The sequence below is a fragment of the Mesorhizobium sp. CA4 genome (genome assembly GCF_020165075.1).
Classification (GTDB): domain Bacteria; phylum Pseudomonadota; class Alphaproteobacteria; order Rhizobiales; family Rhizobiaceae; genus Mesorhizobium.
In genome coordinates this window covers 1-190202 of record NZ_JAIUHK010000009.1, presented here as the reverse complement: position 1 = coordinate 190202, position 190202 = coordinate 1, and the positions used below count along the sequence as shown (strand labels likewise).

The window sequence follows — 190202 nt, the reverse complement described above, 5'->3', positions numbered from 1 at the left end:
CCGCCAGCATCTCGCCGACTTCGTTGCGGCCTACAACTTCGGCCGCAGGCTCAAGACCCTCAAAGGCCTCACGCCCTTCGAATCCATCTGCAAGGCATGGGCCTCCCAGCCCGAACACTTCCGGCTCAATCCGCTCCAGCAAATGCCGGGACTAAACATCTAAGGCGTATCGATATTCAGGTGATGCCGGGCTACGAACGGCAGCTTCCGGTGCTCAGGTACTCAAAAGGGGCTCGGCGTCCACGACTGAAGAATTATTCCGCGATTACGCGGGCGGCGTTCTCGTCGTGGCCGCGCAGTTCCTTTTCCGGCATCACGGCCAGCGTGATCAGCGCCAGGACGAGCGTGATGCCGGCGGTGAGGAAGATCATCACGAACGGCATCGCCGACGTCAGTTGGATGTGGGTCTGCGAGCCCTCGGCGGCCAGGGGCAGGCCGTAGCCAAGCGCAACGGCGCCGAGCATAGCGACACCCAGCGCCCCGCCTAGCGTGCGCAGGAAGGTCAGGACGCCAGTGGCGACGCCGAGATGCGCGCGGTCGACCGCGTTCTGGACCGAAACGGTGCTGACGGGAAAGGTCGTGCCGCTGCCCAGGCCGATCAGCGTGGTCAGGATTTCGACTTCGAGCAGCGAGGCGTGTCCCGCAATGGCACTGAGCAAGCCTATGCACAGGATTGCCAGGCAGATCCCGATCATGGCAATGCGCTTGTAGTGGACGAAGTGTGGGATCATGCGGCCACTGAAGGTGGCGCCGGCAACGGTGCCGAGCAGCAGGCCAAGCATCGCCGTGCCGGATTCGCTCACGGAAAGCCCGACGACCGATTGCAGATAGACCGGCAGGTAGACCGACGCGCCGATGTTGGCGGCCTGCAGCAGGAACATCGACAGCGTGCCGGCGAGCACGATCGGGTTGCCCAGCACTTCGAGCGAGACCAGGGGCTCGGCCGTCCTCAGCAGCCTCAGCGCAAAGAAGAACCAGAACACGGCAGAGCAAACCACCAGCCCCAGGATCTCGCCGGAGAACCAGGGATATCTGCTGCCGCCCCAGCTGAGCGCCAGGAGCAGCAGCGTGGTCGCGATGACCAGGAGCACCGCCCCCAACCCGTCGATGCGGTGATGCTTGGCCGCGATCGGCAGTTTCTTCAGCGGGTTGTTGACGATGGCCATGGCCAGGAAGCCGATCGGCAGGTTGATCCAGAAGATCAACGACCAGTGCAGGTGTTCGGCAAAGACGCCGCCGAGCAGCGGACCGGCGACGCTTGCCACCGCCCAGGTGCCGGAGATCCAGGCCGCGTAGCGGGCGCGCTCGCGCGGCGGCACGAGATCTCCGATGACCGTCTGGGCCAGCGCGAAGAGACCGCCGCCGCCGGCGCCCTGGATGGCGCGGCCTATGACCAGCACCAGCATGTTGGGCGCGAGCGCGCTGACCAGCGAGCCGAGCAGAAAAATGAGGATGCCGGCGTGGATTACCGGCCGGCGTCCGTAGACGTCGGAGATCTTGCCGTAGAGCGGCGCCACGGCTGTTGCGGTCAAAAGGTAGCCGGTGACGATCCATGGCAGGTACTCGGCATGGCCGAGCGCGCCCGCGATTGTCGGCAGGGCGGGGGCTACGATGGTCTGGTCAAGGGCCGCCAGCAGCATCGACAACAGCACACCGCCGATGATGGTATTCTTCTCGCTCTCGCTCATCGGCGGCGCGGCTTTCGGCGCCATCGTCTCGACGGTCTGGTCCATACGTCGTTCTTTCAAAGGCTGATGCTTGGCGCGCCAAACGCTCTGGGCGGTCGCCCGTCATTTCTCATCGTGGATAGCGGCTCGAGCGTTTGGAACCAGCTATATGTCGTTCGATATAGACCGATTTCGACCCGTCCTTCGAAAGTTTTCCCGGTCTGGCACCATGCTTGGGCGAAATTGGCCTCGGATAGGCTTGCCTCGGTCAAGGCGGCGGTAGTTGCCCGGCTTCGACGCGCTGCATCCGGTAGCGCATCAGTCGGAGGATACGGCTTTCGAAATTGACGCTCTCGACGCGGTCGAAGCGGACCTGGTCCTGATCGTGCCTGGCGAGCTCGGCTGCCTGGACCGCGGCGGCGTTGAGCTTCGCCTGCTCGCAGGTCTTTTGCGGCGGGAGTGCCTTCAGCGCATCCTCGAGCAGGCGCGCATGGTTTTTGGCGATCTCGACATGGCGCTCCTCATGCCGCTTGATGTCGGCCGAGAGCGTGTCCCAGACCAGCCTGACGCCGGGATCGGATTTGCGCGGGCGCCGCCATTCGGGGAGGATCACCTTGACCTTCAAGGTGACGGCCGCGTCGGCGATGCGGCAGGACCCGGCGCTCTGCGCGTAGCTGATGCGGGTCGTGAAGGCCATCTGCGTGGCGCCCGGGTGCCGCGACCCGGTGCTCTTCACTTCGGGCCCGTTTTTCGAGAGCTGGTTCTGGATATCGTCGAGCGTGCGGCCGCCGACGCTGAAATAGCTGTAGGTCTTCACCAGATTGGCCGCGCCCGCCGGCAGGGCGGTGATCGAGAGCATCAGGGCGCAGAGCAGGGAGCGGTTCATCATATTGCCTCTTCACGCACCTTGCTTTAGGGCCGTCGCCAGCGCAACGGAATTGATTTCGCGCGGATCACGCATGGTTGATGGACAATGACGACAAGGCGATGGCAGTTGGCGCATGGACGCTATCTCGACCTCGGCCCGAAGGCGGTCGTCGTCGGCATCCTCAACGTGACGCCCGACAGCTTTTCGGACGGCGGCCTGTTCATCGCGCCCGAGAAGGCGCTGGAGCAGGCGCGCCGCATGGTGAAGGAGGGCGCGGCGATCATCGACGTCGGCGGGGAATCGACCCGGCCGGGTTTTGCCCCGATTACCGCCGAAGAGGAGCAGGCGCGCGTGCTGCCGGTCATCGCGGCGCTCGCCGCTTCCGGCGACGCGCTGATTTCGGTCGACACCTATCGCGAGGATACGGCGCGGCGGGCGGTCGCCGCCGGCGCCCATATCGTCAACGACGTCTGGGGGCTGCAGCGTGAGCCGGGCATCGCGCGCGTCGCGGCCGAGACCGGCGCCGGGCTCGTCATCATGCATACCGGACGCGAACGGCAGAAGCTGCCCGACGTGATCGAGGACCAGCTCCTGTTCCTGCGCAAATCGCTGGAGATCGCGCGCGCCGGCAAAGTCGCCGACAGCCAGATCGTGCTCGATGCCGGCTTCGGCTTCGCCAAGGAGACGGCGGAGGAAAACCTCGAGCTGATGGCGCGGTTTTCGGAGCTTCAGGCACTCGGCTATCCGCTGATGGCGGGGACGTCGCGCAAGCGCTTCATCGGTACCGCGACCGGGCGCGAGCCGGGCGAGCGGGCAGCCGGCACCGCGGCCACCAGCGTCATCCTGCGCTTGAAGGGAGCCGACCTGTTTCGGGTCCACGATGTCGCAATCAACGTGGATGCGCTGGCGGTGACCGATGCTATGCTTCAACGCGAAAACGAGCTTCCTCCCGGACACTGATCATGTACGTCATCCGCATGAAGAACTGTGCCTTCTTCGCCCGCCACGGCGTGCTGGACGAGGAGGAGACGCTTGGCCAGCGTTTCTATGTCGATGCCGAGCTGACGGTCGAGCCCAGCCGGCCGCTGACCGAGGATTCCATCGAGGACACCGTCAATTACGGCGTCGCCTTCTCGGTCATCGAGAAGATCGTGACCGGACATCGCCGCTTCCTGATCGAGGCGCTGGCGCTGGAGGTGGCGAAGGCGCTGACGACCCGGTTCTCTCAGATCAGGAAAGCCGCGATCACCGTGCGCAAACCGAACGCCCCGGTGCCGGGCGTGCTCGATTATGTCGAGGTGGCCGTTGTCTGGCCAGAATAGCGCCGTCTACCTCAGTCTCGGCGGCAATCTCGGCGATCCGGCGAAGTCCATGGGCGCGGCCTTGCGCATGCTGGACGGCGACGATCAAACGCGTATTACCGCCGTCTCCTCGCTTTACCGCACGCCGCCCTGGGGCAAGCTTGACCAGCCCGATTTCCTCAATGCCGCCGCTGCGATCGAGACGGCGCTTTCGCCACGCGCGCTGCTCGAGCTTTGCCTCGACGTCGAGAGGCGGTTGAAGCGCGTGCGCGAGGAGCGCTGGGGGCCGCGCCTTATCGACATCGACATCCTGGTGTTCGGCGACCGGGTGATCCATGAGACCGGGCTCGAAGTGCCGCATCCGCGCATGCTGGAGCGCGCCTTCGTGCTGGCGCCTCTGGCCGAAATCGCGCCAGGGCTTTCGGTCGGCGGCAGGAGCGTGTCGGAACGGCTCAAAGCCGTCGACACGTCCGGTATCGAGCGGCTGCCCTCCGGCCGCGAATGGTGGCTCGGCTGATTTTGCATTGTCGCAATTCCGGACGGAAAACCGCTCACACTTTTCCTGGAATTGCTCCAAAGCCGGCCGGTCAGCCGGAAAAACCGCCGCCGTCCAAAAATGCCTGCTCCTCGGCCGTCGTCGCGCGGCCGAGCATGCGGTTGCGGTGCGGAAAACGTCCGAAGCGCCGGATGATCTCCAGATGCTCCTCGGCGTATTTCAGATAGTCGGGCGCCCTGGCGAGCGTTAGCTCGACCGACCGTTGCTGGTCCGCCAGCACTTCGGAATGCTCGAAGGGCAGGTAGAGGAAGACGCGAAGCAGTTCTTCCAATTCGAGGTCTTGACCGGCGGCGATTGCCCTGTCGGCGAAGTATCTGGCAAGCGGATCGGTCGCGTACATGTGGCCGGTGCCGCGGAAACAGTTGCGCGGGAACTGGTCGAGCAGGATCATCAGCGCCAGCGATCCTTCGGCATGCGCGCTCCAGTCGTCGCATTCGCGCCGCGCGGCGGCATAGTGCAGTTCCAGAAAGCGGTCGCGGAAACCGGCGTCGAAGCCGTCGCTCTTCTCGAACCAGGCATTCTCGCCGGCATCGCGCCAGAATGTGGTGACCGAAAGCGCTCGCGGATCGAGCTCTGCCATGCCTTATCCCTCAGTTCTTCGTCTCTGCCTGGTTCAGCACGACGGCGGTTTCCTGGTTCAGCGCCCGGCCGGCGCGGCGCGGTTGCGTCAGAGGCGTCGGAATCGGCGTGCCGATATTGCCCTTCAGGAAGCGCTGGCCGGCGCGCACGCCCCCGGCAAGTTGCGTCTCGAAGCGCGCTTCGTCGCGGCGACGTACATCCTCCATGACTTCGGCGACCTCCTCGGGATCGACGCCCAGCGCCTCCAGCGCGGAGCCGCCGAAGACCAGCGCCGATTCGAAGGTCTCGCGCAGCTGATAGTCGACGCCGGCGCGCACGAGCTGCAGCGCGGTGCCGCGGTCAAAGGCGCGCGCCAGGATGGTGACCAGCGGGAATTCGGCCTTGATCAGTTGGGCAATGCGCACGGCGGCGTCCGGCTTGTCGACGCAGATCAGCACCGCGCGGGCGCGCCCGGCACCGGCCGCATGCAGGATGTCCAGCCTCGTGCCGTCGCCGTAATAGACCTTGAAACCGAAATCGGCCGCCGCCTGGATCATCTCCACCTCGTTGTCGATGATCGACACGTCCATCCCGCGCAGCAGGAGCGGCTGGCTGGCGATCTGGCCGAAGCGGCCGAAGCCAATGATCAGCACGCTGCCGGTGAGGCCGTCGGCGATGTCGACGCCGTCGAGGGACTGCTCGTCACGCGGGGTGAGGTAACGGAGCGCCAAGATCGCGAGCGGCGTCAGCACCATTGAGATGATGACGATGGCAGTCAGCGTGGCGCTGGCCTGGCCGTCGATGATGCCGACCGCGGCAGCGGACGAATAGAGCACGAAGGCGAACTCGCCGCCCTGCGCCATGAAGACGGCCCGTTCGAGCGCCTCGCGATGGCCGCTTTTCAGAATGCGCGCGACGACGTAGATGCCGAATGCCTTCATGACCATGTAGGCGACGACATAGATGGCGATGAGCCGCCAGTTCTGGGCGACGACGCCAAGGTCGAGCGACATTCCGACGGCGAGGAAGAACAGGCCGAGCAGAATACCGCGGAACGGCTCGATATCGGCTTCGAGCTGGTGGCGGAAGGTCGATTCCGACAACAGCACGCCGGCGAGGAAGGCGCCCATGGCCATCGACAGGCCGGAAAGCTGCATGGCCAGGGCCGATCCCAGCACCACCAGCAGCGCCGCGGCGGTCATGACTTCGCGGGCGCGGGCGTCGGCCAGGATGCGGAAGAGCGGATTGAGCAGGTAACGACCGGCCACGACCAGCCCGACGATCGCCGCAATGCCGATGCCGACTTCGGTCAGCCGCTCAGAAAAACTGGTCTCGGCGCCGCCGGGCGCAAGGAACGCCACCAGCGCGAGCAGCGGCACGATCATCAGGTCTTCGAGCAGCAGGATGGAGACGATGCGCTGGCCTTTCGGCGTGGCGATCTCGCCGCGCTCCTCCAACAATTGCATGACGATGGCCGTCGAGGTCAGGACGAAGCCGGCGCCGGCGACAAAGGACTGCGCGATCGGAAATCCGCCGGCCAATCCGACGAGAGTAAGCAGGACTGCGCAGGCGCCGACCTGCAGCGCGCCAAGTCCAAAGATCTCGCGGCGCAACCCCCAGAGCCGGGACGGCTGCATTTCCAGGCCGATGATGAACAGGAACATGACGACGCCGAGCTCGGCGACGTGGAGGATCGATTCCGATTCGGAAAAGATGCGCAGGCCGAACGGGCCGATGACCACGCCGGCGGCGAGATAGCCGAGGATCGAGCCGAGCCCCATGCGCTTGAAGATCGGCACGGCGACCACGCCGGCAGCAAGCAGCGCCACCACTTGCACCAGATCGCTGTTCGATGCCTCAGCTGCCATGCCTGTCGTCCCGTTGCTCAAGCACTCCTTGCATGCACAGGGAGGGAGAGGCAAGGGCGGGCGGACTGACTTCAAGGGTAGGGTGCCGTTGAAGCGGCCTCCGCTTGCCTGCCGGACCTTCGGCATATACAGTAGCCGAATGTCTGACTATTCGTCCCGCCCGCCTCTGCATATCCCGATGGATGCGCTCAGCGAAGTCCTTCAGGACTTTCGCTTGAGTGGGGTCAACTATGGCCGCTGCGAGCTCCGGCATCCATGGAGCATCGCCTTTCCGCAACAGAAGCTGCTTCGCTTTCACTTTGTCGGCCAGGGTCCATGCTGGATTTATACCGAGGCGGAAGGCTGGCAGGAGTTGCGCGATGGCGATCTGGTGCTGTTGCCGCAAGGCATCGCCCATCGGCTGGCTAGTGCGCCGGACGTTGTCGACGACTCGCTCGAGAGTTGCCAGGTTACCAAGTTGGGGAGCAATGTCTGTGAGGTGGTGCGGGAAGGGACGGGCGCGACAAACACCCTTTTCTGCGGCTCCATGGCCCTGGGCGTCTGTGCGCTCAATCCACTGATCACGTTGATGCCATCTATTATCAAGGGGTGCGATGTGGCCGGCAACGATCCGGTCGTCCGTCCTTTGCTGGCGGCTATGACGGCGGAGGCCGCGCAACCGCAGATGGGCAGCGCCACGATTCTGTCCCGTATGGCCGACTTGCTGACCGCCCGGCTTATCCGCTGCTGGGTCAATTGCACTGGAGCTTCGACCACCGGCTGGCTTGCAGCCATCCGCGACCCCCATATCGGCCGCGCGCTGGCAGCCATGCATCGAGACCCGGGCCATAACTGGACCCTGGAAAGCCTTGCCGGCCTGGCAGGCCAATCGCGCTCGATTTTCGCCGAGCGCTTCAGCGCTGTGTTAGGAGAGGGCGCTGCCCACTATCTCGCCCGTCTGCGGATGCAGCTTGCCCACGAGTTGCTCGGGCAAAACGGCCTGTCGGTTGCCGAGGTTGCTACCCGTTTGGGCTATGATAGCGAAGCATCTTTCGCGCGCGCGTTCAAACGCATCACCAATGTCTCGCCAGGCGTTGTGCGCCGCACAATTCCCCGACGAACGGACATGAATTTCGGATTTTAAGGTACATCTCATCCGAGAGGACTCGTATATGGAAGACCTCCAGACCTTGGAGATCTTTCAGTGACAGACACAACATTACAGCTTGAAGACGCGGCGATAGACCTCGATAACGCCGCGCCAGCCCCGTGGAACGCAGCGACCTGGTTTGCGGTCATTTCATTGGCGGCCACCAGCTTTGCCCTGGTATCAGCCGAATTCCTGCCGGCAGGCCTGCTGACGCCGATGGCGCGGGACCTCGGCATCAGCGAAGGAACCGCCGGACAGGTCGTCACCGCCACGGCTTCGGTCGGCGCGGTGACGGCCATGTTGAGCAATGTTCTCATCGGACGATTGAACCGCAAGACCGTGCTGGTTGGCCTCAGCGCCTTGGCGGTCGGTTCCAACCTCCTTGCCGCGCTAGCGCCCAATTTCTGGCTGTTGCTGCTGGGCAGGGCCGGGCTCGGAATCGCTCTCAGCGCATTCTGGGCACTCTCGGTTGCCGTCGTGGCCAGGCTGGTCGGCGCCAATGCGACAGGTCGGGGCATGGGCATCGTCACCCTCGGCGTCTCGCTCGCCACCATCGCCGCCCCGTCAATGGGGGCGTTGATCAGCGACTGGCTGGGATGGCGCAGCGCCATGGCCTTGACGGCGGGGTTGACAGTGATTGCCATGCTGCTGCAATTGCTGAGCCTGCCGACCTTGCCTGCGACGGCCAGCAATAGTCTGGCTGATGTACTTCGGCTGACACAGCGGCGCGGCATCCAACTCGGTATGCTTGCCATTCTTTTGCTGATGACGGGGCATTTTGCCGGCTCTGTTTATGTGCGCCCCTTCCTCGAACACGTGACGCTCCTCGCCACCGGGCCAATTGCCCTGGCCCTGCTCGGATTTGGCATCGCGGCTGTGATCGGCAACGTCGCCGGCGGCCGCATGGCCGATGCCAATATCCGCATGGCGCTCGCGGGCAACGCCGCATTGATGGCGTTTGCGGCGCTGGCATTGGTGCTTTGGGGCGTGCACATCGCCGTCGCCTTCGGATTCGTCACGCTTTGGGGCTTGGCCTTCGGCATGGCGCCGGTGGTGCTGCCGACCAATTTGTCCCGCGCGGCACCTGATGCGCTGGAAGCTGCGGGTAGCCTGATGGTCGTCTCCTTCCAGGTTGCCATCACCATCGGCGCGGTTGTCGGCGGCTATGTCGTGGATACCCATGGCGCCACGGGACCTTTGACCCTTACCGCCGTCCTTGCCGCATTGACGGTCGTGCTGGCGCTGCTACAGCCTCGCGGGTGAACTTTGCTCCAACTGACATGGAGCGTCTCATCGTTTCACGAAAACGGTGAGACGCACTATCTCTTTGTTTTCGGGGCTGAAAACCGTTTCGCACATTTCCTGGGATTGCTCTAAAGCCGTCGCGTCTGAATGGCCTCGTACGACGCGCTTTAGCTTGTTGCTTTATGCCTGTCGTCGACCCAAAACCGCTGCGCGCTTTGGGCGACATGCATCGGGCGGCCTCAACACGGACGCCGCGACGTTGCAACCTGATTACACAAGTTTATGCGGCCCGGTCGTTGCGTCACGCCACAATCAGCGGTTATGGCACGTTCGGCTTCGGCTAGTGGAGGCAGCGGCGATGGGCGGCTGCCTTTTTTTGAGGAGATGATTGACATGAAGAAGTTTTTGCTCGTTGCCGTGGGTGTTGCGGCGTTGGCCGGTTCGGCTTGCTCCAAGGGGCCGGAATGCACGCAGGAAATCGCCGCCAAGAAGGCGCAGGACATGGCTGCCGCGCTCCAGGAAGCCATCACCAAGGATCCGAGCAAGGCGGCCGATCTGACCGCCAAGGTGCAGGCCGTGACGACGAAGTATCAGGGCGCCACGACGCTCGACGAAGCCTGCAAGGCCTATGACGAGCTGACCGCCACCATCAAGGGTTGAGCAACGCTTCAGGACGTGGAAGGGCGGTGGCCATCGGCTGCCGCCTTTTTTGTTGCGCGCCGTTTTGGACGGCGGACCTTCCCGATGTGCTACGCGATACCCATTGCGCGCTTATGGTCGGTGATCTCGGCGAGCAGCCAGTCCTGAAACAGGCCGGTTCCGGGCTTGTTCCCGATGCTGCGGCGCTGATGCAGATAGATGCCGGCGGGGTAGGTGTGGCGGGCGCTGAAAGGAGCGACAAGCTTGCCTTGCTGCAGAAGGTCCTGCGCCATCATGGTATCGGCCAGAGCGATCCCCGCGCCGTTTATCACCTCGCGCATGATCAAGGTGCAGTCGTCGAGCGTCGTGCTGGATTTCGGCGTGGTGTCCAGAACGCCCTCCTGCTCCAGCCAGCGCCGCCAGCGCATGCTCTCGCATTCGTGGATCAGATGATGATTGACGAGATCGGCGGGCGTTCTGAGCGGCACCGGTCCTTCGAGCAGCGAGGGCGCGCAGACCGGGGTCAGGACCAGCGGGATCAGCAGCGTCAGGGCCGGGCCGGCCTTGTAGACGAACTCGTCGACAATGGCCAAATCGAAGTTGGCGCGCTTGCCCGAGGTAGAGATCTCCAGGTCCACGGCTGGATGCTGCTTGCGGAAATTCGGCAGCCGGTCGGCCAGCCAAAGGTTCAGGACCGCCGGTACGCAGAGAACCCTGACACGCTGCGTCCTGCCGTGACCATGGACGAAGCTGACATCGTCGGTGGCACGCCAGATGGCCTCGAATGCCTCTGAGAGAGAGCGCGCATAATATGAGCCCCTGATGGTAGGCGTAATCTGGCGAAAGCCGCGCTCGAACAGGTCCTGGCCAAGGTTCTTCTCAAGCGCGCGGATGTGGCGGCTGACGGCCGAAGGCGTCAAATGCAGCTCTTCCGCTGCATCCTTGATGCTGCCGAGACGCGCGGCGGCCTCGAAAGCGCGCATGCCATTGAGTGAGGGCAGAGCCATTGGCCGATCATGAAATATCAGTTGAGTTTTTGTCAATCGACTTGGGCAAAATTGGCGTTTGATCGCCTGGCCGGTTCAGGGATACCCAAAAGGCAAGAGCGACCAAGTCGCCATCCGAAAACGATTGTTTGGGCACTCCGATGCCGTTCCACCAGCGGCGGAAACCGGTATGACCGGCTTCCACCGTTGACCGGCGAAGCTTTGCGTAACGACGCCAGCTGAGCCTCGGCGGGGCGCCCAGAATGGGAGAACGAGCTTTTATGCCTCGGTCGCCGACGCCGGTCTTCGAAGCGGCGGACGAGATTTCCGCGGAAACCTCGGTCGTTGTGATCCTGCAAACCGCTCAAACAGGTTTTGGGCCACGGGCAGCGGCGCTCGATGCTGAAATGAACGGGATCTTGTCCCGCGCGTGTTCCGAGCCGGCCGCGCTTGAGGAGTCCGGCGCCTGCGTCGATGTCATCGCGCCGAAGGCGATACCGGTCCGGCGCGTGGTGGTGCTGGCCTTGGGCAGGGCCGAGGCCGTAACCCCGCTTTCCCTGGCGCGCGCCGGCGGGTTGCTTGCAGCGCATCTGGAAGGCAAGGGCGAATGCACGGCCACCCTTGTGTTGGACCCGCTCGCCGGTGTCGGCCTGCCCGCAGCGGAAGTGCTGGCGCGGGTCGCGCTAGGCCTGCGGCTGCGGCGGTATCGTTTCGACCTGCGCAACCGGCGTCAGGGAGCAGGCGCCGACCGCACCTTGCGGGTGCAATTGATCGGCGCGGCCGGTCCGGAGCTGAAGCCGGCGCTGGCGCGGGTCAATGCCATTGCCGACGGCGTCGAATATGCGCGCACGCTGGTCAACCTGCCGCCGAACCATCTCCACCCGGACAATTTCCATGACCACCTGGAGCCGCTGCGCGAGGCCGGCATCGATGTCGAGATCCTCGATGCGGCACGGCTGAAGGAGCTCGGCATGAACGCGATCCTGGCCGTCGGCTCCGGCTCGGCGCGACCGCCGCGCGTCGCCGTCCTTCGCTATCGCGGCAAGGGCGCTCCCGCGCAGCCATTGGCTTTCGTCGGCAAGGGCGTCTGCTTCGATTCCGGTGGCCTGTGCATCAAGCGCGGCGAGCAGATGTTCGACATGAAGGCCGACATGGGCGGCGCGGCCGCCGTGGTCGGGCTGTTGATTGCGCTCGCCCGGCAAGGCAGCCCGGTGCATGCCGTCGGCGTGCTCGGCATTGCCGAGAACATGCCGTCCGGCACCGCGCTCAAGTCACGCGATATCGTCACGACGGCGTCGGGCCAGACCGTGGAAGTGTTCGACACGGATGCGGAAGGCCGGCTGATCCTGGCCGACTGCCTCTATTATGCCGCCTCGCGCTTCAACCCCTCGGTGATCGTCGACCTGGCGACCCTGACCTATTCGGTAATGCGCGGCCTCGGCTCGGTCTTCGCCGGACTTTTCAGCACCGACGACACCATCGCCTCGCGCATGATCGCGGCTGGGGAAAAGGTCGGCGAGCGGTTCTGGCAGCTGCCGCTCGACCGGGCCTATGACGAGGGCCTGCAATCGCCCTTCGCCGATATCCGCCATCACGCCAAGGACATGGAAGACGGCGATGCGCCCTATGCCGCCGCCTTCCTGCGCAATTTCACCGAGGATCGTCCCTGGGTGCATCTCGACATTGCCGGCAAGGAACTGGCCGACAAGGACCGGCCGCTGGGCCGGGAAGGCGCCACGGCTTTCGGCGTGCAGACGCTGGAAGAGTGGGTACAGTCCGGCCAGGCGGCGAACTAGGCGACAGCGAGATGTCTTCAACCACTGAGGGAGCCGGGATGTCGTCCGAGATCGTCAGCAAGGAAGGGCGGGCCGGCTTCGGCGCCTATGAAACCTGGTATCGGATCAGCGGCGAGCTCGATGCCGGCAAGGCTCCGGTCGTCATCCTGCATGGCGGGCCGGGCGCCGCGCATAATTACGTCGATGCCTACAAGCTTCTTGCCCGGGGCGGCCGTGCGGTCATCCACTACGACCAGCTGGGCTGCGGCAATTCCACCTTGCTGCCGGAAAAGGGCGCCGATTTCTGGACGCCCCAACTCTTCATCGATGAGTTGGACAACCTTGTCGACCATCTCGGCATCCGCGGCGGCTTCCATGTGCTGGGTCAAAGCTGGGGCGGCATGCTGGGTGCCGAATACGGCGTGACCCGGCCGAAGGGCCTGAAGTCGCTGACCATCGCCAATTCGCCGGCTTCCATGAAGCTCTGGGTCGAGGAAGCTAACCGGCTGCGCGCCGATCTGCCCCGGGACGTGCAGGACACGCTGACCCGTCACGAACAGGCCGGCACGACGAACGATGCTGCCTACCAGGAAGCGACGATGCGGTTCTACGAACGGCATGTCTGCCGGGTCGTGCCGTTCCCGCCCGAGGTGACGGAGACCTTCGCCCAGATCGTGCGCAATCCTACCGTCTACAATGTGATGAACGGGCCGAACGAATTCCACGTCATAGGCACGCTGAAGAGCTGGAGCGTTATCGACCGCCTGCCGGCCATCGAGGTTCCGACGCTCCTCATCTCCGGCCGTTACGACGAAGCCACGCCCGCGACCGTGCAGCCCTTCAAGGACGGCATCAAGGGATCGCGCTGGGAGATATTCGAGCATTCCAGCCACATGCCGCATGTGGAGGAGCAGGATCTCTGCATGCGGGTGGTGGGAAACTTCCTGGACGACAACGAAAACTGAAAAGGGGAATGACGACATGAAGAAACTGCTTTTGGCGGCGTCGGCCGCCGCATTGCTGGCCGGCTCGTGGCTCGCTCCGGCGCATGCCGAATATCTCAAGGAACACCGCGGCGGCACCATTCGCCTTCTCGCCCGATCGGCGGCCGGAACCCTCGATCCGCATATCAACTACACGGACCAGGGCTGGCAGATGTACCAGCCGATCTATGACGGCTTGGTCGCCTTCCGCAAAGCCGAGGGCGTCGACGGCTTTTCCATCGTACCCGACCTGGCCGAGGCGCTGCCCACGGTCAGCAATGACGGCAAGACCTTCACCTTCAAGCTGCGCAAGGGCATCAAGTTCTCCAACGGCCAGGACCTCGGCGTGAAGGACGTCGTCGCCTCCTTCCAGCGGATATTCAAGATTTCCGGGCCGACGTCGGGCACGTTCTATGCCGGCATTGTCGGCGCCGACAAATGCCTGGCCGACGCCAAGAGCTGCACGCTGGAAGGCGGCGTCGTCGCCGACGAGGCGGCCGGCACGATCACCCTCAATCTCACCAAGCCGGACGCCGAGATCCTCTACAAGCTCGCCTTGCCGCATGCCGTGATCCTGCCCGCGGACACGCCAGCCGAGGATATGGGCTCCAAGCCGATCCCCAGCACCGGCCCCTACATGATCTCGGCCTTCGATCCCAACAAGGGCATGACGGTTTCCCGCAACCCCAATTTCAAGCAGTGGAGCGAGGAAGCCCAGCCGGACGGCTATCCGGATGTCGTGCAGTATGATTTCGGCCTCTCGGAAGAGGCGGCTGTAACGGCGATCCAGAACGGCGAGGCGGACTGGATGTTCGACGCGCTGCCCAGCGACCGCCTCGGCGAACTTGGCAGCAAGTCCATGGACCAGCTGCATATCTCGCCGCTTTCAGCCTGGTGGTACGCGCCGCTGAACACCCGCATGGCGCCGTTCGACAATGAAAAGGCCCGCCAGGCCGTCGCCTATGCGGTCGACCGCAACACGCTGGTCAAGCTGTTCGGCGGCAAGGTGCTGGCCTCGCCGGTCTGCCAGGTCCTGCCGCCGGATTTCCCCGGACATGAGGACTATTGCCCCTTCACCAAGAACCCCGGCGCCAAATGGTCGGCTCCGGATGTCGAGAAGGCCAAGCAGCTCGTCGAGGAATCGGGCACCAAGGGCCAGAAGGTGACCATCATCGTCGAGGACACCGCCATCTCGCGGTCGATCGGCGTCTATCTGCAGAGCGTGCTGACCAATATCGGCTATGTCGCCGACGTCAAGCCGATCTCGTCCAACCTGCAGTTCACCTATATCCAGAATACCAACAACAAAGTGCAGATGTCGGTGACCCAATGGTACAAGGATTACCCGGCAGCGTCGGACTTCCTGAACATCCTGTTCAGCTGCGCTTCCTATCGCGAAGGCTCGGATGCCTCGATCAACATTTCCGGCTTCTGCGACAAGGATATTGACGCCCAGATGCAAAAGGCGCTGGACCTCGGCGTGACCGACCAGAAGGCGGCCGACAAATTGTGGGCGGCAATCGACAAGCAGGTCACCGACAAGGCGCCGGCGGTCGGCCTCTTCACGCCGAAGCGGCTTGATTTCGTCAGCAAGCGCATCGGCAATTTCAAGTTCAACCCGCAGTTCAACTGGATTATCACCCAATCCTGGGTGCAGTAAGGGGCCTGGGTGCAATAACGAACCGCGGAAGGCACATATCGTGTCCAGCCAAGTCGCCGCCATGCCGCGCAAGACGCGAGGGCCCTGGGCCGTCGCGTTTGCGAAGCTGGCAACGGACAGGGCCGCCATGGCGTCCCTGGCCGTGTTCCTCATCATCGTCCTCGCCTGTTTCAGCGCGCCGCTTTACGCAAAATGGGCGGGCACGGATCCGTTCGCCTCGACGCTAGACGCCGTCATCCAGATCGACGGCGCCGACGTTCCGGTGATGGAACAGTCGACCGAGGGACTGGGGCTTGGCTACACGCCGATCGGCCCGACCTGGCGGCTCGGCAATTATTTCCTCGGCGCCGACAGCCAGGGGCGGGACGTCATGGCAAGGTTGCTCTATGGCGGCTTGAACTCGCTTTTGATCTCGGGGGCGGCCACCATCTTCACGCTGATCGTCGGCACGATGGCGGGCCTGATCGCGGGGTATTTCGGCGGCATCACCGATACGGTGCTGTCGCGCTTGCTCGACGTGCTCTGGGCGTTTCCGATCTATCTGCTGGCGATCTCGCTTTCCATCGTCACCATCGCGCAAGGCATCGCGATCGGACCGATCGAGATCCAGTCGGGCAGCCTATGGTTGCCGATCATCATCATAGGAATTGTCTATATACCCTATGTCGCGCGCCCGATCCGCGGGCAGGTCCTGGCGCTGCGCCACAGCGAATTCGTGTTCGCCGCGATCAATCTGGGCGTGCCGGGCTGGCGCATTCTGTGGCGCGACATCCTGCCCAATATCACCACCACCCTCATCGTGTTCGTGCCGCTGATGATGGCGCTGAACATGCTGACGGAATCGGCGCTTTCGTTCCTGTCGATCGGCGTGCAGCCGCCGGCCGCGAGCTGGGGCACCATCATCCAGGATGGGCAGGCGCTGCTCTACACAAGGCCGCTGGTTGCGCTGGTGCCAGGGCTGGCGATCGCCATTTCCGTCATGGCGCTCAACGTCTTCGGCGACGGCCTGCGCGATGCGCTCGATCCGCGTTCCAAGGTCCGGCTGGGGCGCGACTGATGTTTTATGCCATCCTGCGCCGTTTCGGTCAGATGCTTTTCGTGATGTTCGGCATCTCGGTCATCGTCTTCCTGATCTTCTTCGCCACGCCCGGCGCCGATCCCGCCGCGCGCATCGCCGGCCGCAACGCTTCTCCGGGAGTGCTGGCGGCGGTGCGCCACAGCTTCGGCTTCGACCAGCCGCTCTACGTGCAATACACGCGCATGATGGAGAAGATCTTCGTCACCGGCGATCTGACCTCCTTCGTCAACCGCGGCTGGAAGGTTGTGCCGGCCGTCATGGATTCGATCCCGGTCACGCTATCGCTGGTGTTCGGCGCCGCGATCCTGTGGGTGGTCGTCTCCATCATCATCGGCATCGTCGCCGCGGCCACCCGCGACAGCTGGCTGGACAAGCTCCTGATGGCTTTGGGCCTGCTCGGCATTTCCATGCCGGTCTACTGGCTGGGCGAGGTGATGAACCTGATGACCCAGAGCCGTTATCACGACAGTTGGGCGTTCTCCTGGGTGCCGCCGCTCGGCTACAAGAACTTTTCCGACGATCCCAAGGGCTGGTTCCTGACGCTGGTCATCCCATGGATCACGCTGGCCATCCTCTATATCGGCATTTACGGGCGCGTGCTCCGCGCGGCCATCATCGAGTCCATGCAGGAAGATTATATCCGCACCGCCCGCGCTAAGGGCCTGTCGGAGACCCGCATCCTGTTTCGCCATGCGCTGCGCACCTCGCTCATCGCCTTCGTCACCCTGTTCGGCCTCGACTTTGGCGCGCTGGTGGGCGGCTCGGCCTTGCTGACCGAGGTCGTGTTCGGCCTGCACGGCATCGGCAAGCTCACCTATGACGCGCTGCAGAATCTCGATCTGCCGATGATCATGGCGACGGTCATGTACGCGTCCATGTTCGTGGTCATCGCCAACGCGGTCGTCGATTTCGTCTACATCCTTCTCGATCCGCGCCTGAGGGCATCATGATATTGTCGGTGCGCGATCTCAAAGTGTCCTTCCGCACGCATGACGGGCCGGTACGCGCCATCGACGGTGTTTCCTTCGACCTCGAGGAAAGCGAGATCCTCGGCGTCGTCGGCGAATCCGGCTCCGGCAAGACGGTGTCGCTGCTTGCCGTAATGGGGCTTATCACCGACCCGAATGCCACCATCGAAGGCTCGATCCGCTATAAGGGCCGCGAGCTGGTGGGCTTGCCGCCGCGCGAACTTCGGCGCCTGCGCGGCAACGAGATCGCGATGATCTTCCAGGACCCGATGACGGCGCTGACGCCGGTCTACACGATCGGCTGGCAGATCGCGGAGCAGATCCGGGCGCATCGTGGGTTAAGCAAGTCCAAGGCGATGGAGCGTGTCGAGCAGCTGCTGGCGGAGGTTAATTTCCCCAATCCGCACGAGGCGATGTCGCGCTATCCGCATCAGCTTTCCGGCGGCATGCGGCAGCGCGCGGTGATCGCGATGGCCTTGTCCTGCGATCCGGCGCTGCTGGTGGCCGACGAGCCGACCACCGCGCTCGACGTCACCGTGCAGGCCGGCATCCTCGATCTAGTGCGCAAATTGCGGGCGAAGCACAAGTCGGCGGTGGTCTTCATCACGCATGACATGGGTGTCGTCTCCGAGCTCGCCGACCGGGTCATGGTCATGTATGCCGGCCGCGTGGTGGAGCGCGGCACCCGCACGGAGCTGTTCTCCGATCCGCGACACCCTTATACGCGCGCGCTGCTCGGCTCGATCCCGCCGCTGACCGGCCAGAAACCACGCCGCCTGCCGGCTATCCCAGGGTCGCCGCCTTCCTTGCTGCGGCTGCCGCAAGGCTGCGCCTTCGGCCCGCGCTGCCCGGTCCGCTACGAGCCCTGCGAGGCTGGCAAGCCGGGTCTCGGCGCGAGCGCGCATGCCGCCGCGTGCTTTCGGGTGGCGCAGGCATGAGCGAACCGATGACAGACACAGATCGCCCGATCCTCGAGACGCGTTCACTGGCAAAACGCTTTTCGATCGGCACCCGGTTTTCCGCCGAGGGCAGGCGGACCGTCCATGCCGTGGACAACGTATCGCTGACCGTGCGGCGCGGCGAGACAATGGGCCTTGTCGGCGAATCCGGATGCGGCAAGTCCACGCTGGCGCGCTGCCTGGTTCGGCTCTACGACATCACCGACGGCAAGCTTCTGTTCGAAGGCGACGACATCACCTCGAAATCGCTGTCCGAGCTCAGGCCGCTGCGGCGGCGCTTGCAAATGGTCTTCCAGGATCCCTCGGCCTCGCTCAATCCGCGCCGGCGCGTCGGCGACCTCGTCGCCGAGCCGTTGCGTATCCATGGCAAGGTTTCGGCGCGTGAGATCACCGCGCGCGTGGCGGAGCTGTTCGAGCTGGTCGGGCTGTTGCCGGACCATATGATGCGCTATCCGCACGAATTCTCCGGCGGGCAGCGCCAGCGCGTCGGTATCGCGAGGGCCATCGCGTTGAATCCCGACCTTGTCGTGCTGGACGAGCCGGTCTCCGCGCTCGACGTGTCGGTGCAGGCCCAGATCGTCAACCTGCTCGCCGATCTGCAGGAGAAGCTGAAGCTCACCTATATCTTCATCGCCCACGATCTCTCTGTGGTGCGCCAGGTTTCGACGCGCATCACGGTCATGTATCTCGGCTCGATCGTCGAGGAAGGCCCGGCGGAAGAGGTCTTTGCGACACCTGCCCATCCCTACAGCCAGGCGCTGATCTCGGCGGTTCCCGTCGTCGAGACGACGCCTGCGGGCGCGCGCAAGCGCATCATCCTCACCGGCGACGTACCGAGCCCGCTCAAACCACCATCCGGATGCCGCTTCCATCCGCGATGCCCGATCGCGGTGGATCGTTGCCGCTCTGAGCGGCCGGAACTGATGGAATATCGCCCTGGCCGCAAAGTGGCCTGCCACTTTCCGACTTTGACTTGATCAGTCTATTTTTGCGAGTGTGGGTGCGGGCTGCCGGAACCGAGCCGGATCAGTTCTTGGCGATGGCGCCGACTTCGACCGAATCGACCCGCTTCAGGCTCATGCCGATCACCGGCACAAGCTGGTTGTTGACGCGCACGGCCACCGTCACGGTCATCGAATTGCCGTCCGGCACGCGCGCCTGCATGACGCCGTTCAACTGCTTGCGGTTGATGGTGAAAACGACCTTCTGGGCGTCGACGACATTGCCGCCGACAATGTCCATGCCGCTTTCGGTCGAGCCGCCCATGAAGGTGCCCCGGTAACCGTCGCGGCCCTTGCGTTCGACACTGGCGGACATCTTTTGCGTGAACACGCCGACCCTGCAGCCGCCGTCAAGCGTCATGCCGAGCTTGCTGGCGGGCGTCGAGCCATTGAAATCGCAGGTGAATTTGGTGCCTTTGTACTTGCCGGCGATGATCTCGCCAGGGCCGACCCATCTGCCTTCGACTGAGCGGAAAAACTGCTTGTCCGGCTCTGCGCCAAGGGCCTTTTCGACGAGTCCGAGCGGCGCGGCAATCGCAATGGCGGCAGGCAGAACGCAGGACAGGATTACGCTTCTCATCGACGACACCCGGCACGAAAGAGTCTATTCTTGGGACCGAACTGACCATGCAGAAGATTGGTTAATGCTTCGTCACCCGCAATGGGTCACGCGTTTACCTTATCGGTCGTCCTGGCCGTTCTTTCGTGCCGCGAAAGACGTCAGCGCCGAGAGGAAATCGCCGAGGCCCGGGCGCTTCACTGAGATGAACGGTAAGGGGCGGGCGGTTTCCATCGCGGCGATGCCGATGCGCGCCGTCATCATGCCGTTGACCACGCCTTCGCCGAGTTTTGCCGAGAGTTTTGCGGCAAGCCCGTGGCCGACGATCTGCTGCACGAAACTGTCGCCCACCGCGATCGATCCGGTCACCGCCAGATGCGCGAGCACGCCGCGCGCCAGCCGGAAGAAGCCGAGCGTGCCTGGGCGGCCGCCATAGAGCTCGGAGAGGCGCCGGATCAGCCGCCCGGCCTCGAACACGACATAAGCGATGTCGACCAGCGCGCGCGGGCTGACCGCCGTGATGAGCGACACGCGCTTCGCCGCTTCCAGAATCATGACTTTGGCACGGGTATCGAGGGGCGACAGGATTTCGGTCTCGGCCAGCCGAACCAGATTGGCCCCGTCGATGATTTCGCCGCGCAATTCGGCGAGCGAACGACGCCCTGCGGCGGTCTCGGGTTTCGCCGCGACGAAGGCCGAGAGCTCGTCGACCAAGGCGCGCGCCGCCTTGGGATCGTCGCGCGCCACCGCATCCAGGGCCCGTTTCTGCATCTTTTCGACTTCGGCAAGGCGGGCGATGGCGAGGAATTCGCGGATCAGGATGACGAGCAGGGAAAGCAGCGCGATCGCCGCCATGCCGGCCGCCAGCCAGCCGAGCCATTCGGCGCGCGCAAACAGGTCGCGAATCAACTGATCGGCCCACAGGCCGACCGCCAGCGAGACGAGCACGCTCAGAGCGCTGAAGAACAGCCGGGAAAACAGCGAACGCTTTCTCGGCGCCGTCGCCGGCGGCGGAACCGCGGCCTCGATATCCGGCTCCTCGAAGACGTCGACTTCCGAGGGGATCACGACCGCTACATCGGCCCTCGCGGCACGTGGCCTGCGCGCCGGCTGTTCCTCGGCAGCGCGGTTTCGCTGTGGTTGCGGCGGCGCCTCGGTCTCAGGCTCGATGCGGAAGGCCGCCGGTTTTCGGGGCGCGGTCATGCCAGATGATCTCCGATCAGGAACTGCAGCGCGCGGTCGAGCCGGATATGCGGCAAGGACAGCGTGACGCCTTCGGCGGTGCGTTCGAGCTTCGGCGGGCGGAAACGCACGAAACGGATCGCCGGTTCGCTGCTGTCGGGCGGTGATCGAGAAATGTCGAACACGGCGCCCACCTTTTCCGGCAAATCGCCCGGGAATATGGCGGTTTCGGTCTTGCCGTCGAATGTCTCGCCGTTGATCTTCTCGCCCTTGAGCGGGATGCCGATGATGACGGGCAGCGTCTCTCGCCCCTGTTTCACCGTGCCCTCGCGGGTCGAGCGAACCGCTGCCATGGCGACGACATCGACGGCGGCGCCGCTGAAATTCGCTCGCGCCACGGCCCGGTCGGTCAGCCGGCGCACGATCGCCTGCAGCCGGTCGTGGCTTTCGTGGTGCAGATGGTCCGCCTTGGTCGCCGCGACCAGGATGCGGTCGATGCGGCGCGAGAAGAAATCGGTGAGGAAATTGCCGCGTCCGGGCCGGAAGCAGGACAGGATCTCGGTCACCGCGCGCTCCAGATCAGCCATGGCCGCCGGGCCGGCATTGAGCGCCTGCATGGCGTCGATCAGCACGATCTGCCGGTCGAGGCGGGTGATGTGCTCGCGAAAGAACGGTTTGACAACATGCGTCTTATAGGCCTCATAGCGGCGCTCCATCATCGCCTGCAGCGATCCGGAGCGCGGCCGGCCTTGCGTCAGCGTCATAAGCGGCGCGAAGGTGAGCGCCGGAGAACCTTCGAGGTCGCCTGGCATCAGGAAACGGCCGGGCGGCAGCGTCGACAGCGCGCGGTCGTCGAGCTTGCAGGCCTTGAGATAGGCGGCAAAGCTTTCTGCCAATCGTCGCGCCGTCATCTCGTCTGCGTCGGCATCGGGGCTGACGGTGGAAGCCAGCTCGCGCCAGGCCTGCGACAGGTCGGAGCGGACGGGCAGGGCGGCCAGTTCGACCGCCTCGCGCGAAAAGTCGGCGAAGGACTTACCGAGCAGTGGCAGGTCGAGCAGCCACTCGCCGGGATAATCGACGATATCGACGGAAAGTTTTCCGGCTGAAAACAACCGGTTCCAGCCGGAAGCCGACTCATATTCGATGGTGAGCCGGAGCTCGGAGATGGCGCGGGTCGAGTCCGGCCAGACGCGGTCGTTCACCAGAGCCGCGACATGGTCCTCATACTGGAAACGCGGAACGGCGTCGTCCGGCTGCTCCTCGAGGAAGGCGCGGGCGATACGGCCGGATTTCTGGGCCTCGAAGAGGGGCAGGCGTCCGCCATGGATGAGGTTGTGGACGAGAGCGGAGATGAACACCGTCTTGCCGGCGCGGGAGAGCCCGGTGACGCCAAGACGCAATGACGGAGAGAAGAGCCCGGCGGCGCGGCCAGATAGCGTGTCGAGCGCAATCCTTGCCTCGTCGGTGAAATTGGTCAGCGATGATGCCAAATCAGCCTCTGGTTGCGCGTCCGCGCCCGATATAGGCCCTGGATCGTGGGTTTGAAATGGTCTCAGAGGTCGGCGGGCGTGAGAAAGGCTTCGAGATAGCCGTTGCCCTGCGCCGCTTCGGCAAGCTTGCCGGGAAAGCGCACCACGGCAAGGCCGGAGGTCGGAAAACCGTGATTCATCATGCCGCGCGCCGCCTCATCGCCGTCGCCCGACACCGCCACGGCCAGATCTTCGGTCATCGGGTTGTGGCCGATCACCAGAAGCGAGTTGGCGCCGCCATTCTTGCGGATGATGTCGAGATAGCCGGCCGCATCCTCGCTGTAGAGGGTGTCGAAGAACAGGATCCGGCCGGTGTCGGTGCGCCCCGCCAGGCCTTCCAGCGTCTGCCTCGCCCGCTTGGCGTTTGAGCAAAGGGTGACGTCCGGCACGTAGTTGCGGGCCCGCATGGCTTCTCCAATCGCTTCGGCATTGGCCATGCCCGATTCGTCGAGCGGGCGGTCGAAATCGCGCACGCCGGGCAGCGCCCAGCCGGCTTTGGCATGCCGCAAGAGATAAAGCCTGCTCAAACCAGACCTCCATGACGCTGCCTTCCTGGCAACGCGCGATTAGTCACCAGAACGACGTCATGCACAATGGTCGGCCGACAACTGCAACGAATCATGTGCGAATTCGTTTTGTGCCGTTGAAACAACGTCGTCGCCGGAGTCCCCGATGCGAGACTAACAATTGCGTGAAACTCTCGCCGATAGCGCTTGTGCAGGCTCTTGTCCCCGAATATATAGGCGCCAAATTTTGGGGTTGTTGGGTGAGTCGAATGAACGACATCGTTACCGCCGATTACGTACCCTCCGAAGACGAGCCGTTCATGAACGAACGGCAAAAATCGTACTTCCGCCAAAAGCTTATCACTTGGAAGAACGACATTCTGCGCGAAGCGCGCGAAACCTTAGAAATCCTGCAGCAGGAAAACGCCAACCACCCCGACCTGGCCGATCGCGCCTCCTCCGAAACCGACCGCGCCATCGAATTGCGCGCCCGCGACCGCCAGCGCAAGCTCATCTCGAAAATCGACTCCGCGCTCCAGCGCCTTGACGAAGGCACCTACGGCTATTGCGAAGAAACCGGGGAGCCAATCGCGTTGAAGCGGCTCGACGCACGTCCGATCGCGACGTTGTCGATCGAGGCGCAGGAGCGTCACGAACGCCGCGAGAAGGTCTATCGCGACGACTGACGCGAACCGAATAGGCAGGAAAACGTAGAAAATGGCCGGATTTCCGGCCATTTTCGTTTCCGGTGCTCAGGGCGCGGAAAGGCTCGCTTCTGCCGGGAAGGTCAGCGCTTGTGGCTGCCCAGTTCGCCAAGCAGCTTGGTCATCTCGTCATCGAGCGAAGGTTTGGGCGCAGGTTTGCTGGGTGGCGGCTGGGCGTGCGTTTCGTCGAGAGAGGTCTCGAGTTCGTGCATCAGCGTGTCGTCGATGGAATCGTTTGAGGGCGGCGGCGTGTATCTGGTGCCGCCGTTGGCCGTCCCGTAGCCCGGCATCGGCATGACCTTCGCCGTCGGCTGGCTCGGCGCCGCCGGCTTGGGCGCGGGACCAGGTGCCGGGGCGTGCGGGCGTGTGGCGGCGGCTGGCTGGGCGGCAGGCGGCGGTTGCCTGACGGGCGCGGGTGGGGGCGGAGGTGCCGGCTGCGGCGCGCGCGGGCGCGCGGCGGCGGTTGCCTGCTGCTGGCCGCTGTCGCCGGTCAGCGCCGGCCGGCGAGGTGCTGCCAGCCGGATATCGCGCTCGACCACGACATCGGTCGGCCCGCCGATCAAGATCAGATGCTCGATGTCGTCACGGCGCACCAGCACCAGCCTGCGATGGCTGTCGACGGCGGTCGCGTCCATGACGGCAAGGCGCGTCTTGCGGTTCCTGCCGCCGGCCACGAAGGTGCCGAAGGTCAGGTTGCGAACCACCTTGATGACGAGCAGGACGACGACAAGCAAAACGAGCGCTGCGAACGTCCACAGGATTGCAGCGACATAACCCGGACCCGCCACGCTATCCAGCCACTGCAGCATCGGTGCACCCAATCGCCTTTTCGAGTAAGGCGACACTAGACCGCCGCGGCGGCCCGCCGCAAGTTCACATCATCCATCGTGAACAGTTTGAAACATGAATCGTTGATTTTATCGGACATTTGCGGCCAAGGCCTTTTCCGTTACAGGAGAATGTGATTCAACCGACCGTCCGCGCCCATCGGACACCGGAATCACGAGCAGGGGGAACATGGCCAAGGAAGCGCGCGGCGATTTCTATCCGGTACCGATCGTCGACCAGAACACGCGTCCGGGCGCCGTCACCAGGCTCATCGTCTTCATCATCGTGCTGACCGGTGCCGCGATCGTCTTCGGACTTTTCCGCGAGCGCCTCGGCGACCCTTTCCTGCTCGGCATGCTCGGCGTGCTCGCCATGATCGGCGTCGGCTTCCTGTTCGCGACCGCGATCGGTTTCGTGCAGATCGCGCCGCGGTCGACCGGCGATGAATTGTCGAAAGCCTTCGTCGACTCGATGTCGCAGGGCCTGCTGGTCACCGACACCAAGGGCCGCGTCGTCTACGCCAACCGCGCCTATGCCGATATGACGGGTGCTGCCTCGGCCGCCGATCTCAAGACCGTCGAGGGGCTGTTGTCGGATGTTCCCGAAGCTTCGATGACGATCTACCGGCTGGCTTCCGGCCTGCGCGACGGCCAGGCGGGCGACGGCGAGTTCCGGCTGGCGCAGTCGATCAAGCCCGGCGCCGAGCCCGGTGCGCGCTGGTACCGCGCCCGCGCCCGCGCCTTCAGCATGCCCGGGCAAAGGCTGCCGATGCTGGCCTGGCAGCTCGCCGACATTTCGCAGGAACGGGCGGAGCAGGAACGTTTCTTCCTCGACCTGCAGAAAGCCATCGATCATCTCGACCATGCGCCGGCCGGGTTCTTCTCAGCCGACCAGGAAGGCCGCGTCACTTATATCAACGCCACGCTTGCCGAGTGGCTGGGCATCGACCTTGCCTCCTTCACGCCGGGCGCCATCACGCTGCCGGAAATCATCGCCGGCGACGGCATGGCGCTGGTCCGTTCCGTCAAGGCCGACCCGGGTACCACCCGCAACGCCGTCATCGACCTCGACCTCACCACCATGAGCGGCCAGGCGCTGCCGGTGCGCTTCATGCACCGGGTTTCGGCCAGCCGCGAAGGCGTCAACGGCCCGACCCGCACGATCGTCCTCAATCGCACCCAGGGCGAGGATGCGTCCGCGGAGCTGCGGGCCTCCGAGGTTCGCTTCACCCGCTTCTTCAACTCGACGCCGATGGCCATTGCCGGCGTCGATGCGAACGGACGCATCCTGCGCACCAACGCACCGTTCCTGCAGCTGTTTTCGTCCGTGGTCGACCGCGACGCCGTCGACCGGCGGGTGCGATTCGAGACCATCGTCCACGAGCGCGACCGGCCGGCTTTCGCCGCCGCTTTCGAGAAGGCCAGGCAGCGGCAGGCCAATATCGAGCCGATCGACTCCGTGCTGCCCGGCAATGAAGAGCGGCACATCCGCTTCTACGTCAACGCCGTGGCCGATAGCGCGGGCACCGAAGGCGCCGAGGAGGCGGCGATCGTCTATGCGGTCGAGACCACCGAGCAGAAGGCGCTCGAGGGCCAGATGGCGCAGAGCCAGAAGATGCAGGCGGTCGGCCAGCTCGCCGGCGGTATCGCGCACGATTTCAACAACGTGCTGACCGCCATCATCATGGCGTCCGACCTTCTCTTGACCAATCACCGGCCATCGGACCCGTCCTTCCCCGACATCATGAACATCAAGCAGAACGCCAACCGGGCGGCCTCGCTTGTGCGGCAATTGCTGGCCTTCTCGCGCAAGCAGACGCTGCGGCCGGAAGTGCTCAACCTGACCGATGTTCTGGCCGATCTCAGGATGCTGCTCGCCCGGCTGGTCGGCAACGACATCAAGCTCAAGATCGACCATGGCCGCGACCTGTGGCCGGTCAAGGTCGATATCGGCCAGTTCGAGCAGGTGGTGGTGAACCTCGCCGTCAATGCGCGCGACGCCATGCCGAGCGGCGGCGATCTCACCGTGCGCACCCGCAACGTCACCGCCGACGAGTGCAAATCCTTCGCCTATCGCGAGCTGACGCCGGCCGACTATGTGCTCGTTGACGTGGAGGACACCGGCAGCGGCATCGCGCCCGACGTGCTGAAGAAGATCTTCGAGCCGTTCTTCACGACCAAGGAAGTGGGCAAGGGCACCGGCCTCGGCCTGTCCATGGTTTATGGCATCATCAAGCAGACCGGCGGTTTCATCTTCTGCGATTCCGAAGTCGGCAAGGGCACGGTGTTCCGCATCTTCTTGCCGCGCCACATCGCCGAGGTGAAGAAGCAGGCCGAGCCGGGGGAGGCGCCGGCGATCGCAGCGGCGGCCCCTGCGAAGCCGGCCGACACCGCGAAAGACCTGTCCGGCTCGGCCACCGTGCTTCTGGTCGAGGACGAAGATGCCGTGCGCATGGGCGGCGTCAGGGCGCTGACCTCGCGCGGCTATACCGTCCATGAGGCGTCCTCCGGCGTCGAGGCGCTGGAAATATTCGAGGCGCTCGGCGGCAAGGTCGATATTATCGTGTCCGACGTGGTGATGCCGGAGATGGACGGGCCGACATTGCTCGGCGAGTTGCGCAGGCGTCAGCCGGACATCAAGTTCGTGTTCGTCTCGGGCTATGCCGAGGACGCCTTCGCCAAGAACCTGCCGGCCGACGCGCACTTCGGCTTCCTGCCGAAGCCGTTCTCGCTCAAGCAACTGGCGACGATCGTCAAGGACGTTCTGGAATCCTAGGGCGTCCAGCGCTTCCCTGGAATTGCTCTAAATAAGCCAGCGCTTGCGCATTGCGGCAGTCCTGCCATGATGGTCGCCGGATGGGTCTATCAGGGGTGGTAGCGCGTGACGCCGCATATCGAGGCGGGCCGGGGGGACTATGCCGAAACGGTGCTGTTGCCGGGCGACCCCGAGCGCGCGCAATGGATGGCTGAGATGTTTCTCGAGGCGCCGCGCTGCGTGAACCGCCGAAGGGGTGCGCTGGGCTTCACCGGCCGGTTCCGCGGCAAGCCGGTCAGCATCCAGGCGACCGGGATAGGGGCGCCGTCTTTCCTGATTTATGCCTTTGAGCTGATGGAGTATTACGGCGTCAAAACGCTGATACGCACTGGCACATGCGGCGGCTTGTCGGAAGAAGTGCCCCTGCGCGGCGTCGTCGTCTCGAGCGAGGTGCGGGCCGAGAGTGCAATCAGCGGGCAGGTGTTCGGGCTGTACCAGCCGGCGGGACCGGACCTGGCGCTGCATGCGCGGGCGCTGCGATGCGCCGCCGATCTCGGCATCGCCTGCAGCGCCGGACTGACGATCTGCAGCGACGTGTTCCACCATCCCGATGACCGCGCGCGGTTCGACGAGCCAAGGGCGCTCGGGGCGTTGGCCGTCGATATGGAAACCAGCGCGCTCTATCGGATTGCGGCGCAGTTCGGCGCGCGGGCGCTGTCGCTGCTCACCGTGGTCGATCATGTCGCCACCGGCGAGCTGACCGATTATTCGGAACGTCAGGCTCTCTTCACCGACATGACCCGGCTGGCGCTGGAAGTCGCAGCCGAGAGCAGTTAGGCGGCTTCCTGCTTCAATGCGGCCTGGTCTTCGGCGCTGGGCCGATGGCCGCGCAAATAGAGCGCGCAGGTCGTGCGCAGCATGGAAGCGAAACAAGGCCTTTGGCCTCGAGGTCGCCCAGCGGCTCGATTTCGAGACCTTCACGCTGATCTATCTCAGCAATGAGAGTTCGCCTTTCGAGGTGGAGCTGACCGTGAACAAGGGACGCGCCGAGCCCTACGCGCTTGGCGACGGCTACGGCCATCTCGCCTTCTCGGTCGCCGATCTCGACAGCGAACACGACCGCATCGGCGCGCTCGGTCTCAACCCGAAGAAGATTGTCGAGTTCAATCACGACGGGGCGCTGATCGCCCGCTTCTTCTTCATCGAGGATCCCGACGGCTACAAGATCGAGGTCCTGCAGCGGGGAGGGCGCTTCCAATAGGGGATATGCCGCGGAGAGGCGCGGCGCCAGCAACGGCACTTTCAGGGGTGCGAACAGCAAGCAGGGAGGAAATCATGGTTACAGTCTACGAGAAGAAGCCGGGTTATGAGAGGAAAGTCGTACTATCTAGGCGCGAGCTTCTGAAGCGTGGCGGCGCGGGCGCGCTGCTCATCATCTCCGGCAGCGCCGTCATCAGCCCCGAACACGCCTGGGGTCTCGAAACCTCGGCGCTGAAGCCCGAAACGATGGCAACCCTGATCCAGGTGGCGCGCGACATCTACCCGCACGACCAGGTGCCGGACAAATATTACGCCATTGCCGTCAAGGGCCATGACGAGACGGCCGCCAAGGACCCTGCCCACAAGGAGCTGATCGAGAAAGGCATCGCCGAGCTCGACAAGAAGGCTGGCAAGGGCGGCTATCGCGGGCTTGGCTGGGAAGAGCAGCGGGTGGCGCTGCTCACCAGTATCGAGAAGACTCCGTTCTTCCAGGCGGTGCGCGGCGGGCTTGTGGTCAGCCTCTACAACCAGAAGGAGGTGTGGCCGCTCTTCGGCTACGAGGGCGAGTCCTACTCCAAGGGCGGCTACATCGCGCGCGGCTTCAACGACATCGAGTGGCTCTGAGCCGCTCTGCCACGAACCGCTTTTCGACAGATTTCATGGGAGGAAACCATGGCAGCACAATTTGATCTCAACAATGACGGCGTGGTCGTCATCATCGGCTCCGGCGCAGGTGGCGGCACGCTCGGCAACGAACTCGCCCAGAAAGGCATCGACGTCGTCATCCTCGAGGCGGGCGCACGCCACGAATATGAGGACTTCATCAACGACGAGTGGGAGTCGTTCGCCCAGCTCGCCTGGAAGGACAAGCGCACCACTTCGGGCGACTGGCGCGTGGCCAAGGATTTTCCGAACCTGCCGGCCTGGATCGTCAAGTCGGTCGGCGGCTCGACCACGCACTGGGCCGGCGCCTCGCTGCGCTTCCAGGAGCACGAGTTCAAGGCGGCCACGACCTACGGCAAGGTCAAGGGCGCCAACCTCCTCGACTGGCCGGTGACGCTAGCCGAGATGGAGCCCTATTATGCCAAGGCCGAAGCCAAGATGGGTGTCACCGGCACCAACAACTGGCCGCGGCTGCCGGGCAACAACAATTTCAAGGTGCTCAAGGCCGGCGCCGACAAGCTCGGCTACAAGGAATGCCACACAGGCAACATGGCCATCAATTCGGTGGAGCGCGACGACCGCAATTCCTGCCAGCAGACCGGCTTCTGCTTCCAGGGCTGCAAATGGGGCGCCAAATGGTCGACGCTCTACACCGAGATCCCGAAGGGCGAGGCGACCGGGCATCTGGAGGTGCGGCCGAACTCGATGGCGATCAAGATCAATCATGACGCTTCAGGCAAGGTGACCGGCGTCGTCTATGCCGACAAGGACGGCAAGCTGCAGGAGCAGAAAGCCCGCATCGTCGCCGTCGCCGGCAATTCGATCGAGAGCCCGCGCCTGCTGCTCAACTCGGAATCATCGAAATTCCCGCACGGGCTCGCCAACTCGTCGGGACAGGTAGGCAAGAACTACATGCGCCACACCACCGGCTCGGTCTACGCCATCTTCGACAAGCCGGTGCATATGTATCGCGGCACCACCATGGCCGGCATCATCCGCGACGAGGCGCGCCACGACCCGTCGCGCGGCTTCGTCGGCGGCTATGAGATGGAGACGCTGTCGCTCGGCCTGCCATTCATGGCGGCCTTCCTCAATCCCGGCGGCTGGGGCCGCTCCTTCACCACGGCGCTCGACCATTACGACCATATGGCGGGTCTGTGGATCGTCGGCGAGGACATGCCGCGCGAAGAGAACCGTATCACGCTGCACAAGGACGAGAAGGACGAGCACGGCATGCCGATCGCCGACGTCCATTTCGACGATCATCCGAACGACGAGGCCATGCGCAACCATGCCTACGGCCAGGGTCAGGCGCTCTATGCCGCGGTCGGCGCGACCAGGACCTTCCCGACGCGGCCTTATCCTTCGACCCACAATCTCGGTACCAACCGGATGAGCGAAAAGCCGGAGGACGGCGTCGTCAACAAGCACGGCCAGTCGCACGATATTAAGAACCTGTTCGTCTCAGACGGCAGCCAGTTCACCACGGGTGCCGCGGAGAACCCGACGCTGACCATCGTGACGCTGGCGATCCGCCAAGCCGACTACATCGCCGCCCAGATGTCGGCGAAAACGATCTGACCTCCCGACTGCCTGCTGGCGCGGGACCCAAACGGGTTCCGCGCCTTTTTTATGCGGGACTATCTTCTGGTGCAGGTCGAGGCTGTGAAGGCTCCGTCCTGCTGCTTCATGATGATGTCGAAGGAGGGAGCGCTTGGGTCATCCAGCGTCGCCTGGGTCATCGAGATCGAATTTCCGCCGGCGGTGTAGCCGCCGAGCGGACCGAGCCAGGTGATCTCGCCATTGGGGTTCATCTGGTAATTGTAAGGCGGCGGTGCGGCGCCGAAGGTCACCGGGCCGCTGTAGAGGCTGCCCTTGATGGTGATGTCGCCGAGGTTGAGGAACAGGCCGAGCAGGTAGACCTCGCAGTGATAGACGCCGTCCGGGAGCTTGCCGTCGGCAAAATCGGCGCGGGCGCCACCGGAGGCGGACACAAGAAGCAGGAAAGTCAGGATTGTTCGCAGGGCCATGACGTCGCTCGTTTGGACGGCGACCTTGCCTCATTTCGCCATGAGCCCGCAACAGGGTCGATGAAGCTACCCTTGCCTATGTGGTGAAATCATAGGCATTTTTACCATTTGTGCAAAATATAGGCGGTGGTGCGTAAACTTTTCTCAATCCTGCCGCGTCGCAGTAGAGGCGACAGTTGCGCGGCTATCAGATAACCAGCTGTAATCACTACGTTATCGCGAGAATCAGTTCAGCGTATTCCTATCTGGCACGTCGCTTGCACCGCTAATATTGCGATGCAAAACAACCAGCTTGGGAGTGTGTCATATGAGGGGTAACTTCGCGAAAATAACAAAAATCCTGTCCGCCGGCGTCGTCGCGGCCGGTCTGCTGGCTTCAGCATCCGCCAAGGCGGCTGAAGACACGATCAAGGTCGGTATCCTCCATTCGCTGTCGGGGACCATGGCGATTTCGGAGACGACGCTGAAAGACGTCATGCTGATGTTGATCGACGAGCAAAACGCCAAAGGCGGCCTGCTCGGCAAGAAGCTGGAAGCCGTGGTGGTCGACCCGGCGTCCAACTGGCCGCTCTTCGCCGAAAAGGCGCGCGAGCTGATTTCCAAGGACAAGGTGGCGGCCGTGTTCGGCTGCTGGACCTCAGTGTCGCGCAAATCGGTGCTGCCGGTGTTCTCGGAACTCGACAACATTCTGTTCTATCCCGTCCAGTATGAGGGCGAGGAGAGCGAGCGCAACGTCTTCTACACCGGTGCGGCGCCGAACCAGCAGGCTATTCCGGCCGTCGACTATCTGATGAGCGCCGATGGCGGCTCGGTGAAGCGCTGGGTCCTTGAAGGCACCGACTACGTCTATCCGCGCACCACCAACAAGATCCTCGAAGCCTATCTCAAGTCGAAGGGCGTGCCGGCCGAGGACATCATGGTCAATTACACGCCGTTCGGCTTCTCGGACTGGCAGACCGAGGTTTCGGCGATCAAGAAATTCGGCTCGGCCGGCAAGAAGACGGCCGTGGTCTCGACCGTCAACGGCGATGCCAACGTCCCGTTCTACAAGGAGCTCGGCAACCAGGGCGTCAAGGCCGAGGACATCCCGGTCATGGCCTTCTCGGTCGGCGAGGAAGAGTTGGCCGGCCTCGATACCGGACCTCTGGTCGGCCACCTCGCCGCCTGGAACTACTTTGAAAGCGTCGACACGCCGGAGAACAAGAAGTTCATCGACAACTGGCACAAGTTCATCAAGAACGACAAGCGCACCACCAACGACCCGATGGAGGCCCATTATATCGGCTTCAATATGTGGGTGAAGGCGGTCGAGAAAGCCGGCACCACCGATCCGGACAAGGTCATCGACGCCATGGTCGGCGTTTCGGTGCCGAACCTGACCGGTGGCTATTCGACGATGATGCCGAACCACCACATCACCAAGCCGGTGCTGATCGGCGAGATCCAGGCCGACGGCCAGTTCGAGACCGTCTCGCAAACGCCCGGCCTCGTCATGGGCGACGAATGGTCCGACTACCTGCCGGATTCCAAGGACCTGATCTCGGATTGGCGCGCGCCTCTGTCCTGCGGCAACTTCAACGTCGCTACCGGAAAGTGCGGCGGCAAGGGCACCAACTGATCCCGGTCCGGACCTTTGGTCCCAGACCTCAGGTCTGGCGGATCGCGGAGTGGCCCCACGATCCGAGACCGCAGCCCGGGTGGGCCCTTTCGGTCCGCCCGGGCAAGATCCCCGAAACCAAGAAAGCTGCTTGAAGACGATAATGCTGCTGCTGCGCGCAATTGGTCTGATGTTGCTGCTGACGATGGCTGGACTGACGCCGTCGAAGGCGGCTGAGGCCGACCTTCGCGCGACGATCGCCAAATTCGCGGCTGCAACCGGCTTCTCGGCCACCGAGGCCGTCGTGCGCGAGCTGGCCGCGAGCGGCGATCCGGCCGTCGAACGGCCTCTCTCGGCGCTGGCCGACGGCAATCTCTACATTCGCAAGAGCGACTCCCAGGTCTTTGTCGGCAAGGAAGCGGGAGACGGCATCGAGTTGCTCGATCCATTGAGCGGCGAAGAGACTGCCGACGCCGCCAAGGCCGATCTCACCAAGATCAAGGTCAACAATGGGCTCCGCCGCACGATCCGCGATGCCCTGGGCACGCTGACCTTGCGCGCCAAGGACGCCAGCGTGCGCCTCGCCGCCGCGGCAACCATGTTCAAGACGCCCGATGCGGCGAACATCGAGCCGCTCGATGCCGCGATCGCCGCCGAGACCGATCCCGGCGTCAAAACCCTGTTCGAGCAGGCGCGCGCGGCGTCAGTCGTGGTTTCCGACAAGCCCGAAGCCGACAAGCTCGCGGCCGTCTCGATCATCGCCGCGCGTGGCGACCGCGACGCGCTTTCGTTGCTGACTTCGGTCGATGCCAATGGCCAGGGCGCGGTCAAGGACGCGGCGGCGGCCGCGATCGGCAACATCAACTCCAAGCTGGCCTTGTGGGATGCCGGCCAGAATATCTGGTACGGCGTTTCGCTGGGATCGGTGCTGCTGCTTGCGGCGATCGGGCTTGCCATCACCTTCGGCGTCATGGGCGTCATCAACATGGCGCATGGCGAGATGGTGATGCTCGGCGCCTACACCACCTTCGTCGTCCAGCAGGTGATCCGCACCTCGTTTCCGGGCCTGTTCGACTGGTCGCTGGCGATCGCGCTGCCGCTCGCCTTCCTTGTCGCAGCACTTGTCGGCCTTGCGATCGAGCGCGGCATCATCCGCTTCCTCTATGGCCGCCCACTGGAGACGCTTCTGGCTACCTGGGGCGTCTCGCTGGTCCTGCAGCAGGCGGTGCGCACCATCTTCGGGCCGACCAACCAGGAGGTCGGCAATCCATCCTGGATGTCGGGCTCGTTCGACGTCGGCCAGCTGGCCATCACCTGGAACCGGCTGTGGATCCTGGTGTTCGCGCTACTTGTTTTTGCGGTGCTGCTCTACGTCATGAAGCGCACGGCCTGGGGTCTGCAGATGCGCGCCGTCACCGCCAACCGCCGCATGGCTGCCTCGATGGGGATCAGGACGCCATGGGTCGACGCGCTGACCTTCGCGCTGGGCTCCGGCATTGCCGGCATCGCCGGCGTGGCGCTCAGCCAGATCGACAATGTCTCGCCCAATCTCGGCCGCGGCTACATCATCGACAGTTTCATGGTCGTGGTGTTCGGCGGCGTCGGCAATCTGTGGGGCACACTGGTCGGCGCCTTCTCGCTCGGCATCGTCAACAAGTTCCTCGAGCCCTATGCCGGCGCGGTGCTCGGCAAGATCGTCGTGCTGGTGCTGATCATCCTCTTCATCCAGAAACGCCCGCGCGGCCTGTTCGCGCTGAAGGGCAGGGCGGTGGAAGCATGATCACGCAACGCTTCTTCGGCGCCGATCGCCGGATCGCCGTCATGATCCTCGCGCTGCTCGCGGCGGCCATCACCGTGCCGCTGCTCAACCTGGCGGTCTCGCCGCAAAGCGCCTTCTACATTCCGGCCTATATCGTAGCGCTGGTCGGCAAATATCTCTGCTACGCGCTGCTGGCGCTCGCGCTCGACCTCGTCTGGGGCTATTGCGGCATCCTCTCGCTCGGCCACGGCGCCTTCTTCGCGCTCGGCGGCTATGCGATGGGCATGTATCTGATGCGCCAGATCGGCTCGCGCGGCGTCTACGGCAATCCGATCCTGCCGGACTTCATGGTGTTCCTGAACTATAAGGAGCTGCCCTGGTTCTGGCACGGCTTCGACCATTTCTGGTTCGCGGCGTTGATGGTGCTGGCCGTGCCCGGCCTGCTCGCCTTTGTCTTCGGCTGGTTCGCCTTCCGAAGCCGCGTCACCGGCGTCTATCTGTCGATCATCACCCAGGCGATGACCTATGCGCTGCTGCTCGCCTTCTTCCGCAACGACATGGGATTCGGAGGCAATAACGGCCTGACCGATTTCAAGGATATTCTGGGCTTCAACGTGCAGGCGGATACGACGCGCTCGGCGCTGTTTGCGGCCAGCGCCGTTATGCTGGCGCTCGCTGTCTTCGTCACCGCGGCGATCGTGCGCTCCAAATACGGCAAGCTCCTGATGGCGGTGCGCGACGCTGAAAGCCGTACCCGCTTCCTCGGCTGGCGGGCCGAGAACGTCAAGCTGTTCGCCTTCACGGTCTCGGCTATCATGGCCGGCATCGCCGGAGCGCTTTACGTGCCGCAGGTCGGCATCATCAATCCCGGCGAATTCGACCCGGCCAACTCGATCGAGGTGGTGATCTGGACCGCCGTCGGCGGGCGCGGCACCATTGTCGGCCCGATCCTCGGTGCGCTGCTCGTCAACGCCGGCAAGTCCTGGTTCACCGGCGTGCTGCCGGAATTCTGGCTGTTCGCGCTGGGCGGCCTGTTCGTCGCCGTCACCCTGCTGTTGCCCAAGGGCATCGTCGGCGTGTGGGACGGTTGGCGCGGCAAGGCGAAGGCGCTGCGCTCAGCTTCGCTTGCGGCGGAAGCCGGTGCCGATATCGAGGAGCCGCCGGAGCCGAAGATCGTGCGGTCGGCGGCGAGAACGCCGGGCGCCTGGTCGGCTTCCGGCGCCGAACCGCAGCCGGCGGAATGAGCGATCATGAGCAAGTCGAACACCATCCTTTATCTCGACGGCGTCTCGGTCTCCTTCGATGGCTTTCGCGCCATCAACAACCTGTCGCTGGTGCTCGACAAGGGCGAGATGCGCGCCATTATCGGGCCGAATGGCGCCGGCAAGACGACGATGATGGATATCGTCACCGGCAAGACGCGACCGGACGAGGGCGAAGTGTTCTTCGACGGTGAGGTCGATCTCACCCGGCATGACGAGGCCGAAATCGCCATGATGGGCATCGGCCGCAAATTCCAGAAGCCGACCGTCTTCGAGAGCCACAGCGTCGAGGACAATCTCATGCTGGCGCTGAAAGGGCCGCGCTCGATCTTCCCGGCTCTTTTCCATCGCCGCTCGGCGGCCGAGATGCGGCGCATCGACGACATCCTCGGCATCATCCGTCTCGGCGACAAGCGCGGCGAGCTCGCCGCCAATCTCAGCCACGGCCAGAAACAATGGCTGGAGATCGGCATGCTCTTGGCGCAGGACCCAAAGCTTTTGCTCGTCGACGAGCCGGTCGCCGGCATGACCGATGCGGAAACCGAGGAGACCGCGCGTCTGCTCAAGGATATCGCCCGCGACCATTCGGTGGTGGTCGTCGAGCACGACATGCATTTCGTGCGCGAGCTCGGCGTCAAGGTCACCTGCCTGCACGAGGGCTCGGTGCTGTCGGAAGGCACGCTCGATTTCGTCTCGGCGGACGAGCGTGTCGTCGAAGTCTATCTGGGGCGGTGAGCATGGTCTGGCGGGTTCCATTTTGCCGTTTCGATTTCGCTTTCCTGAAGCGCTGGAGAAGGGGCTGACCATGCTCGAAGTTTCCAATGCCACGCTGCATTACGGCGCCGCCCAGGCGCTGCGCGGCGTTTCGCTGAAGGCGGGTGCCGGCAAGATCACTTGCGTGCTCGGCCGAAACGGCGTCGGCAAAACCAGTTTGATGAGATCGATTGTCGGCCATCACCGGCTGACGAGCGGAAGCGTTGCCTTCGAGGGGAAGGCGCTCGACCGGAGCGCGGCGTATGACCGCGCCCGGTCGGGCATCGCATTCGTGCCGCAGGGCAGGGAAGTCTTTCCGCTGCTCACGGTGCGCGAAAACCTGGAGTCCGGCTTCGCGCCGTTGAGGCGCGCCGACCGTAACATTCCGGCCCATGTCTTCGAGCTGTTTCCGGTCTTGAAGCAGATGCTCGGCCGCCGCGGTGGCGATCTTTCCGGCGGCCAGCAGCAGCAACTTGCCATCGGGCGAGCGCTGGTGATGCGACCCAAGCTCCTGGTGCTTGACGAGCCGACCGAAGGCATCCAGCCGTCGATCATCAAGGATATCGGCCGCGCCATCCGGTATCTCCGCGACCAGGCGGGGATCGCCGTGCTTCTGGTCGAGCAGTATCTCGACTTCTGCCGGGAACTTGCCGACGAGGTCAACATCATGGATCGCGGCCAGATCGTGCATACCGGCCCCGCCGAAGATCTGGACCGCGCGGATGTGCGAAAGTTTCTGACAGTCTAGAATCGTTTTCTCGACTTCGCTCGACATCGCAGGCGGCAGCAAGCCCAGTATTTCTCTCCGCTGGCCCAGCCCAGCTCTGGTGCGTTGGATATCGCATGCTAGTCTTTTCTTGGCCTTGGTGAGTCGGTCGCTTTCCGTATCAGTTGCGAATGAGGGGGAAGGCGCGCGGACACCGCGCGCAAGTTTCACGCAAGCAAGCCTGCCTAGTTTTCTCCCCAGTGATTGTCGGTCAACGCGTCCAAAAAGGTTCGTGCCAGGGGACGGCGATGGAACGTTTTGTCGAAGACTATCAGAAGCGGCGGCTCACGGATCGCGTCGATATCATGACTGCGATCAACATCCTGATGTCGCAAGGCTATGACGAGGATGATCTGCTGGGTGAGATGACCAAGGTCTTCTACGTCGATCTCGACGCATTCAACGAAGTGATCGCCCACCACTGAGGGCGATGCCCCAAGCCTCAACCGGCACGGCGGAAGTCGAGCACGCGGTTGCGGCCGCCGCGCTTGGCGGCATAGAGCGCCTTGTCGGCGGCGCTGAGCACCTTGTCGAAGCTCACGCCATCGCTGTTGCCGAAGGCGAAGCCGGCGCTCACCGTGCAGCGCAACGGCCCGGTCTCCGTCTCAATAATGCGCGCGGCGAACGCGGCCCGGACACGTTCGGCCGTCGCCTCGACTGTCTCTGGCAAGGTGCGCCTCAACACCATCGCGAATTCCTCGCCGCCCATGCGGGCGACGGAGTCGTTCGGGCGCAGGTCGGCGGAGAGCACCTGGGCAAAAACCTTCAGCACCTCGTCGCCGGCGGCATGGCCGAACTGGTCGTTGATCGCCTTGAAGCCGTCGAGGTCGAACACCACGACCGCCGTGAAAGCGCTGACCGGCGTCTTGCCGTGCAGGTCGAACAAAGCGCGACGGTTGAGCAGCCCGGTCAGCACGTCGGTCTCGGCCTCATGCTTGTGGTGGCGCGCGAGCCGCCCCTGGTTGAGCGCCAGCGACAGCGCGCCGATGCCGGTCATCGAAGCGATGACGATGACCAAGCTCAGATCCTCCGCCCAGTTGCTCGGCGCGTGGCCGAGGACGAGTTTGCCGTCCCAAGCCAGCACGGCCGCGCAAAGCACGAAGGAAACAGCGGTCAACGAATAGAGCAGCGCCACGCCCACGAGTTGCGCCGGAGCCTCCTCGCGACCCTTCCAATATTCATGCGCCGTGCCGAATAGGAGTAGCGCGGCAAGGAAATTCTCAAGCATGAAGCCCAGACCGTCATAGCCGAGCGCCATTGGCGGTAACGCCAGCGCAAAGGAGAAGGCAGTGCCAAGCGTGATGCGCGGCAGCGGCGAGCGTCCAGTCCGGAACTGGTGGGCGGCGCCCAACATCACCGAGAAGCCGAACAGCAGCAGCGCCAGCGCCAGGATGCCGAGGGTTGTTCCGGGCGCATCGATATAGGCGTCATAAACAAAAACCTCCGCCACCACCACCAGCACGCTGGTCGCCCATGTCAGCAGGAACCTGTCGGAACGGGCGGTCAGCCAGGTTCCGAACAGGGTGAGGCTGAGGCAGGCTGCGGAGAAGCCGACGGCCAGCAGCAATGAATTGTAGTCGAGAAGCATGCACTCGCCCTTGCCGCCGCCGGGTCTCTGCAACCTGTCGTGCGTACATTAGTGCGGCAAGGAAGTATCGATTACGTTACGATACCGGTGAAGATGCCATTGTTTCCGCGGCGTCAGAGGACCGCCACCAACAGGCGTCAGAGGACCGCCACCAACAATAGCAGGATGATGCCGACCCCCATCATCACCAGACCCGGCCAATTCTGCGACAGGCCGAGGAAACCGAGGCCGCGCCGGCGTGGCTCAAGCGTCGGGCCAGGCGTTGTAAGGTTTGGCATCGGGCGATCCGAGGCAGCAGGTGCCGGATCGCTAAGTTTCCCGCGCCTGAGGACCGCACCCGCCATGTACACAATGCCGGCGACAATGAGCAATGCCCCGATGAGGATGACAGCCATATCACCTCGCTTTCTTCGGGCTCTCCCGATGCCGGAGCCCGGGCCATTGTTCCGCGACGCTCAACCGCTATGGAAACCTGCTCCCGGCGAGAAAGGCAAAACGGTCAAGACGCCCCGTAAGTTCCGACGGAACTGCCGGACGCAAGGCGCAGCCGACACCAGGCAGGCAGGATCCGATGCTCGAACAAAAGGATATGACCGGAGTGAAGGCTGGCTTCAATCGGTCACCCGCTTCATCAGGGCCATGGCGCCGAAGGGGGCGCGCACCTTGCCCTCGGTTATGAAGTAGACGAACACGTCGCGCGGCTTGACCGGCGCATCCGTCTTGGGATCGGCGCGTGGCAGGTCGGCGGGCTGCTTGCCCTCCGCCCAGGTCTTCACCCGTCCCGCCCATTCATCGAGGCCTTTCGGCGTGTAGCAATCGGGGTTGTCGTCGCTGCCGGTCTGAAGCCGCGCATAGACGAAGTCGCCGGTGATATCGGCGATCGCCGGATATTTTGCGTGGTCGGCGTAGACGATCGCGGCCTTGTATTTTCGGGCGAGCGCCGGGAATTCCGGCACGATGAAGCTGTCATGCCGCACCTCGAGTGCATGGCGCAGAGGCACGCCGTCCTGCTTCTCGGGCAGAAGTTTCAGGAAAGCTTCGAAATCGTCGGCGTCGAACTTCTTGGTCGGCGCGAACTGCCACAGGATCGGGCCGAGCTTCTCGCCGAGCGCGGCAACGCCGGAGCCCAGGAAGCGCATCATCGATTCGCCCGCTTCGCCGAGCACCCGGCGGTTGGTGACGAAGCGGTTGCCTTTGAGCGAGAAGACGAAGCCTTCCGGCGCCTCGTTGGCCCATTTGGCGAAGGTCGGTTCCTTGAAGCTGGAATAATAGGTGCCGTTGACCTCGATGGTCGGGACCTGCCGGCTGGCGTAGTGGAGTTGCTTGGCCTTGGCAAGCTTATCCGGGTAGAAGGAGGTGTCCCAGGGCTCGAAAGTCCAGCCGCCCATGCCGGAGCGGATTTTTCCTTGGCTCATTGTCGTCCTCCTCCGTTCAAATGTGATCAGGCGGCTCGATCGACCGGCTTCACCATGTCGACCAGGGTCCATCCTGGCCGGTGTGGGTTGGCGCGGCGACCCGTTTCGCGATAGCCGTAGGCGGAATAGAGCGCGATGTTCCGCTCCATGCGCGAATTGGTGTAAAGCCGCACCTCCGGCACGCCCCACGACCGCGCCTGCTCGTCGGCGAAGTCGAGCAGTTTGATGCCGAGCTTTTTACCCTGGAAGGCCGGCGCGACGGCGACGCTAAAGATCATGGCGTGGTCGGGATGCTGTTCGAGGGCGATCAGCCCGGCCAGTCCTCCATCCTCTTCGAGCAGCCAGATTTCGCCGCGCTCGATGCGCGGCGCGTAATCTTCCGTCACCGGAATCGGCGGGGTGCCGAACAGAGCGGTGTAGGGCGCATAGGCGGCCGTGGTCAGCGCGGCAACGGCCGGAAGATCACCGGAAAGCGCTCTTCTAATTGTCATCCAAGCGTCCTCCCGACGCAATGCGCGCTCACTCCGCCGCTTCGCGTTTGCCTCCGGGGCGCCGCTCCAGCAGCTCCTTCAGGAACTGGCCGGTGTAGCTGCGCTTCTCGCGCACGATCGCTTCCGGCGTGCCCGACGCCACCAACTCGCCGCCGCCGTCGCCGCCTTCGGGGCCGAGGTCCAACACCCAGTCGGCGGTCTTGATCACTTCGAGATTGTGCTCGATGACCACCACCGTGTTGCCCTGGTCGACCAACTCGTGCAGCACTTCGAGCAGCTTGGCGACGTCGTGGAAGTGCAGGCCGGTGGTCGGCTCGTCGAGGATGTAGAGCGTCTTGCCGGTCGCCTTGCGCGACAGTTCCTTGGCGAGTTTTATCCGCTGCGCCTCGCCGCCGGAGAGTGTCGTCGCCTGCTGGCCGATATGGATGTAGCCGAGGCCGACCTGCTTCAGCGTCTCCAGCTTGTCGCGCACGCCCGGCACCGCCGAGAAGAACTCGACGCCTTCCTCGACCGTCATGTCGAGCACGTCGGCGATCGACTTGCCCTTGAACTGCACGTCGAGCGTCTCGCGGTTGTAGCGCTTGCCGTGACAGACGTCGCAGGTGACGTAGACATCGGGCAGGAAGTGCATCTCGATTTTTATCACGCCGTCGCCCTGGCAGGCCTCGCAGCGGCCGCCCTTGACGTTGAAGGAGAAGCGGCCGGGCTGGTAGCCGCGTGCCTTGGCCTCCGGGAGCCCCGCAAACCAGTCCCGGATCGGCGTGAAGGCACCCGTATAGGTCGCCGGGTTGGAGCGCGGCGTGCGGCCGATCGGCGACTGGTCGATGTCGATGACCTTGTCGAGGAATTCCAGCCCCTCGATGCGGTCATGCTCGGCCGGATGCTCGCGCGAGCCCATGATGCGGCGCGAGGCGGCCTTGAACAGCGTCTCGATCAGGAAAGTCGACTTGCCGCCGCCGGACACGCCGGTGACCGCGGTGAAGGTGCCAAGCGGGATTTCGGCCGTCACGTTCTTCAAATTGTTGCCGCGCGCGCCGACCACCTTGATGCGCCGGTTCTTCTTCGCCTCGCGGCGCACCGCCGGCGTCGCCACTTCGAGTTCGCCCGACAAATATTTGCCGGTGATCGAGGCGGGTGTGGCCATGATCTGCTGCGGCGTGCCCTGCGCGATAATCTGGCCGCCATGGATGCCGGCGGCGGGGCCGATGTCGACGACATAGTCGGCATGCAGGATGGCGTCCTCGTCATGCTCGACCACGATCACCGTGTTGCCGATGTCGCGCAGGTGCTTCAACGTATCGAGCAGGCGCGCATTGTCGCGCTGGTGCAGGCCGATCGACGGCTCGTCGAGCACATAGAGCACGCCGGTGAGGCCCGAGCCGATCTGTGAGGCGAGGCGGATGCGCTGGCTCTCGCCGCCCGACAGCGTGCCGGAGTTGCGCGACAGCGTCAGATAGTCGAGGCCGACATCGTTGAGGAAACGCAGCCGCTCGCGGATCTCCTTGAGCACCCGGACCGCGATCTCGTTCTGCTTCTCGTTCAACTGCGCCGGCAGGTCGGTGAACCACTGGTCGGCCTTGCGGATCGACATCTCAGTGACTTCGCCGATATGCTTGCCAGCGATCTTCACCGCCAGCGCTTCCGGCTTCAGCCTGTAGCCGTTGCAGGCGGGGCAGGGAGTGGCCGACATGAAGCGCTCGATCTCCTCGCGCATCCAGGCCGATTCCGTTTCCTTCCAGCGCCGGTCTAGGTTGGGGATGACGCCCTCGAAAGTCTTGGTCGTCTTATAAGAGCGCAGGCCGTCATCATACTGGAAGGTGATCTCGCGCTCGCCGGTACCATGCAGCACGGCTTTCTGTGCCTCGGCGCTCAGATCCTTGAACTTGTCGCCGAGCTTGAAGCCATAGGCCTTGCCCAGCGCTTCCAGCGTCTGCGCGTAATAGGGCGAGGTCGACTTCGCCCACGGGCTGATGGCGCCGTCGCGCAGCGAGACGTTCTCGTCCGGCACGACGAGGTTGGGATCGATGGCGCGCTGGCTGCCGAGACCATCGCAGGTCGGGCAGGCGCCGAACGGATTGTTGAAGGAGAACAGCCTGGGCTCGATCTCGGGAATGGTGAAGCCGGAAACCGGGCAGGCGAATTTCTCCGAGAACAGGATGCGCTCATGCGTCTCGTTCTTCGACTTGTTGACCGAGTCCTCGCCGGTCAGGCTGGCATCGAGCGGCTTGTCGGCAAACTCCGCCACAGCCAGTCCTTCGGCAAGCTTCAGCGCAGTCTCTATCGAATCCGCGAGCCTTGTCGCCAGATCGCCGCGCACGACGATGCGGTCGACGACCACGTCGATGTCGTGCTTGTACTTCTTGTCCAGCGCCGGGACATCGGCGATCTCGTAGAAGACGCCGTCGACCTTGACGCGCTGGAATCCCTTCTTCTGCAGCTCCAGGAGCTCCTTGCGGTACTCGCCCTTGCGGCCGCGCACGATCGGCGCCAGCAGGAACAGACGGGTGCCTTCCTCCAGCGCCAGCACGCGATCGACCATCTGGCTGACCGTTTGGCTCTCGATCGGCAGGCCGGTGGCCGGCGAATAGGGGATGCCGACGCGCGCAAAGAGCAGGCGCATATAGTCGTAGATCTCGGTGACGGTGCCGACCGTCGAGCGCGGGTTGCGCGAGGTGGTCTTCTGCTCGATCGAGATGGCGGGCGACAGGCCGTCGATCTGGTCGACGTCCGGTTTCTGCATCATCTCCAGGAACTGGCGGGCATAGGCCGACAGGCTTTCGACATAGCGGCGCTGGCCCTCGGCATAGATGGTGTCGAAGGCAAGCGACGATTTGCCGGAGCCCGATAGTCCAGTCATGACGATCAGGCTGTCGCGCGGCAGATCGAGATCGACGTTCTTGAGATTGTGTTCGCGCGCCCCGCGAATGGAAAGGTATTTTTGGTCGGCCATCGCCGGTCGCCGCCTCAGATCTGGAATTTGCTGGATTGGGCGGGTTCGTCCCGGCCATCCCCTATGTAGGTATTTTCGCCGCCACGTCGAGAGACGCCACAATCTCGACGGAAGAAGCCGATCATGGGTTTAACCGCCTTTCGCGCGGGCCGGCAAGCGGAAAGAACAAAGGCCGAACACGCTCCTGACAAAGCGCTGTGGAAACAGTCGCACAAAGCGCTGTGGAAACAAGCGCGCTGAGTGCCGTGGAACGGTCGCCCGAAATTTTGTGGAGACACGTGCCGCCGATGCCGCCTCGTTCCGCGGAGCCACCCGACTTACCCGTACGTAACCTCCAGGCGATCACATTTTTCGGTAACCGGCTATTCAACTGTTGACGCCGGTGACTCACGGGAGCAGTCTCAAATCGTCAACGAAGCCGGCCGTCTTTCGATGGCCTCGCCGCGCAACTGGCGGCCTGCGAGACGCCGCAGGCGATAGCGATTAGCGCTTCGAACGACATTGTCGCAACGGACATAAGGAGCGGAGCATGACGCCACCGGACAGTCCCTTGAGGCTCCACACCGAGATGGAGCCGCGGCGGGCATAAGTGCCAGGGCAGACTTGAAACGCCGGCCCGACAAACCGTGCCCTGCCGATTCCCTACAATCAGAGACGATAGTCGGATCGTCGGCGGAACGCCGCGTTGCATCCGAAACAGAACGCCGGCAGTCCATTCCCGGCTAAAGTTGGATTTCAGATCCATGAAGCCCCATCCGTCTGCACAGCAGGGATGGGGCTAACATTTTGTGGTGTTCGCGTGTGACCCGCTCGGGATCAGTGGTTCGGGATCCGAGCGCCGCCCGTCGCCATGTCGATCGTTATGCTGCCGCCGATCCTGACATCGGTGTTGCCGATCTTGAAGGAACCGTCGCTGCCGGCCGGCAGCGCGTCATCGGGTTCCGGCTGCGGCGCCGGCTTGGCGATGCGGTAGTCGCCGCTGACGCCAGGCAGTTTCTGCGCCGAACCGTCGTCGGCAAGCGCAGCGCCGGCCGTCAACATGCCGGCAAGCGCGGCGAGGGCGGCGCATAGATGTCTGGGCTGAACGGACCTGATCATGCGCGGACTATAGGGAGGCGGCTAGAGCAATGCCAGACGCGCGGCGATCAATTTGCCGCGCGCCTGCCCGCAACGTCAGGCCGCTTTCTTGCGCGTGTCGTAGACGTGGTCGACGAGGCCCCATTCCTTGGCTTCCGCGGCGCTCATGAAATAGTCGCGGTCGAGCGTGCGCTCGACTTCATCATAGGTCCGGCCGCAGTGCTTGGCGTAGAGCTCTGTCATATGCTGCTTGGTGCGCACGATGTCCTCGGCGTGGCGCTGAATGTCCGAGGCCTGGCCCTGGAAGCCGCCGAGCGGCTGGTGCAGCACGATCCTGGTGTTGGGCAACGCGATGCGACGCCCCGGTTCGCCGGCCATCAACAGGAAGGAGCCCATCGAGGCGGCAAAGCCCATGCAGACCGTCGAAACCGGGCAGGAGATGTATTGCATCGTGTCGTAGATGGCGAAGCCGCTGGTCACCATGCCGCCCGGCGAGTTGATGTAAAGCGAGATCTCCTTGTCGGGATGGTCCGATTCCAGCGACAGGAGCTGTGCGCAGACCAGCGCCGAGACGTTGTCGTTGATCTCGCCATTGACGAAGACGATGCGCTCGCGCAGCAGCCGCGAAAAGATGTCGAAGGAGCGTTCGCCGCGGCTCGACTGCTCGATGACCATAGGCACCAGATTGGCAATGCTCATGACTGTTTTCCTCGGTCCTCTCTTGATCAGGCCGCGCGCAGCATCATGCAGGGCGCGTTGGCGGCGGTCGGATTCCTGCGCGCGTCGAGCGAAAGCCCGCAACCGGCGCCGGAAACAGCGACGAGAGGCTGCGTGGCCGGCACGAAACCGTCATGCACGATGCGTAGATGCGTGCCGCCCGAGGCGGTGCCGGCGAGCGTGAAAGTGACGATGCTGTCAAAGGCGGGAAGCTGGTCCGCATCTTTCGCGCCGGGCCCCTCGCGCCAGGAATAGCGCAGCAGCCTGCCCGGCTCGGCCTCGAGCACCTCGCATTCGATCGGCGCATGCGGTCCGGCAAAGGCGAAGCGCGCGCCGGTTTGCGCCTCGATGTCGTTCGGCATCATCCAGGCGGCGAGCAACTCCGGCTCGGTCAGCGCCCGCCAGACTTTTTCCGGCGGATCTGGAAGGTCGCATTCGAAGCTGAGCGGCGCTTCGTTGACCGTCGGGTTTTCGATAGCCGTCATTGGTCCATTCCTTTCAGAACCGTCTTCAACTTCTCGATGCGTTCCGGCCAGAAGGCGCGGTAGCGTTCGATCCAGCCGAGCAGCGGGTCGAGCCCTTGCGGATCGGCACGGTAATAGGCATTGCGGCCGGCGCGCCGCTCGACCACCAAGCCGGCGCCGCGCAGCACGGCGAGGTGCTGCGAGACCGCCGGCTGCGACACGCTCATACCGGCGCGCAGCTCGGTCACGCTCATCTCGCTGGCGGTCAGCCGCTCGTAGACGGCGCGACGGGTAGGGTCGGCAAGCGCACGAAAAATCTCTGCTTCGATCATGGATAAAGCATAAGTCGATACTTATTGGTTTGGCAAGCCTCTATTTGATCGCCATATAGAGGTGCATGTTCAAACCCCGCCTTTGCTGACATTTCTTGACAGAAAGGGTGATTAAGAATAGAACGAAAAGAGAACGAAAAACCTTGTGGGAAAAGCCGGCCTTTGCGGGCGGCGGCGGCCCGAAGGCTGTAAGGTGAGCGAATTGAATTCGTTTCGGATGAGCGCGGAGAAGTAAGATGGCGGGTAGCGTCAACAAGGTCATTCTGGTGGGCAATCTCGGGGCGGACCCTGAAATCCGCCGCCTGAATTCCGGCGATCCGGTCGTCAACATCCGCATTGCCACGTCGGAAAGCTGGCGCGACAAGAACACCGGCGAGCGCAAGGACAAGACCGAGTGGCACAATGTCGTCATCTTCAACGATCAGCTCGCCAAGGTGGCCGAGCAGTATCTGAAGAAGGGCATGAAGGTCTATGTCGAGGGCCAGCTGCAGACCCGCAAATGGCAGGACCAGACCGGCAACGACCGCTACACGACCGAAATCGTCCTGCAGAAATTCCGTGGCGAATTGCAGATGCTCGACGCGCGTGGCGAGGGCGGCGGCGGCCAGGTCGGCAATTATTCCGGCGGCGGCAGCCGCGGTTCGGATTTCGGCCAGTCCGGTCCGAATGAAGGTCTCAGCCGCGGTGGTGGTGGCGGCCCCAGGGGCGGCGGCGGTGGCGGCTCGTCGCGCGAGCTGGACGACGAGATCCCGTTCTAACCGCTTCGAAACGGGCATTTGAGGGAAGGCGCGATGTCGCTCGGACCGCTCCTGTCGGCGCCGCCTCCCATTCCATGGCATGCCTTTGCGGCCTTCGCCGCCCTCGCTATCGGCGGCGCCCAACTGGCGTTGCCGAAGGGTACTGCGCGTCACCGCGCGCTGGGTTATGCCTGGGTGGCGCTGATGCTGGTCGCGATATCGAGCTTCTGGATCCAGCAGATCCGGCTCATCGGTCTGTTCAGCCCGATCCATCTTTTGTCGATCCTGGTGCTGGTCACGGTACCGCTGGCGGCATGGTATGCGCACGCGCATAAGGTCGCCGCGCGTCGCGGCGCCATGATCAAGCTCTATCTGTTCGCGCTGGTCGGCGCCGGCATCTTCACGCTGTTGCCTGGCCGGATCATGCATGCGGTCGTGTTCGGTCAGTAGGCGACGGAAACCTCGTAAGGAAGATCAAGGTGAAAGCACGCATCAAATGGGTCGAGGAACGCACCTTTGTCGGCGAGTCCGGCAGCGGCCATAAGGTCGTGCTGGGCACGGCGCACGGGCCGGACGGCAAGACGCCTGGACCGAGCCCGATGGAGCTGGTGCTGATCGGTACCGGCGGCTGCTCGGCCTATGACGTCGTCCACATCCTCGAGAAAGGCCGGGAGGCGGTCGAGGATTGCGTGGTCGAGCTCGACGCCGACCGGGCCGAGACCGACCCGAAAGTGTTCACCCGCATCCACATGCATTTCATCGTCAAGGGCCGCGCGCTGTCGCACGACAAGGTAAGAAGGGCGATCGATCTGTCGATCGAGAAATATTGCTCGGCGTCAGCCATGATGGCCAAGACAGCGACGATTACCCACGATTTCGAGGTGGTCGAGACGGCGGTCAAGTAGGGCAGTAGGGCAGTAGGGCAGTAGGGCAGTAGGGCAGTAGGGCAGTAGGGCAGTAGGTGGGCTGCCTCGCAGCCGGTCAGGCCGCCATCAGCGCCCGAACGCCGTCGGCCACGAACTGGACTGCCAACGCCGCCAGGATGACGCCCAGCAGCCTGGTCAGGATCGAGCGGCCGGTCTGGCCGAGGATGCGGTCGATGCGTTCCGACAGCACGAACACCAGATAAGTGATGACCAGGCAGATGAAGATGATGCCGACCAGCGCTGCCTGGGCGGCAAAGCCCTCGAAATGTCCTGATAAAAGCACCGTCGCCGAAATCGCGCCGGGGCCGGCGATCAGCGGGATCGCCAGCGGGAAGGCGGCGATGTTGTGGATCATGTCCTTGGTGATGGCGACGTCGCCGATCTTCTCTTTGCGGTCTTGTCGGCGCTCGAACACCATTTCGAAGGCGATGAAGAACAAGAGGAAGCCACCGGCCACCCGGAAGGCCGGCAGCGTGATGCCGAACACCGACAGGATCGCGGCGCCGGCAAGTGCAAACAGCGCCATGACCAGGAAGCCGATCACCGAGGCGCGCACCGAAACCTGCTGACGCTCCTCGCGGTTCATGCCGCGCGTCACGGCGAGAAAGAGCGGCGCCAATCCCGGCGGGTCGATGGTCACCAGAATGGTGACGAAGGCGTTGAACAGGCTGTCGAAACTCGGCATCGCTGGTCCCCTCCCGCCGGGCGAGGCCCAGGCCCCGCAATTGGTAGAACAAAGCCCGAGCGGTGGAAACAGGCGGGAGGTAATTCAGTCGGCTATTCGGCATGGCTGCAATAGGCTTCCAGCCGGTAACCGTCCGGATCGACAACGAAGGCGGCATAGTAATTGTCGCCATATGCCGCGCGCAGTCCGGGCTGGCCGTTGTCCGTGCCGCCCTCACGCAATGCCGCCGCATGGAAGGCGTCGACGCTGGCGCGGGTCGGCGCCGAAAAGCAGAAATGCAGGCCGGAGTCTGCGTCGGCCGGTACCGGCCGCCCGGCATCGTTCACCCAAAGCTGGACTGCGTCACCACCGTAACCGAGTGAACCGGGCGACTGGCTGAGACAGGAATAGCCGAGCGGTTTCAGCGCAGCGTCGTAGAAGCGTTTCGAAGTGCCGGCGTCACGGACGCCGATCGAGACATGGTCAAGCATTGTTTCCTCCATGATTGCAAATGGTTGGTTGCTCAGGCTGGAGTCGTGCGGCGAGCCAAAAACTCGACCTCCATGCGCCAGGTTGCACCGCCATCATGCGAGCGCTCGCCCAGCCAACGGAACGAGTTTTCGGTGATCTGCGAGAAGCTCCAGCGTACAGACGCGCCCGTGCCGTCGGCGCCGACCTGGACGATGGTGTCATCCTCGGCGCGGCCGAGCTGCCGGCTGTAATACTGGTTGCGCGGGTCGCTCCAGAAGATGTGCCAGGCGTCGGCGCCGGGATCGTAAACGCGCAATGTCGTGCCGTAGAAGGTCCATGGCCCGAGCGCCGGGGAGGGACCTGCGTCGCGGGCGGGCAGGATCCAGACGTCCTGCACGGCCCTGCCTTCCAGAACCCAGCCGAAATGCACCTCGCCGCGACCTGTAAGCCTGGTCCCATCCTCGAGAATGCGCGTGGCGTCGAACGTCCAGGCGCCGATGAAGCGGCCATAGAGTTTCAGCTTTTCGGCAAGGTCCGGTTTTGGACCGTCGCTGTGCAGGGCCTCGGCAAAGGGGTCGGTCATTGTTGCTGCCTCGTTTGTCAGGAGAGGGCTAGCAATAGGGGCATGACAGGGTTCGTCGCTTGGGAAAAATTGCTATCTTTCGGGCATGACGACAGCGCAGAAAACTCTGGCTTCCGGGCATGGTTGGCAGGTGTCCGACGTGGTGTGCACGGCCGTCGCCGGCGACAAGCCATTCGAGGAAGAGCATCGCAGCTTTTGCGTTGCCGCAGTGACCAGGGGCACGTTCCGCTATCGCACGCGCCAAGGCACGACGATGCTGGCGCCAGGCGCCATCCTGCTCGGCAATCCCGGCGCCTGCTATGAATGCGGGCATGAGCATGCCGCCGGCGACCGCTGCCTCTCGTTTCATTTTACCCCAGCCTATATGGAGCGGGTCGTGGCCGATGTGCCGGGCGCGAAACGGCTCGGCTTTGCCGATCCGCGCCTGCCGCCCTTGCCGGCGCTGACGCCTCTGCTCGCCGAGGCGGAGGCGGCGCGAGAGACAGGCGACAGCGACGCGTTCGAGGAACTCGGCCTGCGCATCGCCGGCGCGGTCGCCGCGGCTGCGGCCGGATCTGCCGCCGCGACCCGAACGCCCAGCCGCCGCGACCAGAAACGGGTTGCCGAAGCGGTGCGGCTGATCGAACTCAATGCCGAGCGGCCGCTTTCGCTGACCGAGCTTGCCGACGGCACGGCGACCAGTCCGTATCATTTCCTGCGCATTTTCCGGCAGGTGGCCGGCTTGACGCCCTACCAGTTTCTGCTCAGGACCAGACTGCACCGCGCCGCAGTGCGGTTGCGCTGCTCGGACGCGACGATCTCGACGATCGCTTTCGACGAGGGCTTCAACGACCTGTCGACCTTCAACCGTCGGTTCCGGCGCGAGATGGGGGAGGCCCCCGGCGCGTATCGCGCCAGACGGACCAGAGGGCGCTGAGGCCAGCCGAAGCGAAACCGAGCTTGGCCATATCGTCGCAGCGATATCCATTTGAAATTGCCGCCGAAATCGTCTTTGGAAAAGTGCCTCCGCCATTGGAGTTTCAGTCCCGCATCCTATATAAGTGGTGAGTGATTCCCGACTGGACTGTGACCTGATTTGACCGACCAGAAGACACCGCGCGGGCCGGATGGCGGCCCCACCGGCATCGAGCCGATTTCGATCATCGAGGAGATGCAGCGCTCCTATCTCGATTACGCCATGAGCGTGATCGTCAGCCGCGCGCTGCCCGACGTGCGCGACGGCCTGAAGCCGGTGCACCGGCGCATCCTCTATGCCATGCAGGAAGGCGGTTACCACTGGAACCGCAAGCATGTGAAATCGTCGCGCATCGTCGGCGACGTGATGGGTAAATACCATCCGCACGGTGACGCCTCGATCTATGATGCCCTGGTTCGCATGGCGCAAGACTGGTCGCTGCGCGTGCCGCTGATCGACGGGCAGGGCAATTTCGGCTCGATCGACGCCGACCCGCCTGCGGCCATGCGCTACACCGAGTCGCGGCTCACCAAGGTCGCGCACGAGCTTCTGGGGGATATCGACAAGGAAACGGTCGATTTTCAGGACAATTACGACGGCGCCGAACAAGAGCCCAAGGTACTGCCTGCGCGTTTCCCGAACCTTCTAGTCAACGGGTCGGGCGGCATCGCCGTCGGCATGGCCACCAACATCCCGCCGCACAACCTGGCCGAAGTGTGCAACGGAGCGATGGCGATCATCGACAATCCAGCCATCGACCTGCCGGCGCTGATGGAGATCGTGCCCGGCCCGGATTTCCCGACCGGCGGCATCGTCCTTGGCCGGTCCGGCATATATAGCGCTTATTCTACCGGCCGCGGCTCGATCGTCATGCGCGGCCGCGTCGAGATCGAAAAGCGCGGAAACGACCGTGAATCCATCGTCGTCACCGAAATTCCCTATCAGGTGAACAAGGCGGCGATGATCGAGAAGATGGCCGAACTGGTGCGCGAAAAGCGCATCGACGGCATTTCCGACATCCGCGACGAGAGCGACCGTCAGGGCTATCGCGTCGTCATCGAATTGAAGCGCGAGGCCGTCGCCGACGTCATCCTCAACCAGCTTTACCGCTTCACGCCGCTGCAGACCTCGTTCGGCGCCAACATGGTGGCGCTCAACGGCGGCAAGCCGGAAGTGATGACGCTGATCGACATGCTGAAAGCCTTCGTCAGTTTCCGCGAGGAGGTGATCAGCCGCCGCACGAAATACCTGCTGCGCAAGGCGCGCGAGCGGGCCCATGTCCTCGTCGGTCTTGCGATTGCCGTCGCCAACATCGATGAGGTGATCAAGCTGATCCGCACCGCGCCCGATCCGCAGACGGCGCGCGAGCAGTTGATGGAGCGGCGCTGGCCCTCGCACGACGTCGCGCCGCTGATCAAGCTGATCGACGACCCACGCCACCGCATCAACGAGGACGGCACCTATAATCTCTCCGAGGAACAGGCGCGTGCCATCCTCGACCTGCGCCTGCAGCGCCTGACCGCTCTCGGCCGCGACGAGATCGCCGACGAGTTGAACAAGATCGGCGCCGAGATCGTTGATTTCCTTGATATTTTGTCGTCGCGCGCGCGCATCCAGCAGATCGTCAAGGACGAGCTGATCGCGGTCCGCGACGAATTCGGCACGCCGCGCCGCACCGAGCTCTCCGACGGCGGTGCGGACATGGAAGACGAGGACCTGATCCAGCGCGAGGACATGGTCGTCACCGTCAGCCATTCCGGCTACATCAAGCGCGTGCCGCTCTCGCTCTACCGGGCGCAGCGCCGCGGCGGCAAGGGCCGCTCCGGCATGTCGACCAAGGAAGAGGATTTCGTTACCCGGCTGTTCGTCGCCAACACGCACACGCCGGTGCTGTTCTTCTCCTCGCGCGGCATCGTCTACAAGGAGAAGGTCTGGCGGCTGCCTATCGGCAACCCGCAATCGCGCGGCAAGGCGTTGATCAACATGCTGCCGCTCGAGCAGGGCGAGCGCATCACCACCATCATGCCGCTGCCCGAGGATGAGACCAGCTGGGGCGAGCTCGACGTGATGTTCGCGACGACGCGCGGCACCGTTCGCCGCAACAAGCTGTCCGACTTCGTCCAGGTCAACCGCAACGGCAAGATCGCCATGAAGCTGGAGGAAGAGGGCGACGAGATCCTCGGCGTCGAGACCTGCACCGACAATGACGACGTGCTCCTGACGGCGAATTCCGGCCAGTGCATCCGTTTTCGGGTCTCCGACGTGCGCGTCTTCCAGAGCCGCAATTCCGTCGGCGTGCGCGGCATAACCATGGCCGAGACCGACCGCATCATCTCGATGTCGATCATCGAGAATGTCGATGCATCACCCGCCGAACGCGCAGCCTACCTGAAGCGTGCCGCGGCAGAGCGCAGGCTTGCCGCCGGCGGAGCCGGCGAGGAAGAGGAGATTGCGCTCACCAACGAGGAGGTCGGCGAGGAGGCCGAGCTTTCCGAGGAGCGCTACGAGTTCCTCAAGGCGCATGAAAAGCTTGTGCTGACGGTGACCGAATATGGCTATGGCAAGCGCTCGTCGTCCTACGATTTCCGCCTGACGGGGCGCGGCGGCAAGGGCATCCGTGCCACCGACGTGTCGAAAACGGCCGAAATCGGCCGCCTGGTCGCAACTTTCCCGGTTGGCAATGACGATCAGATCATGCTGGTTTCGGACGGCGGTACGGTCATCCGGGTGCCGGTCAACGGCATACGCTTCGCCAGCCGGGCCACCAAGGGCGTGACGATCTTCAACACGGCCGAAGGCGAGAAGGTTGTGTCGGTGGAGCGGATTTCGGAGCCGCAGTCGGATGAGGAGGTCGAAGACGTGGCTTCGAGCGAGACTGGCACCGACGAGGTCGGCGAAGGCGAGTAGGTTCCGTCCAGGCTTCACCGGCCCTCAGGGCCGGTGCGAAGATAGCGGTGATTAGTGGCGGCGGTAGACGTTGCGATGAGCGAACCCATCGAGCCGCTTGGTATTGGCCTTGACGCGCACTCGCGCTGCTTCCTGATGCAACCCGAACGCAGTCGCGATCAGCATCACGATGGTCATTGCAGTGGCAAGCATGTAGATCAGCATTTGCGTGTTCTCCTGAGCTTACAACGATGACATGGGGATTTGGTTTCATCCCTTGAAGCGGCAACCTAGTGAACGCTGAGTGAAACGTTCGTGATTGCCGCGATCATCTGTCGTTCATCGGCGCGAGAAGGTTCACGGTCGCGCAATCGACAGGATTTGCCTTTGTTGGAGAGGCTCGCTAAAGCGTTTCACGGTTTCAAGGAAACGGCGAACCGCTCCATGTTTTTGTTTTGCGCAATTCCGGACGGAAAACCGCTCACACTTTTCCCGGAATTGCTCTAGAAGCCTGCCATGACCGAACGCACCGCCCTCTATGCCGGCTCCTTCGACCCGCTGACCAACGGCCATCTTGACGTGCTGAAAGCCTCGCTGGCGGTGGCCGACACCGTCTACGCCGCGATCGGCATCCATCCAGGCAAGAAGCCCTTGTTTTCCTTCGAGGAACGCGTGGAACTGATCGAGGCGGCAACCAAGAACGAGTTCGGCCGCGACGGCGGTCGCATCAAGGTCGTTTCCTTCGATGGGCTGGTCATAGATGCGGCCCGCAAGCACGGCGCCTCGATCATGATCCGGGGTCTGCGCGACGGCACCGACCTCGACTATGAAATGCAGATGGCCGGCATGAACGAGACGATGGCGCCGGAACTGCAGACGGTTTTTCTGCCGGCGAGCCCCTCGGTGCGCACCATTACCGCCACACTCGTGCGCCAGATTGCCTCGATGGGCGGCGACATCCGCCCATTCGTGCCAGCGGCCGTCGCCGGCGCGCTCAACGCCAAGTTCACCAAATAGGCTTTCCCGGAGATCCCTATGCAGCTGAAGAAGCTCGCTTCGTTCCTTGTCGTGCTTGCCGGCCTTTTCGCGGCATCCATGCCGGCCGTCGCCGCCGATAAGGAAAACACCATGATCATCACGCTGAAAGATGGCGACGTGACCATCGCTTTGCGCCCCGATCTGGCGCCCAAGCATGTCGCACAGATCAAGAAGCTGGTGCGTGACGGCGCCTATGACAATGTCGCCTTCCACCGCGTCATCGACGGCTTCATGGCGCAGACCGGCGACGTCAAGTTCGGCAACATGAAGAAGGGTTTCAACCCGCAAGCCGTCGGCACCGGCGGTTCGGATCTTCCCGACCTGCCGGCCGAGTTCTCGCAGAGCGAGCAGTTCACGCGCGGCGTGGTCGGCATGGCCCGCTCGCAGGACCCGAATTCGGCGAACTCGCAATTCTTCATCATGTTCGCGCCGGCGCCGAACCTCGACGGCCAGTACACTATCGTCGGCAAGGTGGTCGGCGGCATGGACCTCGTCGACAAGATCAAGAAGGGCGACCAGGCCGACAACGGCACGGTCCCCGACCCCGACCGCATGATCAAGGTCCGCATCGCCGCCGATAGCAAGTAACTCCCTCAATTTTCAAAAGGATTTTCCGACATGGCTGAGATCAAGGACCGCGAGAACGCGCTGATCATGGAAACGACCAAGGGCCCGGTCGTCATCGAGATGTACCCTGAATTGGCGCCCGGGCACGTCGCCCGCATCAAGGAGTTGGCGCGCGAAGGCGCCTATGACGGCGTGGTGTTCCATCGCGTCATCGACGGCTTCATGGCGCAGACTGGCGACGTCAAGTTCGGCAATTCCTCGAAGCCCACCTATGCGCCGACGCGCGCTGGCATGGGCGGCTCCGACAAGCCGGACCTCAAGGCCGAGTTCTCCAACGCCAATCACGGCCGCGGCGCCTGCTCGATGGCTAGAGCCCAGAACCCGAACTCGGCGAATTCGCAGTTCTTCATCTGCTTAGACGACGCCGCCTTCCTCAACCGCCAGTACACGGTGTGGGGCCAGGTCATCGAAGGCATGGAGAATGTCGACAAGATCAAGCGCGGCGAGCCGGTGCAGGATCCCGACAAGATCGTGTCGCTGAAGGTCGCGGCCGACGTCAAGTAAGGGCGGAACGATGATGGGCGCTGTCTGGTCCCTGCTTGGCATCCTGTCCGGCGCCTTCATCGCCATCCAGGCGCCGATCAATTCGCAATTGGCGAAGGGCCTCGGCCTTCCGGTCGCGGCCGCCGCATTCTCCTTCCTTTCCGGCGCCATCGTGCTCGGCATCATCGCCGTCGCGGTGGTGAAGCTGCAGGGCATCTCGCTCGACTGGAAAGCGCCGGCGCCCTGGCTGTTCGTTGCCGGCGGCATGCTCGGCGGCTTCTATGTGACGCTGTCGACGATCCTGACGCCGCGTATCGGCGCGGCAGCGCTCATGGCCTTCCTGGTCGCCGGCCAGCTGATCGCCGGCATGCTGATCGACCGCGCCGGCTTCCTTGGCGTGGCGGTGCGCGAAATCTCGTTTGGCCGCGTCGCCGGCGCCGTGCTCTTGCTTGCCGGGGCGCTGCTCATCCGGCTCTACTGATGCGCGTCGACCTGTTCGACTTCGACCTGCCGGAGGAGCGCATCGCGCTTCGCCCGGCGGAGCCGCGTGACAGCGCCCGGCTGCTTGTCGTCAAACCGGGCGAACCATTGCAGGACCGTGTCGTCTCCGATCTGCCGTCGCTGCTTCGCGAAGGCGACGTGCTGGTGTTCAACGACACCAAGGTTATTCCGGCGCAGCTCAAGGGCATGCGCAAGCGCGGCGAGGCGGTGGCGCAGGTCGAGGCGACGCTGCATATGCGGGTGGCGCCGGACCGCTGGCAGGCCTTCATGCGGCCGGGAAAACGCATCGCCGCCGGCGACCGCATCCATTTCGGCCATGATCAGAATTCCTGCTTCCTCGGCCAGCTCGACGCCACGGTGCTCGAAAAGGGCGAGGGGGGCGAGGCGCTGCTCGGCTTCGATCTTTCCGGGCCGTTCCTCGACGAGGCGCTGCACGCTGTCGGCCATATTCCGCTGCCGCCCTATATCGCCTCGAAGCGCGATGACGACGAGCGCGACCGCGCCGATTACCAGACCATCTATGCCAGGGAAGAGGGCGCGGTCGCTGCCCCAACCGCCGGCCTGCATTTCACGCCGGAGCTGTTCGCCGCGCTCGACGTTAGGGGCGTCGAGCGCCGCTTCGTCACGCTGCATGTCGGCGCCGGCACCTTCCTGCCGGTGAAAGCGGACGACACGGCCGATCACAAGATGCATGCCGAGACCGGTTCGGTGAGCCCGGAAACGGCGGGGGCGCTCAACACGGCCAAGGCGCGGGGAGGGCGGATCGTGTGCGTCGGCACGACGTCGCTGCGGCTCTTGGAGAGCGCGGCGCGCGCGGACGGCAGGATCGAGCCTTGGTCCGGACCCACCGACATCTTCATCACGCCCGGCTATCGCTTCCGCACGGCCGATATGCTGATGACCAATTTCCATCTGCCGCGCTCGACGCTGTTCATGCTGGTCTCGGCCTTCAGCGGGCTCGAGACGATGCGTGCCGCCTATGCGCATGCCGTCGAGAACCGCTACAGGTTCTATTCCTATGGCGACGCCAGCCTGCTTTACCGAGCGGAGACGAGCGATGGATGATGATCTCGAGAAAATGGACCGCGATACGCTGATCGCGGAGGTAAAGAAGCTGCGTGCCGGCATCCGCGCGCATCGCGACACGACCGGGCATGATCTGTGCTGGCATCATCCCGATCTCTGGGACCTTTTGCCGGAAAAGACCGAGCCGTCGATCGCCGTGCCGCCATGGCCGAAATTCATGCGCGGCTGCATCCGCTACCGGCAGTCGCTCGACGAGCAGGCGCCCGGGGCGCCGGTGCACGACAAGGAATTCAATGGCTAAGACTTTTTCCTTCAAGGTGCTTGCTAACGATGGTAAGGCCAGGCGCGGCCTCGTCTCGATGCCACGCGGCGAGATCCGCACGCCTGCCTTCATGCCGGTCGGTACCGGCGGCACGGTCAAGACCATGTATATGGATCAGGTGCGCGGCCTCGGCGCCGACATCATCCTTGGCAACACCTACCATCTGATGCTGCGGCCGGGCGCCGAGCGCGTGGCCAGACTCGGCGGCCTGCATGAGTTCGCGCGCTGGCCATATCCGATCCTGACCGACAGCGGCGGCTTCCAGGTCATGTCGCTGTCGAAGCTCAGGAAACTGACCGAACAGGGCGTCACCTTCCGCTCGCATATCGACGGCGCAGCTTACGAAATGTCACCGGAACGGTCGATCGAGATCCAGGGACTGCTCGATTCCGATATCCAGATGCAACTCGACGAGTGCACGGCACTTCCGGCAAAGCCCAAGGAGATCGAGCGCGCCATGGAATTGTCGCTGCGCTGGGCCGAGCGCTGCAAGACGGCGTTCGGCGACCAGCCGGGCAAGGCGATGTTCGGCATCGTCCAGGGCGGCGACAGCGCGCCGCTGCGCGTGCGTTCAGCGCAGGCGCTGAAGGCGATGGATCTGAAGGGCTATGCCGTCGGCGGACTGGCGGTCGGCGAGCCGCAGCCGGTGATGCTGGAGATGCTCGATATCACCTGCCCGGAACTGCCTTCCGACAGACCGCGCTACCTGATGGGCGTCGGCACGCCGGACGATATATTGAAATCGGTGGCGCGCGGCATCGACATGTTCGACTGCGTGATGCCGACGCGCGCCGGCCGCCACGGCCTTGCCTACACGCGCCGCGGCAAAGTCAATCTCAGGAATGCCCGCCATGCCGACGATCCGCGGCCGCTCGACGAGGAAAGCGATTGCCCGGCCGCGCGCGATTATTCGCGCGCCTACCTGCATCACCTGGTGCGCTCGCAGGAAGCGCTCGGCGCCATGCTGCTGACCTGGAACAATCTGTCCTACTATCAGAAGCTGATGCAGGACATCCGGGCAGCCATCGAGGCGCAAGCCTTCGAAGCGCGCGCCGCCGAGATCACCGAAGGCTGGGTGCGGGGCGATATTCCGGCGCTTTGACGCCGCATTTGTTTTGACGCAATTCCGGACGCAAAATCGCTTCGCGCTTTTCTGATATTGCTCAGGTGCTGACCGAGGTTGAGCCGCGCAGGCTGCAGCCGGTGATTTTGAAACTGCCGTCCGCCTGCCGCTGCAGCGTATAGACTGCCTCATAGTCCTTGCCGTCAGGCCCGACGATCAGCACCTGCTGGACGATCGAACCGGGCCCGCTCTGCTCGGCCTTGCCGAAGTAATAGGATTGGGGCTTGCGCACCGGCGCGTAGCCGTTCGTCACCATGTTCATGAAGGTGTCGACGCTCGGAAAGATCTGCTTCACGTTCGGCGCGGCGAAGCTGTAGGCGGTGGCGCCGTCATCGGCGATGAAGGCTTTCAACTGGCTGTCGATGACCGTCTGCGCGGCCTTGATCTCGGCGTCGCCGGCGAAAGCAAGCGAGGCTATCAACATCGGAACAAGAGCTAATGCGAACAATGCGCGGCGCATGGCCTGCCTCCCAAGAATTCGCTTGGCGAACGATTCTAACATACGCGCCGCGGCATGGCGCGGTTTCACCGAGCTGCGAAGATTTCCCCATTTCAGCGTCGGGAGGCGGGATCAGGTACTCTTCGAGGTGCGCGGCGCGTGAAGCTTGAAAGCCGAGCAGCAGTCTGCCACAAGGGCCGCTTATTCATGAAGCAGGCTGGCAGGACCGGGCAATGAAGGCATTTTTCGTGCAGATCAAGTGCGACCTGGGCAAGTCCTATGAGGTCGCCAGCGCGCTCGCCGATGCCGAGATCGCCTCCGAGATCTACTCGACCGCGGGCAATTACGACCTGCTCGCCAAATTCTATATCGACGACGAGGAAGACGTCGGCCATTTCGTCAACGAGCGGGTGCAGATTCTGCCTGGAATCAAGGACACCTTCACCATTGTGACCTTCCGGGCGTTCTGACCGGGCCTGTCTGTGCCCCGCCGGCAAGCAGGAGCTGACCCGGCCTTGCTATCCATGCCTTGATTTTAGGCAATTTGCCTCGAGTAGCCGTCACGGCTTCCTAAATCACCGATTGCGCTTGATTTTCTCCGGCGGGGCCAGTGAAATGACCTCAGAGGGGAGTACGCGATTGGCAGCGTTCGACGAAATGCTTCCGGAAGTCTCCGGATTGAGAAGACCATATGAGGCTTACGATCGCTGGCTGAAGGAGCAGGACCCGGCCAGGCTTACCCAGAAGATGCAGGATGCCGAGCGCGTCTTCCGCAAGACTGGCATCACCTTTGCCGTCTATGGCGAGCAGGAAGCGTCCGAGCGGCTGATCCCTTTCGACATTGTCCCGCGCATCCTCTCTGGCCAGGAATGGCGCCGGCTGACGCAAGGCATCGAGCAGCGCGTGCAGGCGCTGAACGCCTTTCTCGATGACATCTACCACCGCCAGGAGATCCTGCGCGCCGGGCGCGTACCCAAGGATCTGATCGCCAGGAACGAGGCCTTCCTGCCCGAGATGATCGGGGTCAGGCCGCCGGCCGGCGTCTACACCCACATTATCGGCGTCGATATCGTCCGCATCTCGGAGAACGAGTTCTACGTGCTGGAGGACAATGCCCGCACGCCGTCGGGGGTCTCCTACATGCTGGAGAACCGCGAAACGATGATGCAGCTCTTTCCGGAGCTGTTCCAGAAAATTAAGGTTCGGCCGGTCGAGAATTATCCGCAACTCCTACGCCAGTCGCTGGCCGCGGTCAGGCCGCAAAGCGCAAAGGGCACGCCGACCATCGCGGTGCTGACGCCGGGTTCCTACAATTCGGCCTATTTCGAACATGCCTTCCTGGCCGACCAGATGGGCGTGCAACTCGTGGAAGGGCAGGATCTGCGCGTCGTCGATGGCCACGTCGCAATGCGAACCACGGAAGGCTACAAGCAGATCGACGTGCTCTACCGGCGCGTCGACGACAACTTCCTCGATCCGCTGACCTTCCGGCCGGATTCCGCGCTTGGCGTGCCGGGCATCATGGATGTGTACCGCGCCGGCAACATCACGATCGCCAATGCGCCTGGCACCGGTATCGCCGACGACAAGGCGATCTATTCCTACATGCCGGAGATCGTCGAGTTCTACACCGGGCGAAAGGCGATCCTCGGCAACATCCCGACCTGGCGCTGCTCGGAGCCGGACAGCCTGAAATATGTGCTCGAGCACATCGGCGAGCTGGTGATCAAGGAAGTGCACGGCTCGGGCGGCTACGGGATGCTGGTCGGCCCGGCGGCGACCAAGAAGGAATGTGAGGCGTTCGCCAAGAAGCTGCAGGCGAAGCCCTCGAACTATATCGCCCAGCCGACGCTGGCGCTGTCGACCTGCCCGATCCTAACCGAAAAGGGCCTGTCGCCGCGCCATGTCGACCTTCGGCCATACGTGCTGGTTTCGGATCGTATCCAGATTGTGCCGGGCGGTTTGACCAGGGTCGCGCTGAAGCAAGGCTCCCTTGTCGTTAACTCATCGCAGGGCGGCGGCACCAAGGACACCTGGGTGTTGGATGACTGAGGCGAGCAGGGGGACGCAACAATCATGGAACGCATTCTTCCCTATTCGCTATTCGCTACTCCCTATTCGCTAGCCCTAGGGGCCTGACATGCTTCTTGGCCGCACTGCCAACGGTCTCTACTGGATGAACCGCTATATCGAGCGGGCCGAAAACATGGCGCGCCTGGTCGATGCCGGCTTGCGCATGGCGCTGACGCGCACCCAGGATGCATCCGAAGAGTGGAACTCGGTGCTGCTCAGCGCCGGTTCGGATATCGCCTTCAGCCAGAAATACCAGGACTACACCGCCGCAAACGTCTCGGATTTCCTGCTGCGCGACACCTCGAACCCGTCGAGCACGATGTCGTCGATCGAGACGGCGCGCAACAATGCCCGCATGGTGCGCACGGCGCTGACGCGCGAGACCTGGGAAAGCATCAACGAAGCCTGGATGTCGCTGAAGCGCATGCTGGCGAGGCCCGTCGATGAACGCGACCTGCCGACGGTGCTCGATGCCATCAAGCGCGAGACGGCGCTGATCCGCGGTTCGTTCTACGGCACGATGCTGCGCAACGAGATTTTCGATTTCTCGCAGCTCGGCACCTATGTCGAACGCGCCGACAACACGGCGCGCATCCTCGACGTGAAATATTATGTGCTCCTACCTTCGCTGTCCTGGGTCGGCTCGACGCTGGACAACTACCAGTGGGAGTCGATCCTGCGCTCGGTGTCGGCGCACCGCTCCTACCGCTGGGTTTATGAAGCCGACTACAAGCCGACCAATATCGCCGATTATCTGATCCTCAATGTGCGCATGCCGCGCTCGCTGACCTTCTGCTACCGCTTCCTCGGCGAGCATTTGAAATTCCTCGCCGACGATTACGGCGAGCGCCATGCCTGCCATGCTACGGCCGAGAAGATTCAGGCGATGCTCAGGAAGGGCTCGATCAAGGACATATTCGATCACGGCCTCCACGAGTTCCTGCACGAGTTCATTCGCGACAACACCAGGCTGGGCGACGAGATCGCCCAGGACTACCGTTTCTATTGAGCACAGCCGAGGGCGAACGCTATGCGGCTCAAGATCACCCATCGCACCGAGTACCGCTACGATCAGCCGGTGCAGTATCTGCTGCAGCGGCTGCGCCTTTGGCCTTCCAGCGGGCGCACGCAGACCGTCGGCTCCTGGGCGATCAAGGTGGAAGGCGCGCGCGAGGAGGTGCGCTTCACCGATCATTTCGGCAATGACACGCGGCTGGCGAGCGCCGAGAGCGGCCAGAACTCGATCATCGTCGAGGCCGCCGGAGACGTGACCACGCATGATACGGCGGGCGTGACCGGCCCGCATCAGGGCTTTGCGCCGCTCTGGCTGTTCGCACAGCAGACGCAACTCACCACTGCGGGGGAGGGCATACGCGAATTGGCCGGCGCGGCCGGGCAGGGCACCGAGATCGAACGATTGCACCGGCTGATGGGCGTGATCCGCGAACGCGTCTCCTACAGGCCGGGCACGACCAGCGTCGTGACGCCGGCGGAAGAAGCCCTGGCGCTGAAGTCCGGCGTCTGCCAGGACCACAGCCACATCTTCATCGCGGCAGCCGGCGCCCTCGGTTTTCCCGCCCGCTACGTTAGCGGCTATCTGATGATGGATGCGGCCGTCGAACAGGCCGCGAGCCATGCCTGGGCCGAGGTCTATGTCGTCGGGCTCGGATGGGTTGCCTTCGACCCGGCCAACGGTATCTCTCCCGACGAACGTTATGTGCGGGTGGCGACGGGGCGCGACTATCGCGACGCCTCGCCGGTGTCGGGGATACTCTTGGGACAGGCGCAAGAGAAGCTTGCCGTCAGCGTCACGGTAGAGCAGTAATCTGCTCCGTAATCGCTGGAGCGGTTCAGCGTTTGATAGAATCGCCGAACCGCTCTATCTCTTTGTTTTCACGCAATTCAGGGCGGAAAACCGCTGCCCGCTTTCCTGGAATTGCTTTAGCAGAAGAGCGACCATGACCTATTGCGTCGGCCTCAAGATCGATCGCGGGCTCGTGTTCATGTCCGACACGCGCACCAATGCCGGCATGGATTCGATCTCGACCTTCAAGAAGATGCATGTGTGGGAGCAGCCCGGCGAGCGCGTCATCGTGCTGATGTCGGCGGGCAATCTTGCCACGACGCAAGCCGTGGTCAGCCTTCTCGACGAACGCAACAAGGCCGCCGGCGACCGTCATCCGAAGCTGCTCGAAACCCCGTCCATGTACCAGACAGTGCGGCTGGTCGGCGATACGGTGAAGGAAGTGATAGAACATGCCTCGCCGAACGGCGACAAGGCGGATTCCTACTTCAATGCCTCCTTCATCCTCGGCGGCCAGATCAAGGGCAGCCCGCCGCGGCTGTTCATGATCTATCCGGAAGGCAATTTCATCGAGTCGACCGACGACACGCCTTTCTTCCAGATCGGCGAGACGAAATACGGCAAGCCGATCATCATCCGCGCCTATGACCGGACAATGAGCCTGGCCGAAACGGTGAAGCTGCTTCTGGTGTCGTTCGATTCGACGCTGAAATCCAACCTCTCGGTCGGGCTGCCGCTCGATCTGCTGTTCCTCGAACAGGATGCGCTCAGGGTGGAGCTGAACCGACGGATCGGCCATGATGATCCTTACTACCGCACCATTTCGGACGGCTGGTCCAAGGCGCTGAAAATCGCTTTTTCAAATCTGCCGGATTTTCCGGGGTAGGCCTTCCGAGGGCGGTTCGGCCGGCCGGCCATCTTCGCCGGCCGTTGGGAGGGAAAATATGGACAATGAGGAATTCCGCGACTGGTCGAGGCGGGCGGCCGATTGGGGCGTCGATTACCGCGCCAACCTGCGCGACCGCCCGGTGCGGCCGGCAGTCGCGCCGGGCGAGATTTTCAGGAGCATCGAGACCTCGCCACCCGAATTGCCCGAGCCGATGGAAAAGATCTTCGCCGATTTCGAAGCGAAGATCGTGCCGGGCATGACGCATTGGCAGCATCCGCGCTTCTTCTCCTATTTTCCCGCCAATGCAGCGCCGGTTTCGGTGGTGGCCGAATATCTGGTCTCGGCGATGGCCGCGCAATGCATGCTGTGGCAGACCTCGCCGGCGGCGACCGAACTCGAGACGCGCATCGTCGACTGGATGCGCCAGGCGCTTGGCCTGCCCGAGGGTTTTTCGGGCGTCATCCAGGATTCGGCCTCGTCGGCGACGCTTGCGGCGGTGCTCACCATGCGCGAGCGGGCGCTCGACTGGCAGGGCAACAAAAAGGGGCTGGCCGGGCAGGCGAAGCTGCGCGTCTATTCCTCAGACCAGGTCCATACCTCGATCGACCGCGCCATCTGGGTCTCCGGCATCGGCGAGGACAATCTTGTCCGCGTCCCGGTCTCCGGACGTTTTCGTGCGATGGATACGGACGCACTCGAGGCCGCGATCGTCGCCGATCGACAAGCCGGTCTGCTGCCGGCGGGCATCATAGCCTGCGTCGGCGGCACCAGCACCGGCGGGACCGACGACATCGCGGCGGTGGCCGCGGTCGCTCAGCGGCACGGGCTTTATCTGCATGTCGACGCCGCCTGGGCCGGGTCGGCGATGATCTGCCCGGAATACCGGCATTTCTGGGCCGGCGTCGAAGGCGCCGATTCAATGGTCTTCAATCCGCACAAGTGGCTCGGCGCGCAATTCGATTGCTCGATCCAGTTCGTCCGCCAACCGGAAGATCTCGTGCGCACGCTGGCCATCAAGCCGGAATTTCTGAAGACGCTGGGTCATGACGGCATCATCAACTATTCGGAATGGTCGGTGCCGCTCGGCCGCCGCTTCCGCGCCCTGAAACTTTGGTTCCTGCTGCGTGCCCATGGCCTCGAGGGCCTGCGTACCATGATCCGCAACCACGTCGCCTGGAGCGAAAGACTGGCCGCGCGCCTTGCCGGGGAAGAGGATTTCGAGCTCGTTTCTGAACCCATGCTGTCGCTGTTCTCGTTCCGCCACCAAGCGCCTTCAGGTGCCGACCCGGACGAGCACAATCTGCGCTTGGTCGACGCGATCAACACAGATGGCCGCATTTACCTGACGCAAACGCGGGTCGATGGACGCGTGGCGATCCGCTTTCAAGCGGGGCAGTTCGACTCGACGGCGGCCGATGTCGACGCGGCTTTCGACGTCATAACCGAGATTGCGCGGCGCTCATCCTGAGGCAGCACACGTGTTCCGCACTGGTTTGCCTTTTGCAATCAGATGATTTTCGTTAGCCGGCTTATGCCTTTTCTTCGCTTTCGTTCTCCGATATAGACGGAAAAAACGAAAATGGAGGACGCGCGATGTTTCTTTCGCCACGCCATGCCGAGATCATCCAGAAGGCGAAAGACCATGGCCGGGTGCTGGTCGATGACCTTGCGACGCATTTCAACGTGACGCCACAGACCATCCGCAAGGACCTCAACGATCTGTGCGATCAGCGCCTGCTCACCCGCATCCATGGCGGCGCGCTGTTCCCGTCCGGCATCGAGAACATGGAATACGAGGCGCGCCGCAAGATCGCCGCCGACGAGAAGGAGGCGATCGGCAGCGCGGCGGCGCGGCTGATCCCGGACAATGCCTCGCTGTTCATCAATATCGGCACCACCACTGAGGCCGTCAGCAAGGCGTTGCTCGACCATAACGGGCTTATGGTCATCACAAATAATATCAATGTTGCCAACAGGATGCGCATCTACCCGACGATCGAGGTGGTGATCGCCGGCGGCGTGGTGCGCGGTTCCGACGGCGGCGTCGTCGGCGAAGCGGCCGTCGATTTCATCCGTCAGTTCAAGGTTGACTACGCCGTCATAGGCGCCTCGGCGATCGACCATGATGGCGCGCTGCTCGATTTCGATTTTCGCGAGGTGAAGGTGGCGCAGGCCATCATCGCCAATGCCCGCCACGTCATCCTGGTCTCCGACCGGACCAAATTCGAGCGCACGGCGCCGGTTCGAATCGGCCATCTTTCGCAGGTGAACACCTTCATCACAGACCGCTGCGACATTCCCTCGATCCGCCGGATTTGCGAGGAGACCGAGGTCCGGCTGATCGAGACAGCGCTTGAGTAGGCACGCATCGCCGTTGCCTCACGCGGTCGTGATATTTCGTTTGACATTCGATTTGAGTTCGAAATAATCCCGCTACGGTTTCGCAAAACACAAAATGGTGCAATGCGAAATCGTTGGAGGATTCTTTGGACGCATTCCCGATCCATGACATTTTCGTCATCGGCGGCGGTATCAATGGCTGCGGCATCGCCCGCGACGCCGTTGGCCGCGGATTTTCAGTTTACCTCGCCGAAATGAACGATCTGGCGAGCGGGACTTCCTCCGGCTCGACCAAGCTCATTCATGGCGGCCTTCGCTATCTTGAATTCTACGAGTTCCGGCTGGTGCGCGAAGCGCTGATGGAGCGCGAGGTTCTGTGGAAGAACGCGCCGCACATCATCTGGCCGATGCGCTTCGTGCTGCCCTACGCCAAGGGCCTCAGGCCCGCTTGGCTGATCCGGCTCGGGCTGTTTCTTTACGATCATATCGGCGGGCGCAAGCTGCTGCCGGCAACGAAAACGCTGGACATGGCGAGCGATCCGGCCGGCAAGCCGCTCAAGCCATTGTTCCGCAAGGCGTTCGAATATTCGGACGGTTGGGTCAACGACGCGCGCCTGGTGGCGCTGAATGCGCGTGACGCGGCCGACCGGGGCGCCATTATTCGTACCCGCACCAAGGTTGTCAGCGCGCGGCGCGACGGTGCGACCTGGATCGTCAAGGTGCAGAACGTTCTTACCGGCGAAACCGAGGAGGTGCGCGCGCGGCTTCTGGTCAACGCTGCCGGTCCCTGGGTCGATCACGTGCTCTCGGCCGCCGTCGGCCAGAACGAGGTCCACAATGTCCGCCTTGTCCAAGGCAGCCATATCGTGGTTGGCAAGAAGTTCGACGATCCGCGCGCCTATTTCTTCCAGAACAAGGATGGCCGCATCATCTTTGCCATTCCCTATGAGGAAGAATTCACGCTGATCGGCACCACCGACCGCGACTATCCGGGCGATCCGCATGACGTGAAGATCTCCGACGCCGAGATCGACTATCTGTGCGCCGCGGCGAGCGAGTATTTCGCGCAACCGGTGAAGCGCGCCGACATCGTCTGGACCTATTCGGCGGTGCGCCCGCTCTATGACGACGGCGCCTCCAAGGCGCAGGAAGCGACGCGCGACTATGTGCTGAAGGCCGATGGCGGGGAGGGCGCAGCTCCCTTGCTCAACGCTTTCGGCGGCAAGATCACGACCTTCCGCCGGCTGGCGGAATCGATGCTGGAGAAGATCGAAGGGTTTCTCGGCAAGCGTGGCAGGCCGTGGACGCATGACGCGCCGCTGCCCGGCGGCGATTTTCCCGCGACCGGTTTCGACGCCCAGGTCGCCAGGCTGAAGAGTACCTATCCGTTCCTCGACCAGCGGCTGGCGCGCCGGTTCACCCGGCTTTACGGCACGCGCGCGGAAAAGCTGCTCGGGCTTGCCAAGTCGAATGCCGATCTCGGTCGCAATTTCGGCGCCGACCTTTTCGAGGCAGAAGTTCGCTATCTGGCCGAAAACGAATGGGCGGTCACCGCCGAGGACGTGCTGTGGCGCCGCACCAAGCGCGGCCTGCATTTCAGCCGCGAGCAGGTGGCGGCATTGGAAGAATTCATGCGCGGACTGAGCAGCCGCCATGTCGCGGCGGCGGAATGAGGATCGTCCGTTGATGCGCAAGGCCTGGGAGGAGGCGTGATGCTGGAACTGAGGAACGTGACGAAGACGGTCGGCGCGCAGGAGCATATCCGCGACGTGTCGCTGACGCTTCAGCATGGCTCGCTGAACGTGCTCCTCGGGCCGACGCTTTCCGGCAAGACCAGCCTGATGCGGCTGATGGCGGGGCTCGACGCGCCGACTTCGGGCTCGGTCTGGTTCGACGGCAAGGACGTCACCGGCCAGAAGGTGCAGAAGCGTAACGTCGCCATGGTCTACCAGCAGTTCATCAATTATCCGGCGATGACCGTCTACGAGAACATCGCCTCGCCGCTTCGGGTCGCCGGCGTCGAGCAGGCCAGGATCGACAAGGAAGTGCGCAACGCGGCGGCGCTGTTGAAGCTGACGCCCTATCTCGAGCGCACGCCGCTCAGCCTGTCCGGGGGACAGCAGCAGCGCACCGCGCTTGCCCGCGCCATCGTCAAGAATGCCAGCTTGGTGCTGCTCGACGAGCCTTTGGCCAATCTCGACTACAAGCTGCGCGAAGAGTTGCGCGCGGAATTGCCGAAGATCTTCGCCGCCACCGGAACCATCTTTGTCTACGCCACAACCGAGCCGCACGAAGCGCTGCTTCTCGGCGGCAATACGGCCACGCTCTCGGAAGGCCGCGTCACGCAATTCGGCCCGACCGTCGAAGTGTTCCGCAAGCCGGTCGACCTGGTGACGGCAAGGACCTTCGCCGATCCGCCGCTCAACACCATCGTGCTCTCCAAGAAGGGATCGGACTTCCTGCTCGAAGGCGGCGTCAAGCTGCCGGTGCCGCCGGAGCTCAACGGTATCCCGGACGCAAGCTACACGATCGGCTTCCAGCCGCATCATTTGTCGCTGGAGCGGCCGAACGCCAGCGCCGTGCCGGTGCGGGCCAAGGTCACCATCACCGAGATCACCGGCTCGGAAAGCTTCGTTCATCTGGATTTCGCCGATGCGCGCTGGGTGATGCTTGCGCATGGCATTCTCGATTTCGAAACGGACGACGAGGTCGAAGTGTTCATCGACCCGCGCCACATCATGGTGTTCGACCAGAACGGCCGTGCCGTGACGGCGTCGAAGCTGGCGGCCTGAGGAGAAAACGATGGCGCGCATCGAGGTCAACCACATCCGCCACTCCTACCTGCCCAACCCGCAGAAGGATTCCGATTTCGCGCTGAAGGAAGTGCATCACACCTTCGAGGATGGCGGCGCCTACGCGCTGCTCGGGCCGTCGGGCTGCGGCAAGACCACCTTGCTCAACATCATTTCGGGACTGCTGCACCCCTCGCATGGCCGGTTGCTGTTCAACGGTCGGGACGTGACCAATCTGTCGACGCAGGAGCGCAATATCGCGCAGGTGTTCCAGTTCCCGGTCATCTACGACACCATGACCGTGTACGACAATCTGGCCTTCCCGCTGCGCAACCGCCGCGTGCCCGAAGCCGATGTCGATCGCAAGGTGCGCGAGACGCTCGACATGATCGATCTCGCTTCGATGGCGAACAGGAAGGCGCGCCGGCTCACCGCAGACCAGAAGCAGAAGATCTCGCTTGGACGCGGCCTGGTGCGCTCCGACGTCAACGCCATCCTGTTCGACGAACCGCTCACCGTGATCGACCCACATATGAAATGGGTGCTGCGCTCGCAGTTGAAGCAGCTGCACCGTCGCTTCGGCTACACCATGGTCTATGTTACGCATGACCAGACCGAAGCGCTGACTTTCGCCGACCGGGTGGTGGTCATGTATGACGGCGAGATCGTCCAGATCGGCACGCCGGCCGAACTCTTCGAGCGCCCGCGCCACACTTTCGTCGGCTATTTTATCGGCTCGCCGGGCATGAACGTGCTGCCGATTGCGCTGGAAGGCAGGACGGCGAAGCTCGGCGCGCAGCGCATCGAGCTTCCGGGCGTGCCGAAGGCTGAGGCCGGAGCTGTCGAGCTCGGCATCCGCCCCGAATATGTGCGGCTCGGCCGCGAGGGCATGGCGGTGCAGGTCAGCAAGGTCGAGGATGTCGGCCGCCACAAGGTGGTTCGCGCCAATCTCGAGGGCAGGGAGATTGCCGCCGTAATCGGCGAGGACGACGAGGTGCCGGCCGAACCAAAAGTCCGCTTCGATCCGGCCGGCATTAACATCTATGCCGATTCCTGGCGCGTCGAGATGGGGGCATAGATGGACAAGACCTGGAACAACAAGGCCTGGTTCCTTGTCCTGCCGATGCTGGTGCTGGTGGCGTTCTCGGCCGTCATCCCGCTGATGACGGTCGTCAACTATTCGGTGCAGGACACGTTCGGCAACAACGTCTTCTTCTGGGCCGGCACCGAATGGTTCGAGGAATTGCTGCACTCCGACCGCTTCTGGGAAGCGATGGTGCGCAACCTGATCTTCTCCTTCATCATCCTGGCGATTGAGGTGCCGCTCGGCATCTTCATCGCGCTCAACATGCCGAAGAAGGGCTGGGGCGTGCCGGTCTGCCTTGTGCTGATGGCGCTGCCGCTGCTAATTCCGTGGAATGTCGTCGGCACGATCTGGCAGGTATTCGGCCGCAACGACATCGGCCTGCTCGGCTATTATGTCAACGCGCTGGGCTTCAACTACAACTACGTCCAGGATCCGTTCGACGCCTGGGTCACGGTCATCGTCATGGACGTCTGGCACTGGACGAGCCTGGTCGTGCTGCTGTGCTATGCCGGCCTGGTCTCGATCCCGGACGCCTTCTACCAAGCGGCCAAGATCGACGGCGCCTCGCGCTGGGCGGTGTTCCGCTACATCCAATTGCCGAAGATGCAGCGCGTGCTTTTGATTGCCGTGCTGCTGCGGTTCATGGACAGTTTCATGATTTACACGGAGCCTTTCGTCGTCACCGGCGGCGGCCCCGGCAATTCGACGACCTTCCTGTCGATCGACCTCGTCAAGACCGCGCTCGGCCAGTTCGATCTCGGTCCGGCGGCGGCCATGTCGCTGGTCTACTTCCTCATCATCCTGTTGTTGTCGTGGGTGTTCTACACCGTGATGACCAATTACGACGCGGAGCGCTGAGATGGCGAGCGCCAACGAGACGACGCGCGTGAGCGAAGCGGCGGTGACCGAGGTGGGCAGCACGCTGTCGCAGGACGAGGTGGCGAAGCTCATGCGCCGCCGCGGCGAGGAATCGCGCTGGTGGTGGATCGTGCCGACGATCTACATCATCGTGCTGCTGTTGCCGATCTACTGGCTCATCAACATGAGCTTCAAGACCAACCAGGAGATCATCTCCTCGCTGACGCTCTTTCCGCACGAGCCGACGCTGCGCAATTACAAGATCATCTTCACCGATGCGTCCTGGTATTCGGGCTACATCAATTCGATCACCTATGTGGTGATGAACATGGTGATCTCGGTGGCGGTCGCGCTGCCGGCGGCCTACGCCTTCTCGCGCTACCGCTTCCTCGGCGACAAGCACCTGTTCTTCTGGCTGCTCACCAACCGCATGGCGCCGCCGGCGGTGTTCGCGCTGCCGTTCTTCCAGCTCTATTCGGCCTTCGGCATGATCGACACCCATATCGCGGTAGCGCTGGCGCATTGCCTGTTCAATGTGCCTTTGGCGGTGTGGATCCTCGAAGGTTTTATGTCCGGCGTGCCGAAGGAGATCGACGAGACCGCCTATATCGACGGCTATTCCTTCCCGCGCTTTTTCGTGAAGATCTTCATGCCGCTGATCGCGAGCGGCATCGGCGTCGCCTGCTTCTTCTGCTTCATGTTCTCGTGGGTCGAACTGCTGATCGCCCGCACTCTGACCACGACCGACGCCAAGCCGATCGCCGCCACCATGACCCGAACGGTCTCTGCCGCCGGCATGGACTGGGGCCTGCTCGCCGCCGCCGGCGTGCTGACGCTGATCCCCGGCGCATTGGTCATCTGGTTCGTGCGGAATTATATCGCCAAGGGCTTCGCCCTGGGGAGGGTCTAAGCCATGAACCTCGACTTCTCGTGGATGGCGTGGACGTGGCCGACGGCCGCCTTCTTCATCGTCATTGCCCTGATGCTCTGCGGCATGGGCGTTTGGGAATATGTTTCGCCCGGCGGCAATCCTCGCATCGGAGTGCTGCGCTTCGAGACGACGCGCGGCGACCGCCTCTTCGTTTCGCTGCTCGGCAGCGCCTTTATCCATCTCGCTTGGCTGGGCCTGGTAGGACCCGACCTGTGGTGGGCTCTCGCTCTCTCCGTGGTCTACGCTATTGGCGTATTCCGATACGTATAGAGGGGGAATAGCCGGAGCGGCCGCGTGCTGGCGGCCCGCTTCGGATCGAACTTGAAACCTAAGTGGAGGAGACACATGCGACGGCAATTACTAACATCGACGACGGCCCTTGTTCTATTGCTCGGAGCGGGCCATGCCTATGCCGGAATGGACGAGGCAAAAGCCTTTCTCGACAAGGAGATAGGCGACCTGTCGACGCTCTCGCGCGCCGATCAGGAAAAGGAAATGCAGTGGTTCGTCGACGCCGCCAAGCCGTTTGCCGGCATGGAGATCAAGGTGGTGTCGGAAACCATTGCCACCCATTCCTATGAATCTCAGGTGCTGGCGCCGGCCTTCTCGGCCATCACCGGCATCAAGGTCACGCATGACGTCATCCAGGAAGGAGACGTCGTCGAAAAGATTCAGACCCAGATGCAGACGGGCCAGAACCTCTATGACGCCTGGGTCAACGACTCCGACCTGATCGGCACGCATTGGCGCTACCAGCAAGTGCGCAACCTCACAGACTGGATGGCGGGCGAGGGCAAGGACGTCACCAATCCGATGCTCGATGTCGACGACTTCATCGGCAAATCGTTCACCACCGCGCCGGACGGCAAGCTCTACCAACTGCCCGACCAGCAGTTCGCAAACCTCTATTGGTTCCGCTACGACTGGTTCAACGACGAAAAGAACAAGGCGGACTTCAAGGCCAAATACGGCTACGACCTCGGTGTGCCGGTCAACTGGTCGGCCTATGAGGACATTGCCCAATTCTTCACCGGCCGCGAGATCGACGGCAAGAAGGTCTATGGCCACATGGACTACGGCAAGAAGGATCCGTCGCTCGGCTGGCGGTTCACCGATGCCTGGCTGTCGATGGCCGGCAATGGCGACAAGGGCATTCCGAACGGCAAGCCGGTCGACGAATGGGGCATCAAGGTCGACGAGAAGTCGCGTCCCGTCGGCTCCTGCGTCGCCCGGGGCGGCGACACCAACGGTCCAGCCTCGGTCTACGCCATCCAGAAATATCTCGACTGGCTGAAGGCCTATGCGCCGCCGGAAGCGCAGGGCATGACCTTCTCAGAATCAGGGCCGGTGCCCTCGCAGGGCACGATTGCGCAGCAAATCTTCTGGTACACGGCCTTCACCGCCGACATGGCCAAGCCCGGCCTGCCGGTCGTGAACGATGACGGCACGCCGAAATGGCGTGTCGCGCCGTCGCCGCACGGCGTTTACTGGAAGGACGGCATGAAGCTCGGCTATCAGGACGCAGGTTCCTGGACGCTGATGAAGTCGACGCCGACCGACCGCGCCAAGGCTGCGTGGCTCTATGCGCAGTTTGTGGTCTCGAAGACCGTCGACGTGAAGAAGAGCCAGGTAGGTCTGACCTTCATCCGAGACTCCACCATCCATGACAAGAGCTTCACCGAACGGGCGCCGAAGCTCGGCGGCCTGATCGAGTTCTACCGCTCGCCGGCGCGTGTGCAGTGGACCCCGACCGGCACCAACGTTCCGGACTATCCGAAGCTGGCGCAGCTCTGGTGGCAGAACATCGGCGACGCCTCTTCGGGCGCCAAGAGCCCGCAAGAAGCGATGGATTCGCTCTGCGCCGACCAGGAGAAGGTTCTCTCCCGCCTCGAGAAGTCGGGCGTGCAGGGCGACATCGGCCCGAAGATGGCCGAAGAGCACGATCTCGAATACTGGAACAAGGACGCCGTCTCGAAGGGCAACCTTGCGCCGCAGCTCAAGATCGAGAACGAGAAGGAAAAGCCGGTCACCGTCAATTATGACGAGCTGGTCAAGAGCTGGCAGAAGTAAGCACATAACGTGGGCATACGTGCCCATTCAGAAATGCGGGGGAGGCGGCTTGGCCGTCTCCCCTGTTGCATGAGAAGTGGAGGGATGGAATGAGCGGTTTTGTGCTGGCGATCGACCAGGGAACGACGTCGACCCGGGCGATCCTGTTTGACGACAGCATGAAGGTCGCCGGCACGGGCCAGCAAGAATTCACGCAGCATTATCCGGCTTCCGGCTGGGTCGAACACGACCCGGAAGACATCTGGACGAGCGTTCTCGCCACGGTGAAAGCGGCGCTGAAGGCCGCCGGCCGCGCGGCATCGGATGTCGCCGCGATCGGCATCACCAACCAGCGCGAGACGGTCGTGATCTGGGACAAGGCGACCGGCAAGCCGATCCATAACGCGATCGTCTGGCAGGACAGACGCACCGCGCCGCTCTGCCAGAAGCTGAAGAAGCAGGGGCTGGAGAAAAAATTCACGAAGAAGACCGGCCTGCTGCTTGACCCCTATTTCTCCGGCACCAAGATCGCCTGGATGCTGGACAAGGTGAAGGGTGCCAGGAAGCGAGCCGAGAAGGGCGAGTTGCTCGCCGGCACCATCGATAGTTTTCTCATCTGGCGGTTGACCGCTGGCCAAGTGCACGCCACCGACGCGACCAACGCTTCGCGCACGCTGGTCTACAACATCGAGAAGAATGTCTGGGACGACGAGCTGCTTTCGATCCTGAATATCCCGGCCGCGATCCTGCCCGAGGTGAAGGATTGCGCCGACGATTTCGGCGTCACCGAGAAGAGCCTGTTCGGGGCCGAGATGCGGATCCTCGGCGTCGCCGGCGACCAGCATGCGGCGACCATCGGCCAGGCCTGTTTCGAACCCGGCATGATGAAATCCACCTACGGCACCGGCTGTTTCGCGCTGCTCAACACCGGCGCTGACCTGGTCCGCTCGAGGAACCGGCTTCTGACCACGATCGCCTACCGATTGAACGGCAAGACCACTTACGCGCTGGAAGGTTCGATCTTCGTCGCGGGCGCCGCCGTACAGTGGCTGCGCGACGGCATCAAGGTGATCGGCAAGGCGGAGCAAAGCGGTGCGCTCGCGGCGAGCGCCGATCCGGCGCAGCAGGTTTACCTGGTGCCGGCCTTTGTCGGCCTCGGCGCGCCGCATTGGGATGCGGATGCGCGCGGCGCGATCTTCGGATTGACGCGCAACTCAGGCCCGGCCGAGTTTGCGCGCGCGGCACTTGAATCGGTCGCCTTCCAGACGCGCGACCTGCTCGACGCGATGCGCAAGGACTGGAAAGGCGCCTCGGCCAAGACGGTGCTTCGCGTCGACGGCGGCATGGTGGCATCCGATTGGACGATGCAGCGGCTCGCCGACATTCTCGACGCGCCGGTCGACCGTCCGACGATCCTGGAGACGACGGCGCTTGGCGCGGCCTGGCTTGCCGGGTCGAAGGCGGGTGTCTGGCCGAAAGCGAAAGAATTCGCCAAGAGCTGGGCGCTGGAGCGGCGCTTCAAGCCGGAGATGGACGCCAGAATGCGCTCGGCGAAACTGGCCGGATGGCGCGATGCGGTGCGCAGGACGCTAAGTGTGAGATAGCGATTTACGGGATTGGGCGAGGGGAATGCAGCCGGATTGGTATCCTGCTTGGCGTGATGAGGCCTTCGAACAGCTCACGGCCAAGAATGCGCGCCTGGCGAAGGATTTCCGCCTCGGCAGCTGGTCGCGCTACGACTACGACTTGACGGCAGGAAAGCTGGTGTTTTCCGACCAGAGTGGCGTCAAGGTCGTTTCGGAAATCCAGACTGCGGACTCCACCAGCGGCAAGGCCGGCAATTGGCTCTGGGCGTGGGCCAATTCGAACTTGCCTGGCGACCTTCTCAGCGACGCCAAACTGGTGCGGTCATTCGGCGAAGAAAAGGGCGTGGACGACCTGGCCCAAGCCTATGTGGACGATACGGGCGGTGACCTGGAAGCACTCGGCTGGGAACTGACGGCGGCGATGGTGCGGGTTTGCAATGCGCTTGGAGCTTACCGCTCCCCGCGCGGTGAAGGCGGCGCTCTATATTTGGTTTTCAAGACTATACGATGGGCGAACTGACCAAGTCCGTCGTTGCAAAGCAAGCAAATCAGAAAGAGAGAGCCCGCGCCTTACGGGGCGGGCTCGGTCGATCAAGGCCCTGGGTACTGACTGGAAGCCGTCAATAGGGCGACACGCACTGCCGACGCGGACCGCTGTTAGGCTGGAAGGTGTTGTCCGAGGCGCGATAAGAGCGGTAGCGGTCATAGCACCATTGGACATGGGAATTGCCGCGATAGACGCGGTTGTTCTCACTGTTGACGATGGCGGCGGTGATCAGCGCGCCGGTGGCGAAAGCTGCCAGCGGGAACCAGTAGTCGCCATGCCGGCGATAGCCGCGGCGATACTCACGATAGCCGCGATGGCCGTTCCAGTAGACGGCGTCACCACGACGCGAGAAATCCCGGTTGAAGGCACGGTGCCTTCTCCAATCCCGATACTGTACGGTCTGGACATCTGACGACAGGCCTTGGGGTTGCGGTACATAGGCCGGCTGGGCGTTGACGGGCACCATCTCCGCCACGACGAACGAGGCCGAGAGAGCGGTTGCCAACAGGCCCGATGCGATCTTGTTCATTGATCTTCTCCTCGATGGTTGACGGGTCGTCCCTGTTTTGCGGAACGGCCCCCGGTTGCAATGGTTCCTCATTCCACCATCAGCCCATTGTTTCAGGCCATTATTATTGTATGGATTTTTTTGAGGGCTTTCTGAAGTAGCCCGGAGTCGGGCCATTGGCGCAGGCATCGAAAGCCGTTCGCAAATACTCTCGGCGCCCCTTCGAAACCGTTCAAAAAATCCGCCTTGGAAGCCCGTCTTTTTCCGGTTGACCGGCCGCGGCACTCTCCCTATGTTCCGCGCAATTTCGAGGGCGGCGTTTCGAGCCCGCGGGAGCGCGTAGCTCAGCCGGTAGAGCAACTGACTTTTAATCAGTAGGTCATGGGTTCGAATCCCATCGCGCTCACCAAATTTCAACACCCAAATAGATGCCAGAGAAAACCTGCCGACGCTTTCCATACAGGCGATCGAAGCAAGGACATGTCGTCTGCGTCCCCGGCAATCGGAACAAAAACTTGCGCGCGGCTGTTTCCTTGTTGAAGGGACCGCAATCTGGGATGCGGATACAGTGGACGTACGGAACTTGGAACTGGCCAGGGCCAGGCAGAGCGTAAAACGCGCAGAGACTTCTCTCAATCACGCAAAGGAAATGCTGGAAGAGGACTGCGGCGTAGGGATCAACCTTGCGCTGTGCGATCGTATAAGGTTGGAACAGAAGCGTGTGGCAGAAGCCAGAAAGCGGCTGATGAAGATCGCTCGAGCTGCCTTACCCTAACGGCGTGACTTTCCCCAAGACCAATGAGAGTCGGCCCCCCGCAAACTTGTTCCATGGGCAGGGTCATGGTTAAACTCGGCCCCCCCGAGGGAGGCTCCAGAATGGCACTTGACCTTTCGGTAGAGACCACCGCCCGTAAAGCGGCAACTCCGCCCGGCAAATATCTCTTCGGCCCGGTCGCCGATTTCCTCATGCTCGGCGGCAGCGCGTTTCTGATCCTGCCCGTGCTATTCTTTGTGCCGCGCGATTATGAAGGTCCGTTAGCCGCGACGATGGTCGTCGTGGCCTATCTGGTGAACTATCCGCATTTCGCGCATTCCTACCAGATTTTCTATCGCAATTTCAGCCGGAAGGCGCGTGGCGACGGCTACGACAGAAGCCTGCAGCTCCGCTACATTTTCGCCGGCGTCGTCGTTCCGGTGATCATGGTCCTGTTCTTCGCCTATGGCGCGGCGACGTCGAACACGCGGTTGCTGGGCTTCGCGGCTAACGCGATGTTCTTCTTCGTCGGCTGGCATTACGTCAAGCAAGGCTACGGCATGTTGATGGTCGACGCCGTCTTGAAACGCAAATTCTTCGACGACCGCGACAAGAAGGTGCTGCTCGTCAACAGTTACGCGGTGTGGATCCTGGCCTGGCTGCAGACCAACACGGCGGTGACCGCGGGACAGTATTACGGGCTTCAGTATTACACCTTCGCCGCGCCTTCATGGATCACCGATATTGCCTTGGCGGCGGCCGTCGCATCGACAGCGGCTACGCTCCTGATGCTGGCCAACCGTTGGCGAAAGAACGGCGGCCTGCCGTATAACGGCATCGTTGCCTATGTCGCGTCCCTCTATCTCTGGATCCTGATTGCCAGGATAAACCCGCTCTGGCTGCTGGTGGTGCCGGCGCTGCACTCACTGCAATATCTGGCCGTGGTATGGCGCTATCAAACCAATGTCGAGCGTGACGTCTTGGATGCCGCGCGGGATCCGGAGCCGAAGATACTATCCGTGCTCGGGCCCCGCTACAGGCTGCGGGTGCTGGGATTCATCATCGGGGGTGGCGCACTCGGCTATCTCGGCTTCTGGCTGATTCCGTTCCTGCTGACCGCACTGGTCCCCTATGACAAGCAGGTGCTCGGTTCGTCGCTGTTCTTCTTCATCGTGCTGATCTTCATCAATGTGCACCACTATTTCCTCGACAATGTGATGTGGCGCCGCGGCAATCCCGAAGTGTCCAAATATTTGTTCCGGTGAGGAAATCGGCGTTGCGGCGCACGCGCCAAGTCAAGCGATGAGCGACACGTTTCCGCCGGCGTGACGCTCGAGCCGTCCGGCGAGGTCAAGTTCCAGAAGCACCATCGCGATCTGCGCGGCGCTCAGTCCGGTGTGGCGGATGATATCATCCACCGCGGTCGGCGTTGGCCCGAGCGCTTCAAGCACATCGGCGCGTTCGCTTTCGCGGGGCGGCGGCATGGCCGACATGTCGGGCGCCTCGGCAATCGGCGTGGTCCGCTGACGACGGGTGCCGGCAAGCGGCATCAGCGCGCCAAGCACGTCGGCGGCTTCGGTGACGAGCGTGACCCCGTCCTTGAGCAGCGCATTGCAGCCGGCGGCGCGCGGATCGAGTGGCGAACCCGGCACGGCGAAGACCAACCGGCCCATTTCGTTGGCAAGGCGGGCGCTGATCAGCGAACCGGAGCGCTGCGCCGCCTCCACCACCACCAGCCCAAGCGCCATGCCGGCGACCAGGCGGTTGCGGCGCGGGAAATCCTGCGCGCGCGGCTGCCAGCCGAACGGCATTTCCGACAGGACGGCGCCGCCGCGGTCGGCGATCTCGTCGCACAGGCCGGCATTCTCGGGCGGGTAGGGGACATCGAGCCCGCCGGCCAGAACACCGACAGTGCCGGTCGAAACGCTGCCCTTATGCGCGGCGGTATCGATGCCGCGCGCCAGGCCGGAAACGATGGCGTAGCCTTCGCGGCCGAGATCGGCTGCTAGCATGCGCGCCATCTTGATGCCAGCCAGCGAGGCATTACGGGCGCCGACAATCGCCACCGCCGGCAGGCGGAAAACCGCGCCTTCGCCTTTCACCGCCAGAAGCGGCGGCGGGTTGTCGAGGGTCTTCAGCAAGGGCGGATAGTCGGCCTCGCCGATGCCGACGAAGCGGGCGCGAGCGCGCCGGGCGGCTTCCAGTTCGGCTTCGGCCTCGGCGACGGAGGGGATGCGGACGATGCGATTGGCACCGCCGGAGATCATCAGCTCTGGCAGCATTTCAAGCGCGGCTTGGGCAGAGCCGAAGCGGTTGATCAGCTCGCGAAACGAGGCCGGACCGACATTGGGCGTACGGATCAGGCGAAGCCAAGCAAGCCGCTGCCGATCGCTGAGACGCGGGCCGGCAGCCGGGGCGCTCATCCGTTCGCCCCGATCTTGCTTTCGGTGCCGGCGAGCAGCCGCGAGATGTTTGCTCGATGCTTGACGATGACGATAAGGCTCATCGCCGCGAACACGCCGGCGATCTGCGGCGTGCTTGTGACATAGAGCGCGATCGGCACGACCACCGCGGCTGCCAATGCCGCCAACGAGGAATAGCGGAACAGGAAGGCCATTGCGAGCCAGACGACGGCGAAGACAAGCATGCCTTGCCAGGCAAGGCCAAGCAGCACGCCGAGATAGGTGGCGACACCCTTGCCGCCCTTGAAGCCGAGCCAGACCGGGAAGAGATGGCCGAGGAAGGCGCCGAAGCCGGCCAACAGTCCGAAGTCCGGCGAAAAATACCCGGCGATGAGCGCCGCGGCCGTGCCCTTCAGCGCGTCGAACAGCAGCGTTGCGGCAGCCAGGCCCTTGTTGCCTGTCCTTAAAACATTGGTCGCGCCGATATTGCCGGAGCCGATCTTTCGGACATCTCCGAGGCCGGCCGCGCGGGTGATCAAGAGCCCGAACGGGATCGAGCCGAGCAGATAGCCGAAGACGAGCGCGATCGCGTAACCCATTGTCTCCCCCATATTCCTTTGTCTCCGGGTTCGCATCCTAAGGTTGATTGAATGTGGTCTATGCAACCATAGTTTGCAAGGGCCTGGCCCGCTCGAGGATCAGTTGGTCATAATGGTAGAGTCGGAAGGGTTCGCCAAGCAACTCTGTGCGGCAGCCTCGGCAGAGTTCAGGCGACGGGTGGTCTATGCAGTAAACACCGTGCGGCCCGCCACCACCGTTTGCACGACCTTGCCCTGCAGGCGCGCGCCTTCGAAGCAGGTGTTCTTCGAACGCGAGCGAAGGCCGCTTTCGCTGACGATCCACGGTTCGTCGAGATCGACGACCGCGAGATCGGCCGGCGCCCCGGGCTGCAGCGTGCCGCCCGGCAGGCCGAACAATCTTGCCGGCGCGGTGGACAGCGTCTCAATCAGCCTCAACAGCGGCACGTCGCCATTGTGGTAGAGCCGAAGTGCCGCGCCAAGCAGCGTCTCCAGCCCGATAGCGCCGGCGGCGGCATCGGCGAAGGGCAGGCGCTTGGTGTCGACGTCCTGCGGGTCGTGCGAGGAGACGATGATGTCGATCGTGCCGTCCTTGATCGCCTCGATCATCGCCATCCGGTCGTCCTCGGCGCGCAAGGGCGGGGTCAGCCGGAAGAAGGTGCGGTATTCGCCGACATCGATCTCGTTGAGCGACAGATTGTGGATGGCGACGCCGGCCGTGACATTGGCGCCGTCGGTCTTGGCCCGGTTCACCGCGCCGGCCGCCATCGCGGACGAGATTTTTGCCGCATGGTAGGCTCCGCCGGTCAGCCGGGCCAATGCCAGGTCGCGTTCGAGCGGGATGAGTTCCGCCTCGCGCGGAATGCCCGACAGGCCGAGCCAGCTCGCATAGAGCCCTTCGTTCATCACGCCGGACGAGGCGAGGTCGGCATCCTGCGTTTCATGCGCGATCACGCCGCCGAAATCGCGGGCATAGGTCAGCGCGCGGCGCATCACCAGCGCATTGGCGATCGTGTGGCGGCCGTCGGTGTAGGCGACGGCGCCGGCCTCGCGCAGCAGGCCGAATTCGGTCATCTCGCGGCCTTCGAGGCCCTTGGTGATCGCGGCCGCCGGGAAGATGTTGACACTTGCGGTGTCGCGCGCCGTGCGCAGCACGAACTCAACCAGCGCCACATTGTCGATCACCGGATCGGTGTCCGGCATCATGACGATGGAGGTGACGCCACCGGCGGCGGCCGCCACGCTTGCCGAGGCGATGGTCTCGCGATGCTCGCCGCCGGGCTCGCCGATGAAGACGCGCGCGTCGACAAGGCCTGGAATGACCGTTTTGCCGGCGCAGTCGACGACGGTGGCGCCTTCCGGCACGCCCTGGTTCAATGCCGCTTTCCCTGCCGCGACGATCTTGCGGCCGTCGACGATGACGCTGCCGATCTCGTCGATGCCGCGCGAGGGGTCGACGATGTGCGCCTTGCTGAAGACGGTCACGCTCATGCGCCGCGCCCCTCATGGTTGCGGCGCGGGTCAAGCAGCGCTTCCATAACCGCCATGCGCACGGCGACGCCCATCTCCACCTGATCCTGGATGACGCTTTGCGGTCCGTCGGCGATTTCGGAGGCGATCTCGACGCCGCGGTTCATCGGTCCGGGATGCATGACCAGCGCATCGTCCTTGGCGGCTTTCAGCTTTTCGGCATCAAGACCGAAATAGCGGAAATATTCGCGAATCGACGGCACGAAAGCGCCTTCCATACGCTCGCGCTGCAGGCGCAGCATCATGACCACGTCGGCGTCCTTCAGGCCTTCGGCCATCGAGCGCGCGACGATCACCCCCATCCTGTCGATGCCGGAGGGCAGCAGCGTCGAGGGCGCGACGACGCGCACCTGCGCGCCAAGCGCGTTCAGAAGCACGATGTTGGAGCGGGCGACGCGCGAATGCAGGATGTCGCCGCAGATCGCCACGATCAGCTTCGACAGCGGCCCCTTGGCGCGACGGATGGTCAGCGCATCGAGCAGCGCCTGCGTCGGATGCTCATGCGCGCCGTCGCCGGCATTGACCACCGAGCAGCCGACCTTCTGGGCGAGCAAGGCAGCCGCGCCCGCCGATTGGTGGCGGATGATCAGGATGTCGGGCCGCATGGCGTTGAGGGTCATCGCCGTGTCGATCAGCGTCTCGCCCTTCTTCACCGAGGAGCTTGCCACCGACATGTTCATGACGTCGGCGCCGAGACGTTTGCCGGCGAGCTCGAAGGACGACTGCGTGCGGGTCGATGCCTCGTAGAACAGGTTGATCTGGGTGCGGCCGCGCAGCGTCGAGGTCTTCTTTTCCGATTGTCGTGAGATCGACACGGCCCGGTCGGCGCGATCGAGCAACAGCTCGATATCGGCCGGGGAAAGATCGCGGATGCCCAGAAGGTGGCGGTGGGGGAAGAGCGGCAGGGACGAAGCGTCGGTCATCTCAAGGCGCTGCTATAGGGTGCGGTCCGGCCCGCCGCAAGCGCCAGCTTTGGATTGCAGGCGTTCTCCCCGGTATTTTCGTCGCGCGCCTTCCGTGGCTTGGGCTATAAGGCCCAGTGGGTTCGGATTCGCGACCGCGGCCTTGGAAATGGTCAGAACCTCTCGGCCAACTGAAGGATTGGGCAACTGAAGGATTGGGCGTGACCGACGAGGTGATCAACCAGCCGCCGCCTTTGACCGGTGGCAATGCGTGGCGGGGCGATCCGTTACTCATCCAGCTTGCCGAGCGTTTTTCCGATCCCGTGCGTAAGGATCTCGACGGGCTTGGCCGGTTCGTGATGACGCAGGAGGCGCAGGAGCTTGCCCGCCTCGCCAACACTGACGCGCCCAAATTGCGGACCCATGACCGACAGGGCCGTCGCCTCGACCTGGTCGAATACCATCCGGCCTATCACGCCTTGATGCGCCGCTCGATCGCCGGCGGCCTGCATTCTTCGGTGTGGGAAAACGGCGATGCCGAGATCGGCCGCCGCCATCAGGTGAGGGCCGCACGCTTCTACCTGACGGCGGAACTCGAGACCGGGCATCTATGCCCCATCACCATGACCAGCGCCTCGCTGGCGGCTCTGATGGCAAGCCCGAAGCTCTTCCGCGAATGGGCGCCGCGCGTCACGACGCGCAAATACGACCAGACGCAGAAGCCTCCAGTGCAAAAGACCGGGCTGACGCTCGGCATGGGCATGACCGAGAAGCAGGGCGGCACCGATGTGCGCGCCAACACCACCAGGGCGGAGCGCACGGGAAGCGGCTTCTACCGGTTGACCGGCCACAAATGGTTCATGTCGGCGCCAATGTCTGATGCCTTCCTGGTGCTGGCCCAGGCATCCGAAGGGCTGTCCTGCTTCCTCGTTCCGCGCATCCTGGGTGACGGCTCCGGCAACGGATTCCGCTTCCAGCGGCTGAAGGACAAGCTCGGCAACCGCTCGAATGCCTCGTCGGAGGTGGAGTTCGTCAACGCGATCGGCGAGATGGTCGGCGACCCGGGCGCCGGCGTGAAGACGATCATGGACATGGTGACGCTGACCCGGCTCGACTGCGCAGTCGCTTCATCGGCGCTGATGCGGGCGGGCCTTGCCGAGGCCATCCATCACACGCGCCATCGCCAGGTGTTCGGCTCAAACCTGATCGACCAGCCGCTGATGCAGCGGGTTCTGGCCGATATGGCGCTCGATGTCGCCGCGGCCACCGCGCTGTCGTTCCGGCTGGCGCGTTCGTTCGACGAGGCGGCAAGCGACCGTGGCGAGGCGGCCTTTGCCCGCGCCATGACGCCTGTGGTCAAATACTGGGTCTGCAAGATCGCGCCGGCGCTGCTCTACGAGGCGATGGAATCCCTTGGCGGCAACGGCTATGTCGAGGAAGCGCCGCTTGCCCGTTATTATCGCGAGGCGCCGGTCAACGCGATCTGGGAGGGCTCGGGCAATGTCATGGCGCTCGACGTGCTGCGCGTGCTCGGCCGTGCGCCGGGCCTGTTCGAGGAGGTGCTGACCGGCATCGACCGCGATCTCGGCACCGGCGGGCGCGGCACCATCGGCGTGCTGAAGGCTGCCATGCAGGTCGCTGCGACCGACCAGGGCTCGGCGCGCCTGCTCACCGAACAGTTGGCGCTTTCGGCCGCGGCGGCGGAGCTGCGCCGGCTGGGAGCAGGGCGGATTGCCGACGCCTTTGTCGAAACTCGGCTCGGCGGCCAGTGGCGCACCACCTACGGCATGCTCGATTCGCGCCACGACGCGCGCATGATCATCGACACGCTCTATCCGCCGGTGACCTGATCCTGCTCCATATCAAGGAGACAGGGCAGGATGCCGTCCGAAACCGCTTCACATTTTTCGGCATCATGCTCCGAGGCGGATTGCCGATCTGTGGATAGCCGTTAACGTTAACAAATGGTTTCCGTTGCGGCGAGCCGATGCAAAGCCCAATCTCCGCATGCTGGAGTAGGGGACGGTTAACCATGACCTCCCCGAGCTCCGCCAGCGGGAAACGTATGCGGCACGTGTTGAGCTCAGTTCTGGCCTTGCATTGGGCGGTGGTTTTCGCCCTGCTTGCCTATATCTGCATGGACGGCAGCCGCGGCATCGCGGCGGCGTTTGGCGTGCTTGGCCTCTCAGTCCAGGCCCACCGGCTCCCCGAGCTTGAAAATGCTGCCGTGCTGGCGCCGCTTTCGATCGCGCTCCTGACCGTCGCAGTGTTGTTCTGCTGGGCCTTCGTCGAAACGCTGCTGAACGCGGCGGCAAGGCCGGACGCGGGCGAGAGCGTGGCGCGGATAGCCTTCATCTCGGCATCGTTTCTGCTTTCGCTGATTCTCATCGGCGGCGTGGCGCAAGGCGTAAATGGCCTGTTCATGATCGTCGCCATCCAGATGACGGCGCTGCTTGCTTCCTACATCGCCGTGCTGGCCGAACGCCGCTCTACCTTCGCCGCAATGAATTTGCCCGAGGGCGATGTTCGCGCCGCCTCGCGCATGGCGATGGGCGCCGCGCACAGTTCGCTCCTGTCCCGCATATCCGGCCGCACGGAAAACAACCCTGGAGGCAGGCGCTGATGCGCACGATATTCACGCTCTGGGCTGCTCCGATGGCCATCTTCTGGGGATGGTTCTTCCTGTCGGCCAACGACATGAATTTCGGCTACGCGATGCTGAGCCGACAGGTGCACGATTTCGCTTTCCAGCTCTACGGCCAGATGCTCGGCGTCGATCCGGCTATCATCCCAGGCATGGTGGCGCGAACCTGCGTTTTCGACTTTTTCCTACTCATGGGGCTTTGGGCCTTCCGCCGCCGGCGCAACATCGCCGAATGGATAAGGCAGCGCCGGCGGGGCGCTATCAGCCCCGATCGGCTCGGCCCAGCGACCGAAGCCGGTCCAACGCTCCCTGCAGAATAAAGGCGGCCGCCGCCGAATCGATCTTGCCGGCGCGCTTCTTGCGCGAGAAATCCATCTCGATCAGTGTCCGCTCGGCCGCGACCGTCGACAGCCGCTCGTCCCACAGCACGAAGGGCAGGTCGGAAAGCGGCGCCATGTTGCGGACGAAGGCGCGGGATTTTTGCGCACGAGGCCCTTCCGAGCCGTCCATGTTGACCGGGAGGCCGAGCACGACGGCGCCGACATTGTCCTTGTCGAGCTGAGCGAGCAGTTCGGCGGCATCCAGCGAAAATTTCTTGCGCAGGATCACCGGGCGCGGATGCGCGAAGGACAGCCCGCGATCGGAGACCGCCACGCCGATCGTCTTGTCACCGAGATCGAGCCCGGCGAGCGTGTTGCCGTCGGCAAGCCGACCCGGCAGATTCTCGATTGAAATAATGCCCAACGGCTTTTCCTGACGTTAGAGCATCGCACCGTTTCACGGAAACGGTGAACCGCTCTATCTCTTTGTTCTTACGCAGTTCCGGACGGAAAACCGATCGCACTTTTCCTGGAACTGCTCAAGGGCGCCACACGTCCTTTTGACGGTGGGGAGCGCCGCACTACTTTCAATTTGCCGCCAGCGTTCTATCTTCCGGCAACGGAAAAATCGAGGAAGCACTATGAAACTGACCTGGTACGGACATTCGGCATTCCGCGTCGAGACCAAGGACGCCACCATTCTCATCGATCCCTATCTGGTCGGCAACCCGTCATGGACGGGCGGCTGGGAAGGACCGGCCGAAGGCGTGACCCACGTGCTTCTGACCCACGGCCATAGCGACCATGTCAGCGGCGCTGTCGAAGTGCTGAAGAAAAGCGGCGCCATGCTGGTCGCCAATTTCGAGATCTGCATGTATCTCGTCGGCCAGGGCGTCAGCGGCGACAAGATCAATCCGGGCAATATTGGCGGCACCGTCGATTGCGGCCCTTTCACCACGACCTTCGTCCAGGCGCTGCATTCGTCCTCCTTCGGCGGCGAAGGCGGCACGAACACCTATCTCGGCAATCCGGGCGGGCTCGTCCTGCACTTCCCCCAAGACAAGACGCTCTACCACATGGGTGACACCGACATCTTTTCCGACATGGGCCTGATCAACGAATTGCACGAACCGAAGATCGGCATCGTGCCGATCGGCGATCGCTTCACCATGGGCGGCGCCGTGGCGGCCCTTGCCTGCCGCCGCTTCTTCGGCTTCGATACGGTCGTTCCCTGCCATTTCGGCACCTTCTCGATGATCGACCAGACCGCCGACAAGTTCGTCGCCGGCATGGAAGGCTCAGGCGTAAACGTGGCGCTGCCGGAAATCGGCAAGGCGATCACGATCTGAGCCGCGCTCTCCGAAAGCGCGTTGCGAGACATGCTTGAGGCGACGCTGGGCTGTCCGCGGCCCACATGATCCATGTTGCGTGCTGAGCGCCGCGCCGCTATAGCCCGCACTGGTTTTCCCGAGGCGATAGAACATGTCCGTTGATCTTCAGACCGTGAAGCGCGTCGCGCACCTTGCCCGTATCGCGGTGAGCGAGGAGGACGCCGAGCGCATGACCGGCGAATTGAACGCCATCCTCGGCTTCGTCGAGCAATTGAACGAGGTCGATGTCTCGGGCGTCGAGCCGATGACCTCGGTCACGCCTATGGAAATGAAGAAGCGCCAGGATGTCGTCACCGACGGCAACAAGCCTGCCGACATCGTCGCCAACGCGCCGGCAACGGAAGAGAATTTCTTCCTCGTTCCGAAGGTGGTGGAGTAGGCCGTGGCTGTCGAGATCGCCGTCGAGACGCCTTTGCAGGACGACGTGCGCGCGCTGGTCGCCGAACTCAATGCCGCGCTGCTCGAACTGACGCCGCCCGAGCACTGCTATCACCTGACCGTCGAGCAGATGGCGGGCAAGGATACGACGGTGTTCATCGCCCGCGACAACGGCCTTGCCGTCAGTTGCGCCGCGCTCAAGCGCCACGACAATGCCACCGGCGAGGTCAAGCGCATGTACACGCGGCCTTCGCATCGCGGCCGCAAGATCGGCGCCGAGATCGTCGGGCGGATTGAAGCGCTCGCCCGGCAGGAAGGGCTGACCCGCCTGGTTCTCGAAACCGGCGATCGCCACCCCGCCGCTTGGACCGTCTATGAGCGTGCCGGATTCTCGCGTTGCGGACCGGTGCTGGATTATCCCGACTCCGAGTGGTCGGTGTTTTACGAAAAGAGCCTTGCCTGATGAGCGATCTCACCCATCTCACCATTTCCGAGGCCTGCGCCAAGCTGCGCGGCAAGGAGATCACCGCGGCCGAGATCACCGAGGCTTATCTCGCGGCGATCGATCGCGCCAATCCGGTGCTCAATGCCTATGTGACCATCACCGCCGACAAGGCGCGCGACATGGCCAAGGCTTCCGATGCCAGGCTCGCCAAGGGCGAGGGCGGCGCGCTTGAAGGCATTCCGCTCGGCATCAAGGACCTGTTCGCCACCGAAGGCATCCACACCCAGGCCTGCAGCCACGTGCTCGACGGCTTCAAGCCGCGCTACGAATCGACCGTAACCAGCAATCTTTGGGCCGACGGCGCGGTGATGCTCGGCAAGCTCAACATGGACGAGTTCGCCATGGGTTCGTCGAACGAGACCTCCTATTACGGCCCGGTGATCAATCCATGGCGGCGCTCGCGTGTCGATACGGTCGTCATGCCGACGACGCATCAGGGCGATGGCGGCTTTGTTTCCGCCGGCGGCACGAAGACCGCGCGGACCTTGGACAACGCCCAATTGGTGCCGGGCGGCTCGTCCGGCGGGTCGGCATCGTCGGTAGCCGCGTTCCTCTGCGCCGGTGCAACAGCGACCGACACCGGCGGTTCGATCCGCCAGCCCGCCGCCCTGACCGGCACGGTCGGCATCAAGCCGACTTATGGGCGCTGCTCGCGCTGGGGCATCGTTGCCTTCGCTTCCTCGCTCGACCAGGCCGGACCGATCGCGCGCGACGTGCGCGACGCCGCGATCCTGCTGAAGTCGATGGCCTCCGTCGATCCGAAGGACACGACCTCGGTCGACCGCCCGGTGCCGGACTATGAAGCGGCGATCGGCAAGCCGATCAAGGGCATGAAGGTCGGCATTCCGAAGGAGTATCGCGTCGACGGCATGCCGGAAGACATCGAGGCGCTCTGGCAGCAGGGCATCGCCTGGCTGAAGGATGCAGGCGCCGAGATCGTCGACATCTCGCTGCCGCATACCAAATATGCCTTGCCGGCTTACTATATCGTGGCGCCCGCCGAGGCTTCGTCGAACCTCGCCCGCTATGACGGCGTGCGCTATGGCCTGCGCGTGCCCGGCAAGGACATCGTCGACATGTATGAGAAGACCCGCGCCGCCGGTTTCGGCCGCGAGGTCAAGCGGCGCATCATGATCGGCACCTATGTGCTGTCGGCCGGCTATTACGACGCCTACTATCTGCAGGCGCAGAAGGTGCGCACCCTGATCAAGCGCGACTTCGAGAACGTCTTTGCCGCCGGCATCGACATCATCCTGACGCCCGCGACGCCATCGGCCGCTTTCGGCATCGCCGACGAGGACATGGCCTCCGATCCGGTCAAGATGTATCTCAACGACATCTTCACCGTGACGGTGAACATGGCCGGCCTTCCCGGCATTTCCGTGCCTGCCGGCCTCGACGGCAAGGGCCTGCCGCTCGGCCTACAGCTGATCGGCCGCCCGTTCGACGAGGAAACGCTGTTCCAGACGGCCAACGTCATCGAGCAGGCGGCGGGCAGGTTCCAGCCGGAAAAATGGTGGTAGGCTCAATCCCGTCAGGGTCAGCGGCGACCCAGCGGGGTGAGTGATGTTCTTCCTCCTGTCGAAGCTCTTTTGGTTTGTCGCCAGGCCGCTCAACCTGGCGATCTTCCTGCTGCTGGCAGGCCTGGTTGCCGGCATGTTGAGACGTCGGCGCTTGGCAACCGCCGGCAGCGTCCTTGCCTTTCTCATCCTTGTGCTTTCGACATGGTCGTCGATTGGCGTCCTGATGCTCAACCCGCTGGAAGAGCGCTTTCCGAAACCGCCGCTGCCGGCAAAGGTGGACGGTATCGTCGTGCTGGGCGGCGCCATGGACGGGGCGGTCAATATCGTGCGCGGCGGCTATGAATTGAATGCCAGCGGCGACCGTATCGTCGAGGCGGCGGTGCTGGCCCGGCGGTTCCCGATGGCAAAGGTCGTCGTTACGGGCGGTCCGCTCGAAATGATCGGCGAAGGCGAGGGCGATGCGGACGCCGCGCCGCGCCTGCTTACAGCCCTTGGGGTAAGCGCCGATCGCCTGGTCCTCGAAAACAAATCGCGCACCACGTACGAGAATGCCATATTCACCAAGAGGATGGTGATGCCGAAACCGGGCGAGACCTGGCTGCTCGTCACGTCGGCTTTTCATATGCCGCGCGCCAAGGCGCTGTTCGACAGGGCCGGCTTTCCTACGGTCCCCTGGCCCGTTGACTATTGGACCACGGGAAGGGAACGCCTGTACCGCACAAGCCCCGGTGACAATCTGGAAATCACCACCAAGGCGCTGCGTGAATGGACCGGGCTCATCGCTTATTGGATCGCCGGCCGCATCGATCAGCCTTTTCCCGGACCGGGCGGCTGACCGAGCACCGCCTGCCGCGCCGCCGAGAAGAACTGGCGGCGCACCAGCACCGCCAGAAGCACCAGCGTCGACATGACGAAGACGATTGGGTCGACGAACCAGCCGAGATAGCCGATCGAGAAGAAGACGGCGCGCAAGCCGGAGTTGAAGTGCTTGCCTGCGAGCACGTTCATGCGCGTCGCCCGCCACACCGCCGTTTCGCTGACCGGATTGCGCGATGCTGGGCCATGCGGGGTGGGCACTGCGCCGATCAGGATCGAGCAGTAATTGAACAGCCGGTAGGCCCAGCCGAATTTGAAGAAGGCGAAGGCGAGAATCAGCACCAGGCCGAACACCTTGGTCTGGAAGGCTTCGCGCGACGAAGCCGCGCCGAAGGGCAGGTCGGCCAGAACCTGAAGCACGCGATCGGAGGCGCCGAGCAAAGCAAAGCAGCCGCCGAGCGCGATCAGGGAAGACGAGGCAAAAAAGGCGGTGCCTTGCTGCAGGCCGCCCATGATGGCGGTGTCGACGATGCGGATCTCGCGCTCGGCCATGTTGCGCATCCAAGCCTCACGCTGCGCGTTCATGGCGGTCGTCAGCGAGACGCGGCTGATCAGCCGGCCGTCGGAAGCGAGCGTGTGCAGCACCCAGACGACCAGGAAGAAGGTCAACGCCGCCAGATCTGCCATTGAAAGGTGGAGTGAGTCGCCCATGACTTCTTGTAACACGGGCCGAGCCGTCGCTTCGACGGGCGCGAGAGCTCTCGGGAGGACGATGTCGCTGGCGGAGCAAACAAGGTCGGCAGCCGCCGCGCCGCGCCATGCAAAACAGCGGAAACATCGCGGGAATTCCTGTATGTAAGTCTTGATTGGCCTCCAGGAGACAACGGCCCCGTGTTCCTTTCTGTTTTCGACCTGTTCAAGATCGGCATCGGCCCGTCGAGTTCGCACACGATGGGGCCGATGACGGCCGCGCGCCGTTTCCTCGATGAGATCCTGGCCGGCGACTGGCCGCGTCCGGCGGGCGTGAAAGTCGATCGTATCGGCGCCAGCCTGCATGGTTCGCTCGCCTATACCGGCATCGGCCACGGCTCCGATCGCGCCGTCATCCTCGGCCTGGCCGGCCAGACGCCGCAGACGGTCGATCCGGACGAGGCCGAGGGCATCGTCGCTCGCATCGGCGCGGAGAAGCTGATTTCCCCGCCCGGGCACCCGACATACCGTTTCGATCCCGCCAAGGACCTCGTGCTCGACCGCAAGACGCCGCTGACCGGCCATGCCAACGGGATGGCCTTCTATGCCTATGACGCATCCGACCGGCTACTGCTCAAGCGCATCTATTATTCGATTGGCGGCGGTTTCGTCGTTTCCGAGGAAGAGCTGCAGCGCATGAAGGCCAAGGGCTCGGTGACGACCGAGGGCAAGACGGTGCCGTACCCGTTCAAGAATGCCGCCGAGATGCTGGCGATGGCGGCAAAGAGCGGGCTTTCGATTGCCGAGATGAAGCGCGCCAACGAGGAAAGGCACATGTCGCGCGAGGAGCTCGACGAAGGCCTCGACGCGATCTGGGGCGCGATGAAGGGCTGCATCGATCGCGGCCTGTCGCAGGACGGCATCATGCCCGGCGGGCTGAAGGTGCGCCGCCGTGCGCGGCAACTGCATGACAAATTGCAGGAACAGTGGCAGCAGAACCGGCCCAATCCGTTGCTCGCCAATGACTGGCTGTCGATCTACGCCATGGCGGTCAATGAGGAGAATGCCGCCGGCGGTCGCGTGGTGACGGCGCCGACCAATGGCGCGGCCGGCACGTTGCCGGCAGTACTGCGCTATTGGCTGCATTTCCATCCCGAAGCGGACCAGCCGAGCATCCGCGACTTCCTGCTGACGGCCGCTGCCGTCGGCGGCATTATCAAGTCCAACGCCTCGATCTCGGGCGCCGAAGTCGGTTGCCAGGGCGAGGTCGGTTCCGCTTCGGCGATGGCTGCCGCCGGCCTTTGCGCGGTGATGGGCGGCACGCCCGAGCAGGTCGAGAACGCCGCCGAGATCGCGCTCGAACATCATCTCGGCATGACCTGCGATCCGGTCGGCGGCCTGGTGCAGGTGCCATGCATCGAGCGCAATGCGCTGGGCGCGGTGAAGGCCGTGACGGCCGCTTCCTTGGCCATCAAGGGCGACGGCACGCATTTCGTGCCGCTTGACGCCGCGATCGAGACCATGCGCCAGACCGGCCTGGACATGAACGAGAAATACAAGGAAACCAGCCTCGGCGGCCTGGCGGTCAATGTGGTGGAGTGCTGAGGTGTTACCGAGACCCCAGACTGGCCCTGTGGAGAAGTCGCTCAAGGCGTTGACGCGTCAACCCTTGCGGCTAGATCTTGGGGCATGTCACTCAACCTTATCAAACTGTGCGTCGGCTGCGACAGCGTCGAGGACCTCGAAGAGTGGATTGCCTTCCGTCTCGATGAGCGGCGCCGCGCGGGCGAGCCGGCCGAGCACTGGCACACCACCCGCATGGTGCCGACGCGCGGCGATGAGATCACCGATGGCGGTTCGCTCTATTGGGTGATCAAGGGCAGCGTGCAGTGCCGGCAACTGATCACCGAGATCAGGCCCTTCACCGATGATGAAGGGATCGGTCGCTGTCATCTGGTGCTCGATCCTGAGGTGGTGCGCACCGACTGGCAGCCGCGCCGCGCCTTCCAGGGGTGGCGTTACCTCAAGCCCGCCGATGCGCCGGCCGATCTCGGCAAGGGCAGGGCGGCACTCGCCGAGATGCCGCCGAAGCTCAGGCTGGAACTCGCCGAACTGGGTCTGCTCTAAGCACGGTTTTGCGGATCGTCCCCGGCGCTGGCCTTCCGGCTTGTCCGATGTGGGACTTGCAAGCGCAGGACCTTCGTCCCATCCTATTTGTTATGCTCGGTCATCCGTACGGCGGTGCTAGTCGATGGGCGTGATCCTCGCCTTGGCAGCGGTGCTCGTGGTGCTCTTCGGCGCCGCGTTGCTCTTTGTGCGCGCGGATGCGGCAAGGATGGCCGGCAGTCTGAGATCGCTTGGCCCCGCCTTCCTGGGGCTGGTCGGCGCGCCCATGCTGATCTTCGGCCGCAGCCTTATCGGCGGACTGCTTTTGCTCGCGGCGCTGGCCTGGGTCGGCTGGATACGCACGAGGCGGCCTGCGGCAAGGGCAGCGGCGTCCAAACACTCGACCGTGCGCACCGCCGCGCTCGAAATGGACCTCGATCATGACAGCGGCAGGCTCGAGGGGCTTGTCCTGGCCGGGCGTTATGAAGGCAAGATGCTTGGGGCCATGGGGCTGACGGACCTGCGCCAGCTTTATAGCGAGCTCAGCCCCGATCTGGAGAGCCGTCAGCTCCTAGAGACGTATCTTGACGGCCGTTTTCCCGTCTGGCGCAAGGACGCGCAGCCGCACGGTGGCGAAGGGCTGGCTATTGCGCCAGGTGCGGGCGCCATGACTAAGGAGGAGGCCTACAAGATCCTTGGTCTTGAAGCGGGGGCTGCCGCGGCGGATATCCGCAAGGCGCACCGCCGCCTGATGCAGCGCTTGAACACCGATGTCGGCGGCACGTCTGTCCTGGCGGCGCGAATCAATGAAGCCAAGGACGTCTTGCTCTCCAATCACGATTAGTCTCCTTCGACGCAGGTACCTTCCGGGAGATTCAACGGCCGCCTACTGCTCGACGGCGTAGCATGAGATTTTCTTGCGCTTCAGCGCATCGCAGGCCTTCCACGCGGCGTCCTTCGAGCCGAAGCCGCCGAAGCGGGCGCGGTAGTAGGTGGTGCCGTCCTTGTCGAAGGCGACGGTGAAGCCCGAAGCGTCAGCCAGGATCTTCGGCGCCTGCTTGGCGGTCTGGTCGAGCAGCGCCTGGGCTCCCGATTTCGTCGGCGATGACGCAACCTGAACCACCCAGCCGGATGGCACTGACGACGTCTTGACCGGATCTATCGCGGGCGCGGCAGGTGCCGGCTCGGCATAGGCGGTGACGACCTGGGACGAGGTGTCCTGTGACTTGGGAGACGGCACCATGGCGGCCACGGCAACCGTCTTCACCTTCTTGACCTTGATGACGGGCTTGGTCTCTTCGGCGACCTGTTGCGTGTCGTCCTGGACGTTATCGGCTGAGGCAACGACGGTGTCGTCCGCTGCCGGTTTGGCATCGGGCGTCGGCGCGTCATGCTTGGGCAACAAAACCTTGGCCAATGTCTTGACCGGATTGTCATTGCCCTTGGCGATGAGATCGCCGCCGCCGCGCGTCGAGGCGCGCGGCAGATAGGTGTTGATCAGCGCGGCCATCTGGTTGTCGCGGCTGCGGCCGGAAGCGCCGCCCATCACCACCGCGACGAGGCGGCGGTCGCCATCGGCAACGGAGGAGACGAGATTGTAGCCCGAGGCGCGGGTATAGCCGGTCTTGATACCGTCGACGCCCTTGATGCGGCCAAGCAGGCGATTGTGGCCGTTGATGCGCTGGCGGCCATACAGGAACGAGCGCTGCGAGAAATAGCCGTAATATTGCGGGTAGTGCTCGCGCAGAGCGATGCCAAGCATCGCCATGTCGTGCGCCGTGGTGAACTGGCCGGGGTCGGGCAGGCCGTTGGCGTTGCGGAAGACGGTGCCGTTCATGCCGAGCTGGCGCGCCTTGGCTGTCATCATGCGGGCGAAATTCTCTTCGCTGCCGCCAAGCATCTCGCCAAGCGCGGTCGCCGAGTCGTTGGCAGATTTGGTCACGATCGACAGAATCGCGGTCTCGACCGGAACCGAGCCGCCGGCGCGCACGCCGAGCTTGGTCGGCGCCTCGGCGGAGGCATGCGCGGAAAACGGAACCGGGGTGTTCTTGCTGATCCTGCCCTTCGCCAGCGCTTCGAAGGTGAGGTAGAGCGTCATCATCTTGGTCAGCGAGGCGGGATAGCGCCGGCCATTGGCGTCAGCGGAGTAGAGTACCTTGCCGGTCTTGGCGTCCACGACGATGGCCGAGGATCTCGCTGCCATTGCCGACGCCACATCGGCGACTACAACCGTCATCGCGAGCGCAGCGATCATGATTGCCTTGAGGGAGAAAGATTTGGAGACCAGCCCCGACAACGCCTGACGCACCGTTACTTACCCTGAATTTTCGTTGCCCCGGAGGCGGCAAAGGGAGTGCCTGCCTCGCTTCGGGCCACGCTATCGCGCCCAGCGTTACCAATCCGTTTATGGTAACCGCCGCGTTCACCATTTTTCGGCAAATCGAGCTTCTCTTTAATCGAATTTTACCAGCCGCCAGCGCTGAACCCCCTGCATACTAAGGGGATTCTTGACTTTTGTGCATCGCACAATATATTGAGGTGCATTGCACAAGGGCGCCCGGGGCCAAAAGGGCGTTTCAACCAAGGGAAGCATGAAATGACCCAGACCTATGAGGACTTCACGAAATACGGCAAGGAGTTTGCCGACACCGGGCTGAAGAGCTTTGCCTCGCTCACCAAGGGCGCGCAGGCGATCGCCACCGAAGCCGGCGAATACACCAAAAAGAGCTTCGAGGCCGGCAGCGCCGCTTTCGAGAAGCTGTTCTCGGCCAAGTCGATCGAAAAGGCCGTCGAGATCCAGACCGATTACGCCAAGCAGAGCTATGAGAGCTTCGTGGCCGAGGCCAGCAAGATCGGCAATCTCTATGCCGAGCTCGCCAAGGAAGCCTACAAGCCGTTCGAATCGGTGGTCGCCAAGGCGAAGTAATTTCGCCCGATCATGGCCGATACGGCCAACCGGCCTGCGAAAAGGACCCGGTCGCGGAAACGCGGCCGGGTTTTTTCATGCGCAATCGCAACCTGATGCGCCTTGCTGCATTCACGATTGAGAAATTCGCTGAGGTTTGCCCACCTAGCCATATTGTCAGCTAAACAGAAGGGCTTAAAATCGTTCATCGAGAACCTACATGTTGAACTCGCATGGGGAATCGAAAAGGCTGGACTACGTGACGATCGGTTTGACTGCCACGGCAGACGTGGTGCGAATGCAAAGTGACGGTGACCGCAACGATCCCGGTCGCGGCACCGCTGTTATCACGCGCACCAAAACCAAGACCAAGAAGCCCAGTCTCTACCGGGTCCTCATCCTGAACGACGACTACACCCCGATGGAGTTCGTCGTTCACGTCCTGGAACGGTTTTTCCAAAAGGACCGCGAAGCCGCCACACGCATCATGCTTCATGTTCACAATCATGGAGTGGGCGAGTGCGGCATCTACACATTCGAGGTGGCCGAGACCAAAGTGTCCCAGGTCATGGATTTCGCCCGACAGAATCAGCATCCGCTGCAATGCGTGATGGAGAAGAAGTGAGGTAACATGCCGGCTTTCTCCCAAGGCCTGGAAAAGGCGCTACATCAGGCGCTGACATTCGCCAACGAGCGGCATCATGAGTATGCGACGCTCGAACATTTGCTGCTCGCGTTGATCGACGACACCGAGGCGGCCGCCGTCATGCGCGCTTGCAATGTCGATCTCGACGAGCTCAAGCACACCGTTCTCACCTATATCGACACCGAGCTCGACAATCTCGTCACCGGTTATGACGAAGATTCGAAGCCGACCGCAGGCTTCCAGCGCGTCATCCAGCGCGCCGTGATCCATGTGCAGTCGTCCGGCCGCGAGGAAGTGTCCGGCGCCAATGTGCTCGTCGCCATCTTCGCCGAGCGCGAGAGCCACGCCGCCTATTTCCTGCAGGAACAGCAGATGACCCGCTACGACGCGGTCAACTACATCTCGCATGGCATCGCCAAGCGCCCGGGCGCTTCGGAATCGCGCACGCCGCGCGGCGCCGAGGACGAGCAGGGCGGCCAGAACGGCGCCGAGCCGCAGGAAGAGGGCGGCAAGAAGAAGCAGCAGGACGCGCTGACGGCCTACTGCGTCAACCTCAATAACAAGGCGCGGGCCGGCAAGATCGACCCGCTGATCGGCCGCGACAGCGAGATCAACCGCACCATCCAGGTGCTGTGCCGCCGTTCCAAGAACAACCCGCTCTATGTCGGCGATCCCGGCGTCGGCAAGACGGCGATCGCCGAGGGACTGGCCAAGCGCATCGTCGAGGGCGACGTGCCGGAAGTGCTGCAGGACGCCACCATCTTCGCGCTCGACATGGGCACGCTGTTGGCCGGCACCCGCTATCGCGGCGACTTCGAGGAGCGGCTGAAGCAGGTCGTGAAGGAGCTCGAGGACTATCCGGGCGCGGTGCTGTTCATCGACGAGATCCATACCGTGATCGGAGCGGGCGCCACTTCGGGCGGCGCCATGGATGCATCGAACCTTCTGAAGCCGGCGCTTTCGTCCGGCGCCATCCGCTGCATCGGCTCGACCACCTATAAGGAGTTCCGCCAGTTCTTCGAGAAGGACCGTGCGCTGGTGCGGCGCTTCCAGAAGATCGACGTGAACGAGCCGACCATCGAGGACGCCATCGAGATCATGAAGGGCCTGAAGCCCTATTTCGAGGAGTTCCACAAGGTCCGCTACACGAGCGAAGCGATCAAGGCCTCGGTCGAGTTGTCGGCGCGCTACATCAACGACCGCAAGCTGCCTGACAAGGCGATCGACGTGATCGACGAGACCGGCGCCTCGCAGATGCTGGTGCCCGAGGCCAAGCGCAAGAAGACGATCGGCATCAAGGAGATCGAGGCGACGATCGCCACCATGGCGCGCATCCCGCCGAAGACGGTTTCGGCAGATGATGAGAAGGTGCTGCAGGGGCTCGATATCGAGCTGAAGCGCGTGGTCTACGGCCAGGATACGGCCATCACCGCGCTGACCTCGGCGATCAAGCTGGCGCGTGCCGGCCTGCGCGAACCGGAGAAGCCGATCGGCTCCTACCTGTTCTCAGGCCCGACCGGCGTCGGCAAAACCGAAGTTGCGAAACAGCTTGCCGCCTCGCTCGGCGTCGAGCTGATCCGCTTCGACATGTCGGAATACATGGAACGCCACACCGTCTCGCGGCTGATCGGCGCGCCTCCCGGCTATGTCGGCTTCGACCAGGGCGGCCTGCTCACCGACGGCGTCGACCAGCATCCGCATTGCGTGCTGTTGCTCGATGAGGTCGAGAAGGCGCATCCGGACCTGTTCAACATCCTGTTGCAGGTGATGGACCACGGCAAGCTGACCGACCACAACGGCAAGCAGATCGACTTCCGCAACGTGATCCTGATCATGACCACCAATGCGGGCGCCTCGGACGCGCAGCGCGCGGCGATCGGCTTCGGCTCGACCAAGCGCGAAGGCGACGACGTCGAAGCGATCAACCGGCTGTTCACACCGGAGTTCCGCAACCGTCTGGACGCAATCATCCCGTTCGGCTCGCTGCCGGTGCCTGTCATCCATCAGGTGGTGCAGAAGTTCGTCATGCAGCTCGAAGCCCAGCTCTCCGAGCGCGGAGTCACCTTCGACCTGTCGCCGGACGCGATCGCCTGGCTGGCCGACAAGGGCTATGACGAGCGCATGGGCGCGCGTCCGCTCGGCCGCGTCATCCAGGAGCACATCAAGAAGCCCCTGGCCGACGAAGTGCTTTTCGGCAAGCTCAAGAAGGGCGGCACGGTGCGCGTGACCGTCGAGAAGAAGGAAACCGGCGAGTCCGGCCTGAAGCTCGAATCGCTCGCCGACGAGTCGCCCGTGCAGCCGAAGAAGGAAGAGCCGGAAGACGCGCCGAAGCCGAAAAAGGCGGTGGCCAAGAAGCCTGCGCCCAAGAAGGCAGTGGCGCAGAAGCCGGAGCCGAAGGGCAAGGACGGCAACAAGCGCAGCCTTGTGCCGCAACTGCCGCGCAAGGGCTGACAAGCGCTCGCTTGAAATACAAAAGGCCCCGGCAACGGGGCCTTTTTTCGTTGAAGGGAGCACCGCTTGGAAGCCGGACAAATCATCATCCTCAACGGTGCGCCGCGCTCGGGAAAGCCGAGCATCGCCGCGGCGATCCGGGAAAAGCTTGAGGTCGGACCCGAGCCGTCGTCGTTCCGGACACTTGCGCAACCGCTGCCGGCCGGGCGCCAGCCGTTCAGCTTGCCAGCGCCGCCCGGATCTTGTCGGCGTTCTCGGCCAGCACTTCAGGCTTCTCCATCTGGCCGGAATGCGGCTTCAATGGCACACCTTCGAAGCGCGGCACGACGTGGACATGGAGATGGTAGACGGTCTGCCCGGAGGCAGATTCGTTGAACTGCATGAGGGTGACGCCGTCGGCGTCGAAGGCCTTTTTCACCGCCACGGCCACCTTCTGGACGACCATGAACAGAGGTGCGAACGTTGCCGGATCGGCGTCGAGGATGTTGCGCGACGGCGCTTTGGGCACCACCAGAGTGTGGCCTGTGCCTTGCGGCATCACATCCATGAAGGCGACGACAGCATCGTCCTCGTAGACGCGGTGCGAGGGGATCTCGCCGCGCAGGATTTTCGCGAAGATGTTGCCGGGATCATAAGCTTCGGCCATGGGGTGACACTCCCAATTGCATTCGCTGTCCGGTGTAGCGAAGCCGCCACCGGGCGGCAAGGCGCTCAGGCGAGATCGCTAAAGCGCGTCGTGCGGAATGGATTCAGGCGACGCGCTTTAAGTCTCTGTTTTCATGCATGTCGTTCTCGCAAAACCTGCGTAGTTTTGGAAGGCATGCATCAAGCCGGCGTCATTCGCTTTGCCAGGACTATCGGCTGTTCTTGACGGCACGCCCTGCTATTGCATGAGCGCCGACATTTGTCGCCTGATGCGGCAAACGTGTCGGCGCTGTTTTTCATCACAGCGGCATGGCGCGCGGGCGAGGCCCGACTATTCCTCGAGGTCCTTGCGGAAGGGTGTGTGCTCTTCGAGATATTCGCCCATGCGTTCGACCTCGCGCCGCTCGCGCCTGAGATAGTCGGCGACGGCATTGCGCAAACCGGGATGCGAGATGTAGTGCGCCGAATGCATGGTCACCGGCCGGTAGCCGCGCGCCAGCTTGTGCTCGCCCTGCGCGCCCGCCTCCACCACCTTGAGCTTGCGTTCGATGGCGAAATCGATCGCCTGATGGTAGCAGACCTCGAAATGCAGGAAAGGGTGATCCTCGATGCAGCCCCAGTTGCGACCGTAGAGCGCGTCGGAGCCGATGAAGTTGATGGCGCCGGCAATGTAGCGGCCGTTCCGCTTCGCCATCACCAGAAGAATGTCGTCGGCCATACGCTCGCCGATCAGCGAGAAGAACTGCCGGTTGAGATAGGGCCGGCCCCATTTGCGGCCGCCGGTATCCATGTAGAAAGCGTAGAAATCGTCCCAGACGCGCTCGGTGATGTCCTTGCCGGTCAGCCAGTCGATCGAGATGCCGTCGACCAGCGCCTCGCGGCGCTCCTTCTTCATCGCCTTGCGCTTGCGCGAGGCGAGCGTGGCGAGGAAGTCGTCATAGGTCGAAAAGCCATCGTTGAGGAAATGGAACTGCTGGTCGGTGCGATGCAGGAAGCCCGCCGCTTCCAGCGTCGCGACATCCGGCTCGGTGGCGAAGGTGACATGCGCGGAAGAGACGCCGAGCTTGTCGGTCACGAGCTTCAGGCCCTCCGCCAATCCGGCCTTCACGGCGCCTTCATTCTCGCCTTTGCTGACCAGCAGGCGAGGGCCGGTGACCGGCGTGAAGGGCACCGAGCATTGCAGTTTGGGATAGTAGCGCCCGCCGGCGCGCTCGAAGGCGTCCGACCAGCCATGGTCGAAGACATATTCGCCCTGGCTGTGCGATTTGAGGTAACAAGGGACGGCGCCGAGAAGCCTGCCCTGCGCGGTTTCCAACCGCAGGTGATGGCCCTGCCAGCCGGTGCGCCGGACAGCGCAGCCGGAATCTTCCAGAGCGCTTAGAAAAGCGAATGAAACCAGCGGATTGTAGCCGTTTCCTTGGCCACCACGCGTGGTACCGGCAAAGCCGTTCCATTCCTCGCAGGTGAAGGCGCCGATACCCGCCGCGACGCGGATCGCATAGTCCGCGTTCGCTGCCCGTCCATCGTCGTCGTCACCTTGATCCATTGGGCTTATTTAAGCGTCACCCAGGCGTCTACAAGTCACGTTTCAGGCATTCCTCAGGCGACCTTGACCAGATCAGGCTCAAATCCCTCGAAGGTCATCTGGTCGGCATATTTGAAGGTGAGGTCGACCGCCGGCTGGTCGTGCACCGTCCAGGTGATGACGGGCATTTTCAGCTTTTCGCGCACGAAGCTGACGAAGGGGTTCGGCAGGTCGCCGGCGGCGTAGGAGGTGAAGGCGAGGTCGTGCGCGAGCATGGCGAAATGCGCTTCGATCAGCTGGTTGTCCCTGCCATAGGCGGTCAGCCCGCCGGGGATGCCTGGCGCATCCTTGGCGAAGTCGCGGATCAGCCAGTGATCGAACGACATGATCGCCACCTTGCCCTTGTAGCGCTTGAGCAGCCGGCCGACGCTTGCCACCAGCCCCGCGTCGTGACCGGGAACGCCTTTCAGCTCGACCACCAACGGCACGCGGCCGTCGATCAGGTCGAGCGCTTCCTCGAGCGTCGGGACGTGGTCTTTGGTGCCGCCGATCCTGAGTGTCGCCAGCTCGGCTGCGGTACATTGCCAGACAAACCCGTCCTGGCCGGTGAGGCGCTTCAGGTCGCCGTCATGGATGATGACCGGGACGCCGTCGGACGAGATATGAACGTCGCATTCGATGGCGTAGCCGCGCTCGGCCGCCGCGGCGAAGGCCGACAGCGTGTTCTCCCAGCGGGTCTTGTTCATGTCGTGGAAGCCGCGATGCGCGACAGGTCGCGCGATCAGCCAGGACAGATCGGTCATGTTAAGCCTCACTCGACTTCGAAGATCGCTTCGATCTCGACCGCGGCGTTGAGCGGCAGCGAGGCGGTGCCGACGGCGGAGCGGGCGTGCTTGCCGCGCTCGCCGAGTACCGCGACCAGGAAGTCGGAGGCGCCGTTGGCAACCAGATGCTGCTCGACGAAGTCAGGCGCGGAGGCGACGAAGACGGTGATCTTGACTAGGCGGCGGATCTTTTCGAGATCGCCGAGCGCGGCCTTGGCCTGCGCCAGGATGTTGATGGCGCAGATTTTCGCGCCTTCCTTGCCAGCCACGGTGTCGATGTCGCGGCCAAGCAGCCCGCTTGCCTGCAGCTTGCCGTCCTTCAGCGGCAGCTGGCCGGCGGTAAAGAGCATGTCGCCGGTGCGGCAATAGGGCACGTAGTTGGCGGCGGGCGCGGCGGCGGCCGGAAGGGTGACGCCAAGATCGCTTAGCCGCTTTTCGATTGTTTCGCTCATTGGTTTTCCCTATTGCTGGAAGACGCCGCGTTGGCCGGGCCGAAATTGCTATTTTTGCCTCGCTTCCGCCACGACTTTTTTTAAGCTGGACCATCTTTCCCTGCGGCCTGCCCCCAGCCGCGACGACCGGAGCAACGCATGCGCGCAACGCGCCTTTTTCTCGCCGCCGCCTGCCTTTCGGCCGCGTTTCCGATGGCGCCGGCCTTTGCTGTGCCAGCGCTGCAGGCGCATCGCGCCGTCTACGATCTGACGCTCAACAAGGCCTCCGACCGTTCAGGCATTACCGGCATCACGGGCCGCATGGTCTACGAGTTCAACGGCTCCGCCTGTGAAGGCTATACGGTCAAGTTCCGCTTCGTTACCCAGATCGTGACCAATGACAACACCAGGCTGACCGACCAGCAGACGACCACGTTCGAGGACGCCGAAGGCAAGACCTTTTCCTTCGTGACCAAATCCTTTGTCGACCAGAACCTCGACAAGGAAGTCAAAGGCACGGCCACCAGGGAAGCGAAGGGCCTCAAGGTCGATATCGACAAGCCGGAGAAGAACAGTCTCGAGCTCGCGGCGACGCAGTTTCCGACCCAGCATCTGGTCGAGCTGATCGGCAAGGCCGAGAAGGGCGAGAATTTCTACCAGACGAACCTGTTCGACGGCTCCGAGGACGCCAACAAGGTGATGACCACCACGGTCATCGTCGGCAAGAAGACCGAAGCCGAAAAGACGGACCCGGAAGCGCCGGCGCTGGCCAAGCTCGCCTCCGACAAATACTGGCCGGTCGACATCGCCTATTTCGACGATACCGACAAAAGCGGCGAAGAGGTGCCGGAATACCGGATCAGCTTCAAGCTGCATGAGAACGGCATTACGCGCGACCTCGTCATGGACTATGGCGAGTTCTCGATGACCGGCAAGCTTGTGAACCTGTCGCTGTTCGACCAGACCAAGCCTTGCCCTGCTTCGAAATAGCATTTGCTGACGGCAGCCGGCCCGGCTTGCAGGCTTGGCCTGCGAATGCCATGTGTGAGGCTCACCGCATGCGGTGGGCCTGATGGCGGTCTATGTCGATGCGGCGATCTGGAAATGGGCCGGCCACCGCTGGTGTCATCTGCTCGCCGACAATACCGACGAACTCCATCGCTTTGCCGCCGAGCTAGGCCTTAAGCGCTCGTCCTATCAGGGGCCGCCCAAGACATCGGCGCCGCATTACGATATCACTGGGTTCGAGCGTGATCGCGCGGTCAGGCTTGGGGCGATCGAATGCAGCCGTGAGGACATCGTGGCGATCTTCCGCCGCGTGCGGGTTCCGAATGGGAAGGTAAGACGATGACGGTGACGGCGTTCCTGGCTTATTGCGTCGCGATCTCATTGGCCGCCGCCACGCCTGGACCGGCGATGTTCGCGGTCATCACCAACGGTCTGTCGCGTGGGTTCTTGCGCGCTTTCATAGCCGGCATGGGGGTCGCCGCGGGCGACGCCGTCCTGGTCACCCTGGCGTTGCTCGGATTGGTGGCCTTGGCCCAGACCTTCGAGTGGGTTTTTCTTTTGCTGAAATATGCCGGCGCCGCTTATCTGGTCTTTCTCGGCATCAGGATGTGGCGGACCGCCGCTCAGAAACCGGACGACTCTCGTCAGATACAGGCGCGGCTGTCGCGGTCCTTCTTTCTCGGCGCATCCATTGCGCTCGGCAATCCGAAGGCGATTCTGTTCCACGCCTCCATCATGCCGCTGATCCTCAACCTTGACACCATGACGTTCGCCGATGGCCTACTCGTGGTCCTTGTCGTGGTCAGCGTCAATATCATCACCATGGGCCTCTATGCCGCGATGGCGGGTCGGGCAGCCGGGTGGTTCAAAACCCCGAAGCGCATGCGCCTCATGAACAGGCTCGCTGGCGGCGCGATGATCGGCACCGGTGCGCTGATTGCCGCACGTTGATGCGCGAAGTGACACCCGGCTTGCGTTTATAGGACTTCCCCTCTATATGCGCGCTCATTCCACACACGGACTTTGGTGTCTGCCCGGGAGAAATCCGGCTGAAACCTCCGGTGGCATCAGGACATCCTGTCCGAAATGCCTGTGTCCGTGGAGGCCAACCGGAAAGGAACTAAAGAATGGCTCTGCCAGATTTCAGCATGCGCCAGCTTTTGGAAGCTGGTGTTCACTTCGGCCACCAGACCCACCGCTGGAACCCGAAGATGGCGCCTTACATCTATGGCGCCCGCAACAACATCCACATCATCGACCTGTCGCAGACGGTGCCGCTGCTGCACCAGGCGCTGAAGCAGGTGTCCGACACCGTCGCCAAGGGTGGCCGCGTGCTGTTCGTCGGCACCAAGCGCCAGGCGTCCGACATCGTCGCCGACGCGGCGCAGCGTTCGGCCCAGTACTATGTCAACTCGCGCTGGCTGGGCGGCATGCTCACCAATTGGAAGACGATCTCGAACTCGATCCAGCGCCTGCGCAAGCTCGACGAGACGCTCGCCGGCGAGGCGCAGGGCCTCACCAAGAAGGAGCGCCTGAACCTCGACCGCGAGCGCGAGAAGCTCAACAAGGCTCTCGGCGGCATCAAGGACATGGGCTCGACGCCGGACCTGATGTTCGTCATCGACACCAACAAGGAAGCGATCGCCATCCTCGAGGCCAAGCGCCTCGGCATCCCGGTCGTGGCCATCATCGATTCGAACTGCGACCCGGACAAGATCGACTTCCCGATTCCCGGCAATGACGACGCGGCCCGCGCCATCCAGCTCTATTGCGACCTGATCGCCAAGGCCGCCATCGACGGCATCGCGCGCCAGCAGGGCGCGCTCGGCGTCGACGTCGGCGCTTCGGCCGAGGTTCCGGTCGAGCCGGCGCTCGACACTCCGGCCGCCGAAACTCCGGAAGCTTGATAAGGAATGCCGGGCCCCGGCCTTCATCTTTCCAATAAGTTGGCGCGCTAAAGCGCTTTTGCCGAGCGCATCACCCGAGTCCGGTTGGTGCGTCGGCGCATTTGAAACAAAGAGGCGACAATGACGATTTCGGCTGCACAGGTCAAAGAACTCCGCGACTTGACCGGCGCGGGCATGATGGACTGCAAGGCGGCGTTGAACGAGACCAACGGCGACATGGAAGCGGCCGTCGACTGGCTGCGCAAGAAGGGCATTTCCAAGGCCGACAAGAAGGCTGGCCGCACTGCCGCCGAGGGCCTGATCGGCGTCGATGCCGGCGTGCGTGAAGCCGCCATTGTCGAGGTCAATTCCGAGACCGACTTCGTCGCCCGCAATGCGGCTTTCCAGGAAATCGTCGCCAACGTCGCCAAGGTCGCGCTCGCCTACGGCACGACCGAAGCCGTTGCCGCCGCCAAATATCCGGGCTCCGACAAGTCGGTCACCGAGACCATCAAAGACGCGGTCGGCACCATCGGCGAGAACATGGGCTTCCGCCGTTCGGCCAAGCTCACCGTGCCGCACGGCGTGGTGGCGACCTATGTCCACAACGCGGTTGCCGACGGCCTCGGCAAGCTCGGCGTGCTGGTGGCGATCGAGACCACCGGCAACGAGCATGCGGCCAACGCCTTTGCCCGCCAGGTCGCGATGCATGTCGCCGCCAGCAACCCGGTCGCACTGAGCGCCGAGGAAGTCGACCCGGCGCTTGTCGAGCGCGAGAAGGCGATCTTCTCCGACCAGGCGCGTCAGTCGGGCAAGCCGGAAGCCATCATCGAGAAGATGGTCGAGGGCCGCCTGCGCAAGTTCTATGAAGAGGTGGTGCTTTTGAAGCAGGCCTTCGTGCTCAATCCCGACGTCACCGTCGAGAAGGCGCTGAAGGATGCGGAGAAGGAGATCGGCGCTCCGGCGAAGATCACCGCTTATCTGCGTTACGCGCTGGGCGAGGGCATCGAGAAGGAAACGACCGATTTCGCGGCGGAAGTCGCGGCTGCGGTCAAGAAATAGCTCTGATCCAAGGGAATCGCGCAGCGTTTCCCTTAAGGTGAAGAGCTCACGAGCTCAGGCAACTCGGCCGGGTGTCCGCATGGATGCCCGGCCGATTTCTTGTGCGGTATCGATAAAGGCCCTGAGCTTCGGCGCCATCGACGCGCGGCGCGGGAAATAGAGGAAGAGCCCGGGCTCCTCGATCGCCGTCTGCGGCAGGATCTGGGCGAGGCGGCCGGCGGCAAGGTCGGCGCGCACCAGCGGCTCGAAGGCGTAGGCGAGCCCGACGCCGGCCAGCGCCAGATCGATGGCGCCAAGCGAATCCGTGACAGTGGCCGTGCCGCGCGTTTCGACGACGACATCCTTGCCATTGTCGTTCAGGTCCCAGCGGTAAAGCGCGCCGGACCGAACCAGCCGGTAGCCGACACAGTTGTGATTGGCGAGATCGGCCACGTCGCGCGGACGGCCGTGCTTTCCGACATAGGCGGGAGAGGCGACGATCACGGCTTTGAACGGCGGCGTCATCCTGACGGTGACCATGTCCTGCGCGATCATTTCACCCAGCCGGATGCCGGCGTCAAAACCTTCGCCGACGATATCGATAAGTCCCTGATCGGCAACGATTTCGACCGTCACATCGGGATAGCGTTCGGCCATCGCCGCGACCACCGGCGTCACCGCCAAGGGGATCGCTATGTTGGAGGCGTTGATCCTCAGCAGGCCGGCCGGCCTTCCTTTCACGCCGCGAATGCGATCCATCCGCTCGGCGATGTCCTGCAGGGCAGGAGCCGCGGTCTCCACCAGCGCTTTGCCGGCTTCCGTCAGCGAGACGCTGCGCGTCGTACGCGCAAAGAGCGGTTGGCCGATGCGCTCTTCCACCAGCCGGACCGCGTGGCTGACCGCAGATGGGCTCATGCCGAGCTCAGCCGCGGCAAGCGCGAAGCCGCCGCGGCGCGCCACGGCGACGATGACCGGCAGGTGTGTGAGCAGATCGCGATCCATTCATGAATGATATCGCACAGTCTTTGCGAACAATGCAATCTTATCCATACTCCTGGGCCAGCTCATACTGGTGTCAACACATCGGCGGCGGGCTGATGCCCTGGGAGAGGCGAAATGAACGTGTTGAGACATGTAACTTTTGCGGCAGGCATGGCACTGGCGCCGGTCGATGCCGGCGGCGCCGAACCGGCCGGCTGGCAGGCGCTTGCCGACGAGCGCACCGTTATCCGCATTGCCGATGCGATCGACCGCGCGGTGGATGCGCAGGATTGGAAGCTGGCGCGCAGCTATTTCGCCGAGCGTGTCACCGCCGATTTCAGCAGCCTGTCCGGGCAGCCCGCGGCCAATATCGCGTCCGACGACCTGATCGGCGCCTGGGCGGGCAACCTCAAAGGCAGCAAGACCAGCCTGCATCTTCGCACCAACCACCAGGTCGTGCTCGAAGCCGATGCCGCGACTGTCCGGTCCAACGGTTATGCCTGGAACCGGATGGAAGGCAATGGCAACCCGCTCTGGGAAGTCTGGGGCACCTATGAGCACCACCTGACACGCTCGGCTGCCGGCTGGAAGGTCGACGGCTTCACCTTCCGCATGACGCATGAGCGCGGCAATCCCTGGGTCAAGGCGACCCCCGGCCAGTGACCGGCAGCAAATCAGTTCAGAATCGGAGATCACCATGACCATGAGCTATTACACGCTTGGCAACAGCGGCCTGCGCGTCAGCCGGCTGGCGCTCGGCACCATGACCTTCGGCACCGAATGGGGCTGGGGCGCGGACAGGGACACAGCCCGCGCGATGTTCGACGCCTATGTCGAAGCGGGAGGCAACTTCTTCGATACGGCGGACCTTTATACCGCCGGCACTGCCGAGACCTGGCTCGGTGAGTTCGTCGCCGAGCGCGGCCTGCGGGACAAGGCGGTCATCGCCACCAAATTCACCATGAATTCCGAAGCCGGCAATCCGAATGCCGGCGGCAACGGCCGCAAGAACATCATGCGGGCCGTGGACGCCTCGCTGAAACGGCTCGGCACCGACTATATCGATCTTTACCTTCTGCATGTCTGGGACAGGATCACTCCGGCCGAGGAGGTGCTGCGCACGCTGGACGACCTCGTTCGCGCCGGAAAGGTGCGCCATATCGGCCTCTCCGACGTGCCGGCCTGGTATGCCGGCCGCGCCCAGGCGATCGCCGAATTGCGTGGCTATGAGCCGGTCTCGGCGCTGCAGCTCGAATATTCGCTCGCCGAGCGCGCCATCGAACATGAATATGTGCCTTTCGCCATCCGTCATGGCGCGGGCATCATGGTGTGGAGCCCTTTGGCCAGCGGCCTGCTCAGCGGCAAATACAGGCCGACCCAAGCCGGAAACGCCGGCAGGCTCGACGGTTTCCGCAACACCACGCATCCCAGCTTCCAGAAGTTCAGCGACCGCAATTGGGCGATCGTCGCGGAGCTCGAGAAGGTGGCGGCCGAACTCGGCCGCAGCATGGCCCAGGTCGCGCTCAACTGGGTGGCGACGCAGCCCGGCATCGCCTCCGTCATCCTCGGAGCGACGAAGCTCAACCAGCTCGAGGATAATCTTGGCGCGCTCGATTTTTCGATTCCCGCAGAGCTTCGCGCTCGGCTGGAAAAGGTCAGCGCCACGCCTGCGCCGTTCCCGCATTCCTATTTCGGCCCCGAGATCCAGGTCCGGGTGACCGGCGGCGCGGTGACGGGCGACAAGCCGGCCGGTTATTCGCCTGCGGTTATCATCGAAGGCGAGGCGGTCAGCATCTCAAGCAACTGATCGAAAGACGGCAACTGATCGAAAAAGCCTTCGAATTTTGCACGAGGGCGCGGCGTGACATCGCCGCGCCCTTCGTGTATCGGGTCAACCCGTCATGACAGCATCGCCGGATGAAGCGGGGGCGGTTTGCCTCCAAATTTGCCGCGCCGAGATTTCGAGGAATGAGATGACGGTGAAGCCCCTCTATCGACGTGTCGTGCTGAAAGCTTCCGGCGAAGCGTTGATGGGCGAGCAGCATTTCGGCATCGACGTCTCGGTGGTCGACCGCATCGCCGCAGACATTGCCGAGGCGCGCGCGCTGGGCGTCGAAGTGGGCGTCGTCATCGGCGGCGGCAACATTTTTCGCGGCGTGGCCGTCGCCTCCAAGGGCGGCGACCGTGTCACCGGCGACCACATGGGCATGCTCGCCACCGTCATCAATTCGCTGGCGCTGCGCACCTCGCTCAACAAGATCGGCGTCGACGCCGTCGTGCTTTCGGCGATCGCCATGCCGGAACTTTGCGAGAGCTTTTCCCAGCGCCAGGCGACGGCCTATATGAACCAGGGCAAGGTGGTCATCTTCGCCGGCGGCACCGGCAATCCGTTCTTCACCACCGATTCGGCTGCGGCCCTTCGCGCCGCCGAGATCGGTGCCGATGCGCTGTTCAAGGGTACGCAGGTCGACGGGGTCTATTCGGCCGATCCCAAGAAAGACCCGAACGCTGTTCGCTTCGACCGCATCAGCCACGCCGAAGTCATCAAACGCGGGCTTGCGATCATGGATACGGCAGCGATTGCACTTGCGCGCGAAAACAACATTCCGATAATCGTCTATTCGATCCATGAAAAAGGTGGTTTCGGCGATATTCTGAGAGGCGGCGGCCATTGCACGGTCGTCACGGACAAGTAACAGGCGCCAGGATTCGTTGAGCGACTACGGAACCGCGAACCGAACGACGATAGAAACAGTGAACCCGGCGAACGGGTCGAGGAGATGATCATGAGTGGCGAGTACGAAGACCTGAAGCGACGCATGGACGGGGCGATCGCCGCCTTCAAGCATGACCTGGCTTCGCTGCGCACCGGCCGGGCCTCCAGCAACCTGCTCGACGCCGTCCAGGTGCAGGCCTACGGCACGGCGATGCCGATCAACCAGGTCGCCAATGTCTCGGTGCCGGAGCCGCGCATGATTTCGGTGTCGGTCTGGGACAAGTCGATGGTCAGCGCGGTCGACCGCGCCATCCGTGAAGCCAATCTGGGCTTCAACCCGATCGTCGACGGCACCACGCTGAGGATCCCGCTGCCCGAGCTAAACGAGCAGCGCCGTAAGGAACTGGTCAAGATTTCGCATGGTTATGCCGAGAACGCGCGCGTCGCGGTGCGCCATGTCCGCCGCGACGGCATGGATTTCCTCAAGAAAGCTGAGAAGGACGGCACCATCAGCGAAGACGACCAGCGCAAGCGGTCCGACCAGGTCCAGAAGCTGACCGACGAGATGATCAGCACCATCGATCACCTGCTTTCCGATAAGGAAGCTGAAATCATGCAGGTTTAGGGTCGGGATTTCCGGCTCGAAAGCGAGACTATGGCAACGCCCGCGCATGTCGCGATCATCATGGATGGAAACGGACGCTGGGCCAAGGCGCGCGGCCTGCCGCGCCTTGCCGGGCACCGCGCCGGCGTCGAGGCCCTGCGCAAGACGGTCCGCGCCGCACCAGAACTCGGCGTCTCCTACCTGACCGTCTACGCCTTTTCCTCCGAGAACTGGTCGCGGCCGAAATCCGAGGTCAGTGACCTCCTGGGTCTTTTGAAGCTGTTCATCCGCCGCGATCTCGCCGAACTGCATCAGAACGGGGTGCGGGTGAGGGTGATCGGCGACAAGGAAGGTCTGCAGCCCGACATCAGAGGCCTGCTGCAGGACGCCGAAACGCTGACCGCCGGCAACGAGGCGCTGACGCTGGTGATCGCCTTCAATTATGGCGGCCGCGACGAGATCGTGCGCACCGCTCGCAAACTGGCGGATGCCGTCGCGCGCGGCGACATGGCGAGCGACGCGATCACGGCCGAAAGCTTCGCGGCGTCGCTTGACACACAGGGCATTCCCGATCCCGAACTGGTGATCCGGACCAGCGGCGAGCTCAGGCTGTCGAACTTCCTTCTCTGGCAGGCCGCCTATAGCGAGCTTGTCTTCCTGCCTTGCTATTGGCCGGACTTCAGCCGCGAGCATCTGGCCGATGCCCTGCGTGACTTTGCCGGCCGTGAACGACGCTTCGGCGGGCTCGCCGCCCGCGATGTCGCGCTTTAGGCGCCGCCAGGAATGAGCAACCTCCAGCAGCGCGTCATCTCGGCAATCGTGATGGCGGCTCTGACGCTTGCGCTCACCTGGCTCGGCGGATTGCCGTTCCGGCTGTTTTGCGCGGGAATAGCGGCGCTGATCTTCTATGAATGGACGCGCATGGCGCGCCCCGGCAACGGCGCGGCGCTCGGCTTCCTGCCGGAAGCGCTGATTGTGATCTTCATCGGCGCGCTGATCGTCGGCCTGCCGGCCTTGTGGCTGCTCCTCCTTGTCGCAATCCTTGTGGCGGTCGCGGCCATTGTCGCCCGGATCAGGGGGGCAGCGCCTTGGGAAGCTTCCGGGCTGGCCTACGCGGCTCTTTCCGGCCTTTCGCTCGCCTATCTCCGCGACGACAATCATTCCGGGCTGATTGCGATTCTCTTCCTGTTCGCCGTGGTCTGGGCGACCGATATAGCGGCCTATTTCGTCGGCCGCGCGGTCGGCGGCCCGAAGCTCGCGCCCTCGATCTCGCCCGGCAAGACCCAGAGCGGCGCGCTGGGTGGCGCGGTGGGCGGCGTTATCGCCGGAGTTTTGCTCGCAATCGCGGCCGGCGCCGGCAATCTTGTCCAGCTTGGCCTCGTCGCGCTCGCTCTCTCGATCGTTTCGCAGATCGGCGATCTGTTCGAATCATGGGTCAAGCGCCGGCACGGCGCCAAGGATTCCAGCAATCTCATTCCCGGCCATGGCGGCGTCATGGACAGGGTGGACGGGCTTGTCGCGGCGGCGTTCGCGCTGTACGTCATAGGCTGGGTCGCGGCGGGCGCCGAGCATCCGGCATTGGGGCTTTTTCCAAACTGAACGACACAGCAGTAAGGCGAAAAATGGCGCGCGCCACCGATTCGCCCGGATTGATGCCACAGTCGCGGTGGAATGTCGCGTGCGGGCGAATTTGAGGGCATGACTTGAACGACATCTTTCACGCGGTCTTCAGCACACAAGGCTTCGTCCTTGGCACGCTCGTGCCGTTTTTGTTCGTGCTGACCGTGGTCGTGTTCGTCCACGAGATGGGCCACTATCTGATCGGCCGCTGGTGCGGCATCGGCGTAAAGGCTTTTTCCATCGGCTTCGGCCCTGAGCTCTTCGGTTTTTACGACCGCCGCGGCACGCGCTGGAAGCTTTGCGCCATTCCGCTTGGCGGCTACGTCAAATTCGTCGGCGACATGAATGCGACGTCGAGCCAGCCGAGCACGGAAGGGCTCGAATCGCTGACGGAAGCCGAGCGCGCGGTCGCCTTTCACACGCAACCCATCTGGAAGCGCGCCGCCACTGTCGTCGCGGGCCCGCTTTTCAATTTCCTGCTGACGATTGCCGTGTTTGCGGTGCTGTTTTCTCTCTATGGCCGCCCGGTCTTGGAGCCGACGGTGGCCGAAGTGACCGCCGGCAGCCCGGCGCAGAAAGCCGGAATCCAGCCGGGCGACCGATTCGTTAGAGTCGACGGCAGCAAGGTGGAGACCTTCGCCGACGTGCAGCGGCTGGTTTCGGGCCGGGCGGGCGACGCCATCACCTTCACCATGCTGCGCGACGGCAAGGAAATCGACGTTACGGCGACCCCGGAGCCCATGGAGCAGCAGGATGCGCTGGGCAACAAGGTCAAGGTCGCGGTGATCGGAGTCGTCAACAACGCCGAGCTCGGCCAGCCGCGCCTGATCTCCTATACGCCGGCCGGCGCCGTGGTGGCGGCGGTCGAAGAAACCGGGCATGTGATCGAGCGCACCGGCCAATTCCTGCAGCGCTTTGCGCTTGGGCGCGAGGACAAATGCCAGTTGGGCGGCCCGATCAAGATCGCGAAGATGTCGGGTCAGGCAGCCAAGCTCGGCTTCGAGTGGCTGGTGCAGCTTGTTGCATTTCTGTCAGTCGGAATAGGATTTCTCAATCTCCTGCCGATTCCCCCTCTCGACGGCGGCCACCTGTTGTTCTACGGCGTGGAGGCCGTCATTAGGCGGCCCGTTTCGGAGCGAATGATGGAGATGGCCTATCGGACCGGGCTGTTCCTGGTGCTCGGCTTCATGGGCTTCGTCTTTTGGAACGATCTGTTTGGGTGCTGAAATCATGAAGAAATTTGGCTTCAGCGCCGGTCGTATTGAGATGCCGTTTACCATGCGTGGGGATATGCGTGACGCGAAAGCCACGCGGTACGGTTAAGTAAATACAAATTAACCGGGAGCCTTGCGTGTAGGGAAAATCCGGTTAATACGGTACGGGAAAATACCGCACGTCCGGTTTTCTCGCCGTGGGGACTACGAGAAAAAGGTACAAAAGCCCGATGAAGGCAGCATCCAAGTTTCTGAGCGCCGCTTCCGCGGCGGCTTTGTCCGCCGCTCTGGTCATGCCAGGCGCGCTCGCAGTGCAGTTGGCCGCCACATCCGTGGCCGAAGCCGCGGTCATTTCGCGGGTAGAGGTCAGCGGCAACCAGCGCGTCGATGCCGAGACGATCCGCAATTATATCGCGATCAAGCCGGGCAAGCCTTTCTCCAGCTCCGATATCGACGACGCCGTCAAGGCGCTGTTCGGCACCGGGCTGTTCTCGGACGTCCGGATCAACCAAGTCGGTTCGAGCCTGGTCGTCAAGGTTTCCGAATACAAGGTCGTCAACCAGGTCCTGTTCCAGGGCAACAAGAAGATCAAGGACAACGCGCTTCAGATGGGTATCCAGCTGAAGCCGCGTGCAACCTTCTCGCAGCAGACGCTGGACGCCGATGTCGAGGCGATCAAGACGGCCTACAAGCGCATCGGTCGTGACGATGCCGCGGTGACCACGCAGGTCATGGATCTCGGCGACAACCGCGTGAACGTGGTCTTCAACATCAATGAAGGCGGCCGCACCCAGATTGCTGCGATCAATTTCGTTGGCAACCACGCTTTTTCCAGCCGCCGCCTGTCGGATGTCATCAACACCAAGCGCTCGTCCTGGCTGTCCTTCGTGCTGCGCGACGACGTCTATGACGAGGACAAGCTCCGCGCCGACCAGGAGCTGCTGCGCCGCTTCTACTACAATCACGGTTATGCCGACTTCCAGGTCGTCTCGGCCGTCGGCGAGCTCGACGACACCACCAACAAATACACGGTCACCATCACCGTGCAGGAAGGCGACCGCTACACGTTCGGCGACGTCAGCGTGGAAAGCACCATTCCCGAGGTGGACTCGAAGTCGCTGGAATCCGCAGTCGAGACCCATAAGGGCGACGTCTACAACGCCAAGGACGTCGAGGATTCGATCGTCGCCTTGACCGAGAAGGTCGCGGGCTCGGGCTATGCTTTCGCCCAGGTGACGCCGCGCGGCGACCGCAACTTCGAGAACCACACCATTTCGGTCGTCTACACCATCGACCAGGGCACCAAGGCCTATATCGAGCGCATCGAAATCCGCGGCAACGACCGCACGCGCGACTATGTCATCCGTCGCGAATTCGATGTCAGCGAGGGCGACGCCTTCAACCAGGTTCTCATCCAGCGCGCGAAGAAGCGGCTGGAAGCCCTTGATTATTTCCAGTCCGTCGACATCTCGACGGTTCCGGGCTCGGCGCCTGACCAGGTCGTGCTGGTGGTCAACGTGGTCGAGAAGTCGACCGGCGAATTCTCGGTCGGCGCCGGCTATTCGACTGGCGGCGACACGCCCGGCCCCTCGATCGAAGGCTCGATCACGGAGCGCAACTTCCTCGGACGCGGCCAATACATCAAGCTGTCGGCCGGCGGCGGCAAGCATTCGCGCGACTTCGCTGTTTCCTTCACCGAGCCTTACTTCCTTGGCCGGCGCATCGCGGCGGGCTTCGACATCTACAAGTCGACCCGCGAATACGATCATTATGACAGCGACGTCACGGGCGCGACCATTCGCTTCGGCCTGCCGATCACCGACAGCATTTCGACGCAGCTGGCATATAACATCTCGCAGGAAAAGTATGACTACCCGGACCATTGCTTGACTGACGGTTCGCTGGACCCTGCGAAGTGTGATGTTTCGCAAGCAATTCAAGCCGGCATCGCAGAAAGCCCATGGCTGAAGTCATCGGTCAGCCTGGGCCTCGTCTATAACACCATCGACGATATGAAGAACCCGCATGAGGGGCTTTACATCACCGGAACCACCGAGTTTGCCGGCCTCGGCGGCGATGCCAAGTGGGTGAAGGTAACCGGGCGTGCCAGCGTCTATGAGACCTTGTCGGAGCAGCTTGACCTTGTCGGTCTCGTCTCGGGCGGCGCTGGGTACATTGCTGGCTACGGCAAGGGTGATCTGCGCATCTTTGACCACTTCCAGAGCAATGACCGCATGATCCGCGGTTTCGAATATGGCGGTATTGGTCCTGTCGATAGCAACGGGGCGGGCGATCATCTCGGCGGTACAACCTATTTCAATGCTTCGGCTGAGGCCCAGTTCCCGCTCCCAGTCATTCCGGAGAGCTTCGGTTTGCGCGGTGCGGTATTTGCCGATGCGGCAACCCTTTATGGCAACAAGCTTGATCCGAGCTTGGTCGATCAGTCGTCTGTGGGCATGAAGCTCCGCGCTTCGGTCGGTGTTGGCCTGATGTGGGCTTCGCCGTTCGGTCCGATCCGCATCGACTATGCGATTCCGGTCAAGAAAGAGCCGACCGATAAAACGCAGGAATTCAACTTCGGTATCGCGACCCGCTTCTGATTTCGCGGTCGCGATCGTTCCGGGCCGGTTGACGGCCCGGAGTGGACTAATCCGACCCAGCTGGATATTGCTTCTGGAATGACCGATCCGGTGTTCTTCGCGCCTTCACGCCGGTATACGGCTGGCGAGGTCGCGAATCTGACCGGCGCCAGCCTGCTCGATTCCGCTCAGGCCGAAATTGCCATCGAGGCGCTGGCCCCCGCCAGTGAAGGCGGCAATGGCGCCCTCGTCTTTGTCGACGGCAAGCGTAATTTCGCGCTCATGCCGTCGCTGAGGGCGGCCGCGGTTCTGTGCCCCGCCGATTTTGCCAGCAAGGCGCCATCGGGCATCGCCGTGCTGATGCATCCACGTCCGCAACAGGCTTTCGCGATGGTCGGACGCCTGTTGTTTCCGCAAGCCGCGACACCGGGGCCAATGACCGGAGAAACCGGCATATCGGCGCATGCGTTTATCGATCCATCCGCGCATGTCGAAGACGGGGCGATCGTGGAGGCCGGCGCTGTGATCGGCCCCGGCGTGTCCATCGGCAGCGGCACGGTCGTTGCGCCCCACGCCGTTATCGGCCGGTCCTGCCAGATCGGCCGAGACGGCTTCATCGGCCCCGGCGCCAGCATTCAATATGCCCTTGTCGGCAATCGCGTCATCATCCATGGCGGCGCCCGGATCGGCCAGGACGGTTTCGGCTTCGTCGGCGGCGCCAAAGGACCTGAACGCGTGCCGCAGATCGGCCGCGTCATCATCCAGGACGATGTCGAGATCGGCTCCAATTCGACCGTCGACCGCGGCGCGATGTCCGACACCATCATCGGCCAAGGCACCAAGATCGACAATCTGGTGCAGATCGCCCACAATGTTCGCATCGGCCGCAATTGCATTATAGCCGGGCTTTCGGGTATTTCCGGTTCCGTCGTCGTCGGCGACAACGTCACCATGGGTGGCGGTGTCGGCCTCGCCGATCATCTGACCATCGGTCCGGGAGCCAAGCTTGCTGCGAGAAGTGGATTCATGAACAACGTGCCGGCAGGCGAGGTCTGGGGAGGTTACCCGGCGCAGCCCATGGCGGAAGCCATGCGCGAGATAGCGATGCTGCGCAAGATGGCCAGGACGCGCAAGCAAGGCGACGGAAATGGCTGACGTGGTGGCAACGACACTCGAGGCGGTCGACATCATGGGGCTCATGAAGCTCCTGCCGCACCGCTATCCGTTCCTGCTGATCGACCGTATCGTCGAGATCGACGGCGACGACTCCGCCGTCGGCATCAAGAATGTGACCATCAACGAGCCGCATTTCCAGGGCCACTTTCCCCAGCAGCCCGTCATGCCCGGCGTGCTCATCATCGAGGCCATGGCCCAGACCGCCGGCGCGATATGCATTCGCAGCCTGAACACGGAAAAGCCCTCGCTGGTTTATTTCCTGACCATCGATAATGCGAAGTTCCGCAAACCGGTGGTCCCGGGCGATCAGCTCAGGATCCATGTCAAAAAGATCAAGAAACGTGGCAATCTGCTGAAATTCGCCTGCGAGGCGATGGTCGATGGCGTGAAGGTCGCCGAAGCCGAGGTTTCGGCCATGATGGTTACCGGCTGACGATTCGAAATGCTCATGAAAGTCGAGACATCCATTCATCCTTCCTCGGTCGTCGAAGAAGGAGCCCGGCTCGGCAGAGGCGTCCGCGTTGGACCCTTCTGCCATGTCGGCGCCGATGCAATCATCAGCGACGGCGTCGAACTGGTCAGCCATGTGTCGGTGATGGGCGCCACGACCGTCGGGGCAGGGACGAAGGTCTATCCGATGGTCACGCTCGGCGCGCCGCCGCAGAACACCAAGCACAAGGGCGGGCGCACTACCCTGGTTATCGGTGAGAACTGCACCATCCGCGAAGGCGTCACGATGCATGTCGGCACGGATTCCAGCCGTGGCGAGACGAGTGTCGGCGCCAACGGCAATTTCCTCGCCTATGCCCACATCGCCCATGACTGTGTCGTCGGCAAGAACGCCACCTTCGCCAATGGCGCGACGCTCGGCGGCCACTGCGAGATCGGCGACAATGTCTATATCGGCGGACTGACCGCCGTTCACCAGTTCGTGCGCATCGGCGACAACGCCTTCATCGGCGGCTGCTCCGCGGTGGTCGGCGATATCATTCCCTATGCGATCGCCGCCGGCAATCGCGCCAAGCTGCGTGGCCTGAATATCATTGGGCTTAAGCGTTCCGGTCTGCCACGCTCGGAGATTTATCTGCTGCGCAAGGTTTATCGGTTGATTTTCGACCGCTCCCGCAGCGTCGCCGAGAATATCGAGCTCGCCAGGGCGGAATTCGCCTCCTCGTCTCCTGCTGCCATGAAGATGATTGACTTCATCGCCAGCGGCGGCAAGCGGCACTATGCCATGCCGTCGTCGAGGGGCGGTGACGGCGACGACAATGACAGCGATGACGAGGGCTGAGCCCGCCGAAACACGGCTTGTACTCCCGCCCGGCTCCAAGGTCGGCATCATCGCCGGCGGCGGCAGCTTGCCGGTCGAAGTGGCGGAGGGCCTTGCGCGGCAGGGACATTCGCCTTTCATCATCATGGCGGAAGGCGAAGTCGATCGCGAGGCGGATTTCGCAAGGTACGAGCAGGCGACGCTCGCGCTGGAAGATGTCGGCTCCCTGGTTCCGTTGCTGAAACGCCGCAATATCAGCCATCTGGTTCTCGCCGGCGAGATCCGGCGCAGGCCTCGGCTGACCAAGATCCGCCCGACCCTTGGCCTGCTGGCGATAATCCCTTCCGTGGTCATGGCTCTGGCGCGCGGCGATGACGGGCTTTTGAGGATCATCACGCGCGGATTGGAGAAGCGCGGCATTACGGTCGTCGGCGCGCATGAGGTCGTGCCGGAACTCGCCGCCGGCGAGGGGACGCTGACGGTCACGGCGCCGAAGCAATCGGATTGGCGCGATATCGAGGCCGGCCGCGCGGCGGCCAAGGCCATCGGCGTCCTGGACATCGGACAGGCGGCGATCGCGATCGGCGGGCGGGCGATAGCGCTCGAGGGAGTGGAGGGCACCGCCGCGCTACTCGAGCGGACAAGGGAATTGCGCGGCCACGGCAGGCTCGCCGGCAAGACGCGCGGCGTCCTTGTCAAATGCGCGAAGCCCGGCCAGGAGTTGCGTGCGGACCTGCCCTCGATCGGTCCGCAGACGGTCGAGGCCGCGCATGCCGCCGGACTGGCCGGCATCGCCCTGGAAACTGGCCGCTCGCTTATTCTCGAAGGTCCGGAAACGCTGGCGCGCGCCAATGCGCTTGGCCTGTTCATCGTCGGCCTGCCCGCAGCGGAGCTGGCCAATGGGGAGCCGGCTAATGGTCGCTGACAAGCCGCTCAAGCTCGCGATAGTCGCCGGGGAGGAATCCGGCGATCTGCTCGGCGCCGACATCGTGCGTGCGCTCGAGCGCACGACCGGGCGCAAGGTGCAACTTGTGGGCATTGGCGGCCGGCATCTGCAGCAGCTGGGGCTGACGCCGCTTTTCGATGGCAGCGAGATCGCGCTGATGGGCTTCAGCGCGGTACTGCGCGACCTGCCACGGCTGATGCGCCGGATCAGCCAGACGGCGGTGATGATCGCGGCCGAGCGGCCCGATTGCCTCGTCACCATCGACAGTCCGGACTTTTCGCTGCGCGTCGCAAAGAAGGTCCGCGCGGCAGCACCCGCCATCCCGATCGTCCACTATGTCTGCCCAAGCGTATGGGCCTGGCGGCCGGGCAGGGCGGTGGCCATGAGGCCGTATGTCGACCATATCCTGTGCATCCTGCCGTTTGAGGTGAAGGCGCTTGCCCGTCTCGGCGGCCCCCCCGGCACCTATGTCGGTCATCGGCTGACGCAGGATCCGGGCGTGCTCGGCGCCGCCAAGGCGCAGAGCCAGCCGCGCGATCTCTCCGACGACCGCGTCAAGGCGGTGCTGGTGCTGCCCGGCTCGCGCCGCGGCGAGGTCCGCCGGCTGATGGAACCCTTCGGCAAGGCGATGTCGGTGCTGCGCCAACGCGGCCATCGCCTGCGCCTCATCCTGCCGACAGTGCCGCATGTCGCCGAACTGGTGAAGGGTTCGGTCGCCAGCTGGGACGACAAGCCGGAGATCATCACCGAGCCGGAGCGCAAATGGCAGGCCTTCGGCAAGGCCGATGCGGCGTTGATCGCGTCTGGAACGGTTTCGCTCGAGCTGGCGCTTGCCGGCGTTCCGATGGTGTCCTGTTATAAGCTCGACCCGATCGCGCGCCAGCTTCTGCAGCATATGGTGACGACATGGTCGGCGCTGCTGCCCAACCTCATTTCCGACCGCGCGCTGGTTCCGGAATTTTATGACCAGTATGTCCGCCCGGAAAATCTCGCCAGGCAGTTGGAAGCCCTTTTTGCCGATACCGGCATGCGCGACTGGCAAAAGGCGGGCTTTGCCGAGATTGCCCGGCGCATGACGACCGAGCGGCCCCCGGGCGAGATCGCCGCCGAAGTGGTGATGGGGTGTATCAGGAAGGCAGTAGGCAATAGGCAGTAGAAAGAGAGCCCCTACTGCCTATTGCCTACTCACTATTCCCTATCTCTTAGCAATCGGCACGTAATCGCGTTCTGTCGCGCCGGTGTAGAGCTGGCGCGGGCGGCCAATCTTTTGGTGCGGATCCTCGATCATTTCCTTCCACTGGGCGATCCAGCCGACGGTGCGCGCGACCGCGAACAGCACGGTGAACATGGTGGTGGGGAAGCCGAGCGCCTTCAGCGTTATACCGGAATAGAAATCGACATTCGGATAAAGCTTCTTTTCGATGAAGTACTCGTCGGTCAGCGCGATCTTCTCCAGCTCCATCGCGATGTCGAGCAGCGGATCGTCCTTGATGCCGAGCTCGCCCAATACCTCATGCGCGGTCTTCTGCATGATCTTGGCGCGCGGATCATAGTTCTTGTAGACGCGGTGGCCGAAGCCCATCAGCCGGAACGGGTCGTTCTTGTCCTTGGCGCGGGCAATGAACTCCGGAATGTGATCGACATGGCCGATCTCGCCCAGCATGTTCAGCGCCGCTTCGTTGGCGCCGCCATGCGCGGGACCCCACAGGCAAGCGATGCCGGCGGCGATACAGGCGAAGGGGTTGGCGCCGGAAGAGCCGGCGAGGCGAACCGTCGAGGTCGAGGCGTTCTGCTCGTGGTCGGCATGGAGGATGAAGATGCGCTCCATCGCGCGCGCCAGCACCGGATTGATCTTGTACTCCTCGCACGGCACGGCAAAGCACATGTGCAGGAAATTGGCCGCGAAGCCGAGATCGTTCTTCGGGTAAATGAAGGGCTGGCCGATATGGTATTTGTAGGCCATCGCCGCGATGGTCGGCATCTTGGCGATCAGGCGCATCGAGGCGACCATGCGCTGATACGGATCTGAGATGTCGGTCGAGTCGTGATAGAAGGCCGACAACGCGCCAACCACGCCGCACATCACGGCCATCGGATGTGCGTCGCGGCGGAAGCCGGTGAAGAAGCGCGACATCTGCTCGTGCACCATGGTGTGGCGCGTAACGCGATAGTCGAAATCTTCCTTCTGGGCCTTTGTCGGCAATTCACCGTAGAGCAGCAGGTAGCAGACCTCGAGGAAGTCTCCATGCTCGGCAAGCTGGTCGATCGGATAGCCGCGATGCAGCAGGATGCCGGCATCGCCGTCAATGAAGGTGATCGCCGACTCGCAGCTCGCTGTCGACGTGAAGCCGGGATCGTAGGTGAAGGCGCCGGTGGTGCTGTAGAGCGCGCCGATGTCGATGACGTCAGGCCCGGTCGACCCGCTTCGCACCTTGAATTCATGCGTCTTGCCGGCGAGTTCGAGCCTGGCGGTCGACTCGTGCGCTTTGCCGCCAGATCCCAGTTTTGTCGCAGCTTCGCTCATTCCCAAACTCCTTTATGTTTCCTCATGCCGGCAAGGCAATTCCTGCAAACGACACGTCGAAATCACCGGAATGCGCGAACTCGCCACCGCATTTTAGGAGGTGCGTGCCAGATTGGGCCAAGGCCTAATGTTGCACTGCGAAACACACCTTTCAATGCCAATCTTCTTGGGCCAGTTCGCTCCTAATCGATTTGATCTGCAATCCTCGCCAGGCTTTCCTTGGGGCCCAGCACGGCCAGCACGTCGAACACGCCGGGCGAGGTGCTGCGCCCAGTCAGCGCGGCTCTGAGCGGCTGGGCCACCGCCCCGAGCTTGTGTCCGCCGGCCTGCGCAAACTCGCGGATCGAAGCCTCCGCCGAACTGGCGCTCCAGTCGCCTTGGATGGAGGACAACGCGCCATGCGCGCCGCGCAGAATCACGCGCGCATCCGCGTTGAGCAAGCTCGCCGCCTTCTCGTCGAGAGGCAAGGGCCGCTCGGCGAACAGGAAACCCGCGCCATCGACCAGTTCGACCAGGGTCTTGGCCCGCTCCTTGAGGCCAGGCATGGCGGCAAGCAGCTGTGCCTTGCGCCTTTCATCGAGCTTTGCTGCGAGCGCCGGGCCGCCTTCGAGATAGGGCAGAGTGGCGACGAAGATGTCGAACAGCGCGCGATCGTCCATCTTGCGCATATGCACGCCGTTCAGCGCCTCGAGCTTGGCGAAGTCGAAGCGGGCCGCGCCCTTGTTGACGTCGGCGATGTCGAACCAGGCGATCATGTCCTTGATCGACATCACCTCGTCGTCGCCATGGCTCCAGCCGAGCCGCGCCAGATAGTTGAGCAGGGCCTCCGGCAGATAGCCCATGGCGCGATAGGCCTCGACGCCCAGCGCGCCATGCCGCTTCGACAGCTTGGCGCCGTCGGCGCCATGGATCAGCGGGATGTGCGACATCGATGGCACCGCCCAGCCCATGGCGTTATAGATCACCGTCTGGCGCGCGGCGTTGGTCAGGTGATCGTCGCCGCGGATGATATGCGTAACGCCCATGTCGTGGTCGTCGACGACGACGGCATGCATGTAGGTCGGGTTGCCGTCCGAACGCAGGATGATGAAGTCGTCGAGATCCTTGTTGGGAAATCGCACCTCGCCCTGCACACGGTCCTGCACGACCGTCTCGCCCTCGGTTGGCGCCTTGATGCGGATTGCGCCCTTGACGCCTGCCGGCGCCTCGGACGGATCGCGGTCGCGCCACTGGCCGTTGTAACGCGGCGGCAGGCCCTTGGCTCTAGCTGCCTCGCGCATTGCCTCCAGCTCCGCCGGCGTCTCATAGCTGTAATAGGCCTTGCCCATGCGCACGAGCTCCTCGGCTACCTCGCGATGGCGCGGCGCGCGCTCGAACTGCGAGACGGCGTCGCCGTCCCAGGAAAGCCCAAGCCAGGTCAGACCGTCGAGAATGGCGGCCGTGGCGGCCTCGGTGGAACGCTCGCGATCGGTGTCCTCGATGCGCAAAAGCATCGTGCCGCCGGTGTGCTTGGCATAAAGCCAGTTGAACAACGCCGTGCGCGCCCCGCCAATATGCAGGTAGCCTGTAGGCGAGGGGGCAAAACGTGTGACGACCTTGTCGGACATTGAACTCTCGAAGAAGCACTGAAACGGCATATTTCGCGCGGGCTTTCGCGCGGTCGGCGTTCATGTAGCATAGGCGGTCTGGGGCGCAAGGGGCAGACCCGATGGCTGGACGTGGCCGGGGTGCGGAGGAGGGCAGGGGAACGACAGCTGGCGTCAGCGAGCGCCTGATGTTTGCCCATGCTGCGCCCGCCGAAGACGCGCCGCTTTCGCTTCCGGAACTCCATCCACCCGCCGAGCCGTCGCCGCCCGGTGGCGGTGCGCTGCAGCCAGCCTCGCCAACAGCTATCGCCGACAGGATCCGCAAACAGCTTGGCCGCGTTTCGCCTCCTGCGCTGCGCCGAAGCGTTGCCGTCGCTGCCGCGACCGAACTCGACCGTGGCGCCGGCTTTCTGCTGGTGCCGGTGTTCCTTGCAGCCGGCGTGATCTACTATTTTTCGCTGAGCACCGAGCCGGACCTCTACAGGCCGCTTGCGGCAGTGGCTCTGATGGCTGTCTGCGCGGCGGTGTCGCGCTCCTGGCAGAGAACGCATCTTCTCTTCATGGCGACGCTTTTCTGCGCCCTGGGCTTTCTCGCGGCCAAAGTGGAGACCTGGCGGATGGCGACCCCGATGCTTGGGTCCGAAATCCAGACACGGCTGACGGGCCGCCTCGTCGTCGCCGAGGCGATGGCCAACGGCCGCGTCCGGCTCACCATCGATCTGATTTCAACGGAGCGTCCGAAGCTGCGCTACGCGCCGGACCGCGTCAGGCTGTCAGCGCGCAGGATCCCGCCCGGCATGACGGCCGGATCGATGCTGACCGGCTATGCCAAGCTGCTGCCGCCGACGGGCCCGGTGCGGCCGGACAGCTACGACTTTTCCTTCGACAGCTACTTTGCCGGCATCGGCGGCAGCGGCTTTTTCCTGGGCGATCCGAAGCTGATTGCGCCGGTGGAGGCACCCTTTGGAGCGCGCGTCGCATCGGCAGTCGAAAACGCGCGCGAAGGGATCGCCGATCACATCAGGAGCAGCATCGGCGGGTCCGAGGGCGAGATCGCAGCGGCGCTCATCGTCGGCGTGCGCGCCGGCATTCCGGAAGCGATCAACGAGTCGATGCGGCGCACAGGCATCTATCACATCATCTCGATCTCCGGCCTTCACATGGCGCTGGTCGCCGGCACGATCATGGTGCTTTTACGCGGCGCCTTCGCGCTGTTTCCGGATTTCTCGTCGCGCCGACCGGTGAAGAAATATGCCGCTGGAATCGCGCTGATCTCGATCGCCGCTTACCTCGTCATCTCCGGCATCGTGGTGGCGGCCGAACGAAGCTTCATCATGCTCGCCGTAATGCTCGCGGCCGTGCTCTTCGATCGCGCGGCGCTCACCATGCGCAACCTGGCGATCTCGGCCATTGCCGTTATCCTTGTTTCGCCGCACGAAGTGGTCGGCCCGAGCTTCCAGATGTCCTTCGCCGCCACCGCCGCCCTGGTCGGCGCCTATGCCGGCTTTGCGGACTATCGCGCCGGCAAAACGATCGCGCCGCCGGCAAAGCGTTCGTTCCTCGGGTTCCTGTCGCGAAAACTGGCGGTTGGCGTGGGCGGCGCCGCCGTGACGTCGCTCATCGCGGGGAGCGCGACATTGCTGTTTGCGATCTGGCATTTTCAGCGCGTCTCGCCACTCAGCCTGCTCGCCAATCTGGCGGTCATGCCGATCGTCTCGCTGATCGTCATGCCGTTCGCGGTGTTGAGCGCGCTGGCCATGCCCTTCGGCTTCGACGGGCCGTTCCTCTATGTGATGGGCAAAGGCCTGACGGCAATGATCGCCATCTCGGCATGGATCTCCGAGCGCTCACCGGTCGACGCCGTCGGGCTGATCTCGATCCAGTCGGTGCTGCTGGCGACGATCGCGCTGGTCATCGCGACGATGGCCACCACCTGGCTAAGGCTTGCCGCTGTTCCCTTCGCGCTTGCCTCACTGCTGGCCATTCCGCATGTCCGCACGCCGGATGTGCTCATTTCGGAGGACGCGCATCTGGTGGCGATGCCGATCGGCGGCGGCGAGCTTGCCGTCAATCGCGCACGCTCCAACGAGTTCACCACCGACAACTGGAAACGGGCGTTGAGAGCCGAGGACATCGTGCCGCCGGAGACGTTCGCCCAAGATGCGCTGGACATCGCCGACCCCGTCGACCTGCCGCCCGGCTCGCCCTTCTACTGCACAGGTGATCTCTGCATCGGCCGGCATCCGTCCGGCGCCATCGTCGCGCTCGCCGAAAACCGCGACAGCGCCCGGCCGGCCTGCGGCTTCGCCGACCTCATCGTCATCAACGACGCCACGGCCTACAATCCTTGCCGCGATCCGCGCGTGCTTGTCGTCACCAAGCGGCAACTGGCGCGCGACGGCAGCGCCGCTGTTTTCTTCGATCTGCAATCGGCAACCGCGCCGCCGACTATTCGCTACGCGGTCGAAGAACCATACCGACCCTGGCACGAGCAGCGGAAATACGCACGCGAGGCAAGAGGACTGCCGCCCTATCAAAAGCCTGAGCGGGCGGATGCGAAACCTTCGCAATCGGATCAGTAGCGGCGGATCAGCCCGACAAGCTTGCCCTGCACCTTCACCCGATCCGGCCCGAAGATGCGGGTTTCGTAGGCGGGGTTGGCCGCCTCCAGCGCGATCGAGGCACCCTTGCGGCGGAAGCGCTTGAGCGTCGCTTCCTGGTCGTCGACCAGTGCCACCACGATCTCGCCCGGGCTTGCCGTGTTGGCGTTGCGGATGATGACGGTATCGCCGTCGAAGATGCCGGCCTCGATCATCGAGTCGCCCTTGACCTCCAGCGCATAATGCTCGCCGCCGGCGATCATGTCCGGCGGCACCGTGATCGAATGCGTCTGGTGCTGGATGGCGTCGATCGGCACGCCGGCGGCGATGCGGCCCATCACCGGAATGGACACGGCAGAGCCGGCATCGTCATCATTGCTCGGCGCCGGGGCGCGCGACGGCGCCGCCGGCTTCACCTGACGGCTGAGATTGTTCTGACCCAGGCTGCCTTGAATGACGCTCGGCGAAAACTTCTTCGCCGCGTTGAGGCCGGGGGCGATCGAATCGGGCAGGCGCAGCACTTCCAGCGCGCGCGCCCGGTTCGGCAGCCGGCGAATGAAGCCGCGTTCCTCCAGCGCCGTGATCAGCCGGTGGATGCCGGACTTGGAGGCGAGGTCGAGCGCTTCCTTCATCTCGTCGAAAGACGGCGGAATCCCGCTTTCCTTCAGCCTTTCGTGGATGAACATCAGAAGTTCATGTTGTTTGCGCGTCAGCATGGCGGCCCCCACGGGTTCTGAAACCAGAATCAGAAAACAAACCCAGAACAAACACTATCTGTTCCAGTTGTGTTCCGCAACCGTTTAAAGTTTAGTGAATTTGTTGACGATTTGTTCAGCGTAACATCAGCACGCTGCATTCGGCGCCGGTCTCTGCAGCCGGCGCGAAGGGCTCGCGCACGATCAGGCCGTTGGCCTCGGCGAGCGTCCTGAGCATCGAGGAGTCCTGGATGCCGAAGGGAGTCGCGACCAGGGCGCCGGCTTCCTCGCGCACGGAGGCGCGCACATAGTCCTGCCTGAGGTCGTTGGCCTGCATCGCGGCGCCCAACCGGGCCGCTCGCAGGTCCTGCCGGTGGTCGCGGCCGCCGAGCCGGGCAAGCAGCGGCTTCAGGAAGAGTTGCGAGCAGACGATGCTGGCTACCGGATTGCCGGGCAGGCCGATGCAGCGGATATTGCCAAGCCGGCCAAACATCAGCGGTTTGCCGGGGCGCATGGCGATCTTCCAGAAATCGAGCTTCATGCCTTCGCCGGTCAGAACGTCGTGGATCAGGTCGTGATCGCCGACCGAGGCGCCGCCGAGCGTGACGATGACGTCGGCGTTCGCCTCGACCGCTTTCCGGACCAGCGTGGCGATGGCCTCCTTGCGGTCGGCAGCGATGCCGAGATCGAGCACGCGCGCGCCGACCGACTGGGCGGCGGCGGCAACGCCATAAGCATTCGATGAAATGATCTGGTCGGGGCCGAGCGTGCTGCCCGGCGGCAGCAATTCATCGCCGGTGGCGATGATCGCGACCAGCGGCCGGCGCACGAGGTTCAAGGCAGAATGGTTGGCCGAGGCCGCCAGCGAAAGGGCCGCCGCGTCGAGCACGCGGCCCTTTTCGAGCAGCACGTCGCCCTGAACGAAGTCGAGCCCGCGGCGGCGCACATTGCGTGCTTCCGCGGTCGGTTGCGTCACCTCGATCCTGCCATTGCCGAGATCGCGGACGTTTTCCTGGATGACGACGGTGTCGGCGCCTTCAGGCAGTGGCGCGCCGGTGAAGATGCGCACGGCCTGGCCTTTTCCGACGGCTCCGGAGAAACCGCGTCCGGCGGGCGCCATGCCTATGACCTCGAGCCGCGCCGGCGCCGCGGCAACATCGGCCGAGCGCACGGCATAGCCATCCATCGCGGAGGCGTTAAAGGGCGGCTGCGTGCGCAGTGCGACAACCGGTTCCGCCAGGACCCGACCGGCCGCGTCCGCCAGCGGAACGCTCTCGCCCGGCAATGGCGTCGCGTCGTCGAGCAAGCGTTCGAGCGCCTCGGCGACCGGCACCAAAGCCATCAGGCATCCACCTTGTAGTCGCCGGACTTGCCGCCGGTCTTCTCGACCAGCCGGATACCGGAAATCACCATGCCGCGGTCCGCAGCCTTGGCCATGTCGTAGATGGTGAGGCAGGCGACCGAAGCGGCGGTCAGCGCCTCCATCTCCACGCCCGTCTTGCCGGTGACACGGGCGAGCGCGGTAACCTTAAGACCGGGCAACGAACGGTCTGGCTCGATCTCGACGGCCACTTTGGTGAGAAGCAGCGGATGGCAAAGCGGGATCAGCTCATGCGTCTTCTTCGCCGCCATGATGCCGGCGATGCGCGCTGTGCCCAGCACATCGCCCTTCTTGGCGTCGCCAGCGAGAATCATCTCCAGCGTTTCAGGCTGCATGGTGACAACGCCTTCGGCGATCGCCGTGCGTGTCGTCTCGGCCTTGTCGCCGACATCGACCATGTTGGCTTCGCCTTTGGCGCCGAGGTGGGTGAGGGCCATTTCAGATGGCCTCGGCCGCTGCCTTGCCCGTGAGCAGCAATTTCGTCGCCGCGGCCACATCGGCCTGTCGCATCAGACTCTCGCCGACGAGGAAAGCGCCGATGCCGGTCTTCTGCATCCTGAGGCAGTCCTCGTGCGTGAAGATGCCGCTCTCGCTGACCAGCAGGTTGCCGCCCGGTACCATTGGCGCCAGCCGCTCGGAAGTCTCAAGGTTGGTCTCGAAGGTCCGCAGATTGCGGTTATTGATGCCGATCAGCCGCGAGGACAATTTTAGCGCGCGCTCCGTTTCGGCCTCGTCATGCACCTCGATCAGCGCGTCCATCCCGAGCTCGAAGGCGGTAGCTTCCAATTCGCCCGCCAAGGCATCGTCCACGCTTGCCATGATGATCAGGATGGCGTCTGCGCCCCAGGCCCGTGCTTCGTAGACCTGGTAGGGGTCGAACAGAAAATCCTTGCGCAACGCGGGCAGGGAAACCGCCTTGCGCGCATTGGTGAGAAATTCCGGAGCGCCCTGGAAAGACGGGGTGTCTGTAAGCACCGAAAGGCAGGCGGCGCCACCTTTCTGGTAGGCCTGTGCCAATGACGGCGGGTCGAAATCGGCGCGGATCAAACCCTTGGAAGGGCTGGCCTTCTTGATTTCGGCGATCAGGCCGAAGCTCCCCGCTCTGCGCTTCGCCTCAAGCGCCGCCAAAAAACCACGCGTCGCATCGGCATCCTTTGCCCGTGCCTTGATCTCGGCCAGCGGTACCTTCGCCTTCGCCGCCGCGATCTCGTCGCGCTTATAGGCTTCGATCTTGCGCAGGATGTCCGACAAGGCCTTATCCGTTCGAAATCTCGACGAGCTTGTCCAGCACGCCAACCGCGCGGCCGCTGTCGATCGCTTGCGCCGCCGCGGCGATGCCGTCGGCCAGCGTCGTTGCCTTGCCGGCCACGACCAGCCCGGCGCCGGCATTCATCAGCACCGTGTCGCGATAGGCGCCGGCCGCTCCGCCCAGCATATCGCGCAGTTCCTTGGCGTTGTAGGCCGCGTCGCCGCCGCGCAGCTCTTCCCTGGTGTGGCGCTTCAGCCCGACGGCTTCCGGCGTCAGGGTGAAGCTGCGGATCTCGCCGCCGGCAAGCTCCGCCACCTGGGTCTCGCCCGTCGTGGTGATCTCGTCATAGCCATCGCCATGGACGACCCAGGCGTGATCGGCGCCCAGCGCCTTGAGCGTCTCGGCCACCGGCATGATCCATTCCGGCAGGAAGACGCCGACCATCTGGCGGCTGACGCCGGCCGGGTTCGACAGCGGTCCGAGCAGATTGAAGATGGTGCGGGTGCCGAGCTCGACGCGGGTCGGTCCGACATGCTTCATCGCCGGATGATGCGCCGGCGCGAACATGAAGCCGACGCCGGCCTCGTGGATGCAGCGGCCGATCAGCTCCGGCGAGATGTCTATTCTGACGCCCAGCGCCGTCAGTACATCGGCCGAGCCGGTCAGCGAGGACAGGCCGCGATTGCCATGCTTGGCGACCGGCACGCCGGCGGCGGCGATGACGAAGGCCGAAGCGGTCGAGATGTTGACCGAGTGCGAATTGTCGCCGCCGGTGCCGACGATGTCGATGGCGCCGTGCGGCGCCTCGACACGCAGCATCTTGGCGCGCATCGTCGCGACCGCGCCGGATATCTCGCTCACGGTCTCGCCGCGCACGCGCAGCGCCATCAGGAAGCCGCCGATCTGGCCGGGCGTCGCATCGCCCGACATGATGATGTCGAACGCCTCGCGGGCTTCCTCGAAGGAAAGCGCGGTGCCGGTGGCGACCTTGGCTATGTGTGTCTTCAGCGCGCTCATCGTGTCTGTGCTTGCGAAACGGCGTTCGGATCGATGCGAACGGCATACTGCGACTGCAGCTGCGCCACCAACTGGTCGAGCAGGTCGTCGGACATGCCGGCGCCGAAGGACTTCTGCGCGTCTTCCGGCACCGCGCTGCCATCGGCGCCTGCCGGCTCGAAGACCTCGGCGACCTTGAACAGGATCTGGCCGTCGCCGGTGGGCGAGGGGATCAAACCGGTGCCGCCTTCGCCGACGCCGAACATCGCCGCGGCGCCCTCCTTGCCGAAATCAGCATCGTCGGCTTCGCGCTTCAGACCACGCTTGGTCTGTTTTTCGAGCTTGAGCTCGCCGGCGATGGCGTCGAGCGTGGTGCCGGCCTTGAGGCGCTTCTCCAGTTCCTCAGCCTTCGCGTTTAGCCGCTTGTCGGTCTCTGCCTCAGTCCAGTCGGCCACGACCTTCTTGCGGACTTCGTCCAGCGTGCGGTCGCGCGCCGGCGTGATCGACTGCACCTCGTAGAAGACAAAGCCATTGTCCGCGGTGGTCAGGCCCTCATTCTCGGTATTGGGCTCGGCCGCGAATACCGATTTGATCAGTGCGGCCGATTCCGGCAGGTCGTTGACGATCGTGCCGTCCGGGCGCTGGCCGGTCCGGTCGATGGCGTCGATGGTGACGACCTTGAGCTTCAGCTTCTCGGCGGCCTGGGCAAGCGAGGCGCCCGAGGCGCGGGTGTCCTCATAGCTGTCATGAACATCGAGCAGGATGCGGCTTGCTTCGCCGAGCGCCAGGTCCTTGCGGATCTGGCCGGACACTTCCGAAAGCGGCTTCACCACCTGCGGCTTGATCTCTGTAACGCGCAAGAGCACTGGACCGAAGGCGCCCTGAACGACCGGGCTCACCTCATTGGCATTGAGGGAGAAGGCCGCATCGGCGACCGCCTTGTCGGCGATCTTGTCCTTCGACAGCGTGCCCAGCAGCGTGTCGGCCGGCGTCTTGCCTTCGGCGGTGATGAGCTTGTCGAAAGTGGCGCCTGCCTTCAGCGAATCGTAGGCGGCCTTCGCCGCATCCGGCGTCTTGAACACCAACTGCTCGATGGTGCGCATTTCAGGCGTCGTGTAGCGCGCAATGTTTTTCTTGTAGTCGTCGCTGACCTGCTGGTCGGTCACGGCGGACGGATCCGCGATGTCCTGAGGCTCCAGCCGGACATAGGAGAATTTGCGATATTCCGGCGCGGCATAGTTCTTCTTGTTGGCGTCGAAATAGGCATTGAGGGCGCTGTCGGACGGCGCCTCGATTGGCTGCACCAGCGTCTTTGGCAGCACGAGATAGTCGATTGTGCGATCCTCGCCGCGGTAGAGCGAGACCGCCTTCAGGAAGGTCTGCGGCACCTTGAGACCGTCGGAAATCGCCTCGACGATCTGCTGGCGCACAGCCACCTGCGCGCGGTTCTTGAGGTAGTCCTCAGGCCGCATGCCGAGCTGGCGCAGGAGATACTCGAAAGTCCGGCGATCGAATTGGCCGCTAGGTCCCTTGAAAGCCGGATCCTCGCGCGTCAGATCGGCCAGCCGATCCTTGGAAAGGCCGAGCCCGAGCTTGCGCGCCTGCTCGTCGAGCACGGCGCCCGAAACGAGCTGCGCCAGGACCTGGTTGTCGACGCCGAGCAGCTTGGCCTGTTCCTGGGTGACGCGCTGGCCATATTGCTGCGACAGAAGGCTGAGCTGGCGGTCATAGGCGAGGCGGTACTCGTTGATCGAGACCTCCGTGCCGCCGGCGGTTATCACCGCGTGATGACCGCCCAGCACGCCTCCCACCATGCGCGTGGTCGCGCCCCAGGCGAGGAAACTCACCACCAGCAAGGACAGCAACGCCTTCGCGACCCAAGTGCCTGCCGCGCTTCTCAATATACCAAGCATGCATACTTCCGATTTTTGCGCATTTTCGCCTGCGCCGAGTCTGAAACAAGCGCAATAGCGCCCTTCCGGCCCACTGTCGATTGCTTTGTGACCTGATTTTGGTAGTGAGGGCGCTGCTAATGTCGCTCGGAGAACGCGCCCCATGACCCCTGGAATCCGCCCGCTTGTCGCCGGCAACTGGAAAATGAACGGCACCAGCGCCTCGCTCAACGAGTTGCGGTCGATCGGCAACGGTTTCATGAGCGGGCTCGACGCGGAGACCGAAGCGCTGGTGTGCGTGCCGGCGACCTTGCTCCAGCGCGCCGCCGAGATCCTGTCGCGCACGCCGGTGCGAGCCGGCGGAGAAGATTGTCATCCCAAGGAGAGCGGCGCCTTCACAGGCGAGATTTCGGCCGAGATGCTCAAGGATGCCGGCGCAAGCCACGTGATCGTCGGCCATTCCGAACGCCGCGAGCTGTTCGGCGACAATGATGCGATAGTCAATGCCAAGGCATCGGCCGCCTGGCGGGCAGGGCTTGTGGCGATCATCTGCATCGGCGAGACGCGCGCCGAGCGCGAGGCGGGCGCCACGCTCGATGTCCTGTCGCGCCAGCTCGAAGGGTCGGTTCCGACCAGCGCTACCGCGGCGAACACCATCATCGCCTATGAGCCGGTCTGGGCGATCGGCACCGGCCTGACCCCGACCGCGGCCGACGTCGCCGAGGCGCATGCGCATATCCGCGGCAAGCTGATCGGGTTGCTCGGTGATGCCGCGGCCAGGATGCGCATTCTTTACGGCGGCTCGGTCAAGCCTTCCAATGCAGTGGAACTGCTCGGGGTCGAGAATGTCGACGGCGCGCTGGTCGGCGGCGCCAGCCTGAAGGCGGCCGACTTCCTGGCGATCGCGGAAGCTTATATGAACATCTCCTAGCCTGCGTTGATATTCAGGTGATGCCGGCCTGCGAACGATGGTTTCCTGCGCTTCCGGTGCTCACGTACTTCAAGTACGCTCCGCTCCGGTTCTCGGAAACACCGTTTTCGGCTCGGCCTGACCTGAATCTCAACACACCCTAGCCCGTCTGCCAGACTCGCGCGGCATAAATCGTTGTATTGGCCGCATTGCTTCCCATATTCCCGGCCACGGGCTTGGAAATGCCGCCAAAGCATTGTAAGGAGCCGCCTCCAAAACACCGGTCGTATGCGCGGCAGCGCTTGGCCTCGCCAGGATAAATTATGGAAACCGTACTGATCGTCATACACCTCATGGTCGTGCTCGCCCTTGTCGGCGTGGTGCTGCTGCAGCGCTCCGAAGGCGGCGGCCTGGGCATCGGCGGCGGTTCCGGCTTCATGACCGCGCGCGGCGCCGCCAACGCGCTGACCCGCGCCACCGCAATCCTGGCGGCGGCCTTCTTCGTAACCTCGCTGGCGCTGTCGATCCTTGCCCGCTACGGCGAAAAGCCGATCGACATCCTCGACCGTCCGGCGACGTCCAGCCAGGGCAACGGCGTGCTCAACCAGCTGCCGGGTTCCAATGGGCCGGTGGGCACTTCCAAGCCTGCGGCTCCGGCCGGCAGTGCGGCTCCGTCGGGCGGCACGACGACGACCGCGCCACTCGCCAATGGTACGACCGCGCCGGCCCCGGCAACGACGCCCGCTCCGGCCGCTCCCGCGCCCGCGAATCCGGCCACGCCGCCGGCAAACAATGGCGTCGCCCTGCCGGTCACCCCGCAGGTTCCGAACCAGTAGCCGGACAAGCAGCGGGCCGCGATCTGTGGTTCTTTGAACACAGTCGCGGCAAATGCGCGCCCGATCACGAAGATTCAACCGGGCGTAGCGCCTGCCTCAGCTTGAGGCGATGACGGCTAATCGATTATAGAATGCGCGCGGCACTATTCGGCGTCCTTGGGGGGCGCCGGGCGACGCCGTGGGCAACTTGCTTTAAAATCGGATCTTCGCCATGCAGCTTCGCAGCTTAATCCTTCTGGGATTCTGTGCCGTCCTCGGCATGGGTTCCTCGGCCCTTGCCGGACCGGCAAACCTGGCCACTTCTCCGTCGGTTGAGAAGACCGACGCAATTCCTGTCGCCGCCAAGAGCGACGCATCGCAGCTGAGGCTTCTCAAGAAGAAGAAAAACCCGAGCTCGGACGATCTTGCGCAGATCAGCAAGCTCGAGGCCAAGATCGCGGCCGACAAGGAAGCCGCCAAGCAAAAGGCGCTCGAGGCGCGCAAGATGGCGATGCGCGAGGCGGCCAAGGCCAAAGCGGACGCCGTGCGCCAGGAGTGGCTCGCCAAGAAGAGCGGTGGCGCCGAAGTCGCCGACGCCAAGCCTGCCAGGAAGACCGTCAAAGTAATCGAGCCGCTGACACCGGTTGCGCCGATCGCTCCGATCCAGACCGCCGAGCCGATCCCCGCCGAGGCAATGAACATCACGGCCACGGGCAACAATGGCGAGCTGCGCAGCGAAAACCCCGGCCAGAAGCAGACGAGCCGCGGCGGGCTGTTCGCCGGCCTCTTCGGTGGCGCTCAGGCGACTTCCATCAACTATCTGCCGGAAACCCGCGCGCTGGATTCGGCGCTGGCCAAGAAGGCCGCCAAGCGGCCCTTCAAGGTGAAGCCGGAATTCGTGCCGCAGGATGTTTCCTTCTCGGGCTACGAGCCGGGCACCATCGTCATCGATACCAGCGCGCGCCGCCTCTACCTCGTCGAGTCGTTCTCCACTGCCCGCCGCTATGCCATCGCGGTCGGCCGCGAAGGCCTGCAGTTCAAGGGCACGGTATCCGTCGGCGACAAGCAGGAATGGCCGCGCTGGATCCCGACGCTCGACATGCAGAAGCGCGAGCCAAAGCACTACGGCCAGTACAAGGATGGCATGCCCGGCGGAGGCGAGAACCCGCTCGGCGCGCGTGCTATCTATCTCTATGACGGCAAGAAGGACACGCATCTGCGCATCCACGGCACGATCGCGCCGCAGTCGATCGGAACCAGCGCCTCCAATGGCTGCTTCCGCATGATCAACGAGCACGTCATGGACCTCTACAGCCGCGTCAAGATCGGCACCAAAGTCGTGATCATCTGACGCTTTTCATGAAACTGCCGAAAGGGCCGGCATCGCCGGCCCTTTTGTTTTGACGCATGTTGTTTCCCAAAAACTGCTTTGCACTTTGGGCAACATGTTTCGCCAAGCCTCCCTCGGGAGCACCGACGTCATTTTGGGAAAAAGCCTTCGCGGCGGTTTTTTCTCTGGCGGAATCAATCAGGCCGCGTTAAGCGATGACTCCCATGGCGCGATATGTATTCATCACAGGCGGCGTGGTTTCCTCACTCGGAAAAGGCATCGCCGCAGCAGCTCTTGGGGCTCTTCTGCAGGCGCGAGGCTATCGCGCGCGGATCAAAAAGCTCGATCCTTACCTGAATGTCGATCCTGGAACGATGTCGCCATATCAGCATGGCGAAGTATTCGTGACCGATGACGGCGCCGAGACCGATCTCGACCTCGGCCATTACGAGCGCTTCACCGGCCGATCGGCAAACCAGCAGGACAACATCACCACCGGCCGCATCTACAAGAACATCATCGAGCGCGAGCGGCGCGGCGACTATCTCGGCGCGACGGTGCAGGTAATCCCGCACGTCACCGACGAGATCAAGCATTTCGTGCTGGACGGCAATGACGATTACGATTTCGTGCTGTGCGAGATCGGCGGCACGGTCGGCGACATCGAGGCGATGCCGTTCCTGGAGGCAATCCGTCAGCTCGGCAACGACCTGCCGCGCAACAACGCGGTCTATGTGCATCTGACGCTGATGCCCTACATCCCGACCGCCGGCGAACTGAAGACCAAGCCGACCCAGCATTCGGTGAAGGAATTGCGCAGCATCGGCATTGCGCCCGACATCCTTTTGGTGCGCGCCGACCGGCCGATCCCGAAGGAAGAGCGCAGAAAACTTTCGCTGTTCTGCAATGTGCGCGAAAGCGCCGTTATCCAGGCGCTGGACGTGCCGCATATCTACGACGTGCCTTTGGCCTATCACCAGGAGGGCCTCGATTCGGAAGTGCTGGCGGCCTTCGGCATCGACCCGGCGCCAAAACCGCGCATGGAGCCGTGGCAAAAGCTTTCCAGCCATATCCACAATCCGGAAGGCGAGGTGACCATCGCCATCGTCGGCAAATACACCGGCCTCAAGGACGCCTATAAATCGCTGATCGAGGCGCTGTCGCATGGCGGCCTCGCCAATCGCGTCAAGGTCAAGCTCGACTGGATCGAAAGCGAGATTTTCGAGAAGGAGGATCCGACGCCCTGGCTGGAGAAGGTGCACGGCATCCTGGTACCCGGCGGATTCGGCGAGCGCGGCTCGGAAGGCAAGATCCTGGCGGCAAAGTTCGCGCGCGAGCGCAAGGTACCTTACTTCGGCATCTGCTTCGGCATGCAGATGGCCTGCATCGAGGCGGCCCGCTCGCTGGCTGGCGTCGACCATGCGTCGTCGACCGAGTTCGGCCCGACCGATGAGCCGGTCGTCGGCCTGATGACCGAATGGCTGAAGGGCAACATGCTGGAAAAGCGCAGGGCCACCGGCGATCTCGGCGGCACGATGCGGCTCGGCGCCTATCAGGCCGAACTGGCCAAAGGCTCGAAGATCGCGGAGATCTATGGCGATACGCAGATTTCGGAGCGTCACCGGCACCGCTACGAGGTCAACATCGACTACAAGCAGCGGCTCGAGGATTGCGGCCTGGTGTTTGCCGGCATGTCGCCCGACGGCGTGCTGCCGGAAACGGTCGAATATCCCGACCATCCCTGGTTCATCGGCGTGCAATATCACCCCGAGCTGAAGAGCCGGCCGCTCGACCCGCATCCGCTGTTCGCCAGCTTCATTTCGGCCGCCGTGGATCAGTCTCGGCTGGTTTGAGCGACCAGCCGGCACATTGGCCATGCAAACTTATGTCGCGCTGCTCTACAGCATCATTCTTGGCGAGGGGCGGCGCATGGTCATGGCCGACCTCAAGGCAATGGCCGAGGAGCTGGGGCTGAAAAACGTCCGCACGCTGGTCGCGACCGGCAATCTGGTGTTCGAGGCGCGGGCGGGCGAAATCTCAAAGCTCGAGCAGCGGCTGGAAAAGGCCTTCGAGAAAACCTTCGGCCGTCATGTCGACATCATCGTGCGCAGCGCCGGGGACTGGCTGAAGCTTGCTGCAGCCAATCCATTCCCCGCTGAATCCGCGATCACTGCCGATCAGGTGGCGGTACGCGTGATGCGCGAGCCGGCACCGGCGGATGCCGTTGAAGCGCTCCAGGCCTATGCCGCCGGGGACGAGAAGGTGCTTTGGGTCGACGGTGACATCTGGCTTGTCTTCTCGCGCGAGCGACCGAGCTCGCGGCTGCTCGCCGCCGCCAATCATAAGCGCTTCGGCGTCGGCACGTCGCGCAACTGGAACACGGTGCGCCGGCTGGCGGAGATGGTAGGCATTAGGCCGTAGGCAGTAGGCAGTAGGCAGTAGGCAGTAGGCAGTAGGCAGTAGGCAGTAGGCAGTAGGCAGTAGGCAGTAGGCAGTAGGGTGGCATCTTCTGTTGCCTAGATCCCTACTGCCTACCGCCTTGTTTCAGGCCTTGGCGGTCCTTGCCCCGGCGCCAAGCGCCATGGTGCGCAGGACGTAGTAGACGGCGCCCGCGATCGCCACGCCAAAGAACCAGCCATAGACGCCCCACCAGGACGGCAGCCAGTTGGTGAAGTTGGGCAGGATCGAGGAGAAGATGGCGCCTATGCCGGCGGCGATGAAGGCGTTGACATGCCAGCCGCTCTGGAAACGGAACTCGCCGTCCTCGCGATAGAGCGCCTCGACGTCGACCTCGCTTTTACGGATCAAATAGTAGTCGACCATCATCACGCCGAAGATCGGTCCCATCGTCGCGCCGATGATGTTGACGAAGGAAGCGGCGCTGCCTTCCCATGGCGCGAAGGGATAGAGCACCAGGGCGATCAGCGCCGCGATGTAACCGCCCTTCTTGAAGTCGATCTGGCGCGGGAACACGTTGGAGAAGTCAAAGGCCGGCGAGACGAAATTCGCCACGACGTTGATGCCCAGCGTCGCCACGGCGAAGGTCAGCGCGGCAAGCGCCGCCAGGAACCAGCTGTCGAACTTGGCCGAGATCTGGTCGGGATGCAGCAGCACCTCATGGTAGACGTCGTAGGCGGCGATCGTGGTGACGCCGGCGACCAGCGAGAACAGGATGAGGTTGACCGGCAGGCCCCAGATGTTGCCCTTGCGAAGTGCTGCATTGTCCGGTGCATAGCGGGCGAAGTCGCAGAAGTTGAGATAGAGCGCCGAGAAATAGGTCACCCAGATCGCTGCCACCGCGAACAGGGCGGTCCAGGACCCAGGCTCGCCCGGAACGCCGGCATCCTTGGTCTTGTCCAGCAGCACATCCATCGGGATGTCGCTGGTGAAGGCGAAAGTGCCGGACTTCACGCAAAGAAAAATGGCCAGGATCAGCATCATGATCCAGACGGCCGGGCCGGCCCAATCCTGGAAGCGGCGAACGGTTTCCATGCCCTTCTGGATGATCAGCAACTGCAGCGCCCAGATGATGACGAAGCAGATCACCTCGAGCGTGGAATGACCCAGCATATGCGAGCTCTTGTTGAACTCGTCGAACCATTGCAGGCGCGTCAGCAGCGCGACGATCGCGCCCGACGCCGCAGCCGTCTGAGCGCCGTACCAGAAGCAAGCGACGATGGCGCGGACCAGGGCTGGGATGTTGGCGCCCCAGATGCCGAATGAGGCGCGGGCAAGCACGGGGTAGGGCACGCCGGTCTTCACGCCGGCATAGCCGACCAGGTTCATCAGCGCGTAGATGAACAGCGAGCCGATGCCGATGGCGATGACGAAGTTGACGAAGCCGCCGCAGAACAGAAACAGGCTGGCCGCCAGATAGTAGCCCCAGAGGCTGTGGACGTCCGAGGTCCAGACGTTGAAGATCGAAAACGGTCCCCAGTTCCTGACGGTTGCGGGAGCCAGATCCTCATTGTAGAGGTCGGGCGATGCGCCTTGAATGGTCATTGCATGTGTTCCCCTTTTGCAAAACGCGCCCTCACGCGTTTAATCGCGGAGGTTAAGCCTGACGCAGGGGAACCGGCAAGCAATCCATTTGCCGGCTTTCGCCTTAAAGATATTCAATGAGAATCGCCCTTATCCGCTGCCTTGCGGCGCGCGTCGAGCTTGAGTCGCGACGGTGCTTTCGGGGCCGGGGCGGACTGGTTCCAAACTTTTCCGACGGCAACCAAATTTGTTTGGAACTGATTCGCGATACGTGCGTTTATTGCGGTTCGGCTGCATTGCGGTCGACCGGGAGGATAATTATGGATCGCTTGCATTTCTTTACCCCAGTGCGAATTGCGCGTGGGCAGGGATACCCTGTGGAGGAAGTCGATAGCGTCTCCGAGGCGATGGTGTTCCTGCGGAAATGGCCAACGGGACGGCGCGGACCGGTTTATCAGTGCGCCCTGAATTGCTGCGCGGCGGCACTGTCGGGCAAGATGTCGGCCGAGGAAGCGCGAAAAGCCTTTGCCGGCTTTGCTCGCATTACCCGGCTGCTCGACGATGACATGGCGCTGCCGCTGGGTGGCGCGTCGATGGACAATGTCCACGCCCTGAGGCGCTAGGGGCGAGTCAGCATTTCGCAAATTGAGAACGCTGCGTCTGACCTGCGCGGCGGTCGTGTCGCGGACGTGCGTAGGTCCGTCAGAGGGCGAAGCACGGAATAATTGCAACTCCAGGCGCGTTATTTCCTTCAGACGATGCGAGTAACGCGCAGCGCGCGTAACTGGTAAAAGATGCGCTTGAACAGGTCCGATAAAGGCAGCCAGAAAGCACCGGCGCTCGACGCCCGTTCGCGCGGCTGACCCGCCAGATGACATTGCCAACGTCGTCGGCGACGAGCAACGCTCCGGCCCTGTCGACAGCAACGCCAACCGGACGGCCCATGGCTTTGCCATCACGTCCGAGAAAGCCCGTGAGCACATCCTTCGGGGACCCGCTCGGTCTGCCTCCACGGAACGGCACAAAGATTACCTTATAACCGCTGTGCACGTTTCTGTTCCATGAGCCGTGCTGGCCTATAAAAGCGCCGTTGCCGTAGGCGGGGCCGAGCGACGCGCGGCCGGAGAAGGCCAGTCCCAGCGAGGCGGTATGGGAACCCACCGCATAGTCGGGCTTGACCGCCTTCGCCACCAGATCGGGGCGTTGCGGCTTGACGCGTTCGTCGACGTTCTGTCCATAATAACTGTAGGGCCAGCCATAGAAAGCGCCGTTGCGAACTGAGGTGATGTAATCGGGCACGAGATCGTCGCCAATCTCGTCACGCTCGTTCACGGCGACCCAAAGCTTGCCGGTCTCAGGGTTCCAGGAAAGCCCGTTCGGGTTGCGCAGCCCCGATGCGAAGACCCGGATGCTGCGGCTGGACCGATCCACCTCAAGGACGGCGGCGCGGTTCTTTTCCGCCTCTATGCCGTTTTCTCCAGCGTTGCTGTTCGAGCCGACGGTCACATAGAGTTTGCTTCCGTCCGGACTTGCGATCACATCCTTGGTCCAGTGATGGTTGATGTCTCCGGCCGGCAAGTCGACTATCTTTTCTGGTGGCGTGGTTACTCGGGTCTGGCCGTTGGAGTAGGGAAAAGCGACGAGCGCGTCGGTGTCGGCGACATAGAGCTTGCCTTTGGAAAGCGTCATGCCGAAGGGCGAATTAAGGCCTTCTGCGAAAATCCGGCGCACATCGGCGATGCCGTCACCATTGGTGTCGCGCAGCAGAGTGATGCGGTTAGCGCTGGTCGTCGCCGCGCCGGCCCGCCTCATGGCCTGGGTCATGAAGAGCTTTCTGAGGCTGAAGCCATCGTCATGCTTGGCAGGGGCATTGGTTTCAGCAACAAGCACGTCGCCGTTCGGGAGCACATGCAGCCAGCGCGGATGGTCGAGGCCGGTGGCGAAGGCCGTCACTCTCAGCCCCTCCGCCGGGGTCGGCATATCACCTTCCTGCCAGCCTGTTGCTTGGGCGATGTTAACAGTCGGGATCAGCGAGGGTGTTGGTTTCGGCAGAGTGGGGTTGGGGCCGTAGCCGGCTGCCGCCGGCGTTTGCTGCACCGGAACGCTGGAGCAGCTAGCCATGAGGATAACCAATACGACCAGGACCGAGTTTCGCGGGAAGTCGGCGTACATCGGACGTCCTCCGCACGGATTGCGCCGTGGTCTTCGCATAAACGCCATCCAGCGGCGTTTTATTCCAAATTGACATCGAAAACCATGCCGCGCGGTGAATTGGAAGCATTAACACCCCTTGTTCGATTCCAAACCTACAGGAACCGGGGATCAGAAAAGGTAGCAGAAAAGATACTCGCGGTCAGCGCTTAGTTGAGTGGAGAGGTGTCTGCTTCTGCACCCGGAATGGTGGCGGAGGAGGTTGGAAATATAAGGGATAAGTCTGGCCAGAGATTCCGCAACTTAGGGGTCAGGCTGATCGAGGACGCCACAAGGGCGCTTGACCAGCCTGCTCCTGTCCGCGACCAAAAGAGCGGACCGGCGCGAAGATGCGATAGTTGCGCCCAGTCAGTCGCCAGCGGGAAAAGCCAAAAAAGGCCATCCAGGTAAATGCGGAGATCGATGGCCTCTTTTGCAATACTGCAAGGCTTAATAGGCCTTCTTGGGGGCTGCCTTCTTGGCGGCGCCCCTCTTGTGCCTGACTGGGCACTTGTGCTTCTTGGTCACCTTGCAGGCCTTCGTGACGTGCTTCTTCGTGGTCATAGCATCCGAAGCGGGCGCTGAGCTAGTTGCGGCCGTCGCTGCCGGCGCCGGCTTTGTAGCCGCAGCGGCGTTGTTGGGACCGAGAACTGGCATCGAGACGGCGAGCGCGAATGCAAGACCGACGACGGACAGAAGAGACTTTTTCATGTGCCTGTTCCTTGTTTGGCAAGTCGGGTTTGAGCGTCACTCATCTGGATCGATGGGTGTCACTCCGAGCAGCTTCAAAGCTTTCGCGAACATCCGGATCCCCTGCGCCTCTTTCTTCTTGGCGCAGTACCGGTTTCCCTTTCTCTGAAGAGCCTTCGCCGCGGTGACCTGCATTGCCGCGGCATGCGTTTTGAGGGCTTCGTCAACTTGACGGCTAAGATTGGTGCAGCGCTCGGTCCGGGTGAGCGGTGCCACCTTTGAGGTGGGGATTCCGGTCGCTGCCGCGGTAAGCGACAAGCTGAGCAACGCACCCATCAAGTTGATCGAGATTCTGTGCATCGCTTGTCGCAAACCCGAGCAAGTGCAGCACTGCTGCAGCCGATGAACTGACCCTCTTGAGCACAATACGGTTGAATGATTTCTGGAGTTTTTCCTGGATGTTTCTGGATTGTGTCTGGCGGGAAACGTTCGTCTCGCCGGGCGTTCCGACCGCAGCCCTCGATAGCGTCTCCGAGGCAATGGTTGCGGGCCTCGCGGGCGCAATCGATCATCGGCGGCGGATGCGTGCCGGACAGTCGTCACGTATCCGCAACCAGGCGATTTCTGCCTACCACCCGAACAGGAAAGCCGCGCCGCTCTGCCTGTCGCCGGCCTGCACGACGTCGGCGTCGGTGTTTCGGCCAAACTGGAAGATACCGTAGGAATTGTCGTTGCCGTTCTGGCGCAGGGTAGCGGAGTGTCCGCTGCCCTCCTGTCGAATTATGCCGAGATTGCCGGCCCCGTCCTGACCTATGCCGGCACGGTTGTTCCACCCGCGCTGCCTGATATGGGCAGCGCTACGCAGCCCTTTGTAAACCGAATAGGCGCGCAGGCCGAGATCCAGCGCCCGCGCATCGCGAGCCGTCGGAGGCGAGTAGTAGAACCCGATCGAACCGCCCGCCTTCGCCGGAGCGCAGAAGAGGGGCAGGCCGACGGCGCTCGCGAGCGCGATGGCGGCGATAAGTTTTGTGACCTGGCGGTTCATGATGCCTCTCCTTGTGGCTTCATCATCTGATGCGCCACAGTCGCACGGCGAAGCTGAACCGTGGTGGAAGGGTTCGTTCAGCCGCGGTTCAAGACTTGGAGCGGCGCCGCCTTCGACGGAACCGCCGAAGCCTTAAATACTTGGTTTTGCATCACTCCGGGTGGAAATCCACCGCGCACTGCAGTCGTTCCGGTTTGATGAAAATGAAGGGCTCCGGTTGCCCAGAGCCCTCCTTTCGATGCTCGAAGATAGCCGGCGCTCAGGTCGCGCCGGACACCTGTTTGACGCAACTGACACTCGCCGCGCCTGCGGTCACTTTCAGCTCAACCTCATAGGCGCCATTCCCCTCGACACTCATCTGGCCAAGCGACACGGGATTGCCCGGACGGGCGTCAAAGGCGCCCTCCTGCCGGATATTGGCGGAGCCGGATCTGCCACCACCGGAGACGCTGACCTTGTAGGTGCCGTTAATGCTCTCGTCGGCATAAACCATGGGCTCGAGCAGGATGGCGTCGCCTTGGAGCGTGTCCCGGATCTCGCATCGCAGCGGTCCGGAATTCGAGCCATCCTTGCCGGCCGTCGCGGCAGTCGCGCTGGCGACGATCACAGCCAGGAACGCGGCAGATGCCGCTGCTGTTCGCTTATCCAGTTTGGTCATGGATCATCTCCTTGTGATTGCAGGACGGTGGCCGACACCACTCTTGCCGACCTTGCCGACCGTCCACGGTTCAGGGGCAGTCCTGGACGAAGGCGGCGACGTTGCCGCTGCCACCTTGGCTGACGTCGGCATTGCACCCGTGGCCGACCTGGACGCCGGCGGCGATGTTGCCGTTGCCGTCCTGTGTCAGGATCGCGGTGTGGTTCGAGCCGAACTGGGCAATACCTGCGGCGTTCCGGCTGCCGTACTGATAGGTCGCTCCGTAATTGTTGACGCCCTGCTGCCCGATCACCGACCGGTTGCGATGACCATATTGCTGGCCTATGGCGGTGTTGAAGCGGCCATCCTGATAAACGTGTATGCGGTTGCGGTAGCCGTGCTGGGCGCCGCCGGCGGAATTGCGCCAGCCATATTGTTCGATGTTGACGTTGTTGGCCATCGCGGGCGCGACGGCGGTGAAGCCGACGACGGCGGCAAGGGCTGCGGCGACGACTGATGTACGGGTCATGGGACTTCTCCTTCGATGCGGTAGGGACCGCGGGGTTGGACGGCCCCTTTGTAGGAGGTTCGGCCCGAATGGAGGCTGAAGGCTCCATTCAGCGAAAGTTCATGGCCGCTTCATTCAGACATTGCAGAACTGGTAGCGCGTCTCCCTTCAATTGAAGCCATCCCGCCCAGGCGCTCAACCATCGCACCACCAGCCAAGTGCCGGTCCAACGAGGTCAGCCACGGTCACTGTGTTTGGAGACCAGCAGATGAGCGATTAACCCTTGGTCAAAACGGCTTTGATCTGGTGCTGTCGACTGCAAATGACACTAGGCGAGTTCGCGGGGCCCTCGGCAACCCGTTGATTTGCTTGCAGAACAGCAACGGCTGCGGCAACTAAAGAAACTCGTGGAGGCACGTATCCAAAGAGCATCCAATTTGGCCGGGTTCTTGGAAGCTTTTCGAACGTTCTGTCTGCTCCTCCAGCCGAATTGCGTGCGCTTATGAAAGAGATTGGACTTCCTGTCACGGATTGGGGCAAACTCGGGCCGTGCGCTCGCCATCGGGGGTTCGAATCGGAGGAGCGCTACCGCCTTTCCCCCCACTCGCTAGGTAGGAACAAAGACGGAATCCTGGCTTCAGATCGAAAGGAACACGCAATGCCAGAGAATGCGATTTGGAGGCCGCAGCCGCTTCTACGCCGAGAGCTTTCCCGACAGCGCGATGGATGCCGCTCACAGTGCACGGTCGCCACCGCGTCAAAGTGATCCGCTGTACTTCGGGTCTTCCGCTTGCAGTGGTTCCCTGCTTAATTCGAGTAAATCCGCACCAATTATAGAGTTGCCACGTGATACCAATCTACATTGGGTATGACCCACGCGAATCCCGAGTTCTAGAGGTAGCGCGATGGAGCGCCTATCGGCGGACGAGCAGGCCGTTGCAGATACAGCCACTCGTGCTCAAAGAGCTTGAAGCCCAGGGAATCATGAAGCGACCGATGGTGGTTCGTGATGGGAAGCTCTGGTGCCCGATTTCCGAGGCACCGATGGCGACCGAGTTTGCCATATCGCGCTTTGCCGTTCCGTTTATGAGGCAAGGCGGCTGGGCCATGTTCTGCGATTGTGACGTCCTGTTTCTGAAGGATCCAGTCAAGCTGCTCGACCTAGTCGATCCTTCCTACGCGATTATGGCGGTTAAGCACCAGCAACGCGAATCCGAAGCGGTCAAGATGGACGGACAAACGCAGACGTTCTATCGCCGCAAGAACTGGTCGTCGGTCGTTTTGTGGAACCTGGATCATCCGTCCAACAAACGGTTGACCAACGAGATGCTCAATACGTGGCCTGGACGTGACCTCCACGCCTTCAAATGGCTTGAGGACCATGAGATCGGGGAATTACCTTTGGCATGGAATTACCTCGTAGGGGCTTCGGCTTCGGAACTCGACCCCGCCGATGTCTCGCTGGCGCACTACACGCTCGGCGGTCCTTGGTTTGCGGGCTGGTCTGGCGCCACGCAATGGGACGAATTGTGGAGCCGAGAAGAAAGCATTCTGCGCGCGTTTGAGGAACAGGCGGTTCAGATTCCCCCATGAAAACTCGGCTTTTGAATCACTTGCCAACTTTCTCAAAGCCCATTCTTCGCTTGTCCAGGGTCACGGGTCCCGCTTTGGTGATGGGGTCGGCACCGAATTTTCGCCTCCCCGAGGGACATGATGCCGATTGGGCACTTGTGACCGTCAACGCTTCCCAGCTTTTGGCGGAAACCTTCGGTCTTCCCGTTCCTGATGTCGCCCTGATACGCCGCGGCATTTTAGTCGGTGCGGGCGAGCAGGATTGTTACAAGCGTGATTTGTTAAAAGGACGACAGGCAAAGCATCTGATCATCCCGGTTTGGACGGACGTTGAGGACAAGCTGAAAGCCGGTTGTCGTACCTTCAATTATCGTTATGACACCTTGCAAGGGCTTACCAAATGGCAGCTTGCCAACATCGTCTGGCGGCTTAGCGGCAAATATCATGTGTCCCGCCGTTGGCACCGGAAAATCTCCACCGGAGTCTTCGCGATCATGCTGGCGCGTTTCGCTGGTTTCGCTCCTGTTGTAGTCAGCGGGTTTTCCCTGTCTCAGGCCGGGCATGGATACGACACCCGAAATGCCTTTCGATATCACGCCGACGAAGATGCGGCTTTGCTGCGACTGGTCGTGAGAAGAGGAGAGCCAATCTACGCGGAGGATAGAGACTTCGCGGCAGAAACCGGATTGCCCTGGTGGCAGGGACAGATGCCCTGACGAGTGTTTCTTAGACAAACCGCAATATGAGCCCATTCCGAACTTTATAGCAAAGATGAGCTGGCTCCGACGTTGAAAAATGGGACAAAGATTTCTCGGAGTGCGAGCCGACCAACGACCAGCATCCCCCACCTTCGGGAGTTCGGTGCGGTGAATACTTCGATGGTTGATCGGCAGAGCATTAGGTCCATTCTCGTTATTCAGACGAAGTACATCGGGGACGTCATTTTGACCTCGGTGCTCGTGCGAAATCTGCGCCTCGCTTGTCCAAACGCTGCGATAGCCATGCTTTGCGCTGCTGGCCTGCGAGACTTCGTGGCCACCCAGAATATCGCAGACGAGGCCATCGGATTCGACCGTCGAAGTGCTGGTAGAAGTCTGCTTCAGCGAGTGAAGGAATATTCAAGCTTGGCTGCTGACCTCCGCCGCCGAAAATTCGATCTTACCATTGATGTGACTGACTCAAAGACATCAAGGATAGTGCAGAGGGCAATCGGCGCCCCGCTGCGCGTTGGATACAATCCCCCGGACAGGCGCCTGAAATTTTGGGAAGTTCAGCCTGCTAACATATTTGCTGAAGCACGCGGCCATGGAGGCGCACACTATTTGTACCGATATCTGTCCCCGCTTGAAGCGCTTGGGATAGAAATACGCGAAGTGATACCGAGGCTCGAACCCACACCAGTCGGGCGAAGCGCGTCTGCCCAGGTTCTGGCGCGAAGCAATCTGGCTACAAAAGCTTTCGTCGCAGTACACGCTGGAGCAGGGTTCGAAGGGCGGCGTTGGCAACCTGAGAGGTTCGCTGCAGTAATCGACGAGGTTTATGCAACGACGGGCCTGCGGTCACTACTGGTTGGTGGACCCGATGAAAGTGCGACCGCCAAAGCAATCTTGAATGTGGCAACGTCACCTTTGGTGAGCGTTGTTGGTAAGGTCTCGCTTGAGACACTCACTGCTTTGCTTGCGGACGCATTTATCTTTCTGGGAAACGAGAGTGGCCCAATGCACCTGGCCGCGTCGGTCGGAACCCCAGTTGTGGGGTTGTATGGCCTCACGTCGCCCGACATCTGGGGGCCTTTGGGGGTGCTTCACCGCACCGTTGAGCCGCCGTTGCCTTGCCAGTGTGTTGCGCCCGATTTGTGCAAACCCGGCAACCCGAGTGCAGTCTACTGCGTTCATCGGCTACCTGTTGCCAAGGTCGCTCAAGCGACAAGAGACTTGATAGATGCAGTGAGACGACAGGCGGATGAGACGGCCATTTGAACCATCCCATCGTCTCTCACTGCGCATCTAACCTGCCAGCCGCGGCGCTCGGCGGTACCAAACGCACCTGGATCTTCAGGGGTTGGGCCGGCGCCTGACGAGCCGTTGACAGCAAGGGCACATACAGAGAGCTCAGGCTCCTCGCCATGGTTGCGGTAATGTGATCGGCATCCTTATAGATCGGCAAGCCGTTTCGAACGGCGTCGCAATGTCCATTGCTGCAGATCGTTTGAAGTGGATCGACAATGGCAGCACCGTATTTTTCAGCCAGGCGCGCCAAGATCGCACGCGAAAGCGCCTGCCGTTTCTCGACATAATCCCAAGGAGCGGCCACATCGGTGGAACGTCCTGCTATCATCGCCTTGGCGACCGCCTCCGGCATATAATGTCCCATCTCAGGGACATCCATGACCAAGACAACCTTGTTGCCTTGTTGCGTCAACTCTCCCATCAGGCGGTCGAGCGTTTCGACGACCGAGGCGGATCTGTCTTCAAGCGGTGGCGGCACCGACGGGTCGAAATAAACACCCTCGTTCGGCAATTCGGCATCGTGCACGTATTTGGGCCAGTAGGCGACTAGGAAGACGAGCGGGATGTGCCTGGATGCGATCAGATCGCGCACTGCTCCGTTGAAGTCGCCGCACCGTTTGGTCTCGCCGCGCGGTGTGAGCTGAACACCTGGCAAAGGCGGACATGAAGAATGTCCGGCAAAGAGACCAGTAACGCCTATTTGCGTGGCGGCTGCATCAAAAGCCGGAGCCATTGCGCCGGAGTGGGAGTCTCCCCACACGAGGAAAGCGGGATTGTCCGAACCTTCGATGCCGAGCGGGCACAGCTTGCCCATGCGTATATCGGCCGGCGTCGGTCCCGTTGTGTCGGAATCGGCGAAACAGGGCGGAACGCTGAACCGGCTTTCATCGTAGGTCGCGGCGTAGACATTCCGAGCATCAACCGGAAGACGGGATGGGTCGCCCTTGTCGTGGATCATCTGACTTCCAAAGCTGATGGCTACCGCAATCACAAGGACCGCTCCAGCAAACAGCGAACGCCGGCCGATCCAGCCATTGCGACCGCGGAAGGGCTGTTCGATAAACCACCACGAAAAAGCGGCGATGGCGAGCGACGTCAGGGCGATCAGGCTGCCGTGAAGCAAGGACAGTTCACGCCCGGCCATCTCCCGGCTGAACACGATGACGGGCCAATGCCACAGATAAAGCGAGTAGGAGATCAAGCCTATGAATACAACTGGCTTCGATCGCAGGATTTGGCCGACCGGCCCCTGCTCGTCGTGTGCATAGATCACCAGCGCGGCGCCAACGCAGGGCAGCAGTGCCGTCGGGCCGGGAAAGAGAGTGCGATCATCAAATCCGAACACGGCCAAGGCGATCAGCAACATGCCGCCGGCTGCCAAGCCTCCCCGCATGATCGACCGCTTCGGCCTCGGTATCGCGTCGAAGGCAATCAGCGAGCCAACCAGCAGTTCCCAGGCGCGAAACTGCAGCAGATAGAACGCCGCGATCGGCGAATGGAAGACCGTCCATGCGCTCGCCACAAACGAGACGATCAGCAACCCGATCAGGATGGACACCGTATGTCGCTGCGCGAACCGGTTGACCGCGACCAGCAGCAGCGGAAACAGAATGTAGAACTGCTCCTCGACCGCAAGCGACCATGTGTGCACCAGCGGCTTCATCTGCGCACCAATGTCGAAATAGCCGCTTTCTTTCTCGAACTGGATATTCGATGTGAACAACGCTGCGGCCTTCAGGCTGCGGGCGAAATATTCCAGCTCGGCGGGCATCAGCAGGAACCATGCGGCAATGGACGAGGCCGCCAGAACCGCAAAGAGCGCCGGAAAGATCCGCCGGATGCGACGCTCGTAAAAACGCAGCAAGCTGAAACCGCCCCGAGTGATTTCCCCCGAAATCAGCGATGCCATGAGAAAGCCAGAGATGACGAAAAACACGTCGACGCCAACGAAGCCGCCGCCGAAACCCGGAATGCCGGTATGGTACAGCATCACCGGAACGATTGCGAAGGCACGCAGCCCGTCAATATCCCCACGATAAGTAAGCCCCGCTTGTCCATCCCCGTGAATTGAAGCCTGGGCGAATGGACGCCTGAGAACGAGATTCAAACGTTTATTTCCCGAAATATTGCCGGTGGCAGGCGTTTTATAAGCGCAGTATGGCTTCAGCATGACTGGTCTCGATCTTCTGACGAAGGGCGAGGCCATTCCGGGGCCGGTTACGGTACGAAGCTCGATGCGTCCGTCCTCCGGGGTTTTCACAAGCTCGGCGACTTATCTGAACAGTCAACCTGTCTCATTCGGGATTCTGCGGCAAACTCGTTGATATTTCTTGCTCGCTCTGCCAGGCGACGTCCTGAGACAGTTTCGGGCTTGTGACCGAACCCTCGCGGCGCTACCGTCAAGCGGCGATCACTGGTTGCCTGCCCGTTGGAGGCAACGTTCGCGTAGCAGCAGGACCGCCCATCCCAACCGGCGGCCGCCGCGTCGGCGCGAACGGCAAGGCGCGCCGATTGGAGTTCGTTGGCCAGCACGTCACGCGGCGTGTTCGCGTCGGGCTGCGTCCACGTCGGGGAGAAGAGCGAAAGTGGCCGATCGAGGCGCTTCTCGACGACCGATCCAACCAGATTGGTGAAGGGGTTCCGTTGCTGAGTTCCCGGTCAACGGCCGAAAAGGGTGGTATTCTAGCGTAAATTCGTGTGCACTCGGCAGATTTAAACGAGTTGATGTAAAAAAAATGCTTAAAACCAAGAGCATAGAGTAGCCGTTGCGCCCATGATGGACTGGACGGATGGATATGCAATATCAAATAGTTGCAAGAAGCCGTGTGCAAAAATCACACACGAAAGTTCTGCTTCTTTTCTTTTTTCGTTCTCACGACGGAGCCGTCGACAGTCCTAATCGGATGCTCTCTTGCCGCCGATGTTGGCCGCTCCATCGCGTACGTTCGCTGCGATACCCATCGGCCTTAAAGTCCGATGGGCGTCCGATTTCCCTGGGGTTCTTGGAAGCTTTTCGAACTTCTGGGCAGGCCTCAGCCCGAATTGCGGTTGTTCTGGACAAAGCAGGATACTAGATACGCTTTTTGGACGACTTCTAAGGCCCGGCTGATGGCGTGTGCGCTGTTAGAATAGCGCGCGTCAGCACGCATCTCCCGACAATGAACGGCGGCTTTGCGACTCATGTCGGCCATTGGGGCAAACTTTGCCTTTGGCCGGAAGCGGACATCGCAGGTGACAATACTGGAGGCCGCCGTGCGCCAGAAGCAGACGATGCGAACTCGGACCCCGCGATCCGCATTGGTCGGCGTTCGGGCAATCCCGCCAGTCTCAGTGTGCTTGGTTTCGGGTGTCTGCCAGCGGTCCACTACGGCACCGTCTCGTCGGACGTCTCGTCGACCTTCGGCACCGGCTCGATCTCGGCCACCGGCTACGGCGTCGGCGGCACGCTGACCTGGTTCGGCAACAGCGGCTTCTACGTCGATACGCAGGCCCAGGCGACCTGGTACGACAGCGACATCAACTCGTACGCTGGTCCTTGACTGGCTGCTTTTCTGCATAGGTCTGGGTAAGCGTGGTGCCGTGCAAGCTGCGGCGAACGGCTCGAAATAGCGCATCGTTTAGTCGCCGGATTTGCTGGCCTAGCGCCGGCGAACGCGTTCCAGCATCAGCACTTGCCGTTACTGGTCGTGTGAATAGTGCAGCTCGTTGGAACCTCTTGCGAAATCGGGTGTTAAACCGAGTTTAGGGGACTTTAGCCTCTCATGGAACAACGAGCTTTGCCCTCCAGCATTTCTGGCCCGCGAACCCTGTCGGGTGGCGAGGGCCGCGAAGTAAACATCGCGACCCTCCACTCCGGCAGCGAGCTGGAAGATTTCTTCGAGAATGCAGCCGTGGCTCTCCACCTGGTGGCCAATGACGGCACCATTTTGCGCGCCAATCGAGCCGAACTGGACTTGCTCGGCTATGCCGCGGAGGAATACATCGGCCGCAACATCCGGGAATTTCACGCGGATGCCGCCGCAATCGACGACATTTTGAACCGCCTTTCTCGGCATGAGCAGCTTCAACACTATCGCGCGAGGTTGCGCGCCAAAGACGGCTCTATGCGTTGGGTGGAGATATCATCGAACGCGCGTTCAGTTGGGGGGCGGTTCCTCAACACCCGCTGCATCACCATCGACGTGACGGAAAAGGTCGAAGCGGAAGAGTTGTTGCGCGAACAGGAGCACAGACTTGCCCTGACCTATCACAGCGCTGGCGTGGGAATCGTGGAAGCTGACGCCGAAGGCCGGCTGCTGCGGGTGAACGGACATTTGTGCCGTCTTTTGGGCTGTACGCAGGAGGACCTTGTTGGCCGATCTATTTTCGATCGAACCTTTCCTTCCGACGTCGAGGCGGATCGCACGAAATATCGCCAACAGGTCGCCGGCGAGATCAAAAGCTACACGATCGAGAAGCGGTTCGTCCGCAAGGACGGGTCGCTTTTCTGGGCTGTCGTAACCTCTTCCAGCGTTTACGACGGCACCGGGCGGTTTCACTACGCAGTACGGGTGCAGCACGATATCACCGAGCGGAAAGAGATTGAGGCGACACTCGCGCAAAGGGCCGAGGAGCAGGCTGCACTGCATCAATTGACGGAAATGCTGCAGCACGCCCATACCCGCGAAGACGTCTACGAAGCTGCGCTCGATGCGATCCAGCGCGGGCTAAGATGTCAGCGCGCTTCTATTCTGCTTTTGGAAGGCGGGATCATGAAGTTTGTCGCCTGGCGGGGCTTGTCGGACGCGTATCGAAGCGCCGTGGAAGGCCATTCGCCCTGGTCCGCAGCAGACCACGATCCGCAGCCAATTTGTTTGCGCGATGTGGAACAGGCCGAGCTCCCCAGCAACTTAAGACACGCAATCCGAACAGAAGGCATCGGCGCGGTCTGTTTCATTCCGATAATCGAAGGCGGGCGTCTGCTGGGCAAGTTCATGGCCTATTTCGACGAGCCGCATGAATGCTCGGCAGAAGAGATCGAAGTCGCCCGGACAATCGCACGCCAGCTCGGGTTCGGCATTGAGCGTGTTAAGACACAGAATGCGGCCCAGCGACTGGCGGCAATCGTGGAGTCGTCCCATGACGCCATCGTAAGCAAGGATCTCAGAGGCGTCGTCTCGACATGGAACCGCGGCGCCGAGCGCCTCTTCGGCTATACGGCCGCGGAGATGGTAGGCAAGCCCATCACCACCATCATTCCCGAGGATCGGCTGGATGAGGAGCCGCTGATATTGGGTCGCATCCGCAACGGCGAACTCATAGATCATTTCGAGACGGTTCGCCGCCGCAAAGACGGAACGCTGATAGATATCTCTCTCACAATATCGCCGGTGCGGGATGCGTCCGGCCGTATCGTGGGAGCTTCCAAAATCGCCCGAGACATAACTGACAAAAGGATAGCGGAAGCGAAGATACGAGACAGCGAGCGCCACCTTCAAGACCTGCTCGCTGCCATTCCTGCCGCCATCTACACTACTGACCGCGACGGCAAGATCACCTATTTCAATGAAGCTGCGGTGCAACTCGCCGGCCGCACGCCCGTCATTGGCACCGACGAGTGGTGCGTGACATGGAAGCTCTACTGGCCGGATGGAACCCCGCTTCCCCACGATCAGTGTCCCATGGCCATCTCACTGCGCGAGGGCCGGCCCATCCGAGGATATGAAGCGGTGGCCGAGCGGCCGGATGGAACCCGGGTTCCATTCATTCCCTATCCGACCCCGATGCGCGATGCCGCTGGAAACATCACCGGCGCCATAAACATGCTGGTCGATGTGAGCGAGCGTAAGCAGGCCGAAACCCAGCAACGGATATTGCTCGACGAGCTCAATCATCGCGTGAAGAACAACATGATGATGCTGAAGTCCCTGCTTTCGGTTGCCGCGAGGACCAGCAAGAGTTCGGAGGCGCGGACCGTTCTGGATGAGGCCAGCAAGCGGGTGGCCGCCATGGCTGCCGCTCAGCGGGTCCTCTATGACACGCCCGACGCCGTCAACTTCGGTGCCGGACCTTTCTTGGAAGCTGTTTGCGAGACCGCTAGACAGATGTTCCCCCCGGCTGTGCAGTTGATCTGCGAGGCAGATCCGATCCAACTGCCAAACGATATCGCAATGCCGCTGGCGCTCACTATCAACGAGCTTTTGATCAACGCCGTGAAGTATGGCTTGCCTGGAAATGGGCATGGAACCATTCGCGTTTCCATCAGAAAAAATGGCCGAGCTATTAGCCTGGCGGTCGAGGATGAGGGCCCCGGCTTCGAACTGAATTCTGTGCGCTCGTCTTCGTCAGGCCTGCGACTCGTTGAAGGCTTGGTGCGACAGATCGGCGGGACTTTCGAAGTCGGCCGGCACCCGTCCAGATGTATCGTGACCTTTTGCCACATGCCCCAGGAGATTGGCCTTGCGACCAAGAGCAGCGATACCTGAGTTGAGCCGTGCGGGGGACATCAATGGGTCCTTCAAGCCGCAGGTCGTCTTTTCCCGAGATGAGGTGAGCGGAGAACAGGGCGAAATCACCCGGAACCAGTTGATCTTGGTCGTCGAAGACGACTACCTGATCGCGCTGGATATAGAAGCCGGACTGCTGGCCGAAGGCTTCTCGCTAGCGGGCCTCGCGACCAGCGCCGATGAGGCGATCAGTATGGCGCTCTCGACCAAGCCGGTGCTTGCCCTCATGGATATCCGCTTGTTGGGTGAGCGGGACGGCATCGACGCGGCCGTGGAGTTGTACCGCGATCATGGGATACGATGCATCTTTACGACGGCGCACGGTGATCGCGACTTGAGGCTTCGAGCCGAGACGGCCAGACCGCTGGGCTGGGTGCAGAAACCCTATTCTATAGCGACGCTGGTCGCAGCCATTCGAGATGCCTTTCAGGAGCTCGAAAAGGAGAGCTGAACGCGCGGGGAGGGCCATTTAAGCAGTTGGACTTCAGCTCGGCCGGTGCCTGGCACGGCGCGCAGGCGAGCCGTTGCGGAATCCGCACAGGTTGCATAACGGCCAATAGCAGCTTTGCACCAGACCTAATCCTGAAAGCCGTCGTTGTTCATGTCGCGAGCTTGGGTGCCTCCAAAGTAGGACTTTCCGGTCTGGCCGCCCCTGCTGCAAGGCAACCCTGACGCGAATTCGCGTTAGAGGGCTAGGGCAGCGAGTCGACACAGCCTGCACGTGAGCTGCACAGGCGGCGTGACCGCAATCAGTCGCGGAAATGGCTAACCTTCATTGACCACTCGGTTGCGCATGCAGCGAGAGGCTCAACCTTACCAGCTTCTCTCCATGCTCGTCGCGGATTTCGATGAACAACTCCTGGCCATCGATGTCCTCGAGGAATTCTCTCGTCAGGTCTATCAGACCTTCTATGGCCTGATGACGCGCGCTCGCGATCCCATCGCATTCGATGCCTACCTCATCCTTGAGGACAACGTCGCGATCACCGCTGTCAAAGAAGTATCTCGCCATCGCACCAGCTCGCCATCAGAATGTTTTTGCGGTCCTTTGATGCAAGTAGGTGGCGTCAAAATCTCCTGCTCGGACGAGTCCGGCCCAGTCAACGGCATGAAACCGGGTGCCCTCGGTAAATATCAGCCCGTTGCGTCGTAGTTCCTGAAGCACTCGGTTCACGTGGACGGTTGATAGGCCCAACGCGTCGGCAAGGACTGCCCGCGTAATCGGAAGATTGGCCACATGATCCTCGATGACCCCCATCGAGTGAAGGCGGACGATCAATTCGCACAATATGTGAGCCATACGAGTATAGGCGTCGCGCCTTCCAACGTTGGTAACCCATTCTCGGTATATTGCTGCGTCGATCAGCGTCGAGCGCCAAAAAATAGTTGCTATGGAGGCATGTCGGTCACAGATGGCTCGTAAGGTATCGTGCCGCATGAAGCCGAGACTGGTGCGCGTCAGCGACGAGAAGGTGCAGTCAAGCACCGAGAGATGCATTCCGTGCAGATCGGGAATATCGCCCGGAACAAAGAATGACGTGATCTGCCGTTTGCCCTCGCCAGTAAGCTTGGTCGTTCCCACCAACCCCTCCAGGACGACGAACGAATGAGTGGGGCGATCTCCCTCGCGCACAATGTCCTCGTTCGCCGCACAGTCCCTTTTTGAAAGAGGGATGGCTTCTAGAATAGCTACGTCTGACTGGGTCAGATCGGAGATGTTCTGAAGCTTACGGATCAGAAGGTTCGGAGAAGGGACATGTGCCAATTTGGGTGACCGGTTTGGGTTGCCTCCCGAACATGGATCGGGCGCTAATGTTCCCGATCGCGTCTGTCGAGCGGCTTTGCCTCCAAGAACGAGCGCTTGCAAATGTTCTAGGAGCTGGTTGCGGCGGCCTCGGCTTATGGGTGATGGCTTTCGCGTCTCGAACGAGCGAGGACCAGTTCGTGCCGAGTAGCGAGATCAACTGTCGTGCCTGTGCCTCGGTAATCCCGGTTTCTTCCAAAAGCCTCTGCACCAGGTCGCGGGCCGAGATAATTGGCATAGGCGTGGCTTCAAAGAAGGCTTGATCGGCTTGGCCGGTGTGAGCAAAAAGGCGCTTTTCGTTATCGTACTCGCCCACACGTTTCGACCCGCGGCAAGCTGGGCCACATCGGGCTTACTGTCCTTGGCATGTCGCTCGATGGAGCGTCGGTTCATCAAAGAGCGGCAACGCGATGGCATTTGAGCAACCCAGGCGCGATGGCGTGTACAAAGGAGGTAACAGCGGCTGGATAGAAGCCGTGTTATGGTCCTCCAGGCCGACGGCCTTGGCATGGCTGGCATCACTAAGGTCATTGGTTGCTCCAGAATGGAGGTATACCGCACTATTCAGTCGCACCACGTTGCTCGGCCCCTAGTGCTGATCTCGTCAGCGAAGGATGTTTCAGTTTCACCGGAATTGCGCACTGAATCCGGAGCTGCATCAGCTCGCTGCCGGTGATATCCCGGATTGTGCACACCACATCGCGGTCCTTTCCACCAATTACCAGCCTGCGGGCTACCTCGAAGGCCCTCTCCTTGGCTTCCTTGAGGCCCGGAAGGTTGGCCCCTCGCGCATCGTGGTAGACATCGCCGCTGTGGGACACATCAAAGAAAAACCTGGCCATGACGCCTCATGATGCCGCGGGTGACTGACGGGCACTCGTAATCTGATGATGAAGGGACGGACGGAGGTTGGCCTCAGTAAATCCCCAGGACAATAACGAGGATGATTCCGATCGCAGCCAAGGTCATGACCGCGACCATTGCGGCTTCAAACGGGCCGACGCCGTTTCTTACGAAATTCATGGTGCGTCCCCGCATGCCCCTGTCCTTTTCTGATGTCCAAGCTAGGCCGCGACCTGTTCCCGCGGAATAACACATGTTAGCGGGGCACGAAAAAACTGTTTCCGAGCTTAGGCACCACCTGAAACTGAATTCGGGTCTTGGCGAGAGCTGCGACCGTCGCCCGCCTGCTCGTATGAAGTCTTCAGTCGTGAGCTCGAGAGTGCGTCATCGGCTCGCCTTCGATTGTTTATCGAACGACAGAAATGGATTTGATCCTGTTCTAACGGCCTCTCGGCCGGAACAGCGAAACTTGGCGGCCTTAAATCCGAAAAATCGAAAAAGGCCATCATATGTAATCGCGTGCGGTGCCTCACCTTGCGTAATTGCTGGGTCAACGAGCTTTTCGGGCGAGGACGTAATGCTGTATCCAGGTCGGTTTTTGGAGGCGAACGAAATCGGGATGCTCGTTCGCGTTCTTCAGACAGTCTGCAAAGAGCGCGGCATTTTACCCGTTTCGGAACAGGGGGAGCGCTTAGCTTCCCATTTGCTCAAGCTATTTATGAACGGCTTGACTGGGGAGCATGAGTTGCTTGACGCCGAGAGGAACCGGGCTCGACGGCACTGCCAGTCCTTCCAGCAGCTCTCTGCCGGACACGCGCGCACGGGGGAGGCCGCGTGAATAAGCCCTGCAATGTCGCTCCGACTGCGGCCCACCACTCTGCGGATCGCGGTCGTTCGCTCTGAAGCGCTTGACCGGTACGACGGCGCTCGCGGCGGGCAACAGAAAATAGGAACGTTCCCTTTTGTCAGGCATTTTCCTCGGTCTGCATCTCATCCACTCCTAATTGCCGGGCCCGGAAAATTGCCAGCCACAGAGCATACTCCGTCGAACCCTCGCGCCGGTGAGATCTCGATCGTCAATCTCATTCCTGCCTTGCGGGCATTTGCGCGAACGTTCTGTCGGGGGGCCGACGACGCCGACGATCTCGTGCAGGAGACCTTGACCAAGGCACTTACCAACGTGGACAAGTTCGAGCCCGGCACGCGCCTGAAGTCCTGGCTCTTCACGATCATGCGCAACACGTATTTTACGCGTATCAAGGCCGCGGCGCGGGAGGCCCCAGGGCTGCTCGACTGCGCCTCCAGCCGGCCAATTTCGGAACCGTCCCAGGATAGGTCCGTCTAAAGCAGGGAAGTGCATCAAGCCATCCAGAAGCTGCCGTCCCATCAGGGTGAGGTTTTGATGCTGATTGGTGGTGTGCTAGGCGTAAGCTACGAAGAAACCGCGGAGATATGCGGTTGCGCCGTCGGCACCGTCAAAAGCCGTCTCAACCGTGCCCGTGCCGGTGTTCTAGGGCTCCTCGGGGAAATTTTCGGGCAACCATTGGGACACTGAAGGCGCAAGACGCTAAGACCGCCAAATCTACCGGCGCTGAGCTGCCTTCATTGCCTTCGCTTCTCTCATCAACGAGGCCCAATTCAGGCCGAGCAAAGAAACAAGTTCGAGCGCCTGCGCTTCGGTGATGCCCGTCTTTGCGACCAGCCGCCGAACGAATTCGTCCACTTCCGGAGTTCTGCTATCCTGCGCCATCGGCACGACTCGCAATCGGCACGACTCGCAATCGGCTACGACAACTCGTCTATTTTAGCGTTCCACCGCTCAGCGCTGGCGCAACGATAGCGGCAACGACGAGCCTTGGAGCCCAATCTCAAGCAATGCTGCATCTTCGCCGGTGACGTCTTCAACCGCGCTCGCCGGTGATGTCGCTCTTGCGTTTTTCGATCAGCGCGTTCTCCAGTTCAAGTGCAAGCTTTGTGAGCCGGTCAGAAACATGTTCCCGCCCGATAGCGGTCAACAGCGAAGCGATCTCCTGATCCAAGCTGTGGATCGCCTGGGCGGAAAGATCGCCCTCTCTCCTGCGAGACATCGCGTTCACTCAAACAGCAGAGGCCTTGAATTTCACTGAGATACACCGGGTCCGAACTGCCGCCCGCACGTTATGTTCCGCCGGCGCGGCGGATAAGGGAACCAGCACGTCGTCGAAGCTGCCAAACCTTCTTCGCCGTCTAGCGGTCCTTCGCTCCCCAGCCATATTTGCAGCCTTCGCGGCCGCGCAGGAATCGAATTGCATCGCCCTCGCTGGCTGCCCCGGGGAGGGCGTAGCCGATCAGGATCGCGCCGGGGCTTTCGTCGGCATCAGCCGGATCGAAAGCGCCACAGCCCGAATCGCGGTGATGAAGTCCGTAACAGGCACAGACGACGGCACCGTTCTGAATCGATGCATCGCGCCAGTCGGTGATCAGGGAGCGGCAGGCCCGCTGCGATGGAACGCCAAAGCTATGGCGGACAGCACGCCACGATCAGTTCGGCCCCGTCGTGAAGCAGACGGCCGGCCGATCGTCGTTCGCACGAACGGCAGGGGCGTCGCCCTGCGCATGATTTCGGCGAGTCCGAAGACACTCTGGAATCGATCGAATGGGACGAATTCTTCCGCATTTTCGACGAGAACGATCTCAGAGCGCAGCCAAATATGTCGGCAGGCCGAGATGATGGCGCCGCTGAGGGGGAGGAGGCCCGCAACGGCGCCGCGGCAGGCGGTCAGGCTGCCGCATTAGTAGGCTGCGCTCAATCGAACGGCTTATCCGTCGGCCTCGGCGTCGGTCCGGCCTCGCGCCGGCGGCCAGTGTTGCGGTTGGCAATGCGGCTGTCCAGCGGCGAGGTCGCCGGCTCCCGGGCGCCAGCAGTCTTTGGAACAGTTGGTCTCGCGCCCGCATCGCTGTCCTGCGCATCGCGACGCGGATGCGGAAGGCCTTCGGGGCCGGGCGTCTTCACCGCAGACTTGGACGGGTCTTTCGCTTGAGCCATTTCGAATCCTTTCTGGTTCAGCAAGAGATATGCTAGGCGACCCGCGTGATCAGCCGTGCGGGCGCATCACCACCTTGATGCATCCATCCTGCTTGTCGCGGAACGTTTTGTAGAGGCCGGGTCCTTCGTCCAGACCGGCGCGGTGCGTGATGACGAAAGTCGGATCGATGTCGCCGTTCAGCACCTTCTGAAGGAGCGGCTGGAGATAACGCTGCGTGTGGGTCTGGCCCATACGAAACGTCAGCCCCTTGTTCATCGCCGCGCCGAACGGGATGTGGTCGACGAGGCCAATATAGACGCCAGGCACCGAGATGGTGCCGCCCTTGCGGCAGCAATAGATCGCCTCGCGCAGCACATGCGGCCGGTCGGTGCCAAGATAAACGGTGGTCTTGGCCTTATCGAGCATGGAATCGGGCGTGGCGGTGGCATCGGCTTCGGTGCCGACACAGTCGATGCAACTGTCCGGGCCGCGCCCGTCCGTCATGGCCATCAGCGCATCGTAGATATCGGAGTTGCTGAAATCGAGTGTCTCTGCCTTGCCGTGGTCGCGCGCCATGGCGAGCCGCTCCGGCACTTTGTCGATGGCGATGACGCGCCCGGCGCCGAGCATCCACGCGCTCTGGATTGCGAACTGACCGACCGGACCGCAGCCCCAGATGGCGACGGTGTCGCCTTCCTGGATACCGGCGTTCTCGGCTGCCATATAGCCGGTGGGAAAGATATCGGAGAGGAACAGCACCTGCTCGTCATCGATGCCGTCAGGCACCTTGATCGGGCCGACATCCGCAAACGGCACTCGCAGATATTCGGCCTGTCCGCCCCAATAGCCGCCGACCAGATGCGAATAGCCAAACAGGCCCGCGGGCGACTGGCCCATGACCTTGGCGGCCTGCTCGGCATTAGGGTTCGACCGGTCGCAGAGCGAAAACAGTCCGTTCTGGCAGAACCAGCATTCTCCGCAGGAGATGTTAAAGGGAACAACCACTCGATCGCCCTTCTTGAATTTCGTATGGTTGCGGCCAACCTCCACCACTTCGCCCATGGTCTCATGACCCAGCACGTCGCCCGATTTCATCGTGGGCATGTAGCCGTCCATCAGATGCAGGTCCGAGCCGCATATGGCGCAGCAGGTCACCTTGATGACGATGTCGCGGTCGTCCTCGATCGTTGGATCGGCGACCTGTTCACAACGAATGTCGCCTTTGCCATGCCAGGTCAGGGCTTTCATCGGGTCGTTCTCTATGAGTGTCGATGCTAGCGGATGTGGCCGAACTGGCGCTGGGCTGGAATGTTCCGGATCGCGTCCGCGCTCTCAGTGATCTTTCGCCGTGCCCGGTTCGGCCATGTTGCGGTGCTGTTCGGCCAACGTGCCGGCCGGCGTGACGTGTGCGGCGGCAACTTGCATCTTGTTCTTCCAACCGCTGACAACCTGTTCCTCACCGGCCAGCATGGCGTCATAGCCGTCCCTGGCCACATCGACAGGATTGTCCTTTTCTTGTACCCCGATCTCGGTATCCATCATGTCGGCGCGTTCGAAGAAACGGGTCTGCGTGGCGCCCGGCATCAGCACTGTCACGCTCACGCCGCTATCCTTCAGCTCATGACGCAGCGCGATGGCGAAGGAATCGATGAATGCCTTGGTTCCGTTATAGACCGCCTGGAAAGTGCCCGGCATGAAGCCGGCGATCGAGCCGGTAAACAGGATCCTGCCGCGACCGCGCCGGACCATTTTGCGGCCGAGCCGATGAGCGAGATAGACCGTGCCGGTGATATTGGTATCGATGACGCGGCGTGCCTCGCTCCAGTCCTGGTCGACAAAGCTCCGGCCCAGGCCGCGCCCCGCATTGAGGAACAGAAGATCGATGTCGCGGTCGCCGATCTCGGCGATCAATTTGTCTGCGCCTTCCTCGCTTGCAAGATTGGCCTCCACCGCGTCGACCGAGACGCCATGCGACCGGAGCGCATCAGCGGCCTGCTCTATGGCCGGCTCGTCGGCGGCGATGACAAGGTCATAGCGGTCCTTGGCGCAGAGTTTCGCGAGCTCCTTGCCGATGCCGCTCGAGGCGCCGGTGACGACCGCCAGTTTCCCGTTGTCCATTGGATGCTCCTGAGTGGTTCGGCCGAACATCCGGCTGAGCAGAATGTTCCTCGGGCAGGAGGCTTTCCTGGCGCTCGAACTGCCATGCAATCGCCGAGCAAACCGCGTGGGGCAATCCGGCTGATCAGCCAAGAGCAATGGCCATGGGACTCTTGCCGACTTGAACAAGAAGCTGACCGAAACCTGCACGCCCATGGCAGTTGTTGAGCGATCCGAGCGCCGACGCGCCGCGGGCGGGTGAAGGAGATCGTCGAATTTTCTCATACTCTTCGTGTAGCCTTTGGCGCGAAACGGTAAGCTGCAGATCCTCGGGATTATCCACGAACATATTTATGAACAGGACTGACTCGGCGACCGCTCGACCCGCTGGCGCGGCTACGGGGATCGATTCTGGAACCTGACGGAACTTTTGGGCAGGGGAGCTTTGTATCGTCGGCACCAAGACCAAGAGGCAGGGATGCAAGTTCTCGACATAGAAAATTGAGAACGGCAGGTCGCCGGCGGTCAGCTGCCTACAATCAGTGCAGCAAACGGTCGCCTCGCAGCTGCGCCATCTTGCGCATGATGGCGTTGAGCCAGTCTGCGATCGAAGACCCCTCGGGCCTCTCGTCGATATCCTCGAGCGCCTGTTCCAAAGTGAGCTCGACAAGACGGTCGGAAGCGCCGGCATCGTCCAGCAGCAGGCGCGCGGTGAGCCGAAGCTTGGGGAGCAGCGCGACCGCGTCCTCCGCTGTGGACGCCGGCTGTGCGACGGTCAATGGCTCTGCGGAGGGCTCCGGCGCAAACAATGCATCGATTACGGCGACGCGGCTTGAAGATTTGCTCAGGCTGCTCGCAAAACGCAAATGCTCGGGAATGGCAATCTCGTCATAGCCGCTGAAGAACACAAAGGGCACGTTGCGCCGCATCAATTCGTCCGCAACCGGAAAAACGTGGCAGCCATGCAGGTCGATGTCCAGGATAGCGGCCTCCGCCGCCTGCGCATGCCGGCCGGCCTGCTCCACCGTCGCTGCCGGTCCGAGGATGATAGCACCCATGTGAGCGAAGAAATCCGCTAGATCGCTGGCCAGCAGCCACTCGTCTTCCGCGATCAACAGATGAAGTCCCCTGAGGTTTCGCACACAAAGCTCCTTTTTCGTAACCGGTCGCGGACCTCAGTCGCGGAGGCATACCGCGCCGACACTGGCGCACGTATCAACAAGGTCGGAAGCAAAACGATAGAACGCGCCTGTGGGTGAACCGTTCCAGCAGTTCGCTGGGTGCGCTTCGACCCGATCTGGCAGCTTTACTGACTGCTCCCGCGCAATCCTACAGGCGCTGGAGAGTTTCCTGATCGGCTTCGGAAGGCAGAGGGCGGCGTCGGCTTCCACATTAGCGACAGCTGCGCCGAACAAGGGGAGTTCGCCAGTCCAGCAAACCACCCGAGCAGGAACCTTTTTTCCGTGGGTGGGTTAGTGGGCAGGCATTAACCCATGTTAGGGGAACGGCCGTGGCGCAAAAGATTCGTGAAGCACTGCTATCCGAACAGGAACCGTCCGGGACCACACTGGATCGCAGCATGAGTGGCCGGTTGGACTCGTTGACATACGAGGATGCACCTTCTCGAATGCTGGAGCTGGCGCGCAAGCTCGACACCGCGATTGCGTTGCGCGCGCGCAAAGCCAAGCCGAGCTGAGACGCTGACGCCGGTAATAGCGAGACGATCGGAGCCCGGTGTTCGTTCGATCTGGAAGCTGTACGGAGGCGATCGAATGAGACGTATAATGCGAAGCCTACTTGCCGAGATTCTGCCCGGTTGGCCGCGGCGAAAGGCAGGAGTCTTGACGCCGAGGCATGATTCGGCCCTTGTGTCGACGGACACAAGATCTGATGTCCGGACCGCCAAAGCGCTCAAGCGACGCAGGGGATCACAAGGCTCTCGCAAATAGCGGTTCGCCGGCCCTTTCGACTGCCCGCCGGTTCGAAATCAGATTGCTCCTCCAGCAATCACGGTCCCATTCAAGCAAGGGCGCGTCGCCCTGCAGGGCGACGGGCCCTCTTGATGGGGATCGTGTCTCAGGAAGTGGTGTAGCCGACGGCGCTGGCGCCGCGCTCTTCCGCAGGAAGCCGGGCTGATCAGCGAGCCACGGCTGGCAGGGCTGATGAGCGGATCATCGCTCATCCGTCTGATGGTTTCCAGTGTCATGTAGCGGGCCCGCTGCACGGCCATTCATCACTCTGCTCGAGCAGGATTGCGCCGACGAGGCGGACGATGGCGTTTCGTTCGGGAAGATCCCGACCACGTCGGTTCGGCGCTTGATCTCGCCGTTGAGACGCGCGATCGGATTGGTCGAGTGCCGCTTGGCGCAATGCTCCTTGGGGAAGGTCATGTAGGCCACCACGTCAGGTTCGGCGTCGTCCGTGATGGCGGCGAGCTTAGGGACCTCTGGCCGGATCTGGTCGGCGACGGCGCGCCATTGGGTGACCGTCGTCGCGCCGCGTGACCCTGATCTTGCCGATCAGTCGCTGTTCCTCGGGAAGCGAAATTGGAACTGACGCAGCCTAAAGCGATGGGCACTTCCTAAAGGGACTCTTTACGCTCCTGCGCATTTATCGGCTTCGGTGATTTGGGGATGGCATGGGGGCTATCTCACGCGATCGCGGAGCAGAAACAGAAGCGCTTCGAACTGTTGGCTGCGCTGGGCGACCGGATTCGCGAAATCGAAGACCCTGCGGTGCTGGCCTATGCGGCCGCGGAACTGCGGAGCAGTTGCCATGGCGTGTGCATCGTAAACCGCGGTGCTGCTCGATGGGTAGCGTTGGACGAGAGCCAAAACCGGTCTGGCCAGTTTGCAAGCCCGTGTCACTCAGGGCATCGTGGAGTGCCGCCGCGATCGAAGCCTGGAACATCTAACGCTGTTCTGGGTTGGGCGCCCGTCGCGTGGGAGCAAACGTTTCATCGCCGAGAGCGCCGTAAGGAATTTCAATATCAATTTCGGTCCGCAACATCCGGCGGCGCACGGCGGAGCAAGACAAAGTTTGATGCCTGATCTTCTTCCGCTCAGTTTCGACAGCTTCTTCATGGCGGGGTTCGAGTGTTCTTCGCATCATCGGAAAGATGGCCTACGTCTGGACCTTGTCCGGGCCACTAGCCACGACATCCACGCTGAGGACGACTACCGTCGATGCTCGAAGTTGGGATTGAGAACCATTCGTGATGGACTGCGGTGGCATCTGATCGAAACGGCGCCGGGCGTCTACGATTGGTCGAATTGGAAGTCCATGCTGGATGCCGCGAGTGCCGCCGGCGTTCAGGTCATTTGGGATATCTTTCACTACGGCTCTCCCGATCACCTCGACCAGGGCAGCGAACAGATGATCCAGAGCTATGCTTCCTTCGCAGCCGAAGCGATCCGACTGCACCGAGCGGTGACCGGGAAAGCCGCGGTGGTCTGTCCCATCAACGAAATATCGTTCTTCGCATGGGCGGTCGAAGTCGGATATTTTCCGCCAGCCGGACCTAGAAAGAGGGGGTGGTTCAAGCGGCATCTGGTCAAGGCGGCCGTACAGGGTATCCGTGCAATGCGTGAAGCAGACCCCGAATGCCGTTTCGTGTGGGCAGAACCGCTCATCCACATCGCGCCGCGCGACCGCACTCGTCAGGAGGTCCGTCGTGCGGAGAGGGCCCGCCAAGGGCAGTTCGAAGCATATGACATGCTGATGGGCCGTATCGAGCCAGGGCTGGGAGGAGCCGAGGATCTGATCGATGTGATTGGCCTCAACTTCTATCCGCACAACCAATGGTACCTGCATGGGCCGACAATCCCGATGGGCCACCATGAATACCGGGCTCTATCAGAGATGCTTGTCGAGGTCGCCCGACGCTATGCCAAACCCCTATATATCGCAGAGACCGGCGCCGAAGGATCCGCAGGACCCGCATGGCTTCACTACGTATGCGATGAAGTTCGGACCGCGATCAGTCAAGGAGCTCCGGTCGAAGGAATCTGCCTCTATCCGATCGCGGCTTATCCTGGATGGGACAATTCTCGGCACGCCGAGGTTGGCCTTTTTTCCGTCATCCATGCGGATGGTTTACGCCGCGTTCGTCAACCGATGGCCGATGAACTCGGGAGGCAGCAGAAGCTATTCGCTGACATTTTTGACTCGCGCGACCTGGCGGTGCCGGACGACCGCAGTGGCGGCTAAGCGGGCGTCGCGATGGCCGTCTGCAAATCATCCGCAATCGGTACCGTCTTCTGAATGCGCGCGAAAGTGGCCAAGGCCTGTCCTACGACCTGATCCATATTGTAGTAGCGATACGTTGCCAAACGGCCGACGAACCACACGTCGGGGCAATTTGCAGAAAGCGCTTCATATTGTTTGTATAGCGCTTCGTTTTCCGAACGCGGCACCGGGTAATAGGGGTCGCCAATGTCTGTCGGATATTCGTAGGTGAGGCTCGTCCGGACATTCTTCTGGCCAGTCAAATGCTTGTACTCGGTGATGCGCGTATAGGCTTCCGTTTGGGGATAATTGACCACGGCCACCGGCTGAAACTGCTCGCAGTCGAGGGTGACATGCTCGAAGCGCAATGAACGATAAGGCAGACGGCCAAGCTTCCAGTCAAAGAATTCATCGATCGGTCCGGTGTAGATCAGCCGCCGGAAGGGAATTCGCTCTCGGACCTCGCGATAATCGGTCTGCAACATGATCTTGATGTTGGGATTGTCCAACATCCGTTCGAACATGCGCGTGTAGCCGGCCGCCGGCATCTGCTGGAAGCTATCGCCGAAATAGCGATCGTCGCGGTTCGTTCTGGTCGGAACGCGGGCCGTCACGGCCTTGCTCAACTGGCTGGGATCGACCCCCCACTGCTTCCTGGTGTAGCCGCGGAAGAATTTCTCATAGAGTTCTCTGCCCACGGTGCTGACAACCACATCCTCGGCAGTATTGACTTCGTCAATGGTTTCACGACGCGACGCGAAAAAGTCTTCCAGCTCTGCCGAGCTCAGCTGCAGACCGTAAAGGCGGTTGATCGTGTCGAGATTGATCGGAATCGGCAAAAGCTTGCCGTCGACGAAAGCGAGGACACGGTGCTCGTAAGGCCGCCATGCGGTGAAGTACGACAGATAGTCGACGATCGACTGGGCGTTGGTGTGGAATATATGCGGTCCGTAACGATGAATGAGGATGCCCGCTTCGTTATAGCAATCATACGCGTTGCCGCCGATGTGGCTGCGGCGGTCGATGAGGAGAACGCTTTCGCCCCTTTGCGAGGCGATCCGTTCCGCGAGAACACTGCCGGCAAAGCCCGCTCCGACGATCAGCCAGTCGAACATGTCATGCGCTCCTGCGGAAGGGCACGACCTTCTTGCTTGCACCGGCCTGCTTGATGTGGGCGGCCATGGCCTCCCATGTTCGCTGCCAGGACATGTTGGCGAGATAGGCATCGACCGCTGGCAGCCGCGCGTCGCGCGGCTGCGCCAGCAGTGCGCGCAGCTTGGGCTCGATATCTTCGGCGTCCGCAATATCGACGAGGCCCGCGGCGCCGTAGCTCCGCACGACATCGACGATTGCAGTCGAGATCACGGGCAGACCCGCGGCGAGGAACTCGGGAGTTTTCGTCGGACTGATGAAGCGCGTGGCTTCGTTGAGCGCGAACGGCATCCAGCCCACTTCCCAATGCCGGAGGTACTCGGGCAGATCCGTGTAGGCTTTGTTGCCGAGCCAATGCAGGTTTTCGGCTCTCGGCAGGCGGTCAGGATCGATCTTCACAACCGGACCGAGCATCACGAAGTGCACGTCCGGCATCGTCCTTGAAGCCTGCGCCACGAGACCCATGTCGAGGCGTTCGTCGATGACGCCGAAGAAGCCTACCCGAGGGTGTGGGATGGCCAGTTGATCCGCTGGTTCCTCGCCTGGCGTCCTCGCCTTGTGAAAGTGGCTGACGTTGATGCTGCTGGGGAAGGGATAGATTGCCCGATGCTGGCAGCGCTTCGCTTCGAACAGGCTTAGGCCGCCAGTGAACACGACATCGGCGCGCTCGAAGAGCGCCCGTTCCATCAGCGCAAGTTGGGCCGGCGCATTCTTGAATGCCGAAAGCTCGTCCATACAGTCATAGACGCATACGTCGAAGTTGACATGCGCGCTGAACCGCAAGGCCATCGGGGTATAATACCAGGCGGTCAACTGAGCGTGCGGCGTCGACGCGATGATCCGGTCAAGATATCTGCGCTGGATCGCGTCCGCCCTGGCGGGGCTGGTGCCGATCGGCAGCAAGGGGGTCGCGATCCGGACGCCCGGCGCCACGTCGCAAAACCGAATGGACGAATGTGAGCATTCTTCGAAGATCGGTTCCTCGAAGTAGATGATCTGATGCTCTTGCGAGGCAAGGGTGAGAATGTGCTGTGGGCGTTGATAAACGAAATTCCATCGCAAATGGGAAAAGCATATCAGTAAATCTTGTCCTTTTCTGGTTCTGGTGGTGGCCGGTATTCTTATCGCCGCATCCATGTAAGCTTTTCCCTGATGACATTGCCGTTGAGACTGCGAATAAAATTTGTTGTTCGCGAGCTGCAAAAATCGTTTGCAGCCATGTGTCTAACTGTCCGCCGAATAACTTGTTCCAGCCGCGGACCGCGGGATATATGCAAGCCGGCGCATTGCATCAGACGGTGCGGTGATCGTTTGCAAGCAGCTTCCTGGGGACGGCCGCTCGGATGCCGCATTTCCGTTGAATGAGCAGCTAAAATATTCGACGGCTTGAATTGATTCGTCGGACCGAAGCGCCAGGGGCGTTACGGCCGGCAATCGCTGGGGCAGAAAATGAAGATCGATTTTGAGACGAATGTGTTCCCGTTGTTCCACCCTCAGGTGGTGGACGATCTGAAGGACCCGTGCCCGGTTTATGATGGCCGGCTCTGGCATGTGTTCGGGTCGAGCGGCACGGTAACCAGCGAGAGCTGGAAGATCCTTCACGCCACCGCGCCCGAACTGCAGGGACCCTGGACCGAGCACGCGCCGATCGAACTGCCTATCACGGGTTCGGGCGTTGCGGCGCCGGGTGTCGTGCACGAAGACGGCGTCTTCCATATGTTCATCCAAACGGAGTTCATGAAATCAGGCGGCCGTTGCGAACACGCGGTCTCCAACGACGGGTTCAACTGGGTGGTGCTCAACCCGGCAATCCTGTCCTTGCCGGGAACGGATGAAGACGGCATCTATGATCCGCATCCGGCTCTCGTCGGCGGCAAACGCTACATGGTTTATTCCGGCATGCCGAAATTCACCCGCGTCCCGCAGCCGGATATTTATCTGGCGCGAAGCCAGTCCGATTCATGGTTCGGGCCTTGGAAGCGCTTGGGCAAAATCCTGGATCACAACGACATCCCTCACCACAACACACGGGAAGACCCCGACTACGAATGGGGGATTGAAGGCGCCCAATTGGTGGAGCTTCCGGATGGTCGCGTGCTCCTCAACGCCACCTGCTTCCTTCCGCACGGACCGAGGGGTAGCCGGCAGCGGGTGTTTTTCGCCATCGCAGACGCCGTTACCGGACCTTACGTCTCGATAGGTCCTGTGCTTGATCCGGACGGACCTGGAGAAAACGGCCACTCGACGGTGATGATCGACGGCGAGCGACTGACCCTCTTCTACCAGAGTCGCGTTGCGGCGACGAACCATCGCTGGCGCTATGGGTTGGCGAGCTTCGACGTGTCCCTGCTCTCGAAAGTGGCCTGACCGGCTCTCACAAGCTCGCGGGCCTATTGCGAGGTTTCGTTCCGTTTGGCCTCACGGGCGCCCCCGCGGTAACATTGCCGTCGGGAACAATGTCTCTTTGGCATAGTTCGGTCGCGTTCGTGCGGAGAGCGGCCAGGCATGTGTTGACAGCAAACAACCGGAAATTCGCGGCCCAAGTCCCGACGGCGGATCGGGCAAGTTTTCATTCCTTGCACGACCCTGTCGGCAAGCGGGCTGGACCCACAAGCTGATGCGAGGACGTCGTGCGCCGCCGTATGAATGTTTTCAATTTCGAACGTGACAGCGCTGAAAGCGAAGTGCGCGATCCAAATCGGATTTCGACAAGCGATGCAGATCAGCTCGGTTATTTCGCCGCGGTAAATGGGATCACAGAGGAACAGGCACGGGAACTGATCCAAAACCACGGAGGCAATCTTGCCGTGCTCGTCAAGGAAGCTCGGAAGCTGCGAGAACCCAAATGACTAAACCTGATGGAATTTACCCCGGCTCGCAAGAAGCTTCGCGCGCAGCGGTATGCATGGACCGGCTTCTGCGGCGGAGGCCCGGCCGATGTCCAGGACATGGAGGTCGGCTGTTCACCTGTCATGCCATCAATGCGAGACCTCAGGTCGGGCGTTGGTGCGGCGTTATGGAGAAGGCGATACCAGTCACAAGAGTTTCGAAGGGCCCGTTCACGCCTCATGAGGCGAGGTTTTTTGACCCTCGTGCTCGAATCTGGTGGGACGGCCAACGAAGGCGAACCCCAGAGAGAGGCGCGCTCATCGCGACTGGTCGCCAATGCATGACTGGCATGTCAGACGAGCGGGAGTTAAGGGAGCTCTCGCATAAGCCGCTTGGTAGGTAAAATTGCGTCGATCCGGGAAGAGCAACAGCTGTGCAGGACGTGATTGGCGCGTTAGCGTGCAAGGTGTCGATGCTGCCGTTGAGACGACTGCCGATCCAGTGGCGGGCAATCATCCTCTCTTGGGTCGGCAATGACCAGCGATCCTCTTATCCCGCTCGCGAAATCCATTCGAGAGCGCGACGCGGTGCTGTTTGTTGGGGCAGGCGTCTCGATGAGCGTCGGCCTGCCCTCCTGGGAGAAGCTGATCGAGCGAATGGCGGATGAACTCGGCTTGGAAGTGGACCTTAGCAGGCAGCGCGGCCGCTTCCAGACTCTGGCCGAGTATTACCGCATCGAGCATGGCAGCATCGGACCACTACGCAGTTGGATGGACCGGCACTGGACCGTCAGCCGCGATAAGATCGAACAGTCCGAATTGCACCGTCTCATCGTCGCGCTGAACTTCCCGGTGATCTACACGACGAACTATGATCGAAACCTTGAAGTTGCCTTTGAGATACATGGCGTCGAATATGTGAAGGTGGCCAATGCGAGGGATGTTTCGAAGGCTCGCAGGGACGTCCCCTACATCGTGAAGTTCCACGGCGACTTCGATGACGATTCTTCCTTAGTCCTCACGGAAACCGATTATCTTGATCGACTGTCATTCGACTCGCCGCTCGACGTGAGGTTCCGTTCGGACGCATTGGGCAGTACGGTTCTGTTTATTGGCTATAGCCTTTCCGACCTGAACATCCGGCTGCTTCTGCATCGGCTCTGGCAGACTTGGAGCCGGTCGGGCTACGAGGCGGATCGGCCCCCCTCGTTTATCTTCATGGCACATCGTGATCCTGTCGAGGAAGCTGTGCTGGCGCGTTGGGGCATCACGGCGGTGACGGGCGAGGATCAAGATCCTGAGACGGGATTGGTCAATTTCCTTTCTCGCCTCGCTGACCTTGTATACGCCAACGGAACTAGTCGGGCCGGGTCTGCCGTCCGGAGGCGACCTGCGGCCGGGCCTACCTCAACCGAGTGATAGCGCCCCGGCCCGACGGGCTGGAACACCTTGTAGTTCGCAAGTTGGGGTGCTGGTTCAGCGTACGCTGGCTACGTAATGGGCTGCGGTCGGTGTAGGCTTCCGGATGGAGTTCACATGATCCCAAGCAACATGCTTGCCCGCCGAGAGGCGCCCGGCCTTGTCGACAGAATCCCAAGACTGCTCGCCGGACGGCACGAAATGCCGCTGCAGCAGCTATGTGCACCTCAGCACGGGGGGGCACAGTCGAGGAACTGACGTGCCTCGATTCCCAAGGACCGCTCCCTCAATTATTTGCGTACTTGCGGCCTTAGCTGGCAAAGCATTAAAGGGGTCCGCCCTGCCTTTACCGGAGGACAGCGCCCCGATTCGACATGCACGTCCACGACGAACCCGCTGGGGAGCGGGTTTATCTCTTTGGTGCTTTGTCCTTTGAGATCGTCGAGGGACTTTCGAAAATAGACCGGCTGCACTCTGCGGTTCGAGGTAACGAGAGGTGCGGGAGCCGACTGCGCGTCTCTGCTCTTGAAGCCTGGTGCCACTCTACGGCAGTCCTGATAGGCAGATGAACTTGAACTTGGTCAGCTGGTAGGCTCACTCGCTGCCTACTTTTTCTTGCGAGCGGCGGCCTCGGCCCGCACAGGCGCCTCGTTGATATTGGCCGCGCCGCCCATGTCGCCATTCTTGGTTCGCCCGGCCCCCGGCCCGGCGCCTATATCCGCGCCTGTGGTCGGATCGGAGGAGGGATCCGAGAGCGTCCGCTCTCCCATTTTTGCAACCACTTTCATGTCTTTGGCCGCCAGCTTGACGGTTGCTGTCCCATCGCCATCGTCCGCCGGCATGACTTGCTCAAGATCGTCCACGCGGTCCCATTCGTCTCCCGAATTCCATGGCCCATTCGTGTCCCCTTCACCCTGCGACGTGTTGACGTACATGCTCGCATATTTCTCAATGCCGGGGAGCTTGCCCGTCGGGAAGTTGTTCTCGATCGCGTAGAGCGCTTTCTCGAAGGATTTTTGATGCGCGATTTCGCGCGTCATGAGGAATCCGAGGGCGTCCTTGACCCCGGGATCTTCGGTGATGTTGATCAGTCGCTCATAGACGATCTTGGCACGCGCCTCGGCGGCAATGTTAGACCGCAGATCGACGGTAGGCTCGCCGCGGGAATCGACATAGGCGGCAGTCCACGGGACTCCAGCCGAGTCGCACAACGCAGGTGCGCCGCCAAACAAGATGGACTCTTTGGTCGTCGTGCCGCTTGCGCCGACCATCAAGTACAGTTCGGCTTCTTTCATCTGCCCCTCGGCCAGCTGCGCCTTCAGGCCTTTGTTGAGCATCGTGACGATCGAGCCGACGACCTCGAGATGGCTGAGCTCCTCGGTCGCTATGTCGAGCAACATGTCCTTGCGGCCGACATCGTCTTCGCCCACCCCTTGGGTGAAATAGCGCATTGCGGCGGCAAGCTCGCCATCGGCGCCGCCGAACTGCTCCATGATCATGCACGCCAGCCTCGGATTCGGCTCGGAAACACGAACGGTGTATTGCAGTCGTTTATTGTGCATGAACATGAGGCTTCCTCCAAGGGTTGGCGTTCCGTAACCTCCCAACACCTGGAATGTTCCTGCGTACAAGACAGAATGACTTAAAACGTGCGTTTTCTGAATCCGCCGAGCCGCGTCGACGTCGCGTGCTCACCCGGATCCGTCTTTGCCAAGAAAAATTGCTGCAAGCTAACCTATGCAATGCTTGAGCGGGAGGGACCGAGACGTTCAGAGCGCGTTGAGACGCCGACGTGTCAGTCGGGCCTGAAGGAGGACTACCACCAGGAGGAACAGTCCCCGGATCACTGATTGCCAGTAGGCCGAAAGCGAGATCCATCCCATCCCGTTCTCGAAATTCAGAACATTGAACAGGATGCCGAGCAGGAGCACGCCGGCGAGCGTGGTCACAACCGAACCGGAGCCGCCAGTGAGTAGCGTCCCGCCTACCACAACGGCTGCGATGGCGAACAATTCCCAACCCACTCCTTCAATGGGCTGTCCCGCCCCAAACTGCGATGCGAGGATAACGCCGGCGAGTCCTGCCAATCCCCCGCTCGCGACATAGACCAAAAACTTCACGCGATCGGTCCGCAGGCCCATGAGACGCGAAGCATCCTCGCCGCCGCCAATTGCCAGCACCGCCCGTCCGGTGCCGGTGTAATTCAGGACAAGGGAACCGATGAGATATGCCACGACGGCGATAGCCGCCGGGATCGGAAACGTCCAGAAATTGCCTTGGCCGATGGCAGTGAAGCCCGATTCATAGGAGACCGAAACGGTTTGGTTACCCGCAAGCAGGAGGGCCGAGCCACTGGCGGCCTGCATAGTGGCGAGAGTGGCTATGAACGGCATCAGATTGGCGCGTGTGACAAGGGTCGCATTGATGAGCCCGGCGGCCAGCCCAGCGCCTATACCGGCCGCGAGACCAGGAACGATTCCATAAGGACTTGCCAACGCCGAAGCCACGCTGCCCAAGGCAGCGACGGAGCCCACGGAAAGATCGATTCCCCCTGTCATGATGACGAAGCACATACCAAGCGCCACCAACGCGAACATGGAATTGTAACGCAGGAGAGTCATCACGTTGTAGAAGCTGAGGAACCGATCATAACGCAGGAAACCGAATAGAATGAGCGCAGCCAGGGCGATCAATACGCCGTAGGTGCCAATAATGCGGACGAGGCGGGCACGATTCATAGGGCTACCCGCGATGCTGCTGCTGCAGCCACACAGCGAGCGCGATGATCCCCGCCTTGACCACAAGGGCAGCGGCGTCAGGCACCCCGTTTGCAAGAAGGGTGTAGCGCACCAATTGAATGGTAAGCGCGCCAAGCAGGCTACCGATGATGGTGGCCTTGCCGCCGCTGAGCAGAGTTCCGCCCACTGCAACGGCCGCGATGGCATCAAGCTCCATACCAAGGCCAACCAGGTTCGCGTCGCTGGAGGAGTTGATTGCAATCACGATTAGCCCGGCCAGCCCGGCGCAAAGGCCGCTGATGCCATAGACAGCAAGCTTGATCTTGGAGACTGCAATACCAGCGAGTTCGGAAGCCTTTTCATTACCGCCGACCGCCAATATGCATCGCCCGAACAGCGTTTTTTTCAATGCCCATGCAGCTGCCGCGACAATGACAGCCATGATGATGACTTGGGCCGGGATGTCCAAGGGTCGGGCAAGGCCAATCCATTGAAATTCCGGTACGCGGAAGGTCTGCAGGTTCCCGTTCGTCATCACCTGAGCGATGCCGCGGCCCGCGATGAACAGAACCAGTGTCGCAACAATGGGCTGGACTCGGAAGCGGGCGACCAACCAGCCATTGAAGAGTCCCAACAGCCCGGCCACCAGTACTGAGACGATCATCGCGGCCGCCACGCCCAGGTAGATGCTTCCGATCGGAAGGATCTTCCCCATGAAGATCATCGGCGCCAGCGCACCCGAAATAGCCATTAGCGATCCGACGGAGAGATCGATGCCGCCCGTGGCTATGACGAGCGTCATTCCGACGGCTACGATGACGATGGTGCAGACCTGAGTGAGGTTGACGTTCAGCGTCTGCATTGTCGCGAAATTGCGTGTGAAGGCGAGGTTGAACGCAACCAGCAAGACAAGTGCGATCACGGTCCCGTAGCGTGACAGGAAGTCGAAGAGATCGAAGGTGCGCGCGACTGCATCCCGATCCGCATATGACCTCGGCAGCTCGGTCACGTCGTGACCTCCGAGGAAGCGCTCGTCCCGTGCGCCATCGCGGTCAGCACTTTTTCTTCGTTAGCGGCTTCAGCTTCCAACTCGGTCACGCTGACACCATCGCGCAGAACGAATATGCGATCCGCACCTTCGATCACTTCCTCCAGCTCTGACGAGATCATGAGCACACCGAGGCCCTGATCTGCAAGTCTCCGGATCAGACGCTGGATCTCGCCCTTGGCACCCACATCTATTCCCCTTGTCGGCTCGTCGAGTATGAGTAGCTTCGGATTCATCGCCAGCCAGCGGGCAAGCAGCACTTTCTGCTGGTTCCCACCCGAAAGCTCTCGCACCTTCTGATTGGGCCCGGAACATTTTATGCCGAGCTCGCGGATGAACCGCTCGACGATTTCGCGCTGGCGCGAGTCGTCCAGCACGCCGTTGCGGCTGATTTTCGGAAGCAACGCAAGGGTGAGGTTTTCTGCCACCGTCATCTCCGGCACGATACCTTCGCCCTTGCGGTCCTCGGTGCAGAAGCCTATGCCGGCGGCGATCGCGTCGGCGGGACGGTCGGGGTGGTACGCGGCACCTTCCATCGTCATCTGGCCGGCGCTTGGGCGATCGGCGCCGAACACGAGCCGTGCGGTTTCGGTGCGACCCGCGCCGAGGAGGCCGGCAAAGCCCGCGATCTCGCCGCGCCGGAGATCGAAGCTCACATTGCGGACAGCCTGCCCGGCCCCAAGCCCGCGGGCCGAAAACATCACATCCCCGATTCTAGAGCGGTCGCGCTCGCCGAAGGCTGTGGCGTGACCCTCGACAGCCGCGACATCGCGGCCGAGCATAGCTGCGACAAGTTCCAGTTTGCCGATTTCTTTCATTGCGGCGCTGCGCACGGTGCGGCCGTCGCGCATGATCGTGACCTGGTCGCAGACCTCATACAACTCGTCGAGCTTGTGGCTTACAAAAATGACGGACACCCCTTCAGCCTTCAACTGATGAATGACGCTGAACAGCACTCCCACCTCGCGTTCGTCGAGGGACGAGGTCGGCTCGTCCATAATGACAAGGCGAGCGGAGAACCCTATAGCCCGGGCGATCGCCACCATCTGCTGTGTTGCAGTGTTGAACTCGCCAAGCGGACGGCGAACATCGATGCCAATTGCGAAGCGGCTCAGCAGGCGCTCGGCTTCCGCGTGCATGGCATTCCAGTCGAGCAGGCCGTAACGGCGCTGTTCCCGGCCCAGGCAAATGTTCTCCGTCACTGACCGTAGCGGGACCAGATTGATCTCCTGATAAATCGTGCTGATGCCGTTGACTTGTGCCTGGTGGGGCGAGTGGACCTCGAAGGGCTCGCCTTCGAACAGCACTTGCCCGGCATCCTTGCGGTGATATCCGGTCAAGACCTTGATCAGCGTCGATTTGCCCGCGCCGTTCTGGCCTATCAGGGCATGGACCTCGCCTGAGCGCACGGAAAGCGACGCGTCCGCCAGCGCCGGTATGCCGGCGAAACGCTTTTGGATGTCGCGCATCTCGAGAAGCAGGGGGAAAGGTCCGTCGGGCGGCCGCGTCATCGGCAAAGCTCCGAAAAAGCCTCCCCGCCGAGGCGGGGAGGCGCCTTTAACCAGATAAATCAGAACGCCGTACTGATCTTATCCTTTGCGTTCGTGCCGTCGTAGAAGTCGTCGTCGTTCTTGATGAAGGGCGGGATTTGCTTGCCCGCGGCATAGTCAGCCATCGTCGCGAAAGCCTTCGGACCGAAAAGCGGGCTGCAGCCGCAGATGGCGCCGATCTTGCCGTCGACGATTGCTTGCACGCCGTCCTTTTCGCCGTCGATCGAGACGATCAGCACATCTTTTCCGGGCGTCTTGCCGGCGGCCTCGAGAGCTGCGATCGCGCCGAGCGCCATCTCGTCATTATGGGCATAGATGATATCGGCTTCGGGATGCGCCTGCAGTAACGTCTCCGCCACCTGGCGGCCCTTGTCGCGAGCGAAGTCGCCCGACTGTGAAGCGACGATCTTGAATTCCGAATGCTTGGCGATGATGTCGTCAAATCCCTTCTTGCGGTCGTTGGCTGGCGAGGAACCGGTGGTGCCTTCCAGCTCGATGATCTTCGATTTTCCATTGGCGTTCTTCACCACCCATTCGGCGATGCGATTACCCTCGTTGATGAAGTCGGAACCAATGAAGGTGACGTAATCCTGCCCAGGCTTGGCCATGGTGTGATCCACGTCGCGGTCAATGAGAAAGACCGGGATGCCGGCATCACGCGCGGCCAGGATGACCGGCACCAACGGCTTGTCCTCGCGGGGAGGCAGGAAAATCGCGTCGACGCCCTGTGCGATCATGGAGTTTACGTCGGAGGCCTGCTTGGCCGAGGATCCGGCGGCATCAGTATAGACGAGCTGATGGCCGAGCTTTGCCGCCTCGTCCTGCATGCTTTTCGTTTCAGCCAGCCGCCATGGATTATTGCTCTCGGTTTGGGCAAAGCCGACCTTGTACTTGTCTTTCTTGGCAAGCGGCGGGAGGGCGGCGAAGGCGCGTGAGGCGAGGGTAAGAGCGGCCACGCCGACGGCGGAGCCTACCAACAATTTCCGACGGGTAATGATCATGCTTTCCTCCTTGGTTGTCGCGTTTTGACGACGTTGAATATTCCTCGCGTATAGCGGGCTAGGTCAGCTCACTTGCAGACTCCGCCCTCGATTGAGTCACTGCGCCCGCTTCCAAAATGAAGTCGGCGCAGCGGTCGCCCAGCATCATAGCGGGTGCAGCGGTGTTGCCGGCGTTGATGTTAGGGCACACCGACATGTCGGCAACGCGCAGGTTCTCTATCCCGCGCACCCGCATGGCCGCGTCCAGAACGGCCATTCGATCGCTGTCCGGACCCATGCGGCAGGTGCCGGCCGGATGGTAATTCGTTTTGACGAAGCGCTTGCAGTGCCTTTCGAGCGCCGCGTCGCTGAGGTCGTCTTCCCGGGGGACGGCTACAGCCTTGATGCGGTCCGCCAGCGGCTTCGCGTGGAATGCCTTCAGGAAATAGCGCTGGCCGGCAATCATCTGCTTCATGTCGTCTTGATGTTTGAGCAGGTGCGGAGAGACGACGGGCATGTCGTTCGGATCTGCCGAACGTAGCTTCACGAAGCCACGGGACTTCGGCTTGACGACCACGGTCGTCACAGTGAGGCCGTAGGTATTCTCGACCAGGGTCAGGATATCGCGGTCCAGGTACACATGTGGCACGCAAAACGCCTGGATCGTCGGCTCGTCATTAGGATCGGTCGGATTGACAAAAGCCCCAGCCTCGACCCCCGCGGACAGGATCGTACCGGCGCCGAACAGCTTGAAATGCAAGCCGTTCTTGATCATCCGCCAACCCTGGCCTTGCTTAAAGTAGCCGTAAGGCCCGTTTGCCGTGGCAATGATCGGCACTTCCGGATGGTCGATCAGATTCTGGCCTACGCCCGGGAGGTCGACGACGCAGGCAATGTCATGTCTGGAAAGTTCCTCGGCCGGGCCAATACCTGACAGCATAAGGAGTTTCGGCGACACCAGCGCGCCCGACGAGACGATCACGTCGCCGTCCGCATAGGCCTCGTGCTCGGTTCCCGATTGGTCAGTGTAGATTACACCCTTGGCGCGCTCGTTCTGGATCAGCAGCTGCCTCGCGGCAGAATTCAGCCTCAGCGTCAGCCTGGGATCCTTAGCCAATGGCTCGATAAACGCATAGGCAGCGCTGCTGCGCTTCCCGCGCCGGTTCATGAACTGATAGAAGCCCACTCCGCGTTGCGACGGCCCGTTGAAGTCATGATTGTAGGGCAGTCCAAGCCGTTGGACCGCCTGTACAAACCAACGCGAAACGTCGTCAATGTGACCGGGGTCGGAGACAAGCAAGGGTCCTTCGCTGCCATGTAAGTCGCCGCCGAGGCGGTCGTTGCCTTCCATGCCCGTGAAGTAGGGCAGCACCGCCTGCCAGTTCCAGCGGATGCCGGCATTGTTGCCGCGCAGCAACTCATCCCATTCGTCATAGTCCGAGGCACGGCCGCGCATATAGACCTGGGCGTTGACCGAGGTGCCGCCGCCCAGCACGTTGCCTTGCGAGATTTCGTGTTGGCGTCCATCCAGATGCTGCTGCGGCTCGGTGCGGTAATAGCGCATGAACTTCGAGCCATTGATCATCTTGAAGATGCCCGGCGGCATATCGAGCAGCGGGTGGTGGTGCGAATGCCCAGCTTCGAGAAGCAGGACCCGCCGTCCTGCCTTCACCAGCCGCGCCGCGACCACGCAGCCCGCTGCTCCGCCGCCCACCACAATATGATCGTAAGTCTGCGTCATTCTCGCCGGTCCTCCCTCCGGCCCTCACGGTATTTCAAATGTGCCACGGACATACTCCCAGGCCGCGGAAAGATGATTGAGCAGCGCCCGCTCTGCGCCATCTGGATCTCGCTCGATGATCGCCATGCAGATTTCGCGGTGGCTCAGGAAATTGATCCGGTTGCGCTCGGGCGATCGGGGCATGCGCATCCAATGCGGCGACAGCCACGCGGTGAAGGCCTTGTGCACGGCGGGCATCACCGGGTTGCGCGTGATCTGGTAGAGCACGGCGTGGAATCCTACGTCGGTGGCATAGAATTTTTCCGAATCCGGTATCGCCGCCTCGTTCATTTCGAGCGCTGATCTGAGCGTGGCTACGTCGTCCTTGCGCGCATGGATGGCGGCGTTGCGCGCAAGAGCGGCTTCAAGAAAGACCCGGGTGTCGTAGAGGTTCTTCACTCCCGCCTGGGCGCTCAGCAGGTGGCCGACAACACCTTCCAAAGCGCCGAGCGCCGCGTCCAGCCCCGGCCGGCGCACCACCGGGCGAAAGCGCGGACGCGCTTCGACAAGACCGCGGCTTGCCAGGCGGGCGACTGCTTCACGCACCACGCCGCGGCCGACGCCGTACTCGGCCATCAATTCGCGCTCAGCCGGCAGGAAACTGCCGTCGCCGAGCTTGCCGGAGGCGATATCCGCTTCGATTCCAATCACCATGGCGTCCGCGGCGCGAGCAGCTCCGCTCGTGGCCCGCGTTCCAAGATGCTGTGGTGTACTTAACAAGCCGTCCTCCACTTCACGGTCATTAATGCGCAGATCGGACCAAAGCACAAGGTCCGGCGAGTTATCATCGGACCAAAAGCGCGATGGATCAGCGATCTGGTTGCGGTCAGCCCGATAGAGTGCAATTATGGTATGACGAAAATAGGTCAGGCGGCGAGAGCCTTGCAATGGGCGATACAGAAATCACGGACGTTGAGGTTCGGCTTTTCCGAGTGCCGCTGCGTGAAGTAATGACCGACGCGAAGCATGGCGCTCACACGCATTTCGAGCTGGTGACAGCGACCCTGAGGCTGGCGGACGGCAGCGAAGGGACTGGATACACCTACACTGGCGGTAAAGGTGGGCATGCGATCGGAGCCATGATCGTGCACGACCTGGCGCCGTTCCTGAAAGGACGGGACGCGACTGACATCGGGGCGCTCTATGCAGGGATGCTATGGCACATCCATTATGTCGGACGCGGCGGCATCGCGTCGTTTGCGATTTCTGCGCTTGACATAGCGCTCTGGGATCTGAAGGGCCGGCGCATCGGGCGGTCACTCTGGGAAATGGCCGGCGGTGCCGGCAAAACAGCCAAGGCATATCGCGGCGGCATCGACCTGAACTTCTCGCTCGATCAGTTGCAGGCCAGCATCGACTCCTATCTCGCCGCCGGGTTCAATGCTGTGAAGATCAAGGTCGGCAAAGACGACCTCGCGGAGGATGTCGCCCGAGTTAAGGCCATCCGCGAGCGCATCGGGCCGCACACCCCCTTCATGGTGGACGCCAATTACGCGCTCGACGTTGATCGGGCGATCGAAGCGGCGAAAGCATTCGCGCCTTACGAGCTGCTGTGGTTCGAGGAGCCCATCATACCTGACGATTACCAGGGCTACGCTGCCATTGCCGAGGCGACGGGCATGCCGCTGGCCATGGGCGAGAACCTGCATGTGATCGAGGAGTTCGAGCATGCCTTCGCCTGGTCGAAGCTATCCTACATCCAACCAGACGCGTCGAATTGTGGCGGCATCACAGGCTGGTTGCGGGTCGCCGAGCTTGCGCGCAAGGCTGGAATTCCGGTGTGCAGCCACGGCATGCAGGAACTGCATGTGAGTTTGGTCGCAGGCCAACCAAACGCTGGTTGGGTGGAGGCGCACAGTTTCGACATCGATCTGTACACCACTCGTCCGCTCAGGTTGCAGGATGGGCTGGCAGTCGCCCCAGACGAGCCAGGCATTGGGGTCAGCTTTGACTGGCAGAAGCTGGATGGCTTTGAGGAGAGGGTCTAAGCCAAGATCGGTAACGGACCGAACATGGCCGGAAAGAGCCAGCTTGCCGAGCGGACCAGCCCCAGTCGCTTTGGAGCGTCGAGAGGCTATCGCGCTGGAAAAGGGAGCGTGCCGCGAATAAGCAGCACCCGCCGAACGGCGAGTGGCTGGTCTACGGCGGCCGACCAAGTGACTGCCGGCAGAAGCGAATGACATATCGCTGATTGGGCTGTCGCAGGCGGAAGCGGAGCACCTCGCCAATGAGGCAAATGTCCGACTGCTACTATCGCGCAAGGTATCAACTTTTTTGCGAGACATCGTCCCTCAGCCCATTGCGATCACTCAAATTTAAATGCGCTAGCATCCGAAGTGCTCACAATGGCTGAATGCCACGGTACGTTTTCGAAGTTACGAGAAACGGGCAGCGATTTGCCGATGCGTGGGTTGAACTGGACAGCCTGCGCGACATGCGACGAGAAGCGCTTAAGGCGCTGCACGACATCGCCGTCGACGAAATGGCTGAGAGCGACATCGATGAGACCCTGGCGATCTCGGTCCATGATGAAACCGGCAGGGCGATATATTCAGCAACTCTCACGATCTCACAATCGTTGCCGCTCTTGCACCTATTTGGCCGGTGAGAGGCGTCGCAGAAGGTTGCGTCGAAGTGGGTCCGCCGCCGCCGACGTTTTTGGGTGCATCTATCAAAAGATATTGCCCAAGGCGCTTAATTCACCAAATCGGCAAGATGTGCCTTAGCGATGTTGAAATGACAGAACTATCGCATCTGTCATGGAGGTGCGAAAATATTCATTTGCGGCTGGTGGGATGCGTCAGCAGGCACCTCTTGCCCTGCAGGAACCCGGAGACAGGGCGTCCCGGCAGGACGGTAGATTGACCGCTGCGACGGAGGGGTGCGCCACGGACAACGCCCAGCGACGGCCGGGTAATGCGCTGGGCAAAGTAGTAGCTCAAGCGAGCTTCGCGCGGATTGGCGAGAGCCGAAGCCCCAGCACATGCTGCGGATCAACTTGGCGTCCCCCGCTCGCCCGCCTCTTCGATTTTGTCCAGAACAGCTTCGGGTGCCACGTCGCGCTTGAGTTCCTTCAGCTCTTGGTCACCTTTGGTATCCACGTCCAGGCGCTTGGCAATCTCTTCGACCAGTTTGATGAGCTTGGTCGTCTCATGTTCATTCAGCAAACTGACCTGCAGATCGAGGTCTGCCCTGGCGTCGTCCTCGGCCGCCATGCGGTTCTGGTTGATCAGAACAAACGTCGACAGAAAGATCGCTTCGACCGAGGCGAACATGGCCAGGATGACCAGCGATGGATCAAACGGCTTTATGAAGGTTATGACGCCGAGATTGAGTGCGATCCACGCCCCAAAGATGAGAAGGTGGATATACACGAACATCATGCTGCCGACGAAACTGCTGATCGCTGCGGCCATGCGTTGCTCCAAGGATGCAGCCTCGGCGTCGCGTTTCCGTCTCGCGACCAGCGCCTCTATGTTCCGCGCCAGGGCAGGGCTGAGGCCTTCTGCCGCCGGGGTGGTTGGCGTGACGTAGCCCTTGCTGTCGGGGGCGGCCGTGGGACCCATTCTTGTCTCTCCCATCTAGGCTGCCTAACTCCCTGTTCGACAATTCGCTCCATTTTGCTCGGCTTCGAACGAGCGGGTCCACGTCCTGTCTGCAATGCTGCCGCCGCATTGGCGAGCCTGCGGACCACCGCTCGTCATTCCCCGGGGGTGAGTTGGATGCCCGTATATTTGCAACCAGCGCCCCCCGTTGGCCGTCATCAACTCCGATGGCCGACGGAGGTTCCAAGCGCTAGATAAGGAGAGGATATCCGACAACGGCGCTAGCGTCATCTCCAGGAAAAGGGATGGTCAAGCGGACCTTTTGCGCGGATGACGGCTGCGGCCAAATTGCTTTAAAGCTGCGGCGAAGGCGTGCCCTGCCTGGTCGCATTTTTCGCGAGAAGGACCGTTGCTTTCGATGACGACGATGGCCTGCCTTACCGTCAACCCGTGCTTTTCTGCGAATTCGGCCGGGTCATACGCCTGGTTCCACTGATGTCCGGTTCGGTTCACACTCTGCATGAAAGCTCCCACTTGTGGTTGGCAGCACTGCAACGTGCGGAGGTCCGTAAGGTTTCAGTTCATGTGACTGACCATCGCAATTCAGGCCGAGAGCAGTGCAGGTCGGCTTCCCTTGCCGTTGCGCGCGTGAACGGCAGTTGGCAAGTAATTTGATTTGAAAGATCTATCGGATCTCGCGGCTTAAATCAGCGTGATCGGCATATGGCGAACAATCACCTTCTCCTGCCGGAAACGCCGCTCCAGCGCCGTACGGCGATCACGCCACTCACGTAGGTCGATCTCCTTGGCCATGACTTCAAAGATGACGATCTTGTCGGCGTTTGACTCGGCACCCTTTCTCCACAAACCATCCGCAGGAGCCTGAAGATAGGCGGTAACGCCGTCGAAGCGGCTCGCCAGTTCTTCCTTTACCCTCTCGAAGTCTTCTTGGGCGAAAGGCTGACCGTCATTATCCATGCAGGGAAGCAGTATTTGGACAAGGTGCATGGCGGTCAACGACGAAAGCCGTGGTTGGGGTCTGCGAGACGATTGTGCATGTCCGTGGCCGCGATCGCAGCGTGGCCGAACGCTACCGCGATCTGGTTGATTTCGTTCACCACATCACCAGCGGCATAGAGACCGGGCACAACCGTTCGCTGGTGCGCATCTACAATAAGGTATCCGAGGTCGTCGCAAGTCGCCCCGAGGTCTATTCCAAACTTAGCCCCTGTCCTGCATCCCATCGCCGGATAGACCGCATCGAATGTGGAGGTCGCTCCGCCGGAGAGTAGGACAACGGCATGTTCACCGAGCGGGCGGAGCGAATTGGGAATGCAGGCCTCAACCCGGATTCCAGCTTCCCGGATCAGTGGGCCTGAGCATTCATCCATTCGAGACGCCCCATCGGTCGCAAGTACGGTAAGGTCGCGGGTGTAGGTTCGCATGAACGACGCCTTCTTCACCGCCTCTTTCAAAGGGCCCATTACCGCGACACGCTTATCGATGACCTCGTAGCCATCGCAGATCGGGCAAAGGCGCATTATCCCTCCTCTAATCATGTCGGTAGCCAGTGGAATGTCAGGAAGCGTGTCGACCACACCCGTTGCCAGGAGCACCGCACGGGCTCGAACGGATGTTGGACCGGCAGCAATAAACTCGGCCCCGTCGCGCTTAATTTCGTGGACTGCTTCGTCCCTAAGCTCCGCGCCGCTCAGCAAGGCCTGTTGCCGCAAACGACTTAGCAAGTCAGGGCCGGATATACCGTCGGGAAAGCCGGGACAGTTTCGGGTAATCGGAATGAACTTCGCGCGGCTTTCACCGGCATCGAAAAGAACGACTCGACGACGGAAGCGGCCGAGATAAGTCGCGGCCGCGAGCCCAGCGGGGCCACCTCCAACTATCAAGCAGTCAATTTGCTCGGCGCGATGATGTCCCTGATCGGTCATGACTTAATCCCAACGAGCTCACTCGAACCGCTGAGAGTGGATCGTGACAGGGTGCGGGCTTGCGGATTGAGGTGCCTAGGACTGCCTTGTTCTTCGCACCTGTCTATAAGGAAACGCATTCGAGGGGAGGGGGCTCTCCTCCTCAAGCTGCCCTTACGGAATGGAAGTTTTCCCGTTGGTCTGTTCATAACGATACAGTCCTATGCATCCACTTTCACTTGTTAAAGCGCGGGCCGCTGTTTGGTTCAGGAATTTCCGCGCTACGCGCCGCTGCTTGTCTGGATCGTGCGCGATTGGCGTCCTCGATACCGTCGACACCCAACGCACGCCTCAAATGCAGCGCTGCGCGCTGCTTCCTCGCGCTTGTCGTTGGCGCGCATGGGATTAAGGTACCTTTGAGGGTGAACAGGGATAAGTAAGATTGTCTCGTCGATCGGCACGAGCCCATCTGCTTGGACTAATCGCGGCAGCCGTGTTGCCCGTCTGGCTTTTTGCTGCCTATCTGCTGGTGACGTACGCACTGCATGAAAGGTCACGGATCGGGCAGGAAGCCCTGTGGACCGCTCGACAGGTGTCGCTGGTGGTCGAAGGCGAACTCTCTAATCTCAAGACGGTTCTTGATGGCCTCTCCAGGTCCCCCGCTCTGGCCAATGGAGACTTGCTGGCCTTTGGCGCCGAGGCGCGCCGCCTTGTCCAAGGGACGGACGAGGTAATCACACTGCGCAATCTCGACGGTCGCCAGTTGGCAAGCACCGGACCTGAGCTCGCCTCAGATATACCTTTAATGACCCCGCTCACAGTTGACGAACGCGAGCAGCTGAAACTGGCTGGAATTCTCGTCGGCAACGTGTTCGCCGGGCACAGGGCTAACGAGTATCGCGTCGCCGTCACTGCGCAGGTGTCGGGCTTCAGCGGCGAACCGTTGTTCCTTTCGGTATCAGTTCCTACCGAACGCATCCGCCTTGCCATGCTGCCAGCGGTTCCGCAGGGATGGACGGTCGGTGTCGGGGACCGCGAGGGAAAATATGTCGCCAGATCCAAAATGCATGATCAGGTCGCCGGCAGGCCCGGTTTGCCTGAATACGTGGATAAGGTCGTGGGCCGCTCCGGAACTTTCCAGTCTCAGAATTTCGAAGGGAGCAGATTGCTGGCTGGGTATTACCGATCACCCTATTCTGGCTGGTTCTACACCGCCAACATTCCACTATCCCAGGTCCAGGCGCCGCTCTGGTGGTCGTTCGCGCAGATCGGAGGGATCGGTCTTTCGGCGCTGCTTTTCTCGCTCGCTCTGGCCTACTTCGTCGGCAGGAGGTTCACCAAGGCCACCGCAGATCTCGTCGGGCGAGCCGATGCGCTCGGCAGCGGCCGCGCCGTGGAGCCGATCCTTACCTCGGTCGCGGAATTCGACACGATTGGCCAGGCCATGATCACGGCAGAGCATGCAATTGCGGAGCGCACGCGCGAGTTGGAAACAGTTTTAGAGACGGTTCCCGCTGCGGTCTGGTTTACCTATGACCCGCAGGCCCGCCAGGTTATCCGCAACCGGTTTGCGGCGGAACTTATGGGTCTGTCGCCTCCGCCTCACAGGCCATTTGGGAAGCCGGATCTGGTGATCGATACTCTTGCCTACAAAAACGGCCAAACCATCAGCCGGGAGGACCGCCCGCTTAGCAGGGCAATGCGAGGCGAAGAGACCACCAACGAGGAATTTGCATACACTCTGCCATCAGGGGCGCAGCGATATTTGCTTTCCAGCGCGCGGCCCATTCGCAGCTCGGAAGGGTCGGTGGTGGGCGCAGTGCAGATCAGCCTGGACATATCAGACCGCAAACGGGGGGAGGAACAGCGCCAGTTGCTCGTCAATGAACTGAACCATAGGGTCAAGAACACCCTTGCTGTGGTTCAGGCCATAGCCGCCCAAACCATGCGCAACGCCAGCAGCCTGGCACAGGCGGGTCAGGCGCTTTCCAGCCGACTTGTGTCCCTGGCAGAGGCGCACGACATCTTGACCCGCGAGAACTGGAGCGGCGCCGACCTCAGCGCTCTGATTGCGGCCGCCGTTGAGCCGCATGCATCTCTCGACCGTTTCGACCTCAGCGGTGAGCAAGTCTGGCTTCCACCCAACATCGCGCTCTCTTTCGCCCTAGCGCTTCATGAACTGACGACAAACGCGATCAAATATGGATCGCTCTCCAACGCAACGGGATCGATCGCGATCAATTGGAAGCTGCAGGAGGCTGGAGGCGACCGGGTTCTTGAGCTCGATTGGCGTGAGAAGGGCGGTCCACCTGTCACCCCTGGCAAAACCGGATTTGGTACGCAACTGCTCCAGCGGGTATTCGAGCGAAAGAACGCTGGTGGGGTGAAGATCACCTACGATCGGGCTGGTCTACATTGTGCGTTCCGGGTGAACTTGAGCGAGGAAAGATAACATCCCGCAACGCTCACGGAACATAAGTTCCGATCGGGCGTTGGGGTTCGCTCGGGGGTCTCGCAAACATGGGCGGTGGTGCGGTCCTAATCGTTGAAGACGAGACAATGATTTTGCTCGACCTGGAGTCTGCGCTTGAAGAAGCGGGCTTCGAGGTCGTCGGGGCAAATAACGCGGCGAGCGCCGTGGCCGCCTACGATGCCAACCCAGAAAAATTCAAAGCGCTGGTGACGGATATTCGTCTGGGCCCTGGCGAGACGGGATGGGAGCTGGCTCGACGTTTTCGCCATACCAATAATGTCTTGCCGGTGGTCTACATAAGCGGCGACAGTGCGGCACATTGGGCTCACGAAGGTGTCCCGAACAGCATCATGATAGCCAAGCCGTACTTCATGCCACAGATAGTCACGGCGGTATCCACGTTGCTCAACCGCCTGTCGACCATCGACCCATCCTAACACGAGCCGCTGGAGCTAACGCCGATGCCTAAAGATGGATCGCCTGCAACCAGCCGAGGAAGAAGCCGCGGCGCCGCTGGGAACGTTTCCCAGGAGAACTTCAACCGCACGATGAAGAGGGCGATCAAGGAAACGAGACCCAGGGACAAGGCCCCACCGCTGCCGAGCAAGAAGGTGGTGAAATCGCCGCCGGCGAGCCGGGATACCGAGCGTTCCTGATTCCGAACAGATTGGGCCGCAATTGGACTGGCGCGGAGGCCGGTGGGCTGCCGGCAAGGCGGAATTAAGACCCAGCAATCTCCACGATCGAGAAAGGCTGACGGCGAGGACGTTCCCGATCACCTATCTGCCTTAGCTGCCCGTAGACGCCGCCCGCACGGGGCAGGAACAAAGCTCGCACGCTCTGTGTTCGGAGAGGGAACGAACGGAGCAGAGATCGCGCATGAAGGCTTATCGAGTGGAAGAGATGGACCGGGACAGAGTTGTGGCTGAACATGCCATCGACGCCGATACGCCATGGGTGGCAGCTGAAACGGCAACGGGCAGTGAGGTCGTGAACACACGTGGCGACGAACAGCGCTGGATTCGAGTTACCGATGAGGCAGACAAGGTTGTATATCGGTTTGCCTTCAAGGCCTGTGGATAGTAACGCCCGATTTCACTATATCAGGGCATCGTAATTGGAGGCGCGTTCCACCCGCCTGATCTGTGCTGCGTCAACTGAGCGTCTCGCCCGACGCTTTCAATACCGGATCCCCAATTCCAATACACCTCGGCCGCCAGTTAGCCTACTGGCTGTCGGAACAGCGAGTCGGCGGCCCGACGAGAAGGATAACCATCAACCCTGCCATCAGGATGCTGAACGCGATCCAAAGGCGCCTGGGTCGCTTTCATCAGCTTGGCTTCTTCGGTGACGCCCGACCGGAATTGCGAGATGATCCTAATGCTCCCGTTTCGCAACGGACGCCTCAATGGTTTGGAGCGGTCGAAAACCGGGCCGAGTGGCGCAAGCCCTTCCAGTGTGGCGTTACCTGCATGGCGCCACCTTCTAGGCCTGGCCAGCTGTCATGCGGCGTGTCGGCTCAGCTTTGTTCGCCGGAATCTCGCATTTCCTCGATTTCTTCCGGCTCTTTGTCGTCTATTTCGGCGATCTCGTTGTGAGCCTTATCGGTCGCCATGATCAGCTCATCAAGTTTCGCCTGCAGGGCTTGGGTGTCGCGATGCTCGGCCCTTTGGATAAGCAGCGTCATTGCCCAGGTGATCAGCGTCGCGAAGCCGTGCCAGTCAAGCGTTTCCCGCTCGAAGACAAACCAGGAAATAGTGTAGCCGCCCAAAATCAAAAAGGCTGCCGGTCGGGACGTCAACGTGCCGACCTTGGTCAGCGCTTCTCGAAACTGCAATGCTGCCATGGCCTGCGAACGGCTGAGAGCAATCCGGGTTCCCGCCGAGTCGGCTTGGCGGTGGTCCGTCAGCCGTCGCCTTGGAGAGGACAGCGTAAGCGGCAAAGAGAGCCGAGAACTTGATGAGGATGGGCAAGAGGAAGATCCAGAAGCCCACCGTGACGAACTTCGAGGTGG

General features: G+C 62.4%; 186 protein-coding genes, 1 tRNA gene and 5 pseudogenes. 113 read left to right on the top strand and 79 right to left on the bottom strand.

What is annotated here, in order from left to right; translation table 11 throughout:
* Positions 1-163: pseudogene (locus tag LB528_RS10485) on the top strand (IS481 family transposase); the annotation flags it as partial.
* A 91-nt stretch (positions 164-254) separates the two neighbouring features.
* Here LB528_RS10485 and LB528_RS10480 read toward each other — a convergent pair.
* A complete protein-coding gene (locus LB528_RS10480; RefSeq protein ID WP_224714802.1) occupies positions 255-1733 on the bottom strand; it encodes an MDR family MFS transporter in 1479 nt (492 codons plus the stop codon).
* Between the two features lie 202 nt (positions 1734-1935).
* Positions 1936-2556 (bottom strand): DUF922 domain-containing Zn-dependent protease, encoded by a 621-nt coding sequence (locus tag LB528_RS10475; RefSeq protein WP_224714801.1) that lies wholly within the window; start codon positions 2554-2556, stop codon positions 1936-1938.
* An 84-nt stretch (positions 2557-2640) separates the two neighbouring features.
* On the opposite strand from LB528_RS10475, the gene folP reads away from it, so the two are divergent.
* From folP to folK, 3 genes are read left to right on the top strand one after another with little or no spacing between them, the layout of a single operon-like run.
* Positions 2641-3495 carry a dihydropteroate synthase gene (folP, locus tag LB528_RS10470; protein ID WP_224714800.1) on the top strand — a complete coding sequence of 285 codons (855 nt, stop codon included), beginning with the start codon at positions 2641-2643 and terminating at the stop codon, positions 3493-3495.
* 2 nt (positions 3496-3497) lie between these two features.
* Positions 3498-3857 carry a dihydroneopterin aldolase gene (gene folB, locus LB528_RS10465; RefSeq protein ID WP_224714799.1) on the top strand — a complete coding sequence of 120 codons (360 nt, stop codon included), beginning with the start codon at positions 3498-3500 and terminating at the stop codon, positions 3855-3857.
* Positions 3841-4353 (top strand): 2-amino-4-hydroxy-6-hydroxymethyldihydropteridine diphosphokinase, encoded by a 513-nt coding sequence (folK, locus tag LB528_RS10460; protein WP_224714798.1) that lies wholly within the window; start codon positions 3841-3843, stop codon positions 4351-4353. The genes folB and folK overlap by 17 nt, the downstream gene beginning before the upstream one ends.
* Positions 4354-4423: 70 nt before the next feature.
* Here the strand turns inward: folK and LB528_RS10455 are convergent, their stop codons facing one another.
* Together LB528_RS10455 and LB528_RS10450 are read right to left on the bottom strand one after the other, a co-directional pair.
* Positions 4424-4972, bottom strand: coding sequence for a DUF924 family protein (locus LB528_RS10455; RefSeq protein WP_224714797.1), 549 nt, complete (start codon positions 4970-4972; stop codon positions 4424-4426).
* Between the two features lie 10 nt (positions 4973-4982).
* Positions 4983-6818: a monovalent cation:proton antiporter-2 (CPA2) family protein gene (locus tag LB528_RS10450; RefSeq protein ID WP_224714796.1), complete on the bottom strand. Its 1836-nt coding sequence runs from the start codon at positions 6816-6818 to the stop codon at positions 4983-4985.
* A 139-nt stretch (positions 6819-6957) separates the two neighbouring features.
* On the opposite strand from LB528_RS10450, the gene LB528_RS10445 reads away from it, so the two are divergent.
* From LB528_RS10445 to LB528_RS10435, 3 genes are all read left to right on the top strand, one after another.
* A complete protein-coding gene (locus LB528_RS10445; RefSeq protein WP_224714795.1) occupies positions 6958-7941 on the top strand; it encodes an AraC family transcriptional regulator in 984 nt (327 codons plus the stop codon).
* A gap of 60 nt (positions 7942-8001) precedes the next feature.
* A complete protein-coding gene (locus LB528_RS10440) occupies positions 8002-9210 on the top strand; it encodes an MFS transporter (protein ID WP_224714794.1) in 1209 nt (402 codons plus the stop codon).
* A 375-nt stretch (positions 9211-9585) separates the two neighbouring features.
* On the top strand, positions 9586-9852 hold the full coding sequence (locus tag LB528_RS10435; RefSeq protein ID WP_040982305.1) for a hypothetical protein: 267 nt from the start codon (positions 9586-9588) through the stop codon (positions 9850-9852).
* 89 nt (positions 9853-9941) lie between these two features.
* Here LB528_RS10435 and LB528_RS10430 read toward each other — a convergent pair whose 3' ends face one another.
* Complete coding sequence (locus LB528_RS10430; RefSeq protein WP_224512031.1) at positions 9942-10838, bottom strand: LysR substrate-binding domain-containing protein; 897 nt, start codon at positions 10836-10838, stop codon at positions 9942-9944.
* Between the two features lie 260 nt (positions 10839-11098).
* Here LB528_RS10430 and LB528_RS10425 point away from each other — a divergent pair, with 260 nt between their 5' ends.
* The 7 genes from LB528_RS10425 to LB528_RS10395 all read left to right on the top strand — a co-directional run bounded on the left by LB528_RS10425 (position 11099) and on the right by LB528_RS10395 (position 19217).
* Positions 11099-12613: a leucyl aminopeptidase gene (locus tag LB528_RS10425; protein WP_224714793.1), complete on the top strand. Its 1515-nt coding sequence runs from the start codon at positions 11099-11101 to the stop codon at positions 12611-12613.
* A 38-nt stretch (positions 12614-12651) separates the two neighbouring features.
* Positions 12652-13557, top strand: coding sequence for a proline iminopeptidase-family hydrolase (locus LB528_RS10420; RefSeq protein ID WP_224714806.1), 906 nt, complete (start codon positions 12652-12654; stop codon positions 13555-13557).
* 16 nt (positions 13558-13573) lie between these two features.
* Entirely contained in the window at positions 13574-15235 is a 1662-nt protein-coding gene (locus tag LB528_RS10415; protein WP_224714792.1) for an ABC transporter substrate-binding protein, read from the top strand.
* 61 nt (positions 15236-15296) lie between these two features.
* Positions 15297-16292 (top strand): ABC transporter permease, encoded by a 996-nt coding sequence (locus tag LB528_RS10410; RefSeq protein WP_263483963.1) that lies wholly within the window; start codon positions 15297-15299, stop codon positions 16290-16292.
* On the top strand, positions 16292-17263 hold the full coding sequence (locus LB528_RS10405) for an ABC transporter permease (RefSeq protein WP_224714791.1): 972 nt from the start codon (positions 16292-16294) through the stop codon (positions 17261-17263). Before LB528_RS10410 ends, LB528_RS10405 begins: the two co-directional genes overlap by 1 nt.
* On the top strand, positions 17260-18219 hold the full coding sequence (locus LB528_RS10400; protein ID WP_140830220.1) for an ABC transporter ATP-binding protein: 960 nt from the start codon (positions 17260-17262) through the stop codon (positions 18217-18219). The genes LB528_RS10405 and LB528_RS10400 overlap by 4 nt, the downstream gene beginning before the upstream one ends.
* Before the next feature lie 8 nt (positions 18220-18227).
* Complete coding sequence (locus tag LB528_RS10395) at positions 18228-19217, top strand: ABC transporter ATP-binding protein (protein WP_224714790.1); 990 nt, start codon at positions 18228-18230, stop codon at positions 19215-19217.
* 49 nt (positions 19218-19266) lie between these two features.
* Here the strand turns inward: LB528_RS10395 and LB528_RS10390 are convergent, their stop codons facing one another.
* The 4 genes from LB528_RS10390 to LB528_RS10375 all read right to left on the bottom strand — a co-directional run bounded on the left by LB528_RS10390 (position 19267) and on the right by LB528_RS10375 (position 23038).
* Positions 19267-19821, bottom strand: a complete 555-nt coding sequence (locus LB528_RS10390) for a hypothetical protein (RefSeq protein ID WP_224587622.1) — start codon at positions 19819-19821, stop codon at positions 19267-19269.
* A 99-nt stretch (positions 19822-19920) separates the two neighbouring features.
* The gene (locus tag LB528_RS10385) at positions 19921-21003 is read right to left on the bottom strand and encodes a YcjF family protein (RefSeq protein ID WP_224714789.1); all 1083 of its coding nucleotides are present in this window, start codon (positions 21001-21003) and stop codon (positions 19921-19923) included.
* Positions 21000-22472 carry a YcjX family protein gene (locus LB528_RS10380; protein WP_224512014.1) on the bottom strand — a complete coding sequence of 491 codons (1473 nt, stop codon included), beginning with the start codon at positions 22470-22472 and terminating at the stop codon, positions 21000-21002. Before LB528_RS10380 ends, LB528_RS10385 begins: the two co-directional genes overlap by 4 nt.
* Before the next feature lie 62 nt (positions 22473-22534).
* The gene (locus LB528_RS10375; protein ID WP_224714788.1) at positions 22535-23038 is read right to left on the bottom strand and encodes a SixA phosphatase family protein; all 504 of its coding nucleotides are present in this window, start codon (positions 23036-23038) and stop codon (positions 22535-22537) included.
* Between the two features lie 248 nt (positions 23039-23286).
* On the opposite strand from LB528_RS10375, the gene dksA reads away from it, so the two are divergent.
* Positions 23287-23703 (top strand): RNA polymerase-binding protein DksA, encoded by a 417-nt coding sequence (dksA, locus tag LB528_RS10370; RefSeq protein WP_224512009.1) that lies wholly within the window; start codon positions 23287-23289, stop codon positions 23701-23703.
* 101 nt (positions 23704-23804) lie between these two features.
* Here the strand turns inward: dksA and LB528_RS10365 are convergent, their stop codons facing one another.
* Positions 23805-24530, bottom strand: a complete 726-nt coding sequence (locus LB528_RS10365; RefSeq protein WP_224714787.1) for a flagellar biosynthetic protein FliO — start codon at positions 24528-24530, stop codon at positions 23805-23807.
* A 208-nt stretch (positions 24531-24738) separates the two neighbouring features.
* On the opposite strand from LB528_RS10365, the gene cckA reads away from it, so the two are divergent.
* From cckA to LB528_RS10340, 5 genes are all read left to right on the top strand, one after another.
* On the top strand, positions 24739-27324 hold the full coding sequence (gene cckA, locus LB528_RS10360; protein ID WP_224714786.1) for a cell cycle histidine kinase CckA: 2586 nt from the start codon (positions 24739-24741) through the stop codon (positions 27322-27324).
* A gap of 105 nt (positions 27325-27429) precedes the next feature.
* The gene (locus LB528_RS10355; RefSeq protein WP_224714785.1) at positions 27430-28140 is read left to right on the top strand and encodes a purine-nucleoside phosphorylase; all 711 of its coding nucleotides are present in this window, start codon (positions 27430-27432) and stop codon (positions 28138-28140) included.
* 16 nt (positions 28141-28156) lie between these two features.
* Positions 28157-28564: a VOC family protein gene (locus LB528_RS10350; RefSeq protein WP_224714784.1), complete on the top strand. Its 408-nt coding sequence runs from the start codon at positions 28157-28159 to the stop codon at positions 28562-28564.
* Between the two features lie 74 nt (positions 28565-28638).
* Entirely contained in the window at positions 28639-29187 is a 549-nt protein-coding gene (locus LB528_RS10345; protein WP_224714783.1) for a gluconate 2-dehydrogenase subunit 3 family protein, read from the top strand.
* A 48-nt stretch (positions 29188-29235) separates the two neighbouring features.
* Positions 29236-30807, top strand: coding sequence for a GMC family oxidoreductase (locus LB528_RS10340; RefSeq protein WP_224714782.1), 1572 nt, complete (start codon positions 29236-29238; stop codon positions 30805-30807).
* 59 nt (positions 30808-30866) lie between these two features.
* On the opposite strand, the gene LB528_RS10335 is transcribed toward LB528_RS10340, so the two are convergent.
* Positions 30867-31256: a hypothetical protein gene (locus LB528_RS10335; RefSeq protein ID WP_224511996.1), complete on the bottom strand. Its 390-nt coding sequence runs from the start codon at positions 31254-31256 to the stop codon at positions 30867-30869.
* A gap of 307 nt (positions 31257-31563) precedes the next feature.
* Here LB528_RS10335 and urtA point away from each other — a divergent pair, with 307 nt between their 5' ends.
* The 6 genes from urtA to LB528_RS10305 all read left to right on the top strand — a co-directional run bounded on the left by urtA (position 31564) and on the right by LB528_RS10305 (position 37818).
* Complete coding sequence (gene urtA / locus LB528_RS10330; protein ID WP_224511994.1) at positions 31564-32874, top strand: urea ABC transporter substrate-binding protein; 1311 nt, start codon at positions 31564-31566, stop codon at positions 32872-32874.
* Positions 32875-33016: 142 nt separating this feature from the next.
* Positions 33017-34633: an urea ABC transporter permease subunit UrtB gene (gene urtB, locus LB528_RS10325; protein ID WP_224714781.1), complete on the top strand. Its 1617-nt coding sequence runs from the start codon at positions 33017-33019 to the stop codon at positions 34631-34633.
* On the top strand, positions 34630-35856 hold the full coding sequence (urtC, locus tag LB528_RS10320) for an urea ABC transporter permease subunit UrtC (RefSeq protein WP_224511990.1): 1227 nt from the start codon (positions 34630-34632) through the stop codon (positions 35854-35856). Before urtB ends, urtC begins: the two co-directional genes overlap by 4 nt.
* 6 nt (positions 35857-35862) lie before the next feature.
* Entirely contained in the window at positions 35863-36609 is a 747-nt protein-coding gene (urtD, locus tag LB528_RS10315) for an urea ABC transporter ATP-binding protein UrtD (protein WP_224511988.1), read from the top strand.
* Between the two features lie 70 nt (positions 36610-36679).
* On the top strand, positions 36680-37375 hold the full coding sequence (gene urtE, locus LB528_RS10310; protein ID WP_041000655.1) for an urea ABC transporter ATP-binding subunit UrtE: 696 nt from the start codon (positions 36680-36682) through the stop codon (positions 37373-37375).
* A gap of 266 nt (positions 37376-37641) precedes the next feature.
* A complete protein-coding gene (locus tag LB528_RS10305; protein WP_224582295.1) occupies positions 37642-37818 on the top strand; it encodes a hypothetical protein in 177 nt (58 codons plus the stop codon).
* Positions 37819-37835: 17 nt separating this feature from the next.
* Here LB528_RS10305 and LB528_RS10300 read toward each other — a convergent pair whose 3' ends face one another.
* The 9 genes from LB528_RS10300 to LB528_RS10260 all read right to left on the bottom strand — a co-directional run bounded on the left by LB528_RS10300 (position 37836) and on the right by LB528_RS10260 (position 46427).
* A complete protein-coding gene (locus tag LB528_RS10300; RefSeq protein WP_224714780.1) occupies positions 37836-38981 on the bottom strand; it encodes a GGDEF domain-containing protein in 1146 nt (381 codons plus the stop codon).
* A gap of 137 nt (positions 38982-39118) precedes the next feature.
* A complete protein-coding gene (locus LB528_RS10295) occupies positions 39119-39376 on the bottom strand; it encodes a hypothetical protein (protein ID WP_224511982.1) in 258 nt (85 codons plus the stop codon).
* 216 nt (positions 39377-39592) lie between these two features.
* Entirely contained in the window at positions 39593-40396 is an 804-nt protein-coding gene (locus LB528_RS10290) for a DUF72 domain-containing protein (protein ID WP_224714779.1), read from the bottom strand.
* 26 nt (positions 40397-40422) lie between these two features.
* Positions 40423-40887, bottom strand: a complete 465-nt coding sequence (locus tag LB528_RS10285) for a GNAT family N-acetyltransferase (RefSeq protein ID WP_224511978.1) — start codon at positions 40885-40887, stop codon at positions 40423-40425.
* A 28-nt stretch (positions 40888-40915) separates the two neighbouring features.
* A complete protein-coding gene (gene uvrA, locus LB528_RS10280; RefSeq protein ID WP_224714778.1) occupies positions 40916-43837 on the bottom strand; it encodes an excinuclease ABC subunit UvrA in 2922 nt (973 codons plus the stop codon).
* Between the two features lie 816 nt (positions 43838-44653).
* A complete protein-coding gene (locus LB528_RS10275; RefSeq protein ID WP_224714777.1) occupies positions 44654-44935 on the bottom strand; it encodes a hypothetical protein in 282 nt (93 codons plus the stop codon).
* 75 nt (positions 44936-45010) lie between these two features.
* A complete protein-coding gene (locus tag LB528_RS10270) occupies positions 45011-45613 on the bottom strand; it encodes an ATP-dependent Clp protease proteolytic subunit (protein ID WP_224714776.1) in 603 nt (200 codons plus the stop codon).
* Between the two features lie 26 nt (positions 45614-45639).
* Positions 45640-46116, bottom strand: a complete 477-nt coding sequence (locus LB528_RS10265; RefSeq protein ID WP_224714775.1) for an SRPBCC domain-containing protein — start codon at positions 46114-46116, stop codon at positions 45640-45642.
* Positions 46113-46427 (bottom strand): ArsR/SmtB family transcription factor, encoded by a 315-nt coding sequence (locus tag LB528_RS10260; RefSeq protein ID WP_224511970.1) that lies wholly within the window; start codon positions 46425-46427, stop codon positions 46113-46115. The genes LB528_RS10265 and LB528_RS10260 overlap by 4 nt, the downstream gene beginning before the upstream one ends.
* 236 nt (positions 46428-46663) lie before the next feature.
* On the opposite strand from LB528_RS10260, the gene LB528_RS10255 reads away from it, so the two are divergent.
* Genes LB528_RS10255 through LB528_RS10245 form a run of 3 tightly spaced genes read left to right on the top strand, consistent with a single transcriptional unit; the run spans position 46664 to position 48069 of the window.
* Entirely contained in the window at positions 46664-47185 is a 522-nt protein-coding gene (locus tag LB528_RS10255) for a single-stranded DNA-binding protein (protein ID WP_224511968.1), read from the top strand.
* A 33-nt stretch (positions 47186-47218) separates the two neighbouring features.
* Entirely contained in the window at positions 47219-47614 is a 396-nt protein-coding gene (locus tag LB528_RS10250; RefSeq protein WP_224511966.1) for a DUF2306 domain-containing protein, read from the top strand.
* 29 nt (positions 47615-47643) lie between these two features.
* Positions 47644-48069, top strand: a complete 426-nt coding sequence (locus tag LB528_RS10245; RefSeq protein ID WP_224511964.1) for an OsmC family protein — start codon at positions 47644-47646, stop codon at positions 48067-48069.
* 76 nt (positions 48070-48145) lie between these two features.
* On the opposite strand, the gene LB528_RS10240 is transcribed toward LB528_RS10245, so the two are convergent.
* The 3 genes from LB528_RS10240 to LB528_RS10230 all read right to left on the bottom strand — a co-directional run bounded on the left by LB528_RS10240 (position 48146) and on the right by LB528_RS10230 (position 49808).
* A complete protein-coding gene (locus tag LB528_RS10240; protein ID WP_224511961.1) occupies positions 48146-48775 on the bottom strand; it encodes a MarC family protein in 630 nt (209 codons plus the stop codon).
* A 92-nt stretch (positions 48776-48867) separates the two neighbouring features.
* Positions 48868-49245 (bottom strand): VOC family protein, encoded by a 378-nt coding sequence (locus tag LB528_RS10235; RefSeq protein WP_224714774.1) that lies wholly within the window; start codon positions 49243-49245, stop codon positions 48868-48870.
* 32 nt (positions 49246-49277) lie between these two features.
* A complete protein-coding gene (locus tag LB528_RS10230; RefSeq protein WP_224511960.1) occupies positions 49278-49808 on the bottom strand; it encodes a hypothetical protein in 531 nt (176 codons plus the stop codon).
* A gap of 85 nt (positions 49809-49893) precedes the next feature.
* Here LB528_RS10230 and LB528_RS10225 point away from each other — a divergent pair, with 85 nt between their 5' ends.
* Both LB528_RS10225 and gyrA read left to right on the top strand, forming a co-directional pair.
* Complete coding sequence (locus LB528_RS10225) at positions 49894-50724, top strand: helix-turn-helix transcriptional regulator (protein ID WP_224714773.1); 831 nt, start codon at positions 49894-49896, stop codon at positions 50722-50724.
* 159 nt (positions 50725-50883) lie between these two features.
* Positions 50884-53670, top strand: coding sequence for a DNA gyrase subunit A (gene gyrA / locus LB528_RS10220; RefSeq protein ID WP_224714772.1), 2787 nt, complete (start codon positions 50884-50886; stop codon positions 53668-53670).
* A 51-nt stretch (positions 53671-53721) separates the two neighbouring features.
* On the opposite strand, the gene LB528_RS10215 is transcribed toward gyrA, so the two are convergent.
* Positions 53722-53874, bottom strand: a complete 153-nt coding sequence (locus LB528_RS10215) for a hypothetical protein (protein ID WP_095765297.1) — start codon at positions 53872-53874, stop codon at positions 53722-53724.
* A 291-nt stretch (positions 53875-54165) separates the two neighbouring features.
* On the opposite strand from LB528_RS10215, the gene coaD reads away from it, so the two are divergent.
* The 7 genes from coaD (at position 54166) to tgt (ending at position 58748) form a co-directional block, all read left to right on the top strand.
* Positions 54166-54666 carry a pantetheine-phosphate adenylyltransferase gene (gene coaD / locus LB528_RS10210; protein ID WP_224511954.1) on the top strand — a complete coding sequence of 167 codons (501 nt, stop codon included), beginning with the start codon at positions 54166-54168 and terminating at the stop codon, positions 54664-54666.
* 78 nt (positions 54667-54744) lie between these two features.
* Positions 54745-55275, top strand: coding sequence for a peptidylprolyl isomerase (locus LB528_RS10205; protein ID WP_224714805.1), 531 nt, complete (start codon positions 54745-54747; stop codon positions 55273-55275).
* Between the two features lie 30 nt (positions 55276-55305).
* A complete protein-coding gene (locus LB528_RS10200; protein ID WP_224714771.1) occupies positions 55306-55818 on the top strand; it encodes a peptidylprolyl isomerase in 513 nt (170 codons plus the stop codon).
* A gap of 10 nt (positions 55819-55828) precedes the next feature.
* Positions 55829-56278: a DMT family transporter gene (locus LB528_RS10195; protein ID WP_224511950.1), complete on the top strand. Its 450-nt coding sequence runs from the start codon at positions 55829-55831 to the stop codon at positions 56276-56278.
* Positions 56278-57363, top strand: coding sequence for a tRNA preQ1(34) S-adenosylmethionine ribosyltransferase-isomerase QueA (queA, locus tag LB528_RS10190; protein ID WP_224511949.1), 1086 nt, complete (start codon positions 56278-56280; stop codon positions 57361-57363). The genes LB528_RS10195 and queA overlap by 1 nt, the downstream gene beginning before the upstream one ends.
* Positions 57356-57625 (top strand): hypothetical protein, encoded by a 270-nt coding sequence (locus LB528_RS10185; protein ID WP_224511948.1) that lies wholly within the window; start codon positions 57356-57358, stop codon positions 57623-57625. The genes queA and LB528_RS10185 overlap by 8 nt, the downstream gene beginning before the upstream one ends.
* A complete protein-coding gene (tgt, locus tag LB528_RS10180; RefSeq protein ID WP_224714770.1) occupies positions 57618-58748 on the top strand; it encodes a tRNA guanosine(34) transglycosylase Tgt in 1131 nt (376 codons plus the stop codon). Before LB528_RS10185 ends, tgt begins: the two co-directional genes overlap by 8 nt.
* 61 nt (positions 58749-58809) lie before the next feature.
* Here tgt and LB528_RS10175 read toward each other — a convergent pair whose 3' ends face one another.
* Positions 58810-59229: a DUF4864 domain-containing protein gene (locus tag LB528_RS10175; protein WP_224714769.1), complete on the bottom strand. Its 420-nt coding sequence runs from the start codon at positions 59227-59229 to the stop codon at positions 58810-58812.
* Positions 59230-59441: 212 nt separating this feature from the next.
* Here LB528_RS10175 and LB528_RS10170 point away from each other — a divergent pair, with 212 nt between their 5' ends.
* The 16 genes from LB528_RS10170 to LB528_RS10095 all read left to right on the top strand — a co-directional run bounded on the left by LB528_RS10170 (position 59442) and on the right by LB528_RS10095 (position 76137).
* The gene (locus LB528_RS10170) at positions 59442-59678 is read left to right on the top strand and encodes an Lrp/AsnC ligand binding domain-containing protein (RefSeq protein WP_040995065.1); all 237 of its coding nucleotides are present in this window, start codon (positions 59442-59444) and stop codon (positions 59676-59678) included.
* A gap of 169 nt (positions 59679-59847) precedes the next feature.
* On the top strand, positions 59848-61260 hold the full coding sequence (locus LB528_RS10165) for a circularly permuted type 2 ATP-grasp protein (protein ID WP_224714768.1): 1413 nt from the start codon (positions 59848-59850) through the stop codon (positions 61258-61260).
* An 88-nt stretch (positions 61261-61348) separates the two neighbouring features.
* Positions 61349-62290, top strand: a complete 942-nt coding sequence (locus LB528_RS10160) for an alpha-E domain-containing protein (RefSeq protein WP_224511944.1) — start codon at positions 61349-61351, stop codon at positions 62288-62290.
* Positions 62291-62311: 21 nt separating this feature from the next.
* Complete coding sequence (locus tag LB528_RS10155) at positions 62312-63106, top strand: transglutaminase domain-containing protein (RefSeq protein ID WP_224714767.1); 795 nt, start codon at positions 62312-62314, stop codon at positions 63104-63106.
* 133 nt (positions 63107-63239) lie between these two features.
* Positions 63240-63971, top strand: coding sequence for a peptidase (locus tag LB528_RS10150; RefSeq protein WP_224714766.1), 732 nt, complete (start codon positions 63240-63242; stop codon positions 63969-63971).
* A 58-nt stretch (positions 63972-64029) separates the two neighbouring features.
* Positions 64030-65442 (top strand): pyridoxal phosphate-dependent decarboxylase family protein, encoded by a 1413-nt coding sequence (locus LB528_RS10145; RefSeq protein WP_224714765.1) that lies wholly within the window; start codon positions 64030-64032, stop codon positions 65440-65442.
* Between the two features lie 125 nt (positions 65443-65567).
* A complete protein-coding gene (locus LB528_RS10140) occupies positions 65568-66335 on the top strand; it encodes a DeoR/GlpR family DNA-binding transcription regulator (RefSeq protein WP_224714764.1) in 768 nt (255 codons plus the stop codon).
* Between the two features lie 125 nt (positions 66336-66460).
* The gene (glpD, locus tag LB528_RS10135) at positions 66461-67987 is read left to right on the top strand and encodes a glycerol-3-phosphate dehydrogenase (RefSeq protein WP_224714763.1); all 1527 of its coding nucleotides are present in this window, start codon (positions 66461-66463) and stop codon (positions 67985-67987) included.
* Positions 67988-68026: 39 nt separating this feature from the next.
* Entirely contained in the window at positions 68027-69106 is a 1080-nt protein-coding gene (locus tag LB528_RS10130) for an ABC transporter ATP-binding protein (protein WP_224714762.1), read from the top strand.
* 10 nt (positions 69107-69116) lie between these two features.
* On the top strand, positions 69117-70184 hold the full coding sequence (locus LB528_RS10125; protein WP_224714761.1) for an ABC transporter ATP-binding protein: 1068 nt from the start codon (positions 69117-69119) through the stop codon (positions 70182-70184).
* Entirely contained in the window at positions 70185-71051 is an 867-nt protein-coding gene (locus LB528_RS10120; RefSeq protein ID WP_140545839.1) for a carbohydrate ABC transporter permease, read from the top strand. It begins immediately after the preceding gene.
* Between the two features lies 1 nt (position 71052).
* Positions 71053-71961, top strand: coding sequence for a carbohydrate ABC transporter permease (locus LB528_RS10115; protein ID WP_224511931.1), 909 nt, complete (start codon positions 71053-71055; stop codon positions 71959-71961).
* Positions 71962-71964: 3 nt separating this feature from the next.
* Positions 71965-72252 (top strand): DUF2160 domain-containing protein, encoded by a 288-nt coding sequence (locus LB528_RS10110; protein ID WP_224714760.1) that lies wholly within the window; start codon positions 71965-71967, stop codon positions 72250-72252.
* A gap of 75 nt (positions 72253-72327) precedes the next feature.
* Complete coding sequence (locus LB528_RS10105; RefSeq protein WP_224714759.1) at positions 72328-74052, top strand: ABC transporter substrate-binding protein; 1725 nt, start codon at positions 72328-72330, stop codon at positions 74050-74052.
* Positions 74053-74141: 89 nt separating this feature from the next.
* Positions 74142-75635 (top strand): glycerol kinase GlpK, encoded by a 1494-nt coding sequence (glpK, locus tag LB528_RS10100; RefSeq protein WP_224714758.1) that lies wholly within the window; start codon positions 74142-74144, stop codon positions 75633-75635.
* A 25-nt stretch (positions 75636-75660) separates the two neighbouring features.
* Positions 75661-76137, top strand: a complete 477-nt coding sequence (locus LB528_RS10095; protein WP_224714757.1) for a DUF6882 domain-containing protein — start codon at positions 75661-75663, stop codon at positions 76135-76137.
* A gap of 100 nt (positions 76138-76237) precedes the next feature.
* On the opposite strand, the gene LB528_RS10090 is transcribed toward LB528_RS10095, so the two are convergent.
* On the bottom strand, positions 76238-76693 hold the full coding sequence (locus tag LB528_RS10090; RefSeq protein WP_224714756.1) for a BA14K family protein: 456 nt from the start codon (positions 76691-76693) through the stop codon (positions 76238-76240).
* A 312-nt stretch (positions 76694-77005) separates the two neighbouring features.
* On the opposite strand from LB528_RS10090, the gene LB528_RS10085 reads away from it, so the two are divergent.
* Together LB528_RS10085 and LB528_RS10080 are read left to right on the top strand one after the other, a co-directional pair.
* A tRNA-Lys gene (locus LB528_RS10085) sits at positions 77006-77081 on the top strand.
* Between the two features lie 467 nt (positions 77082-77548).
* Positions 77549-78691 (top strand): hypothetical protein, encoded by a 1143-nt coding sequence (locus LB528_RS10080; protein WP_224714755.1) that lies wholly within the window; start codon positions 77549-77551, stop codon positions 78689-78691.
* Positions 78692-78721: 30 nt separating this feature from the next.
* Here the strand turns inward: LB528_RS10080 and dprA are convergent, their stop codons facing one another.
* From dprA to LB528_RS10060, 4 genes are all read right to left on the bottom strand, one after another.
* Entirely contained in the window at positions 78722-79849 is a 1128-nt protein-coding gene (gene dprA / locus LB528_RS10075; RefSeq protein WP_224714754.1) for a DNA-processing protein DprA, read from the bottom strand.
* Positions 79846-80427 carry a glycerol-3-phosphate 1-O-acyltransferase PlsY gene (gene plsY / locus LB528_RS10070; protein ID WP_224714753.1) on the bottom strand — a complete coding sequence of 194 codons (582 nt, stop codon included), beginning with the start codon at positions 80425-80427 and terminating at the stop codon, positions 79846-79848. Before plsY ends, dprA begins: the two co-directional genes overlap by 4 nt.
* Before the next feature lie 183 nt (positions 80428-80610).
* Positions 80611-81897, bottom strand: coding sequence for a dihydroorotase (locus LB528_RS10065; RefSeq protein WP_224714752.1), 1287 nt, complete (start codon positions 81895-81897; stop codon positions 80611-80613).
* Entirely contained in the window at positions 81894-82859 is a 966-nt protein-coding gene (locus tag LB528_RS10060) for an aspartate carbamoyltransferase catalytic subunit (RefSeq protein ID WP_224714751.1), read from the bottom strand. The genes LB528_RS10065 and LB528_RS10060 overlap by 4 nt, the downstream gene beginning before the upstream one ends.
* 200 nt (positions 82860-83059) lie before the next feature.
* Between LB528_RS10060 and LB528_RS10055 the strand changes: the two genes are divergently transcribed.
* From LB528_RS10055 to LB528_RS10045, 3 genes are all read left to right on the top strand, one after another.
* Positions 83060-84688, top strand: coding sequence for a DNA alkylation response protein (locus LB528_RS10055; protein WP_224714749.1), 1629 nt, complete (start codon positions 83060-83062; stop codon positions 84686-84688).
* Between the two features lie 215 nt (positions 84689-84903).
* Positions 84904-85461, top strand: coding sequence for a hypothetical protein (locus LB528_RS10050; RefSeq protein WP_224510432.1), 558 nt, complete (start codon positions 84904-84906; stop codon positions 85459-85461).
* Positions 85461-85802, top strand: coding sequence for a DUF6105 family protein (locus LB528_RS10045; protein WP_224510430.1), 342 nt, complete (start codon positions 85461-85463; stop codon positions 85800-85802). Before LB528_RS10050 ends, LB528_RS10045 begins: the two co-directional genes overlap by 1 nt.
* Here LB528_RS10045 and ruvX read toward each other — a convergent pair.
* A complete protein-coding gene (gene ruvX, locus LB528_RS10040) occupies positions 85744-86226 on the bottom strand; it encodes a Holliday junction resolvase RuvX (protein ID WP_224714747.1) in 483 nt (160 codons plus the stop codon). The genes LB528_RS10045 and ruvX overlap by 59 nt on opposite strands.
* 217 nt (positions 86227-86443) lie before the next feature.
* Between ruvX and LB528_RS10035 the strand changes: the two genes are divergently transcribed.
* The 5 genes from LB528_RS10035 to LB528_RS10015 all read left to right on the top strand — a co-directional run bounded on the left by LB528_RS10035 (position 86444) and on the right by LB528_RS10015 (position 90434).
* Positions 86444-87151 carry a metal-dependent hydrolase gene (locus LB528_RS10035; protein ID WP_224714745.1) on the top strand — a complete coding sequence of 236 codons (708 nt, stop codon included), beginning with the start codon at positions 86444-86446 and terminating at the stop codon, positions 87149-87151.
* A gap of 133 nt (positions 87152-87284) precedes the next feature.
* Positions 87285-87572: an Asp-tRNA(Asn)/Glu-tRNA(Gln) amidotransferase subunit GatC gene (gene gatC / locus LB528_RS10030; protein WP_127863895.1), complete on the top strand. Its 288-nt coding sequence runs from the start codon at positions 87285-87287 to the stop codon at positions 87570-87572.
* Positions 87573-87575: 3 nt separating this feature from the next.
* Positions 87576-88034 (top strand): GNAT family N-acetyltransferase, encoded by a 459-nt coding sequence (locus LB528_RS10025; protein ID WP_224714743.1) that lies wholly within the window; start codon positions 87576-87578, stop codon positions 88032-88034.
* Positions 88034-89599 carry an amidase gene (locus LB528_RS10020; protein WP_224714741.1) on the top strand — a complete coding sequence of 522 codons (1566 nt, stop codon included), beginning with the start codon at positions 88034-88036 and terminating at the stop codon, positions 89597-89599. Before LB528_RS10025 ends, LB528_RS10020 begins: the two co-directional genes overlap by 1 nt.
* Before the next feature lie 43 nt (positions 89600-89642).
* Positions 89643-90434 (top strand): YdcF family protein, encoded by a 792-nt coding sequence (locus tag LB528_RS10015; RefSeq protein WP_224714739.1) that lies wholly within the window; start codon positions 89643-89645, stop codon positions 90432-90434.
* Here LB528_RS10015 and LB528_RS10010 read toward each other — a convergent pair.
* The gene (locus LB528_RS10010) at positions 90407-91126 is read right to left on the bottom strand and encodes a DUF599 domain-containing protein (protein ID WP_224714736.1); all 720 of its coding nucleotides are present in this window, start codon (positions 91124-91126) and stop codon (positions 90407-90409) included. The two genes, LB528_RS10015 and LB528_RS10010, sit on opposite strands and share 28 nt — an antisense overlap.
* Positions 91127-91306: 180 nt before the next feature.
* On the opposite strand from LB528_RS10010, the gene LB528_RS10005 reads away from it, so the two are divergent.
* From LB528_RS10005 to LB528_RS09995, 3 genes are all read left to right on the top strand, one after another.
* Positions 91307-92710: an L-serine ammonia-lyase gene (locus LB528_RS10005; protein WP_224714735.1), complete on the top strand. Its 1404-nt coding sequence runs from the start codon at positions 91307-91309 to the stop codon at positions 92708-92710.
* A gap of 84 nt (positions 92711-92794) precedes the next feature.
* Positions 92795-93232: a DUF1489 family protein gene (locus LB528_RS10000; protein WP_224510413.1), complete on the top strand. Its 438-nt coding sequence runs from the start codon at positions 92795-92797 to the stop codon at positions 93230-93232.
* Between the two features lie 124 nt (positions 93233-93356).
* A complete protein-coding gene (locus LB528_RS09995; RefSeq protein WP_224714733.1) occupies positions 93357-94055 on the top strand; it encodes a molecular chaperone DnaJ in 699 nt (232 codons plus the stop codon).
* Positions 94056-94097: 42 nt separating this feature from the next.
* On the opposite strand, the gene LB528_RS09990 is transcribed toward LB528_RS09995, so the two are convergent.
* Positions 94098-95519 (bottom strand): D-alanyl-D-alanine carboxypeptidase, encoded by a 1422-nt coding sequence (locus tag LB528_RS09990; protein WP_224714732.1) that lies wholly within the window; start codon positions 95517-95519, stop codon positions 94098-94100.
* A gap of 288 nt (positions 95520-95807) precedes the next feature.
* On the opposite strand from LB528_RS09990, the gene LB528_RS09985 reads away from it, so the two are divergent.
* The 4 genes and pseudogenes from LB528_RS09985 to LB528_RS09970 all read left to right on the top strand — a co-directional run.
* Positions 95808-96137 carry a phasin family protein gene (locus LB528_RS09985; protein WP_224510408.1) on the top strand — a complete coding sequence of 110 codons (330 nt, stop codon included), beginning with the start codon at positions 95808-95810 and terminating at the stop codon, positions 96135-96137.
* Positions 96138-96414: 277 nt separating this feature from the next.
* Entirely contained in the window at positions 96415-96741 is a 327-nt protein-coding gene (clpS, locus tag LB528_RS09980; protein WP_036258315.1) for an ATP-dependent Clp protease adapter ClpS, read from the top strand.
* A gap of 6 nt (positions 96742-96747) precedes the next feature.
* Positions 96748-99213, top strand: coding sequence for an ATP-dependent Clp protease ATP-binding subunit ClpA (clpA, locus tag LB528_RS09975; protein ID WP_140841263.1), 2466 nt, complete (start codon positions 96748-96750; stop codon positions 99211-99213).
* A gap of 66 nt (positions 99214-99279) precedes the next feature.
* A pseudogene (locus LB528_RS09970) lies at positions 99280-99375 on the top strand (phosphotransferase-like protein); the annotation flags it as partial.
* A 55-nt stretch (positions 99376-99430) separates the two neighbouring features.
* Here the strand turns inward: LB528_RS09970 and LB528_RS09965 are convergent.
* From LB528_RS09965 to LB528_RS09950, 4 genes are all read right to left on the bottom strand, one after another.
* On the bottom strand, positions 99431-99859 hold the full coding sequence (locus tag LB528_RS09965) for an HIT family protein (protein WP_224510403.1): 429 nt from the start codon (positions 99857-99859) through the stop codon (positions 99431-99433).
* 330 nt (positions 99860-100189) lie between these two features.
* Complete coding sequence (locus LB528_RS09960) at positions 100190-101404, bottom strand: GNAT family N-acetyltransferase (protein WP_224510400.1); 1215 nt, start codon at positions 101402-101404, stop codon at positions 100190-100192.
* Positions 101405-101457: 53 nt separating this feature from the next.
* Entirely contained in the window at positions 101458-102186 is a 729-nt protein-coding gene (locus LB528_RS09955; RefSeq protein WP_224510397.1) for a glycerophosphodiester phosphodiesterase, read from the bottom strand.
* Between the two features lie 8 nt (positions 102187-102194).
* Complete coding sequence (locus LB528_RS09950; RefSeq protein WP_224510394.1) at positions 102195-102659, bottom strand: RidA family protein; 465 nt, start codon at positions 102657-102659, stop codon at positions 102195-102197.
* Between the two features lie 138 nt (positions 102660-102797).
* Here LB528_RS09950 and LB528_RS09945 point away from each other — a divergent pair, with 138 nt between their 5' ends.
* From LB528_RS09945 to tsf, 5 genes are all read left to right on the top strand, one after another.
* The gene (locus LB528_RS09945) at positions 102798-103628 is read left to right on the top strand and encodes a cell envelope integrity EipB family protein (protein WP_224510391.1); all 831 of its coding nucleotides are present in this window, start codon (positions 102798-102800) and stop codon (positions 103626-103628) included.
* An 82-nt stretch (positions 103629-103710) separates the two neighbouring features.
* The gene (locus LB528_RS09940; RefSeq protein ID WP_140841277.1) at positions 103711-103989 is read left to right on the top strand and encodes a DUF4031 domain-containing protein; all 279 of its coding nucleotides are present in this window, start codon (positions 103711-103713) and stop codon (positions 103987-103989) included.
* Positions 103986-104597, top strand: coding sequence for a LysE family translocator (locus LB528_RS09935; protein ID WP_224510388.1), 612 nt, complete (start codon positions 103986-103988; stop codon positions 104595-104597). Before LB528_RS09940 ends, LB528_RS09935 begins: the two co-directional genes overlap by 4 nt.
* A 176-nt stretch (positions 104598-104773) precedes the next feature.
* A complete protein-coding gene (gene rpsB / locus LB528_RS09930) occupies positions 104774-105553 on the top strand; it encodes a 30S ribosomal protein S2 (RefSeq protein ID WP_224510385.1) in 780 nt (259 codons plus the stop codon).
* A 120-nt stretch (positions 105554-105673) separates the two neighbouring features.
* The gene (gene tsf / locus LB528_RS09925; protein ID WP_224510382.1) at positions 105674-106594 is read left to right on the top strand and encodes a translation elongation factor Ts; all 921 of its coding nucleotides are present in this window, start codon (positions 105674-105676) and stop codon (positions 106592-106594) included.
* 54 nt (positions 106595-106648) lie between these two features.
* Here the strand turns inward: tsf and LB528_RS09920 are convergent, their stop codons facing one another.
* Positions 106649-107575: a LysR family transcriptional regulator gene (locus LB528_RS09920; RefSeq protein ID WP_224510379.1), complete on the bottom strand. Its 927-nt coding sequence runs from the start codon at positions 107573-107575 to the stop codon at positions 106649-106651.
* A gap of 114 nt (positions 107576-107689) precedes the next feature.
* On the opposite strand from LB528_RS09920, the gene LB528_RS09915 reads away from it, so the two are divergent.
* The 13 genes from LB528_RS09915 (at position 107690) to lpxB (ending at position 120835) form a co-directional block, all read left to right on the top strand.
* Positions 107690-108217, top strand: a complete 528-nt coding sequence (locus LB528_RS09915) for a nuclear transport factor 2 family protein (protein WP_224510377.1) — start codon at positions 107690-107692, stop codon at positions 108215-108217.
* A gap of 34 nt (positions 108218-108251) precedes the next feature.
* Positions 108252-109361, top strand: coding sequence for an aldo/keto reductase (locus LB528_RS09910; RefSeq protein WP_224510374.1), 1110 nt, complete (start codon positions 108252-108254; stop codon positions 109359-109361).
* A gap of 166 nt (positions 109362-109527) precedes the next feature.
* Positions 109528-110250, top strand: a complete 723-nt coding sequence (gene pyrH / locus LB528_RS09905) for a UMP kinase (RefSeq protein WP_040987265.1) — start codon at positions 109528-109530, stop codon at positions 110248-110250.
* A 90-nt stretch (positions 110251-110340) separates the two neighbouring features.
* A complete protein-coding gene (frr, locus tag LB528_RS09900) occupies positions 110341-110895 on the top strand; it encodes a ribosome recycling factor (RefSeq protein WP_082037291.1) in 555 nt (184 codons plus the stop codon).
* Positions 110896-110925: 30 nt separating this feature from the next.
* A complete protein-coding gene (locus LB528_RS09895; RefSeq protein WP_224714730.1) occupies positions 110926-111645 on the top strand; it encodes an isoprenyl transferase in 720 nt (239 codons plus the stop codon).
* Positions 111646-111657: 12 nt separating this feature from the next.
* Entirely contained in the window at positions 111658-112473 is an 816-nt protein-coding gene (locus LB528_RS09890; RefSeq protein WP_224714729.1) for a phosphatidate cytidylyltransferase, read from the top strand.
* A 104-nt stretch (positions 112474-112577) separates the two neighbouring features.
* A complete protein-coding gene (rseP, locus tag LB528_RS09885; protein WP_224510364.1) occupies positions 112578-113720 on the top strand; it encodes an RIP metalloprotease RseP in 1143 nt (380 codons plus the stop codon).
* A gap of 218 nt (positions 113721-113938) precedes the next feature.
* Positions 113939-116308, top strand: a complete 2370-nt coding sequence (bamA, locus tag LB528_RS09880) for an outer membrane protein assembly factor BamA (RefSeq protein ID WP_224714727.1) — start codon at positions 113939-113941, stop codon at positions 116306-116308.
* A gap of 78 nt (positions 116309-116386) precedes the next feature.
* Entirely contained in the window at positions 116387-117442 is a 1056-nt protein-coding gene (gene lpxD / locus LB528_RS09875; RefSeq protein ID WP_224714726.1) for a UDP-3-O-(3-hydroxymyristoyl)glucosamine N-acyltransferase, read from the top strand.
* On the top strand, positions 117435-117896 hold the full coding sequence (gene fabZ, locus LB528_RS09870) for a 3-hydroxyacyl-ACP dehydratase FabZ (protein ID WP_224714724.1): 462 nt from the start codon (positions 117435-117437) through the stop codon (positions 117894-117896). Before lpxD ends, fabZ begins: the two co-directional genes overlap by 8 nt.
* A 15-nt stretch (positions 117897-117911) precedes the next feature.
* Entirely contained in the window at positions 117912-118754 is an 843-nt protein-coding gene (gene lpxA, locus LB528_RS09865; protein WP_224714723.1) for an acyl-ACP--UDP-N-acetylglucosamine O-acyltransferase, read from the top strand.
* Positions 118741-119658, top strand: coding sequence for an LpxI family protein (locus LB528_RS09860; protein ID WP_224510502.1), 918 nt, complete (start codon positions 118741-118743; stop codon positions 119656-119658). Before lpxA ends, LB528_RS09860 begins: the two co-directional genes overlap by 14 nt.
* Positions 119648-120835: a lipid-A-disaccharide synthase gene (gene lpxB, locus LB528_RS09855; RefSeq protein WP_224714721.1), complete on the top strand. Its 1188-nt coding sequence runs from the start codon at positions 119648-119650 to the stop codon at positions 120833-120835. Before LB528_RS09860 ends, lpxB begins: the two co-directional genes overlap by 11 nt.
* 39 nt (positions 120836-120874) lie before the next feature.
* Here lpxB and gltA read toward each other — a convergent pair whose 3' ends face one another.
* Both gltA and gltX read right to left on the bottom strand, forming a co-directional pair.
* Positions 120875-122203, bottom strand: a complete 1329-nt coding sequence (gene gltA / locus LB528_RS09850; protein WP_224510348.1) for a citrate synthase — start codon at positions 122201-122203, stop codon at positions 120875-120877.
* A 182-nt stretch (positions 122204-122385) separates the two neighbouring features.
* Entirely contained in the window at positions 122386-123810 is a 1425-nt protein-coding gene (gene gltX / locus LB528_RS09845) for a glutamate--tRNA ligase (protein WP_224510346.1), read from the bottom strand.
* Positions 123811-123911: 101 nt separating this feature from the next.
* Here gltX and LB528_RS09840 point away from each other — a divergent pair, with 101 nt between their 5' ends.
* Positions 123912-126371 (top strand): ComEC/Rec2 family competence protein, encoded by a 2460-nt coding sequence (locus tag LB528_RS09840; RefSeq protein WP_224510345.1) that lies wholly within the window; start codon positions 123912-123914, stop codon positions 126369-126371.
* On the opposite strand, the gene lexA is transcribed toward LB528_RS09840, so the two are convergent.
* From lexA to LB528_RS09810, 6 genes are all read right to left on the bottom strand, one after another.
* A complete protein-coding gene (gene lexA / locus LB528_RS09835) occupies positions 126365-127105 on the bottom strand; it encodes a transcriptional repressor LexA (protein ID WP_224714720.1) in 741 nt (246 codons plus the stop codon). The two genes, LB528_RS09840 and lexA, sit on opposite strands and share 7 nt — an antisense overlap.
* Before the next feature lie 115 nt (positions 127106-127220).
* The gene (gene glp, locus LB528_RS09830) at positions 127221-128426 is read right to left on the bottom strand and encodes a gephyrin-like molybdotransferase Glp (RefSeq protein ID WP_224714719.1); all 1206 of its coding nucleotides are present in this window, start codon (positions 128424-128426) and stop codon (positions 127221-127223) included.
* Positions 128426-128902, bottom strand: a complete 477-nt coding sequence (gene moaC / locus LB528_RS09825; RefSeq protein WP_224714718.1) for a cyclic pyranopterin monophosphate synthase MoaC — start codon at positions 128900-128902, stop codon at positions 128426-128428. Before moaC ends, glp begins: the two co-directional genes overlap by 1 nt.
* Position 128903: 1 nt before the next feature.
* On the bottom strand, positions 128904-129716 hold the full coding sequence (gene trpC / locus LB528_RS09820; RefSeq protein ID WP_224714717.1) for an indole-3-glycerol phosphate synthase TrpC: 813 nt from the start codon (positions 129714-129716) through the stop codon (positions 128904-128906).
* Between the two features lie 4 nt (positions 129717-129720).
* Positions 129721-130731 (bottom strand): anthranilate phosphoribosyltransferase, encoded by a 1011-nt coding sequence (gene trpD, locus LB528_RS09815; RefSeq protein WP_224714715.1) that lies wholly within the window; start codon positions 130729-130731, stop codon positions 129721-129723.
* Positions 130728-132623: a peptidylprolyl isomerase gene (locus tag LB528_RS09810; RefSeq protein ID WP_224510333.1), complete on the bottom strand. Its 1896-nt coding sequence runs from the start codon at positions 132621-132623 to the stop codon at positions 130728-130730. The genes trpD and LB528_RS09810 overlap by 4 nt, the downstream gene beginning before the upstream one ends.
* Before the next feature lie 142 nt (positions 132624-132765).
* Here LB528_RS09810 and tpiA point away from each other — a divergent pair, with 142 nt between their 5' ends.
* From tpiA to LB528_RS09785, 5 genes are all read left to right on the top strand, one after another.
* A complete protein-coding gene (gene tpiA / locus LB528_RS09805; RefSeq protein WP_224510331.1) occupies positions 132766-133533 on the top strand; it encodes a triose-phosphate isomerase in 768 nt (255 codons plus the stop codon).
* 302 nt (positions 133534-133835) lie between these two features.
* Positions 133836-134348, top strand: a complete 513-nt coding sequence (secG, locus tag LB528_RS09800; protein WP_224510328.1) for a preprotein translocase subunit SecG — start codon at positions 133836-133838, stop codon at positions 134346-134348.
* Positions 134349-134559: 211 nt separating this feature from the next.
* Complete coding sequence (locus LB528_RS09795; protein ID WP_224714713.1) at positions 134560-135678, top strand: L,D-transpeptidase family protein; 1119 nt, start codon at positions 134560-134562, stop codon at positions 135676-135678.
* Between the two features lie 194 nt (positions 135679-135872).
* Positions 135873-137510 carry a CTP synthase gene (locus tag LB528_RS09790; protein WP_318012291.1) on the top strand — a complete coding sequence of 546 codons (1638 nt, stop codon included), beginning with the start codon at positions 135873-135875 and terminating at the stop codon, positions 137508-137510.
* Between the two features lie 22 nt (positions 137511-137532).
* Complete coding sequence (locus LB528_RS09785) at positions 137533-138078, top strand: DUF1697 domain-containing protein (protein WP_224714711.1); 546 nt, start codon at positions 137533-137535, stop codon at positions 138076-138078.
* Between the two features lie 123 nt (positions 138079-138201).
* Here the strand turns inward: LB528_RS09785 and LB528_RS09780 are convergent, their stop codons facing one another.
* Positions 138202-139659, bottom strand: a complete 1458-nt coding sequence (locus LB528_RS09780; protein ID WP_224714710.1) for an NCS1 family nucleobase:cation symporter-1 — start codon at positions 139657-139659, stop codon at positions 138202-138204.
* Between the two features lie 299 nt (positions 139660-139958).
* Between LB528_RS09780 and LB528_RS09775 the strand changes: the two genes are divergently transcribed.
* Entirely contained in the window at positions 139959-140261 is a 303-nt protein-coding gene (locus LB528_RS09775) for a DUF982 domain-containing protein (protein WP_224714709.1), read from the top strand.
* 229 nt (positions 140262-140490) lie between these two features.
* Here the strand turns inward: LB528_RS09775 and LB528_RS09770 are convergent.
* The 6 genes and pseudogenes from LB528_RS09770 to LB528_RS09745 all read right to left on the bottom strand — a co-directional run.
* Positions 140491-141810: pseudogene (locus tag LB528_RS09770) on the bottom strand (PQQ-dependent sugar dehydrogenase); the annotation flags it as partial.
* Positions 141811-142278: 468 nt separating this feature from the next.
* Entirely contained in the window at positions 142279-142539 is a 261-nt protein-coding gene (locus LB528_RS09765) for a hypothetical protein (RefSeq protein ID WP_224714707.1), read from the bottom strand.
* Positions 142540-142575: 36 nt separating this feature from the next.
* Complete coding sequence (locus LB528_RS09760; protein WP_224510315.1) at positions 142576-142878, bottom strand: hypothetical protein; 303 nt, start codon at positions 142876-142878, stop codon at positions 142576-142578.
* A 268-nt stretch (positions 142879-143146) separates the two neighbouring features.
* On the bottom strand, positions 143147-143563 hold the full coding sequence (locus tag LB528_RS09755) for a curlin (RefSeq protein WP_224510313.1): 417 nt from the start codon (positions 143561-143563) through the stop codon (positions 143147-143149).
* A 259-nt stretch (positions 143564-143822) separates the two neighbouring features.
* Positions 143823-144221: a curli-like amyloid fiber formation chaperone CsgH gene (gene csgH / locus LB528_RS09750; RefSeq protein WP_224714706.1), complete on the bottom strand. Its 399-nt coding sequence runs from the start codon at positions 144219-144221 to the stop codon at positions 143823-143825.
* A 70-nt stretch (positions 144222-144291) separates the two neighbouring features.
* Positions 144292-144729: a curlin gene (locus LB528_RS09745; RefSeq protein WP_224510309.1), complete on the bottom strand. Its 438-nt coding sequence runs from the start codon at positions 144727-144729 to the stop codon at positions 144292-144294.
* A 915-nt stretch (positions 144730-145644) separates the two neighbouring features.
* On the opposite strand from LB528_RS09745, the gene LB528_RS09740 reads away from it, so the two are divergent.
* From LB528_RS09740 to LB528_RS09730, 3 genes are all read left to right on the top strand, one after another.
* Positions 145645-146301 carry a hypothetical protein gene (locus tag LB528_RS09740; protein WP_224510307.1) on the top strand — a complete coding sequence of 219 codons (657 nt, stop codon included), beginning with the start codon at positions 145645-145647 and terminating at the stop codon, positions 146299-146301.
* Entirely contained in the window at positions 146298-146996 is a 699-nt protein-coding gene (locus LB528_RS09735) for a hypothetical protein (RefSeq protein WP_224510305.1), read from the top strand. The genes LB528_RS09740 and LB528_RS09735 overlap by 4 nt, the downstream gene beginning before the upstream one ends.
* A 162-nt stretch (positions 146997-147158) precedes the next feature.
* Positions 147159-148259, top strand: a complete 1101-nt coding sequence (locus LB528_RS09730; protein WP_224510302.1) for a glycosyltransferase family 9 protein — start codon at positions 147159-147161, stop codon at positions 148257-148259.
* 16 nt (positions 148260-148275) lie between these two features.
* On the opposite strand, the gene LB528_RS09725 is transcribed toward LB528_RS09730, so the two are convergent.
* Entirely contained in the window at positions 148276-150459 is a 2184-nt protein-coding gene (locus LB528_RS09725) for an acyltransferase family protein (protein ID WP_224510300.1), read from the bottom strand.
* Between the two features lie 1162 nt (positions 150460-151621).
* Here LB528_RS09725 and LB528_RS09720 point away from each other — a divergent pair.
* The 3 genes from LB528_RS09720 to LB528_RS09710 all read left to right on the top strand — a co-directional run bounded on the left by LB528_RS09720 (position 151622) and on the right by LB528_RS09710 (position 155225).
* Positions 151622-151828, top strand: a complete 207-nt coding sequence (locus LB528_RS09720) for an autotransporter outer membrane beta-barrel domain-containing protein (protein WP_411962127.1) — start codon at positions 151622-151624, stop codon at positions 151826-151828.
* A gap of 222 nt (positions 151829-152050) precedes the next feature.
* Positions 152051-154753: a PAS domain S-box protein gene (locus LB528_RS09715; RefSeq protein ID WP_224714705.1), complete on the top strand. Its 2703-nt coding sequence runs from the start codon at positions 152051-152053 to the stop codon at positions 154751-154753.
* A 1-nt stretch (position 154754) separates the two neighbouring features.
* The gene (locus tag LB528_RS09710; RefSeq protein WP_224714703.1) at positions 154755-155225 is read left to right on the top strand and encodes a response regulator; all 471 of its coding nucleotides are present in this window, start codon (positions 154755-154757) and stop codon (positions 155223-155225) included.
* A gap of 321 nt (positions 155226-155546) precedes the next feature.
* On the opposite strand, the gene LB528_RS09705 is transcribed toward LB528_RS09710, so the two are convergent.
* The 4 genes from LB528_RS09705 to LB528_RS30165 all read right to left on the bottom strand — a co-directional run bounded on the left by LB528_RS09705 (position 155547) and on the right by LB528_RS30165 (position 157616).
* A complete protein-coding gene (locus tag LB528_RS09705; RefSeq protein WP_224510294.1) occupies positions 155547-155786 on the bottom strand; it encodes a DUF6894 family protein in 240 nt (79 codons plus the stop codon).
* A gap of 15 nt (positions 155787-155801) precedes the next feature.
* The gene (locus LB528_RS09700; RefSeq protein WP_224714701.1) at positions 155802-156539 is read right to left on the bottom strand and encodes a Crp/Fnr family transcriptional regulator; all 738 of its coding nucleotides are present in this window, start codon (positions 156537-156539) and stop codon (positions 155802-155804) included.
* Positions 156540-157138: 599 nt separating this feature from the next.
* Positions 157139-157420 carry a DUF6894 family protein gene (locus LB528_RS09695; protein WP_224714700.1) on the bottom strand — a complete coding sequence of 94 codons (282 nt, stop codon included), beginning with the start codon at positions 157418-157420 and terminating at the stop codon, positions 157139-157141.
* Between the two features lie 73 nt (positions 157421-157493).
* On the bottom strand, positions 157494-157616 hold the full coding sequence (locus LB528_RS30165) for a hypothetical protein (RefSeq protein WP_263483885.1): 123 nt from the start codon (positions 157614-157616) through the stop codon (positions 157494-157496).
* Between the two features lie 826 nt (positions 157617-158442).
* On the opposite strand from LB528_RS30165, the pseudogene LB528_RS09690 reads away from it, so the two are divergent.
* Positions 158443-158976: pseudogene (locus tag LB528_RS09690) on the top strand (sigma-70 family RNA polymerase sigma factor).
* A 27-nt stretch (positions 158977-159003) separates the two neighbouring features.
* Here LB528_RS09690 and LB528_RS09685 read toward each other — a convergent pair.
* The 6 genes from LB528_RS09685 to LB528_RS09660 form a co-directional block, all read right to left on the bottom strand.
* Entirely contained in the window at positions 159004-159171 is a 168-nt protein-coding gene (locus LB528_RS09685; RefSeq protein WP_224714698.1) for a hypothetical protein, read from the bottom strand.
* Between the two features lie 151 nt (positions 159172-159322).
* On the bottom strand, positions 159323-159460 hold the full coding sequence (locus tag LB528_RS09680; RefSeq protein ID WP_224510288.1) for a hypothetical protein: 138 nt from the start codon (positions 159458-159460) through the stop codon (positions 159323-159325).
* A 746-nt stretch (positions 159461-160206) separates the two neighbouring features.
* Positions 160207-160446 (bottom strand): hypothetical protein, encoded by a 240-nt coding sequence (locus tag LB528_RS09675; protein ID WP_224714696.1) that lies wholly within the window; start codon positions 160444-160446, stop codon positions 160207-160209.
* 49 nt (positions 160447-160495) lie between these two features.
* Positions 160496-161674, bottom strand: coding sequence for a zinc-dependent alcohol dehydrogenase (locus LB528_RS09670; protein WP_224510277.1), 1179 nt, complete (start codon positions 161672-161674; stop codon positions 160496-160498).
* Between the two features lie 84 nt (positions 161675-161758).
* Positions 161759-162544, bottom strand: a complete 786-nt coding sequence (locus LB528_RS09665) for an SDR family NAD(P)-dependent oxidoreductase (RefSeq protein WP_224714695.1) — start codon at positions 162542-162544, stop codon at positions 161759-161761.
* A 518-nt stretch (positions 162545-163062) separates the two neighbouring features.
* Positions 163063-163638 (bottom strand): response regulator, encoded by a 576-nt coding sequence (locus tag LB528_RS09660; protein ID WP_224714693.1) that lies wholly within the window; start codon positions 163636-163638, stop codon positions 163063-163065.
* A 395-nt stretch (positions 163639-164033) separates the two neighbouring features.
* Between LB528_RS09660 and LB528_RS09655 the strand changes: the two genes are divergently transcribed.
* A complete protein-coding gene (locus tag LB528_RS09655; protein WP_224510266.1) occupies positions 164034-164219 on the top strand; it encodes a hypothetical protein in 186 nt (61 codons plus the stop codon).
* A gap of 462 nt (positions 164220-164681) precedes the next feature.
* On the opposite strand, the pseudogene LB528_RS09650 reads toward LB528_RS09655, so the two are convergent.
* Positions 164682-165018 (bottom strand): annotated as a pseudogene (locus LB528_RS09650) (transposase); the annotation flags it as partial.
* Between the two features lie 463 nt (positions 165019-165481).
* Here LB528_RS09650 and LB528_RS09645 point away from each other — a divergent pair.
* Positions 165482-166732, top strand: a complete 1251-nt coding sequence (locus LB528_RS09645) for a beta-glucosidase (protein ID WP_411962139.1) — start codon at positions 165482-165484, stop codon at positions 166730-166732.
* Here the strand turns inward: LB528_RS09645 and glf are convergent.
* Complete coding sequence (gene glf / locus LB528_RS09640) at positions 166729-167865, bottom strand: UDP-galactopyranose mutase (protein WP_224714692.1); 1137 nt, start codon at positions 167863-167865, stop codon at positions 166729-166731. The genes LB528_RS09645 and glf overlap by 4 nt on opposite strands.
* A 1-nt stretch (position 167866) precedes the next feature.
* Positions 167867-169039, bottom strand: a complete 1173-nt coding sequence (locus LB528_RS09635) for a glycosyltransferase (RefSeq protein ID WP_224714691.1) — start codon at positions 169037-169039, stop codon at positions 167867-167869.
* 312 nt (positions 169040-169351) lie between these two features.
* On the opposite strand from LB528_RS09635, the gene LB528_RS09630 reads away from it, so the two are divergent.
* The 3 genes from LB528_RS09630 (at position 169352) to LB528_RS09620 (ending at position 172149) form a co-directional block, all read left to right on the top strand.
* Entirely contained in the window at positions 169352-170269 is a 918-nt protein-coding gene (locus LB528_RS09630; protein WP_224510252.1) for a hypothetical protein, read from the top strand.
* Positions 170270-170532: 263 nt separating this feature from the next.
* The gene (locus tag LB528_RS09625; RefSeq protein ID WP_224714690.1) at positions 170533-170751 is read left to right on the top strand and encodes a DUF3606 domain-containing protein; all 219 of its coding nucleotides are present in this window, start codon (positions 170533-170535) and stop codon (positions 170749-170751) included.
* Between the two features lie 513 nt (positions 170752-171264).
* Positions 171265-172149: an SIR2 family NAD-dependent protein deacylase gene (locus tag LB528_RS09620; RefSeq protein ID WP_224714689.1), complete on the top strand. Its 885-nt coding sequence runs from the start codon at positions 171265-171267 to the stop codon at positions 172147-172149.
* Between the two features lie 605 nt (positions 172150-172754).
* Here LB528_RS09620 and LB528_RS09615 read toward each other — a convergent pair.
* The 7 genes from LB528_RS09615 to LB528_RS09585 all read right to left on the bottom strand — a co-directional run bounded on the left by LB528_RS09615 (position 172755) and on the right by LB528_RS09585 (position 181133).
* Positions 172755-173717 carry a manganese catalase family protein gene (locus LB528_RS09615; protein ID WP_224714688.1) on the bottom strand — a complete coding sequence of 321 codons (963 nt, stop codon included), beginning with the start codon at positions 173715-173717 and terminating at the stop codon, positions 172755-172757.
* A gap of 201 nt (positions 173718-173918) precedes the next feature.
* Positions 173919-174887: an ABC transporter permease gene (locus tag LB528_RS09610; RefSeq protein ID WP_224510244.1), complete on the bottom strand. Its 969-nt coding sequence runs from the start codon at positions 174885-174887 to the stop codon at positions 173919-173921.
* A 4-nt stretch (positions 174888-174891) separates the two neighbouring features.
* Positions 174892-175887: an ABC transporter permease gene (locus LB528_RS09605; protein ID WP_411962138.1), complete on the bottom strand. Its 996-nt coding sequence runs from the start codon at positions 175885-175887 to the stop codon at positions 174892-174894.
* Positions 175888-175892: 5 nt separating this feature from the next.
* Positions 175893-177446: a sugar ABC transporter ATP-binding protein gene (locus LB528_RS09600; RefSeq protein WP_224714686.1), complete on the bottom strand. Its 1554-nt coding sequence runs from the start codon at positions 177444-177446 to the stop codon at positions 175893-175895.
* 59 nt (positions 177447-177505) lie between these two features.
* Positions 177506-178486 carry an ABC transporter substrate-binding protein gene (locus LB528_RS09595; RefSeq protein ID WP_224714684.1) on the bottom strand — a complete coding sequence of 327 codons (981 nt, stop codon included), beginning with the start codon at positions 178484-178486 and terminating at the stop codon, positions 177506-177508.
* 58 nt (positions 178487-178544) lie between these two features.
* Positions 178545-180206, bottom strand: a complete 1662-nt coding sequence (locus LB528_RS09590; RefSeq protein ID WP_224510234.1) for a GMC family oxidoreductase — start codon at positions 180204-180206, stop codon at positions 178545-178547.
* A gap of 24 nt (positions 180207-180230) precedes the next feature.
* Positions 180231-181133: an FCD domain-containing protein gene (locus tag LB528_RS09585; RefSeq protein ID WP_224714683.1), complete on the bottom strand. Its 903-nt coding sequence runs from the start codon at positions 181131-181133 to the stop codon at positions 180231-180233.
* On the opposite strand from LB528_RS09585, the gene LB528_RS09580 reads away from it, so the two are divergent.
* Together LB528_RS09580 and LB528_RS30525 are read left to right on the top strand one after the other, a co-directional pair.
* Positions 181133-182233 carry a mandelate racemase/muconate lactonizing enzyme family protein gene (locus tag LB528_RS09580; protein ID WP_224714682.1) on the top strand — a complete coding sequence of 367 codons (1101 nt, stop codon included), beginning with the start codon at positions 181133-181135 and terminating at the stop codon, positions 182231-182233. The two genes, LB528_RS09585 and LB528_RS09580, sit on opposite strands and share 1 nt — an antisense overlap.
* 365 nt (positions 182234-182598) lie before the next feature.
* Positions 182599-182853 (top strand): DUF6894 family protein, encoded by a 255-nt coding sequence (locus LB528_RS30525; protein WP_224510223.1) that lies wholly within the window; start codon positions 182599-182601, stop codon positions 182851-182853.
* A gap of 385 nt (positions 182854-183238) precedes the next feature.
* On the opposite strand, the gene LB528_RS09570 is transcribed toward LB528_RS30525, so the two are convergent.
* The 4 genes from LB528_RS09570 to LB528_RS09555 form a co-directional block, all read right to left on the bottom strand.
* Positions 183239-183811 (bottom strand): DUF1003 domain-containing protein, encoded by a 573-nt coding sequence (locus LB528_RS09570; RefSeq protein ID WP_224714681.1) that lies wholly within the window; start codon positions 183809-183811, stop codon positions 183239-183241.
* Positions 183812-184099: 288 nt separating this feature from the next.
* Positions 184100-184312 (bottom strand): hypothetical protein, encoded by a 213-nt coding sequence (locus LB528_RS09565; RefSeq protein WP_224714680.1) that lies wholly within the window; start codon positions 184310-184312, stop codon positions 184100-184102.
* Between the two features lie 180 nt (positions 184313-184492).
* Positions 184493-184798 carry a hypothetical protein gene (locus LB528_RS09560; protein WP_224714803.1) on the bottom strand — a complete coding sequence of 102 codons (306 nt, stop codon included), beginning with the start codon at positions 184796-184798 and terminating at the stop codon, positions 184493-184495.
* 5 nt (positions 184799-184803) lie between these two features.
* On the bottom strand, positions 184804-185736 hold the full coding sequence (locus tag LB528_RS09555) for an NAD(P)/FAD-dependent oxidoreductase (RefSeq protein WP_224714679.1): 933 nt from the start codon (positions 185734-185736) through the stop codon (positions 184804-184806).
* A 472-nt stretch (positions 185737-186208) separates the two neighbouring features.
* On the opposite strand from LB528_RS09555, the gene LB528_RS09550 reads away from it, so the two are divergent.
* The 3 genes from LB528_RS09550 (at position 186209) to LB528_RS09540 (ending at position 189271) form a co-directional block, all read left to right on the top strand.
* On the top strand, positions 186209-188167 hold the full coding sequence (locus tag LB528_RS09550; RefSeq protein ID WP_224714678.1) for a sensor histidine kinase: 1959 nt from the start codon (positions 186209-186211) through the stop codon (positions 188165-188167).
* A 68-nt stretch (positions 188168-188235) separates the two neighbouring features.
* Positions 188236-188625, top strand: a complete 390-nt coding sequence (locus tag LB528_RS09545; RefSeq protein WP_224714677.1) for a response regulator — start codon at positions 188236-188238, stop codon at positions 188623-188625.
* A 442-nt stretch (positions 188626-189067) separates the two neighbouring features.
* Entirely contained in the window at positions 189068-189271 is a 204-nt protein-coding gene (locus tag LB528_RS09540) for a hypothetical protein (protein WP_224510208.1), read from the top strand.
* 436 nt (positions 189272-189707) lie between these two features.
* Here the strand turns inward: LB528_RS09540 and LB528_RS09535 are convergent, their stop codons facing one another.
* Entirely contained in the window at positions 189708-190034 is a 327-nt protein-coding gene (locus LB528_RS09535; protein ID WP_224510205.1) for a low affinity iron permease family protein, read from the bottom strand.
* Positions 190035-190202 lie beyond the last annotated feature (168 nt).

Excerpts from the sequence above, each read along its gene's own strand:
- LB528_RS10480 (WP_224714802.1), bottom strand. The coding sequence starts at position 1,733 with ATGGACCAGACCGTCGAGACGATGGCGCCGAAAGCCGCGCCGCCGATG.
- LB528_RS10475 (WP_224714801.1), bottom strand. The coding sequence starts at position 2,556 with ATGATGAACCGCTCCCTGCTCTGCGCCCTGATGCTCTCGATCACCGCC.
- folP (WP_224714800.1), top strand. The coding sequence starts at position 2,641 with ATGACGACAAGGCGATGGCAGTTGGCGCATGGACGCTATCTCGACCTC.
- folB (WP_224714799.1), top strand. The coding sequence starts at position 3,498 with ATGTACGTCATCCGCATGAAGAACTGTGCCTTCTTCGCCCGCCACGGC.
- LB528_RS10455 (WP_224714797.1), bottom strand. The coding sequence starts at position 4,972 with ATGGCAGAGCTCGATCCGCGAGCGCTTTCGGTCACCACATTCTGGCGC.
- LB528_RS10450 (WP_224714796.1), bottom strand. The coding sequence starts at position 6,818 with ATGGCAGCTGAGGCATCGAACAGCGATCTGGTGCAAGTGGTGGCGCTG.
- LB528_RS10445 (WP_224714795.1), top strand. The coding sequence starts at position 6,958 with ATGTCTGACTATTCGTCCCGCCCGCCTCTGCATATCCCGATGGATGCG.
- LB528_RS10435 (WP_040982305.1), top strand. The coding sequence starts at position 9,586 with ATGAAGAAGTTTTTGCTCGTTGCCGTGGGTGTTGCGGCGTTGGCCGGT.
- LB528_RS10430 (WP_224512031.1), bottom strand. The coding sequence starts at position 10,838 with ATGGCTCTGCCCTCACTCAATGGCATGCGCGCTTTCGAGGCCGCCGCG.
- LB528_RS10425 (WP_224714793.1), top strand. The coding sequence starts at position 11,099 with ATGCCTCGGTCGCCGACGCCGGTCTTCGAAGCGGCGGACGAGATTTCC.
- LB528_RS10420 (WP_224714806.1), top strand. The coding sequence starts at position 12,652 with ATGTCGTCCGAGATCGTCAGCAAGGAAGGGCGGGCCGGCTTCGGCGCC.
- LB528_RS10415 (WP_224714792.1), top strand. The coding sequence starts at position 13,574 with ATGAAGAAACTGCTTTTGGCGGCGTCGGCCGCCGCATTGCTGGCCGGC.
- LB528_RS10410 (WP_263483963.1), top strand. The coding sequence starts at position 15,297 with ATGCCGCGCAAGACGCGAGGGCCCTGGGCCGTCGCGTTTGCGAAGCTG.
- LB528_RS10405 (WP_224714791.1), top strand. The coding sequence starts at position 16,292 with ATGTTTTATGCCATCCTGCGCCGTTTCGGTCAGATGCTTTTCGTGATG.
- LB528_RS10400 (WP_140830220.1), top strand. The coding sequence starts at position 17,260 with ATGATATTGTCGGTGCGCGATCTCAAAGTGTCCTTCCGCACGCATGAC.
- LB528_RS10395 (WP_224714790.1), top strand. The coding sequence starts at position 18,228 with ATGACAGACACAGATCGCCCGATCCTCGAGACGCGTTCACTGGCAAAA.
- LB528_RS10390 (WP_224587622.1), bottom strand. The coding sequence starts at position 19,821 with ATGAGAAGCGTAATCCTGTCCTGCGTTCTGCCTGCCGCCATTGCGATT.
- LB528_RS10385 (WP_224714789.1), bottom strand. The coding sequence starts at position 21,003 with ATGACCGCGCCCCGAAAACCGGCGGCCTTCCGCATCGAGCCTGAGACC.
- dksA (WP_224512009.1), top strand. The coding sequence starts at position 23,287 with ATGAACGACATCGTTACCGCCGATTACGTACCCTCCGAAGACGAGCCG.
- LB528_RS10365 (WP_224714787.1), bottom strand. The coding sequence starts at position 24,530 with ATGCTGCAGTGGCTGGATAGCGTGGCGGGTCCGGGTTATGTCGCTGCA.
- cckA (WP_224714786.1), top strand. The coding sequence starts at position 24,739 with ATGGCCAAGGAAGCGCGCGGCGATTTCTATCCGGTACCGATCGTCGAC.
- LB528_RS10350 (WP_224714784.1), top strand. The coding sequence starts at position 28,157 with ATGCGGCCTGGTCTTCGGCGCTGGGCCGATGGCCGCGCAAATAGAGCG.
- LB528_RS10345 (WP_224714783.1), top strand. The coding sequence starts at position 28,639 with ATGGTTACAGTCTACGAGAAGAAGCCGGGTTATGAGAGGAAAGTCGTA.
- LB528_RS10340 (WP_224714782.1), top strand. The coding sequence starts at position 29,236 with ATGGCAGCACAATTTGATCTCAACAATGACGGCGTGGTCGTCATCATC.
- LB528_RS10335 (WP_224511996.1), bottom strand. The coding sequence starts at position 31,256 with ATGGCCCTGCGAACAATCCTGACTTTCCTGCTTCTTGTGTCCGCCTCC.
- urtA (WP_224511994.1), top strand. The coding sequence starts at position 31,564 with ATGAGGGGTAACTTCGCGAAAATAACAAAAATCCTGTCCGCCGGCGTC.
- urtB (WP_224714781.1), top strand. The coding sequence starts at position 33,017 with ATGCTGCTGCTGCGCGCAATTGGTCTGATGTTGCTGCTGACGATGGCT.
- urtC (WP_224511990.1), top strand. The coding sequence starts at position 34,630 with ATGATCACGCAACGCTTCTTCGGCGCCGATCGCCGGATCGCCGTCATG.
- urtD (WP_224511988.1), top strand. The coding sequence starts at position 35,863 with ATGAGCAAGTCGAACACCATCCTTTATCTCGACGGCGTCTCGGTCTCC.
- urtE (WP_041000655.1), top strand. The coding sequence starts at position 36,680 with ATGCTCGAAGTTTCCAATGCCACGCTGCATTACGGCGCCGCCCAGGCG.
- LB528_RS10305 (WP_224582295.1), top strand. The coding sequence starts at position 37,642 with ATGGAACGTTTTGTCGAAGACTATCAGAAGCGGCGGCTCACGGATCGC.
- LB528_RS10300 (WP_224714780.1), bottom strand. The coding sequence starts at position 38,981 with ATGCTTCTCGACTACAATTCATTGCTGCTGGCCGTCGGCTTCTCCGCA.
- LB528_RS10295 (WP_224511982.1), bottom strand. The coding sequence starts at position 39,376 with ATGGCTGTCATCCTCATCGGGGCATTGCTCATTGTCGCCGGCATTGTG.
- LB528_RS10290 (WP_224714779.1), bottom strand. The coding sequence starts at position 40,396 with ATGAGCCAAGGAAAAATCCGCTCCGGCATGGGCGGCTGGACTTTCGAG.
- LB528_RS10285 (WP_224511978.1), bottom strand. The coding sequence starts at position 40,887 with ATGACAATTAGAAGAGCGCTTTCCGGTGATCTTCCGGCCGTTGCCGCG.
- uvrA (WP_224714778.1), bottom strand. The coding sequence starts at position 43,837 with ATGGCCGACCAAAAATACCTTTCCATTCGCGGGGCGCGCGAACACAAT.
- LB528_RS10275 (WP_224714777.1), bottom strand. The coding sequence starts at position 44,935 with ATGATCAGGTCCGTTCAGCCCAGACATCTATGCGCCGCCCTCGCCGCG.
- LB528_RS10270 (WP_224714776.1), bottom strand. The coding sequence starts at position 45,613 with ATGAGCATTGCCAATCTGGTGCCTATGGTCATCGAGCAGTCGAGCCGC.
- LB528_RS10265 (WP_224714775.1), bottom strand. The coding sequence starts at position 46,116 with ATGACGGCTATCGAAAACCCGACGGTCAACGAAGCGCCGCTCAGCTTC.
- LB528_RS10260 (WP_224511970.1), bottom strand. The coding sequence starts at position 46,427 with ATGATCGAAGCAGAGATTTTTCGTGCGCTTGCCGACCCTACCCGTCGC.
- LB528_RS10255 (WP_224511968.1), top strand. The coding sequence starts at position 46,664 with ATGGCGGGTAGCGTCAACAAGGTCATTCTGGTGGGCAATCTCGGGGCG.
- LB528_RS10250 (WP_224511966.1), top strand. The coding sequence starts at position 47,219 with ATGTCGCTCGGACCGCTCCTGTCGGCGCCGCCTCCCATTCCATGGCAT.
- LB528_RS10240 (WP_224511961.1), bottom strand. The coding sequence starts at position 48,775 with ATGCCGAGTTTCGACAGCCTGTTCAACGCCTTCGTCACCATTCTGGTG.
- LB528_RS10235 (WP_224714774.1), bottom strand. The coding sequence starts at position 49,245 with ATGCTTGACCATGTCTCGATCGGCGTCCGTGACGCCGGCACTTCGAAA.
- LB528_RS10230 (WP_224511960.1), bottom strand. The coding sequence starts at position 49,808 with ATGACCGACCCCTTTGCCGAGGCCCTGCACAGCGACGGTCCAAAACCG.
- LB528_RS10225 (WP_224714773.1), top strand. The coding sequence starts at position 49,894 with ATGACGACAGCGCAGAAAACTCTGGCTTCCGGGCATGGTTGGCAGGTG.
- LB528_RS10215 (WP_095765297.1), bottom strand. The coding sequence starts at position 53,874 with ATGCTGATCTACATGCTTGCCACTGCAATGACCATCGTGATGCTGATC.
- coaD (WP_224511954.1), top strand. The coding sequence starts at position 54,166 with ATGACCGAACGCACCGCCCTCTATGCCGGCTCCTTCGACCCGCTGACC.
- LB528_RS10205 (WP_224714805.1), top strand. The coding sequence starts at position 54,745 with ATGCCGGCCGTCGCCGCCGATAAGGAAAACACCATGATCATCACGCTG.
- LB528_RS10200 (WP_224714771.1), top strand. The coding sequence starts at position 55,306 with ATGGCTGAGATCAAGGACCGCGAGAACGCGCTGATCATGGAAACGACC.
- LB528_RS10195 (WP_224511950.1), top strand. The coding sequence starts at position 55,829 with ATGATGGGCGCTGTCTGGTCCCTGCTTGGCATCCTGTCCGGCGCCTTC.
- queA (WP_224511949.1), top strand. The coding sequence starts at position 56,278 with ATGCGCGTCGACCTGTTCGACTTCGACCTGCCGGAGGAGCGCATCGCG.
- LB528_RS10185 (WP_224511948.1), top strand. The coding sequence starts at position 57,356 with ATGGATGATGATCTCGAGAAAATGGACCGCGATACGCTGATCGCGGAG.
- tgt (WP_224714770.1), top strand. The coding sequence starts at position 57,618 with ATGGCTAAGACTTTTTCCTTCAAGGTGCTTGCTAACGATGGTAAGGCC.
- LB528_RS10175 (WP_224714769.1), bottom strand. The coding sequence starts at position 59,229 with ATGCGCCGCGCATTGTTCGCATTAGCTCTTGTTCCGATGTTGATAGCC.
- LB528_RS10170 (WP_040995065.1), top strand. The coding sequence starts at position 59,442 with ATGAAGGCATTTTTCGTGCAGATCAAGTGCGACCTGGGCAAGTCCTAT.
- LB528_RS10160 (WP_224511944.1), top strand. The coding sequence starts at position 61,349 with ATGCTTCTTGGCCGCACTGCCAACGGTCTCTACTGGATGAACCGCTAT.
- LB528_RS10155 (WP_224714767.1), top strand. The coding sequence starts at position 62,312 with ATGCGGCTCAAGATCACCCATCGCACCGAGTACCGCTACGATCAGCCG.
- LB528_RS10150 (WP_224714766.1), top strand. The coding sequence starts at position 63,240 with ATGACCTATTGCGTCGGCCTCAAGATCGATCGCGGGCTCGTGTTCATG.
- LB528_RS10145 (WP_224714765.1), top strand. The coding sequence starts at position 64,030 with ATGGACAATGAGGAATTCCGCGACTGGTCGAGGCGGGCGGCCGATTGG.
- LB528_RS10140 (WP_224714764.1), top strand. The coding sequence starts at position 65,568 with ATGTTTCTTTCGCCACGCCATGCCGAGATCATCCAGAAGGCGAAAGAC.
- LB528_RS10130 (WP_224714762.1), top strand. The coding sequence starts at position 68,027 with ATGCTGGAACTGAGGAACGTGACGAAGACGGTCGGCGCGCAGGAGCAT.
- LB528_RS10125 (WP_224714761.1), top strand. The coding sequence starts at position 69,117 with ATGGCGCGCATCGAGGTCAACCACATCCGCCACTCCTACCTGCCCAAC.
- LB528_RS10120 (WP_140545839.1), top strand. The coding sequence starts at position 70,185 with ATGGACAAGACCTGGAACAACAAGGCCTGGTTCCTTGTCCTGCCGATG.
- LB528_RS10115 (WP_224511931.1), top strand. The coding sequence starts at position 71,053 with ATGGCGAGCGCCAACGAGACGACGCGCGTGAGCGAAGCGGCGGTGACC.
- LB528_RS10110 (WP_224714760.1), top strand. The coding sequence starts at position 71,965 with ATGAACCTCGACTTCTCGTGGATGGCGTGGACGTGGCCGACGGCCGCC.
- LB528_RS10105 (WP_224714759.1), top strand. The coding sequence starts at position 72,328 with ATGCGACGGCAATTACTAACATCGACGACGGCCCTTGTTCTATTGCTC.
- glpK (WP_224714758.1), top strand. The coding sequence starts at position 74,142 with ATGAGCGGTTTTGTGCTGGCGATCGACCAGGGAACGACGTCGACCCGG.
- LB528_RS10095 (WP_224714757.1), top strand. The coding sequence starts at position 75,661 with ATGCAGCCGGATTGGTATCCTGCTTGGCGTGATGAGGCCTTCGAACAG.
- LB528_RS10090 (WP_224714756.1), bottom strand. The coding sequence starts at position 76,693 with ATGAACAAGATCGCATCGGGCCTGTTGGCAACCGCTCTCTCGGCCTCG.
- LB528_RS10080 (WP_224714755.1), top strand. The coding sequence starts at position 77,549 with ATGGCACTTGACCTTTCGGTAGAGACCACCGCCCGTAAAGCGGCAACT.
- dprA (WP_224714754.1), bottom strand. The coding sequence starts at position 79,849 with ATGAGCGCCCCGGCTGCCGGCCCGCGTCTCAGCGATCGGCAGCGGCTT.
- plsY (WP_224714753.1), bottom strand. The coding sequence starts at position 80,427 with ATGGGTTACGCGATCGCGCTCGTCTTCGGCTATCTGCTCGGCTCGATC.
- LB528_RS10065 (WP_224714752.1), bottom strand. The coding sequence starts at position 81,897 with ATGAGCGTGACCGTCTTCAGCAAGGCGCACATCGTCGACCCCTCGCGC.
- LB528_RS10060 (WP_224714751.1), bottom strand. The coding sequence starts at position 82,859 with ATGACCGACGCTTCGTCCCTGCCGCTCTTCCCCCACCGCCACCTTCTG.
- LB528_RS10050 (WP_224510432.1), top strand. The coding sequence starts at position 84,904 with ATGCGGCACGTGTTGAGCTCAGTTCTGGCCTTGCATTGGGCGGTGGTT.
- LB528_RS10045 (WP_224510430.1), top strand. The coding sequence starts at position 85,461 with ATGCGCACGATATTCACGCTCTGGGCTGCTCCGATGGCCATCTTCTGG.
- LB528_RS10035 (WP_224714745.1), top strand. The coding sequence starts at position 86,444 with ATGAAACTGACCTGGTACGGACATTCGGCATTCCGCGTCGAGACCAAG.
- gatC (WP_127863895.1), top strand. The coding sequence starts at position 87,285 with ATGTCCGTTGATCTTCAGACCGTGAAGCGCGTCGCGCACCTTGCCCGT.
- LB528_RS10020 (WP_224714741.1), top strand. The coding sequence starts at position 88,034 with ATGAGCGATCTCACCCATCTCACCATTTCCGAGGCCTGCGCCAAGCTG.
- LB528_RS10015 (WP_224714739.1), top strand. The coding sequence starts at position 89,643 with ATGTTCTTCCTCCTGTCGAAGCTCTTTTGGTTTGTCGCCAGGCCGCTC.
- LB528_RS10010 (WP_224714736.1), bottom strand. The coding sequence starts at position 91,126 with ATGGGCGACTCACTCCACCTTTCAATGGCAGATCTGGCGGCGTTGACC.
- LB528_RS10000 (WP_224510413.1), top strand. The coding sequence starts at position 92,795 with ATGTCACTCAACCTTATCAAACTGTGCGTCGGCTGCGACAGCGTCGAG.
- LB528_RS09995 (WP_224714733.1), top strand. The coding sequence starts at position 93,357 with ATGGGCGTGATCCTCGCCTTGGCAGCGGTGCTCGTGGTGCTCTTCGGC.
- LB528_RS09985 (WP_224510408.1), top strand. The coding sequence starts at position 95,808 with ATGACCCAGACCTATGAGGACTTCACGAAATACGGCAAGGAGTTTGCC.
- clpS (WP_036258315.1), top strand. The coding sequence starts at position 96,415 with ATGCAAAGTGACGGTGACCGCAACGATCCCGGTCGCGGCACCGCTGTT.
- clpA (WP_140841263.1), top strand. The coding sequence starts at position 96,748 with ATGCCGGCTTTCTCCCAAGGCCTGGAAAAGGCGCTACATCAGGCGCTG.
- LB528_RS09965 (WP_224510403.1), bottom strand. The coding sequence starts at position 99,859 with ATGGCCGAAGCTTATGATCCCGGCAACATCTTCGCGAAAATCCTGCGC.
- LB528_RS09960 (WP_224510400.1), bottom strand. The coding sequence starts at position 101,404 with ATGGATCAAGGTGACGACGACGATGGACGGGCAGCGAACGCGGACTAT.
- LB528_RS09955 (WP_224510397.1), bottom strand. The coding sequence starts at position 102,186 with ATGACCGATCTGTCCTGGCTGATCGCGCGACCTGTCGCGCATCGCGGC.
- LB528_RS09950 (WP_224510394.1), bottom strand. The coding sequence starts at position 102,659 with ATGAGCGAAACAATCGAAAAGCGGCTAAGCGATCTTGGCGTCACCCTT.
- LB528_RS09945 (WP_224510391.1), top strand. The coding sequence starts at position 102,798 with ATGCGCGCAACGCGCCTTTTTCTCGCCGCCGCCTGCCTTTCGGCCGCG.
- LB528_RS09940 (WP_140841277.1), top strand. The coding sequence starts at position 103,711 with ATGGCGGTCTATGTCGATGCGGCGATCTGGAAATGGGCCGGCCACCGC.
- LB528_RS09935 (WP_224510388.1), top strand. The coding sequence starts at position 103,986 with ATGACGGTGACGGCGTTCCTGGCTTATTGCGTCGCGATCTCATTGGCC.
- rpsB (WP_224510385.1), top strand. The coding sequence starts at position 104,774 with ATGGCTCTGCCAGATTTCAGCATGCGCCAGCTTTTGGAAGCTGGTGTT.
- tsf (WP_224510382.1), top strand. The coding sequence starts at position 105,674 with ATGACGATTTCGGCTGCACAGGTCAAAGAACTCCGCGACTTGACCGGC.
- LB528_RS09920 (WP_224510379.1), bottom strand. The coding sequence starts at position 107,575 with ATGGATCGCGATCTGCTCACACACCTGCCGGTCATCGTCGCCGTGGCG.
- LB528_RS09915 (WP_224510377.1), top strand. The coding sequence starts at position 107,690 with ATGAACGTGTTGAGACATGTAACTTTTGCGGCAGGCATGGCACTGGCG.
- LB528_RS09910 (WP_224510374.1), top strand. The coding sequence starts at position 108,252 with ATGACCATGAGCTATTACACGCTTGGCAACAGCGGCCTGCGCGTCAGC.
- pyrH (WP_040987265.1), top strand. The coding sequence starts at position 109,528 with ATGACGGTGAAGCCCCTCTATCGACGTGTCGTGCTGAAAGCTTCCGGC.
- frr (WP_082037291.1), top strand. The coding sequence starts at position 110,341 with ATGAGTGGCGAGTACGAAGACCTGAAGCGACGCATGGACGGGGCGATC.
- LB528_RS09895 (WP_224714730.1), top strand. The coding sequence starts at position 110,926 with ATGGCAACGCCCGCGCATGTCGCGATCATCATGGATGGAAACGGACGC.
- LB528_RS09890 (WP_224714729.1), top strand. The coding sequence starts at position 111,658 with ATGAGCAACCTCCAGCAGCGCGTCATCTCGGCAATCGTGATGGCGGCT.
- bamA (WP_224714727.1), top strand. The coding sequence starts at position 113,939 with ATGAAGGCAGCATCCAAGTTTCTGAGCGCCGCTTCCGCGGCGGCTTTG.
- lpxD (WP_224714726.1), top strand. The coding sequence starts at position 116,387 with ATGACCGATCCGGTGTTCTTCGCGCCTTCACGCCGGTATACGGCTGGC.
- fabZ (WP_224714724.1), top strand. The coding sequence starts at position 117,435 with ATGGCTGACGTGGTGGCAACGACACTCGAGGCGGTCGACATCATGGGG.
- lpxA (WP_224714723.1), top strand. The coding sequence starts at position 117,912 with ATGAAAGTCGAGACATCCATTCATCCTTCCTCGGTCGTCGAAGAAGGA.
- LB528_RS09860 (WP_224510502.1), top strand. The coding sequence starts at position 118,741 with ATGACGAGGGCTGAGCCCGCCGAAACACGGCTTGTACTCCCGCCCGGC.
- lpxB (WP_224714721.1), top strand. The coding sequence starts at position 119,648 with ATGGTCGCTGACAAGCCGCTCAAGCTCGCGATAGTCGCCGGGGAGGAA.
- gltA (WP_224510348.1), bottom strand. The coding sequence starts at position 122,203 with ATGAGCGAAGCTGCGACAAAACTGGGATCTGGCGGCAAAGCGCACGAG.
- gltX (WP_224510346.1), bottom strand. The coding sequence starts at position 123,810 with ATGTCCGACAAGGTCGTCACACGTTTTGCCCCCTCGCCTACAGGCTAC.
- LB528_RS09840 (WP_224510345.1), top strand. The coding sequence starts at position 123,912 with ATGGCTGGACGTGGCCGGGGTGCGGAGGAGGGCAGGGGAACGACAGCT.
- lexA (WP_224714720.1), bottom strand. The coding sequence starts at position 127,105 with ATGCTGACGCGCAAACAACATGAACTTCTGATGTTCATCCACGAAAGG.
- glp (WP_224714719.1), bottom strand. The coding sequence starts at position 128,426 with ATGGCTTTGGTGCCGGTCGCCGAGGCGCTCGAACGCTTGCTCGACGAC.
- moaC (WP_224714718.1), bottom strand. The coding sequence starts at position 128,902 with ATGGCCCTCACCCACCTCGGCGCCAAAGGCGAAGCCAACATGGTCGAT.
- trpD (WP_224714715.1), bottom strand. The coding sequence starts at position 130,731 with ATGAGCGCGCTGAAGACACACATAGCCAAGGTCGCCACCGGCACCGCG.
- LB528_RS09810 (WP_224510333.1), bottom strand. The coding sequence starts at position 132,623 with ATGCTTGGTATATTGAGAAGCGCGGCAGGCACTTGGGTCGCGAAGGCG.
- tpiA (WP_224510331.1), top strand. The coding sequence starts at position 132,766 with ATGACCCCTGGAATCCGCCCGCTTGTCGCCGGCAACTGGAAAATGAAC.
- secG (WP_224510328.1), top strand. The coding sequence starts at position 133,836 with ATGGAAACCGTACTGATCGTCATACACCTCATGGTCGTGCTCGCCCTT.
- LB528_RS09795 (WP_224714713.1), top strand. The coding sequence starts at position 134,560 with ATGCAGCTTCGCAGCTTAATCCTTCTGGGATTCTGTGCCGTCCTCGGC.
- LB528_RS09790 (WP_318012291.1), top strand. The coding sequence starts at position 135,873 with ATGACTCCCATGGCGCGATATGTATTCATCACAGGCGGCGTGGTTTCC.
- LB528_RS09785 (WP_224714711.1), top strand. The coding sequence starts at position 137,533 with ATGCAAACTTATGTCGCGCTGCTCTACAGCATCATTCTTGGCGAGGGG.
- LB528_RS09780 (WP_224714710.1), bottom strand. The coding sequence starts at position 139,659 with ATGACCATTCAAGGCGCATCGCCCGACCTCTACAATGAGGATCTGGCT.
- LB528_RS09775 (WP_224714709.1), top strand. The coding sequence starts at position 139,959 with ATGGATCGCTTGCATTTCTTTACCCCAGTGCGAATTGCGCGTGGGCAG.
- LB528_RS09765 (WP_224714707.1), bottom strand. The coding sequence starts at position 142,539 with ATGAAAAAGTCTCTTCTGTCCGTCGTCGGTCTTGCATTCGCGCTCGCC.
- LB528_RS09760 (WP_224510315.1), bottom strand. The coding sequence starts at position 142,878 with ATGCACAGAATCTCGATCAACTTGATGGGTGCGTTGCTCAGCTTGTCG.
- LB528_RS09755 (WP_224510313.1), bottom strand. The coding sequence starts at position 143,563 with ATGAACCGCCAGGTCACAAAACTTATCGCCGCCATCGCGCTCGCGAGC.
- csgH (WP_224714706.1), bottom strand. The coding sequence starts at position 144,221 with ATGACCAAACTGGATAAGCGAACAGCAGCGGCATCTGCCGCGTTCCTG.
- LB528_RS09745 (WP_224510309.1), bottom strand. The coding sequence starts at position 144,729 with ATGACCCGTACATCAGTCGTCGCCGCAGCCCTTGCCGCCGTCGTCGGC.
- LB528_RS09735 (WP_224510305.1), top strand. The coding sequence starts at position 146,298 with ATGAAAACTCGGCTTTTGAATCACTTGCCAACTTTCTCAAAGCCCATT.
- LB528_RS09730 (WP_224510302.1), top strand. The coding sequence starts at position 147,159 with ATGGTTGATCGGCAGAGCATTAGGTCCATTCTCGTTATTCAGACGAAG.
- LB528_RS09725 (WP_224510300.1), bottom strand. The coding sequence starts at position 150,459 with ATGCTGAAGCCATACTGCGCTTATAAAACGCCTGCCACCGGCAATATT.
- LB528_RS09715 (WP_224714705.1), top strand. The coding sequence starts at position 152,051 with ATGGAACAACGAGCTTTGCCCTCCAGCATTTCTGGCCCGCGAACCCTG.
- LB528_RS09705 (WP_224510294.1), bottom strand. The coding sequence starts at position 155,786 with ATGGCGAGATACTTCTTTGACAGCGGTGATCGCGACGTTGTCCTCAAG.
- LB528_RS09695 (WP_224714700.1), bottom strand. The coding sequence starts at position 157,420 with ATGGCCAGGTTTTTCTTTGATGTGTCCCACAGCGGCGATGTCTACCAC.
- LB528_RS30165 (WP_263483885.1), bottom strand. The coding sequence starts at position 157,616 with ATGCGGGGACGCACCATGAATTTCGTAAGAAACGGCGTCGGCCCGTTT.
- LB528_RS09685 (WP_224714698.1), bottom strand. The coding sequence starts at position 159,171 with ATGGCGCAGGATAGCAGAACTCCGGAAGTGGACGAATTCGTTCGGCGG.
- LB528_RS09675 (WP_224714696.1), bottom strand. The coding sequence starts at position 160,446 with ATGGCTCAAGCGAAAGACCCGTCCAAGTCTGCGGTGAAGACGCCCGGC.
- LB528_RS09670 (WP_224510277.1), bottom strand. The coding sequence starts at position 161,674 with ATGAAAGCCCTGACCTGGCATGGCAAAGGCGACATTCGTTGTGAACAG.
- LB528_RS09665 (WP_224714695.1), bottom strand. The coding sequence starts at position 162,544 with ATGGACAACGGGAAACTGGCGGTCGTCACCGGCGCCTCGAGCGGCATC.
- glf (WP_224714692.1), bottom strand. The coding sequence starts at position 167,865 with ATGTTCGACTGGCTGATCGTCGGAGCGGGCTTTGCCGGCAGTGTTCTC.
- LB528_RS09635 (WP_224714691.1), bottom strand. The coding sequence starts at position 169,039 with ATGGATGCGGCGATAAGAATACCGGCCACCACCAGAACCAGAAAAGGA.
- LB528_RS09630 (WP_224510252.1), top strand. The coding sequence starts at position 169,352 with ATGAAGATCGATTTTGAGACGAATGTGTTCCCGTTGTTCCACCCTCAG.
- LB528_RS09620 (WP_224714689.1), top strand. The coding sequence starts at position 171,265 with ATGACCAGCGATCCTCTTATCCCGCTCGCGAAATCCATTCGAGAGCGC.
- LB528_RS09615 (WP_224714688.1), bottom strand. The coding sequence starts at position 173,717 with ATGTTCATGCACAATAAACGACTGCAATACACCGTTCGTGTTTCCGAG.
- LB528_RS09610 (WP_224510244.1), bottom strand. The coding sequence starts at position 174,887 with ATGAATCGTGCCCGCCTCGTCCGCATTATTGGCACCTACGGCGTATTG.
- LB528_RS09600 (WP_224714686.1), bottom strand. The coding sequence starts at position 177,446 with ATGACGCGGCCGCCCGACGGACCTTTCCCCCTGCTTCTCGAGATGCGC.
- LB528_RS09595 (WP_224714684.1), bottom strand. The coding sequence starts at position 178,486 with ATGATCATTACCCGTCGGAAATTGTTGGTAGGCTCCGCCGTCGGCGTG.
- LB528_RS09590 (WP_224510234.1), bottom strand. The coding sequence starts at position 180,206 with ATGACGCAGACTTACGATCATATTGTGGTGGGCGGCGGAGCAGCGGGC.
- LB528_RS09580 (WP_224714682.1), top strand. The coding sequence starts at position 181,133 with ATGGGCGATACAGAAATCACGGACGTTGAGGTTCGGCTTTTCCGAGTG.
- LB528_RS30525 (WP_224510223.1), top strand. The coding sequence starts at position 182,599 with ATGCCACGGTACGTTTTCGAAGTTACGAGAAACGGGCAGCGATTTGCC.
- LB528_RS09570 (WP_224714681.1), bottom strand. The coding sequence starts at position 183,811 with ATGGGTCCCACGGCCGCCCCCGACAGCAAGGGCTACGTCACGCCAACC.
- LB528_RS09565 (WP_224714680.1), bottom strand. The coding sequence starts at position 184,312 with ATGCAGAGTGTGAACCGAACCGGACATCAGTGGAACCAGGCGTATGAC.
- LB528_RS09560 (WP_224714803.1), bottom strand. The coding sequence starts at position 184,798 with ATGCACCTTGTCCAAATACTGCTTCCCTGCATGGATAATGACGGTCAG.
- LB528_RS09555 (WP_224714679.1), bottom strand. The coding sequence starts at position 185,736 with ATGACCGATCAGGGACATCATCGCGCCGAGCAAATTGACTGCTTGATA.
- LB528_RS09545 (WP_224714677.1), top strand. The coding sequence starts at position 188,236 with ATGGGCGGTGGTGCGGTCCTAATCGTTGAAGACGAGACAATGATTTTG.
- LB528_RS09540 (WP_224510208.1), top strand. The coding sequence starts at position 189,068 with ATGAAGGCTTATCGAGTGGAAGAGATGGACCGGGACAGAGTTGTGGCT.
- LB528_RS09535 (WP_224510205.1), bottom strand. The coding sequence starts at position 190,034 with ATGGCAGCATTGCAGTTTCGAGAAGCGCTGACCAAGGTCGGCACGTTG.